Source organism: Furfurilactobacillus rossiae, assembly GCF_013394005.1.
In the GTDB taxonomy this organism is placed as follows: Bacteria; Bacillota; Bacilli; order Lactobacillales; family Lactobacillaceae; genus Furfurilactobacillus; species Furfurilactobacillus rossiae.
The window spans coordinates 1555746-1786431 of the sequence record NZ_CP040586.1; the positions used below are offsets into that span (position 1 = coordinate 1555746).

The 230686-nt window shown below is 42.4% G+C and carries 231 protein-coding genes, 1 tRNA gene, 2 pseudogenes and 1 riboswitch (2 of these 235 only partly in view); of the genes and pseudogenes, 39 read left to right on the top strand and 195 right to left on the bottom strand.

Annotated elements, in window-relative coordinates; genetic code table 11:
* On the top strand, positions 1 to 70 hold the 3' portion of the coding sequence (locus tag LROSL1_RS07405; RefSeq protein WP_178914212.1) for a hypothetical protein. It extends 587 nt beyond the left edge of the window; the window shows 70 of its 657 coding nt (coding positions 588-657); its start codon lies off the left edge, out of view; the stop codon is at positions 68 to 70.
* Positions 71 to 286: 216 nt separating this feature from the next.
* Here the strand turns inward: LROSL1_RS07405 and LROSL1_RS07410 are convergent, their stop codons facing one another.
* Both LROSL1_RS07410 and LROSL1_RS07415 read right to left on the bottom strand, forming a co-directional pair.
* Complete coding sequence (locus tag LROSL1_RS07410; protein WP_178914213.1) at positions 287 to 1447, bottom strand: hydroxymethylglutaryl-CoA synthase; 1161 nt, start codon at positions 1445 to 1447, stop codon at positions 287 to 289.
* A gap of 126 nt (positions 1448 to 1573) precedes the next feature.
* A tRNA-Ser gene (locus LROSL1_RS07415) sits at positions 1574 to 1662 on the bottom strand.
* Between the two features lie 182 nt (positions 1663 to 1844).
* Between LROSL1_RS07415 and rpmF the strand changes: the two genes are divergently transcribed.
* Both rpmF and LROSL1_RS07425 read left to right on the top strand, forming a co-directional pair.
* Positions 1845 to 2021 (top strand): 50S ribosomal protein L32, encoded by a 177-nt coding sequence (gene rpmF / locus LROSL1_RS07420; protein ID WP_017262005.1) that lies wholly within the window; start codon positions 1845 to 1847, stop codon positions 2019 to 2021.
* A complete protein-coding gene (locus tag LROSL1_RS07425; protein ID WP_017262006.1) occupies positions 2022 to 2129 on the top strand; it encodes a putative metal homeostasis protein in 108 nt (35 codons plus the stop codon). It begins immediately after the preceding gene.
* A 145-nt stretch (positions 2130 to 2274) separates the two neighbouring features.
* Here the strand turns inward: LROSL1_RS07425 and LROSL1_RS07430 are convergent, their stop codons facing one another.
* The 5 genes from LROSL1_RS07430 to rnz form a co-directional block, all read right to left on the bottom strand.
* Entirely contained in the window at positions 2275 to 2793 is a 519-nt protein-coding gene (locus LROSL1_RS07430) for an adenine phosphoribosyltransferase (RefSeq protein WP_017262007.1), read from the bottom strand.
* Positions 2794 to 2813: 20 nt separating this feature from the next.
* Positions 2814 to 5138, bottom strand: coding sequence for a single-stranded-DNA-specific exonuclease RecJ (recJ, locus tag LROSL1_RS07435; RefSeq protein WP_178914214.1), 2325 nt, complete (start codon positions 5136 to 5138; stop codon positions 2814 to 2816).
* 124 nt (positions 5139 to 5262) lie between these two features.
* Positions 5263 to 5637, bottom strand: coding sequence for a lipopolysaccharide assembly protein LapA domain-containing protein (locus tag LROSL1_RS07440; protein ID WP_178914215.1), 375 nt, complete (start codon positions 5635 to 5637; stop codon positions 5263 to 5265).
* Positions 5634 to 6530 carry an SDR family NAD(P)-dependent oxidoreductase gene (locus LROSL1_RS07445; protein WP_178914216.1) on the bottom strand — a complete coding sequence of 299 codons (897 nt, stop codon included), beginning with the start codon at positions 6528 to 6530 and terminating at the stop codon, positions 5634 to 5636. Before LROSL1_RS07445 ends, LROSL1_RS07440 begins: the two co-directional genes overlap by 4 nt.
* Positions 6531 to 6567: 37 nt before the next feature.
* Positions 6568 to 7497, bottom strand: coding sequence for a ribonuclease Z (rnz, locus tag LROSL1_RS07450; protein WP_017262011.1), 930 nt, complete (start codon positions 7495 to 7497; stop codon positions 6568 to 6570).
* A 230-nt stretch (positions 7498 to 7727) separates the two neighbouring features.
* On the opposite strand from rnz, the gene LROSL1_RS07455 reads away from it, so the two are divergent.
* Positions 7728 to 8030, top strand: coding sequence for a hypothetical protein (locus LROSL1_RS07455; RefSeq protein WP_178914217.1), 303 nt, complete (start codon positions 7728 to 7730; stop codon positions 8028 to 8030).
* 31 nt (positions 8031 to 8061) lie between these two features.
* Here LROSL1_RS07455 and LROSL1_RS07460 read toward each other — a convergent pair whose 3' ends face one another.
* The 6 genes from LROSL1_RS07460 to LROSL1_RS07485 form a co-directional block, all read right to left on the bottom strand.
* The gene (locus LROSL1_RS07460) at positions 8062 to 9987 is read right to left on the bottom strand and encodes an acyltransferase family protein (protein WP_178914218.1); all 1926 of its coding nucleotides are present in this window, start codon (positions 9985 to 9987) and stop codon (positions 8062 to 8064) included.
* A 53-nt stretch (positions 9988 to 10040) separates the two neighbouring features.
* Positions 10041 to 11360 carry a GTPase ObgE gene (gene obgE, locus LROSL1_RS07465; RefSeq protein ID WP_017262014.1) on the bottom strand — a complete coding sequence of 440 codons (1320 nt, stop codon included), beginning with the start codon at positions 11358 to 11360 and terminating at the stop codon, positions 10041 to 10043.
* A gap of 261 nt (positions 11361 to 11621) precedes the next feature.
* Positions 11622 to 13463, bottom strand: coding sequence for an excinuclease ABC subunit UvrC (gene uvrC / locus LROSL1_RS07470; RefSeq protein WP_161003085.1), 1842 nt, complete (start codon positions 13461 to 13463; stop codon positions 11622 to 11624).
* 292 nt (positions 13464 to 13755) lie between these two features.
* Positions 13756 to 14901 (bottom strand): ArgE/DapE family deacylase, encoded by a 1146-nt coding sequence (locus LROSL1_RS07475; RefSeq protein WP_178914219.1) that lies wholly within the window; start codon positions 14899 to 14901, stop codon positions 13756 to 13758.
* A gap of 67 nt (positions 14902 to 14968) precedes the next feature.
* Positions 14969 to 15724 carry an amino acid ABC transporter ATP-binding protein gene (locus LROSL1_RS07480; protein WP_017262017.1) on the bottom strand — a complete coding sequence of 252 codons (756 nt, stop codon included), beginning with the start codon at positions 15722 to 15724 and terminating at the stop codon, positions 14969 to 14971.
* Entirely contained in the window at positions 15717 to 17207 is a 1491-nt protein-coding gene (locus tag LROSL1_RS07485) for an ABC transporter substrate-binding protein/permease (protein ID WP_178914220.1), read from the bottom strand. The genes LROSL1_RS07480 and LROSL1_RS07485 overlap by 8 nt, the downstream gene beginning before the upstream one ends.
* A 212-nt stretch (positions 17208 to 17419) precedes the next feature.
* On the opposite strand from LROSL1_RS07485, the gene LROSL1_RS07490 reads away from it, so the two are divergent.
* Positions 17420 to 17578 carry an SPJ_0845 family protein gene (locus LROSL1_RS07490; protein WP_178914221.1) on the top strand — a complete coding sequence of 53 codons (159 nt, stop codon included), beginning with the start codon at positions 17420 to 17422 and terminating at the stop codon, positions 17576 to 17578.
* Between the two features lie 50 nt (positions 17579 to 17628).
* Here LROSL1_RS07490 and LROSL1_RS07495 read toward each other — a convergent pair whose 3' ends face one another.
* From LROSL1_RS07495 to rpsO, 8 genes are all read right to left on the bottom strand, one after another.
* Positions 17629 to 17931, bottom strand: a complete 303-nt coding sequence (locus LROSL1_RS07495) for a nucleoside triphosphate pyrophosphohydrolase family protein (RefSeq protein ID WP_017262020.1) — start codon at positions 17929 to 17931, stop codon at positions 17629 to 17631.
* Positions 17932 to 17966: 35 nt separating this feature from the next.
* Positions 17967 to 18557, bottom strand: coding sequence for a ribosome biogenesis GTP-binding protein YihA/YsxC (gene yihA, locus LROSL1_RS07500; RefSeq protein WP_178914222.1), 591 nt, complete (start codon positions 18555 to 18557; stop codon positions 17967 to 17969).
* Positions 18558 to 18747: 190 nt separating this feature from the next.
* Positions 18748 to 20004 carry an ATP-dependent Clp protease ATP-binding subunit ClpX gene (clpX, locus tag LROSL1_RS07505; protein ID WP_017262022.1) on the bottom strand — a complete coding sequence of 419 codons (1257 nt, stop codon included), beginning with the start codon at positions 20002 to 20004 and terminating at the stop codon, positions 18748 to 18750.
* A gap of 184 nt (positions 20005 to 20188) precedes the next feature.
* Complete coding sequence (gene tig / locus LROSL1_RS07510; protein ID WP_178914223.1) at positions 20189 to 21532, bottom strand: trigger factor; 1344 nt, start codon at positions 21530 to 21532, stop codon at positions 20189 to 20191.
* 219 nt (positions 21533 to 21751) lie between these two features.
* Positions 21752 to 22939: an elongation factor Tu gene (tuf, locus tag LROSL1_RS07515; RefSeq protein ID WP_017262024.1), complete on the bottom strand. Its 1188-nt coding sequence runs from the start codon at positions 22937 to 22939 to the stop codon at positions 21752 to 21754.
* Positions 22940 to 23158: 219 nt separating this feature from the next.
* Entirely contained in the window at positions 23159 to 24094 is a 936-nt protein-coding gene (locus tag LROSL1_RS07520) for an outer membrane protein assembly factor BamD (protein WP_178914224.1), read from the bottom strand.
* A gap of 3 nt (positions 24095 to 24097) precedes the next feature.
* Positions 24098 to 25825, bottom strand: a complete 1728-nt coding sequence (locus LROSL1_RS07525) for a ribonuclease J (protein ID WP_178914225.1) — start codon at positions 25823 to 25825, stop codon at positions 24098 to 24100.
* Positions 25826 to 26212: 387 nt separating this feature from the next.
* Positions 26213 to 26482: a 30S ribosomal protein S15 gene (rpsO, locus tag LROSL1_RS07530; RefSeq protein WP_017262027.1), complete on the bottom strand. Its 270-nt coding sequence runs from the start codon at positions 26480 to 26482 to the stop codon at positions 26213 to 26215.
* Positions 26483 to 26752: 270 nt separating this feature from the next.
* Here rpsO and rpsT point away from each other — a divergent pair, with 270 nt between their 5' ends.
* Positions 26753 to 27007, top strand: a complete 255-nt coding sequence (gene rpsT, locus LROSL1_RS07535; RefSeq protein WP_017262028.1) for a 30S ribosomal protein S20 — start codon at positions 26753 to 26755, stop codon at positions 27005 to 27007.
* A gap of 266 nt (positions 27008 to 27273) precedes the next feature.
* On the opposite strand, the gene holA is transcribed toward rpsT, so the two are convergent.
* The 17 genes from holA to pdhA form a co-directional block, all read right to left on the bottom strand.
* A complete protein-coding gene (holA, locus tag LROSL1_RS07540) occupies positions 27274 to 28299 on the bottom strand; it encodes a DNA polymerase III subunit delta (protein ID WP_178914942.1) in 1026 nt (341 codons plus the stop codon).
* Positions 28300 to 28413: 114 nt separating this feature from the next.
* The gene (locus tag LROSL1_RS07545; RefSeq protein ID WP_178914226.1) at positions 28414 to 30723 is read right to left on the bottom strand and encodes a DNA internalization-related competence protein ComEC/Rec2; all 2310 of its coding nucleotides are present in this window, start codon (positions 30721 to 30723) and stop codon (positions 28414 to 28416) included.
* A complete protein-coding gene (locus LROSL1_RS07550) occupies positions 30720 to 31229 on the bottom strand; it encodes a ComE operon protein 2 (RefSeq protein ID WP_178914227.1) in 510 nt (169 codons plus the stop codon). The genes LROSL1_RS07545 and LROSL1_RS07550 overlap by 4 nt, the downstream gene beginning before the upstream one ends.
* Before the next feature lie 57 nt (positions 31230 to 31286).
* A complete protein-coding gene (locus LROSL1_RS07555) occupies positions 31287 to 32072 on the bottom strand; it encodes a helix-hairpin-helix domain-containing protein (RefSeq protein ID WP_178914228.1) in 786 nt (261 codons plus the stop codon).
* A gap of 127 nt (positions 32073 to 32199) precedes the next feature.
* Positions 32200 to 33240: a SepM family pheromone-processing serine protease gene (locus LROSL1_RS07560; protein WP_178914229.1), complete on the bottom strand. Its 1041-nt coding sequence runs from the start codon at positions 33238 to 33240 to the stop codon at positions 32200 to 32202.
* A gap of 20 nt (positions 33241 to 33260) precedes the next feature.
* Positions 33261 to 33764, bottom strand: coding sequence for a pantetheine-phosphate adenylyltransferase (coaD, locus tag LROSL1_RS07565; protein ID WP_178914230.1), 504 nt, complete (start codon positions 33762 to 33764; stop codon positions 33261 to 33263).
* Positions 33757 to 34338 carry a 16S rRNA (guanine(966)-N(2))-methyltransferase RsmD gene (rsmD, locus tag LROSL1_RS07570; RefSeq protein WP_178914231.1) on the bottom strand — a complete coding sequence of 194 codons (582 nt, stop codon included), beginning with the start codon at positions 34336 to 34338 and terminating at the stop codon, positions 33757 to 33759. Before rsmD ends, coaD begins: the two co-directional genes overlap by 8 nt.
* A complete protein-coding gene (locus LROSL1_RS07575; RefSeq protein ID WP_178914232.1) occupies positions 34338 to 35279 on the bottom strand; it encodes a YlbG family protein in 942 nt (313 codons plus the stop codon). Before LROSL1_RS07575 ends, rsmD begins: the two co-directional genes overlap by 1 nt.
* Before the next feature lie 68 nt (positions 35280 to 35347).
* Positions 35348 to 36523: an FtsW/RodA/SpoVE family cell cycle protein gene (locus tag LROSL1_RS07580; RefSeq protein WP_178914233.1), complete on the bottom strand. Its 1176-nt coding sequence runs from the start codon at positions 36521 to 36523 to the stop codon at positions 35348 to 35350.
* A gap of 304 nt (positions 36524 to 36827) precedes the next feature.
* Positions 36828 to 38675, bottom strand: a complete 1848-nt coding sequence (typA, locus tag LROSL1_RS07585; RefSeq protein WP_017262038.1) for a translational GTPase TypA — start codon at positions 38673 to 38675, stop codon at positions 36828 to 36830.
* A 110-nt stretch (positions 38676 to 38785) separates the two neighbouring features.
* Positions 38786 to 39565, bottom strand: coding sequence for an inositol monophosphatase family protein (locus tag LROSL1_RS07590; protein WP_178914234.1), 780 nt, complete (start codon positions 39563 to 39565; stop codon positions 38786 to 38788).
* 50 nt (positions 39566 to 39615) lie between these two features.
* Positions 39616 to 39894 carry a UPF0223 family protein gene (locus LROSL1_RS07595; protein ID WP_178914235.1) on the bottom strand — a complete coding sequence of 93 codons (279 nt, stop codon included), beginning with the start codon at positions 39892 to 39894 and terminating at the stop codon, positions 39616 to 39618.
* Positions 39875 to 40825 (bottom strand): Rossmann-fold NAD(P)-binding domain-containing protein, encoded by a 951-nt coding sequence (locus tag LROSL1_RS07600; RefSeq protein ID WP_178914236.1) that lies wholly within the window; start codon positions 40823 to 40825, stop codon positions 39875 to 39877. Before LROSL1_RS07600 ends, LROSL1_RS07595 begins: the two co-directional genes overlap by 20 nt.
* Positions 40826 to 41086: 261 nt before the next feature.
* Entirely contained in the window at positions 41087 to 42517 is a 1431-nt protein-coding gene (lpdA, locus tag LROSL1_RS07605) for a dihydrolipoyl dehydrogenase (RefSeq protein WP_017262042.1), read from the bottom strand.
* Positions 42518 to 42524: 7 nt separating this feature from the next.
* A complete protein-coding gene (locus tag LROSL1_RS07610; RefSeq protein WP_178914237.1) occupies positions 42525 to 43862 on the bottom strand; it encodes a 2-oxo acid dehydrogenase subunit E2 in 1338 nt (445 codons plus the stop codon).
* Between the two features lie 64 nt (positions 43863 to 43926).
* Positions 43927 to 44904: an alpha-ketoacid dehydrogenase subunit beta gene (locus tag LROSL1_RS07615; RefSeq protein ID WP_017262044.1), complete on the bottom strand. Its 978-nt coding sequence runs from the start codon at positions 44902 to 44904 to the stop codon at positions 43927 to 43929.
* Between the two features lie 2 nt (positions 44905 to 44906).
* A complete protein-coding gene (pdhA, locus tag LROSL1_RS07620; RefSeq protein WP_178914238.1) occupies positions 44907 to 46025 on the bottom strand; it encodes a pyruvate dehydrogenase (acetyl-transferring) E1 component subunit alpha in 1119 nt (372 codons plus the stop codon).
* Between the two features lie 558 nt (positions 46026 to 46583).
* Between pdhA and LROSL1_RS07625 the strand changes: the two genes are divergently transcribed.
* Both LROSL1_RS07625 and LROSL1_RS07630 read left to right on the top strand, forming a co-directional pair.
* Positions 46584 to 47195: a peptide deformylase gene (locus LROSL1_RS07625; RefSeq protein ID WP_178914239.1), complete on the top strand. Its 612-nt coding sequence runs from the start codon at positions 46584 to 46586 to the stop codon at positions 47193 to 47195.
* Between the two features lie 20 nt (positions 47196 to 47215).
* Entirely contained in the window at positions 47216 to 47665 is a 450-nt protein-coding gene (locus tag LROSL1_RS07630) for a MarR family winged helix-turn-helix transcriptional regulator (RefSeq protein ID WP_178914240.1), read from the top strand.
* A gap of 99 nt (positions 47666 to 47764) precedes the next feature.
* Here the strand turns inward: LROSL1_RS07630 and LROSL1_RS07635 are convergent, their stop codons facing one another.
* Entirely contained in the window at positions 47765 to 48292 is a 528-nt protein-coding gene (locus LROSL1_RS07635; protein WP_178914241.1) for a hypothetical protein, read from the bottom strand.
* 326 nt (positions 48293 to 48618) lie between these two features.
* Between LROSL1_RS07635 and LROSL1_RS07640 the strand changes: the two genes are divergently transcribed.
* The 4 genes from LROSL1_RS07640 to LROSL1_RS07655 all read left to right on the top strand — a co-directional run bounded on the left by LROSL1_RS07640 (position 48619) and on the right by LROSL1_RS07655 (position 52808).
* Positions 48619 to 48831: a DNA-directed RNA polymerase subunit epsilon gene (locus LROSL1_RS07640; RefSeq protein WP_017262050.1), complete on the top strand. Its 213-nt coding sequence runs from the start codon at positions 48619 to 48621 to the stop codon at positions 48829 to 48831.
* Positions 48832 to 48834: 3 nt separating this feature from the next.
* Positions 48835 to 50607, top strand: coding sequence for a ribonuclease J1 (gene rnjA, locus LROSL1_RS07645; RefSeq protein WP_178914242.1), 1773 nt, complete (start codon positions 48835 to 48837; stop codon positions 50605 to 50607).
* Between the two features lie 177 nt (positions 50608 to 50784).
* On the top strand, positions 50785 to 51753 hold the full coding sequence (locus tag LROSL1_RS07650) for a diacylglycerol/lipid kinase family protein (protein ID WP_178914243.1): 969 nt from the start codon (positions 50785 to 50787) through the stop codon (positions 51751 to 51753).
* 68 nt (positions 51754 to 51821) lie between these two features.
* Complete coding sequence (locus tag LROSL1_RS07655; RefSeq protein ID WP_178914244.1) at positions 51822 to 52808, top strand: ADP-ribosylglycohydrolase family protein; 987 nt, start codon at positions 51822 to 51824, stop codon at positions 52806 to 52808.
* Positions 52809 to 52880: 72 nt separating this feature from the next.
* Here the strand turns inward: LROSL1_RS07655 and LROSL1_RS07660 are convergent, their stop codons facing one another.
* From LROSL1_RS07660 to LROSL1_RS07670, 3 genes are all read right to left on the bottom strand, one after another.
* Positions 52881 to 53063, bottom strand: coding sequence for a hypothetical protein (locus tag LROSL1_RS07660; protein ID WP_017262054.1), 183 nt, complete (start codon positions 53061 to 53063; stop codon positions 52881 to 52883).
* Positions 53064 to 53451: 388 nt separating this feature from the next.
* Positions 53452 to 54960 (bottom strand): NlpC/P60 family protein, encoded by a 1509-nt coding sequence (locus tag LROSL1_RS07665; RefSeq protein WP_178914245.1) that lies wholly within the window; start codon positions 54958 to 54960, stop codon positions 53452 to 53454.
* Between the two features lie 576 nt (positions 54961 to 55536).
* Positions 55537 to 56280: a glucose 1-dehydrogenase gene (locus LROSL1_RS07670; RefSeq protein WP_178914246.1), complete on the bottom strand. Its 744-nt coding sequence runs from the start codon at positions 56278 to 56280 to the stop codon at positions 55537 to 55539.
* Between the two features lie 169 nt (positions 56281 to 56449).
* Here LROSL1_RS07670 and LROSL1_RS07675 point away from each other — a divergent pair, with 169 nt between their 5' ends.
* The 3 genes from LROSL1_RS07675 (at position 56450) to LROSL1_RS07685 (ending at position 57731) form a co-directional block, all read left to right on the top strand.
* Entirely contained in the window at positions 56450 to 56908 is a 459-nt protein-coding gene (locus LROSL1_RS07675; RefSeq protein WP_178914247.1) for a LytTR family DNA-binding domain-containing protein, read from the top strand.
* A 23-nt stretch (positions 56909 to 56931) separates the two neighbouring features.
* On the top strand, positions 56932 to 57327 hold the full coding sequence (locus LROSL1_RS07680) for a DUF3021 family protein (RefSeq protein ID WP_178914248.1): 396 nt from the start codon (positions 56932 to 56934) through the stop codon (positions 57325 to 57327).
* A gap of 140 nt (positions 57328 to 57467) precedes the next feature.
* The gene (locus LROSL1_RS07685) at positions 57468 to 57731 is read left to right on the top strand and encodes a hypothetical protein (RefSeq protein ID WP_178914249.1); all 264 of its coding nucleotides are present in this window, start codon (positions 57468 to 57470) and stop codon (positions 57729 to 57731) included.
* 100 nt (positions 57732 to 57831) lie between these two features.
* On the opposite strand, the gene LROSL1_RS07690 is transcribed toward LROSL1_RS07685, so the two are convergent.
* The 3 genes from LROSL1_RS07690 to LROSL1_RS07700 all read right to left on the bottom strand — a co-directional run bounded on the left by LROSL1_RS07690 (position 57832) and on the right by LROSL1_RS07700 (position 60590).
* Positions 57832 to 58716, bottom strand: coding sequence for a triphosphoribosyl-dephospho-CoA synthase (locus tag LROSL1_RS07690; protein ID WP_178914250.1), 885 nt, complete (start codon positions 58714 to 58716; stop codon positions 57832 to 57834).
* Positions 58713 to 59273, bottom strand: a complete 561-nt coding sequence (gene citX, locus LROSL1_RS07695; RefSeq protein WP_178914251.1) for a citrate lyase holo-[acyl-carrier protein] synthase — start codon at positions 59271 to 59273, stop codon at positions 58713 to 58715. The genes LROSL1_RS07690 and citX overlap by 4 nt, the downstream gene beginning before the upstream one ends.
* A 168-nt stretch (positions 59274 to 59441) precedes the next feature.
* Positions 59442 to 60590 carry an NAD(P)-dependent malic enzyme gene (locus LROSL1_RS07700; protein WP_017262062.1) on the bottom strand — a complete coding sequence of 383 codons (1149 nt, stop codon included), beginning with the start codon at positions 60588 to 60590 and terminating at the stop codon, positions 59442 to 59444.
* A gap of 182 nt (positions 60591 to 60772) precedes the next feature.
* Here LROSL1_RS07700 and LROSL1_RS07705 point away from each other — a divergent pair, with 182 nt between their 5' ends.
* Positions 60773 to 61093, top strand: a complete 321-nt coding sequence (locus LROSL1_RS07705) for an OsmC family protein (RefSeq protein WP_225440508.1) — start codon at positions 60773 to 60775, stop codon at positions 61091 to 61093.
* Between the two features lie 264 nt (positions 61094 to 61357).
* Here LROSL1_RS07705 and LROSL1_RS07710 read toward each other — a convergent pair whose 3' ends face one another.
* From LROSL1_RS07710 to LROSL1_RS07720, 3 genes are all read right to left on the bottom strand, one after another.
* The gene (locus LROSL1_RS07710; protein WP_017262064.1) at positions 61358 to 61579 is read right to left on the bottom strand and encodes a hypothetical protein; all 222 of its coding nucleotides are present in this window, start codon (positions 61577 to 61579) and stop codon (positions 61358 to 61360) included.
* 127 nt (positions 61580 to 61706) lie between these two features.
* Positions 61707 to 62498: an alpha/beta fold hydrolase gene (locus tag LROSL1_RS07715; RefSeq protein WP_178914252.1), complete on the bottom strand. Its 792-nt coding sequence runs from the start codon at positions 62496 to 62498 to the stop codon at positions 61707 to 61709.
* 153 nt (positions 62499 to 62651) lie between these two features.
* Positions 62652 to 62987 (bottom strand): thioredoxin family protein, encoded by a 336-nt coding sequence (locus LROSL1_RS07720; protein ID WP_017262066.1) that lies wholly within the window; start codon positions 62985 to 62987, stop codon positions 62652 to 62654.
* Positions 62988 to 63208: 221 nt separating this feature from the next.
* Here LROSL1_RS07720 and LROSL1_RS07725 point away from each other — a divergent pair, with 221 nt between their 5' ends.
* The gene (locus LROSL1_RS07725; RefSeq protein WP_178914253.1) at positions 63209 to 64837 is read left to right on the top strand and encodes an ATP-binding protein; all 1629 of its coding nucleotides are present in this window, start codon (positions 63209 to 63211) and stop codon (positions 64835 to 64837) included.
* A 1-nt stretch (position 64838) separates the two neighbouring features.
* Positions 64839 to 65525: a response regulator gene (locus tag LROSL1_RS07730; RefSeq protein ID WP_178914254.1), complete on the top strand. Its 687-nt coding sequence runs from the start codon at positions 64839 to 64841 to the stop codon at positions 65523 to 65525.
* 99 nt (positions 65526 to 65624) lie between these two features.
* Here LROSL1_RS07730 and LROSL1_RS07735 read toward each other — a convergent pair whose 3' ends face one another.
* The 5 genes from LROSL1_RS07735 to hdcC all read right to left on the bottom strand — a co-directional run bounded on the left by LROSL1_RS07735 (position 65625) and on the right by hdcC (position 70715).
* Entirely contained in the window at positions 65625 to 66623 is a 999-nt protein-coding gene (locus tag LROSL1_RS07735; RefSeq protein WP_178914943.1) for an NAD(P)-dependent oxidoreductase, read from the bottom strand.
* 34 nt (positions 66624 to 66657) lie between these two features.
* Positions 66658 to 67737 carry an AEC family transporter gene (locus tag LROSL1_RS07740; protein WP_017262070.1) on the bottom strand — a complete coding sequence of 360 codons (1080 nt, stop codon included), beginning with the start codon at positions 67735 to 67737 and terminating at the stop codon, positions 66658 to 66660.
* A 275-nt stretch (positions 67738 to 68012) separates the two neighbouring features.
* The gene (locus LROSL1_RS07745; protein WP_178914255.1) at positions 68013 to 68519 is read right to left on the bottom strand and encodes an ECF transporter S component; all 507 of its coding nucleotides are present in this window, start codon (positions 68517 to 68519) and stop codon (positions 68013 to 68015) included.
* A gap of 12 nt (positions 68520 to 68531) precedes the next feature.
* Positions 68532 to 69104: a TIGR01440 family protein gene (locus LROSL1_RS07750; RefSeq protein ID WP_178914256.1), complete on the bottom strand. Its 573-nt coding sequence runs from the start codon at positions 69102 to 69104 to the stop codon at positions 68532 to 68534.
* A gap of 150 nt (positions 69105 to 69254) precedes the next feature.
* A complete protein-coding gene (hdcC, locus tag LROSL1_RS07755) occupies positions 69255 to 70715 on the bottom strand; it encodes a histidine-histamine antiporter (RefSeq protein ID WP_017262073.1) in 1461 nt (486 codons plus the stop codon).
* Positions 70716 to 71555: 840 nt separating this feature from the next.
* Between hdcC and LROSL1_RS07760 the strand changes: the two genes are divergently transcribed.
* Both LROSL1_RS07760 and speC (LROSL1_RS07765) read left to right on the top strand, forming a co-directional pair.
* Positions 71556 to 73049, top strand: a complete 1494-nt coding sequence (locus LROSL1_RS07760; protein ID WP_178914257.1) for a BglG family transcription antiterminator — start codon at positions 71556 to 71558, stop codon at positions 73047 to 73049.
* Between the two features lie 97 nt (positions 73050 to 73146).
* Positions 73147 to 75324: an ornithine decarboxylase gene (speC, locus tag LROSL1_RS07765; RefSeq protein WP_178914258.1), complete on the top strand. Its 2178-nt coding sequence runs from the start codon at positions 73147 to 73149 to the stop codon at positions 75322 to 75324.
* Positions 75325 to 75472: 148 nt separating this feature from the next.
* Here the strand turns inward: speC (LROSL1_RS07765) and hisS are convergent, their stop codons facing one another.
* The 10 genes from hisS to LROSL1_RS07815 all read right to left on the bottom strand — a co-directional run bounded on the left by hisS (position 75473) and on the right by LROSL1_RS07815 (position 86951).
* The gene (hisS, locus tag LROSL1_RS07770) at positions 75473 to 76759 is read right to left on the bottom strand and encodes a histidine--tRNA ligase (protein WP_178914259.1); all 1287 of its coding nucleotides are present in this window, start codon (positions 76757 to 76759) and stop codon (positions 75473 to 75475) included.
* A 370-nt stretch (positions 76760 to 77129) separates the two neighbouring features.
* Positions 77130 to 77636, bottom strand: a complete 507-nt coding sequence (locus tag LROSL1_RS07775) for an ECF transporter S component (RefSeq protein ID WP_178914260.1) — start codon at positions 77634 to 77636, stop codon at positions 77130 to 77132.
* A 7-nt stretch (positions 77637 to 77643) separates the two neighbouring features.
* Positions 77644 to 78216: a TIGR01440 family protein gene (locus tag LROSL1_RS07780; RefSeq protein WP_178914261.1), complete on the bottom strand. Its 573-nt coding sequence runs from the start codon at positions 78214 to 78216 to the stop codon at positions 77644 to 77646.
* A 39-nt stretch (positions 78217 to 78255) separates the two neighbouring features.
* The gene (locus LROSL1_RS07785) at positions 78256 to 78747 is read right to left on the bottom strand and encodes a pyridoxamine 5'-phosphate oxidase family protein (protein WP_178914262.1); all 492 of its coding nucleotides are present in this window, start codon (positions 78745 to 78747) and stop codon (positions 78256 to 78258) included.
* A 10-nt stretch (positions 78748 to 78757) separates the two neighbouring features.
* The gene (locus LROSL1_RS07790) at positions 78758 to 79927 is read right to left on the bottom strand and encodes an MFS transporter (protein WP_178914263.1); all 1170 of its coding nucleotides are present in this window, start codon (positions 79925 to 79927) and stop codon (positions 78758 to 78760) included.
* 263 nt (positions 79928 to 80190) lie between these two features.
* On the bottom strand, positions 80191 to 80988 hold the full coding sequence (locus LROSL1_RS07795) for a PfkB family carbohydrate kinase (RefSeq protein ID WP_178914264.1): 798 nt from the start codon (positions 80986 to 80988) through the stop codon (positions 80191 to 80193).
* 97 nt (positions 80989 to 81085) lie between these two features.
* Positions 81086 to 82399, bottom strand: coding sequence for a putrescine-ornithine antiporter (potE, locus tag LROSL1_RS07800; protein WP_178914265.1), 1314 nt, complete (start codon positions 82397 to 82399; stop codon positions 81086 to 81088).
* A 75-nt stretch (positions 82400 to 82474) separates the two neighbouring features.
* Entirely contained in the window at positions 82475 to 84652 is a 2178-nt protein-coding gene (speC, locus tag LROSL1_RS07805; protein ID WP_178914266.1) for an ornithine decarboxylase, read from the bottom strand.
* A gap of 300 nt (positions 84653 to 84952) precedes the next feature.
* Entirely contained in the window at positions 84953 to 85954 is a 1002-nt protein-coding gene (locus LROSL1_RS07810; protein ID WP_178914267.1) for a LacI family DNA-binding transcriptional regulator, read from the bottom strand.
* A gap of 145 nt (positions 85955 to 86099) precedes the next feature.
* Positions 86100 to 86951 (bottom strand): bifunctional hydroxymethylpyrimidine kinase/phosphomethylpyrimidine kinase, encoded by an 852-nt coding sequence (locus LROSL1_RS07815; RefSeq protein ID WP_178914268.1) that lies wholly within the window; start codon positions 86949 to 86951, stop codon positions 86100 to 86102.
* A gap of 201 nt (positions 86952 to 87152) precedes the next feature.
* Here LROSL1_RS07815 and LROSL1_RS07820 point away from each other — a divergent pair, with 201 nt between their 5' ends.
* Complete coding sequence (locus LROSL1_RS07820) at positions 87153 to 88193, top strand: DUF3114 domain-containing protein (RefSeq protein ID WP_178914269.1); 1041 nt, start codon at positions 87153 to 87155, stop codon at positions 88191 to 88193.
* 247 nt (positions 88194 to 88440) lie between these two features.
* Here the strand turns inward: LROSL1_RS07820 and LROSL1_RS07825 are convergent, their stop codons facing one another.
* The gene (locus tag LROSL1_RS07825) at positions 88441 to 89646 is read right to left on the bottom strand and encodes an IS110 family RNA-guided transposase (RefSeq protein ID WP_225440509.1); all 1206 of its coding nucleotides are present in this window, start codon (positions 89644 to 89646) and stop codon (positions 88441 to 88443) included.
* A gap of 398 nt (positions 89647 to 90044) precedes the next feature.
* Between LROSL1_RS07825 and LROSL1_RS07830 the strand changes: the two genes are divergently transcribed.
* From LROSL1_RS07830 to LROSL1_RS07840, 3 genes are all read left to right on the top strand, one after another.
* Complete coding sequence (locus tag LROSL1_RS07830; RefSeq protein WP_161001134.1) at positions 90045 to 90248, top strand: DUF1659 domain-containing protein; 204 nt, start codon at positions 90045 to 90047, stop codon at positions 90246 to 90248.
* A 25-nt stretch (positions 90249 to 90273) separates the two neighbouring features.
* Entirely contained in the window at positions 90274 to 90579 is a 306-nt protein-coding gene (locus LROSL1_RS07835; RefSeq protein WP_178914270.1) for a DUF2922 domain-containing protein, read from the top strand.
* Between the two features lie 429 nt (positions 90580 to 91008).
* The gene (locus LROSL1_RS07840; RefSeq protein ID WP_017262090.1) at positions 91009 to 91194 is read left to right on the top strand and encodes a hypothetical protein; all 186 of its coding nucleotides are present in this window, start codon (positions 91009 to 91011) and stop codon (positions 91192 to 91194) included.
* An 88-nt stretch (positions 91195 to 91282) separates the two neighbouring features.
* On the opposite strand, the gene LROSL1_RS07845 is transcribed toward LROSL1_RS07840, so the two are convergent.
* Positions 91283 to 91861 (bottom strand): hypothetical protein, encoded by a 579-nt coding sequence (locus LROSL1_RS07845; RefSeq protein ID WP_178914271.1) that lies wholly within the window; start codon positions 91859 to 91861, stop codon positions 91283 to 91285.
* Between the two features lie 303 nt (positions 91862 to 92164).
* The gene (locus LROSL1_RS07850; RefSeq protein WP_178914272.1) at positions 92165 to 92767 is read right to left on the bottom strand and encodes a nitroreductase family protein; all 603 of its coding nucleotides are present in this window, start codon (positions 92765 to 92767) and stop codon (positions 92165 to 92167) included.
* A 178-nt stretch (positions 92768 to 92945) separates the two neighbouring features.
* Between LROSL1_RS07850 and LROSL1_RS07855 the strand changes: the two genes are divergently transcribed.
* On the top strand, positions 92946 to 93692 hold the full coding sequence (locus tag LROSL1_RS07855) for an NADP-dependent (R)-specific alcohol dehydrogenase (RefSeq protein ID WP_017262093.1): 747 nt from the start codon (positions 92946 to 92948) through the stop codon (positions 93690 to 93692).
* 82 nt (positions 93693 to 93774) lie between these two features.
* Here the strand turns inward: LROSL1_RS07855 and LROSL1_RS07860 are convergent, their stop codons facing one another.
* The 4 genes from LROSL1_RS07860 to LROSL1_RS07875 form a co-directional block, all read right to left on the bottom strand.
* Positions 93775 to 94191, bottom strand: a complete 417-nt coding sequence (locus LROSL1_RS07860; RefSeq protein WP_017262094.1) for a pyridoxamine 5'-phosphate oxidase family protein — start codon at positions 94189 to 94191, stop codon at positions 93775 to 93777.
* Between the two features lie 88 nt (positions 94192 to 94279).
* Positions 94280 to 94786 carry a hypothetical protein gene (locus LROSL1_RS07865; RefSeq protein ID WP_178914273.1) on the bottom strand — a complete coding sequence of 169 codons (507 nt, stop codon included), beginning with the start codon at positions 94784 to 94786 and terminating at the stop codon, positions 94280 to 94282.
* 107 nt (positions 94787 to 94893) lie between these two features.
* Positions 94894 to 95397: a pyridoxamine 5'-phosphate oxidase family protein gene (locus LROSL1_RS07870; RefSeq protein ID WP_178914274.1), complete on the bottom strand. Its 504-nt coding sequence runs from the start codon at positions 95395 to 95397 to the stop codon at positions 94894 to 94896.
* 281 nt (positions 95398 to 95678) lie between these two features.
* Positions 95679 to 95843 carry a hypothetical protein gene (locus LROSL1_RS07875; protein ID WP_017262098.1) on the bottom strand — a complete coding sequence of 55 codons (165 nt, stop codon included), beginning with the start codon at positions 95841 to 95843 and terminating at the stop codon, positions 95679 to 95681.
* Positions 95844 to 96330: 487 nt separating this feature from the next.
* On the opposite strand from LROSL1_RS07875, the gene LROSL1_RS07880 reads away from it, so the two are divergent.
* On the top strand, positions 96331 to 96747 hold the full coding sequence (locus LROSL1_RS07880; protein ID WP_178914275.1) for a pyridoxamine 5'-phosphate oxidase family protein: 417 nt from the start codon (positions 96331 to 96333) through the stop codon (positions 96745 to 96747).
* Between the two features lie 70 nt (positions 96748 to 96817).
* On the opposite strand, the gene LROSL1_RS07885 is transcribed toward LROSL1_RS07880, so the two are convergent.
* The 17 genes from LROSL1_RS07885 to LROSL1_RS07965 all read right to left on the bottom strand — a co-directional run bounded on the left by LROSL1_RS07885 (position 96818) and on the right by LROSL1_RS07965 (position 114600).
* Complete coding sequence (locus LROSL1_RS07885) at positions 96818 to 97600, bottom strand: MurR/RpiR family transcriptional regulator (protein ID WP_017262100.1); 783 nt, start codon at positions 97598 to 97600, stop codon at positions 96818 to 96820.
* A gap of 1 nt (position 97601) precedes the next feature.
* Positions 97602 to 98708 carry an agmatine deiminase gene (aguA, locus tag LROSL1_RS07890; protein ID WP_178914276.1) on the bottom strand — a complete coding sequence of 369 codons (1107 nt, stop codon included), beginning with the start codon at positions 98706 to 98708 and terminating at the stop codon, positions 97602 to 97604.
* Positions 98709 to 98923: 215 nt separating this feature from the next.
* Entirely contained in the window at positions 98924 to 99892 is a 969-nt protein-coding gene (gene arcC, locus LROSL1_RS07895; RefSeq protein ID WP_178914277.1) for a carbamate kinase, read from the bottom strand.
* A gap of 9 nt (positions 99893 to 99901) precedes the next feature.
* Positions 99902 to 100996, bottom strand: coding sequence for an agmatine deiminase (aguA, locus tag LROSL1_RS07900; protein WP_178914278.1), 1095 nt, complete (start codon positions 100994 to 100996; stop codon positions 99902 to 99904).
* A 7-nt stretch (positions 100997 to 101003) separates the two neighbouring features.
* The gene (locus LROSL1_RS07905; RefSeq protein ID WP_178914279.1) at positions 101004 to 102428 is read right to left on the bottom strand and encodes an APC family permease; all 1425 of its coding nucleotides are present in this window, start codon (positions 102426 to 102428) and stop codon (positions 101004 to 101006) included.
* A 45-nt stretch (positions 102429 to 102473) separates the two neighbouring features.
* Positions 102474 to 103511 carry a putrescine carbamoyltransferase gene (gene ptcA / locus LROSL1_RS07910; RefSeq protein WP_178914280.1) on the bottom strand — a complete coding sequence of 346 codons (1038 nt, stop codon included), beginning with the start codon at positions 103509 to 103511 and terminating at the stop codon, positions 102474 to 102476.
* A 238-nt stretch (positions 103512 to 103749) separates the two neighbouring features.
* The gene (locus tag LROSL1_RS07915; protein ID WP_178914281.1) at positions 103750 to 104481 is read right to left on the bottom strand and encodes an L-ribulose-5-phosphate 4-epimerase; all 732 of its coding nucleotides are present in this window, start codon (positions 104479 to 104481) and stop codon (positions 103750 to 103752) included.
* Positions 104481 to 105380 carry an L-ribulose-5-phosphate 3-epimerase gene (locus LROSL1_RS07920; RefSeq protein ID WP_178914282.1) on the bottom strand — a complete coding sequence of 300 codons (900 nt, stop codon included), beginning with the start codon at positions 105378 to 105380 and terminating at the stop codon, positions 104481 to 104483. Before LROSL1_RS07920 ends, LROSL1_RS07915 begins: the two co-directional genes overlap by 1 nt.
* Positions 105370 to 106908, bottom strand: a complete 1539-nt coding sequence (locus LROSL1_RS07925) for an FGGY-family carbohydrate kinase (RefSeq protein ID WP_178914283.1) — start codon at positions 106906 to 106908, stop codon at positions 105370 to 105372. The genes LROSL1_RS07920 and LROSL1_RS07925 overlap by 11 nt, the downstream gene beginning before the upstream one ends.
* A 16-nt stretch (positions 106909 to 106924) precedes the next feature.
* On the bottom strand, positions 106925 to 107935 hold the full coding sequence (locus LROSL1_RS07930) for a hypothetical protein (protein ID WP_178914284.1): 1011 nt from the start codon (positions 107933 to 107935) through the stop codon (positions 106925 to 106927).
* 148 nt (positions 107936 to 108083) lie between these two features.
* Complete coding sequence (locus LROSL1_RS07935; protein ID WP_017262971.1) at positions 108084 to 109040, bottom strand: NAD(P)-dependent oxidoreductase; 957 nt, start codon at positions 109038 to 109040, stop codon at positions 108084 to 108086.
* A gap of 34 nt (positions 109041 to 109074) precedes the next feature.
* The gene (locus tag LROSL1_RS07940) at positions 109075 to 110040 is read right to left on the bottom strand and encodes an amidohydrolase family protein (RefSeq protein ID WP_017262970.1); all 966 of its coding nucleotides are present in this window, start codon (positions 110038 to 110040) and stop codon (positions 109075 to 109077) included.
* A gap of 31 nt (positions 110041 to 110071) precedes the next feature.
* Positions 110072 to 111526 (bottom strand): PTS galactitol transporter subunit IIC, encoded by a 1455-nt coding sequence (locus LROSL1_RS07945; RefSeq protein WP_178914285.1) that lies wholly within the window; start codon positions 111524 to 111526, stop codon positions 110072 to 110074.
* A 20-nt stretch (positions 111527 to 111546) separates the two neighbouring features.
* Positions 111547 to 112290 (bottom strand): sugar phosphate isomerase/epimerase family protein, encoded by a 744-nt coding sequence (locus tag LROSL1_RS07950; protein WP_178914286.1) that lies wholly within the window; start codon positions 112288 to 112290, stop codon positions 111547 to 111549.
* Between the two features lie 97 nt (positions 112291 to 112387).
* Positions 112388 to 112855, bottom strand: coding sequence for a NanQ anomerase/TabA/YiaL family protein (locus LROSL1_RS07955; RefSeq protein ID WP_178914287.1), 468 nt, complete (start codon positions 112853 to 112855; stop codon positions 112388 to 112390).
* 33 nt (positions 112856 to 112888) lie between these two features.
* On the bottom strand, positions 112889 to 114139 hold the full coding sequence (locus tag LROSL1_RS07960) for an MFS transporter (RefSeq protein WP_178914288.1): 1251 nt from the start codon (positions 114137 to 114139) through the stop codon (positions 112889 to 112891).
* Positions 114140 to 114150: 11 nt separating this feature from the next.
* A complete protein-coding gene (locus LROSL1_RS07965; RefSeq protein ID WP_178914289.1) occupies positions 114151 to 114600 on the bottom strand; it encodes a NanQ anomerase/TabA/YiaL family protein in 450 nt (149 codons plus the stop codon).
* Positions 114601 to 115179: 579 nt separating this feature from the next.
* On the opposite strand from LROSL1_RS07965, the gene LROSL1_RS07970 reads away from it, so the two are divergent.
* Positions 115180 to 116187, top strand: a complete 1008-nt coding sequence (locus LROSL1_RS07970) for a LacI family DNA-binding transcriptional regulator (protein ID WP_017262964.1) — start codon at positions 115180 to 115182, stop codon at positions 116185 to 116187.
* 261 nt (positions 116188 to 116448) lie between these two features.
* Here the strand turns inward: LROSL1_RS07970 and LROSL1_RS07975 are convergent, their stop codons facing one another.
* The 47 genes and pseudogenes from LROSL1_RS07975 to LROSL1_RS08205 form a co-directional block, all read right to left on the bottom strand.
* The gene (locus tag LROSL1_RS07975; RefSeq protein WP_017262963.1) at positions 116449 to 117126 is read right to left on the bottom strand and encodes a hypothetical protein; all 678 of its coding nucleotides are present in this window, start codon (positions 117124 to 117126) and stop codon (positions 116449 to 116451) included.
* 152 nt (positions 117127 to 117278) lie between these two features.
* Positions 117279 to 118967 (bottom strand): arginine--tRNA ligase, encoded by a 1689-nt coding sequence (gene argS, locus LROSL1_RS07980; protein WP_017262962.1) that lies wholly within the window; start codon positions 118965 to 118967, stop codon positions 117279 to 117281.
* A 274-nt stretch (positions 118968 to 119241) separates the two neighbouring features.
* Positions 119242 to 120720 (bottom strand): amino acid permease, encoded by a 1479-nt coding sequence (locus LROSL1_RS07985; protein ID WP_178914290.1) that lies wholly within the window; start codon positions 120718 to 120720, stop codon positions 119242 to 119244.
* A 107-nt stretch (positions 120721 to 120827) separates the two neighbouring features.
* Positions 120828 to 121280 carry an arginine repressor gene (locus LROSL1_RS07990; protein ID WP_017262960.1) on the bottom strand — a complete coding sequence of 151 codons (453 nt, stop codon included), beginning with the start codon at positions 121278 to 121280 and terminating at the stop codon, positions 120828 to 120830.
* A gap of 19 nt (positions 121281 to 121299) precedes the next feature.
* Complete coding sequence (locus tag LROSL1_RS07995) at positions 121300 to 121977, bottom strand: Crp/Fnr family transcriptional regulator (protein ID WP_017262959.1); 678 nt, start codon at positions 121975 to 121977, stop codon at positions 121300 to 121302.
* Between the two features lie 150 nt (positions 121978 to 122127).
* Positions 122128 to 123066, bottom strand: a complete 939-nt coding sequence (arcC, locus tag LROSL1_RS08000; RefSeq protein WP_178914291.1) for a carbamate kinase — start codon at positions 123064 to 123066, stop codon at positions 122128 to 122130.
* 20 nt (positions 123067 to 123086) lie between these two features.
* A complete protein-coding gene (locus tag LROSL1_RS08005) occupies positions 123087 to 124217 on the bottom strand; it encodes an aminotransferase (protein ID WP_017262957.1) in 1131 nt (376 codons plus the stop codon).
* A 12-nt stretch (positions 124218 to 124229) separates the two neighbouring features.
* Positions 124230 to 125654 carry an arginine-ornithine antiporter gene (arcD, locus tag LROSL1_RS08010; RefSeq protein ID WP_017262956.1) on the bottom strand — a complete coding sequence of 475 codons (1425 nt, stop codon included), beginning with the start codon at positions 125652 to 125654 and terminating at the stop codon, positions 124230 to 124232.
* A 71-nt stretch (positions 125655 to 125725) separates the two neighbouring features.
* Entirely contained in the window at positions 125726 to 126763 is a 1038-nt protein-coding gene (gene argF / locus LROSL1_RS08015) for an ornithine carbamoyltransferase (protein ID WP_017262955.1), read from the bottom strand.
* Between the two features lie 31 nt (positions 126764 to 126794).
* The gene (arcA, locus tag LROSL1_RS08020) at positions 126795 to 128027 is read right to left on the bottom strand and encodes an arginine deiminase (protein WP_178914292.1); all 1233 of its coding nucleotides are present in this window, start codon (positions 128025 to 128027) and stop codon (positions 126795 to 126797) included.
* A 558-nt stretch (positions 128028 to 128585) separates the two neighbouring features.
* Positions 128586 to 129284, bottom strand: coding sequence for a B3/B4 domain-containing protein (locus LROSL1_RS08025; RefSeq protein WP_225440510.1), 699 nt, complete (start codon positions 129282 to 129284; stop codon positions 128586 to 128588).
* A 124-nt stretch (positions 129285 to 129408) separates the two neighbouring features.
* On the bottom strand, positions 129409 to 130944 hold the full coding sequence (locus LROSL1_RS08030) for a YfcC family protein (protein WP_178914294.1): 1536 nt from the start codon (positions 130942 to 130944) through the stop codon (positions 129409 to 129411).
* A 360-nt stretch (positions 130945 to 131304) separates the two neighbouring features.
* Complete coding sequence (locus tag LROSL1_RS08035; RefSeq protein ID WP_404825798.1) at positions 131305 to 131748, bottom strand: cupin domain-containing protein; 444 nt, start codon at positions 131746 to 131748, stop codon at positions 131305 to 131307.
* Positions 131738 to 132880, bottom strand: a pseudogene (gene eutH, locus LROSL1_RS08040) (ethanolamine utilization protein EutH). The gene LROSL1_RS08035 and the pseudogene eutH overlap by 11 nt, the downstream one beginning before the upstream one ends.
* Positions 132881 to 132965: 85 nt before the next feature.
* The gene (locus LROSL1_RS08045; protein WP_017262948.1) at positions 132966 to 133253 is read right to left on the bottom strand and encodes a BMC domain-containing protein; all 288 of its coding nucleotides are present in this window, start codon (positions 133251 to 133253) and stop codon (positions 132966 to 132968) included.
* Between the two features lie 57 nt (positions 133254 to 133310).
* Positions 133311 to 133964, bottom strand: a complete 654-nt coding sequence (gene eutL, locus LROSL1_RS08050; protein ID WP_178914296.1) for an ethanolamine utilization microcompartment protein EutL — start codon at positions 133962 to 133964, stop codon at positions 133311 to 133313.
* A 36-nt stretch (positions 133965 to 134000) separates the two neighbouring features.
* Entirely contained in the window at positions 134001 to 134897 is an 897-nt protein-coding gene (gene eutC, locus LROSL1_RS08055) for an ethanolamine ammonia-lyase subunit EutC (protein ID WP_178914297.1), read from the bottom strand.
* 17 nt (positions 134898 to 134914) lie between these two features.
* On the bottom strand, positions 134915 to 136279 hold the full coding sequence (locus tag LROSL1_RS08060; RefSeq protein WP_017262945.1) for an ethanolamine ammonia-lyase subunit EutB: 1365 nt from the start codon (positions 136277 to 136279) through the stop codon (positions 134915 to 134917).
* A gap of 48 nt (positions 136280 to 136327) precedes the next feature.
* Positions 136328 to 137764 (bottom strand): ethanolamine ammonia-lyase reactivating factor EutA, encoded by a 1437-nt coding sequence (gene eutA / locus LROSL1_RS08065; protein WP_178914298.1) that lies wholly within the window; start codon positions 137762 to 137764, stop codon positions 136328 to 136330.
* A 110-nt stretch (positions 137765 to 137874) separates the two neighbouring features.
* The gene (locus LROSL1_RS08070; RefSeq protein WP_178914299.1) at positions 137875 to 139317 is read right to left on the bottom strand and encodes a sensor histidine kinase; all 1443 of its coding nucleotides are present in this window, start codon (positions 139315 to 139317) and stop codon (positions 137875 to 137877) included.
* The gene (locus tag LROSL1_RS08075) at positions 139317 to 139886 is read right to left on the bottom strand and encodes an ANTAR domain-containing response regulator (RefSeq protein ID WP_178914300.1); all 570 of its coding nucleotides are present in this window, start codon (positions 139884 to 139886) and stop codon (positions 139317 to 139319) included. The genes LROSL1_RS08070 and LROSL1_RS08075 overlap by 1 nt, the downstream gene beginning before the upstream one ends.
* An 83-nt stretch (positions 139887 to 139969) precedes the next feature.
* A complete protein-coding gene (locus tag LROSL1_RS08080; RefSeq protein ID WP_178914301.1) occupies positions 139970 to 141109 on the bottom strand; it encodes a 1-propanol dehydrogenase PduQ in 1140 nt (379 codons plus the stop codon).
* Between the two features lie 281 nt (positions 141110 to 141390).
* A riboswitch (adenosylcobalamin (AdoCbl) riboswitch) is annotated at positions 141391 to 141540 on the bottom strand.
* Between the two features lie 368 nt (positions 141541 to 141908).
* Complete coding sequence (locus LROSL1_RS08085; protein ID WP_017262937.1) at positions 141909 to 142133, bottom strand: hypothetical protein; 225 nt, start codon at positions 142131 to 142133, stop codon at positions 141909 to 141911.
* The gene (locus tag LROSL1_RS08090; RefSeq protein ID WP_178914302.1) at positions 142117 to 142722 is read right to left on the bottom strand and encodes a DUF3990 domain-containing protein; all 606 of its coding nucleotides are present in this window, start codon (positions 142720 to 142722) and stop codon (positions 142117 to 142119) included. Before LROSL1_RS08090 ends, LROSL1_RS08085 begins: the two co-directional genes overlap by 17 nt.
* A 239-nt stretch (positions 142723 to 142961) precedes the next feature.
* On the bottom strand, positions 142962 to 143744 hold the full coding sequence (locus tag LROSL1_RS08095) for an inositol monophosphatase family protein (RefSeq protein WP_178914303.1): 783 nt from the start codon (positions 143742 to 143744) through the stop codon (positions 142962 to 142964).
* Between the two features lie 13 nt (positions 143745 to 143757).
* Positions 143758 to 144192, bottom strand: coding sequence for a EutP/PduV family microcompartment system protein (locus LROSL1_RS08100; RefSeq protein ID WP_017262934.1), 435 nt, complete (start codon positions 144190 to 144192; stop codon positions 143758 to 143760).
* A gap of 25 nt (positions 144193 to 144217) precedes the next feature.
* A complete protein-coding gene (locus LROSL1_RS08105) occupies positions 144218 to 144760 on the bottom strand; it encodes an ATP:cob(I)alamin adenosyltransferase (RefSeq protein ID WP_017262933.1) in 543 nt (180 codons plus the stop codon).
* 126 nt (positions 144761 to 144886) lie between these two features.
* Positions 144887 to 145252: a BMC domain-containing protein gene (locus tag LROSL1_RS08110; protein WP_178914304.1), complete on the bottom strand. Its 366-nt coding sequence runs from the start codon at positions 145250 to 145252 to the stop codon at positions 144887 to 144889.
* A 75-nt stretch (positions 145253 to 145327) separates the two neighbouring features.
* A pseudogene (locus LROSL1_RS08115) lies at positions 145328 to 146458 on the bottom strand (acetate/propionate family kinase); the annotation flags it as partial.
* A gap of 43 nt (positions 146459 to 146501) precedes the next feature.
* A complete protein-coding gene (locus tag LROSL1_RS08120; protein ID WP_178914305.1) occupies positions 146502 to 147206 on the bottom strand; it encodes an MIP/aquaporin family protein in 705 nt (234 codons plus the stop codon).
* Positions 147207 to 147222: 16 nt separating this feature from the next.
* Positions 147223 to 148341: a 1-propanol dehydrogenase PduQ gene (locus LROSL1_RS08125; protein ID WP_178914306.1), complete on the bottom strand. Its 1119-nt coding sequence runs from the start codon at positions 148339 to 148341 to the stop codon at positions 147223 to 147225.
* A gap of 17 nt (positions 148342 to 148358) precedes the next feature.
* Positions 148359 to 149828 (bottom strand): aldehyde dehydrogenase family protein, encoded by a 1470-nt coding sequence (locus LROSL1_RS08130; protein WP_178914307.1) that lies wholly within the window; start codon positions 149826 to 149828, stop codon positions 148359 to 148361.
* Between the two features lie 3 nt (positions 149829 to 149831).
* The gene (locus tag LROSL1_RS08135) at positions 149832 to 150305 is read right to left on the bottom strand and encodes a GlcG/HbpS family heme-binding protein (protein ID WP_017262927.1); all 474 of its coding nucleotides are present in this window, start codon (positions 150303 to 150305) and stop codon (positions 149832 to 149834) included.
* Positions 150306 to 150881: 576 nt separating this feature from the next.
* On the bottom strand, positions 150882 to 151460 hold the full coding sequence (locus LROSL1_RS08140) for a cob(I)yrinic acid a,c-diamide adenosyltransferase (RefSeq protein ID WP_178914308.1): 579 nt from the start codon (positions 151458 to 151460) through the stop codon (positions 150882 to 150884).
* Between the two features lie 11 nt (positions 151461 to 151471).
* Positions 151472 to 151744 carry a EutN/CcmL family microcompartment protein gene (locus LROSL1_RS08145; RefSeq protein WP_017262924.1) on the bottom strand — a complete coding sequence of 91 codons (273 nt, stop codon included), beginning with the start codon at positions 151742 to 151744 and terminating at the stop codon, positions 151472 to 151474.
* Positions 151726 to 152235 carry a PduM family microcompartment protein gene (pduM, locus tag LROSL1_RS08150; RefSeq protein ID WP_017262923.1) on the bottom strand — a complete coding sequence of 170 codons (510 nt, stop codon included), beginning with the start codon at positions 152233 to 152235 and terminating at the stop codon, positions 151726 to 151728. The genes LROSL1_RS08145 and pduM overlap by 19 nt, the downstream gene beginning before the upstream one ends.
* A complete protein-coding gene (eutJ, locus tag LROSL1_RS08155) occupies positions 152228 to 153073 on the bottom strand; it encodes an ethanolamine utilization protein EutJ (RefSeq protein ID WP_017262922.1) in 846 nt (281 codons plus the stop codon). Before eutJ ends, pduM begins: the two co-directional genes overlap by 8 nt.
* Before the next feature lie 19 nt (positions 153074 to 153092).
* Positions 153093 to 153719: a phosphate propanoyltransferase gene (gene pduL, locus LROSL1_RS08160; RefSeq protein ID WP_178914309.1), complete on the bottom strand. Its 627-nt coding sequence runs from the start codon at positions 153717 to 153719 to the stop codon at positions 153093 to 153095.
* 25 nt (positions 153720 to 153744) lie between these two features.
* Entirely contained in the window at positions 153745 to 154026 is a 282-nt protein-coding gene (locus LROSL1_RS08165; RefSeq protein WP_272946606.1) for a BMC domain-containing protein, read from the bottom strand.
* 51 nt (positions 154027 to 154077) lie between these two features.
* Complete coding sequence (locus tag LROSL1_RS08170; protein WP_017262919.1) at positions 154078 to 154551, bottom strand: BMC domain-containing protein; 474 nt, start codon at positions 154549 to 154551, stop codon at positions 154078 to 154080.
* The gene (locus tag LROSL1_RS08175) at positions 154548 to 154898 is read right to left on the bottom strand and encodes a glycerol dehydratase reactivase beta/small subunit family protein (protein WP_017262918.1); all 351 of its coding nucleotides are present in this window, start codon (positions 154896 to 154898) and stop codon (positions 154548 to 154550) included. The genes LROSL1_RS08170 and LROSL1_RS08175 overlap by 4 nt, the downstream gene beginning before the upstream one ends.
* Positions 154898 to 156739 (bottom strand): diol dehydratase reactivase subunit alpha, encoded by a 1842-nt coding sequence (locus LROSL1_RS08180; protein WP_017262917.1) that lies wholly within the window; start codon positions 156737 to 156739, stop codon positions 154898 to 154900. Before LROSL1_RS08180 ends, LROSL1_RS08175 begins: the two co-directional genes overlap by 1 nt.
* 12 nt (positions 156740 to 156751) lie before the next feature.
* Positions 156752 to 157288, bottom strand: coding sequence for a diol dehydratase small subunit (locus tag LROSL1_RS08185; protein WP_017262916.1), 537 nt, complete (start codon positions 157286 to 157288; stop codon positions 156752 to 156754).
* A 14-nt stretch (positions 157289 to 157302) separates the two neighbouring features.
* Positions 157303 to 158022, bottom strand: coding sequence for a propanediol/glycerol family dehydratase medium subunit (locus tag LROSL1_RS08190; RefSeq protein WP_017262915.1), 720 nt, complete (start codon positions 158020 to 158022; stop codon positions 157303 to 157305).
* 30 nt (positions 158023 to 158052) lie between these two features.
* Positions 158053 to 159717 (bottom strand): propanediol/glycerol family dehydratase large subunit, encoded by a 1665-nt coding sequence (locus LROSL1_RS08195; protein WP_178914310.1) that lies wholly within the window; start codon positions 159715 to 159717, stop codon positions 158053 to 158055.
* Positions 159718 to 159735: 18 nt separating this feature from the next.
* A complete protein-coding gene (pduB, locus tag LROSL1_RS08200; RefSeq protein WP_225440512.1) occupies positions 159736 to 160518 on the bottom strand; it encodes a propanediol utilization microcompartment protein PduB in 783 nt (260 codons plus the stop codon).
* Positions 160519 to 160533: 15 nt separating this feature from the next.
* Positions 160534 to 160815, bottom strand: coding sequence for a BMC domain-containing protein (locus LROSL1_RS08205; protein WP_017262912.1), 282 nt, complete (start codon positions 160813 to 160815; stop codon positions 160534 to 160536).
* A 301-nt stretch (positions 160816 to 161116) separates the two neighbouring features.
* Here LROSL1_RS08205 and LROSL1_RS08210 point away from each other — a divergent pair, with 301 nt between their 5' ends.
* The gene (locus tag LROSL1_RS08210) at positions 161117 to 161737 is read left to right on the top strand and encodes a hypothetical protein (protein WP_178914311.1); all 621 of its coding nucleotides are present in this window, start codon (positions 161117 to 161119) and stop codon (positions 161735 to 161737) included.
* Positions 161738 to 161783: 46 nt separating this feature from the next.
* Here the strand turns inward: LROSL1_RS08210 and LROSL1_RS08215 are convergent, their stop codons facing one another.
* The 34 genes from LROSL1_RS08215 to LROSL1_RS08380 form a co-directional block, all read right to left on the bottom strand.
* A complete protein-coding gene (locus tag LROSL1_RS08215) occupies positions 161784 to 162677 on the bottom strand; it encodes an IS3 family transposase (protein ID WP_178913460.1) in 894 nt (297 codons plus the stop codon).
* Positions 162674 to 163345, bottom strand: coding sequence for a helix-turn-helix domain-containing protein (locus tag LROSL1_RS08220; RefSeq protein ID WP_178913461.1), 672 nt, complete (start codon positions 163343 to 163345; stop codon positions 162674 to 162676). Before LROSL1_RS08220 ends, LROSL1_RS08215 begins: the two co-directional genes overlap by 4 nt.
* A 157-nt stretch (positions 163346 to 163502) precedes the next feature.
* Positions 163503 to 163853 (bottom strand): BMC domain-containing protein, encoded by a 351-nt coding sequence (locus tag LROSL1_RS08225; protein ID WP_178914312.1) that lies wholly within the window; start codon positions 163851 to 163853, stop codon positions 163503 to 163505.
* A gap of 3 nt (positions 163854 to 163856) precedes the next feature.
* Positions 163857 to 164396 (bottom strand): NADPH-dependent FMN reductase, encoded by a 540-nt coding sequence (locus tag LROSL1_RS08230; RefSeq protein WP_178914313.1) that lies wholly within the window; start codon positions 164394 to 164396, stop codon positions 163857 to 163859.
* An 85-nt stretch (positions 164397 to 164481) separates the two neighbouring features.
* Complete coding sequence (locus LROSL1_RS08235) at positions 164482 to 165213, bottom strand: uroporphyrinogen-III synthase (protein ID WP_178914314.1); 732 nt, start codon at positions 165211 to 165213, stop codon at positions 164482 to 164484.
* An 8-nt stretch (positions 165214 to 165221) separates the two neighbouring features.
* Complete coding sequence (locus LROSL1_RS08240; protein WP_178914315.1) at positions 165222 to 165806, bottom strand: histidine phosphatase family protein; 585 nt, start codon at positions 165804 to 165806, stop codon at positions 165222 to 165224.
* Entirely contained in the window at positions 165803 to 166576 is a 774-nt protein-coding gene (locus tag LROSL1_RS08245) for an adenosylcobinamide-GDP ribazoletransferase (RefSeq protein ID WP_178914316.1), read from the bottom strand. Before LROSL1_RS08245 ends, LROSL1_RS08240 begins: the two co-directional genes overlap by 4 nt.
* Before the next feature lie 12 nt (positions 166577 to 166588).
* On the bottom strand, positions 166589 to 167182 hold the full coding sequence (locus LROSL1_RS08250) for a bifunctional adenosylcobinamide kinase/adenosylcobinamide-phosphate guanylyltransferase (protein ID WP_178914317.1): 594 nt from the start codon (positions 167180 to 167182) through the stop codon (positions 166589 to 166591).
* Positions 167183 to 167191: 9 nt separating this feature from the next.
* Complete coding sequence (locus LROSL1_RS08255) at positions 167192 to 167953, bottom strand: hypothetical protein (RefSeq protein ID WP_225440513.1); 762 nt, start codon at positions 167951 to 167953, stop codon at positions 167192 to 167194.
* Positions 167954 to 167967: 14 nt separating this feature from the next.
* The gene (gene hemL, locus LROSL1_RS08260) at positions 167968 to 169260 is read right to left on the bottom strand and encodes a glutamate-1-semialdehyde 2,1-aminomutase (RefSeq protein WP_178914318.1); all 1293 of its coding nucleotides are present in this window, start codon (positions 169258 to 169260) and stop codon (positions 167968 to 167970) included.
* Positions 169261 to 169672: 412 nt separating this feature from the next.
* Entirely contained in the window at positions 169673 to 170638 is a 966-nt protein-coding gene (hemB, locus tag LROSL1_RS08265; RefSeq protein WP_017262902.1) for a porphobilinogen synthase, read from the bottom strand.
* Between the two features lies 1 nt (position 170639).
* Positions 170640 to 171569 carry a hydroxymethylbilane synthase gene (gene hemC, locus LROSL1_RS08270; RefSeq protein WP_178914319.1) on the bottom strand — a complete coding sequence of 310 codons (930 nt, stop codon included), beginning with the start codon at positions 171567 to 171569 and terminating at the stop codon, positions 170640 to 170642.
* Complete coding sequence (gene hemA, locus LROSL1_RS08275; protein WP_178914320.1) at positions 171559 to 172854, bottom strand: glutamyl-tRNA reductase; 1296 nt, start codon at positions 172852 to 172854, stop codon at positions 171559 to 171561. The genes hemC and hemA overlap by 11 nt, the downstream gene beginning before the upstream one ends.
* Position 172855: 1 nt before the next feature.
* Positions 172856 to 173302 (bottom strand): precorrin-2 dehydrogenase/sirohydrochlorin ferrochelatase family protein, encoded by a 447-nt coding sequence (locus LROSL1_RS08280; protein ID WP_225440576.1) that lies wholly within the window; start codon positions 173300 to 173302, stop codon positions 172856 to 172858.
* A gap of 472 nt (positions 173303 to 173774) precedes the next feature.
* Positions 173775 to 175274, bottom strand: coding sequence for a cobyric acid synthase (locus LROSL1_RS08285; protein WP_178914322.1), 1500 nt, complete (start codon positions 175272 to 175274; stop codon positions 173775 to 173777).
* 33 nt (positions 175275 to 175307) lie between these two features.
* Positions 175308 to 176132, bottom strand: coding sequence for an energy-coupling factor ABC transporter ATP-binding protein (locus tag LROSL1_RS08290; protein WP_178914323.1), 825 nt, complete (start codon positions 176130 to 176132; stop codon positions 175308 to 175310).
* Positions 176129 to 176821, bottom strand: a complete 693-nt coding sequence (locus tag LROSL1_RS08295; RefSeq protein WP_178914324.1) for a CbiQ family ECF transporter T component — start codon at positions 176819 to 176821, stop codon at positions 176129 to 176131. The genes LROSL1_RS08290 and LROSL1_RS08295 overlap by 4 nt, the downstream gene beginning before the upstream one ends.
* Before the next feature lie 11 nt (positions 176822 to 176832).
* A complete protein-coding gene (locus LROSL1_RS08300) occupies positions 176833 to 177177 on the bottom strand; it encodes an energy-coupling factor ABC transporter substrate-binding protein (RefSeq protein WP_178914325.1) in 345 nt (114 codons plus the stop codon).
* Positions 177174 to 177878, bottom strand: a complete 705-nt coding sequence (locus tag LROSL1_RS08305) for an energy-coupling factor ABC transporter permease (protein ID WP_225440577.1) — start codon at positions 177876 to 177878, stop codon at positions 177174 to 177176. Before LROSL1_RS08305 ends, LROSL1_RS08300 begins: the two co-directional genes overlap by 4 nt.
* A 56-nt stretch (positions 177879 to 177934) precedes the next feature.
* Positions 177935 to 178654: a precorrin-2 C(20)-methyltransferase gene (cobI, locus tag LROSL1_RS08310; RefSeq protein WP_178914327.1), complete on the bottom strand. Its 720-nt coding sequence runs from the start codon at positions 178652 to 178654 to the stop codon at positions 177935 to 177937.
* Positions 178647 to 179426 carry a sirohydrochlorin cobaltochelatase gene (locus tag LROSL1_RS08315; RefSeq protein ID WP_178914328.1) on the bottom strand — a complete coding sequence of 260 codons (780 nt, stop codon included), beginning with the start codon at positions 179424 to 179426 and terminating at the stop codon, positions 178647 to 178649. Before LROSL1_RS08315 ends, cobI begins: the two co-directional genes overlap by 8 nt.
* A complete protein-coding gene (gene cobA / locus LROSL1_RS08320) occupies positions 179419 to 180825 on the bottom strand; it encodes a uroporphyrinogen-III C-methyltransferase (protein ID WP_178914329.1) in 1407 nt (468 codons plus the stop codon). Before cobA ends, LROSL1_RS08315 begins: the two co-directional genes overlap by 8 nt.
* The gene (gene cobK, locus LROSL1_RS08325) at positions 180826 to 181578 is read right to left on the bottom strand and encodes a precorrin-6A reductase (RefSeq protein ID WP_178914330.1); all 753 of its coding nucleotides are present in this window, start codon (positions 181576 to 181578) and stop codon (positions 180826 to 180828) included.
* Positions 181575 to 182300 (bottom strand): precorrin-3B C(17)-methyltransferase, encoded by a 726-nt coding sequence (gene cobJ / locus LROSL1_RS08330; protein ID WP_017262888.1) that lies wholly within the window; start codon positions 182298 to 182300, stop codon positions 181575 to 181577. Before cobJ ends, cobK begins: the two co-directional genes overlap by 4 nt.
* A gap of 9 nt (positions 182301 to 182309) precedes the next feature.
* Positions 182310 to 183377 carry a cobalt-precorrin 5A hydrolase gene (locus LROSL1_RS08335; protein ID WP_178914331.1) on the bottom strand — a complete coding sequence of 356 codons (1068 nt, stop codon included), beginning with the start codon at positions 183375 to 183377 and terminating at the stop codon, positions 182310 to 182312.
* A complete protein-coding gene (locus tag LROSL1_RS08340) occupies positions 183364 to 184140 on the bottom strand; it encodes a cobalt-precorrin-4 methyltransferase (protein ID WP_178914332.1) in 777 nt (258 codons plus the stop codon). Before LROSL1_RS08340 ends, LROSL1_RS08335 begins: the two co-directional genes overlap by 14 nt.
* 2 nt (positions 184141 to 184142) lie before the next feature.
* Complete coding sequence (locus tag LROSL1_RS08345) at positions 184143 to 184709, bottom strand: decarboxylating cobalt-precorrin-6B (C(15))-methyltransferase (protein ID WP_017262885.1); 567 nt, start codon at positions 184707 to 184709, stop codon at positions 184143 to 184145.
* Positions 184699 to 185301, bottom strand: coding sequence for a cobalt-precorrin-7 (C(5))-methyltransferase (locus tag LROSL1_RS08350; RefSeq protein WP_178914333.1), 603 nt, complete (start codon positions 185299 to 185301; stop codon positions 184699 to 184701). The genes LROSL1_RS08345 and LROSL1_RS08350 overlap by 11 nt, the downstream gene beginning before the upstream one ends.
* Positions 185298 to 186425 carry a cobalt-precorrin-5B (C(1))-methyltransferase CbiD gene (gene cbiD, locus LROSL1_RS08355; protein WP_017262883.1) on the bottom strand — a complete coding sequence of 376 codons (1128 nt, stop codon included), beginning with the start codon at positions 186423 to 186425 and terminating at the stop codon, positions 185298 to 185300. Before cbiD ends, LROSL1_RS08350 begins: the two co-directional genes overlap by 4 nt.
* 29 nt (positions 186426 to 186454) lie before the next feature.
* Positions 186455 to 187096: a cobalt-precorrin-8 methylmutase gene (locus tag LROSL1_RS08360; protein ID WP_178914334.1), complete on the bottom strand. Its 642-nt coding sequence runs from the start codon at positions 187094 to 187096 to the stop codon at positions 186455 to 186457.
* 11 nt (positions 187097 to 187107) lie between these two features.
* Positions 187108 to 188067 carry an adenosylcobinamide-phosphate synthase CbiB gene (gene cbiB / locus LROSL1_RS08365; RefSeq protein ID WP_178914335.1) on the bottom strand — a complete coding sequence of 320 codons (960 nt, stop codon included), beginning with the start codon at positions 188065 to 188067 and terminating at the stop codon, positions 187108 to 187110.
* Positions 188057 to 189430 carry a cobyrinate a,c-diamide synthase gene (locus LROSL1_RS08370; protein ID WP_178914336.1) on the bottom strand — a complete coding sequence of 458 codons (1374 nt, stop codon included), beginning with the start codon at positions 189428 to 189430 and terminating at the stop codon, positions 188057 to 188059. The genes cbiB and LROSL1_RS08370 overlap by 11 nt, the downstream gene beginning before the upstream one ends.
* Positions 189427 to 190521 (bottom strand): threonine-phosphate decarboxylase CobD, encoded by a 1095-nt coding sequence (gene cobD, locus LROSL1_RS08375; RefSeq protein WP_178914337.1) that lies wholly within the window; start codon positions 190519 to 190521, stop codon positions 189427 to 189429. The genes LROSL1_RS08370 and cobD overlap by 4 nt, the downstream gene beginning before the upstream one ends.
* The gene (locus LROSL1_RS08380) at positions 190511 to 191035 is read right to left on the bottom strand and encodes an ECF transporter S component (RefSeq protein WP_225440514.1); all 525 of its coding nucleotides are present in this window, start codon (positions 191033 to 191035) and stop codon (positions 190511 to 190513) included. Before LROSL1_RS08380 ends, cobD begins: the two co-directional genes overlap by 11 nt.
* A 332-nt stretch (positions 191036 to 191367) precedes the next feature.
* On the opposite strand from LROSL1_RS08380, the gene LROSL1_RS08385 reads away from it, so the two are divergent.
* Together LROSL1_RS08385 and LROSL1_RS08390 are read left to right on the top strand one after the other, a co-directional pair.
* Positions 191368 to 191937 (top strand): cob(I)yrinic acid a,c-diamide adenosyltransferase, encoded by a 570-nt coding sequence (locus LROSL1_RS08385; RefSeq protein ID WP_017262877.1) that lies wholly within the window; start codon positions 191368 to 191370, stop codon positions 191935 to 191937.
* A gap of 5 nt (positions 191938 to 191942) precedes the next feature.
* Positions 191943 to 192548 carry a histidine phosphatase family protein gene (locus tag LROSL1_RS08390; protein WP_178914338.1) on the top strand — a complete coding sequence of 202 codons (606 nt, stop codon included), beginning with the start codon at positions 191943 to 191945 and terminating at the stop codon, positions 192546 to 192548.
* Between the two features lie 39 nt (positions 192549 to 192587).
* On the opposite strand, the gene LROSL1_RS08395 is transcribed toward LROSL1_RS08390, so the two are convergent.
* The 6 genes from LROSL1_RS08395 to rbsD all read right to left on the bottom strand — a co-directional run bounded on the left by LROSL1_RS08395 (position 192588) and on the right by rbsD (position 197186).
* Positions 192588 to 193034: a flavodoxin gene (locus LROSL1_RS08395; protein WP_017262875.1), complete on the bottom strand. Its 447-nt coding sequence runs from the start codon at positions 193032 to 193034 to the stop codon at positions 192588 to 192590.
* 250 nt (positions 193035 to 193284) lie between these two features.
* Entirely contained in the window at positions 193285 to 193740 is a 456-nt protein-coding gene (locus tag LROSL1_RS08400) for a helix-turn-helix domain-containing protein (protein WP_178914339.1), read from the bottom strand.
* A 177-nt stretch (positions 193741 to 193917) separates the two neighbouring features.
* Positions 193918 to 194169 (bottom strand): GNAT family N-acetyltransferase, encoded by a 252-nt coding sequence (locus LROSL1_RS13285; protein WP_404825800.1) that lies wholly within the window; start codon positions 194167 to 194169, stop codon positions 193918 to 193920.
* Positions 194170 to 194377: 208 nt separating this feature from the next.
* Positions 194378 to 195298: a ribokinase gene (gene rbsK / locus LROSL1_RS08405; RefSeq protein ID WP_026017234.1), complete on the bottom strand. Its 921-nt coding sequence runs from the start codon at positions 195296 to 195298 to the stop codon at positions 194378 to 194380.
* A gap of 96 nt (positions 195299 to 195394) precedes the next feature.
* Entirely contained in the window at positions 195395 to 196744 is a 1350-nt protein-coding gene (fucP, locus tag LROSL1_RS08410) for an L-fucose:H+ symporter permease (RefSeq protein ID WP_178914947.1), read from the bottom strand.
* Positions 196745 to 196790: 46 nt separating this feature from the next.
* Positions 196791 to 197186: a D-ribose pyranase gene (gene rbsD, locus LROSL1_RS08415; RefSeq protein WP_178914340.1), complete on the bottom strand. Its 396-nt coding sequence runs from the start codon at positions 197184 to 197186 to the stop codon at positions 196791 to 196793.
* A gap of 521 nt (positions 197187 to 197707) precedes the next feature.
* Between rbsD and LROSL1_RS08420 the strand changes: the two genes are divergently transcribed.
* Positions 197708 to 197932, top strand: a complete 225-nt coding sequence (locus LROSL1_RS08420) for an antitoxin of toxin-antitoxin stability system (protein WP_178914341.1) — start codon at positions 197708 to 197710, stop codon at positions 197930 to 197932.
* 628 nt (positions 197933 to 198560) lie between these two features.
* On the opposite strand, the gene LROSL1_RS08430 is transcribed toward LROSL1_RS08420, so the two are convergent.
* Positions 198561 to 200405 carry an FAD-binding protein gene (locus LROSL1_RS08430; RefSeq protein WP_178914342.1) on the bottom strand — a complete coding sequence of 615 codons (1845 nt, stop codon included), beginning with the start codon at positions 200403 to 200405 and terminating at the stop codon, positions 198561 to 198563.
* A gap of 197 nt (positions 200406 to 200602) precedes the next feature.
* On the opposite strand from LROSL1_RS08430, the gene LROSL1_RS08435 reads away from it, so the two are divergent.
* Positions 200603 to 201517 (top strand): LysR family transcriptional regulator, encoded by a 915-nt coding sequence (locus LROSL1_RS08435; protein WP_178914343.1) that lies wholly within the window; start codon positions 200603 to 200605, stop codon positions 201515 to 201517.
* Positions 201518 to 201527: 10 nt separating this feature from the next.
* Complete coding sequence (locus LROSL1_RS08440; RefSeq protein ID WP_225440515.1) at positions 201528 to 201728, top strand: helix-turn-helix transcriptional regulator; 201 nt, start codon at positions 201528 to 201530, stop codon at positions 201726 to 201728.
* An 80-nt stretch (positions 201729 to 201808) separates the two neighbouring features.
* Here LROSL1_RS08440 and rbsR read toward each other — a convergent pair whose 3' ends face one another.
* A complete protein-coding gene (rbsR, locus tag LROSL1_RS08445) occupies positions 201809 to 202816 on the bottom strand; it encodes a ribose utilization transcriptional repressor RbsR (RefSeq protein ID WP_178914344.1) in 1008 nt (335 codons plus the stop codon).
* Positions 202817 to 203073: 257 nt separating this feature from the next.
* On the opposite strand from rbsR, the gene LROSL1_RS08450 reads away from it, so the two are divergent.
* Positions 203074 to 203514 carry an ArsC/Spx/MgsR family protein gene (locus tag LROSL1_RS08450; protein ID WP_178914345.1) on the top strand — a complete coding sequence of 147 codons (441 nt, stop codon included), beginning with the start codon at positions 203074 to 203076 and terminating at the stop codon, positions 203512 to 203514.
* A 182-nt stretch (positions 203515 to 203696) separates the two neighbouring features.
* On the opposite strand, the gene LROSL1_RS08455 is transcribed toward LROSL1_RS08450, so the two are convergent.
* Positions 203697 to 204500, bottom strand: coding sequence for an alpha/beta fold hydrolase (locus LROSL1_RS08455; RefSeq protein WP_178914346.1), 804 nt, complete (start codon positions 204498 to 204500; stop codon positions 203697 to 203699).
* Positions 204501 to 204541: 41 nt separating this feature from the next.
* Positions 204542 to 205282, bottom strand: a complete 741-nt coding sequence (locus tag LROSL1_RS08460; RefSeq protein WP_178914347.1) for a type I pantothenate kinase — start codon at positions 205280 to 205282, stop codon at positions 204542 to 204544.
* 74 nt (positions 205283 to 205356) lie between these two features.
* On the opposite strand from LROSL1_RS08460, the gene LROSL1_RS08465 reads away from it, so the two are divergent.
* Positions 205357 to 206271: a LysR family transcriptional regulator gene (locus LROSL1_RS08465; protein WP_178914348.1), complete on the top strand. Its 915-nt coding sequence runs from the start codon at positions 205357 to 205359 to the stop codon at positions 206269 to 206271.
* 72 nt (positions 206272 to 206343) lie between these two features.
* On the opposite strand, the gene LROSL1_RS08470 is transcribed toward LROSL1_RS08465, so the two are convergent.
* The 3 genes from LROSL1_RS08470 to LROSL1_RS08480 form a co-directional block, all read right to left on the bottom strand.
* On the bottom strand, positions 206344 to 207939 hold the full coding sequence (locus LROSL1_RS08470) for an acyl CoA:acetate/3-ketoacid CoA transferase (protein ID WP_178914349.1): 1596 nt from the start codon (positions 207937 to 207939) through the stop codon (positions 206344 to 206346).
* A gap of 112 nt (positions 207940 to 208051) precedes the next feature.
* A complete protein-coding gene (gene fabV, locus LROSL1_RS08475) occupies positions 208052 to 209260 on the bottom strand; it encodes an enoyl-ACP reductase FabV (RefSeq protein WP_404825830.1) in 1209 nt (402 codons plus the stop codon).
* A 585-nt stretch (positions 209261 to 209845) separates the two neighbouring features.
* Positions 209846 to 210598, bottom strand: a complete 753-nt coding sequence (locus LROSL1_RS08480) for an MIP/aquaporin family protein (RefSeq protein WP_178914948.1) — start codon at positions 210596 to 210598, stop codon at positions 209846 to 209848.
* 417 nt (positions 210599 to 211015) lie between these two features.
* Here LROSL1_RS08480 and LROSL1_RS08485 point away from each other — a divergent pair, with 417 nt between their 5' ends.
* Positions 211016 to 211813 carry an enoyl-CoA hydratase-related protein gene (locus LROSL1_RS08485; protein ID WP_178914351.1) on the top strand — a complete coding sequence of 266 codons (798 nt, stop codon included), beginning with the start codon at positions 211016 to 211018 and terminating at the stop codon, positions 211811 to 211813.
* 231 nt (positions 211814 to 212044) lie between these two features.
* On the opposite strand, the gene LROSL1_RS08490 is transcribed toward LROSL1_RS08485, so the two are convergent.
* The 10 genes from LROSL1_RS08490 to deoC form a co-directional block, all read right to left on the bottom strand.
* A complete protein-coding gene (locus LROSL1_RS08490; protein ID WP_178914352.1) occupies positions 212045 to 212488 on the bottom strand; it encodes a MaoC family dehydratase in 444 nt (147 codons plus the stop codon).
* A 508-nt stretch (positions 212489 to 212996) separates the two neighbouring features.
* On the bottom strand, positions 212997 to 213578 hold the full coding sequence (locus LROSL1_RS08495; protein ID WP_178914353.1) for a hypothetical protein: 582 nt from the start codon (positions 213576 to 213578) through the stop codon (positions 212997 to 212999).
* 2 nt (positions 213579 to 213580) lie between these two features.
* A complete protein-coding gene (locus tag LROSL1_RS08500) occupies positions 213581 to 214234 on the bottom strand; it encodes a hypothetical protein (protein WP_178914354.1) in 654 nt (217 codons plus the stop codon).
* A gap of 71 nt (positions 214235 to 214305) precedes the next feature.
* On the bottom strand, positions 214306 to 215151 hold the full coding sequence (locus LROSL1_RS08505) for a competence protein ComK (RefSeq protein WP_178914355.1): 846 nt from the start codon (positions 215149 to 215151) through the stop codon (positions 214306 to 214308).
* Positions 215152 to 215376: 225 nt separating this feature from the next.
* Entirely contained in the window at positions 215377 to 216717 is a 1341-nt protein-coding gene (locus LROSL1_RS08510) for a cytosine permease (RefSeq protein WP_178914356.1), read from the bottom strand.
* A 361-nt stretch (positions 216718 to 217078) separates the two neighbouring features.
* Positions 217079 to 218377: a pyrimidine-nucleoside phosphorylase gene (locus tag LROSL1_RS08515; RefSeq protein WP_178914357.1), complete on the bottom strand. Its 1299-nt coding sequence runs from the start codon at positions 218375 to 218377 to the stop codon at positions 217079 to 217081.
* A gap of 19 nt (positions 218378 to 218396) precedes the next feature.
* Positions 218397 to 219359, bottom strand: coding sequence for a sugar-binding transcriptional regulator (locus tag LROSL1_RS08520; protein ID WP_042655456.1), 963 nt, complete (start codon positions 219357 to 219359; stop codon positions 218397 to 218399).
* A 182-nt stretch (positions 219360 to 219541) separates the two neighbouring features.
* Positions 219542 to 220252 (bottom strand): purine-nucleoside phosphorylase, encoded by a 711-nt coding sequence (gene deoD / locus LROSL1_RS08525; RefSeq protein ID WP_017262855.1) that lies wholly within the window; start codon positions 220250 to 220252, stop codon positions 219542 to 219544.
* A 25-nt stretch (positions 220253 to 220277) separates the two neighbouring features.
* The gene (locus LROSL1_RS08530; protein WP_017262854.1) at positions 220278 to 221489 is read right to left on the bottom strand and encodes a phosphopentomutase; all 1212 of its coding nucleotides are present in this window, start codon (positions 221487 to 221489) and stop codon (positions 220278 to 220280) included.
* A gap of 114 nt (positions 221490 to 221603) precedes the next feature.
* Positions 221604 to 222290, bottom strand: coding sequence for a deoxyribose-phosphate aldolase (gene deoC, locus LROSL1_RS08535; protein ID WP_178914358.1), 687 nt, complete (start codon positions 222288 to 222290; stop codon positions 221604 to 221606).
* Between the two features lie 394 nt (positions 222291 to 222684).
* Here deoC and LROSL1_RS08540 point away from each other — a divergent pair, with 394 nt between their 5' ends.
* The gene (locus tag LROSL1_RS08540) at positions 222685 to 223239 is read left to right on the top strand and encodes a sigma-70 family RNA polymerase sigma factor (protein WP_178914359.1); all 555 of its coding nucleotides are present in this window, start codon (positions 222685 to 222687) and stop codon (positions 223237 to 223239) included.
* Between the two features lie 127 nt (positions 223240 to 223366).
* On the opposite strand, the gene LROSL1_RS08545 is transcribed toward LROSL1_RS08540, so the two are convergent.
* Positions 223367 to 224098: a transaldolase gene (locus LROSL1_RS08545; RefSeq protein ID WP_017262851.1), complete on the bottom strand. Its 732-nt coding sequence runs from the start codon at positions 224096 to 224098 to the stop codon at positions 223367 to 223369.
* A 413-nt stretch (positions 224099 to 224511) separates the two neighbouring features.
* On the opposite strand from LROSL1_RS08545, the gene LROSL1_RS08550 reads away from it, so the two are divergent.
* Positions 224512 to 225654 carry an ArgE/DapE family deacylase gene (locus tag LROSL1_RS08550; protein WP_178914360.1) on the top strand — a complete coding sequence of 381 codons (1143 nt, stop codon included), beginning with the start codon at positions 224512 to 224514 and terminating at the stop codon, positions 225652 to 225654.
* 42 nt (positions 225655 to 225696) lie between these two features.
* A complete protein-coding gene (locus LROSL1_RS08555) occupies positions 225697 to 226533 on the top strand; it encodes a Cof-type HAD-IIB family hydrolase (RefSeq protein WP_017262849.1) in 837 nt (278 codons plus the stop codon).
* A 345-nt stretch (positions 226534 to 226878) separates the two neighbouring features.
* Here the strand turns inward: LROSL1_RS08555 and budA are convergent, their stop codons facing one another.
* The 3 genes from budA to codA form a co-directional block, all read right to left on the bottom strand.
* Complete coding sequence (gene budA / locus LROSL1_RS08560; protein WP_178914361.1) at positions 226879 to 227595, bottom strand: acetolactate decarboxylase; 717 nt, start codon at positions 227593 to 227595, stop codon at positions 226879 to 226881.
* A gap of 33 nt (positions 227596 to 227628) precedes the next feature.
* Positions 227629 to 229308: an acetolactate synthase AlsS gene (gene alsS / locus LROSL1_RS08565; protein WP_178914362.1), complete on the bottom strand. Its 1680-nt coding sequence runs from the start codon at positions 229306 to 229308 to the stop codon at positions 227629 to 227631.
* A gap of 274 nt (positions 229309 to 229582) precedes the next feature.
* Positions 229583 to 230686, bottom strand: partial view of a cytosine deaminase gene (gene codA / locus LROSL1_RS08570; RefSeq protein ID WP_017262846.1) — the 3' portion only. 132 nt of this gene lie beyond the right edge of the window; the window shows 1104 of its 1236 coding nt (coding positions 133-1236); the start codon falls outside the window, past its right edge; it ends in the stop codon at positions 229583 to 229585.

Below are 230686 nucleotides of genomic sequence, written 5' to 3' on the forward strand. Positions count from 1 at the left end.
CCCAGATCAATCTGGAAAGGTCTTATTCAGTGCAACAAATGGGAAAGCCACTACTAATTTTGCACAATAATCATCCTATGAACTAGCTATTGCCATTCTTCCTAAAGAATCAGATATCATGACTGCCTGTGGGCGGTCTTTTTTCGTTTGCAAACAAAAAAGCCCTCGAATTAACGAGAGCTTTAGACTTTATCGGTCACAAAATCGTATAGTCGTATCCATTGCGATTGACGCAGTGGCACTAATCTGAGTTACGACTGTAGTTATTGACGGAATTTCTCGTCAACTAATGTGCTTGGTACTGACGCTGTTCATTATCAATGCCGGCAAGCACAAAACGCGCGGGATCGGCCGCAATGTTCGTTTTTTTGGTACTGCCGTTAGTTGGTAATTGATCATTAAATAATTGTTCATATTCGGCCACAGATACCCGTTGACGCGCATTGAGTAATGATTCAATTTTGGCCCGATTAAACCCGTTCCGATAGTTCGGCTGTACCGTTGCTGTGTAAAATTCACCTTCTGCACCAGAGCCATAGCTAAACAGGCCCAGCTGAGCATTAGCTGACAATGTACCGTTTGCTAATAATGACAACAAGCTCAAATATAATGAGCCCGTGTAGAGGTTGCCAACATGCCGGTTCCACAATCTGGCAGATTCAAAGTTCTCGGTCAACCGAGATGCTACTGTTTCATCCGTGGGCAATATGGTTCGCAGTGCTTTTAACCCCATTTTAGAAAATGGTAAGTGAAACAGCATTGCGTCAAAATCTGTTACATCGGCATCATATGTCTTTTTGAATCGAGTCCAAACATTTGTAAAAAAGTCGACGTAAATGTTGGCGGAAAAGTGACCATCCACACGCGCTTCCGTTGCATAAACTGGCCGCCAAAAGTCCATCACGTCTTGCGTTAAATACGTACTTTGGTCGCTGATTGCTAATATTTGTGGGTCCGCGCTTACAACCATGGCGACAGCGCCCGCGCCTTGGGTGATTTCTCCGGGTGTATGTAAGCCATAACGGGCGATATCACTTGCCAAAACTAGTGCTTTACGTTGCGGATGTGCAGCAACGTAGTCTTTTGCTAATTGCAAAGCCGCCGTTGCGGAGTAACAAGCCTGTTTGACCTCAATGGCTCGTGTATGTTCCGTTAGTCCGAGCAAACGTTGGACATAAACGGCACCAGACTTAGAGTTATCAATTCCAGATTCAGTTGCAAATAAAATCAGATCAATCGCCTGCTTGTCCGATTCGTCGATAATTTGATTTGCTGCGTTGGCTGCCATAGTAACCACGTCTTGCGTTGGCGGAACGACAGCCATTTCTGATTGACCAATGCCGATATGATACTTATCAGGGTCATCCCCGCGTGCATGAGCTAAATCCGTCATATCCAACACCAAATGAGGTGTATAGAACCCCATTTTATCGATACCAATGTTCATCCTAGCAAGCTCCCTTTTAACAGATCAATTTTAGTTGTTTCCAAAAACGCCCAGGCATTAATTTAATTTAGAAAAAACACCACTCATCAAACGTCAATGGGTGGTGTTTTCCTGCCAAGGGTATAAAGGAGAGTACAGGATTTGAACCTGCGCGCCCGCTATAAACGGGTTCGACGGATTTCGAGTCCGTTGCATTACCACTCTGCCAACTCTCCAAGAGGTACTCAAATAGTATAGCATAAAAACGCCCCTACACAACGGTAGAGCTCATTTTTATCAATTGAAATAAGCACTTTTTAACTCAGTCTAAACAAAGTAGTTGACGAAGTTAATGTTTAGTTTATACTGTAAAAAGTAACAATTACCATTTACAATATAAACGAAAGAAGGCTTGATTATGGCCACTCCAGCACGTAAAACATCCAAAACTCGGCGTAACCAACGCCGTGCGGCGCATAAGATCACAGCACCAGCGATCCACTTTGACGCACAAACTGGTGAATACGTGATGAGTCATCACGTTTCTCCCAATGGCTTTTACAATGGCAAACAAATTATAAAAGAGGCAAACTAAATGAAAATAGATCAAAGCACAGCGACGCGAAACCTAAGAAGTCCCAACATCAAGACTCGTAAGAAGGCCCTACAAATCCTTCATAGTCTGAAGAAGAATCATAAGTAATTGATAACGCCGTAAATGAGCAGCAATGTTCATTTACGGCGTTTTTTATACGATGAATTTGCAATATTAAAACAATTGATTACGCTGTCCTGACAATCTCAGAGACTAAAAAGGCGTGACGCGAAACTACGCCACACCAAACGATTTAATAGTCCATTAAGACTAATGTATCGTAATCTTTTAGTTTGTCTAACCCATGCAAATCCTTCAATTGAAGTAAGAATGCACAACCAACAACAACGCCACCAAGCTGTTCAACAAGCTTGATGGTTGCTTCAATCGTACCACCAGTTGCCAGAATATCATCCGTAACTAATACCCGTTGGCCTGGCTTAATCGCATCTTCATGCATGTATAACGAAGCAGTGCCATATTCCAAAGCATAGTCCGCTTTGATTGTTTTACGTGGCAACTTGCCCTTCTTGCGTGCTGGCGCAAAGCCAATGCCTAATTCATAAGCCACTGGACAGCCAACGATAAAACCACGAGATTCTGGACCAACGACCATATCAACCTGCTTGTCACGCGCATAATTGACGATGGTATCGGTCGCTTGGTGATATGCAGCGCCGTCACCCATCAACGGTGAGATGTCACGAAACATGATGCCCTTTTCGGGATAATCTGGCACCGTTGCAATGTATTTTGTTAAGTCTAAAGCCAATTTTTACAGCTCCTTTAAGCTTAGCTCATGGCGCCCATCAACCAAGCTTTCAGTTGAGGTGCCTTGGAATAAAGTAATTTTTCTTCAGTATCGATACGTGTCAAACGTTGTCGGTAAGCCGCTGCATCAGTAAGATTTACGTGCGGTGGTTCACTCACCCCATTCATAACGCCAGAGTCTATTTTAACAAATCCCACCTCAAAAAACAGCTGTATCATAAAAATCAATTTGGCGTCATCAATTTGGAGATACTTTGCCAACGTTGGCAACTGATGAGCAATATCAACATTCTGATGACTAGCAACGAACTTAAACAGTTTGCCATACTCTGCACGACTTGGCATACCATCTAAATAGGCTGAATCGTGTTCATAAAAGTAGGCTGTTAATTCATCCGTTTTGATTTGACTCAGCACTTGCTTTAAATCATCCAGATCATCCGGACAATCGACAATAATCAAATGATCACAGCTTGACGGCAGTTCATCACGACCAACACACAAAGACTGCGCCCCTTCTGGCAAATAACTTTGTAATTGATCAACCAACTTCTTGTGGAAAAATAAATAGGTGTCAGGTTGTTCAAACAATGACTTGGCCAGATGATTCGTTCGACTATCTACAATCGTAATACCAGTCACCGAAAAGTCTTTTACCATTACCTGATAAGTTGTCTTCCCCTGCCATGTATTGGCCGACAATGTACCAACAACACTCACATTTTCAGGGTTAGCAGTGACCTGTTCACTCTGATGACCGCGCCCAAAAGCGATAGCCGCGACTTGATGCCCCGCTTCATCTGACATCTGAAATTTGAGATGGTTCTTAGCCGCACCCATAGTGCGCACATTGTCTACTAAAGTTGGTTTAAACGCGAATACCGGCTGTGGATTATCCGTTCCAAACGGACCGAGTTCTTGAACTGCACCGTAATCAGCCGCATTAACGTCTGCGAGTGGGATCAGCCCAGCAACAGGCAACTCAGGTTTAGCTGTCAAATCAACCGATTGATCGACACAGGCTTGTTCCAGCGCAGTGGCTAAAGTATCAAGCTGGTCTATCGGACAGGTCAAGCCGCACGCCATCGCATGACCACCAAACGCTATCATTTGGTCACGAACAGGATTGATAGCGTTAAACAAATCATAACCTGCAATCGAGCGACCGGAGCCCTTTAACGTCCCTTTTTCTGAATCTTCGCTCATGACTAGGGTTGGTTTGTGCGTGGCCTCAACGATTTTGCTAGCCACAATTCCCAGTACGCCTTCATGCCACCCCTTGCCATGAATAATGAGCGTTTTGCGGGCCTGATTGTCCGGTGTCTGCGCCTGTGCCAAGGCATCACCGCTGATATCCTTAACCAGCTGTTGTCGCTTCTCATTTTGGGCATTAATTTCCGAAGCCAACTCTTCAGCACGCGCATCATCAAACGTAGTTAGCAACTCGACCGCTGGATTGGCATCCCCAAGTCTGCCCAACGCGTTTAAACGCGGCGCAATGCCAAAACCAACGTGCTCTTCATTGATGGTCTGTCCGTCAATACCCGCAGCCTTCATCAATGCAATCAGTCCTGGCCGCTGCGTATTAGCAATTACCTGCAGTCCAAATTTAACGAGCGCATGATTTTCGTCATTTAGTGGCACTAAGTCCGCAATTTCGCCAATAGCAACCAAGTCTAACTCATCGCTTAACTCATCGGCAGTCGCATCTAAGAGCACTTGGGCCACTTTAAAGGCCACCCCAACACCAGATAATCCGCCAAATGGATAATGTCCTTGTGGATGGCGAGGGTGAATAATGGCAGCAGCATTGGGTAATTGCTCTGGTAGCTCATGATGATCAGTAACGACGACATCAACTCCACGTTTGGCAGCGGCTTCGATTGCCTCATTACCAGCTACCCCATTATCCACTGTGACAAACAGCTGCGTACCAGCATCAATTAGTCGATTAAAAGCTGCTACGTTGGGCCCGTATCCATCCGTGAAACGGTTAGGAATGTATGTGTTCACGTTAGCTCCAAGCTGATCTAAAGCCTCATACATTAACGATGTACTGGTCAAACCGTCAGCGTCGTAATCGCCATATACCGTAATCTGATCACCGGCCTCAACAGCTGACTGAATCCGGGCAACGCCTTTTTCGATATCAAACATTTGGTGTGGATCATGCAGTACATCAATAGTTGGTTTCAGCCACTCGTTGACCTTATCAACAGTGTCTAACCTTCGTGCTAATAACAATCGTGCCATAAAGGGTGAAACATCAAGGTCGTGAGCAAATGTCACGACCTTTTCGCCTGCAACCTGTGGCGCCTGTTGCCAATCGTACTTGGACTCTAGCACAGTCTTTCCTCCTCACCTACGTCTAAATAAATCCACAACTGGAAAGGCGTTTGTTCCCTACATTCAGAAAACAAACACCTCTCCTTAATCACAATAACGATGTTTTCATCTCGCATTACAGAAACTAATTCGCATTGTTTTGTTGACTAAGTTTCTGCTGTAACTGCTCAATGGTCTTGTCTCGATCATCTAAAAGGCCATTAAGCTGTTTATTTTTACTCGTTAATTCTTCATTTCGCTTCTTTAATTGATCATTTTCCGCAGTTGCTTCGCTGTCAGCGCGTTTGCCATTTCGTTTGTCACTGGCATGTGTTCCGGCCGTCACTAACAGTGCAATAATGGCACCAAGCAAAAGTGACACAATGAGAATCAAGATCATCGGCCACTTAACCGTCGCTACACCAAAATGAATGGGTACACTATTTCCGTTCATGACAGCAAAAATTGCGACAAGTAGCACTAGAATCAATCCTGCAATTAAACGCCATTGATTTTTCATTCTGGTGCCTCCGTCGGATCAGTGTCAGTTGAAGGTTCGTCATTTTCAGCACTCAGTTGCATGCGCTTAGGTGCGTGCGGTTTAAATAGCTGTTCGATAACAAAATCACCAACCGTTGGGAACAAATGATAGGCCACTGAGGCTGCGACAAAATAACGTGGTACAGTAATTTCGCGCACATGATAACCAATGGTATCAACCAGTCGTTCAGCTACCAGTTGAGGCGTCACAGTGAAGTTGGCAACTTTTGACAAGTAGTCGCCGTCTTGATCTGCGATATTGAAGAAGTTGGTCGCAACAGGACCTGGATTGACGGTTGTCACCTGAATGCCAAACGGCCGTAACTCTTGCCGTAACACATCACTGTAACCGACAACGGCCGTTTTTGTCGCTGTGTAAACTGCAGCCTTCGGCGTCGGAATCTTTGCAGCCACGGAAGCAATGTTAATGATTGCCCCATAATGTTTATCGATCATGTCGCTGGCTAGCTGACGCGTAATGTAGATCAAGCCAAGCACGTTGACCCGAAACATCCGGTCTGTTACCTCAGGATCGGTATCAACTGCTGGTTCCATGTCGCCAAAACCGGCAGCATTAATGACAACATCTACTGCACCCACTTCATGGCGGACCTGACTCAAAGTTTTGTCGATAGCCGCTGGATTAGCGACATCCAGCGCAAACGCAAAGGCTGGCCGGCCAGAATACAACATGCACTGTTGAGCAACCTGATTTAACTTCAACTCATTACGGGCAACCAAAACCACGATTGCCCCGCGACGAGCAACTTCAAAGGCGGCCGCTTGCCCAATTCCGGAAGATGCGCCAGTAATTAAAACAATCCGATTCTTCAAATCACGCAGTTCTTTTAATCGACTTGATAAGTTCATCATTAGCACTCACCTCAACTGCCGTAACTATTTGTACGGTTTATTTTTTAAAAGGGATATCAATGACGTCAAAGTCCCGAACAACCTTTGAATTGGCAAACGTTGCGCGAGCCTGACGCTCTAATTCTTTAGCACCACGTCCATTATAACGCGCCGAAATGTGATTCATCAGTAATCGGCCTACGTGGGCGTCATGGGCTACCTGAGCAGCCTGTTCGCTAGTTGAATGATAATAGTTACGCGCCAGTTTACTTTCGTTTGCCGCAAACGTACTTTCATGAACCAGTACATCCGCATCCTGCGCTAATTCTGTCGCTCGCCGTGTCTTACGTGTATCACCCAAAATTGTCACAATTCGGCCCTTTTGAGAGGGGCCGATGAAGTCCTTACCATTAAGTGTTCGCCCATCTGGCAAAGAAACGGTTTTACCAGCCTTCAACTGACCATATACCGGTCCGGATGGCACTTTGGCCGCGGCTAGTTTGTCCACGAGCAATTCACCTTGGTGATCTTTTTCAACAATTCGGTAGCCAAAACTCACAATTTTGTGATCTAACCGTTTGCATGAAACTGTGAAGGTTGCGTCATCAAAAATAACACCATCCCCACTGAGCTCCACAAACTTCAAAGGATACGTCAACGCAGACTCGGACAACCGCAAACTTGTCTGAACATATTCCTTAATCCCTCTAGGTCCGTAAATCGTCAATGGCTCATTGCCACCCTGAAACGAACGTGAACTCAGCAAACCCGGCAACCCAAATAAGTGGTCACCATGTAGATGCGTAATAAAAATCTTTTCAATTTTGCGTGGCTTCAACGTTGTATTTAAAATTTGATGTTGGGTGCCTTCACCACAATCAAATAACCAAACTGCATTACGCTCATCCAACAAACGGAGTGCAAGACTCGACACATTGCGCGCTTTAGCCGGTGAACCGGCACCAGTACCTAAAAATTCAATCTCCATAACTATTCTTCTACCTAATCCCTATATAAAAGTATTTACTATATTATTAATGAGTTCACACATCTTTATGAGTTCCTAAATAAGAACGATGACACAGTAGTCAACATTCAGTTCGCATTCAATTCTACTGAATTTGAAGCCAAAAAACAATCGTCACCAACCGCCACTATGGTAAGCTGAACTGTAATAAAATGACTGTTAATAAATAGTCAGAAAGGACCACCAAACCGATGCGCTTAGTCGATTTTAAATTTTCCACCGCCGATTACGACATGCAGCGACCCTTATTTGTTGCTGTTGATGGCAATCCACAACCAGTAGTAAGCTTAACCAAATCTCCGACAGATCATCGCTTAATACTGGACTTAGACTTAACCCATGCTGGTCGACCACTAACGCTAGATGCATTCGTGACTAGAACGCAAAAGCTCCCGGGCAGTTGGCGAATTGCGGCTCAAGCCGCAATTGCGTCACCGACAACCCGTGAGCTATTTGGTTATCGTCTGATTGACGAAAAAATTATGTTTATGTGACACTAGTTTGGTTCAACGATTATGTTGAGCCCTATTTTTTTGGTGAAATACTTTTTTGAACGACCGTATTTGTCACCAATCGTGTATAGGCAATACTACCTTGTGGGTTGGGATGGACATGGTCCGGGCCAAACCAACTTGGTTGATCATGACTAGCACCATACCAATCAACAAGATAAACCTGCTTAGACCGTTTGGCATTTATCGCAATTAAATCGTTAACCTGATTTTGCCATGTTTTCGTCGGTACCATTGTATTGACCCAAAAGACTTTCCGTTTTGGGCCTACCGCTTTCAACACATCGTCAATTTGTGTTTGTGTTAATGGCGAATTTGTTCCCAGATTGATTAAAACCGTCGACGCCAGTAAATGGCGTTTTTTTAGTGATTGAATCACTGACGGCGCTTCCCAAACCTGACGGCCAACCTTAGCGTCTACATAGGCGTGCCCAAACACTTGTTGCAAGCTGTCCGCATTATCCACCAGCACCGAGTCACCCACCGCCGTTAGCGATATGTGCTGTGCCGACAGCATTGTCGCTGGCTGAAGGTCAAAGGCCTTGGCGAGCTTCTTTTGCTGAGCAGACAATTGCTTATTGGCCTTTTGGTTCGTTTGGGCTGTAGCTTTCTCAGAAGCATCAAATGCACCCTTTTGAGCGGCCACTTCACGATTCTTTTTAGCCGTCTGTTTCCCGGCCGCTTTGATGTGTTTAGTTACAGCATCGACGGGGGGCTTCTTGCGAGGTGTTGCTTGAGCATACCCAACCATAGTTATCAGTGATGCGAGAACAAGCACCGCGCTCGTAATCACTTCGCGCGGATACTGCCGCCAAGTCTTTGGTGCTTTGACCATCGCCCACCAAGATGTAAAACGTCCATGAGCAATTGGTTGTTCAATAAATCGATAGGATAACTCGGCTAACAGTAGGATCAATACCAATTCCGCCAACGCATTAAGCACAGTATGTTGAGCAATGTTGACGACCCGTTGCTCATAAAAAATCATGACCGGAAACTGATACAGGTAAATGCCGTAACTGCGTTTGCCAACCCAGTTGAATACAGGATTGGTCAACCATTTATTCCAACTGGCCCCAGGATGAACAATAACGGCTATCATCGCAGTCGCAAAAATGGAAAACAAGAACATCCCACCACGATACGTGAAAGATGATGTTCCTGTCATCACCCAGTACAGAATAAACATGACTAACAGGCTAATACCACCGACCCAATTTAACAATCGCTGACCAGCAGCGTGTAGATTTGCATTTAGATGATTAGCTGGCCAAACTGCCGCCAACGCTGCCCCCATCAAGATTGAAAAGGCCCGCGTGTCCGTGCCATAGTATACCCGGTTGACCTGATTAGCGTCTTTAAAAAGGACTGCCATTAAAAGTGCCGATATGACAGCCCCAACCATCAGTGCACCGGCCACCCGTGACCGGCGTTTGAACAGTTTCACAAGTCCCCAAATAATAAAGGGCCAGAAAAGATAAAACTGACCTTCAATAGACAACGTCCACAAATGGGTGAAAGGCGACTCACCGTTGAAACGATCGAAGTATGACTGACCATGATTGATTTCGAACCAGTTATAAACGTACAGCAAGTTGGTGACAATGGTTCCCCGCAAACCAACCAATAGATTACGGGCAAACAACGTGATGTACGTGCTGGTTAAGGCCAACATCGCTACCAAGGCCGGATACAATCGTTGAATCCGCCGTTTGTAAAAATGGTTAACCGCTAGCGAAGTTCCTTTATTAATTAAGTTCAAAAAACTATCAGTTACCAGGTAACCTGTTAACCCAAAGAAAATGGGCACACCCAGAAAACCACCTGGAAGTGCCGCTGGTAACAAGTGATAAGCGATCACACCTAATACTGCAAGTGTCCGCAAACCATCTATACCTGTTATGTAACGCCGATGACTCGACGTTTTTGCTGTTTGCATCTGTTAAACCCCTACCCGTTTTCACGAACAAATGACCGTATTACTAGATTCAGCTACTCAACAAAATCGAAAGTGAAGTCCAAAATTTGGACCGTATCGCCATCCTGTGCACCCGCTTCTCGCAACGCGTCATCCACGCCCATTGTCCGCAGTTGACGGGCAAAACGGACCATACTTTGTTCATGTTGTGTATTCGTCATCTTAAATAAGCGTTCAATCTTGTCACCGGTCAATAACCAGATGCCGTCATCCGTGTGCTGAACTTCAAACGCAGGCTTTTCGTCATCTTGATATTGATACATAACACCAAGATCTTCATCCGCTTGCGGAACAAATGCCGGTGTTTGGTCAAGTAGCGTCGCCGTGGCTTGAATTAATGGTTTTAACCCTTCGTGAGAAACGGAAGAAATCGCCATTACAGTTGGCTTCGTTGACAATGAGTCATCTTCGGCCAAAGCAGTTTTAAAGGCTTCAAAACGTTCTGCCGCCCCTGGAAGATCCATCTTAGTAGCGACCACAATCTGAGGCCGATCTAACAGGCTGGCATCATAATTGCCCAATTCCTTGTTAATCGCATGAAAGGCATCAATCGGGGCCATCGCATTTTCTTCATCAAGGAAATCATCGCCAGCCATTGCCACTAAATGTAATAAGACACGCGTCCGTTCCACATGTCGGAGAAATTGAAAACCGAGGCCAACACCATCGCTCGCACCTTCAATCAGACCCGGTAAATCAGCCATAACAAAGTCCCGACCATCATCCAAACGGACCATCCCAATATTAGGATCGATCGTTGTGAAATGATAAGCGGCAATTTTAGGCTTTGCATTTGTAATAACAGACATCAATGTCGATTTCCCGACAGATGGAAAACCAACTAAGCCAACATCGGCCAATAATTGCAATTCCAAACCAATACGTAGTTCCTGACCTGGTTCACCATTTTCAGCGATTTCTGGGGCAGGATTTTTGGGTGTAGCAAACTTCATGTTGCCACGACCGCCACGGCCACCCTTGGCAATGACAAGTTCTTGACCTGGTTCAGTTAAATCACCCAGCACTTCGTCTGTGTCGAGGTTTCGCACGATGGTTCCACCTGGCACCTTAACGTACAAATCAGCTGCTGATCGACCTGTCATTCCCTTGGTCATCCCGTTGCCACCGTGTTTAGCCTTATAGTGTCGGTTATACCGAAAGTCCATTAATGTCCGTAAGCCTTCGTCAACGACCATGATGACACTACCACCATGTCCGCCATCGCCACCGAAAGGACCACCGTTAGCGACAAATTTTTCACGTCTAAATGAAACGATCCCGTTACCACCGTTTCCTGCTTTTACTTCAATTGTTGCTTTATCGACAAATGCCATTTGTGTTTCTCCATAATTTCTTGGTTTCTATATCAATGTGGCGACCAGTTATGCATCCCACAATCGTCTATCTTCGAACAATTCGCTCATCCCATTGTACAGTGCAATACACGCTCGGTCAAAAAACAATTCTGCATTTAGTCACTATCTTGTTAACATAATTCTTCGAATGCAAACGTCATGCTAACTTCGCCAAACATAAACGAAAAGGACGTTGCTCCCATCTGTCTGAAAGCAACGTCCTTAACCTACTCAAATGAGTTAAATTGTTTGCTGACGGTCTAGATAACTTAACGACTGTTGGGCTTCACCGGTAACCATTGCCGCCACAGCCACGTGGACAGTTTGTGCAACCGTTTCTGACAAGCCTAATTCGTGCAGATCACTAACTGGAGCAGCAGCAATCTTCTTCAGAGAACCGTACTTTTTCAATAGTTTTGCGCGCGTTTTTGGTCCCACACCCTGAATTTGATCCAAACGTGAGCTTAATGAATTCTTATTGTGCAGTTGACGGTGGAACGTGATGGCAAACCGGTGCACTTCATCTTGAATTCGCTGTAACAAATAGAAGCCTTGTGACTTAGGATCCAGATTTAGATGCTCGTCATCCTCGCCAAACATTAGGTCTGCTGTCCGGTGATGGTCATTTTTAACCATCCCAGCGACTGGAATGTCCAAGCCAAGCTCATTTTCTAGAACATCCTTAGCCGCGTTCATTTGAATTGCACCACCATCCATCAGAATTAAATCTGGCATATCTGCATGTTCTTTAAGCAGACGTGTGTAACGCCGACGAATGACTTCCATCGTGCTGGCTGTTTCATCAGCGTGATCCACCGTGCGTAACTTATACTTGCGATATAACTTTTTATTCGGTCGACCATTTTCGAAAACAACCATTGCTGAAACTAAATCAGCACCCTGTTCATGAGAATGGTCAAAAGCTTCAATTTTAGAAACGGGTGGTAACCCCAGAGCATCCGCAATTTCTTGCATGGCACCCGTGGTCTTGTGTTCGTCTAACTCTAACAAACGGAATTTTTCTTCCAACACCAGTCGGGCGTTCTTGCCCGCCATTTCCATCAGATCGCGACGAACGCCACGTTGAGGCACGTTAACTGGAACATTCAGTACATCTTCGATAGATTCCCGGGTGTCCTCGTCAATACTGCTGGGCACCAAAATTTCTCTTGGCAACACAGCATTCTTTCGATTGTAAAACTGCATGATAAACGTTTGCATTTCCTCTGGTGCCGTTGAAACAACTGGGAACAATCGTTTTTCCCGTTTCATCAAACGTGCTTGCCGCACAAAGAAAACCTGAATGGATAACCATCCCTTGTCCAGATAGAAATTAAAGATGTCCCGTGGAGTCTGATCGTTGCTGATAATCTTTTGCTTTTCAACTGTTACGTCGATGTAGTGCAACTGATCACGTAGGTCAGCGGCCCGCTCAAATTCCAAACTGGCTGCCGCTTCTTTCATTTGTGTTTGCAAATGTTTGATAACTCGTGCGGTATTACCGTTTAAAAACGATTTAATGCGTTTGATCTGCTCATCGTACGCGCTCTCGGGAACTTCTTTAAAGCAGGCCCCCAAACACTGCCCCATGTGATAGTACAAGCATGGTCGACCTTGATAACCAGAACAACGACGCAATGGATAGACTTTTTGTAAGAAATGTAGTGTTTCTTCGGCCGCGTAAACATTGGGATACGGTCCAAAATAATAGCCACCGTCGTGCTTAACATCGTTTGCGATGATAATTCGCGGATCACGTTCATGCGTAATTTTAATATACGGGTAACCTGTGCCCCGCTTCAACTTAATATTGTAGTATGGCTGATGTTTTTGAATTAGTGTGATTTCAAGCAAAAAAGCTTCCTTGTCAGTCGACGTCACAATCGTCTCAAAGTCCACAATGTGAGCTACTAACTGGGCAGTTTTGCCTTCGTGACTGCTCTTAAAGTAGGAACGTACACGGTTTTTCAAATTCTTGGCCTTGCCGACATAAATAATCTTTCCGTTAATGTCCTTCATCAGGTAACAACCGGGCATTGGCGGTAGCAACGTTAATTTATGCTCAATGTGTTCTGATGCCACAAAACTGCCTCCGTTCTCGTAAAATCGTAGTTAAATTATAACGCATGAACGCGTGTTCGCAAAATAAAAGAGCGTCCGTTTGAAATACGTCTGGTTAGACGTCCCAGCTATTCTGTTCAAAGAAACCGGGACATAACACTGACTTTTGCTCATTTAACGCGAATAAGGCATTCATGGGAAAAACAAACCCCCATAAACGCCTTATTCACGTTACCTGAGAAAGCCAAAGCGTGTTATGTCCCGCTCTCTTACCTTGTTAATAATAGTTTTGAACTTATTTTTGTCTGGCAACCTATTCTTCTGTTTGTGCCCAAAACGCTTCCGCTAAGGCTCGATAGAAATGGCACCCAGTCAAATAGTCATCAATGGCCACGTTTTCGTTCACTTGATGGTCGGTTGTTCCTGCTGCAGGGCCGACGATAACGATTGGCAACTGCCCTGCCTTCGTATATTCCGAGGCATCTGTCGCACCCGTCCCCGCAGTTAACTCACCACCCCGATGAATAGTGTTTTTCAAAACGGCCTGTGTGATTTCTGCTAATTTAGTGCCAGCCTGTGAGGGTAATGGTAGCTCAGGATAACTATAACTAATACTTAATTTAGCGCCCGCCTTGTTTAACGACTCAATAATGTCTTCTAACTGGGCCATGACCTCATCGTTTGGATAGGCTGGAATTGTTCGGATGTTACCGGTTAGCCAAGCATTTGCTGGCACTGAGTTAATCTGTTCGCCGCCGCCAATCTGGCTAATCACATGCGTTAGCCCGCCTAATACATCGTCTCGTTTATTGTTTGCTGCCATCACTGACTCAGCTTGTTCAGCAAACTTCAGTAGTGGCGTAATTGCATTGACGCCTTGATCAGGACGTGATGAATGGGAGCCCTTGCCCAGAGAGGTAACCTTATAGTCAATAACACCCTTGTGCGTCACCTTGATATCAAACGCACTGGGCTCACCAATAACCAGTCCGTCCAAGTCATTAGCATACCCTTGTTGGGTCAACTGAGCAGCACCATACTCACCTGTTTCCTCACCAACTGAAGCTAACAAACGAAGACGACCAGGCAGCGGTTGTTTTGATTTTAATAGATCTAGCATTGCGAACACCTGTGCAGCTAAACCAGATTTCATATCGCTGGCGCCACGGCCATAAACATTGCCCTGATCAATTGTGCCGGCAAATGGTGGAAAAGTCCAATCTGCTTCATTGCCAGCCGCAACCACATCCTCATGGCCTGAGAAGCCTAGTAGTGGCCCATGATCACCAATTGTAATAACTAAATTGTCACGGCCTGGCGCAAACGTGACGCGTTCAATGTGAGCCGGCAAGTCCTTAAATAGGCCAGCCAAATAGTCAGCAACTTCTGATTCACGATCATTAACCGACGGAATCGCAATCAAATCCGTTAAAATCTTTAATGCAGCAGCGTCTTCCATGTTTGCCTCCAAGATTATCTCTCATGATTAAGAAAAACTGAATCATCGACAGTTTGAAACCTGACGTTTATGCCTCAAGAATTTTGGCAAGAAAGTCCTTTGCCCGGTCAGTTTCAGGATGTTCAAAGAATGTTTTAGGTTCAGCGGACTCTTGAATATAGCCGTCCGCCATGAACCAAACTTTATCGGCCACATTACGGGCAAAACCCATTTCATGCGTGACAACTACCATTGTCATCCCTTCACTGGCAAGATCCTGCATCACTTTTAATACCTCACCAACCATTTCAGGATCAAGTGCAGATGTTGGCTCATCGAACAACATTACCTTAGGATTCATGGCTAGTGCCCGCGCAATGGCGACCCGTTGTTGCTGTCCACCAGATAAACTGGCTGGAAAAGCATCGGCCTTATTTTCCAAACCAACCTGTTTCAACAGCTTTTCTGCCGTCGCGGTCGCCGTTGCATCGTCTTCGCCCTTAACTTTAACTGGCGCCAGCTTAATGTTTTCGATAACTGTTTTATGCGGAAACAGGTTAAAGCTCTGAAACACCATCCCCATGTTTTCACGTGTCTTGTCTAGCTGTTTATCGTCTAATTTAGTTAAGTCCTGACCTTCAAACAAAACCTCACCAGAGGTCGGTTGGTCTAACATGTTTAAACAACGTAAAAAGGTACTTTTACCAGCCCCAGATGGGCCAATCAAGCAAATCACCTGACCATTACTAACCTGCTCGTTAATATCTTTCAAGACCTCGTTTTTGCCGAATACCTTTTTCAGATGTTTCACTTCTAGCACTGGCGTCGCCGTTTCGTTATTCATGTGTCATTCTCCCTTCAAAGAACTTCATCAGCCGTGATAGGCCAAACGTCATAATAAAGTACAAAATCATGGTAATCAGTAATGGCATAACCCCACGATAAGTATCTGCCTGAACAATTCGTGACTGATAGATTAAATCCTTAACCCCAATAATGGAAACAATTGAACTTTCCTTGATCAAGGAAACAAACTCATTCCCTAATGCTGGCCAAATGTTCTTCATCGCTTGTGGCAGGATGATAAACCGCATCGTCATCGACCTTGATAATCCGAGTGAGCGAGACGCTTCCGTTTGACCAACGGCAATAGAGCTGATCCCAGAACGGATAACTTCAGCAACGTACGCCCCAGAATTCAATGAAACTGCGATAATCCCAGAAAGTAGTGCCGGAATGTTAACCACGAGGCCTAAGCCAAAGTAGATAAACAGAATCTGAACCATCAGTGGCGTGCCCCGCACAAACTCAATGTAACTTACTGAAATACCATTAGCAATCTTGTTCTTGCTTAACCGCATTAAGGCTAACAAAGTACCTAGCAAGAAACCAATGACAACAGATACTGCTGAAATCATCAGCGTGTAACCAACCCCGGCAATAAAGAAATCTTTGTAAGCCCACATTGAGTTGGCTGCCTTAGCCGATTTAGACTTTCCAGTTGCCAAGTATTTACCAGCATTTGGCAAATATTGTTTATGAATCAAATTTTTCGCTTTGATTTCGGCGATTGATTTATTTGCGGAATTAACCAAAGACTGAGCACCCTTGGGAAAAGCAATGGCTGATCCTTGTTCGCCTTCGTCTTTAAAGTGAGCGTTAATGGCGACCAAGCCATCAGTATTCTTGGCATACGCCTCAGCAGTTGGCTGATCCAAAGCAATTGCATCAATTTTATTCGTTTGCAGTGCAAGAATTAAATCGGTGTCCTTGTCCATTCCCTTCAGCGTTGACTTGGTGGCTTGGTTCTTGACCAAGTTGTACTGAATGGAGCCGGTTTGCGCACCGATTGCTTTTCCTGCTAACGATTTATAACTCTTGATCGTCTTTAAATCGCTTTTCTTGATAACTAGGTCTTCGCCGGCCTTGTAGTAAACGTTACTAAAGTCGACACTCTTAGCCCGTTTAGGTGTCTTGCTCATTCCTGCGATGACCATATCAACTTTACCAGTCTGGAGTGCGACCAATAATGAATCAAAATCCATCCGGCGAATAACTAATTTCACGCCCATATCATGGGCAACCTTTTTGGAAATTTCCATGTCCATCCCGACAACTTTTGACTTGCCGTTGATATTTTTTGTAAATTCGTAAGGTGGAAAATCAGGACTTGTCCCAACGACCAGCTCCCCCTTCGCCTTCACTTTACTCAAGTACTGGTCAGTTGCTGGTGTATTGCTGTCCGCCTTGGTGTTCATATTACCGGTTACACCCAAGGTCACGACAATCGTCACGACCAGAAGTAACCACTTTGCAAATTTTTTCATCTATTTCGCCCCTCGTATCAAGTTTTACAATGTAAATGAGTATACGATTAGATGAAATAATATGCAACTATTTTTTAAAAATAATTAGTTTTATGCATTATTTCTGAGTATATGCAGGTAATCGTGAATAAAATTTGCACATTTTCGTTTTTAAGCAAAATCTGCTACAATTAGCCCAACTTAGTTTTTAGATTTGGAGAGGAGCAATTCACATGGGTTTAACTTTCAAACGGCAAACAGACTTAGATAAACTGTTTGACCAATTTGTTGTCGATCCTGATGATATTAAGGACCCGAACAAAACGCCACTAAAGCGCGAGCATTTAAAAGACGAAGCAAAAAAAGATGATAAAAAGAAAGCCGACAAGTAAGCCTTGTCGCAAAAAAACAACCAGCGCAAAATCGCTGGTTGTTTTTTATCCTATTCCCACTTTGCATGTTGTGGATCTGGATAACGATCATTTAATTCTTCAATGTTCTTTTTGGCAACTTCTTCAAAATCAATGTTGGCCCACTCAGCTATTTGAGATAGATACCAAAGTGTGTCGCCAAGCTCATGTGTTAATTTTTCTTTATCAAGTGGACGACCTTGAAAAGTATAACGTTGCACTAGGTCAACCACCTGACCGGCCTCATTAGCCACCCCGAGGGTGATATTTGTTAGCACTTGTTCGTTTCCGAATAATGTCCGCTTAGCTTCTTTTTGATACTCATTAAATTCCATTCTGTTCACTCTTCCCGTTCTAACTTTTACCTGACTTAAGCTAACCCAGCCTGCTGTTCAATCCAGTTCCAAACCGCGTCTTTACCTTGTTTGGTCTCCGCCGAAAACTGAATATAAGCATCGTCTGGCGTCATATTAAGCCCCTTGCGAATGCGACTTTCAGCTTGATTCCATTTACCGCGGGCAATTTTATCCGACTTGGTCGCCACGACGAGCATCGGAATATTATAATAGCTCAACCATTCATGCATACTGATATCATCATCTGAGGGATCATGACGCGCATCCACTAGTAAAATCACACCGCGCAATCGATCCCGGGTACTCAGATACGTTTCGATCATTTGACCGAATTTTTCTCGAGCAGTTTTAGAAACTTTGGCAAATCCGTATCCCGGCACATCCACAAAGTAAACGGTAGATTCAACATTATAAAAATTGAGAGTTTGTGTTTTCCCTGGTTGACTTGAAGTTCGGGCATACGCCTTACGGTTAATTAAAGTATTAATCAACGATGACTTGCCCACGTTTGAACGACCGGCGAGCGCAACCTCTGGTAAAGATCCTTTGGGGTATTGTTTTAGTGCCACCGCGCTGATTGTTAGCTCGACATCATGCACTTCCATGTAAGAACGCTCCTTTATCGTGACCTGACCCTTTAATTGGTCACACGCTTTATAATTCAATGTGTCTATCATAGCATAGCAAACCCTGAATTTTGTGACGTTTTAATGACGTTAACCGGTGGTTTAAACAAAAAATGACGTCAGCCCGCAAGCTAACGCCATTCCTCTTCAACGCATTATTTTCGTAAGACTATGAGGCCTTTTCACTCTTTAAAACAAGATCTGGTTGTGCATGCTTAGTGACCGTTTCTTTAGTAATGGCCACTTTTTCGACATCGTCTCGACTTGGTAAGTCAAACATGATGTCTCGCATAACTTCTTCCATAATTGACCGTAAACCACGAGCACCTGTATCACGTGCAATGGCCAACTTTGCCATTTCTCGCAGCGCTGGATGCGTAAATTCGAGCTTTACGCCATCCAAACCAATGAGCTTCGTGTACTGTTTGACCAGTGCATTCTTCGGTTCCGTTAAAATGCGAACCAAATCATCTTCATCTAGCTTTTCCAGTGCTGTAAGAATTGGTAAACGACCAATAAATTCTGGAATCAAACCAAATTCCAACAGGTCTTCAGGAATCACATGTTGCATGATGTCCTTATCAGTCATGTTGGCTACTTCATCCTTATTGGCAGAATCGGTACCGAAACCAATCGTCTTTTCACCCAAACGGTTCTTCACGATGTTTTCGATGCCGTCAAACGCACCACCGACAATAAACAAAATATTCGTGGTGTCAATTTGAATAAACTCCTGTTGTGGATGCTTGCGGCCACCCTGTGGTGGAACATTGGCAATCGTACCTTCCAAAATCTTCAGCAAGGCTTGTTGAACACCTTCACCCGACACATCACGAGTAATAGAGACGTTTTCACTCTTTTTAGCAATCTTGTCGATTTCATCGATGTAAACAATCCCATGCTGGGCCCGTTCAACATCGTAATCTGCATTTTGCAGCAACTTCAACAAAATATTCTCAACGTCTTCACCAACGTAACCGGCTTCAGTTAAAGTCGTCGCATCGGCAATCGCAAATGGAACATTCAGAATTTTGGCCAAACTTTGCGCCAGGTAAGTTTTACCTGAACCAGTTGGTCCGATAATACTGATATTACTCTTTTGTAATTCCGTACCATCGTCTTCCGTACTCAAATCATTAATCCGTTTGTAGTGGTTGTAAACAGCAACTGATAAAGTACGCTTGGCTTCGCTCTGACCAATTACATACTGGTCCAACGTTTTAACAATTTCTGCTGGTGTTGGCACATCCAACACTTGGCTAGCAGCATCTTCAGCAAATTCTTCATCAATAATTTCTTTACACAGATCAATACATTCGTTACAAATGTATACGCCAGGTCCGGCAACAATCTTCTTTACTTGATCTTGTGACTTTCCACAAAATGAGCAAGTTACTGGACCATTAGGATCGGTATTATCAAACATTAGCACCCTCGCTCTCTTTTAATCCTAGGCCGTCCATAAATTACATGGCACCTAAACTAGGAACATAATAGCAGATAATTAGAAAAACAGCTAATGACTTGCACTATTCTGTCGTTGACACAAAAGTGAGTAACCATTACTGGTCACTCACTTTCTGTAGGACAGTTATTAATGTAAGACGATATTACTTATCTTCTTTTTCGTCGTCAGACTTCTTAGCAGCTGCCTTTTTGGTTTCCTGCTTAGCATTGTCAGCAATTAAGTCAACAGCCTTCTTAATGGCAATATCGTGCTTCAACATGTCAGGTGTCAAAGCAGAACGAACTGCTGATTCTTCCATGTTGTATTGGCCAGCAAGGTTCTTAACTTCACCGTCAACATCTTTGTCAGTTGCTTCGATCTTTTCAGCATCAACAACAGCTTCTAAAACAAGGTTAGTCTTAACACGACGTTCTGCATCAGGAGCAAATTGCTTGTGCAAGTCGTCTTCAGTAGTACCTGTAATCTTGTAGTAAGTTTCAGGGTTGATCCCTTGTTGAGCCATTTGAGCCAAGTACTGGTCCATTTGACGGTGAATATCTTCATCCATCATGGCGTCAGGAATCTTGCCGCCGATAACTTCAGCGTTGCCAACAGCCGCATTGATAGCAGCATCTTCAACAGCATCGTGAGCGGCCGTCTTCTTTTCTTCCTTCAAACGGTCTTTAGTCTTAGCCTTTAATTCTTCAAGACTGTCAACGTCTTCGTCAACATCCTTGGCGAATTCATCATCTAAATCAGGCAATTCCTTAGTCTTAACTTCGTGAATCTTAACATCGAAGATAGCTTCTTTACCTTGCAAGTCTTTTGCTTGGTAATCCTTAGGGAACGTAACCTTAACTTGAACATCTTCATCAGCCTTGTGACCGATTAACTGATCTTCAAAACCAGGGATAAATGAGTTCGAACCTAATTCAAGGCTGTAGTTGTCGGCTTTACCACCATCGAAGTGGTTACCATCAACTGAACCGTCAAAGTCGATAACAACAGTATCGCCCTTTTCAGCGGCCTTGCCTTCTTTAAGCACCAATTCAGCTTGCTGTTGACGCATTTTTTCAAGTTCTTCATTAACTTGTTTAGCGGTAACAGTGGTGGATTGCTTAGGCACAGTAACACCCTTGTATTCACCCAACTTGATTTCTGGGGCAACAGTAACGTCAGCCTTCAAAACCCAGTCCTTACCTTTTTCCATACTCTTTACATCAACTTGTGGTTGATCAACTGGTGTAATGCCAGCTTCTTCAACAGCTTTTGAGTAAGCGTCTGGCAAAACGATGTTCAACGCATCATTGTAAAGTGATTCTTCACCGTACATCTGGTTAAAGATAGCGCGAGGAACTTTGCCCTTACGGAATCCAGGTACGTTTAATTGTTTCCGAGTTTTAGTGAAGGCTTGATCCAAACCCTTTTGGATCGTCTCGTTAGCGATTGAGAAAGTCAACTCGCCTTGGTTGCCTTCTTTTTTAGCAAATTCTGCTTTAGCGACCATTAAAAAATTCCTCCAGTTGAAGTTTGTCACCAAACTTCTGATAAATTGCATACGCCTAATAGTTTAACGTAACCACCCGCGAAAGTAAATAAATGTGCTAAAAAACACGTGTATCGAGAGGGATTAACTAGGATTATGTATAAAAAAAGTGCCTAGCCTAAGCTAAGCACTCGTGAATGTCATTAACTGACACTGATGAACATTTAGACAAAGTCTAAATTAGTCATCGATTTCAGAAACAACACCGGCCCCAACAGTGTGTCCACCTTCACGAACAGTGAACTTAGTACCCTTTTCAATGGCAGCTGGTTCGATAAGTTCAACAGTGAACGTAACGTTATCACCAGGCATAACCATTTCAACGCCATCAGGCAATTCGATAACACCAGTGATATCAGTGGTGTGGAAGTAGAATTGTGGACGGTAGTTTGAGAAGAATGGTGTATGACGACCACCTTCGTCTTTTGTCAGGATATAAACTTCACCCTTGAACTTCTTGTGCGTCTGGATTGAACCAGGAGCAGCAAGCACTTGACCACGGACAACTTGTTCACGGTCAATACCACGTAGCAAAGCACCAACGTTATCGCCGGCTTCACCTAAGTCAAGAGTCTTACGGAACATTTCAAGACCAGTAACAGTAGTCTTCAAAGTTTCGTCACGTAAACCAACGATTTCAACTTCGTCACCGACCTTGATAGTACCACGATCGATACGACCTGAAGCAACAGTACCACGACCAGTGATCGTAAATACGTCTTCAACAGGCATCAAGAAAGGCTTGTCCATGTCACGGTCTGGAGTTGGGATGTATTCATCAACAACGTCCATTAAGTGTAAGATAACCTTTTCTTGTTCTGGGTCGCCTTCCAAAGCCTTCAAAGCTGAACCACGGATAACAGGAATGTCGTCACCAGGGAAATCGTATTCGGAAAGTAATTCCCGAACTTCCATTTCAACAAGGTCAACTAATTCGTCATCGTCAACTAAGTCAGTCTTGTTTAAGAAGACAACGATATAGTTAACACCAACCTGACGAGCTAACAGAATGTGTTCACGCGTCTGTGGCATAGGACCATCAGTTGCGGCAACAACCAAGATAGCACCGTCCATTTGAGCGGCACCAGTGATCATGTTCTTAACGTAGTCCGCGTGTCCAGGAGCATCAATATGTGCATAGTGACGCTTTTCTGTTTCGTATTCAACGTGGGCAGTGTTGATCGTAATACCACGTTCACGTTCTTCAGGGGCAGCATCGATAGAAGCGTAATCTTGTTCCTTAGCTAATCCCTTTTCTGCTAATACCTTAGTAATAGCAGCAGTTAAAGTAGTCTTCCCATGGTCAACGTGGCCAATAGTACCAATGTTAACGTGGGGCTTAGTTCTTTCATAATGTTCTTTAGCCAAAATGAAAACCTCCAGTGTGTGATAGAAGAATGTCAGGTATGCCCTGACAAGTCTTTATAAAATAGTATACTACATCCTCGGTTGAGAACAAAATGAAAACACTGAGTTTTCATTGTCTCAGCCCAAGAATCCTTAAACATTATATATACTGCCATGACTTTTGTAAACACAAAAGCCACAAATTTTTAACAACGGCAGGCAGTTTCAGTCTATAAGTTCTTAGCCCTGATTATCATTAGCCAACAATTCAGCCGTTAATTTTTCCAGCCGCGACTGCCACGTTGCAATCTCGTCGGAACCATTAGATGGCTTTCCTTGATAAACTGCCATTAAATTATCCACCCACCCGTCTGCGTCCGTGACTACCCGACTAACAAACGGATACGTCAACGTCAATTGCAACCGCACTTCTTGACTTAACAGATTGTAAGCCACGGGGTCTTTAGTTGCTAACTTTTCTGTCAATGACTGCTGTACCTGTTTGTACATTTGATCATCTTGTAACGAATTGAGTTGATTGGGAACCACGGTATAACGTTTTTTATCCAACCATTGAAACGTTACCGCGGTTTCATCGTGCAAACGTTGAAAGACTTCCAAAATGCTAACAACAAATAATGGATGTAAATAAGGATCGACCAGCAAGTACTGCGCTCCCTGTTTGAATTCTGCTAGCGGCAACTTTAGTGCCGCTTGGAAACGTCCCTGTTGCTCAGCCGCTGAATAGTCGCTCATGTGATAAAACTGCTTAGCAATCGTTGTTAAGGTCACTTTTGTGTCCAAACGAGCCTCATTTTCGGCTCCCTCAATCATGTCAAGACCCGTTTGTTTGAGTTGCTTATCACGGACACCCGCAACAATTTCATGAGCGAGAATAAATTCATGTACGCGCAACAATAGCGTCAGTAAGAACCGAAAATCGGTTGCTGTGGTTAAATAACTATTTAAATAGTCATCCGCATAAGCGCGCGCTCTCGAATATTCCTCATGTAGGTAAAGTGACTCAACCAATAAATGATTGATTTGTGGATCTTGAACTTCATTATAAATATTTTCTAACAAAGAAGCCGCCTGCGCGTAATCTTTGTCCTGATAAGCTTGATTAGCCTTATCAAACATTTCACGCTGGCGACCATTCAATGTGTCTTTCGACATAAATTACTCCTGTTCAGTTGCTTTTTTTACTGTGTTTTTCTTTGTCCGGGCATGATGGGCGTGTTGGTTCACTTCCATGATCACCGGTAAGATAACTGGATGACGCTTGGTCTGATCAAATAGATAACGCCCAAGATGTTCGCGCACATCCTGTTTCAAATGACCCCAGTCAAATTCTTTGTTATCCAAGTTATCTTGAACCGTTTTCGTGACCAATTCACTAGCCTCACGCATTAAATCACGACTAGCTTTCACGTAGACAAATCCTCGAGATGTCAGTTTAGGTTCGGCGACGATTTGCTTCTTCTTACGATCAATCGTAACCACTGCAATAAAAATACCATCTTCAGATAAAATCTTGCGATCCCGAAGTACAATATTACCGATATCACCGACGCCAATTCCGTCAATCATCGTGTTGCCAACTTCAATGCTCTCTGCTAAGTGCATTGGTGCCTCACCGTTATAGATGAGTGAATCGCCACGTTGTGTTAAGAAAATATGATCAGACGAAATCCCCGTTTCTTCTGCCAATTTAGCATGCCGATTTAGAACCCGATACTCACCCTGAATTGGAATGAAATAATCCGGATGCATAAAGTTAATCATTAACTGTAAATCTGCTGGTGAACCATGCCCGGATGACTGCAAGCTGTCGGAAATTGCTTGCACATGTGCGCCTGCACGGAAGATTAGATCACGCGTCTTAGCAACCGTTGTCTCCATTGCATGCGATGGTGTGGTTGTAATGAAAACCAAATCACCTTCACCAATTTTGACATAACGATCTTCACCCGTTGCCATTCTCTGAAGGGCCTTAATGGGTTCACCCATCCGGCCAGTTTCCAAGATAACGGTCTGTTCAGGTGATAAGGACTTCATGTTTTTAGGGTTAACCAATAGGTCATCAGATGGCAATTCCAACTTATCCAAGCGCATTGCTGTCCGCACAATTTTCTCCAAATCGTGCCCCATTAATACAACCTTGCGGTCCGTCGCAGCAGCGGCATCAAAAATTTGTTGCATTCGTAAAATGTTAGACGCAACACTGGCGACCACGATTCGACCTGCATGTGCAGCAAACTGGTCCTTAACGAAGTTGGCAATTTGATTTTCGGTTGCTGATTCGCCATATTGTTCTGCTCCAGCTGAATCGCTTAACAAGGCAACGACGCCGTTCTTGCCAATTTCACCCAAACGAGCTAAATCTGTTTGATAAAAAGGTGCAGCGGTCTGGTCAAACTTAAAGTCACCGGTATAAACAACTTGTCCGAGTGGTGTCTTAACATCAATTCCCAGTGATTCTGGAATACTGTGCGTCGTTTTAAAGAACGAGACTGTTTCCTCTCCAAAATCAATTTCTGTATCAGCATCAACAACGTGAAAGTCGTTAAACTGCTTAGATTTTGGATCATTTTCCACATTCAACTTTGCTAATTCAATCGTTAGTTCTGAACCGAAAACAGGCACATTAAATTCACTAACGAAGTATGGCAATGCGCCAATTGCGTCTGCATGCCCATGTGTCAAAAACACACCGACGATTTGATCCGCATGTTCCCGTAAATAATTCCAATCAGGAATGACGATATCAATTCCCAATAGCTCGTTTTCTGGATACTTCAAACCACAATCTAAAATAAAAATATCGTCATTAACTTCCAACGCGTACATATTTTTCCCGTTTTCGCGCACACCACCAAACGGAATAATTCGAATCTGATTACTCAATTCATTCACCTCATATTAAAAAAATTTTTTTGACTTAATTGTTTCTCTAACGGTCATCTTTAAGAATTCATTTTTACCGGCTTGTCTATAGTTTAATCAAAATAGTGATTCATCGTCATTTTGATCTCAGTACGCAAGCAGCCTCACATCGCTATTAAGTTTGATGTGTTTAAAGGAGCGGCAACTCCACAAAAAAACCTATTAAAATAACCTATTTTCTTCGGGACAATCAGTTATATGTAGCTTATCATATTCCATCTTAAAAGCCAATCAATTGCCCAGCTGGCGGCTTCTCAAACCAGTTGATGATCTGCCATTATCGTGAATAAATAAAAAAGAGCCACCCACAATGGGTAGCCCTCTTCACACACTTCGGTCGAACAACGATTACCGACGAAGACCCAATTTTTGGATTAACGTCCGGTAACGTTCAATATCCGTGTTACGCAGGTAACGCAGTAAGTTACGACGGTGACCAATCTTCTTTAACAAACCACGTTGTGAGTGGTAGTCGTGAGTGTGCACTTGTAAATGCGCATTCAATTGGTTGATGTCAGCTGTCAAAACTGCGATTTGAACTTCTGCAGAACCCGTGTCACCATCGTGACGTGCGTATTCTGAGATGATCTGATTCTTTTCTGCTTGTGTAATAGCCATGGATAAAATCCACCTTTCAAATATTGTCACCGCATACCGAGTCTACGCCAAGTGGTGGCGATAAACTAAGTAAGGGTCATGCTTTAGCACGGTTAATAGTTTATCTAATCACACCGCTAATTGCAAGCAAAAGTACGCTACTCGTGCCGCGGTCAAGTGAATTTCCTTGACGCTTCTGCATTTATTTATTGCATTGGTCGTAAGCCTCTTGTATAATGATGACTGTTGAAATTTGTTTGACGTGGGTCAAACGCTCCGGAGGTGAAATTAATGCCAGTTACAAAATCAGCCATTGCACGTGTTAAGACTAACGAAATTGCCAAAGCACGTCGCACTGCTCAATTGAGCGAAGAACGGACTGCAGTTAAAAAGTTTGAAAAAGCTGTAACTGCTGGTGCAGACAACGTTGAAGAATTATACCGTTCCGCGAGCGCCGCAATTGACCACGCCTACTCAAAAGGTTTGATCAAGAAGAACAAGGCTTCACGTGACAAGTCACGTTTAGCTGCTCGCTTAGCAAAGTAAATTCTTAGCCATCATCATTCGTGATGATGGTTTTTCTTTTACATATTTTTACTCAATTCCCCTTAGCAACACAAAATGAAATTGTGACATAAGTTTATCTGGGACGAATGATGTGAGCAACATCGTGCTCCCAAGTCCTGATAATTCCGCTTAACGAAAAACTGACCCATTCCCCAGATCGGGAATGAGTCAGTTTTTCGTTAATGCTTGTTCTCAAATCGGACTTACGTCGTAGCTTCATTTTATTCATATCAAGCTGAGGAGGACTATGCAGCTTGATTGGTAAACTGCAACATAAATAAATTAAAAAGCAATTCTGGATCATCCTGTGTTTGCTTCAGCTGCGTTTCAATATTGATTAACCCTAAAAAAGCGCGACTCAAATCACGTTGAGAAAAGTGACGATCACTTTGCAAGGCCAATTTCACCCGGTATGGATGCACTTTTAGTTGACCTGCCAGAGAACCTTGACTCAATCCGCGACTAGCCAACACCTTCACCTGTAACAACAAACGAAATTGACTAACTAAGACGGCGTTAATTCGCAGTGGTTCTTCTCCAGTTGCTAACAGATCATGATACAAGCTCACCGCTCGTTTAACATTTCGGCCTAAAACCGCATTCACCAAATCAAACACGTTGTCATCCAAAGATTGTGCCACTAAACCGGTAACAGCTACCGTTGTCATTACATGATCTTGAACTGCGAATAACTCCATTTTAGTTAATGCGGCCATCATCAGTGACAAATCAGCACCAGTGCGCTGAATTAAAGTATCCAGTGCACCAGGACCGAATTTATAGCCATCATGGTCAACCTGCTGCTCCACAAATTGACGTGCATCCCGCTCACTCAATGGCGATGCGTCCACATTGACAGCAACTTTTTTCAAGGTTTTAACTAACTTCTTCCGATTATCAAGTTTATCGTATGGTGCGAAGAAAACTAGAATTGTAGTTGGCTCTGGGTGTTCAATAAATTTAAGCAAGGCATCTAAATCATGGTCGACCTTTGACTTACTCTTTTCGCCTGTTAAAAAATAAGGTTCGTCGATGACAACCAGTCGATGCTCGCCAAAAAAGGGCATCGCCATAGCATCATCGAGCGCCACGGCCACCGGTGTTTGTACCATGTCATAGCTACCAACATTCATTTGAGCCTGGTCTTCTGGAATGATCGCCTTAAATTGCGCTCGAATTTGATTAAGCAGGTACCGTTCAGTCCCCGTCACTAAATATAGTGGCTGAATGTTTGAACCAGCCAATTGTCGTGTTAACTCCGCAATTTTCATCGTTGCCATTTCATTCCTTCCATCAAGCTGCTATTTACTCATCACATGACGCCTTTTAATACGTTTGAGCTCGTTTCACCATTATACCCTATTAAGTTTCATCCAGCCCACAAACTATCGGGGCGAACCAGCAATCGGTGTGCGTGTCGGCAGTATCGTCTGCCAATGAGCGTTGCCAAGCCAGTCATAAACATAACTAATCATGCCAGTGTCCGCTGTATTAACGGCTGCAACATGGTTCTGGATCAGTGTCGTTAGCGTGCTTTGTTTGGGATGTCCATACCGGTTTTCACGACCGGCTGAAATAATCCCAATTTTAGGTGCCACTTGTTTAATAAACGTTGGGTCGCTAGAAGTGTCACTGCCATGATGACCTAGTTTTAACACGTCAGCGGTCAACCTCGGGTAATGTTGCAAAATTTCTCGTTCACCGGCCCGGTCCAAATCACCCATAAATAAAAATCGAACCCCATTCCTAATTGTGCCTAGTGACACTGAATCCTCGTTTCCACCTGGTCCTGGATGAAACGGATGGTAAATGGTAAACGGAAAATTTGCAGGTTGTTGACCAGCAGTCAGCTCGATGACTCTGGTTTGCTTCAGATAAGGGGCAATTTTCGTCTGAAAACCGCGCGACTGGCGCATACCAGCAGGGATCGTCAATGTGTGAACTATCATCAATTGCAACAGTCGACCTACATCTCCGATATGATCAGCATCTTGATGACTGCAGTTTACATCGTCAATTTCACTGATACCACGGCTATGAAGGTAATTGACTGTCACCGCTTCAACATTGGTCATCCCCGGGAGAGTGCGCGCCCACGACGGCTTTGAAAATCCCACTTTGCCACCCGTATCAATTAACGAAACATGCTGATTAAATGGCGTTCTTAAAAGAATGCTATCACCCTGACCAACATCAATAAACGAAACCTCACCATCCATTGGCCAATGAATCGTCACGAACGCCATTCCGTAAACTATCGCTAATGCAATGAGCCACCTGCATCGAACTCGTGTCCGTCGCTCATCAATAGCCAACAGTGTCATCAGCAAACACACCCAGGTGAACAATGTTGAGAGATGTCCAAACGTGACCATTCCTGGTAATTGGCCAAACCAGTTTGTCAAACTACTAAACACTGTCAAAACTGTGTTACTGATACCTGCCACCCAACTTAATACGCCGCCTAAGCAAGCGCCAATAATAACAAGTGGAAAAATGAACCAACCAAACAATGGAATCACCAATAGATTCACAGGCGTGCTAAGAACATGAATTTGAAAAACAGTATGTAAAATTAATGGTAAGCTGACTAGATTCATTAACCATGTTTGCCACCATGTCTTTTCGACTGCAACATAGATTAACGCAAACGCCAGCAAATAGCTTAGTTGACCGCCCAGCGTTAACAAGACCGCCGGTTGAAGCGTAACACCACCAATTAACGATAACGACCACATGTCCAAGCCACTTATTTGAGTCGACTGCTTGCGATTAAGGAGCGGCTGAAGTAAACCAGCCTCGCCAATAAGAATAGCGCGAATTAACGTGCCCGAACCACCAGCAATAATTGCGTAAAGTGGCAAGCCAATGGCCAACATTAGTTGTGAGTGCTCACGAGGCACGCCTAATCGTGCAAGAATAAATTGGCAAAGCGTGACTAGATACACAACATGCATACCGGAGATGCTAAATAGATGCAAAAGTCCCAATTGTTTCAGGCCACTATTCTGGGTGTAAAAATCATTAGCTGTCGCCCCAATAATCAAGTTGCTTGCGTACTCATTCAAAGTGGTAGGCAATGTTGCAAAATACAGCAATAATTGCTTGCGCCAGTGATGCATTAAATCAATTGGCCACTGCCATACTTTTTGACTCGGTGCCACAATGAACCACTGAGCCATTTTCATACTGCCATGAATCCCCATGGCACGTAACTGTGAACGGCGATCAAATTGCATTTGGTTCCGTGGCCCTTCCAGTAAGTCATTTGTGCCCTTTACCTGCCATTGTGTCGGTTGATCAATGGCTTGCAATTGGGTTGCTTGTTGCCTGCTCGTTAAATGACCAAACGCCCGGATTTGCTGTCCTGTTTTTGTCACACCGATAATACTTGCCGTATCGCCGGTGACCTGAATTTGATCCGGTTCAACCCGTAGACTAAGCTGGCGCGTTGCGATTGTTGACCACGTTTTCGTTTGATACTGCATGTTTTGATAGCTAAACCACACACTTGCTAACACTGCAGCGCTCATGAGCCAAACCATATGTGCTCCGACGCTCCCTAAGTGAAGGCACCGGACCAGTAAATAAATAATGCCAAGTCCAGCCCACCAAAAATGACCGACAATCACCGCATTAATAAGACCGACAAGTAATCCCAAGAAAATCCATGGTGGCCGGTTAGAAATGGTCATTGCTGAGAACGTGAATCGTTATCTTGAGCCGTCAAGTAATTAGTAATGTGGAATTGTGTCAATGCATCTTCGGGAATGTTGATCTGTTTCACTTCGATATTCTTAAGGGATACCAGATGCATTGCGTATGGATCATTATGATAATTGCGCAAATAATTAATTTTCGTAATGCCGGCTTGTAACAACATTTTAGTACATTGCAAACACGGAAAATCGGTTACATAAATTTCAGCTCCATCGGTAGCAATTCCAAACTTCGCACATTGCAAAACGGCATTCATTTCTGCATGGATTGTTCTTAAACAATGGCCATCCACTAAATAATCACCAACATCAATACAGTGATCATCACCGGAGACAGAGCCGTTATAACCACCAGCAATAACGCGCTTGTCGCGGACTAAAACAGCACCAACAGACAACCGCTGACAAGTACTGCGACTAGCCAACAACACCGCTTGCATCATAAAATATTGATCCCAGGGAACCCGCTTTTGATCTGCCATTATGTTACCTCCACCATTCATTAAATGTATTTCATTAAGCGTATGCCAGTCTGTGTCTCACGACAAGCTTAAATGTGGTTTCAACTTTTGAACGGTTTTCTCACCAAATCCAGAAATTTGTTTTAAATCGTCTAATGACTTGAAGCCATTGTGTTCTGTTCTAAAGTCGATAATTTTCTGAGCCTTTTTGTCACCGACTCCTGAAATTTTCGTTAGCTGTTCTTTTGTCGCACTGTTCAATCCGATCGGTACATCGGCACCGTCACCCTCGATTGACGCCGTCCCAGCGGTGCCAGTTGCACCATTATCGCCGGCTGTGGTTGTATTTGCACCACCAGCTACACCACTTGTATTAGTCGATGGCAACGCCTCGCCATGAGTTGGAACATAAACCACCATTTGGTCATGCAATGTCTGAGCCTGATTAATTTGTTTACTATCAGCATCAGCCCTCAAACCACCCGCCCGTTCAATGGCGTTAATAACCCGCATATTGGTTTTAAAATGGTATACCCCCGGTTGATTAACAGCTCCTTTTACCTCAACCATTGATTCAGTTTGCCCAGCAAGCTTTCCTGGATTAACGGTGGTCGCACTAGTTGTTTCTAGCTTAGTTGATCGCGACGCTACCTTGGTTGTCGCATCGGCTAAACTACCAGAACTATCAGATTGAAATGCTGACTGTGATGTACCATTCATTGAATTGTTTGTGTCGCGGTGTTGATCATTCGGTTTTAATAACTGAGCGCCAATGACACCCACTGCAATCATGACAGCTAGACCGCCCAACAGCCAACCTCGATATTGTCGCCAAGCATCTTGTAATGCCTCTCGCCATTCCATGAATTATCCTCCTGTTTACTATCTGATATGGTCCATACCCATAACATACGCAAACAAGCGTTATTTGTTCGTCAAACGTAAAAAAAGTCATCAGTTTTTTCAACCGATGACTTTATATCCAAATCATTTACTTGTGTGTTTGTAAATATTTGACGGCCTGATCAAATGAGCTCACAGGAACAACTTTCATACCTGGTGCGTATTTTTTTGCCGTTTCTTTTGCCCATTGATAGTTCGTCTTGTGGCCTTCCTCATACTTCAAGACTTCCTTGCTTGGTTTTAGATATGGCGCAAAGAATATCTTGGCACCTGCCTTGTGAGCAGCCACAACTTTCTTATCAATTCCACCAATTTCACCAACGGAACCATCCGCATTAATGGTGCCAGTTCCGGCAATCTTTTGACCATGGCGTAAGTTTTGATTAGTCAATTGCTGGTAAATCTGCAAGCTAAACATCAGACCACCTGATGGACCACCAATTTGCCCAGCATTAACTTCAACCGGAATTTTGGTGCTGACCTTAACATCGTCCGTCAGTGTAATGCCGATCCCAGAACGTCCATCTGGTAGACGAATTAAACCAGCCTTCGTTGTCCGCTCTTTACCATTGTGTGTATATGTAATGGCAACTTTATCCGATAGTTTACGTTTGGCCAACGCCTTTTGATAACCAACAGAAGAATCATAATGCACACCATCAATCTTTGTAACGGTATCGCCGACCTGAATTTTGTGATAAAAGTGAGACGTTTTTAAGACATCCAAAACGTAGATCCCCAGGTATTGCCGCGTATACTGTTCATCGGCAGCTTTGTACGCCGTCGCAATGGCCTGATTAATGGCACTTTGCATGTAGAATCCCTGAACCTTGTTATAAGTCGACTGATTTTCGCCGCCAGTTACTTCTTGCTCATTATAAATTGTCGCGTGTGGATCAACGTGTGCCCACAACCAAGAAATCGGTGTCGCTTGTTGCTGGTAAACAGAGGTAATCATAAAATCACCCTTGCGCTTGTCTGGCCGCGTTGGCATCGTGACGAAATCGCGTAAGTTATCTGCCGTTCCGGGCGTTTCGATATACTGATTGAGCGGCAAAAACCGCATCACCAGAAGCCCAACGATGACGATTGCACCACCAAGCCACCAGCCCCAACGTCTCTTCTTCATTCAATTACCCCATCCAATTATTAATTCTTCTCTTGTCGTTCTTGTTGCCGCTTCTCCTGCAAATGGGTCCACACAACAGTTGGCACAAATGCCGAGACATCTCCGTCAAAATGAACGATCTCTTTCAGAATACTGGAAGAAATTTGCGCATTTTCAGGTTTTGCCAACAAAAAGACAGACTCAACATCCTCTGCTAAGGTGCGATTCATATTGGCAATATCCCGTTCATAATTAAAATCCTGATCATTACGTAACCCACGAATTAAAAAGGTCGCGTGGTGCTCATGCATAAACGTAACTGTTAATCCGCTGATTGTTTCAACACTAACATTTGGCAATCCTGCCGTGACAGCTTGAATCATACTAATTTTTTCTTCAACACTAAACAGTGGTCGCTTGCCCGTATTCGTGCCAACGGCAACAATAAGTTGATCAAACATGTGACTGGCACGCTTAATGATATCCAAATGACCGTTCGTCAGTGGATCAAAACTACCCGGAAAAACCGCAATTCGTTTACTCATCTTCGCCGGTCTCCTTTTTTAAGACTTGATATCGATACACCATCACGTCCGTAATGCCATAGTCCCGATGATGAGTTTGCGTAAATGCGCCAAAATTCTCTGGCAATTGAGCTTCCTGATTTGTTTCAGCAATTACCTGCGCCCCATCATTGAGTAATCCGTTTGCTGCCATGAAGTTGAGATTATCGATAATTTTCTGTTTTGCGTATGGTGGATCTAACAAAATTAGGTCAAATCGCTGTTCTTCAACAACCAAGCGTTTGAGCACATTGTTAGCCTCACCCTTGATAACCGTAAACTGATCTGCTGATTTTGTGACCGCAATATTTGCCTTAATGGTCTTAATTGCCTGGTACTGATGATCAACCAATACGGCCTCTGTCATACCGCGTGATACAGCTTCAATAGCCAATCCGCCCGATCCGGCAAATAAATCCAATACGCGACCACCGTCAAAATAAGGTCCAATCATACTAAACATGGCTTCTTTGACCTTGTCCGTAGTGGGGCGCGTTAACGACCCTGGAACTGCTGATAACGGTCGTCCACCAAACTCGCCTGCAACCACTCGCATTAATGTGCCTCCGTTGATTTTGTTGCCGCTGAGCCTGATTGATCAGCAGTCGTCTGGTCAGTGTCAGGGATGGCATCAGCCGCACCGTCATTTTCCGTATGGGTCACGAAATTAGCGTTAACCCCTTCGCCAACAAACGGATCAATTTCAGGCCGTTCACTGACCATTACACGCCGAACAAACGATAACTTGTTGATTGCTTGCTGATTTCGGCTAATGTCATCCTGATCCATGTAAATGACAACGTAGTGTAGCTTCTTTGAAATGTATTCAATATCACCGAATCGCCTAAGTTGCCGAACCTGACGCAAATTGCGCACAAACACATGCAACGCCTGACGAGCTTGGGGCACCAATTTTTCAGGGTCGTGATTAACAAAGGCATCAGCCAGATTAGCGCGAACGACGACCTCCTCAGATTTAGCAGGAACGTTTTGCCCGTCAGTCCTTTTTTCAGACACCGTTGTTGAATTTTTCTCATGTTGAATTTCACTCTTTGAATGATTCATCGATGAGTGCGTCGTTGTTCTGTTTCTATGGGACCGAGAAACCGTCCTTTTTTGTTCTGATTCGCGTTTTACACCATGTGAATTCGTCTTAACGAAATGTGATGCAGTAACCGTCTTTTCGGCAGTATGTACATTATCCTGTCTCGAAGGTTGGTTGGGTTTACGTTGTGAACGACGACGGCGATGCTGACCTGCCGATCGATTTTGACGGCCGTCATCACTTGCTGTTTTAACAGTTTTATCCTGTTTGGCACTAGGCCTTTGTCGCGCCTGTTTCTCTTCTTCATTAGCACGGTCATTAGGTTTATTGTTTCTTTGTTGATTTGATTTGGACCGACGACGTGGATGGTGATTATTGCGACGCGGTGCTTGTTTGTTTTTACCAGTTGAACCCTTTGAGCCGTTATTTTGATCTGCTTTTTCCTCGCTCATAATACAACCTCCTTACTTTTTATTTCGATATTTTTGTCATATAAATTAGTTTATACATAAAATTCAGCTCATTTAACAGTTGCCCTTTCAGCACGTTCAGCCAGTTGTGCGCGCTTTTCACGGGCAGAAATATTTAAGAGAATGCCCATTGACATAGACAGCACTAACATAGATGAACCACCATAACTAATAAACGGCAAAGTCACCCCAGTGATAGGCAATGCACCAACGACACCGCCGACATTAAACAATGACTGCACGGTGATGAGCGCTGCAATGCCATAACAAACTAACGATTCATACATTGTGGATGCCCGTTTGCCGATCTGGATGGCCCGCCCAGCAATTGTTCCTAACAAGGCCAGAATCCCTAGCACTGCAATAACACCCAACTCTTCACTCGTTACTGCCAAAATAAAATCAGTGTTAGGTTCTGGCAGATAGCCCATTTTCTGAATACTATTGCCCAAACCGCGACCAAACAAGCCGCCATTACTAATCGCATAGTATGAATTAACAAGCTGTCGACCAACAGTTTTAATCGTCCCAAATGGATCGATAAAGGCCACAAACCGCTGCAATTGATAATGCTTAGTCCACATTGGCGAGTTTAAGTTTGTGTGTGACAAAAAGCCTAGCATTGCCAAATAGCCAATGAACAAAACACCAACAATTTCGGTAGGCACATTGTGTTTGTTACCACTACTCAACATCATGATCAAAATAATAAACCAATCAATCGCTGCACCACCAGTGTCTGGCTGCATCAGGACTAAACCAATCATGATGGCAAACAAAATTAACGGTGCACGCATCGTATGCCAATAACGTTCTTCTAAACTAACCTGATGTGAATCCATATAGTGGGCCAAGAAAAGCACAATATAAAGTTTTAAAAACTCTTCAGGTTGAATGTTTACTGGGCCCAAATTAATCCAGCCCTTGGCCCCGTTGATCCTCGCACCGATAACCAACACGATCAGCACCAGACCGAACATGACATATGTCGCAATTTCGACGTAGGATCGCCGTCTTAACACTGATAGCCGAAGCCAATAAAAAAATGCGGCTAAGAAAAGTCCAATAATTACGTACGCGGTCTGTTTAATCAAATATCCGTTTGGGGTACTACCGTTACTGAGAGCCACATTCGCACTAGCTGAGTACACCATCACGATACCAACCAGGCTGAGAACGATGTACGGAATTAAAATATAATAATCAAGAATCTTAAACTTTTTCACATCGTTTTCCTCACAAAAAAATTCTTTTCATATTATAGCATACGCTCACGACTGCTTTACCGACAAGCCAATCATCTACGGTTTTTATTTAACATTTAACTGTGTGATGAGCATTTAGTAAGATGCTAATTGGAAACACCTCCATTGAAACCAGGATTCACCCGCGCAAAACCTCATTTTTTATATAGGATTACTAATCACAATTAGCGTTTCACAAGTCATCCCATAATGCTAAATTTTGTCAGTAGCTGTACCGTGAGATAAAAAAAGCCCTGTCACATGGACAGGGCTTTAAAAAACGAATTTAGTTGTCGCGGGCAGCAGCCTTACGACGCTTAGAAGCTTTTTCACGTGCATTTGTTTCCAAAATTTGTTTCCGCAAACGAACGTGTTCAGGTGTGATTTCACAATATTCGTCTTCGTTCAAGAATTCGAGTGATTCTTCAAGCGTCAAGTGTGTTGGCGTCTTGATTGTAGCAGTCATATCCTTGTTTGAAGAACGAACGTTAGTCATGTTCTTACCCTTGGTAACGTTGACAGAAATGTCGTTTTCACGGCTGTTCTGGCCAACAATCATACCTTCGTACACAGTGGTACCAGGATCGATGAACAATTGACCACGACCTTCAACACCCATCATGGCATACGTAGTTGCAGTACCTTGGTTAATTGAAACCAAAGTCCCGTTCCGACGGCCTGGGTTCCAGTTCTTAATAACTGGCATGTACTTGTCGAAGGTGTGGTTCATAATCCCGTAACCACGCGTCATGGATAAGAAATCAGTTGAGTAACCGATTAAACCACGTGAAGGCGCCAAGAACTCTAAGCGAGTTTGACCGTTACCAGTGTTTTCCATATTCTTCATTTCACCCTTGCGTTGAGACAAGGAGTCGATGATGGATCCGGCATATTCTTCTGGTGTGTCAATCTGAACGGCTTCAAATGGTTCTTCCATCGTACCATCGATTTCACGATAGATAACTTCTGGACGTGAAGCTTGTAATTCATAACCTTCACGACGAAGAGTTTCAATCAAAATTGATAAGTGTAGTTCACCACGACCAGAAACCATCCATGCATCTGGTTCGTCGGTGTCTTCAACACGCAATGAAACATCAGTATGCAATTCCTGCTTCAAACGTGATTCCAGCTGACGAGTTGTCACAAACTTACCTTCTTGACCAGCAAGTGGTGAGTCGTTCGTCCGGAATAACATTTGCAGAGTTGGTTCGTCAATCCGCAAAACAGGTAATGCTTCTTGGTGATCCTGTGGTGTCACAGTTTCACCAACGTTGATTTCTTCCATCCCGGAAACGGCGATCAAGTCACCAGCCTTGGCTTCGTTAACTTCAACCCGTTGCAAACCAAGGAAACCATATAAAGTCGTTACACGGAAGTTCTGTGTTGAACCGTCCAGCTTCATAACAGTAACGTTATCGCCGACTTTGATCTTCCCACGGAAAATCCGGCCAATTCCGATACGACCGACGAAATCGTTGTAGTCCAATAAAGCAACTTGGAACTGCAAAGGTTCGTCTTCGTTATCGATTGGTGCTGGGATCGTCTTTAAAATGGTATCAAAGATTGGTTTCATCGTGTGTTCTTGCGTAGACAGGTCTGAATCGTATGAAGAAGTCCCGTTCATAGCAGAAGCATAAACAACTGGGAATTCCAATTGGTCTTCATCCGCACCAAGTTCGATAAACAAATCAAGCACTTCGTCAACGACTTCTTCAGGGCGAGCACCTGGACGGTCCACCTTGTTGATGACAACGATTGGTGTCAAGTGTTGTTCCAATGCCTTTTTAAGCACAAAACGTGTCTGTGGCATAGTTCCTTCATAGGCATCCACAACCAATAACACACCATCAACCATCTTCATAACACGTTCAACTTCACCACCGAAGTCCGCGTGTCCTGGTGTATCCAAGATGTTGATCTGCTTGTCACCGTACTTAACGGCTGTGTTCTTTGACAGGATCGTGATCCCACGTTCCTGTTCGATTGCGTTCGTATCCATTGCACGATCCGCGATTTCCGTATGGGAATCCAACGTATCGGATTGCTTCAATAATTCGTTAACTAAAGTTGTTTTACCATGGTCAACGTGGGCAATGATAGCAATGTTACGAATATCGTCTCTAGTTTTCAAAGTGTAACTTCCCTTCGTTTCAAATAACTTAAAATTAATCGGTAGCGCGCGCCCTTATACAAGGCGTAAAAAAACTGTGACTCCTCGTTAACTCGTGTCACAGTCCGACATTACGCGGTTTGCATGGCAACAATATCTTTTTGTGCCTGCTTCGTAGCTACTAATACAACGCCATATGATAGCACAGTCGGCGTTTGACCGTCAACTGTGGACACTACTAAACCAAGTTCTTCTGCCAAAATTTTTCCTGTCGCAAAATCCCAAGGTCTTAAATATGAGATATAGCACACTTGCTGACCGCGTAAGACTTTAGTGAAAGCAATGCCTGCACTGCCAACGATTCGCATGCCTAAACTTGCCGCCGCAATCGCCTGCATATGATCCACATCGTGAGTAACTAGTGGACCGGACAACGCTGCCAAGCCCTCACTTAACGGTAAATTGGCAGGTGCTGTCATTTTAGCATCATTGAGCCAAACGCCTAGGCCTTTAGCGCCATGAAATAACCGGTTCCCCATGACGTCACACAACCAGGCAGCCTGACCCACACCGTCGACGTAAAGCGACAGCATTATGGCAAAATCATCCCGTTGTTTAACAAAGTTCATCGTGCCGTCCAGCGGATCAATGATCCACAGCCGCCCTTTGTCATCTTGAACGTCATCGCCAAGTCCCTCTTCGCCGAGAATGCGCGCAGTTGGATCTGACTCGCGAATATGGGCCACAAAACGTTGTTCGTTTTCTTTATCGACTTGTGTAACCAAATCACGCCGGCCAGACTTTTGTTCAACGTCTAGCGGTTCATGAAAGTGCTCTAAAATATTAGCCTTCGCCTCATCAATCCAGGCCGTAACTTGTGCATTCCACTTTTGATACGTTGCTTCTTGCATCTAATTGTTCCCTTCTACATTTTTACACTAATCATTTTTCAAAATGACGTTTACTCAATTCGTAGCCGTTTGCGAGGACTACTCTGAGCCTGTTTAATTGTCGTGTAAATACTGACGCCAGCCTGTTTTTCAAATTGCCGGTCTAACTGACGACGTTGACCTTTTGACGGCATCATTTGTGTAAATAGATCGTACGCTGCCAGTAATTTTTCCCGATCGGCACCGGTCTCATTGGCTTCCAAAACTAATTCGTATAAACGCGTGGCAACAACAATCTCTTGACGAGACCATTGGTCGTCCAACGGTAAATCAATGTTCGTCTTCATCATCGTCCTCTTCTAAGCTTCCTTTTTCAATCGCCAATGTATTATCACGAACCTGACTCCCAATTTCGTCTAATTGACGTTGCTCCAAATCAGAATAACTTACATCAACAAGTTTTGAAACCCCCGCTGCATTGACACGAACTGGCGTGCTGAGTGGTGTCACTCGTTCTTCAATAATCGTCAGCAAGTTTGTTAAAGAACCGATAAACGGACGATCGAAAAAGATTCCCTTTAAAATTTTAATTACTGATTGAGCGCGCAACGCATCGTTCGTCGAAATAGCAGTTGCATTCAGCTGTTGTTCAATCTCCCCTAATTCGGCGGCATCGAAGTCAATATCCTCATTGGCCATCAACGACAGCACCGGTGCCGGTCCGACCGTTGACCGACTCCAAGCAATCAAGTGATCGTTGGCAATTCCCACTACGTAGGCATGAAGACTATCAAGCGGCACGTTAAATGTTCGCGCTAAAGTATTGTTTAAAATCGTTGTGTGGGCTAATGTCCCAACGCCAATGCAGTTACTGACGCCAACACCGGAAAACTTCTGGGCAAAGTATGTCAACAAATCGTCATACTGACTGGCGACAATCATCTTCCCCTTAAAGCCTTGTGCCATTGCCTCACGAATAAAGTTTCGTAAACGGGGCATCACAACGCTTAATGCATCATCGCGTTCCGTTCCAGCTTCCATCTGCGCAATATCACCGAAAATAATTGCATCCGCTGTCACTAGATCAGTTTGTGTGGCAATTTTAACGTTCAAATTCGTGCAGCCTTCAGCAGCGACCTGTGTATCCGCATAAAGCTGATCAGCAGCAACATCCCCTGAATCCATAACAGCCATGCCAATTGGTAAATCCAACGCGATTAAACTGGATAACAATAATTGATTAAATCTCCCGGTCCCATATAGCACTACATTTGGCTTCATTAACAGACCATCCCTCTTGAGTCAAACGTATTAAGTACAGCAATAAATATGCGTTTGACTCAATTAATTGAAATATTAGTTTATGTTTACCATAATTTTACCCAAGCGGCTCCGAATATCAAGTAAATCAGTGCATGAGGCTGTAATTGCACTACACAATCCACAAAATTGGTGAGCACAATCAGTTATCTGCATTATTTTCCACAAAAAAAGAGACTGTTACCAGCCTCTTTTTCAGTAATGATGTGTGCATTACGCTTGTTAAATATGAGTTGGAAAACCGATTGCAATATCTGCAGCCTCTTGAATCGGTTCGCTCAAAGTTGGGTGTGGGTGAATGGTCAAAGCAACATCTTCGGCATTCATGTGTGAGTTAACGGCCAAGCTTAATTCGGCAATTAAATCACTGGCGTCTGGACCGACAACCTGCGCACCAACAAGGGTATTGTCTTCCTTAGTTGTGACCAAACGAACGAATCCGTCTGCTTGATCCATTGAAACCGCACGTGCATTCCCAGCAAATGGGAACTTGGCGGTGCTAACTTCCAAACCGGCATCCTTGGCTTCAGCTTGGGTGTAACCAACTGTGGCCAATTCAGGGTCTGCAAAACAAACAGCAGGAACACTTACATAATCGTTTGCAGTGTGGTGGCCTGCGATTGCACCAGCGGCAACCTTACCATTAAAGAAGGCTTTGTGTGCCAATGCCGGACCATTGTTCACAATATCACCAATTGCGTAGATATGCGGAGAAGCTGTCCGACCTTGATCGTCAACGTCAATGAAACCACGTTTGTCAGTCTTAACATCCGTGAATTCAAGACCAAGGTTGTCAGTGTTAGGCTTGCGACCAACAGTGACCATGCAGTAATCAGCCTTGATTGTCTGAGCCTTGCCATCAACTTCGTAAGTGACAGTCACAGAATTGTCATCCTGTTCAGACTTCTTAGCCATCGCGCTCGTAATAACGTCAACTTTATGAGCCTTCAAGTTCTTAAGAACCAGTGAAACCATGTCTTTTTCGAAGTTAGGCAGAATGGATGGCGTTCCTTCAAGGATCGTTACGTGAGCACCGAGGTTAGCGTAGGCACCAGCTAATTCGGTTCCGACATAACCACCACCAATAACAACCAGTTCCTTAGGAATTTCTGGTAAGTTCAGCCCACCAGTTGAATCGATAACCCGACCTTCAAATTTGAAGTTAGGAATCTCAACCGGCCGTGAACCTGAGGCAATGATCAAGTCTTTGAAAGCCAGTGTCCGGCCTGTGTCACGACTCATGAACTGCTTTGGTCCAGGAGCGATAACACGTAATTGGGTATCACTGTCTAATGTGGCTTCACCACGAATCACTTCAACCTTGTGCTTCTTCAGCAACATGGCAACCCCACTGGTCATCCGGTCAACAACCTTTTTTTGCTTCCATTCTTGCGTTTTAGCAAAATCGATTGTTGCTGGACCAGCCGTTGTAATGCCATAAGTTGAGGCATCGTTTGCTTCTTGTAAACGGTGGCCAGCTTGAATTAGCGCCTTTGAAGGTACACAACCGACGTTTAAACAAACACCGCCGAGCGTTTCTGATTGTTCAACCACCGTCACTTGTTGACCAAGTTCGGCTGCCCGAATAGCGGCAACGTAACCGCCGGGGCCTGCACCAATAATCACCGTGTCTTTTTGTTCTACATCAGCCATTGTTAAATCATCCCTCCATTAACAGCATGTCTGGGTCGTGCAACAATTGCTTCAACTCGTTCAATGCGCGTTGGGCAGTTGCACCATCAATCAAACGGTGGTCATAACTCAGTGACAGCTTCAACATGTTACCAACAACGATTTCACCATCGTCGCTGACATATGGTTCTTTAGCAATCTTACCAACACCAAGGATCGCAACTTCTGGGTAGTTAATAACTGGCGTAAACCAGCCACCACCGATAGAACCAACGTTACTAATGGTGATGGAACCACCGGACATCTCAGCGGCTGACAGCTTGTTGTCTTGAGCCTTCTGGGTGTTATCAGCGATTTCTTTAGCAATTTCAAACATGCCCTTGGAATCAGCATTCTTAACATTTGGTACATACAGACCATGTGGTGTGTCCGTAGCAATACCAATGTTGTAATAGTGCTTGTAAACAATTTCTTGAGTACTGTCATCAATTGACGCATTCAAGGTTGGGAAGTCCTTTAAGACGGCAACCAACGCCTTGGCAACATATGGCAAGAAGGTCAAATGAATGTCACGGTCAGCGGCAATTGCCTTGTACTTCTTCCGGTTAGCCATCAATGCAGTCACATCGACATCATCAAATGATGTTACATGTGGTGCAGTGTGCTTGGATGTAACCATTGCTTTAGCAATAGCCTTCCGTGTCATTGACATTGGTTCACGTGTTTCAAGATCAGATGTTGCGGAAACGTATGGCTTGATTGGAGCTGCGGCAGTGTCAGCAGGAGCACTCGCTGCGACAGCCGGTGCAGCAGTGGTTGCAGCTGGTGCTGCGCCATTCTTAGCGGCATCAACGTCACTCTTTAATACCTGACCATGCTTGCCGGTTGGAGCAACAATTGAAATATCAACATTGTTGTCACGAGCGTACTGACGAACCGAAGGCATTGCCAACACAAGTTTACTTGGGTTACTCAATACAGGGTTCGGGTTGGCACCGGTAGCCGGAGCGGCTGGTGCTGCAGGCGCTGGTGTGGCAGCAGGTTCTGGCGCTGGCGCAGCACTTTCAGGTGCACCAGAAGCCTCAGCTGGTGCTGCAGGCGCAGCGTCATCATCAGGTGTGTCAGGTGAACCATCATCGATCTCAACCAGTGGATCGCCAATCTTAGCAGTTTCACCTGCTTGCATAAAAATCTTTTTAACAGTACCAGCAACTGGTGATGGTAATTCTGAAACGGACTTATCGTTTTGAATTTCTACCAGGGTGTCATCTTCAGCGACCTTGTCGCCTTCCTTAACATCCCAAGCAGCAATTTCACCTTCGGCCATTCCTTCACCAAGTTCTGGCAATTTGAATTTGTAGGACATGGAATATCTTCCTTTCATCGAATTTACGGGTAACCCCGTCTGATCTGATTTTCAAACGTCAGTATCAGTATGTGAGGATTTCACGAACCTTTGCTTCAATTTCAGCGGCATCCGGAATCCAGTCGTCTTCAGCCAAAGCAAATGGATAAATGCTGTCTGGAGCGGCTACCCGTCCAATTGGGGCGTCCAATGAAAGAATGTCGTTTTCAGCGATGTCAGATACAACCGTCGCACCAACACCAGCCATCCGTTGTGCTTCTTGAACCATCACAACATGATGCGTCTTGTCGATTGACTTGAAGATTGTGTCTGTGTCAATTGGCGATAGGGAAACCAAATCGATAACTTCAACAGAAATGTTTTCCTTAGCCAGTTTGTCAGCTACCTTCAGTGCTTCATTAACCTCAGCACTGTAAGCAACAACGGTGATGTCAGTTCCTTCGCGAACCACTTTGGCAGTGTCCAACGGAACCGTGTACTTGTCATCTGGCACTTCAGCCTTCATGGAACGGTACAACTTCAAGTTTTCCATGAACAATACGGGGTCGTTGTTTTCAACAGCTGAAATAATCAAGCCTTTTGCATCGTAAGGATTGGAAGGTGTTACCACACGTAATCCAGGAACGTCAGTGAAGAAGCTTTCCAAGTTATCTGAGTGCATTTCAGCGGTGTGTGTCCCACCACCAAATGGTGTCCGAATCGTGATTGGCATATTCTTTTCACCACCGAAACGGAACCGCGTCCGCGACATTTGACCAGCAATTGAGTCAACGGCTTCGAATGTGAAACCCATAAATTGGATTTCAGGAAGTGGCCGCCAGCCAGTTGCTGCTAGCCCCATTGCCAAACCAAGAATACCTGATTCAGCCAATGGTGTATCAAATACCCGGTCTTCGCCGTACTTGTCTTGTAATCCTTGAGTGGTACGGAAAACACCACCGTTTTTACCGACATCTTCACCGAAGATTAACGTCTTGTCATCGTCGCTTAAGACCTGATCAAGTCCGTCAGTAATCGCTTGAATATAAGTTTTCGTAGCCATGATTACTTCGACTCCTTTGCTTCAAATTCGGCAATTTGTGCCTTGATGTTCGGAGTTGGTACTTCGAACGTGTTCTTTAACATTTCAACATTTGTTTGTTTAGGTTCTGCATCGGCAGCTTTCAAGTCAGCCTTGAACTGTGTCTTGCATTCGTCAACATAGTCGCTTTCCCGTTGATCGGACCAAAGCCCTTTATCTTCCAGTACCTTCCGCAAACGGATTAATGGGTCGTTATCATGCCAAGGTTTTTCTTCTTCTTTAGTACGGTAACGTGAAGGATCGTCACCGGCTGAGCTGTGGGCACCATAACGGTAAGTCAAGGTTTCAATCAATACTGGGCCATTGCCTGCCGCAGCGTATTCACGAGCAGCTTTAGCAACGGAGTAAACAGCCAAAATATCCATCCCGTCAACCTGAACAGAAGGCATCCCAGCAGCAACAGCCTTTTGAGCCAACGTTGTGGCAGCCGTTTGCTTCTTCCGTGGAACAGAAATTGCAAAGCCGTTATTTTGAATGATAGCAACTAATGGTGCTTGGAAGGCCCCAGCAAAGTTCAAGCCTTCATAAGTATCACCTTGCGAAGTCCCACCATCACCGGTGTAAACAAAGGCAACGTTGTTTTCACCGTTCTTCTTAATTCCTAAAGCAGCACCGGCAGCTTCTACGAATTGAGCACCGATAATAATTTGTGGCATCCATGCACGATACTTTGGATCATATTGATTACCCTTAACGTGACCACGTGACCATAAGAAGCCTTTTTCAACTGAACCACCGTGTTGAATCAGTTGTGGTAGGTCACGGTAAGCTGGGAACAAGAAATCCTGAGGTTCAAAAGCTGAGACACTGCCCATTTCACTGGCTTCTTCACCAGCCGTTGGAGCGTAGAACCCCAACCGACCTTGACGTGAAAAGCTCATGGTCTGCTCATGTAAAGCACGTTCCCAAACCATTTTCTTCATGAAATCAACCAATTGTTCATCACTAAAGGAGTCAAACACCTCTTGATTAACAACTTTGGCAGAACCGTCTAGAACTTGAACCATTTTGTATTCACTACCGAGATTTTCCTTAATCGCAGCAAAGTCTACAATTGGCTTAGATGAATCGTTGTTTGCCATAATGCACACATTCCTTTCTTTTTCTGATGACAGCTTCCATCCGCTCACTGTCTAAGACTTGCAACAAGCAAATGTATGCGCTTTCATCTTTCACCGACAATTGTAACGCTAGATAGAAATCGTTTGCAAGGGGTTTCATAATTGTTAAAAATCTCACAATTGTCCTTGACACAACCCATTTACTTGTGAAGTTTCTGAACATTTTTAGTGCTTTTTGTATAGCAACCAACCAATCGACCATAAAACGCTGTTACATAAACTTTTTCCCTGCTTATTAAATAGGCAATCCCGTTTTCATACTTCTTTCACGTTTCACATGCCAATATTTTTATACTTTGAAAACAATTTTAATAACTCTAAAATAAGTTTTCTTTGCGTTGGTTTTCACGAATCGTTGTTAGCTTACTTAACGGACATATCGGCCTTCAAAGGGCGAAGTATCAATACTTTGCGCTCATTTATTGACTTTCTATTTCTATTCATCTTTATGCTTAGCCGTTCCGAAATTTCTAGCGTATGGTACACTATTTGTTAGTAGTATATGAGGAGGAACAGCACGTGATATTAATGGACAACATTATTCGGGATGGTAACCCTACCTTACGTAAGTACGCTGACAAGGTAACCTTTCCGCTTAGTCAGGAATACCAACAACTTGCAAAGGACATGATGAAATATCTGGAAGTTAGTCAAAATCCGGACCTTGCTGAAAAGTACGGTCTCCGGGCAGGAGTCGGTTTAGCCGCCCCACAAGTGGACGTTTCCATTCAAATGGCAGCCGTCCTTGTACCCTCGCCTGTAGAACCAGATGATCCAGATAATCATGATGATGTCTTAAAAGCTGCCCAGGAAGCTCAAGACAACCCAGTCTTTAAGGATGTAATTATCAATCCCGTCATCGTTAGCCAATCTGTCCAGCTTGGCGCGCTGTCCGAAGGTGAAGGCTGCTTATCAGTGGATGAAGATAAACCCGGTTACGTGCCACGCGCTGACCGCATTACTTTACGCTATCAGGATGTCGACGGTAACGACCACAAAGTTCGGTTGAAGAATTATCCCGCCATTGTTTGTCAGCATGAAATTGATCATCTGCACGGTGTGTTGTTTTACGACCATATTAATAAGGAGCAACCCTTTGCGGCCGAAGAAAACACTCTGCTGATTGGCTAAGTACCTGGAGGTAAGTAATCATGGCATTTTCAGCATTAAACGATGATCTTATTGCCCAGCTAAACACCGCCTCAAGAAAATTAACAGCGTTGCTTGACGATCAATTACGACCGCTTAATCTCTCGGCAAGCAATTATTATCTCCTTTTAAAGATCGATGCCAAAACCGGTTTAACGCAGGATCAGTTGTATCGGCGGATTTACCTCAGTCCTAGCAATGTTACGCGACGATTAGATCAATTGATCAACTTAGGCTTTGTACGCAAGGTCAAGACGGCTACGGATCGACGAGCATGGCGTGTCTTGCTCACCAATGACGGGGCTCATTTGATTGACAAGATAAACGAGCAATTACAGCATGTTAATGACCTGACCTTTTCAGGTCTCAGCAGCACGGACTTAACCGCTTTGTCGACCATGTTGGATACAATCGACGACAACTTGAGTGAAAACTCGGTACATCATAATTAATGTGAACTAAAAAAATCCGTCTTGAATTAGCAATTATACTAATTCAAAACGGATTTTTGTTTCACTAGAAGTGTAAAGTTAACGTTTAAATGATGATTCTTAATGATTATCCTCGGCATTGGACGCTGGCATTTTTTCTGAAGGATTAAGTCGTTTAAGATCCTGTACATATTCAATGGTAGATTCATTCATTAAATAGGCTACATCAATGTGCAACTGCCCCTCAAATAACCACAAATCAGTCACAACAAACGTGGGGTGACTCGTCGATAACCGTTTGACATGATTTTTAACTGCATACTCGCCCAGCGCATTGTTTAATGGGCGCCTTAAAGTTGGCAGTTGATCCGCTTGCAAATTATCAGCGGTGATACTGAATTCAAAAGCCATCACGCCGCGACCCCACACGTCAGCCACAGTGTCAGACGCCGTAAAATGATTTTGGTTTTGACTCAAGGTGTGTTCGTCAGCCAACTGATTCAACGCACTCTTCATGGCGCTTTCTGTCGTCGCCTGAGCATCGTTACGAACAATGCTTGTCGCCCGGCGAATAATCAAGCGATGAATATAATGATAAATTAAATATGCGAAGATAATTCCTATAATAATGATTAGTGCCAGTTTCATTCAGAACCCCTCCGTTTCTACACTTAATTTTACCATATCTTCTCGTCAGTAACCGCTAGCTGACGGCAAAACAATCGGTGTTTTCTGGAAATGATCCCTTATGCTAGCAAGTAACTCTGTAAATGGGGTCTGAATACACTGGCAGTGCGTCGTGTGAGTGTACATCGACCGCCGGCTATGGTAATATTGAACTCAAATGTTGTGTTCGCGCAACCGCTGTTCGGGAGAAAACACCTTAATTTTTCGTTTGTTAACCGCCTCGCTTAGGTGTGACGGTTCTGTTTTTCATACAATAAAAATTCATTATATATAGGAGATTTTTACACATGATTTTCAAAGTTTATTATCAAGAATCAAAAGTTCGTAACCCTAAACGGGAAGACACTCACTCATTATACATTGAGGCTGATAATGAAGCCGAAGCAATGAGCACCGTTGAAGCTAACACTGAGTACAATGTTGAATATTTGGAACCACTTGAAGGCAACGCTTTGGAATACGAGCAAAAAGGCGCCAACTACAAGTTAACGGAGTTTTAGCTTATGGCAAAACTCAATATTAAAAATAACGAAACCGCAGTTTACGCAGTTGGTGGATTAGGCGAAATTGGGAAAAACACTTATGGTGTCCAGTTTCAGGATGAAATCATTATGATTGATGCCGGCATTAAGTTCCCCGAAGACGAATTGCTGGGAATTGATTACGTGATTCCGGACTACTCTTACCTTAAACAAAACGAATCCAAAATTAAGGCGCTTGTCATCACCCACGGACACGAAGACCACATCGGTGGTATTCCATTTTTACTCCAACAAATTCATGTACCAATCTATGCAGGTCCACTTCCAATGGCACTCATTAAAAACAAATTGGAAGAACACGGCTTGCTGGAAACAACTGAACTGCACGAAATCGATGAGGACACTGTGCTGAAGTTCAGAAAGACGAGTGTTTCGTTCTTCAGAACCACCCACAGTATTCCCGATACTCTTGGTGTCGCAGTTAAGACTCCTTCTGGTACGATTGTTCAAACTGGTGACTTTAAGTTTGACCTCACGCCAATCAACACGCCTGCACCGAACTTGCAAAAAATGGCGAAGCTTGGCGAAGAAGGTGTCTTGTGTCTTCTTTCTGACTCAACGAATGCCGAACGGCCAGAATTTACTAAGTCTGAACGCTGGGTCAGCCACTCAATCCACAAGTTGTTTGACAAAATTGATGGTCGAATCATTTTCGCCACTTTCGCATCAAACATTTCACGTATTGAACAAGCTGCCGAAGCGGCCATTGAACATCATCGGAAAATCGCCGTATTTGGTCGATCAATGGAAGCAGCCCTAGTTAATGGTCGTGAACTCGGCTACCTTAATATCCCTGATGACGTCTTGGTTGATGCTTCCGAGCTTCGCAATATTCCAGCGAATGAAACACTGATTTTATGTACTGGCTCTCAAGGTGAACCAATGGCCGCCCTATCACGGATTGCTAACGGTACCCACCGACAGATTTCGATTCAACCAAACGATACAGTCATCTTTTCTAGTAACCCAATTCCTGGTAACACAACTAGTGTTAACCGGGTCATTAACGAACTAGAAGAAGCTGGTGCTGAAGTTATTCATGGTGCTGTTAACAACATCCATACTTCAGGACATGGTGGTCAGGTTGATCAGGAGTTAATGCTTCGATTAATCAAGCCAAAGTACTTCATGCCAATCCATGGTGAGTACAGAATGCAGAAGATCCATACACAACTTGCACAATTATGTGATGTTCCAGAAGATCACACGTTTATTCTGCAAAACGGGGATGTATTGGCCCTCACCGCTGATTCTGCCCGTGTCGCTGGTCATTTCAACGCTGGCGATGTGTATGTAGATGGCAATGGTGTCGGTGACATTGGCAACGTCGTCTTACATGACCGTCAGATGTTGTCCGAAGAAGGATTAGTTGTCGTTGTTGCGACAATTGATCTTAAAAACAAGGAAATTCAGGCCGGCCCTGACCTTCTCAGTCGTGGTTTTGTCTACATGCGTGAATCTGGTGACATGATTAATGAAGGTCGTCGTCGGGTGTTCCGTACCATTCGTCGCGCAATGCGTGATGACAATGCAACAGAAGCCTCGATTCGAACAGCCATCATCGACGACTTGCAAAGTTTCTTGTATGAGAAGACTGAACGTCATCCGATGATTCTGCCAGAATTGATTATGACTAGCACAAATGCACCTCACAAAAAGCCTGCCACACATCGTAATTCACCAGCACGGCGCGAAGTTAATGCCAAAGCTGAAACACAAGCCACAAACGAATAATAATCAACACGATGCAAAAAATCGTTGATTGCTGCCGGTTCTTCATCAGAGGAACCGGTTTTCTTATGCACAATGTTCTTTAAGAAACCTTAAACAACTACTAATGGTTCCACCTCATCCGTCGCTCATTTCGTATACTGAATAAAGAGAAAGTGTTTCATATTGAGAGGAACTGTTATGACCCGTCACCTTTACGTCATTTTAAACCGTCACGCTGGCCGCGGTTACGCAAACAATGTTTGGCAAACGATTCAACCACAGCTGGATCAACTGGGAATTGAATATCAAATGAATGAAACAAAATATGCTGAGCATGCGATTCTTCTTGCTGAACAGTACGCGAAACATCATGCAAATGTCCCTATGGGTTCACATATTGTTTTGGTCGTTGGCGGTGATGGTACTCTCAATCAAGCACTAAATGGGCTAAAAAAGGTCGATGTAGCCGTTCCCTTGCCGCTAGCGTACATCCCTGCCGGTTCTGGCAATGATTTTGCACGAGGCGCACAGGTATCCCGCAACGCTTCAAACGCGCTCAAACAGATTCTAACAGCCACTGAGCCGGAAATGTTGGACATCGGTCATTATGATGAAACAACCCAACATGAACAACGTTACTTCGTTAATAATGTTGGTATTGGTTTCGATGCCGCAATTGTTAGTGCTGCGAATCACAGTACTAAAAAGGGCTTGCTCAACCGTTTACACTTAGGCAACCTGGCCTATATTGGACAACTCATCAAGGTGCTAGGACAGCAAAGTGCCTTTCCTGTTACGGTTCATGTTGGTAACCGTCGTGATATTTTTGACAATGGTTTCTTGGTAACAACAAGCAACCACCCTTACTTCGGTGGTGGTGTTCCCATTTTGCCTATCGCAAACGTTCATGATCGAAAACTATCGCTCATTATCGCGGAAAAAATGATTCTACCAAAATTCATTTTTTTGTTTATCATGATGGCTTTTGGGCGTCATCTGAATTTTAAAAATGTTCATCATTATCAGGCCGAGCATTTGCATCTGACAATATCGTCTTTAGAATACGGTCAGGTTGACGGTGAAGAAATGGGGAATCGTTTCTTTGATATTTATCTCTCTGTTGAACAATATCCATTTTGGTTTGCCCCTATCCGACATGCAAAGTAGTGTAGCTAAATTTTCTTCTCATTTATTTCATCATGAAAAGTCTTACTAATCTCAGAGGAGTCTTGCACATGAACCATACATCAGCAGCATTAACCGCAGGCATTTACGGTATCGCTATCGGTGACGCCCTTGGTCAGTCAACACAATTTAAAAGTTACGAAAAGTTGCAACAAAATCCAGTACATGAAATGCTTATGGGTGCCTATCAAACATTGCCCGGTACCTGGTCGGACGATACTAGCATGACGCTTGCTACCCTAGCTGCAATTGCAGCTAACGCAACTGACACCGCTATTCCATTAGAGCCAGTCATGAATAACTTCATAGCTTGGTTAAACGATGCAGATTTCACCCCTGCTCATGAAACTTTTGATGTCGGTAACGGAACTCGCCAAGCACTACGTCATTACAGTGAAACACATGACCCTAGAGACGCGGGTAGCGCCGATGTCAAAAACAACGGTAATGGTGCGCTTATGCGTATGTTACCAGTCGCACTATGGGCTATTCATCAATTGGACAAGGGTCAAACATTAGTAAACCGGCCGGAGCTAGTTGATCAAATTATCGGAGTTGCTGAACTAACACATCGCCATGCTCGTTCAACTGTCGCCTGCTTACTTTACTCTGCGCTCTTAACACGGCTTATAGAATCAACTGGTTGGACCAATCGGTTTCTCACTCAAGCGGTCCAAGATGTGCAGCAAATCGTCCAGAACCGTACGGAGTTAGCCGGCGAGCTGCCCCAGTACAATCGTCTTCTTGATCCTGCTTTCTATAAGCTGGCTGCCGCTCAGCTTAACACCAGCGGCTATGTCGTTGATACTACAGAAAGCGTCTGGTGGTTACTCAACCGCTTTACGGATTATCATGATCTTGTTCTGAACGCCATCAATCTTGGTGGTGACACAGACACCATCGCAAGCATCGCTGGTGGCCTTGCAGCAATTAGGGGTGGCCTGACGTCACTGCCACGAGACTGGCAGGATGAATTGCTGGGTCGTAACGTAATTGCTAATACAATCCATGATGCACTTCGATCCGGCAAGTACTGAAAACTTAATTAAAGCAACAAAAAGGATGACCGCCAAAAAATCTGGCGATCACCCTTTTTGTTTGATTACATATTAATCTTCAGCAGCGTCCATGGCCTCGAGAATTGCATCCAGTTGGTCACACTTACCCCTGAGGGAATCGATCTGATCATGCGATGCCATCCGATGTGTTGACGCGCTCGATTCATCTTGGAGTTCCGCTAATTCATGTGTAGCTTCGCGGTATTCTTCAAGAATCTCTAACTTGTTACTCATCTTTAACACTCCATTTCATACTATAGGTCGACGACCCAGATTATGACGGTAGCAATTAAAGCTCCTTCAAATTCATAAGTGACTATAACACCTTTCAGCCAAACTGTGAATACTTTTGACCAAGGATTTTTTGTGTCATTTTTGAAGTATTTCAACGTTCATTTTAAATTATTTTTTTCTTTTATAGTGTATATGGCAATATTCGATTTTGACGGGGTTTGTATCTGTATGGAAACGGGTCTAAATTTTCATTTGTAAAACGTTCAACTTGCTTTAGAATTATTTTGTTTCCAAAATGTCATATTTCGATAATCGGTTAAGTGTCATACAAATTAGCCGGAAACACTTACAACAGTCTATTTCGTCATCGTTGAACTATCCAAACATCTTACTGACGCAAACTCCCTGAGAAACTCGGCATAAAGGTTTGACCATCCATCGTGTACGTTTGAACGTTCTTTCCTGGTTCAGGTGCTGCGATGTACTGACTATCACCAATTGCAATGGCATTGTGATATGTCGCACCCTGCGGTCCCCAAAACAAAACGTCACCTGGTTGGGCTGCATTAACAGGTTGAGCGTTAAAATATGCTTCTTGCGCTACAGTATTATGTGGCAACGAAACACCGGCTGATGCGTAGGCCTGTTGAACAAGTCCTGAACAATCAGCACCTTGAGTCGACGCACCGCCCCAAACGTATGGCACTTGTTGATTCTGATAATCAACAGCAGTCTGGACAACTTTTGTCCGTGTTGACTGATCAGCCGTGTAATTTGGCTGAGATGGTGTTGGTGCCGCACTAACCGTTGCGGTGGCGGCTTGTGACGTAGTTGACTGGGTTGGCTCATTCGTTTGGGTAGACGTCGATGCTTGGGCAGATGCTGACGAAGCAGGCACCGCTTGTGAAGAAATAGAATTTGTCTGCTTAATTGTCGCATTCGATGTTACGACGTTTGAAACATCACTATTAGATTGACTCTTCAACTGCATAGTCGAACTGGAGACAGACGTTGCAACACTGCTGGTCGCTACTTTTGAGGAGCTCAACGTCGCGGTCTGTGTTGAAGTAGCAGTTGAACTAACGTGAGATGTTCCCGTTTTGTCTGCTGCCAAGGTTGAGATGCCATTGTTAGTCGTGACAGCCTTAGTCTGCTGGCTTGTAGGTGCTATAGATGTCGTGGCTTTACTTTTACTTGCAGACACCGCTGAAACTGCAACAGTAGCAGATGTCGCAGCAGAAGTAACAACGGTTGAATTCAAACCGTCTGCACTATCATTAGCAATTTTATCCGTGGAAGTTGCCTTAACATCACTTTGCACGACGGTATCATCTTTTGTCTGATCACCTTTACTATCAACTGCAGAAACAAGGTTGACTGTCTTAAGAGCCTCTTCAGTTTCAATCGGTGCAGCCGAAGCAGTCGTTGCCGATGCTTCACTACTTGAATTTTGCGGCTCCTCTAAGGACAGCTTCTGACCAACATGAATAATAGAACTAGTGAGTTGGTTATTGGCCATCAATTCACCAACAGTGGTATCCTTTGCGGCCGCAATCGACCATAAACTGTCCCCGGTTTTGACTGCATATGTATGCTGTGGCGACGTTTGAACGTTGACGGTGCGCAAAACTGGTTGCATAGTTTGAACCTTAACGTTATCCAGTGCACCATTATGTCCCGTATAAATGACAGAGGTTTGACGATCAGCACCGTCCTTAACCTTATTTAGGGTTTCTATCGATTGTAGTGACACATGTGTGTGTCGCGTATAACCTGACGGTGCGTCGTTTTTCTGCGCTTTAATTTGTGATGCAAATACTGATGATCCACCAGCTGCTAAAATGGCACTAACGGCCCCAATGGCAGCCAGAACACGATTACTTTGCTCTGTTCCCATTCTCAGCACTTCCCATGTTTTCTGAATTATGCTTAAAACATTAAGAAAAGTTTAAGCATGTCATATGTGTAGTATAACAGCCCTTTAACCAAACGGAAACCTCAATTTTAAATGAATTGAAAATAAAAATGTGGCAGTCAATAATGGGCATTATGCAGAACTATTATAGTTAGTGCACCACCTTTGAAAATGCATATTGTTACATACATATAAAAGTAAGATCTGACAATTGTGCCCTCTGCCACTACGCTTAAAATGTCTATTTCTTCTTGCGCAGCGGCACTTAAATATTTAGCAACCATGTCAATTATCTAAAGTGGTCTACCTAACTCAAAAACAGCAATTGCATCATACAACATCCGTTTTATAGGCACAATTAACACATTTACACAATCTGTGGTCAAGACCACGGAAAGAAGTTATTATCAACAGCTTCATTATCAACATTGGCATTAACAAAATTCGTTAATCTCAATGTTCAATGCATTGGTATTATTCACGTTTAAATTACAGTTACACCAAAAAAACGCCCCCCTAATTTTTTAGAGAGCGCTTAATTGGTCTACTTTAATAAACTCAGGCGTTTTGCCCACCGTCAATTGTAAATTCAGCACCAGTAGCATACTTCGATTCATCAGAGCCTAGGAAAACACAGATATTAGCAATGTCTGACGGCTGGCCCATTTCTCCAATTGGAATTGTTTTAACAACAGAATCACGAACCTCATCCGGAATAATTGCTGTGTCAACCCAACCTGGATGAACAGAATTGATTCGAACTTTCAGTCCTTCATGGGCTGCAGATAGAGCAGCCGCCTTGGTCAACAACCGCGTGCCACCCTTACTTGAAGAGTAAGCAGCGGCCATTGGTAACCCACGAAGACCGGCGATTGAGGAAATGTTGATGATTGAACCTGCACCACCATTCTTCTTCATCGCCTGAATACCGTATTTAACACCTAGGAAATTCCCGGTAAGGTTTACGTCGATCACTTGCTGCCAGTCAGCTAATGATAAGTCTTCAACAGGGCCATTCTTACCGCCAATACCGGCATTATTAACGACAATGTCAACTTTTCCGAAGTTATCTTCAGCCGCTGAGATAACTTTTTTCCAATCATCCTCTTTGACCACATTTTGCTGAACAAACAAGCCTGCGTCACCTAATTTACTGGCAACCTTTTGTCCGCCATCAACATTATGATCTGCGGTAACAACAACTTTGGCCCCTTCTTTAACAAAGGCCTCCGCAATGGCTTGACCAATTCCTGCGGCGGCACCTGTAACAATGGCGACCTTACCTGATAAACGCTCTGACATAATCTTTCCTCCTAGTAATTGATAACATCATTCTATGCCCAGGTAAGGCAAAATGCACATTTTTGAACTTCAATACCACTTTCGCCACATTTCCAACCATTCACGCGCAAATCATTGTTTTTAAGCCGCTCGTTTAATAAGCTTAGTTCATCAAATAGAGGTGATTCATATGAAAGTCACATATAAACAAATTGATCAATCCGACACTTCCGTTGTCGTTTATGCCCGAGCACAAACGGACAGTGTCACTAACTTGATTGGCTACATTACCGAGTATAACGAAGGTGACAATCAAATCGTGATTCACGAAAACGGTCGGATGAGCATTATTCAGATTCCAGAGATCATCACAGTTGAAGTTCAGAATAAGGACCTGACGATCACGACAACGAGCAATATTTTCCATGTTCGTGGCGCCCTATCAAAAATGATGGAAAAACTCACACAACATTCTTTTGCCTTAGTCTCGCAGTCTGCGACCATCAACTTAAGGTACTTGGACTCATTGGTAGCTTCTTTTTCTGGAACAATGACGGCACATTTAAAAAACGGTCAGCAAGTCGCTGTTTCTCGGCGGTTTGTCCCCTTATTACGCCAACGCATTAAAACATTGCAAACACAAAAGTAAATAACAGTTTTGGGGGTTATATCATGGCACAAAAAATGACGAGTTTATTCAAAAGCTTTCTCACGTCTTTTTCAATTGGCAATTTTTTTATCGTCTTAAACCTATTGATTTCACGAATACCGCACATTCATCAATTGATTATTGAGGTTTGGCTATTTTGTCTAAGCCTCACGTTTATCAATCTACTACAGTGGTTGTCGATCAAACCAGTGATTAAATATGCGTTGATTATTGTGTTTACATCAATTATCTATCTGATCTTTGCCGGCATCTTTCACTGGATGCCATTGACGACGGTTAGCATTTCACTCACATTTGTTGGCTTTGCCACTTGGTATATTGTGTCGTGGCTCGGATACTGGCTGTATTCGCGCTGGTTAGCTAATAGCGTGAATCACGACTTAAAAGCGCAACAGTGATTTTCTACCATAAAAAAGTTATTATCCGGCGTCAGATTTATAACGAATGGAGAATAACAGATGATTGCTTTTGAATGCCAACAGCATTAAATTAATAATATAATTAGTTTTATCAAAAAAACACGTCTGGAGGTCTGATCATGTCAGATAAAAATAATGCTGAAAAAGCTATTGATTCGACGCCAACAGGAGCGGGTACCACTTTAGGAGCGCAGCAAGGCGTACACGCAGAACATAATACAACCGTTCAGCTTATCGCATTATGGATTGTTATTATCACATTGATTGGTGTATTGATTGCTGCTGTGTTCGGTGCTTTTGCAGTTATGAACATAATGTTGGGCCTAGCAGTGCTTAGCGGCATTGTTTACGGTTTAACCGAATGGCGATTAGGCAAAGGATAAGCCTATTTATCAGCGTTTTGTTATTGACAACTATAAAAGGACACAGATCAAGCGATTACAATAATCGTCATTTGATCTGTGTCCTTTTTAATTTTCAAACTTAACGAAGTTGTCCCTCTAACAGGGCAAAGTAAATCGTTAAAATGAGCAGATCTGCCGAGCCACCGAGACTCAAATTACGTGACAAAAATATTTCGTTCAGCTGTTTTAAGAAAACTTGACCAGCTGATGTTCGACTGCCACCTAATTCGAAATAATGATTACTTTGAACGTGCATCCAATCAGTGATTTTTGCGTCACCAGCCCGTTTGATTAAATTTGAATCATCCGTGTTGCCGGCAATGCGCATTAATGTATCAAGCAAACGTTCCATCGTTGTTCCCTGACGTTGCCGTAAAAATGGCAATGCTAGTTCAACCACAGTTGGGAAACCCGCCTCCGCTTCACCACGAATACCAGCCTTACCATACTTTAGAAATTGACGTTCACCGGCTGTTAGCGACGCTGGTGAAGTCGCCTTGATCTTTTTGAAGTCATTTTCAGTTAATCCTTGAAGCATTTGTTTGGTAATGGCAATAACTTCATTTGTCGCATATTTGTCATTAACAGTTAGTTGTTGTGCTGTCGCCGCAACTAATACGCCCAATGAAAAAATCGCACCTTTATGTGTGTTCACACCATTCGTCGTTTCAAACATCATCTGCTCGGCATGCTGTCCCAAACGTCGTAACTGACCGAACAGTTCAGGCAATTCACCTTCCGTTTGTTCAAAACGCTGACCGGCAAGCGCACATCTGTGCAAGTATTCCCGTAAACTGGTTGCACTATCAATGAAAGTAAACACCGTCATATCAGGATGCGGACCAGCGGAAACGGGATCAACCAAGCCAGGCTTTGGATTCACAGCTACTTCATAAAGGAGCGCCCGTTCACCTACTTGTGAAAGTGTTGACGCCAACTGTTGGGCGCTCAAATCAAGTGTCATAGCAACTGTCCTCCAAAGTAAGTCGTATACATGTCGGCAATGTGGGCCTGCAATTCTGTCACGCTATGGCGACGCGAACGAGCACAATCCTTAGCCGGCCGACCGCAAACTAAACAGGTTCGCGCCGGCAAACCAAAGTTAGTTCGTGATAACGCCCTTGCACCGCCATCACTACCCATCAATACATCGGCATCAAATAAGCGGCCAAGTGTAAACTCATCTTCAAACGAAACTGCCAATTTTTTGACCTGATCAGCTTTCATATCAACGACATAAACCGCTTCCGAGCCTGTTGGACGATTCCAATGTTCATCATCAATGATGACATATTGGTGTTGAGTCATCATGCTTCTCAACTGTGCGTCACCGGCTTTGAATAACTTTTCTAAAGCACTATTATTTTTAATTGGTCCGGGAATATTCATTTTTAAAGCCACCACTGTTCTCCCCGGATATTTAGCGATTAAACTTTGCTGAAGCGCCACACGCTCGTCTTTGTTTGCCAATACGTCATCGATTGTTTGGGGTTCACCAGTTGAAAATATATCTTCTGCCACGACTTTCTCTCCGTTCCTCTTTAAATTACGGTTAACAGTTTACGCCTACCCATCATTTTTGTCTCGTTCGCCGATTAATACTTGTCAATAACAAAAGACTGCCATCAGCGTTTTTTGCACCAATAGCGGTCTTTAAATTTAATGCATCTTTTAACTTTAAAAAGCGAATTATTTCGCAAAATCAACAACTGCCTTAGCAACTGTCTGAACAACCCCATCATCGAATACGCCTGGTACAATATGATCTGCTGTCGGATGTTCAACTAAGCTAGCGAGCGCCTTAGCCGTTGTTGCTTCTAAAACAAACGTGACGTGTTTAAGACCACTGGCCAGTAACCCCTTATATAATCCTGGAAAGACCAAAATGTTATTAACCTGGTTTGGATATTGACTAGAACCTGTCGCAATAACCGCTGCACCAGCCTCCTTAGCAACTGCTGGATCAATTTCAGGCACTGGATTGGCCAGGCCAAAAATAATCGGCTGATCGGCCATATTGCGCACATCATCACCGGTGAGCACGTTTGCATCAGATAATCCGACAAACACGTCTTGGCCCTTAATGCCCTCTTGCAATGTTGCACCAGTTGTTTGTGTGCCCAATTCTCGCGCCAAGCCACGCTGGAATTTGTTATAACGGTCATCATCAGGCGTAACGACACCATGAATGTCAGCTAGTGTAATGTGTTTCACACCAGCGGCAAACAACAAGCGAGCAACCGCAATCCCCGATGCACCGGCTCCGTTAATCAAAATGTGCAAATCGTTAAATGGTTTATTCACAACCTTGGCTGCGTTCAAAAGGCCGGCCATCACTACAATAGCAGTTCCTTCTTGATCATCATGATAAACCGGAATGTTGAGTTCTTTGCTTAACCGATCTTCAATCTCAAAACATCTCGGCGCTGCAATATCCTCTAAATGAATACCTGCAAAACTGCCAGCAATATTTTTAATCGTGCTGACGAATTCGTCAGTGGATACCTGAGCAACTGATAATGGCAAAGCGTTAACACCCGCTAAGTCTTTATATAGTAATGATTTACCTTCAATAACCGGTAGTGCACCGGCCGGACCAATATTGCCAAGACCCAAAACAGCCGAACCGTCAGAAACCACGGCTACCAACTTGCCGCTTAACGTATAGTGATCTCGCAAACTTGGATCTTTAGCCAACATCTTTGAAATTGTAGCAACCCCTGGTGTGTACGCTTTGCCCAAATCCGATCGATTTTTAACAGCCATTTCAGATTCAATGCCAAGAACCCCATTATGTAAAGCATGTAACTTTAATACGTCATCTAATTGATCCGCCATGTGTGCGCTCCTTCATTTATTCTATTTCTAATATACACCGCTTTTAAAAAATATCAAAATTGATGGATTTTTTTGAAACATTTTAACAGTCTTAAAAACAGCAATAAGGCTAATTGATTGTTGTTTTATTGGTCAGTCTGTAGAATGAAGCTGTTAATATAATTCGCTTGGAGGGTTACAAAATGGAAAAAGACGCACGACCACGGACAACATATCATACGACAATTGTTAACGAAGACGGTGTTTCTGGTCACACGTTTGCTCAAGGTAAGAACCGTGTCGATCTACAGATTCGGAATACAAACGATGACACCAATGGAACTAATCCTGAACAACTACTCGGAATGGCCTTAGCCACCTGTTTGAACGCCACTTTTGAAGCCATTGAAAAACGTGATGGTTACGAGCATCAAACAAAGGTACGAGTAGACGTTGATCAAGCTCATGATACGCACGGTCTTCAATTCTTTGTTGATGTGTATGTCTACATTCCAGAATCATAAGTGGACCGTAAAACCGCACAGGCGTGGTTTGATCTCGCCGAAAGTCGCTGCCCTGTGTCAAAATTGGTACGTGGCAGCGATAACGTCACCTTCACGCTTGTCGATGCGTGGGATGATGGTGCAAGTACAGTTTTATAAAAATTGCCAGCAACACCAGTATCACGCCATATAAAAAACCAATCCTCAAGCCCGAGGATTGGCTTTTTTGGTCTACCACCTAAATTCTAAATACACAATATTTAACAATCTCGCTCTTCATTGAAACTAATAATTTGAACCAACCCAACCACAGTGCAAATGAATATAACACCGCTTGCCAGCCGCAAAATCTGCAGGAGATAATTCGAATTCAAAACCACAATTGTTCATATGACGAATACGCATTGGCATCGTGGGATGACCAGTATATTCCGTTTTCCACTCGTAATCTTGCCCATCTGCCGCTTCTGCAAGTACCTGCTCAGCATAATTTAACGTTTTCTCCATTGCTACCCTGCCCTCCCTTATGAACATGACGAACAATTTATTGTTTGCTCATAGTATCACATAGTTCCAATTTATCCAAATAACTTGCTCAACTTAAAGGAGATCATACGGCCCATTTGCCGGAGAATCACACATGCGGTAAGTTTTTCAAAAAGCTCAACAATGCCGCATTGGTTGCCGCACTTTGTTCTGCCATTAAGATATGACCAGCATTTGGAATAACAACTGACTGACCATGTGCAGCCATCTTAGCAGTTACACTGGCAAATTCAGGGTTAAAGTACGGCGATTTGCCCCCTGCCATCACTAGAAATGGCACGTTTATCTGACGAATCACATCGCGCCAATCTGCAAAAGCATGATCAAACAAAAATGGTTCATTGAGTGCTGCATCGTATGGAGACGTGGCAGCCACAGCCGTTACAAGTTGATACGTATCATCGTCAATATGCTTGAATGTGGACGGTCCCAATGGCATTCGGAAGAAGTCCGGAAACTCTGCCCAGGTCACATCTTTAAAACCAAATTTCCATTCCGCGTCATTGATCATTTTGGGACTTTGATCTAAATCAATCACCGCAGTGACGTTTGCATCCCCAAATAATGACAAATAAGCAAAAATAGTCGCTGCGCCCATCGAGTTCCCCAGCAGGATAGGCTTTACAAGGTGCAATTTATCGATCATTTCCGCAAGATCCATACCGTGGCGACTAATTCTTAATCCTTTGGCAGTATGTTGCGAAGCGCCTTGATTGCGGGCGTCCACATTGATGACGCGATAGCCGGCTGAAATTAGTGCCGAAACCTGCGCGTGCCAAATTTCTTTTGCACCACCAAGGCCAGTCAGAATAACAACTGGCTGTCCTTTGCCCTCATCCGTATAATCCAATCTGACGTGATCACTTGTGGTTATTATCATGTCTGCCTCCCCAGTGCCTTTATTGTCATTAGCATATCACATCCCCCTAAATCCCCGTGTTTAAAATAATCAATCATTCCTCGACAATTAAAAAAAGGCCAACCCCGACAAGCGACATTGACCTTAATCGTTACTGTTCAATTCTGGACACGCTTATGCCGGCTGTCCTTCTAACTTATCAATAAAGCTTTCAACTTCTTGACGGGTTTTCCGATCAGCGTTAGCGAAGCGACCGATTTCCTTACCATTTTCAAACGCAACAAAGCTTGGAATGCCCATTACGCCCAGCTCTTGAGCGAAGTCGATATTTGCATCGCGATCCACGTGAACCCATTGATATTGATCGTACTTGGATTCAATTTGCGGCATCACTGGTTTAATAAAAGCACAGTCAGGGCACCAAGTGGCACTAAAGAATAACATCACTTTGCCGTCTTTTTTAATAATATCGTCTAATTGTGCATTACTTAAATCTGTCATTGGTGTCATTAAAAAGCCTCCTAGATTCTGACATGGTCATTAGTAATCAAGTCGAGATCTTCTTTAAAAGTTACTTACTATTTTATAGTGTTTCTCAAAAAAGTCAACAATTGTTTGTTTGGAATAAACGTTCAATACCGTCAATTATTTTACATTCGGATGACTTAACGGGCTAGCACACCTGTATAATTATAGTATCAAGCTATTTTAAATGGAGTCAATCAATCATCATGCAAAAAAAATCTGATCATCGCAAATGGTCGCTACGCACAACGATTATTCTAGTGGTTTTATTAACGGTCGCAACTTCCTTATCCATTGCTGCACTTCTCGTACTACACAACGTTGTCCAAACGCAACAACGAAACATTAAGCAAAATATCCGTAGTACGGCCACAATTGTTGCCACAAGTACGGTTGTTAAAGATAATTTAACAACTAAACAGCCATCAGCACATGGCGACATTCAAAGATACACCAAGCGAATTCAACGCGCCACTCATGTCGATTTCATTGTTGTTATGAACCGTCGCCTAATCCGTTACTCACATCCGGACACCCGGGTCATTGGTCACCGGTTTAGTTCCCCAAAAGATGCCGCCAAGTCTCTAACCGGTCACACACATTTTTCTCGTGAAACAGGTGTGCTAGGAAATGGTTACCGAATTTTTACCCCCATCTACAATGCTAAGCATCAACAAATTGGCATCGTCTGTGTCGGCTTAACGGAAAAATCGATCAATAGTGAAACACGGGCCGCCGAGTTTCCCATTGTCATCGGGTCACTGCTTGGTCTGATTATCGGTATCATCGCCGCCTGGTTGCTAGGAACCCATATTCGTCGCCGGCTACTGGGAATGGAACCCCAAGAAATCGCTACTCGGGTGACTGAATTATCTGTCATCAATGACAGTATGTCCGAGGGACTTATCGCAATTGATCAACAACGGCGGCTGATCACAGCAAACGATATCGCTAATGAACTATTTCCGACCCTGACAATTGGTGATCCACTTGATGATGACCTGTTTGACGCTTTATTTGGGCAGACGTTTAAGGGTTCAAAAGGCACGATTAATGAATCCGTATTAATCCAGTCTAAAGAATTAATTGTGTCGACCAGTCCACTGATTTCTGCTGGCAAACGCCTAGGTAGTATGGCATTATTACGTGATCGTTCTGAATATCAACTACTAGCCGACCAATTAGCTGGGACAACACAATATATTCAGGCACTGCGAGCACAAACGCATGAATTTCTAAACAAACTTCAGGCTGTTTCCGGTCTAATCGAATTGCATCAATACGACGAAGTTCAACGATTCATTACCAATACGTCAGCAGATTACCAAGCTCAATTCGGTAACCTAAACAATCATATTCAATCGCCAGCTGTAGCTGGATTTCTCATGGGGAAATTAAACCAGGCTCATGAACAGCAAGTTGCCTTTACCATCACGCCTGATAGTCTTCTTCCCAAGCAAGTCGCTTCAGAAGCCTTAAGTGTGGATCTAATTAAAGTCCTGGGAAACCTCATCGATAACGCAATTGACGCTGTTAATAACAATGACAATGTTAAATCAGAAATCACGTTGTCAATTAATTATGACGATGAGAGTAATATCTTGGTCATTGAGGTAACAGATAATGGCTGCGGAATTTCAAAAGAAGTTAAAGCTCACATGTTTGAGCAACACTATTCAACTAAGGGACGAGATCGTGGTTACGGTTTAGTACTCGTTAAACAGGTCGTTGACGCCCGCAATGGCTACCTATCAGTGACTAATAATCGCCCGCAAGGCACTACTTTTTACGTTGAATTACCACTATCTAATCAAAAATCGGAGGGCGATGACTAATATGATGAACGTTTTAATTGTTGAAGACGATCCCATGGTCAGTGCGATTAATCAGCAATATCTTAAAAAGATTATTCCATCGACCCAGCTAAGTCTCACTAAGATTGACAATGGAATGGACGCATTGTCAATTCTAAAACAACGGCCTATGGATCTCATGTTGCTGGACGTTTATATGCCGAAACTGTCCGGAAGTGAGGTTTTGACAGAGTTAATGCGCCTTGAAATACATCCCCAAGTAATCATGCTAACGGCCGCAAATGATACAGAACATGTTAAGGCAGCTATCGACTATGGTGTCCTCGACTACTTAATTAAGCCCTTTACATTCGACCGCTTTAAACAAGCAGTGGCCAAATTCTTACAAATATATCAATCACTTAAAAATGCGGGTTCATTGGCACAAAAAGACTTAGATCAATTATTTACGCCGACCACCTCACAGTCCTCACAGTTTCCGCAAGCGTTGCCTAAGGGATTGTCTCGATTGTCACTGGAACGCGTGACAACCGCGATTCAACCTTTACAGGCACCCTTTTCCGTTCAAGACGCCGCACAAGCAGCAAAACTTTCAAGAATTTCCACCAAAAAATATTTAGACTATTTAATCGAGACGCATCAGCTATCGTCCAGTATTAAATATTTAGCAGTAGGACGACCATTAACAGTTTACGAATTTATCAATTGAACAACTTCTCCAAGAATATTTCTTACCACCTTTTGTCACAATTAGCGATGAAAAAACGGCCCACCAATTTGGTGTGACCGCTTTTTGCATGTGCAATCTTTAATCTAACTTCACGTCATTATCAGTATGACCGTTAGCTAATACTTGTTCAAAGTTCTGATAGCTAACAGCAATCATATCCGTCAATGCCGGTTTGGTATATGAACCCATATGTGGTGTCATTAAAACACGAGGATAAAGTTCACGGAGACTTTCAACAATTTCGTTTGGTAACTTACCACTAAATTGATGACCAAAAATTAATTTTTCATCTGGTAAAACGTCAGTGGCAAAACTACCAAGTGTGTTGGCTTGTAATGCTTGCAAAACGGCACCATGATCCACCAACTCACCACGCGCAGTATTAACCAAAACCGCGTCATTTTTCATCTTTTTCAAAAAATCTTCATCAACCATATTTTCATTTTGGCCTGGGAAATATGGTACATGAATCGAGACAATATCTGATTCAGCCAAAAGTTCATCGAGATCAACAAAGGTAACAAACTGACGTGCAAAATCCGAAGGGTAAGGATCATAGCCCAGTACTCTTGTACCCATACCCTTATATAAACTCGCTTCCGTTGCGCCAATTTTCCCAGTACCAATAATTCCTACCGTACTGCTGTGGACTTCACGGGAAAGTAGTGCTGGGGCCACCGTAAAGTCACCATCTTCAGCACGGCTGGTTGCCAATGTCGTGTGACGCAAGGACATCATCCCCAGTGTCATCGCTAATTCTGCTACTGCATACGGTGAGTATGCTGGGACTCGTGCAACTTTCATGTTATAGCTAGCTGCGGCCTTCAAGTCAATGTGATTAAAGCCAACCGTCCGAGTGAAGACATATTTAATACCCCATTCATTAAACTTAGCCAAATTCGTGGCATCGGCCACACAGTTGGCACGCAATAATACGGCATCTGAACCCTTAGCAGTTTCGACATTCTCATGTGTTAACAAGTCGCCTATTAAGTTTAGTTCATACTGATTTTTATTTAAATCGTTGAAATACGACACTTCGTTTGAACGAACACCATATGCTGTAATTTTGAACATCATTATCCACCTCAACCTTAATCAAAGAACGTCATTATTTAAAAATTCCAACCTGATTCAGTACCTCTAGCAAGGCAATCCAGATAGGTGTCGCAACAACGGCACAAATCGTTGAAATCAATGATGCATTTGACGCTAATACAGCATCCCGATCAAAACTAATCGCGTATGCCGAGGCTACGGAAGCCGTCGGCGTTGCCATCATGATAATAACGGTTGCCAAGGCAACGTAACTAACTGGCAAAATGTGAGTAATCGTTAGGATAAATAGCAGCACTAAGTTCAATAAAGGAACCAAGATAACCTTGTTAAAACTGTAATACCATGAGGCTTTATCAGAAGCTGCATCTTTCATGGAAATCGAACCTAATGTTGCACCAATCGAAAGCCAAGCCAATGGTGATGCCAAATTCCCCAAGTACTGCAGTGGTTTGAACAACCAAAGTGCAGTTTGGTCAATCCGATAGAAAGCCACGTTGATGGTTGGTGCATTTGGCGCAATTACGCCATTTACAGCTTGCTTAACAGCAACCATTGGCATGAAGTCTTGAATCATCCATAAAATCAAGCCAGCAAATGTTGCAATAACGATAGGATTTAAAAACATTTTTTTGATATTGCTTGCTTCCATCTTCAATCCGGACATTTTGATGTAGGCATATGAATATAAGAAAATTCGGTAACCGATGTTAAAAATGGAACTATACATAATCCCCTTTGCACCAAACACGGCACCAACAATTGGAATACCAAAGAATGTTGTTGAACCAAAAGTCGTTAAAATAGCTAATGTTTCTTGCTTATCCTTAGGAAACTTCGTATACGAAAACGGCGTTACGAAAATTAGGATGATATAGATTAAAATGCCCCAAATCAGAACATTTAAACCCTGTGTAAAAGTTTCATGACTGATTGGCTGCATAAATGAATTGAACGCTAAAGCTGGTAGTGCAACCGACAAAACCACTTTTGACAAAATTTTTCCAAACGTTTCACCAAAGGTGCCCCGTTTACGTAAATAAAAACCTAACAAAATGATAAAAACGGTCGATGTTATCGAACTAATAATCGAGACGTTTGTGAACGTAGCCTCAAGGGCCTTCGCAATGCTCATGATAATTCCTCCAAATAATTGAAATAACTTAATTTAGCAATGAATTTAGTGTATTTGTTATTTGTGAAATAATGAACATTTTATAATTAATGAAACCTTTTGTAACTTATGTAAGCGCCTAAACCAATACTTCCGTCAACGATATGTGCTTAGTCTCAACAATGTTGAAATGTCTGTTAGACAACGTTTGAAGCTGCATACACAATCATTTAACTTATTGTTATACAACAAAACCCCGGCAAGCCGGGGTTTTGTGGATTGTTTTATTTTAAAGCTCATTTTTTGATCAGTTGAACAATTTTTGGCCCAACAACGTACGCAATGACAACGCCCACGAGACCTTGGATTAGGTTTGTAGCTATGCCGATTAGGCCAATCGAAACACTGTATAAAAGACTATCAGCTAAAAAATAGCCAATTGTCATAATAATTACAGCGAGTACCAAACTAATTATCCTTGATGCATTCTTACTTACTTTCGACAACATTAAACCTGCGACCAGACCCTCTAAGCCATGAACGATAAAGGAAAAAAACATATATTGCCCGTATCCTGACAACAAATCCAGTAGAAAACCACTAATTGCACCGACACTCGCGCCTTCACGTGGTCCCAATAACATGGCTGCAATAAGGATACCGGCATCACATAGATTGATGTTTCCGTGGGTCATCGGTACGGGGATAATGAATAATCGACTAATAACAACGGTTACGGCAATGAGCATAGCACTCAAAGTCAGCCGTCGCAGCGTCTCGTGCTGTGTTGAAGAATTGTTCATAATGTCACACCTTTAACGAATGTCCTTCAAATTATCTTCAGTAAACATATATCGAGCCCGTTCTCCGCCGATCAGTTTAGGCCGTGATGACAGGCCTACAACACGCGCTTCACCCACATCACGGTGTGTCAAACGAACCGGAATCTGCACAAATTTAACGTGCATGCCAATTTCCGTGCCACCAATATCAATGCCGCCGTCCGCAACGATATGTTCCACTTCTACTGGATCATCAAACTGCTGGTAAGCGGCCACTTGTGTGCCACCGCCGGCATGAATAGCAGGTTTAACTGACACAATTTCAAAATCATGGCGTTCAGCTACCGAACGTTCGAGAACTAGTGCACGGTTAATATGTTCACACCCTTGAACGGCTAGGTTCAGATGACGAGGTTTAAGAAATGATTGAACAGTTTCAACAACCGTTTTACCAACGTCTAAACTCGAATCTGTCCCTTTCCACTTACCTAAAATTTCACTAGTACTACAGCCAACGACAAAAATGCTATTTTCTGGCAGCGTAACCTTGTGAAAGTATTCAGTTAAAAGTTCATTGAGGTCATTTTTAATAGTTTCTCTAGTCATCTATTAACTCCTCTTTTCATCTATACACTAAGATCCCCAAAATCAAAATTGATAATGGAGACCCACACTTCTAATTTGTTGTATTAGTAGGAACTTTGCATATGCAAGCTTATAAAATGTACAGTGCAATTAAGAACATAATATTTTTGTCTAACCTGCAATCAAAGCGTATACACCATAGATTGCAACAAGGACAATGATAATTGCAAATACTAGTTCTTTCTTAGTAAAGGTAACCTTATTGTGTTGTTTACGAGCAACAATATAAATCGGAATACCTAACGCATACACAATAAATGCAATAGCAATATATCTTGGACCGGCTGCAATTGCCATCACCAATGTGTATGCAAAGGCCAAACCGGCAATAATTAAGGCCTTCTTCGGACTGTGTTTAGAGCCCTCAGCGAATTCACCTTTTTTTCGACTTATCTTCATGAGATACATTTCCGAAATTAAATATGGCGGAACTGTCATTGTCCCCACAACCGTCAACAACATTTGGTAAGCATTCAAGTCAAAGTGCGCAATGACAATAATTACCTGGATTACCAATGTTGCCACAATAACGGAGAAACTTGGGACATTATTTTTCGAAACTTTTGCAAAGGCTTTCGGGAAAGATCCGTCTTCGGCAGCAGCGTGCTGTGGTAACTCTGCCAACATTTGAATCCATGAAATCCAGCTTGCGAAAACCGCAAACAATAGTGCAACTGTAATGACATCCCGACCAATAGTACTGTGCCATAAATTAGTCAAAATATATGCAGTTGAAGGTGATGTCAATTTAGCCAAGTGACCATATGAATAGACACCCAAGGACAACATCCCTACAAGGGTATACATAACCATACACATGATAAAACCGGTAATTGTTGCCTTAGGCACTTGTTTAACATCCCGTGCCTTACCGGACATAACAACAGCACCTTCGACGCCACCAAATAGCCATAATGTAACCATCATCGTTGACATTAGTTGATGCCAGATGCTTCCCATTGGCTTATCGCCCCTAGAAGCAATTGCTTGTGTTGCATTAGCATTCGTCGTAAACGTATGCAAATTGAAATGTGCAGCAACAGTTACAACAAAAACAACAACAACGGCTAACATAATTGCAGTAGCATACTTTTGAACCGTGCTTGACACTTCAACACCACGTAAAACCAATGCAGTTAATCCCCAGGTAAGAATTGTTGCCCCAATAACTGAAGGCCAGTTGTTACCACCAGTGAAAAGTCCTGGGAAGAAATAATCTAGTGTGCTCATTGTTAAAACAGCATATGCCGCATTAGCAGCACATTCACAAACAAAGTAACCCCATGCAGTAAAGAAACCAGTGAACGCTCCAAAACCTTGTTCACCATACTTATACAAGCCTGCGGTCAAATCAGGTTTAACATCACTCAAAATAACAAAGGTCTCGGCAATGAACCAGATACCAATTCCAGTCGTTATCCATGCCAGAAGCTGCCCATTAACACCGGCAACTTGTGACATGTTTTTAGGTAAATCGAAAACCCCAGATCCGACCATTGCACTAACTGTAAGTGCAACTAGGCCAACAAAACCCAGCTTACCCGCTTGGGCTTTTTTATTGCTCTCGTCCATAGTCTAAATTCTCCTTAAAGCCGATTGGCCAATTAAGTAAAAAAATCAGATTGTGGACAGCAATTAAAAACGTTTTCTCATTTGGCAAACTACCATGCACTTTTTTAAAAGTCAACAGACCATCTATTCAATAAAACGATGATTGACTACTAAGTGATGTCCATAAATCGCCCTTCTTAATATAGTTTTAACGAAGTTTCTGAATTCCCTTTTTTTAAATTCAAATTTTTTAATTACGCAGAATTAGAGGCTGTAATCATATTTTTTGCGTTGAAAGTTCATTAAGCATACTTTCTCCTTAAAATACTTTATCAATCCGATAAGGAATTAATTATATCTTGTCCCAAAAACAGAATCTTTAGAAAACGTTTTCATGATTTTGCACAAAATATGCAAAATCAAAAACAAAATTGAGTGCAACTTACAGTCCTCCTCAATAGCGATACCACGCCGTTAACGCATTTTATCGATAAATAACCATACACTTACGTAGAAATAAATGCGGTAAGTAAAGGTAAAAAAGCACGCATATACGCATGATACATTAATCACGTGAACAGCATTAAAGCGTTTTCTCAAAAATTGTTTTACGTGTTGTTTATAAGCTAGCTTTGGTTAATTCGATTTAAATAAGTCACGTAAATGGCTTCATTTACGTTCTTTGTTCAACTCACGACATGTCGTTAAAAATCGAGTATGCGATTACTTTTGCAGGTGGTATGTCACTTAATTTTTATCTTTTAAAGATTTCTTCAGTAGTTCCCTGGCATCAGTCTTCAAAACCGTCTGATGACTAAATGGCAAATCCGCCGATTGTAAACTCTGGAGTAAGTGAACAATATGACAAATTACGATCAAAATCTCTTGAATTTAATGCTTGCGGAAACTTCCTATCGCTCAGCGGATTATTACGCAAACGCATTGGGTGTTTCCAAAAAAACAATCTACAACCATAGCAAGGGTGTAGAAACATATTTAAATAATCATGGCTTGTCTCTGGAAAGAATGCCAAGAAAAGGCTATTTAATCACTGGATCAAGTGAAAAGAAGCAGCACCTCCGCCTAATCTTAGGCAAAAAAGTTGCTACTCAACTTGATACAAAATTTACACCTCAATATCGACGATTGTATCTTTTCGCACAGCTATTGTTTTCTGATCGTAATAGCTATCGGGTGTATGCTGAGTCCTTTTTCGTCTCTGTACAATCGATAAAAAAAGACTTTGATGAAATCAACGCTTTTTTACGAGACAAAAAGATTAGCCTGCCCGATCAAACAAGCCTAGTTCACTCCTTTGAGGTTGAAATTAAGATTGAGCAAGCATTTAAAGAATATTTAGATATGTACCTTGCTCATTCTGATTTAAAGCAATCTCAACTATTTGCCATCTTTGGTACCGCAATTTTTGAAATTTCCACAAATTTTGTAGACGACAATTCGGCCCAAGATGCGCACGTACAAGATGAGTACCTTCCAGACTCCTTGCGCGAATTGTTATTGATTTTTTTAAACCGAGTTAAGCATGGTCTCCATCTGACGGGAACTAAAAATCAAATTATTATATTCGAATTTCAAAAGGATACCGACCTATCTCGTGTCGTTTCAAATTTAGCAGAAACATGCAAATTACATGCGGGCGTAACTTTTACTAACGAGAATCTTCGTTTCTTGAACCTTTTACTGTTGGGTCACGGAATTAGCAGTAATCCAAAAGACTTTTCATCCAAATACGATTTCACCATAGCGGCCAAACAATTAATTGAACGTGTCGGGCAAGAACTTGAAACGGATTTCAATACTGATAATGAACTGTTAAAAGTCACTATTTATCATTTAATTCCTATGGTTGCTCGTTTGAATTTAGGATTGCATATTGCAGATCCACTTAAGTCTGAAATTTTTGTGCACCACCGTGTTATTGCCCAGACCGTTAAGAGTAGTGCTGGCGAGTTGGAAACTCACTACCACATTAACTTGTATGACGATGAAGTCTCTCTCTTGTCTTTGCATTTTCTCGTTGCTGCTGAACGACATAGACGTTCAAACCATGTTCTTGTCGTTTGTCACGCAGGGGCAGAAATTTCTCAATTCGTTTTACTTTCCTTGCAAAACAACCTGCCCTCAAACAACGAAATGACACTCATTGCGCCCAGCGAATTATCCAAAACAGACCTGACAAAATTTGATTTGGTAGTCTCAACCACAACTATTGTTGATCGTACGATTCCTGTGATGTACGTTTCAGTTCTTCCGCGCGAGGAAGAGATTTCAACAATTTACTGGAAACTTGTTGATGTATATCGTAAAAGATTCAAAACAATGCGCAATTTGTAATTTTTCAAAATTAGTACATGCCAGTTTCAATCGAATATTTAACTTTAAATCAAAAAAAGCTTTCCAATACTTCATCTATCGAAAGGAAGCAGGAAAAATGTCAAAATTGATCGTCGCGATGGCTCCCGAAATTGAGGACTATGTACAATCTGATCGGGAGGTCGTTGATGTCGCATCCGTTACAGACTGGACCAACGTTGGTGCAGTTGTATTGACGGATGATGAGCTAGAAATCGCCGACACGGTCAAAAAAACGACTTTTGGAATACCCGTTTTTTTAGCCACACACGATACTAATGCACTTGATAATAATCAGCATCTCAATGCTGTTGATCACCTAATTGATCTAAACAATGATTTTAACAAACAAATTTATTCTCGAGAAGTTGAGCACGCTGCTAGTGAATATGAAGAGAATTTAATGCCACCATTCTTTGCAGAATTAAACAAAGTTGTTAACCGTGGATCGTGGCAGTTTGAATGTGCTGGTCATCAAGGAGGCGCATTCTATCTTAAGTCCCCCGTTGGCCGTAAATTCTACGACTTTTATGGTGAACGATTCTTCCGAGCAGATGTTTCAATCTCGGAAGATGGACTTGGTGATGTTCTAACTCATGATGGCGCTGCCTTAAAAGCAGAAAAGCACGCAGCAAAAGTATTCAATGCGGATAAGGCATACTTTGTACTAAATGGATCAACAACGTCAAATAACATTGCTATCACTGCAGCTGTTACAAAGGGTGATTTAGTACTCTTTGATCGCAATAACCATAAATCTGCTTACAATAATGCCCTCGTAATGAACGGCGGTATTCCAATTTATCTGGAAACAAGTCATAATTCGTATGGATTAATCGGTGGCATCAAGGATTCTGGGTACGACGAAAAGACACTTCGCGATGAAATTCGTAAGGTAGCACCCGAAAAGGCTGATCAAAAACGACCATTCCGGTTAGCAATCATTGAACACGACACATACGACGGTACTATGGCAAACGCACAACAAATTGTCGATAAAATAGGTCATCTTTGTGACTATATTCTTTTCGATTCTGCTTGGGCAGGCTATGAACAGTTTATTCCAATGATGAAAGAGACTTCTCCCCTCTTAGTTAACCTTGGTCCTGAAGATCCCGGTTTGCTCGTTGTTCAATCAATCCACAAACAGCAGGCTGGTATTTCTCAAGCGTCACAAATTCTTAAAAAAGACAGCCATATCAAGGGCCAGCGTCGCTATATAAGTCACAAACAGTTCAACAACTCTTTCATGAAGTATTCCTCAACATCCCCATTCTATGGTATTTTTGCTTCAATCGATGTTTCAGCAAGAATGCAAGAAGGCGAAACTGGTAAAAAGATGTGGAACGACACCATGTTAACCGTTGTTCGAGCACGTAAACGCTTATTACGCGAAGCAACAATGATTCGTCCGTTCGTTCCACCTATGGTCCATGGAAAACCTTGGGAAGACGCAGATGATCAGGAAATCGTCAATGACAAAGCCTACTGGGCTTTTGATCCCGACGAAAACTGGCACGGTTTTGATGGTTATAGCAAAGGTCAATATTTCATTGATCCAAATAAGCTCATGCTCGTCACTGCTGGTCTTGATATTCCAAATGACAAATATGAAGACTTTGGTGTGCCAGGCTCAATCGTGACTCACTACTTACACGAACACGGCATTATCAATGAAAAGAATGATTTAAATTCGGTGCTGTTCTTAATTACACCCGCCGAAGATGATGCAAAGATGAACAACTTAGTTGACCAAATCCTTAAGCTGGAAAAATACATCAACGAAGATGCCCCACTTAAGGAAGTATTGCCTCATCTGTACCAGCAGTATGAAGATCGATACAAAAATTACACAATCCGTCAACTTTGCCAAGAAATTCATGATTTCTACAAATCACACAATGCAAAGAAATATCAAAAGGACATCTTCACCAAGGAGCATCTGCCAGAAAGAGCGATGACGTTGGAAGAAGCTGATACAGAATATCGCCGTAACAATGTTAAGCTCGTCAAATTAGATGACATTCTAGGGAAAATAGCCGTGGAAGGAATCATTCCTTATCCACCTGGTATTTTTGCCATCGCCCCTGGCGAACGTTGGACTCAAACGATTTTGAACTACTTTAAAGTGCTTGAAGAATCTACGAATAAGTTCCCCGGATTTAGTACTGAGGTTCAAGGAATGTATTATAAGGAAGAAAACGGTCAGGAAGTTGCCTACGGATATGTTTACGATCCCGACGCATCTAAAGATTAGTTCATCTATTTTCTCAGTATTTTCACGGAAGACATCTTATTGATGTCTTCTTTTTTGTTTTATATAAAAACGACACTGCTGAATTTTTATCACCCTCAGCAATGCCATCTTTTGTATTGTTTATCTAAGATCAACGCTAATCATTTATCTATTTTAAATATGTCATTGGATTCATTAGTAAGTCGTCAATATCAACTACTTGTTTCACGTCTGAATCGGCCTTTACCAATTCTATTTTTCTATCCGTGACTTCACGTTGTCCAACAACAGCATAATAACGGGCATTCTTCCGAATTGCTTCTTTGATTTGTGAACCAACCTTAATGCCTTGATAATCTTTATCAGCCGCTAAACCTTTCTGCCTCATACCGTTCAGTAACTTAAACGCAAGATTGTCGCCATCCTCATCCGCCGATGCAAAGAAAATGTCAGCTTGTGGTTGGGGAGCAAAGTTAGGATTCTCAGCTTTCAGCAACAGTAGCAAACGTTCTACTCCCATTCCGAAACCAATTCCACCCTCTTTAGGACCACCCAATTGCGAAATCAGCCCATCATAACGACCACCACCACAAACTGTGACAAAACCACCACCAAATACCTTGGCATCTGACATAATTTCAAAGATAGTCTGTGTGTAATAGTCCAAACCTCGCACCATATCCGAGTCAATCTCATAATCAATGTTTAGTTCATCCAGAAGACTCTTGACATGCTCAAAATAATTTCTTGAATAGTCACTCAAAGAATCTAAAATTGACGGCGCATTTGCAACAATCTTTTGATCAGCCTCATCCTTGCTGTCCAAGACCCTCAACGGATTTTTGTACAGACGCGTCTTTGAGTCATCACTTAGTTGATCATAAAATGGCTTCAAGTAATTAATCAACGACGCACGATAATTATCACGAGTTTCCTGATCGCCCAGAGAATTGATTACCAGTTTTAAGTCACTTACCCCAAGTGTCTTAAAGAACTGCAGTGCCATGGCAATAACCTCAACATCAATTTGCGGTGATTCGCTATTTAAAGCTTCACACCCAATCTGGTTAAACTGCCGTTGACGCCCTGATTGCGGTCGTTCATATCTAAACATTGGTCCCATGTAATACACTTTGTATGGTTTAGGATATTCGGGACCGAACAACTTATTCTGCACATATGCACGAACTGTACCAGCAGTACCTTCTGGTCGTAAGGCAATTCTTCGTCCACCCTTGTCCTCAAAATCATACATTTGTTTCTCAACAATATCTGAAGTATCACCAACGTTTCGAGCAAAAACATTGTAGTCTTCAAACATCGGGGTTCGAATACCCCGATATCCGTACTTCGGAAAGAGATCTCTGACAACACCTTCAAGTTTCTGCCAAGTTTCAATATCACCTGGTAAAATGTCTGCAGTGCCCTTTGGTCTTTGATAATCATATTCAGTCATATAAACGTCCCCTTTTCTGTATAAAAAGAAATACGCCCTCCAAAGTTACATAATGTAACTTTGGAGGGCGTCAAAACGCTGTTCCACCTCAAATTCATAACAGTCTCACAACTGTTACCTCAGTGAGTCTCAGATCGCGAGCTCCAAGACTCAAGATTGTTAACGCAATCACGCGAAACTTGCTACTCGAATGCTAATTGTCTTCGCAAATTTGGTTCGTAGATGTGTTTCACCTCAAACGCCAACTTTCATCACCGTTGGATCTCTAATACTTACAATGAAGCTTTTGCTCTACTCATAACCTCTGACATCATCGTATAACTATTTTTTGTAAAGTCAATACTTACGCCTTCTCATTTTTAAGGAATCATTATCGCCGTAACAAGCCACCAATTTTATCATTCAGAAAAAAGGTAACAATCGCCCCAACCATGCCTTGAATTAAATTGGCAGGAATTCCAATTAGTCCCATTGAAATTCCATACAATAAACTGTCCGATCCAAAATACCCACTAACCATAATCAGCGTTCCAATACATAGAACTAATGCTTGACCTGCTTTTCCTAAAAACTTAGCGGCCAACAGGCCAACGACGAGTCCTTCTATTCCATGAATTGCCAAAGAAAAAAACATATATTGGGCATAACCGGACAGCAAATCTAATATAAAACCCGTTAGTGCACCTACTGTGGCCCCTTCTCGAGGTCCAAGACTCAACGCTGTTAAAAATATTCCAGCATCACATAGATTTACGTTTCCGCGCGTTAGCGGGATGGGAATGAGAAAGATTCTACTAATAACCACAGTGACTGCCACCAACATCATGGTCAATGTCAGACGCCGTAGCTTTTGGTGCGACATAAACGAATCGTTCATTATCCAATCACCGAATATCCTTCAAATTATCTTCAGTAAACGTATACCGAGCTCGTTCTCCACCGATTAGTTTAGGCCGTGATGACAGGCCTACAACCCGTGCTTCACCCACATCACGGTGATCCAAACGAACCGGAATCTGCACAAACTTCACGTGCATGCCAATTTCCGTGCCACCAATATCAATGCCGCCATCCGCAACAATATGTTCCACTTCTACTGGATCATCAAACTGTTGGTAAGCGGCCACTTGTGTACCACCGCCGGCATGAATGGCCGGTTTGACTGAAACTATTTCGAACCCATGACGTTCAGCTACCGCACGTTCGAGAACTAGTGCCCGGTTGATGTGTTCACATCCTTGAACGGCTAGGTTCAGATGACGGGGTTTAAGAAATGATTGAACCGTTTCAACAACCGTTTTACCAACGTCTAAACTCGAATCTGTCCCTTTCCACTTGCCTAGAATTTCACTGGTACTACAACCAACGACAAAAATGCTATTTTCTGGCAATGTAACTTTTTCAAAATATTCAGTCAAAAGCTCATTGAGGTCATTTTTAATAGTTTCTCTAGTCATCTTTTAACTCCTTGTTTGGCATGACATATTGAGTATTATCTACGGCTTAAGTTCAATATGTCCCTTTGCTGTGTAGTTTTCAACAACAATTCTAAAGACACTGACAAAATCCAAAGTTTGTCTATCAATTTGTGACCATTCATGACCAGTTTCATGAACTAGTAACGTTTGTAAGGCAATCATTTTTTCGTCACGTGTCATTAATTGAACAGCCTGTCCATACCCGATAATGCTTCTATACCAGAATGAATTATCACTAGCTTCGGCACTTTTGCTTGGCATCAGGGCGCCGCCGTCATCTATTTCAAAACCAAGCTTGGCGTTGGTCTTCAATAAATCAAACTTTTTCCCATGCGGTGCACCGTGAAAGAACACGCTAAGTTTGCCATCTTTATTTAGTTTGTAACCGTAATTTGTAGGCACCACATATGGAAAATCACCATCGTTTAGCGCCAAATGTAATACGTGCCCATCTTTTAAAATTGAAGCGATTAGCTCTTGATCCACGATTTGCCGATCTTGTAACCGCATAACATCCTCCTTATTTCCTTTTAAAATTCAAAAGCAAAATTTCTGAAACCAGTAATAACAATATTGCCAGCAAAAACAGTTTTTGGTAGCCACCATTCACTATGACCACTCCGCCTAAACCGGGGCCAACTGCTTTCCCAATCGATGAAAATACATTCACTAGTCCCTGATTGCGGCCTTTTACTACCACTGACGAATTTTGGTCTACAACAACTGGCGCTGCTGGCACAAAAAGCGCTTCACCAATCGTTAAAAATACGGCCGCAACTAATAGCCATAGTTTATTGGTACTAGCAATTAAACAACCAAACGAAAGCACCAAGAAGAAAATACCAAATCTGGACTGCACAATTGATGTTTTAAAAAAGTGTGCGAATCGAAGTAAAAACACTTGAATAAGTGTGATTCCGATGCCATTAATCACCCAAACGTGACTATAAAACCCGGCAGAATAACCCAAACTTGTAAAATAGACAGAAAAATTGGTCATCCACTGCACATACACGATCCAAAATAAAAATAAGGTGATAAAAATACGGATGATTAAATCTCTTTTGAGGACCGTTCCGACTTGACTGTTAGGCTCCTGAACACTTACCCGACTGACATTTTCTACGACATTGTGTTGACCTGTCCCTAGTCCAATTAGCGTCACAAATAATGCAATCACCGTTACAGTTGCCATCAACGTTTTAATTTCATTATTCCGATACAGTAATCCTAATGATCCAGATCCGGCTACTATCCCCAAATTGACGGCCAAATAAAGCAGATTAAAGTTCTTTCTAGAATCATTTTCCGAATTAGTAATTTGTAAATCACTAACCAAAGCGTATTGAACCGTCAAACACCAACCTGTAATAAAACCAAATGGCACCAAAAACAATATAAAGGCAACTAATCCATCGCCAAACATCCCAATAAAGGACACAGTCAGTAATAAATAAAAACCACTCATCAAAATCTTTTGGTGCGACATCCGATCAAATAAGTATCCTGAAATCACACTTCCAGCTGCATTGGCCAAGGAGTAGCACATTAGTACGACACCTATTAATGGCAAGGATAAGTCAAAGGCGTCATGCATGTATAAGGTGCTGACCGGCCAGATCATGCTATAAATAGCGTTCACTAAGAATGCCATTATCATAATACGATTGAGCCGTAACTTGGTCGCCAATTTATTCACTCCTCAACTATCTTCAAAATCGATTGCTACACGTCCATATTACCAAAATCAATTGCGAAACTTTTAGCACGAATTACACAAGCGGTTGTGACATAAGTTCATTTGGAACGAATAACGTGAGCAATACCGCGCGTCAAAGTCCTGAGAATTCCGCTTAACCCAAACTGACCCATTCCCCAAGTTCGAGAATAGGTCAGTTCTACGTTAATGTTCGTTCTCAAATCGGACTCAATGCCACAGCTGCTTCAACAAAGCTATCGCCAAAAATTAATCGATTCAATCGAATCGCCAACTTGTAGAACATTTCGGGTCGCGTCAGTGATAAATTCCTTAGCTGTCCGAATTGCATTCTCCGTTTTCTGTCCGTTTGCTAGTTCTGCCGTAATGCATGCAGACAAAGCATCATCCTTACCAGATGGTTGTGGAAAAGGTGCGTGTTTATCTGTTAGCCAAAAATCATCGCCATCTTCAAGCAATACATAATCACGAATGTTATCCCGACCTTGATGTTCGTTACTTCCCTTAATAAGAACATTCTGAACACCTATACCGCGAAGTTCATTCGCTGCGTGAATCACATCATCATCTGATGTAATTTCAAAGTCAACTATCTTTTCGGCTTCTTCAATTGTTGGCGTAATAACATTGGCTAAGGGAATCAAATCAGTCACATACTTTGAGAAAGCTGTGTCGTCCAAAATAGGTGAACCAGTTTCATCAAACAATATTGGATCTAAAACAACCGGACCGACACTTTGATTCCGACATGCTTGTTCAACTGCCGTAATTAAGTCCAAATTAGGCAAATACCCAACTTTGCAGCTAGAGATATGCAGACCATTTAAAATCGAACCAAATTGACGATCAACTGAAGTTGCCGACAACACAATGCCATCTTTCGATGACATTTCACCATCGCTAAAAATCGAGGTCAGAACTGTGACGCCATAAACACGTTTCACTGAAAAGGTGTTTAAGTCCGCTTGTAAATAACGATTGCCCATTGAATATAGCCCGTTTACAGTTAAAGCCAACGGTATGCTTTCATCCATTTACTCACCCTCATTCAGCCTCAACTTAGTTTTTTGCCGAAGAACCAAAGCGCGAATTGCTTTCTTCGCGTTACTTTATTCAATCGAGGATGCGTCATTAATTCGTCTTGGACAAATCAAATTTGTGTGACACAAATCCGTACAGGGTCCAACCCGCAAACGTCACAAGTGCACCATATGCAAGTTCTTCAAAGCCGACTGCGTACAGTGCATAGAGACTGTAGAGCGATGCAATCGTAGCAATGATATTTGTCGTGCGTCGTGCAGATGCCGATACCTTGGCATCGAGTTGCATTGTTTTAAGCGCACCCATTGATAGCAAGTATGGAATAACATTTGTCACCACCGCCAAATTTACTAGAATTGTGAACTGTTTTGACAGGGATGGGCTGATCGTCATAAGAGCCAATAAAGACTGCAAAACAGTAATAATAATCATACCAATAATAGGTGTACCATTGGCAATTGTTTTCCCAAATATTTTCGGGAAATACCCTTCATGTGCGGAACTACGAAAGACTTCAGCGATAGTAAATTGCCAACCCAATAATGATCCAAAACATGAAATAATCATCAATCCCATAACGATATTTCCGACCATCGGTGTAAACATCTGACTGAAGGCCACCCCAAACGGTGCATTTGATGCGGCTAACTTAGCGTTAGGCACAATCCCCTGCATAACGTTTGTCGAAACGATATACATTACGGCTGCCCCGATGGTTCCACCTAAAACAGCAATGGGAACATTTTTCTTAGGATTTTCAACAGAATCCATATTTGCCGAAGCTGATTCCAGGCCTAAAAATGCCCACAATGTAATCGAAATTGAATTACTAATCCCCTTAAAGAATCCCATATTGTGTGGATTCCAAGATGCTGCATAAAGATGGCCACTAAAGAAAAACCAGCCTGCTAGTGAAATAACGACAACCGGAATGATAACGCCCCAAACAGTGAAGGTACTGATTTGTCCAGTAATTCTTGCACCACCGAAGTTCATAACCGTAGCCAACCAAAGCGTAAAAATTGTGGCCAAAGCAACGCCAACTGGTGACATGTGTAAATGGAATAAGACATCAAAGTAACCAACCGCAGAAATTGCAATCGCTGCATTAGCAATCACAAGTGAAACACCGTACGTATAGTTAGCCATGAACGATCCTGCTTTACCGTAAGAATACTGAGCATAACCGCCCATACCACCAGAGTTTCTGGTATACATCCCTGCTCTCGAGAAAGCATAGGCTAAACACATTGCACCACCAGCTGTGACAATCCAAGATAATATCGACATCGTACCAACCTGCGCTAAATTGGTTGGCAGCATGATAATTCCTGAACCCATCATGTTAATGGCCGTAATAATCGTGAGCTGAACCACACTCATCTTTTTCTTTTCCTGGGCCATGATTTTACCTCTATCCGTTTTTCTAAAATTTATAAAAAAACGTGGTAGACATGACGTCCACCACGTTGAATGGAACTACTCACCCTTGTTTTCTGACTTAGGATCGTAGACATACCCGTATGCAGTAGTCTGTCCATTTTCATTTTCGAAATAGACACCTTGAATTTCAGGCGCAAACCCTGGGAAACGGTTAATCCCTTCCTCCAAGATTAAGAAGTAGGTTTGAGCAACCTTGCTCCATTTTTCACCTGGAACAACACAGAAAATACCAGGTGGGTATGGAAGTGCACCTTCTAAGGCGACTTCACCTTCAATATCTTTTAACGGTACAAGCTTGGCGTTATTGTGCAGCAACTCAACGTTTGCTTCATATGGCGTCATTGCCTGTTCAGGGAAGTAATCGACCAAGAACATCTCTTTTTGATATTCTTTAGCATTGTTTCCCTTATAGAAGTCATGTAACTCTTGGCACAGTTGACGAATCGTGTAACCTGCATAACGATCCTTATGTTGTGCATACAAGTTTGGAAGTACGTCTTCCAGTGGTGCATCAGCCTTAACAAGTGATTCAAACTTAACGATTTGTGATACTAAGTTATTCATCTTGGCTGGTGTCTCTGCTGGCGTCATCAAGAACAAAATAGAATTCAAATCGTTCTTTTCAGGAATAATCCCGTGTTCACGCAAGTAGTTAGCTAAGATTGTTGCCGGAATACCAAAGTCTTCATATTCACCCGTTTGGACATTAATACCAGGCGTCGTTAACATAAATTTGTTTGGATCAACAAAGTATTGATCATCCTCATAGCCATCGAAAGCATGCCATTTTGCACCCTTTTCAAATCGCCAATAATCAATGTTGCTGACAATTTCTTCAGTGTCGGCATCTTCCCAGTTTTTACCATTTACGACTGGTGGCACAAACGGACGAATCATTGTGGCATTCTTCATCAAGTTTTTACGTGCATTTACTGAAGTGATTAAAGCATCACGCCATAACTTTTTACCAGCTTCACCTTCTTGCATCTTGGCGTTAACATCCAAAGTTGCAAACAGTGGGTAGAATGGGGATGTTGAAGCATATTGCATATAAGCGTTGTTGAATCGTTTGTGATCGATGTACCGCTTTTGCCCCTTAATGTGAGCGTCTTTTTTATGAATTTGTGATGCTTGAGAAAAACCAGCTTGTTGCTTATGCGTTGATTGAGTAACCAAAATACCCGGATCTTCAGGTCCCAGATCAAGTAACAATGGTGAAGAATCACGCATCATTGGAATAAATTGCTCGTAACCGACCCACGCAGAGTCAAAAAGAATGTAGTCACACAAGTGGCCAATGCGTTCAACAACTTGTTTGGCATTATAAATAGTGCCGTCATAAGTACCTAACTGAATAACGGCTAAACGGAATGGCCGTTTTTGCTTAGCCTTTTCTGGATCCACCTTAGCGGCTTGTTTACGAATATAATCTTCATCAAAATCGCGTGAATAAATACCACCGATAAAGCCGTATGGGTCACGTGAAGTTTCGAGGTAAACTGGACGGCCGCCGTCTTTAACCAATGCCGCGTTGTAGACAGACTTATGATTATTTCGATCAAATAAAACTAAATCATCTGGAGCAACAGCTGCTGTGATGGCAATATTATTTGAGGTCGTCGTTCCGTTCATAACGAAGTACGTCTTGTCAGCATTAAATACTTGTGCCGCATGTTTTTCGGCGTCCATCGCTGGACCTTCATGAATTAACAAGTCACCTAGATCAACATCGGCATTACAGATATCTGAACGAAAGACATTTTCGCCAAAGAAATCATAGAACTGACGACCTGCTGGATGCTTACGGAAATACTGACCACCCTGGTGTCCAGGACAGTCAAATTGAATGTTCCCACGTTCAACGTAAGCCTTTAATTCTTTGAAGAATGGTGGTAAAACGCCATCTTCATATTTTGAGGCAGCTGCCTCAATTTCACGGTTATACAACTGATGGTCATATTGATTTTTGAGATCCAAAATGTGATAGATTTTTTCCATCGTGGAACCGTCAATCTTGGAACTGTCATCAGAAATGACAAAAACGGGAATCCCAAATTTTGTTGCATTTGCCGCTTCAACAACAGATGTATCTTCATCCATGACCACTACAGCCGCGACGTCAACAAAGTCAGTTTCTGTTGCAGACACAATTTCTCGGTCTGTTTCAAAAAAGTTCATGGCCTTTTCCGTTGACGCAATTTTGAGCTTATCCATGTCGTACCTCCTAAAAATATTGTTGGTAAAGAACAAGTAAAACTTGCCACGGCTATATTTTTACTACCCGTTTTTTGCATTTACAATGCGAATTTGTAAACGTTTTCTTTTACGTTTTTTTTACATTGCTCATTTTTTGTCTAGTTTAGCACCCCTATTACGCCTACTAATTCGCATCTTTTTTGCGATTCTCTTAGCATTTTATAATTTTACGTTTTTTTTACCTGGCCAAATGGACGCAAAAAAAGGCAATCAATTATCACAATTGATTGCCTTGCTTCTTATTTTTTATGGATTCAATTAGATATGTTTAATACTTCCGCGCTTTTTCAGGACAACTGAAAAGAGTCGTTCATCTGAATTCGGTGTAAATTCATTGTCACTTTTTTTGGCGAATAATATTTCAACGAGTTTTTCGCCCATCTCTTGAATTGGCTGATGAACCGTTGACAATTCTGGTTGGACATAGCGCGTAATTTCAATATCATCGAAGCCAAGAATAGAAATATCCTCCGGCACACGTTTTCCATGGGCAAGGAGACCACGGTTCAATCCGACAGCGAGCTCATCAGAGAAAGCAAAAACTGCGGTTGCACCACTATCAATAACCTGTTTAGCCGAGTTAAAACCACTTACTTTAGAATCATCAGGCTGCTCAAAGAACAATGTTGGGTCTAAATCCAAATGATATTCTTTCAAACCATTTGAAAATCCTGTAATTCGATGCAGTTTACTTTCACTATTCCCCGCCTTCATTAGCAAGGCAATTTTTCTGTGACCATTATCAAGTAAATATTCGGCCGATTTACTGCCGGCTTCAAGTTCATTAATGGCCACAGAAGACTCGTTGTCCTGTTGCGGATCCATGATGATGCTAGGCAGACCAGTATTGGCCAGTAGCGTTTGCACAAAAGCAAGATCCATATTATCTCCTGCAACGATAATTGCATCTACTGGTCGTTCGCTTAATTCATGAATATGATATCCGATGCCCTCAGAATTTTCTGAAAATTCCACTGACAATTCTGCAAACTGTGATACCAAGCCATCCTGAACACCATGGATCAATTCACGGTAATACGGATTATCCAGGCTTGGCACGATCATTCCAACCGTCACTTTTGATTCAAATGGCTTATCATTCCCCGTATTGTGATAGCCCATCTTTTTTTGGAGACCGAGCACTTTTTGCCGTGTCGTGGCACTAAAGCGCTCACCCTTACCATTAAGAATCTGTGAAACAGTTGTTGGCGAAATGCCTGCCTCATTTGCAATATCAGTTATCGTCGTTTTCTTAGACATAATTTACCCTACTCTTCATAAATAACTCTTTTATTCGTCACTTTACATAGCATAAGCCAAGTGGCAATAAAAGCATAGTGAAATGTAAGCCCTTTAATAAAACCTGCTCAGCTTTTGTACTCGGCATCATTTTTTGATGATAAATTTATTCAAAAGTCATCAATAACGAAATTGCATCTTTAAGCTGAAGGCCTAACTTCCATTGAACGGCTGGAAGAGCTGCTGTTTCTTGGATTGCTGCGTAATCAACCGCCATCGCCTCTGAAACCAGCTGGTCCACATCAAGCTTTGGGAATCTAAGTTTCAATACATTAAACGTGGCACTAAACAAATCACCGGTACCGAAAAAGTGACCTTTGATCATGTTTTTACCGACCCACTCGATTTCATTGCCACTAACCCAAGCACAGCCAATCGCGCTGCCTTTTTTGACTCCTGTTACAATAACCTGACAGTTGGGAGCAAAACTTTGGCAACGTTTCAGTGCCTGCCGCAATTTGTCATCCGACGGGGTCATTTCTAAATCGTTTTCTGACAACAGCCCTAGTTCGGTAACGTTAGGCAAAGCAATTTGCGCACCACTCATTAACCGTCTCATTTCCTCAACGTAACTTTTCGTCAGAGATGGATAGAGTCTGCCCTGATCAGCCATGGCTGGATCAACAATAAGGTTTGGATTGCGATGCTGCCTAATTTCCATATTCACTAGTTGAGCCAGCTCATTTGTTCCTAAGTATCCAATAAGTGTCGAAGTAAACGGCTTGATATCAATGGTATCCCAATGATGCCAAACTTGTTCCATCCAGTCAGCCATTATTTCTCTATGAGGTTGACCAAACCCCTCTGTTTGCGTTGATAACATTTGAACAGGCAAAGAGGCTGTCAAAATATCCATCGATTGGCTTACCGTTAATGCAGATGTCATGGACATCTGTCCAAGAGCAGTAAAATCTTGAATAATGAGTGTACTTAAAACATTGCTCGCTTGCTTTTCCATTGAATAATTAATGACCCTTTCTTCTGAAATAAAAATCGAATTCGGCTATTCGAGAACTTTCTCTCAATTTACCACTGTTCATGTAGATTAGCGTTCGCAAATCCCATTTAAACTAATCAAATGGATAATTTTCATTCAAATATTCCTTTTTACCCATCGCAATGTGTTACCCTTACGCTAAGAAGAACGAGGAGGCGCATTATGGCGCAACATCAAAGACTTATTTCGCTAATTGAACCACCTGTCAGTTTGTCTGACAGTAACATGTCAGCCTATGTCGAAGGAACTTACGATTTGCTGGTACGGTTGGCAGATCATCAGCAGTGGGACGAAGCTGCCTTAACAGCTTTAACTAAAAAAATCGCGTCAACAGTTAACGACGCCAATTTAAAGACCCAGTTTAGTAACTGGCAAGCATCCAGTGCCACCGTAGGCAGTTCAGCATTTACCACTTTATTTGCCGCCAGTTCGATGGCACCGATGGACAAAATGCGTCAATTGCTGTCAATCCTTGGTGCTCATCTCAACAGTAACACTGGCGATTTAGTCGCGGATCATGAATTCGCCCGTGAAGCCGGTCCCAGCGACCCCTTCTGGCGCGAACTTGCTCGTACCGTTCAGGCAGCTTTCCCAAACGGACTGGCTCAAGATGACGCAACGGTCCGCATGGTTCACCAGTTACGGTACCTAATCGACGCCCATAACGTCGCGTTTGTGCGACGTTCATTTGAGCTCAACGGAGAAAACGATCTTGAAGCGCTCATTGCGTTTGACAAAGACGCCATCGCTCACGGCAATATTGCCAGTAAAGCGGATTCTTCCCGCATGCACAACAAGCAGCCAGAGGCTTTAGCACGCGGCGTGTTGCCGGCACTTCCAACCGCTAATTTCAAACGGTTAGTCGATTTTCATAGTGAATTTGTAATTGCCCCCGTTCCCGAACCGACGTTTATCATTGTGCCACTGGGACAAATTGCTAATGTAAATGATGTGCCGGCATACGTTCGCGGTCTGACCTTAGAAGAACGCAACGCCCTAGTTAATGGGGCATCTTTCAATTATGCTGACACAAACGATTATGGTCAACCTGAAAGTCGGCACGCTTTGTTTGACGTAAACTATGGCGAAAATGACCCGATGGTTCGTCGACTGGCAATGAAACCATACACCAGTCCACGGGCAGAGCCACGTGCCATTGCCCTGCTTCAACAACAATACGACGCAGCCGTTCAACAGCGTTAATTAAATATGGAGCATCTTAAACTTTGTCACCTTGGTACTTTTTTACCTAGGATTGGCAAAGTTTTTTCTACCTCTAGTCAAGTATTAATATAGGTCTAGCAGTATTTATGTCTTTGAATTGATTTGAACTTAGGGATTCAAAACGGTTTCTTTGCGATTTGAACAGTTTGGAATACGATTTTTGAGTACACTAAATAGACCTTAGCCATTTTATTTTTTGAGTAAGGCTAGTACACTATAGACGTAATCAGAATGATTGGCGCTTGACGCCGTATATATACATCTGATTCGTAATCACGAGATGGTAAATCGTTCGTAACAGGCGACCCATCGCAGCGATGGCAATCCTCTTAGTCCCTGACTGAGGAGATTGTTTTTTTCTGCGTTGATAAAAGTCGTTAATATGATTCGGATGGTAGTGAGCGACCGTCGCGATATTACTGATTGTGCGAAATAGTAGCTTACGGGCAAATGTGTCACCACGCTTACTGATATGGTCAGCGGCCACGAATTCGCCGGATTCATAATGGCGTAAGTCAATGCCAATAAAGGCATTGAGCTTATTAGAGCTACTGAAACGCCGAATATCGCCCAGTTCACCGATTAATAACACAGTGGTTGTCTCCGCAAATCCAGGGATACTCATTAAAATATCAAACTCTGGAAGGGACTTAGCTAACGCTGTCATGGCTTTAATCAGCTGTTGTTTATGACGGGTTAGTTCGCTGACTCGTTTAGCGTGGTAGCGCGTCTGCGACACCGACGGTGCCTCAACGCGATCCGCTGGATACGATGCTTGTGCTAGATGGAGTAATTTCTTTGCGACCATGATCGCGCGATTTAGAGAAATATTCTTGGGAGTCGTTTCCATGATTATTTTTCCTAATCCGTCTGGACTGAGTTCTTCAAGCAGATCGGGGTGTGGATAACGCTGCACGATGTTCCAGTATTGTTCGCCATCCGGTCTACTAAGCAAAGATTCTATTTCCGGGAAAGTTAATTGTAAACTACGATGTAATCGATTCTTCTCACGAACGACATCTTCATTGAGTTGTTCATAGAAGTGACTATCGTCCATCAAGTCGTGGTAAACCGGCTTCTGGTAATATTCCAATCGACGCTTTATAACGAGCTGTGTTTGAGCTAAATGCAAAGCATCGTTATTGTCTGTCTTATTTGGCCGTAGGCTATCTAACTGCTTTTTGGCAGCCAATGGATTCAAACGCGTATAAGCATAATGATTATCTTCTAGAAATCGCTGTACCCGACGAGAGTATACACCTGTGGCTTCAAACACGATTTGCGGTTTTGCGTACTCTTTCATCTCTTTGAGTAAGTTTTGAAAGCCAAACCAGTTATTATCAATCTTGAATTGTTTAACGGTGACACCATCATTCACTATGGCTACTGCCGAAGTAGCCTTACTAACATCAAGACCAAATGCGACTGTCATTTGATTCACCATCTTTCTGAAGTTGTTCCACGTTAATATGATCAATTTAATTTTCAAAACACGACCTGAAGGCCAACAGACTAAGAACAAATTTGGATCATACCGGTGAAGTTGCCATTTTTTATTACGACGTCAAAGCGCCAAAAACTACCACGGCTTGTCAACTTCACCACCACTTTAACAGAAACTAAAAGTGGCGAGAAACGATTCCGTCGAATCATTTCTCGCCACTAAGGTTAGTCTGTTTTTATGCCAAAATGCACTTGCGCTAAGCTTTTGTAGACTTCCTACGCCATAAAAATTACCTTCCCTTTACAAAGTGCGCTCGTCATTTCGTTACTAATGATGTAGTCGTGGCCACGATATACAAATACCTCAACATTTAAGGAGCAAAACACATGTCACAAAAATGGCTTAAAACGAGCGTTCAATATCTTATTTCAGGTGAAGGTCACAGTACGCCGATCAAACGGAACTATAATACCGTTGCTCAAAACGTCACTGATGATCAACTGAACAAGTTTGGCGCAGCAATTGCAAGTCTGTCCAACGACAGTGTTAACGATATCTTTGTTACCACAAAGCAAGAAGCAAACGCCTAACTCACAATCAAAGGAGAATTAGTTTATGAAAGAATTGAGTCTCAAGTTTAAAAACGGTAACGGCAAGGCCAGCCACCTAAAATTACGATACGTTAGTGAAGACTTAACTGAATCCGCAGTCCGTGCCGCAATGAAGACCATCGCAGAATCAAACGTGGTGGTTGATAAAGATAACCACCTGACATACGTAACCCCCGTTTCAGCTCAGTATATCGACACTGTAAATACGGTGATCTTTGACGATGAACCGGCCAAGAAACCTCACGCCTTAACACCACCTGTATCTTCTGCTCCGGAAACTGCTGCTGACACCGCACAACCACAAGTTTAACCCTCAAGTTTTAGCAAAAATGGCACGCCCTTCCATTGCTGGAGGCGTGCCTCTTTCTATGTATGCGTAACGTTAAACTCTAAAACTGTTTCTGGAGGAGATTACATGAAACGTTTAACCACTTTAACCGTTGGTCTACTATGCTGGTGGATCGCTGCGACCATCTTTAACATACCGCTGTCGCTATCTAAAATTTGTAATTACCTTATCGAATCAATACTCACGATGAACTTTTAATGTTGCGTAGTTTTTACCCCAAGCACGTAGGAAAAAGAGTACTCCAGCAACTAATGATGGCGTTTTCATACACTTTTATAAAAAGTTTGACCTTTTCTGACTTTTATCGAGCATTTCTATTGACCCATCTTAAAAAAGATGGTATTTATAAGTAGTCAATTTTTTTAGATTTCTCGCATGGAGGGACAGCAGATGGAAACTGAAGCACATCGCAACATCATTACATCAAAACTACGTCGCTTATTTAAAACAAAGGCACAGACAAAAGAAGATCGAACTGTTATCGTACCAAGTAGCGTTCGGTCAGAAAATCATCGTTTTGATCAGTCACTGTTCAACAGTCTGTTGAGCCTGCAATTTGCCCGAATTGACGACTAGTTCAGTAATTTAAAATTTAATCGATCCACAAGAACGGCGATCACTGAAATTCAGTGATCGCCGTTCTTCATTTCAAATATAAAATCGCTTAATTTGCGATACCAACCCATGGTTTGGCAACATTGGCTGACAACAGTGTAATCAACCATTGATTCCACTGCTGCAACTCAATAACCTGACGCAAAACTCGACTACGGGCATCAACTGTCTCAATCAAAACACGATCAGCAACTTTGGCAGCAACCTGTTGGACAAAGACAAATGCCACATGTGTTGCACCTAATGCCGTCAGTACCGCCAATCGATCCGAACAAAATGGTGTCACGGTCTTCACTTCACTATCGGACGCAGCACTGTTCGTTAAAACGATCCGTTTTACCGGCCGTTTGAAATTAGTCAGTGCCCAACTCAAAGTGTGCAAGTATTTAACTGTCGCCATCCCTGAAGTTAGGTACACAGCGTCGATACCGGCCGTGGCCTCAGCCATGAATAGACCATCGTCAGCCGCACCAACCAGAATTTCAAAACGTGCGCGTACCTGCTTCGATAAGCTGTGGGGATGCATCGTGGTCAAACGCAAGCGATCCGCAGGTTGAGCTGCAGCCATTGCCGAAATCAACGTTTGTGTACTCTGCTGATCCGCATTGATAAATAGAATGTTTGCCATGGTACACCCTCCTTTGAAACAGTTAATGCCCATTGATAATTGCTATATGGACATTATAACCGTTTTTTCATAAAAAGGATATACCAAATCTTAAAAATAAACTTTTTAAGTTGTACGCGTTTTATTTATCATCAGTTACAAATGTTTTTATACAGGCATTTAGTTAAGCCAGTAAAACAATTTACCGGTTATCAATATGATATATACCAATATTGTGAAAAGATACTTTACAAATTGATGAATCCCATATACAAATAGGCTTTTCGCATCATTTGGAATGTCGCTTTGTTGAAACCATTTCTACTAATCGATTGTCTTAAAACGATCTTCATCGTCCATATAATCTTTATCGTCAGGTGTACTTTCGATCGACCCAAATGGCATTTCACTGCGTAAGCGCCAGCTACTTGGTAAATCAAAAGCTTTGGCGATACTTTCGTCAATAAGCGGATTGTAGTGCTGCACCGATGCACCTAAATTGTTCTCGGCCAATGCAGTCCAAGCGGCAAATTGACTATTACCAATATGTTGTTCAGACCAGTCGTAGAAATTATCAGCATACAGTGGGAAACCATCTTCCAATTCCTTAACTTTATCCATATCGGTAAACCACAGAATCGTCCCAAATCCAGCCTTAAACTGCTGTTCAACCTTTTGCTTGCTGCCTTCAAATGCTTCCGCAGGCGCAACCTTTTTCAGTTCGTCTAACACAATGTCCCAAACCTTCTCGTGAGCGTCGCCAAAAGCGAAAACCACACGCGTTGTTTGACTATTAAAAGCGGACGGTGACTCCTTGATTACATCCTTAAGCATCGCAGTGATATCTTCTTGCGACTGATCCACCTTTTTACCCAAGTTGTAAATTGATCGACGTTGCTTCATCAAGCTTAAAAGTTCTGTTTCCATGTCATCGTCCTCCAAAGTTTTGTCATTGTTTTCTATAACGGGGTTTACTATATCGCACTTACGAAAAGTAAGCAACAATATTTTCAATTATTTTCACCTTGTATATTGCTTCACATTATTTACCAAACATGCGAAAATAACGGTGTAGTAGCAACCTAAACCAATGGAGGTTATGAAAATGGCAAATCGTTTAACGGATAAAGTTGCAATTATCACAGGTGGAACCAAGGGTATTGGACTGGCAACCGCTGCCGCTTTTTTGCGAGAAGGCGCGAAAGTCGTTATCACCTCGCGTAATGAGGATGACGGTAAAACGGCACTTGATGGTCTAAACGGCGGTGACAACGCCCTTTATATGCAACAAGATGCTTCTAATGAAGCTCGCTTTAAAGAAGTTATTGACGATACCGTTGCTAAGTTTGGTAAGCTTGATATCATTGTCAACAATGCCGGTATCGCCATTGCGAAAGATGTTGAGCACACCACAGCTGATGAATGGCATCAATTGCTGGGAATTAACTTGGACGGTGTTTTCTACGGTACGAAGTACGGCATGATTGCAATGAAGGACCACGGCGGCTCTATTATCAACATGTCCTCCATCGAAGGCTTCATCGGTGACCCACTATTAGCTGCTTACAATGCATCTAAAGGTGGCGTTCGCTTATTCAGCAAGTCTGCAGCGTTGTATGCCGCAAAACAAGGCTACGGCGTACGCGTCAACACTGTGCATCCTGGGTACATCAAGACACCGTTAGTGGAAGCCCAACCAGGAATGGAAGAAGCTCAAACAAAATTAACACCAGTTGGTCACATCGGTGAACCTGATGATATTGCAAACATCTGTGTTTACCTCGCCTCCGACGAATCTAAGTTCGCTACCGGATCAGAATTTGTCGTCGACGGTGGCTACACTGCTCAATAAAATAGACTTTACGTTCACTCTTACGCGTATTATAAAAAGCCCAATTCCGACAAATTGGGCTTTTAGCATTTCATTGATTAAATTAATCTGAAACTGGTTCGTTTGCGATTTCTGTACCAGCGTCAGGACCTGCATTAAGGCTCACAATTCGGTCAACGGAAATGACAACCGCTGCAATTAAATCAGGCAATTGATTGTCCACTGCATACTGATGAGCCGCCTCAAATACGGGACCATCTTTATAGATTGTTGCATACCCTTCAACACGCAACCCAATCTTACCTGGATAAGGATGAACGGCAACGGCTATCTTATGGTTTGCCTGCAAATTGTGCCAAGCCTGGCGTCCAGTTTCCTCGTTATAGATTAAATGTTCATCGTCCATGACTCTTAACGTACCCTTTGGACCAATTTGTGGATTTCCATCCTCGTCAACGGTCGCAATAAACGGAAACGCTTGTGAAATCAAATCTTTCATTTCGGATGTCAACTTTGCCATACTGAAACCTCCTCAAACTTAATTGAATCCAGTATATAAGACATCACATCGTCGCGCTATTTTTCTGTTCTTTAGTAGCGATCCTTTATTATTTCCCCTGTTCGCGCATAATAATCATTGCTAATCCAATACCGGTCAACAGGCCGAAGGATTCATTTACCGTGACCGAAAACGCATCTGCGTTATCAATTTGCTGCCGCATACTAACTACCGGTGTTTGATCAGCCGAACGAGTTATCTGAAAGCTGGCATTGCCAAGCCCGGCCTTCAACTGATAGCGTTCATTCTTCACGTTGATGAGATAACCGTTTTGAAAATTATGGGTCACCACCAATGCCACCGGCTGATGGTTGATCTCCAAACGGTATTTACCACTCAATAAATGTGTCTTCGACTCGACCGTTAACGTCATTCCTTCCACGGTGAGTTCGTCATGAATTGGCATTGCCACAGCCCAGCCAAAGAATTGGTTCCACAAATTCGTCCAACCGTGATTTTTAACACGGCCCAATTCGTGACCATCTTCATTGGTAAGTAAAAAACGTTTACCACGACCTGCATTAGCAATCAGGTGTGTGGTTAATCCACTTGTCATTTATATTATCCCCAAAATTTTTAAATTCGTGTCCCAGTCTGTGAGACTCAAATAGTTTGAACTAACAAGGCCGACGTGTACATTTTGATTTTGGTGCGTTCAAGCCGCTATTGAGCCTGTGGTGCCTCATGTTGTTTAGCCTTGTACTCTTGCACATCAATTCGATAAACGTTTACGTATTCAACACCATGAGGATCAATGTTTTTCCATGCATGACCTGTTTCGTGAATCAGTACTTGTTGTAATGCGTGTAATTTACCCTCTGTACCTGTCACTTGATGCGCCACGCCAGTGCCGATAATACTGTGATAAAGCCAAGAGTTATGGCTGGCCTCTGTCGATTCAGTCGGCATCAAGGAACCTCCGTCGTCAATCTCAAAGCCTACCCGATTATCTCGTTTGATCAAGTCAACTTTACGACCTTCCGGCGCACCATGAATGTACAGCGTTAATTTACCATTGTCCGCTATTTCAAAACCATAATTGGTCGGCACCACATAGGGAAAGTCTTCCGTGTTGATTGCTGTGTGAATAATGTGTGATCCATTCAAAATTGCAGTTATCTTGCTAAGATCAGTTACTGCTCTTTTTGCTCGCCTTATCTCTGTCATCTGCGTTAGCTCCTATTCACTCATTTTTGGAAACCCAGTTGCTTGGAAACCTAAGCATAGCATATATTTCCATCAGAATTTTAATGATTTGTAAACCAATGCAAAACATCACTAAACTGATTTTAATATGAGCATTGAAGGCATCTTTTCGGCAGTCACTGCCCCTAAAAATAGTCTCGTTTTTAATAAGGACATTCACATAAAAAAGCATTACGTCCACAAATGTGTGATAGACGTAATGCTTTTTGTTAAAAATAGCAATCCAATAAGAACCAATGAAATTACTGTAGTGGCAGGTCCTGCTTCTGAAGAACCTTAGAATATAATTGATTGAATGACTGACTGTCTTTGTTGGCTCGAGTAGCGCTAGTTGATGCAAAACCTGTAACGACAGAACCTGCGACAACTAGTACAACAACGAGCGCACTAAAAAATAGTTTTTTCATTTTTTCTCTCTCCCTTATGCAAATCTTATTGTAGTGCATGCGACTTTCAGAAAACAAGGGATTTTAAAGCAAAATCATGAAAGCAATCTTTTTAATTCCTATAAAATCAGCGCTTGTAGGGGATATTGTTTTCATTTTCACATTAAGAATAAACTACTATCGGCAAAAAGGAGAGCAATAAAGAGGAAAATGAGGTCCAGCTACTCAATAATTGCATTTTAAGGATCTTAAGCACAGTTCATTTGTGAATTATGTTCTTCCAAAAATAAATACAAAAAATATTTATTCTTTTAATGGTCATGTTTATCTTTACACCCAAACTAAAATGGGCAGGATAAATCTTGCATTCACATTTTGCAGTGAATGCAAGATTAACAGCATATTAAGCAGACGTTAGTCACCACAAGTGATTTTCCCAATCAGTTTTTTTCGTAATTACTTATTGTTATGATACCCTTTATTTAAAGAGAACACTTGGAGGATAGACATGCTAAAAACCATTAAAGTCGCAGAAAAGATGCTTGAATCGGCCACTGTATTTCAAGTTTCCACAATAGACTCACTCGGTTTTCCAAACATTACAGCTCTTACTCCCTTGAAGATGGACAGATCATTAGACACAATCTTTTTCTATACAAAGCACAATTCTGCCACAGTTAAAAATTTGAACAACACAACCAATGCAGCTATTTATTGTTTTAACGAGGATACTCATACATCCCTAATGCTAAAAGGGCGTTTTCTTATTGTTAACCCACAGGAGTTAGACTCTTCCTGGACGGATTATCTTAACGGATTTCAAAAATCATTAAACTACATCGATCCCGCAATATTACGTTTCACATCACTGGCGGTAAAGGTTCGTGAATCCGGCAAAGTCTCATATTCCGACCTGCAAGACTAATTTCTGAAAGGTTCGCGACATAGCTAATCATTGAGCGACAACTATTATTGAACTTTTTTCCAGCAATCTTCTACTCATCCAACCACTGATAGAGTATCAATTCCATAATCACAATTGCGGTCACACGGGAACTGATTTCGACGCCCTCTTTGGATCTGATTTGGTCAAAAAAAGTATACAAATTAATATCGCTCAGGTTTTGAATGGTGTTGTTGTCAGCTCCTGTAATCGACAACACCATTGGCCGATTTAGGGGCTCTTTAAAAACCTGTTGAATAAGATTAACGAACTCAACCTCCTCACCCGTATAGTCGATAATAAGGATTAAGTCTTCCGCAGTAATGTGGTCCATTGCTGCGCGTCTATATAATTGATCTTCAGGAAAACTAACGTTAAATCCAGCTAATTGGTAAAGATTTGTAATGTACCTTGCTGCACTCTTACTTAGACCACGCGCAAAAATAAAAATCGTTCTCGTGTGTGATAACTTTGCCGTGATTTGATGAAGCACTTCAGGTCGAAGCACATGAACCGTTTCTTCAATATTCTTAAGATAATCTTCTCGATAGCTAGACTGATTAACAACAAATTGATTATTGGCCTGATCTCGCGCCTCACTGGCATTGTCACGTGTCGTGAACTTTAAAACCGTGATGAATTCACTGTATCCAGAAAAACCGATTTTTCTAACAAATCTTAAAAATGTTGCCGTTGAAACAAAGCATGTTGCTGAAACCTCGCGGATTGACATCCCCTGAACGTCAATCATGTTTTTAACAATGTAATCAAACAGCTTTCTTTCATTATCCGTTAAACTTTGCAAGTGAGTACTGACAATTTCGAAGAAGTTCATGTTACTCACCTCCAAGATAGGAGGTATCAGGGCGCGTATGAACAACGGTGTGTAGGCCACCGCCGCCTAAGATCATTTCGTGTGCATTGAACGGTAAAACACGCCGCTTAGGAAACAATCCTTGCAATTTATCTACCGCAACGGCGTCATTGCTATCTCCAAACTGAGGGACTATCACAGCATCATTAATCAATACATAATTAACATAACTTGTCGTTAATCGTTGCCCTGGAGTTCGCGGCAACAATCCGTTTATGGGATCAATTGACTCGCTTTCTACTTTTCCGACAGTTTGCACTTTTGGCATACTCAAATGATGGATTTTTAAGGCACGATCATACGCGTCTTTCGCCTTTAATAAAGCTCTTTCAATCTGTCGAACGGTTTGGTACATCGGATCCTGTTCATCCTCAGTCCACGTAATCACCACTTCGCCCGGTGCAATGAAATTGACGATATTATCGACGGCCCCATTTGTTTCATCTAAAAAGAAACCATGCTTTAACCAAATAATTTTCTTTACGCCAAGGTATCTTTTTAACATCATTTCTACTTCTGACTTTGACTGACCTGGGTTACGGCCTTCAGAAAGTAAAACATCCTCAGTAGTAATTAGGGTGCCTTGCCCATCGGTGATAATAGAACATCCCTCGACGATTAAATTATGTTCTACATAATATGGAATATTGTTCAGCTCAGCTAATTTCCCGCTAATAAGCTGGTCTTGATCCCATGGAAAATACAAACCATCCAATAATCCACCCCATGCATTGAAGCCAAAATCAATTGCTTGAAGTTCCCCTTCTACTTCAACATAAATCGGGCCTGTATCTTTAATAAACGCGTCATTACTGCTCATCTCTAAAACACGTATATGATCATCTAATAGGTGTCTAGCATTTAAATATTGTTTACTGGACACCAACATTGTTGTTTGCTCATATTTACCGATGAGGTTGGCTAGCTTTGTAAACGCACGTTGGGCTGGTTTGGCCCCATCTCGCCAATTGTCGGGTCTTTCAGGCCAAATCAAATAAGCATCTTGTTGTCTTTCAAATTCAGCAACAAACCTGACACCACTAGTTGGTGGCAAAGTAGTTAATTTCATGAATTTCCTCCTGAATATATTTGTAATGGCACTTTACAAATATACAGTAATTACGTCATCAATATGATGCCGCGACGCCATTAGTTTACTAGCAGACTAATAGCATCGAACGTTCATATGTCTAATCTAAAATCAAAATGCACCGATTTCCTATTCCTTAGAAAATCAGTGCATTTTTTGAAACAAAACCTAAATAAGTTCATGCAAAAATAAAATCACTTGTTCAGAACTGTATCGCGTGTCTTCATAACCGTTGTACCTGCGCCAGAGGTAAGAAACTCACCGACATTGTCAAGCGACGTGATTACTGTTTTACCGTGATCACTATGATTGACAAAATCCATTGCAGCTTGAATTTTAGGCAGCATCGAACCAGGAGCAAATTGTTTTTCTTCGATATAATCACTCAATTCCTCGACCGTTACATCAGTTAACTTTTGCTGATTTGCCTGATTGAAGTTCACATAAACGTTATCAACTGCGGTCAGAATAATCAGTAAATCCGCATGAATGAGTTCGGCTAATTTTTCTGAAGCGAAGTCCTTATCAATGACGGCCTCACGACCAATATATCGTGAACCATCTTTAACAACCGGGATACCGCCGCCACCAACAGAAATCGGAATAATGTTAGCATCGACCATCTGATTAATAACATCGGCTTCAACCACGCCGATTGGCTTCGGTGATGGCACTACTCGACGATAACCACGGCCAGCATCTTCAACAAACGTAAACTGTGGATGATCCAGTCGTTGCTGGGCGACTTCATCGGCCTCATAAAATGGCCCAATTGGCTTTGTAGGGTTAGTAAAGGCCTGATCATCTGCATCAACCTCAACTTGTGTCACGACCGTGGCTACAGACTTATCTAAATCCTTTTCCGCCAGTGCCTCATCCATCGCATTTTGAAGCCAATACCCGATACTCCCTTGCGTCATTGAAACCGCGGAATCGATTGGCATTGCCGGATTCTTTTCTGTTGACCCAGCGGCCTGCTGAAGTAACAAGTTGCCAACTTGAGGACCATTACCGTGAGAAATCACCAACTGATCACCCTGTTCAACGAACTGAACTAATGAAGCAGCAGTTTTGCGCAATGCGCTTTGCTGAGCCTTAGCACTGGCATCGTTGGTCAAAATTGCGTTACCACCAAGAGCAACAACTATTTTTCTACCTGCCATATTCTTCACCTACGCTTTCGGTACCTGTTGGGTAATACAGTGAATATTGCCACCGCCCAATAAAATTTCTCGAGCTGGTACCCCGACTACTTTGCGATCTGGATACAATTGTTCTAATACTTTTTGCGCATTATCATCCGCTGGGTCTCCAAACGTTGGGTAGACAATACCACCGTTTGCCGTGTAGAAGTTAACGTAACTTGCAGCTAAACGATCTCCGGCCTGACGAGGTAAGGTTCCATCAACTGCATCGACGCCCTCACTTTCTTCTTTGGTAATCAAAACAGGCTTTGGCACATTTAACTTAACCACTTTAATCTGGCGACCTTTAGCATCGGTAGCATGTTCCAAAATATCTAGATTTTCTTTCGAAATTTGATATTGAGGGTCGTTTTTATCGTCTGTCCAGGCCAGGGCGACAACCCCTGGCCTTACAAAGTTGGCAATGTTATCCACGTGTCCATTAGTCTCATCATTATAAATTCCGTTTTTGAGCCAAATAATCTTTTTGAGATTCAGGTGTGTCTTCAACACTTCTTCGATTTGTTCTTTTGAAAGTTGCGCGTTGCGACCCTTCGACAGAAGACATTCTTCTGTTGTAATTAAAGTGCCTTCTCCATCCACATGAATAGAACCACCTTCGAGAATAAAATCGTCTAATCGGTAGCGATCCACGTGTTCCATCTCGGCCATTTTTTGGGCGACACGGTCATCCTTATCCCATGGAAAATATAAGCCATCAACTAACCCACCCCATGAATTGAATGTCCAATCCACAGCACGTAGACCGCCCTTATCGTTTTTTACAAACGTTGCACCACAGTCCCGTACCCAAGAGTCATCATTTGAAATTTCCACGACTTCAACATTGTCAGGTAACATTGTTCGCGCATTCTCATACTGGTCATCATTGACACCAACTGTGACATGTTCGAATTGGGAAATAGCCTCTGCTACTTTAATAAAAGTATGTTGAGCTGGTTTACCACCGTTGCGCCAGTTATCAGGTCTTTGTGGCCATAGGATGTAAACGCCTTGATGTTCTTCAAATTCTCCGGGCATTCTGTACCCATCTTGCTGAGGTGTGCTCGTTAAAGTTTTCATTATTTAGTTAGTCCTTTCCGCTGACATTCGCCGAATGAGTTGAATTTTGAGAAACCTTTTCATCTTTCGTGCTTGAATCGTCTTGTCGTTCCGCAACTCGAACAACGATTTCACCGACAATAACTGCCAAAATGGTACCAATTAGAATCGGAACTTTGTTTGCCAACTCTGATGCTGACCCATTTAACGGTAAAATTGATAACAAAATTGTCGCAACAAGTAATACTTCAGGAACCCATGTCATAAAATTGATCATGAATTTCCCGCCGGGTACTTTAAATGGTCGTTCGCGTTGCGCATCATCACGTCGTAACTTCCAAAATGCTGGAAACATCATCGTGTACGACAACAGCAGTGCCACTACATTTAATGCAAAGAATGCCCAAAAGATATTTTGATTTGGAATAAATGGCGACGCTACTACCAAAACTGAAGCAATAATCCCATTTAAATACCCAGTACCCACAGGCATTCCCTTGGCATCTTCTTTACCAAAGATAGCCGGTAATGCATGATCCTTAGCCGCATAGTTAGCAACGTAATTAACACCTAGCGCCCAGGAAACCATTTCTGATGCGAGAATGTATAAAAACATAATGCCAATGATAACGACAAACCAGTTCATATGACCAATCATCAGCACGAAACTATCAATCAAACCAGAAGAAGCTGACAACTTATCGGTAGGAATAGCAGCGCCCATACCGAACGCAGCCAATAAATAGAAGAAAGCAATTAATATACCGCCATAAATAATGGCCTGCGGAATTTGCTTCTTAGGATTATCCATATCGTCAGCCATAGTTGCGACCACTTCAAAGCCCAGAAAATTGAAGATAATTACCGAAAGGTTACTTAAACTTGAAAGGTTTAGTTTCGGTAGCAAATTGGTTCCACTAAAGTTATTTGCTAAACCTTTAGTTGCTGCAAAGTAAATCCCCATAATTCCCAGTGATAATATCGTAAATATTTTAGCGAACGCCGCTAAATTCATAATCCATTTACTTTCACTAACTGGTTTATTACCTAATGTAACAACCGTCCAGACGAAGGCAAGTTCGATGATAATAGTCCAGAACGTATTGAAATGAACTCCGAATATTTGTCCAGCAACTTCCGCGAATAGCACGCCAAGGCTGGCCATCCATAATGGATAATTTAACCAATAAAGCCATGCCAAACGACCACCCCAGCGACGCCCAAAGGCTTGTTTAACCCAGTCATATAAGCCACCATCGCCAACGTACGTCGTCCCTAATTCCGATGAGATGAGTCCGTACGGAATGAAGAAGAGAATTAGTAGAAAAATCCACCAAAAGAACTGTGATGGTCCAATGGCTGCAGCCGGTGCTGCTGATTCAACAACGAGTACCACAACGACCGCCATTAGCACCGCATCAAATAACCGAAACTTTTTCTTTTGCTTGTTCATCGCAATTTCCTTTCACGACACTGCCAAAAGTGTTTGGAAATAGATTTAGTCACTGACAAGGTTGGTGTCCACTTGCTGGGCCAATAAATCGTCAATTTCGCTTTGATACTTTTTAGCTTCAGCATCTGAAGGATGTTTGATGCGTGGATTTAATAAGTAAGTAAAGATTGCACGCATGGCTGTCTTTCGATTACCAGCCTCTTCCCATGCTAATGAATAGTCAGAATCAATAACTTCATCTGTGACTTCCTCACCACGTGATGCAGGCAGGCAGTGTAAAAATTTGACATGATCTGAGGCCTTAGCAACAAGGTCGGCGTTTACTTGGTACTTTGGATAAAAGATCTTCATCCGTTCGTCCTTTGGCAACTCTGACTCATACAAGCCGTACCAAACATCTGTATAGATAAAGTCGGCATCCTTCAATGCTTCATCAGCATCTTCAGTAACAAGAACTGAACCACCAGATACTTCAGCATTCTTTTTACCAATCGCTAACGTTTCAGGCTTAATCTGGAATCCTTTTGGTCCAAATTGAACAAAGTCCATGCCCATCTTGGTTGCCATAAACATCGTTGAAACACAAACCTGTGTTGCATCCCCGACAAAGACAATCTTGCAGTCACTTAATTTCTTGCCTTCTGGCAGATGCTCACTCATTGTGATGATGTCACCAAGTTCTTGCGTTGGATGGTTATAGTCACTCATAAAGTTAACAACTGGTACTTGAGCAAACTTACCAACTTCAGCAACCGTCTTGTGACGTTCAACCCGTGCACCAATGATATCTACAATGTTCCCTAGAACATGCGAAGTATCTTCAATAGTCTCATGACCACCCAGTTGAATTTGACCAGGGGCTAAGTATTGGGCGTGCCCACCCAATTCTGTCATTGCGGCTTCAGCTGAGGTCCGTGTACGGGTTGATGACTGTTCAAAAATCATGCCTAGTGTTTTATCTTTTAATACTTGCGGATAATAACCTGCATTGATTGACTGCTTTAATTTAATGCCCAAATCAATCATGTATTGAATTTCTTCTTTGGTATAAGTATTGGTGTCGATAAAATCACGTTTTTGCATAATGTTATGCTCCCTTTTGATATTTATTTTTCTTGCTTACGAGGACAGCATAACGGTCAACACCATTAAAATGAAGCGCTTTCATAATAATCAAAACGCATCAGAAAAAGGGTGTAACGTGTTTCATTTGACGAAACATGTTACACCCTTCAATTTTTCTATTAGACCGCTTTTAGTCAGATAAACGCAGGATAGACGTTAAAAGACATCAAACAGTTAAAATGACTTTTGTTACATCTTAATTTTCTCGCACAGCATGGTCTTTTGAATGTACGTTGTTTTGACCGTAGTAGGCATTATTGCCATGTTTACGATAATAATGTTTGTCCAGCAGATATTGCGGCAGTTCACTATTTGATCGAGTCAGCTGCAGTGTGTGATAATCTTCTCCCGCAACGACTTCTAAAACTTTAGCATTATAAACGGCTTTATCTGGTGTCGGTCCCCAAGCAAATGGTCCATGTTGACTTACTAGAGCCGCGGGGATCGCTTCATAGTCTAAATGACGTTCCTTGAAAGTTCTGACAATAGCTTGACCAGTATTACCTTCATAGTCTGCTTCAATTTCTTCTTTAGTTAAGGCGTCAGCGGCTGGAACATCGCCGAAAAAAGTGTCAGCGGCCGTCGTATTGAAAGCAGGTACATCCATTTTAGCTGCTGCAAAGGATACTGCCCATGGTGAATGCGTATGAACAATTCCACCAATCTTTGGAAAGGCATTATACAATACCGTGTGCGTTGGAGTATCACTTGAAGGATTCATCTTGCCTTCGACAACTTCACCTTTCAGATTGACAACTACCATATCTTCAGGTTTTAAGTTTTCATAGTCCACACCTGATGGCTTAATAACGAACAGACCTTTATCGCGATCTATTCCAGAGACATTACCCCAAGTAAATGTAACTAATCCCAATTTAGGTAGTTGCATATTTGCTTCATAAACCTGCTGTTTTAATTTTTCGAGCATCAGTTTGCCTCCTCAGTTTTTTTAATATCAATAACTTCTTGGTGAATATTCAACTTGGTAAACAAATTATCGAAAAAAGCTTTTGCTTTCTTTATCTCGGCAATTGGGTTTTCAGCCGTTTCCGTCCACATTTCGACCGTGTAGCTTCCTGAATAATTTAATCGCTTTAGTGTTTTGAGACAGCCTTCAAAGTCAACGTCGCCTTCCCCAAAGGGCACATTCTTGAATTGTCCTTTAAATGTCGGAGTGACTCTTTTGGTGTCTTTCAGATGGACAGCAACAACATCATCCATATTATTTTCCAAGTCTTCTGCAACGTTATTTTCAGGCCATGCAGAAATATTTCCGAGGTCTGGATATCCTTGAAGCCAAGGGCTTGGAATTTGCTTTTTGATATGTGCAATTTTACTAAGCGAGTTTAAAAACGGATCATCCATTGTTTCAATCGATAACATTACAAGTTTCTTAGCCGCCATTTCTACACATTTCGTTAAGTCTTCAATGAACCATTCACGACTTTGAACCGTTTTTTGCTCATAATAAACATCGTATCCTGCCATCTGAATATTACGAATTCCAAGATCGACAGCCAAGTCAATCGCTTTTGACATCATTGATAACGATTTTTCTCTGACCGCTGGATCTGCTGACCCGAGTGGAAAACGTCGATGGCCAGATAGCATCATCGTATTAATTCGACTATTTGTGCGCCACATTGCCTGACGAAATTGTTGCCGTTGTTGACGTGACCAATCAAGACGTGACAGCCGTTCATCGCTTTCATCAATCGAAAACTCTAAAAAATTAAAGCCCAACTGGTGCACAAGATTGAATTTTTCTTCCCAACTTAAATTTTGTGGTAGTGCCTTTTCATATATTCCAAGTGCATTAGTCGTCAATTGTATTCATCTTCCTTTGCATAAGGTCCAACTGTTCCCACTGATTATCCATTGCCCGTCCAAATGTCTGATAGGTCTCGTACTTAGTGGCATACAAATCAACTTGCCGTGGGTCCGGTTCAATGCGTTTGATAACATGTGTCATTTGGTTAACCGCTTCACCAAAATCGTTAAAAATATTGGCCCCGACGCCAATTGCCATTGCGCCACCAAGACCACCTAATTCACTCACATCCGTTAATTCAATTGGCAAGTTTAGAACATTCGCAAACATTTGTACCCAACTGGGCGAGTTAACAGCTCCACCTGACATTCGAATAGCTTTAGGTCGATGTCCCAAAACTGCCAATAACTGTTCAAAATGTTGTCGGTGTGCAAAGCAAATACCTTCATATACAGATTTTATTAGCTCTGATTTTGTCGTGCCACTACGTAAACCAATGAAACTTCCCTCAGCATCTGGACTAAGATTGCTACCATACAAAAATGGGTAAAACAAAACCTTAGTGAATGTTGCATCAGTGGATTCCAGAAAACTCTCCAACGTATCATAAATCGATTTTCCACTGGCTTGTGCATCACGTATTTCCGCAGTCATTAACATCTTTATTATGATGTTCAAGTTCCCAGCAGAGGTCGGGCTAGAAGCTTCGATCAAGTATTGATTAGTCGGTAACAATGAGTTCATAAGTCCTGAACTCTCGGGAGCCAAAGTTCGACTTGGAAAAATATTCATATTCCATGTACCGGCAATAATACTAAATAGACTATCGTCTAAAACTCCGGTTGCGATTGCACAAGCATCGATGTCAAACATCCCTGCATACACCGATAATCCTTCTGGCAATCCACTTTGTCTTGCGACATCTTTAGAAATTTGTCCACAACAATCGGTTGCGTTTACCAAACTGGGTAATGCTTCATATATTTCAGAAATCCCAAAGAAATGAGTTAATCTGCTGTCATACTCGCCAGTTTTTAAATTGATTAAGTTATTACCCGATGCGTCACCACGCTCTTGAACGACCTTGCCAGTTAACAAATACCTGATAAAATCTTTGTTCGACAACACCGCTCCTATTTGATCGTAATCGGCTCTTCGATTGTCTTTAAGCCACTTTAAAATGACAGATGCTTGACTTGGCATTACATGTTGGTGACTAATTTCAAAAATCTGATTAACATTACTTTCATATTTTTCTGCTAAGGATTCTGCTCGACTATCTGCCGATAAGATCCCATTCATAAATGGTCGATTGTCTTTATTTAATACATAAAGTCCTTTTCCGTGGCCGACAGTTGTTATGCCCACAATCTCACTAATTGGAACTTTCATTCTGTTAATTAAGGTCTTGATTGCGTGCATTAGGTTTTTAAACAATTCGTCCAACTGAATTTCATGAAAGCCTGGGCTGGGTTCAATATCTTTGGTCGGAAACGAGAAAACATCAACTTGCGCCCCATGTTCATCAATAAGCACAACCTTTGTGTTAGTACCACCATTATCGATGGTTAAAAAATAATGCATGTAAATTCACCATCCGTTATTCAGCATTTCTGACTGCATAAACCGCAACCTCATTTGCCTCCCGGTTTGCCGAAAGCAGATATTGTTGTCCATTTTTCTCATACACAGTTACATTACTTGGACCCACCTGCTTGTCAATCACCGTAGCACTGAGCTGGTCATCACTAATTAACTCTAGGTTTTGTGCTCCATCACGCCAACCAAATATGAAATAGTTCTTTGATCCGAGCTGACCACCCCAGATTGCGTGTCCAAAAGGCGTATCAGGCTCACTTCGTTCAATTGTCTGAAAACTAGCATTTGACATTCTTAAATATGGACCATGAAATCCCTCAATTGTTAAATACTCATTTTCCCCATCATTATTTATATCGGTGCTGTAAATGTCTGATGTTTCAATGCTAGAAAGCTGAGTTAGTTTCCATTTAGTGCTGTCAGTTGATGGTGGAACCAATTTAAAAATACCCTCGACACCTGTAACCAGAGAATATCCGTCCATCCGCTTATAACCGTGATTTTTCGTAATTCGGACAGAAAGAGGTGTTTTATCAACAATTCGGTCATTTACATCATCATAAGTACCAACCCAGATTTTTCCCGGATCACTCCAATCATCGGTATTCCGTTTTGAATTAGCTATACTGCACCCGACATACCAGAATCCCTCGTTGTCTTTTTTTGGAATAATATCAAAACGGTGGACATAAGGAAAACTGCCAATGACTTTCTGATCCCAATCAGTTCCATTAAATGTTTCTTTAACAATTCGACATGTTGCGGAATTGAATCCTGGATAAAAACGCTGTGTTGCTAAAAAGTTTAGTGTTCCAGGAATATTTACCATTGTCATAGTTCCGCCTACATCAGGCCATACAGTGGTTCTAGAAAAATGGTTATCTAGATCATATGCGTAACAAGGCCGATTCTCCTCAGAAGCAACGATAACAAAGTCTCGATTTTCAGCAGTCATTCGCATAATTGCATAACAATGATCTAGTTCATCACTGAATATTTTTTCAAATTCCATCTACTTGTACCTTCAATCATTTTCTCAGTTGTTTTCAGGTTAATCGCTTAACTTACGGACGTCAAGACATCTTCGTCTAAATTTTATTTTATACTGCCCATCAAATAGAAATCTCCTAATGGAGAAACACACATTAGGAGATTCAAAATCACTTGTTAACTTGATTAATAGCCGTACCATCACGAAGGAATGAAATCAAGTTTTGTGAAGCTTCTTTGGCAATTGCCGTACGTGCCTCTAATGTACCTGTACCTGCATGAGGACTTAAAATCACATTATCCAACGCACGCAAAGATTCAGGAATATTCGGTTCTGTTTCAAAAACATCTAAGCCAGCTCCAGCAATCTGACCGTCCTGTAATGCTTTAATTAAGTCATTCTGTTTTACTAGAATACCACGAGCCGCGTTAACCAAGTACGCAGTATTCTTCATCTTGTCAAATACATTTTCATTAAAGATACCAACAGTGGATGGTAATGCAGGAGCATGCAACGTAATAACATCTGATGTAGAGACAAGAGTATCAAAATCGACAAACTTTACAGCTAGTTTTTCTTCTAAATCTTTATCGAGGCGACGAGCATCATTGTAAATCACGTTCATTCCAAGAACTTGACAGAATTTGGCAACTTCAGATCCAATGCGACCCATGCCATACACTCCAAGTGTTTTTCCTTGCAAACTCATGCCCATATACTTTTGCTCAGAAACATCCATCCAATTTCCACTCCGAACAACTTTATCATAGAAATACAAACGGCGGACTGTTGCAAGTATTAAGGCGAAAGTCATTTCTGCAGTGGGTACACGGACACCCATTGGACAGTTAGAAACGACAATTCCTTTAGATTTTGCATATTCGATATCAATGTGGTCAAAGCCAACTCCGTTAGCCGTAATAATTTTTAGGTTACTGCCGGCATCAATTAATTCGCGATCCCCTTTTGTTCCCATCAAAAGCAAACCGTCAAAATTTTTAACGTTAGCTAAAATCCATTCTCGCGTTTCTTTTTCAGGTTCATAGGTCACGTCAAAAACTTCACGTAATTCTGTTAAACCTTGTTCTGGAATTATACCTGTAACTAAAATTTTTGCTTTAATCATTTTATTAAACCCCTTCGTTACGATTTTTAGTAAATTACTTCATAACTGGATCGTCCGCATCTAACATCGCTTTTACATTTTGCGACTTGAAATAGATACGATTGGCGTTGTTGTACATAACGTTTTCAAGCTCATCGGGCGTAAAAATATCGGTATGCTCCAGCCATGTGGCCAAGTTATGATATGAATTAAAAGTTGAGGACCATGGAGAATCCGTCCCCCAAATAATTCGTTTGGATCCTAAAATCTTCTTAGCTAGACTGACGTCTTTCTGGCATCGTGGAAATGGAAAATCAGTTTCGCCTTCAATATCTTGAATGGCTGAAATATCAGTATAGATATTGTCTAAGGGCTTCCATTGATTTAATGCATTAGCTAGTCGATCTAAATGATCTGCATTTGGAAATGAAAGATGACAAACAACAAAATCAAGTTTGGGATATCGCCGCGCCAAATTAAAGATTGCCTCCGGTTCATAACTAAACTGAGAATAGTCACCATAATCTGTTGTTACAACAAATCCTGGGTAATCGGCTAGATAGTGAAAAATTCTTCCAATATTTGGATCTGAATCCAATCGAAATGGCTTATGGTATCCGTGTAAACCGCCACCCTGACTAATTTCAAATTTAATTGCTCTAAACCCTAAATCTTCGACATGACGCCGAACAATTTTCATTGCGGAATCTGTAAAAGGGTCCACAGAAAAGGCAGCCACGAAACGATTGGGATATTTTTTAACCGTTTGATATGAATAATAATTTTGATAACCATTCAAACTGCCTTGCAATAGAACAGCTTTTTCAATCTTGTTATCATCCATGACCTTTAAGGCTGATTCCGCCAAAAAATCGTCATCACCCCACCCATCAGGAATGAGCTTTATCAAAGTTCCGTCATCCCAAATTGTTTGACCATTACCTAATGGCGTCATCCGACCTTTGCCATTAAAGCCCGCTACTGATCGAACAAGGTGTAAATGTCCTTCAATTTTTTTCATGATTTTTCCTCCATTTCCAAATGATTTAAACTTAATAATTTATTTTTTGATTGCTGCCCGAATAACCAGCATTCTTATCTGACATACGCTTCAAATATTGCCAAATAGTAGGACGATAGCGCCGCAATGCGTAGAGTAGAATCAAATATACGAGAACGGCCAGGCCAATCCACAATGGATTTTGTGAAATAAAGGCGGCAAAAATTAAGGCATTAAGGGGGCGCGCCATTAAATTAAAGCTGGTGATCAAAACGATTCCTGCCGGAATAGCGACACCATAATGTGAAACTGCACCAGTATAAACACTACCCAGCCAGCTCGCCGCATATAATCCAAGACTAAACCAAACAATTCCATTGGCAATTACCTTTAGTATATTTCCCTTCGTGATTGCAACAATAGACTCCACCATAAACGGTAAAGAAATCAAATCAACAATTGGTAATGATTTATTCCCAGGGAGGATGAATGCAATGATGACCATGATGGGAATTAAGATCACTCCGGAAATAATTGTTGCAGGTTCGCCATAACCAACACCATCATCGACTCCTAGGAACCATCGTTTCTTATCCTGAATTAAATCTTCAAAGGTGCTTTCTGCATCCCCGTCATTTTCTCGATGTTTGTCAATTTCTTCTGCTAATGGTGTAAATGCCTTGGCAAAAACTCCTGTCACCAATGGAAAAATGGTCATAACGGCTGCAAGTTGAATAGCGAATGATAAAATCTGACCCCAAGCAAGCAGGGTTCCTAAGGCCCTGATGTTTCCTAAGACGCCTATAATTATGCCTAGTAAGGCACCTAATGTTGTTGGTTCGCCAAACACGCCCAACTTTCGTTTAAAATAATCCGGTGTCATTTTAACCTTGTTAAATCCAAGTAAGTTCCACAAAGGATCTAGTATTATTGCCGGTACGGTTTGTTCGATGTTGTGAAGCGAAGAAACAGATGCATTCTTGACCCCGTAATAATCTGACCATCGATCTGCTTGTATTTCCGCTAATGCTAATGCATAGAGTAACATGAAAAATGAAAGTCCTAGCGAGAGCCAAAAATTGTGTGTTACATAAAAGCAAAGTGTGCCCCAAATCATAAATCCAAAATTATTCCACAAATTTGAAGCCATAAAAATTTTAGTAATACCTAGTGCGAACAAAATTAACTCTGCAATTAAACCAAATACGAAAAAACTAAGCCCAACACTAGATCCAAATGATGCAAGCGAGCCTGCCTGCCAGCCAATATCAACGACAGGCAACTTAATCCCAGTATTGTTGACCATTTGCTTAATGATCTTTGTAACTACGGGCGTAAACATTGTGATAATCCAACCAAAGCCAGTTAATCCAACCCCTGCATAAAAAGCACTCATCATCGCAGTTTTGGGTTTAACTCGCAGGAACAAAGCAACAACAAAAATCATTATCGGAACAAGAACGCTTGCACCAAATGTTTGAAAAACCTTATTTACAGTTTCCAACATGTTAATTTTCCCCTTCCACCTTACTTAGACGATAAGAACGACTTTACTTGTTCTAAATCTTCGGCAATAACTTCAGGCGTGCTGGCATACTCAAACCCCAAATATCTCGCCATTGGTAAAAGCTTAATTAGCGAACGCCAATCTAGGTCGCCTTTTTCCAAACTATCAGTCACCTGTCGGCGCTGGTCAATCAACATTTCATTCTTTAAATGAACGTAATCAGTAACATTTGCTAAAGCCACAGCCGCCTCATTCGCAGTGGCCGACAACCAGCTCCAATTTGCAATATCGAAGCAATAGCTAATATGAGGAATAGCCGCCCCCTCTATAAGTCTAAAAAAACGTTGTGTCGCAACCAGATCACTTTCAGCCAGTGTTTGATTGTTTTCAATTTTTAAACTAAATGTTCCATCAAGTAACCGAACTAAACCAGCCGAGTTTAAATAACCACATTTGCCTAAATTCAACTTAATGTTTGAGGCGCCCATTTGATGCATTTGTTTAACATAGTGTGGCAATTTCGAATTCAACTGGCCATTCTTGTACAAAACGTCATTCACACTATAAAAAACACCAATATTTTTTCTCTCGCTAACCTTTTTAATTCTTTCCAGCTCTTCTGGGCGACCATTTAAAAATTCGCTACGAACTTCAATAACGTCAAAGCCCATTTTCTTTGACTCTTCAATAATGTCAGCTTGTGAAATACCCTTTTTCAACTGGTCTTTAAATGCAATTGTGTTAATAACATAACTACACATCATTACTGCTCCCTTCATAGCTAAAACGGCTACCACACAGATAGAAAGTTTAAAATAGCTTTCGAGTTAAGCGGTTAACAAAAAGAATAAAAAAATCCAATTAGTCTAATGCGATTTTCACACACAGTTTGTGATTATGATTAACTTTACCATCGACAATACCATGAGCTGCGTGTAAATCTGACGGATCAAAAATGGCGTAATGACGATCAGTTAACAATGCTTTACTGTGAAAGGCTGGGTGCTTAAAGTACTGAATTTCAACATCGGGATCGTAATCGCTTGCTGCTTCTGCGGTTCCTGCATCCGCCCATCTAACCCATTCTGCACCTTGAATCATATAATGAATGTCAATGTGTTTACGATGTGTTTCATAGTTCATCGTGGCATACTCACGTGTGTCATATTCTTGAAAACGCAATTCTACGCCATCGGCAATTTCTTTGTTACCGATTGGTTCAGCAAGTAATTCTTCCGTTGAATGTGCATCTAACCAATCTAAAGCTGTTTGAATGCGTTTTTGAATTTTTTCATCCCGACGATGTGCCTTACTAAGTCCAAATTCCATAATTATTTTTTCTCCTTTTATCTTATCTATTTTTTACTCATTCTTTTGAGCGTCTGATTCTCTAACGAACAACAATGCTACAACAGCAATTATTGGGAATACCGAAATAATTAAATACGAAGCCACATAACTACCACTGGATGCCAAAATCTGTCCAAGCAGAATTGGTGCAAGAAATGATCCCACCTGATTGAAGACGTTGATAAAACCAGAAACCGTACCTCGCTGATCTGCTGGTGCAACTTCAACTGAAAGGTTGTTCGTAATAGTACTAAACATAAACGCACCGACACCCATTGCGCCTGTCCAGAAATACAATAATGCAGTATTCCCATGTGGCGTTAACGCAAAGCCAATAATTGTTGGTGTGAAAATCGCCATAAATATCGCCGCCCATACGTGTCGAGACCACTTGGAGTGATCCGAGATCCATCCCGCCACAACCATTGAGATAACGGAGGTGATTCCAAAAATTGCCATTGCAGAACCGGCAGTAACCAAACTAAACTTCAAGTTTTTAACCATAAATAAGTTTGCCCAGTTGGTCACTCCCCATTTGGCGCCTGTCGCAAACAGTCCCGTAATTGCTAACATCCAAACACTGCGATTGTTAATTGCTTTGCGTAACCGCTGCATCGATGATTCAGTTTCAACTTTGCCATCACTTTCCTTCACACCAAACTGTTGTGGAAAAGGTGGTGTTCCTTTAAGCGCGAACCATGCAAAAATCAATGCCGCAAGTGGAAACAGTGCTGTGACCCCTAGGGCTGCCCGCCAGCCATAATGAACCATTACTGATGGTGCATACAGGTTGATAACCGTCAGACCAAAAGACGTACAGGTGTTAAATATTCCAGTAGCAGTCGCACGTTTTTTACCGTCAAACCATTCTGTGATGATTCCTAAACAGGCGGATAAGTCAGGTCCACTCACCAGCCCAAGCACAAACCTTAGAACCAGACCGTCCCAATAGCCCTGCATGAAAACCATTGCACCCATAACAACTAAATTGCCTAGAACAGCTACTAATAAAAGTTTTTTGTATCCAAACTTATCGGCTAGCATTCCTCCTGGCAACACAGTAATCGCATAACCAATATAAAATGCAGTTAAATAATTGCTACCCTGTTGCACTGTGAAATGAAGTGAATCAATTGCCGAGGGCATAATCGTTGCCCACGATAAACGCGTTATAAAACTGATTAAAAATGCAAACCATATTCCCGCAAGAACCACGAACTGTTTGCCAGTCCATCGACCATGCGAGGCTAAATTGTTTTCCATCTTTGTTGCCCCTATCTACCTAATTTCAAGACTAATTTTCGTACGTGAGTTGATTTTCCAATTGCACCATTTGTTCTATGCGGTTCGTGCATGCCGATCAAAACAAAATCACCCTGATGGAGCATAATTCGGTTGAAATGATCTGGTTGTTCTACATACTGAATATCTCGATCGTCGTTATAATCTGTCATCGCTACAAAATTTGTATTAGGTGAAACATCTATTTCTTCTTCACCTGCACAGATGTAGTGCAGGTCCAATCGTTTTTGATGAATTTCAAAATTGAAATTTTCAATTGATTCCGTTTCATATTCCAAGCACTGAACATAAAACCTTTCGCCATCCTGGTGGCTTCTTCCTAGTGGAATAGTATCCAAATCAGTCTTTTTTAAAAAATTTACTGCCTCAAGCACTCGCGCATAATCACTCGATTCAAATCCGTCTATATTTACAAAAAGCATCTTAATATCACCCCCTTTCTACAGAAATAAGTTAATCGTTTAACTAAAAACATGAGATTTCATAGATAGGCTTCGTCTTTTTTAAAAGTCGACTTTATTATGATTTCTATGGTTAATCGCTTAACTAAAACAGTAAAAATAAATAGATTCGATAAGATCCCATCCTATGGGCTACCAATTCTATAAGAAAAATCGTTTTAGTTTGTCCTTGGTTAATCGCTTAACTTTCAAAGCAACATCATTGTAAACGATTACATTTTCGAATGCAACTATTTGCTGCTAAATTCACAAAGTTTATCACTCTTTCAAATCATTTAAAGAATCCTGAATGTATACTTACCGAACTTATTCACACTTATTTGCAAATTACTCACCTATTTTTTTACATTAAGCCTCACAAACTTTTGTAGTAAGTAAAAATAGCTTTTCAAACAATTTCATTTTTGATAGGCTAATCAGGTCGATCATTTTGCACTTCAACCCAACTATATAAGTTAAGCCTTATTAAGCCGGCTACATGATATAATCAGTGTTGAGAAGGATATATTCTTTGCACTACGACCACAATGGAGGGTCATTTTGAATAAATTCACGATAAAAGATATTGCCAAGTTAGCTAATGTCTCCACAGCAACTGTTTCTTATTTTTTAAACGGTAACTACGCGAAGATGTCTATCAATACAAGAAGAAAACTGGCAGATATCATTTCAAAAACAAATTATTTGCCAAGTACAACAGCTCGTAATTTAGCCAAAAACGAAAATAAAACAATTGGCGTTTCTGTAGCAGATATTACAAACCCCTTCACTTCGCCTGTGATTTCGGGAATTTCCGAGAGGTGCGAACAGTATGGGTACAAAATGGTCTTTACCAACTCCAATAATGACGAACGGCGAGAAATTGAAAATATTAATCGCTTGCGCCAAGAAGAAGTAGCTGGCTTGATCATTGATCCAGTTAATCCAGATGGCGACATTTATAACCAGCTATCAAACCTTTACACGGTCATTGTGGATCGTCAATCCAAACGTAATTTGATTGACACGATTGTGACTGATAATACGAAATCAGTGTCCGAAATGACCGCAAAAATGGTTCAGAAAGACTATGATGATCTTTACTTTATATCATGGCCTTTAGATGAAGTAAGTACCAGAATCCACCGTTACACTGGGTTTCAACAAGCAACTCATTATGCAGGTGATGATCACTTATTGATAGTTCCCTATAACTATGACTTAACAACAGATACTAGTTTTAAAGATGAAGTATCACAAATACTTGGTCAAACTAATAAAAAGATCGGTTTTTTCACCATGAATTCGCGTGTTTTGCAGGAACTATTAAAGGTCACTCAATCTTTGGCCTATAACTATGCAAGCGACTTTGGTGTAGCCACTTATGAAGAATTTGAATGGATGCAATTGATGCGTCCAGGGATTAGCTGCATTAGGCAAGATTCGTTTGCCATCGGTTACTCAGCAATGGAAATGCTGAAAAATAAAATTGAATCTAAGTTAACAAGCGAACCAAAAGCAAAAATTAAGGTTATTCCAACTAAAGAAATCATTCGTGAAAGTTTCTGAAACACAATTAAGGCTACCAATTACGTCATAGATCGCACTGTAATTGGTAGCCTTAATTGTGTTTTTATTGTTTTTTATCAAGAATACGTTTTCTCATATCCACACGCATGATGCAAGGAAAAATTAACAATGCACTGAACATGCTTTGTGTAACAATTGAAATATACATTGACACGTCAAATATATTCAAAACTCCTGCCGACTAAAAAGCCCCACCAAAGTGAAACTTTTATTTTAGTACTTATTCAAATATTCAATAGCCTATTTGCTACCCTTGAAAATCGGTATCTTTGTTTCGACAACTTTTGAAACATCCATTGGTTCAATGCCATTCCGTAAAATAGTGTGCCACTGATCCCCAGGCGTACGCACTACATCATCTAAATAAAGTTCCATGTGCCAGCTTTCCGAGGCAACTGAACGATAACCGGCGTCTTGAATGAATTTTTGCAATTTGATGTTTGCTGGTCCAATGCGGGTCAGTACCCCATTATTGCCAATTTGGGCTTCAAGTCCTTCAGAGAAATGAAGCATTCGGATATCCCATAAATATTGTTGATCAACGTTAGTAATGTCAAATTCAGCCGTTTGTAAAATTTCCTTGGTGATAAATGCTGGTTGACGAATCATCAGTTGATAACGCCACTCTGCATCACGACCAGGTGTGACTCTTTCCCACATTGCCTGTAATGGATATCGTTTAAAGGGTGTATACCCTTCTATCTCCAAATTATTATCAGGTGCGTTTGCCAAATAATCAGCTACTTTGTACAGAGCGTCTGCCTTCGCTGTGAAATCACGGTTATTCGGATCAGCTTTACCAACACCTGATAAAACAATATATGAACGGGTCGGTAAATCAATAATTGAACCTTTGTCGATATCATGGGTATATTCTTCCGGATCATCTGCTTGCCAATTAATTTCTTTATTTATCATTATTATCACTCCCAACAACAGCGTAGCATATTACCAGCTTCAATGAAAACGCTTTCTTGACTTCGAGAAATATTTGTTAAACTTATACAAAGCCCCATAATTGTTAGCAATCTTGTCTAACAGTTATGGGGTAATCTATTTTTTAAATTCTGCTACATTTCACTTGGCGCCTGAACACCCAGCAAACGTAACGCTTCGGTTAACACTACACTAACACTTTTCACTAAGGCTAACCGATTGTCTAATTCAGCATCCTTAACTAGGATCTTAGTATTGCCATAATACTTATTAAAGGCCTGTGCCAAATGCAGCGTGTACTTAGCAACTACTGATGGTTCATGCTTATCATTAGCTTCCTTGACGATATTTGGAAATTCATCGAGTAATTTAATGGTATTCCACGCCTTTTCATCAGTCAAAGCATAATTTTCTTGTTGAAGTTCAACGCCAGCCTTAGCTAATAGACTTTGAGCCCGCGCATTTGTGTACTGAACGTAAGGACCTGTATCACCTTCAAACTTCAAGACATCTTCCAGATTAAAGTCAATGTTCAAAATACGTTCGTTTTTCAAATCATTAAAGACAACGGCACCAACACCAACCTGACGAGCGACCTCATCCTTATTTTTCAAATCCGGATTTTTGCTCTCAATCTGCTTCTTTGCTAAAGCGATTGAATCATTTAAAACTTCCTCAAGTAAAATAATGCGCCCGGAACGCGTCGACAATTTCTTACCGTTCACTGTGATAAGACCAAATGGAATGTGCTCCATATGCTCGGCCGACTTAAATCCCATCTTTAACAACACTGCTTTAACCTGTTTGAAATAATACGTTTGTTCACTACCAACAACATAGAGATTTTGAGCAAAGTTAAATTCACGTTCACGATAAATTGCGGTCGCCAGATCACGAGTAATATAAAGAGTCGCGCCATCACTTTTTAAAATCAAAGCTGGATTAAGCTTGTATTCATCCAAGTTAACAATTTCGGCACCACGAGATTCCACCAATAAGTTTTTTTCTTTTAAAATGTCGATGACTTCCTGCATTTTATCGTTATAAAAGGCTTCACCATTATAAAGATCGAATTTCACACCGAGTAAATCATAGACTTTTTGGAATTCTTTGAGGGAAACTTCACTAAACCATTTCCATAAGCGATTAGCTTCTTCGTCTCCATCTTCTAATTTTTTAAACCATTCACGGGCCTCATCGTCTAACTCGGGATGTTCAACATCCTCTTGATGAAACTTAACGTAATAAGCAACCAAATTCGTTATAGGATCCTTTCGAACGTCATCCTCATTACCCCATTTTTTATATGCAGTAATGAGCTTTCCAAATTGCGTGCCCCAGTCTCCGAGATGATTATCCTTAATTGGATGATAGCCACGTTTACTCAGCAAATTGGCTATTGAGTTACCAATCACAGTCGAGCGTAAGTGCCCCATTGACATCGGCTTCGCAATGTTCGGCGATGACATATCAATTGGCACATTTCCACCGTGTCCTTCATCAAAGTCTCCGTAATGAGAACCTTGCTGCAAGATTGTACCCAGTACTTCATTGGCATATTGACCCTTGTTCAAGAAAAAGTTAATGTACGGACCAGCTTGAACGACCTTTTCAAAATTACTCTGATCAATTTTGGATAAAACATCTGCAGCAATATCATTAGGCGCGCGATGCATCGATTTTGCCAATGTAAAGGTTGGAAAAGCTAAATCACCCATCATTGACGTTTTCGGCGTCTCAATTAATTTCTTTATTTGTTCTGTACTCAGCACATCCGTTAGCGGTGTCGACAGTGCCTCCGCAATTTGTTGTTTATAATCCATATTCTTCTTCCTTTCAAAAAAACTCGTCTTTCTCCATGTCTAATAGCCATGAAAAGAGACGAGTTTGCCCGCGGAACCACTCTAATTGATAAAATCCACTCATTTAAATATTTAAATGTCGTTCTAAAGAACACGCCTTCAGGTAGTATCAACACTGGGCTCTCATCATCCCCAATTTGCTGTCGTCAATATCGACCCTACTACTTTCTTATCATCAAACATTACACCTGCATGGTAACAAACAGTAACTCCGAAAAGCAACTCGTTATTCAATTCATGCCTTATTTTGTTTTAATTCATCGTCACGAATAGTCGACTTTAGATCTACCTTAGACAATGGAATTAATGTAGTTCTATAACGCAATTTATAATACAGGAACAAAACCAAAAATAGCGGAATACTCATATACGTTACACCAATTGATATCCAATCAAAATCTGCAAGGGATTTCAGGTTTTGTCCGATAATAACCAAAATACAAAGTACAAGTGCTAGCAGTGGTCCGACAGGAAACAACTGAGCATGATACCGCAACTCCGATAATTTATGTCCCTGTTTGATAAAAGCGCGCCGAAAGCGATAGTGTGAAATAGCTATTCCTATCCACGCAATAAAACCTGTCAGACCACTGGCTGAAACCAAGAAAAGGTACAGTTTTGGACCAAAAAAACTCGTCAAAAACGTTAATGCCGAAATTAAAGTTGTTAGCAATAGCGAAAAAATTGGAATACCTCGCTTGTTAGCTAACCCAAACGACTTAGCCGCATATCCTTGAAGTGACATTGAATACAACATTCTGGTAGACGCATACATACCTGAATTAGCGCTTGAAATGACAGAAGTCAGAATCACAGCATTCATAATGCTTGCAGCTCCTGCCAATCCGGCACGTTGAAATACAACAGTAAATGGACTAATAGCAATATCCTTTGCGGATGAGCCAAGTAACGTCGGACTGGTATAAGGAATTATCAGTGAAATAACTAGGATTGAAAAAATGTAGAAAATTAAAATTCTCCAAAACACCTGATGAATTGCTTTCGGAATGCTTTTTTCTGGAGTGGCTGACTCTCCTGCCGTAATACCAATTAATTCAGTACCCTGAAATGAGAAACCTGCAACTACAAACACGCCTAAAATTCCGGGAATGCCATTCACAAATGGTCCACTTCGATAATTCCAATATCTTAAACCAGTTCCCTGTCTGCCCATAATGCCAATAATACTCATCAGCCCAATCACTAGAAAGATTAGTACAGTTACGACTTTAATAATGGCCAACCAATACTCAGTTTCCCCAAATGATGAAACGGATATCGCATTAATAGTGAAAATAAGAATTAACGCAATAATACTGAATATCCATCCGGGTACATTCGGTAACCAGAAATGCATGATAAGTGAAACTGTACTGATATCAACGGCAACTGTGATTGCCCAATTAAACCAGTAATTCCATCCCATGGCAAAGCCAAGCGCTGGATCGACAAAACGTGTTGCATAAGCAGCAAAAGATCCTGAAACAGGTAAATAAGTCGCCATTTCACCTAGACTTGTCATTAAAAAGTACACCATAATTCCGATCGCAGTGTAAGCAACTAATGCACCGCCTGGCCCAGCAGTTGAGATAGCCGAGCCGCTTGCGACAAATAATCCAGTGCCAATGCTGCCACCCAATGCAATCATCGATAAGTGGCGGGTCTTTAACGAACGTTTCATCCTATTTTTGTTATCCTCAACAGGATCTTCCATACTCACCCTTCCTCACTCATCGATGTCATATTGTGCGATTTCCACTAATTGATTCAACTTGCAATGCATAATTTATCTTTTCACCAGTTTCTCAGATTTGTTGTCATTTATCCCATTAAGGCACGAATGCGATTAGCAAACCGAGTCGCATCTTGATTTCCTTTAGTCAATACCCACATATTGTCGTAGCCAGCTAGAGTACTGACCACTTCAGGAAAATCTGAACGATCAATTAAATCAGAAATAGAATCAGTCCAATACGGTACGGTCCTAATAACAACGATAAAATCGTTCACAATCACATCCGTCACTTCATCACGAACCTCTACTAGTAATTCATCACTAGGGTCCTTTTCTATCGATTGTTGTGCAAAATATCGCACTTTTGTTTCCGAATCCATAATTTTTCCAACTCGTAACGACTGCAAATCTCGTGACAATGTTGCCATTGCTACGTTTATTTCACGCTCGGCCAGCACACCGCGTAATTCAGTAATGCTACTTATTTTTTGTGATCGAATAATCTTTAAAATCTCTGTTTGACGATCTTCACGTTTCATGTCTCAACATCCTCAATTTTTAGTTCAAAAAAGTGATTTTTTTGTGCACGTACGCAATTTTGTGGTCTGCTATCAACTCACTGACAACTGCACTGGCCGTCTCACGAGTTGTTGCACTCACTTGGGCCAACTCAATTAAAGTCACGGGATAATCTACATGTATTTGCCCGTTCTCATCTTTTTGTCCAAGTCGATACCCGAAAATTTCTAACGCATGACGCACGCGATCACTGGCTGATGAGGTAACCATGTTCTGTAACTGGTCTTCATTTTGACTAATGATTTGACCCATTTCCTGAATGACAAGTTCCATCATCGCGTTATTCTGTCTGAGAATAATTTCAATTGTCGACATCGAGAACACTGCGATTGTTATTTTTGTCATTGCCCGGGCGGTGTATGAATATTCCCGGTCGTGGAATAAACCACGGTATGGAAAACCGTGATTCTTGTTAACATATTCGTAATAGTTAAATTCGCCGTTTTCATCAAATCGTTCAGTTCTGATAATTCCATCAATCAAAAAATAAAATTTGTCACGCTTATCGCCTTGATCATATAGGGCTTGGCCCTTCGAATATTTTTTAAACACAACATCCTGAGAAAAAATTTGCATTTCATTCTCTGTAAATTTAGAAAATTCTGGTTTTGTCTGCAGCAAGGCCATGTATTTTGGATAGTCAGAGTGTGGAACCATAGGCACCTCCCAAAATTCATAAATTGAAATAACGACTTAAGACATCAGTTCATCGTTAATTTTTACTAATTGTTTTAAACATTATTTGAATTACTGTTCATAAAAAGTACACGGCATGAATAATTCTATCACTCAGTCGATGTCACTTTTTTATTTAGTAATAATCGTTCCGCTACCATCATTTAAATAATTGGCAACGTTCTGCAATGATGTCACCACTGCGGTTCCGCCACTTTTTTCAACAAACTCAATAGCGGCCTGCACCTTTGGTAACATTGAACCCTTTGCAAATTGATTTTCGTCCATGTATCGTTTCAATTCAGCAACAGTTACATGTTCTAATTTTTTCTGATCCGGCTTATTGAAATTGACATAAATATTATCAACCGCTGTCAGAATAATAAGTTGATCTGCATGAACGAGTTCTGCCAACTTTTCCGAAGCAAAGTCTTTATCAATCACAGCTTCACGGCCTACCAACTGATTGCCTTCTTTAACGACAGGCACGCCACCGCCACCTACAGATATCGGCACAATATCATTCGCTACCATGGTATTGATTGTTCTATACTCCTGAACGCCGACAGGTCTTGGTGACGGAACCACTCGACGATACCCACGACCTGCATCTTCAACAAAAGTGAAATCTGAATTAGCGGCTTTGGCCTTTTTCATACCAGCTTCATCATAAAATGGTCCGACTGGTTTTGAGGGATTGATAAAAGCCTGATCATTTGCATCAACTAATACTTGGGTAACAACAGTTGCGACATCTCTATCGATGCCTTTTTCACGCAGGACACGCCCCAAAGCATTTTGAAGCCAGTAACCAATCGATCCCTGTGTCATTGCAACATCTGTATCTAGTGGCATTGCTGGATTCTTATCGGTCGATCCACCCGCCATTTGTAATAACAAGTTACCAACTTGCGGACCATTACCATGCGAAACAATTAACTGATTCCCTTGGATTATGAACTCTGCCAAATATTGAGCAGTTTCAAGCAATGCTTTCTGTTGCGCCGTTGCAGACGCATCGTCCGTCAGAATGGCATTGCCTCCCAGTGCAACAACAATTTTTTTACTCATTTTATTTACCTCTTTTTAAATCAATTTGCGTATTTACTATTGTGAAGAAACAACGACAACCGTTTTAATCCTTCCTGTAACGTTGCAGTATCAGTACAGTAACCAAGCCGTGCATGACTAGGCGTATCAAAACGGTTACCAGGTACCAACAACACACCTTCATCTTTAAGCAGATCAATGCAAAACTGCTCTGTCTGTTCAGGTTGGATATCTAACTTCACAAAGGATGTTGATACCGCGCGTGGAAAAATCATGCTAACTTTAGGTTCTTGAGCCACCCACTCTTTCAAGATGGACAAGTTATGCAACACAATTTTGGAATTTCGAGCCAAAACACGTGCACGATTTTTCAGTACATAAGTTCCCAATAAATCATTGAAAACCCCAGCACAAATCATGGTGTAATCTCTATATTTGCGAAATATATCAGCGACCTCTTTGTTTGACGCGGTCCATCCCAAGCGGATTCCCGGGACAGAATATGTCTTGGATAACGAGTTGGTCGCAATGCCTTTGTCATACAAATCGGCAATTGAAACAAAACTGTCTGGATCGTCAAGCGGCAGGTAAACTTCATCGACCAAAACATAAGCACCAACCTCTTTGGCCAGTTCAACAATCTGTTGAAGTAAATTACGATCCAAAATGGTTCCTGTCGGATTATTGGCGTTATTCAAACAAATCATTTTTGTGTTTGGTTTAATTAACTGCTTCAACTCGTCAATGTCTGGATTCCAATTATTGTCTTCACGAATGTGCCAGTAATCTACTGTTGCCCCCAAAGACTTCGGAATATCGTACAGTTGTTGATAACTTGGATATTCCGCAATGACATGATCTCCGGACTCAATCAGGGAATACAAAGCTAGATGATTAGCGCCAGTAGCGCCATTTGTCTGTAAAATATTTTCGGCAGGTACATGTTGATATAATTTTGCTGCCTCTTTTTTAAATTCAGGTGATCCTTCAATCCATCCGTAATTCATTTTTTCTTTGTTTAACGATGCATAAAATGTCTGGCCATTCACACCGTCCAGACTCAGCAATTCAGCCATAGTCATGGATGAAATCGTGCTCTGTGAAATATCGTAAGTAGCAGATTTTTCCCACTTATTTAGCCATTCTTCAACACCGAAACCTGCAATCTTCATATCTGCCTCCACTTAAACGGCAATCAATCCTTTACTCAGCAATATAATTCCGACAATGGCCGCAATTGTGATTACTATTGAAGCAACCCATTCCATCTTCGATAGATAGTGGCCTGCCCCATTGTCCTTATTTGCTTTGGCGTAGAAGAAAATTCCTGGCACATAAACGATTAAGCATAGTAGTAAGTACTGCCAACCAGCCATCAAGATACCGAAAACCTGGAACGCAGTAGCAAATACACCAATCCACATCTGACCCATCGAACCTTTTTCACTGCGATGTTGCCACGAATACTTAACTTGATACATTCCGACGAAGATGTAGCAGATAACAATTGCTGCCGTACAAAGTGACAGCGCAAAAGTATAGGCATTTTTAGCAAACAACAGTGACAATAAGAACAACTGAATTAGTACACCTGTCATAATCAACGAGAACGTGGGTGCATTATGTTTGTTCTCACGTCCAAAGATTGGTGGCAACAATTTACTCTTCTTCATGAGCAACATGGTCTCTGCCGGTAGCATCGTCCAAGAAAGCCATGAACCTAAAATGGAAATAATAAGTCCAACACTAATGAACGCACCACCCCAAGTTCCCAACATATCTTTGAAGATATAAACCATAGCCGGTTGCTGAATTGTTGCTAATTTTTCTTGGCTCATATAGCCATATGGCAGCATTGATCCAAGAACATAAATAATTAATAGTGAAATCAAACCAATAATCGTTGCCTTACTGGCATCGGACTTTTTACGCGCTCGTGACGACATCATCGTGGCGCCTTCGACACCGACAAATACCCACATCAGAACTAAAATAGTACTTTTGACTTGGGTCCAAATACTGTCAGTACGACCGGCGTGGCTGGCCACATTCGTCCAGAAATCTGTGGTAAAAATGTGTCCTTTAAACAAAACTATTCCAACAACGATAAACGCAAATAATGGGATAATCTTGCAAATCGTCACGATCGCATTAATAGCAGCAGCACTCTCAACTCCGCGATTGACAACCCACGTTAAAATCCAGGAAACGATACTAGCAACGATGATTGACGGTATGTTTTGTCCGCCCTTAAACGCTGGGAAAAAGTAGCCTAACGAACTCATTAGCACAGTGGCAAAAGCCACGTTTCCTAGCCAAGCGGATAGCCAATAACCCCAGCCGCTGACAAAGCCAGCAAAATGACCAAAGCCATCCTCGGCGTACGTAAATATTCCTTCCAAATCAGGGCGTTTGTTACCCAAGTTACTAAGTGATAGTGCAAGCATTAAAATACCAAAGCCAACGATTACCCATGCAATTAGAGCTGGACCAGCAGCTGCACCGCTTGACAAGTTTGATGTCAGAGCAAAGATTCCTGCCCCAATGGAAGAACTTACAACCAGCGCAACTAAGGCTGGCAGGCCAATCCCCTTTTTTTCAGGTTCCATCTTTTCGACCTCCGTTTAAAATAAAAACGAGCGTATAGAACTCAATCTATACACTCGTCATGCAGCATCAGTTACATCTTTGGAATGAACAAGTCACCAAGTGTAGCTGCCATCATTGCTTTAATGGAGTGCATACGATTTTCCGCTTCTTCGAATTGACGCGCGTACTTAGAACGGAATACTTCGTCAGTAACTTCCATTTCAGTAATGCCATATTTCTTCGCAACATCTTGTCCATATGACGTCTTGGTGTCGTGGAAGGCTGGCAGACAGTGCATAAAGATCAATTGATCATCAGGTGTTCCTGTCTTTTTCATCATGTCCATGTTGACTTGATAAGGTGTTAGCAACTTAACCCGTTCTTCCCAGTTAGTTTCGCCCATTGAAACCCAGACATCAGTGTAAATAACGTTCGATCCCTTAACACCTTCGTCGATATCGTCAGTAATCAGTAGTTTTGAGCCACTTTCATTGGCAAACTTTTGGGCAATGTCAACGACATCTTGAGTTGGATGTAACTCTTTAGGAGCCAGAATATGAATGTTAACGCCAAGCATTGCACCTGCAACTAATAGACTGTTAGCCATGTTATTTCTGCCATCTCCGACAAATGTCAGCGTCAGGCCTTTCAGATGGCCAAAGTTTTCCTTAACCGTCATAAAGTCAGCAATCATCTGAGTTGGGTGCCATTCATCCGTTAAGCCATTCCAAACTGGCACACCTGCATATTTAGCTAGTTCCTCAACATCTTTGTGAGCAAAGCCACGGAATTCAATCCCGTCAAACATACTGCCGAGCACCTTAGCGGTATCCTCAATTGATTCCTTCTTGCCCAACTGAATATCACCGGCGCCCATAAATTCTGGGTGAGCGCCTAAATCAATTGCAGCAGTGGTAAATGCGGACCGTGTCCGTGTCGAAGTTTTTTCAAAAAGCAAAGCAATATTCTTGCCTTCCAAATAGTGATGTGGAATATTCCGCTTCTTTAAGTGCTTCAAGTGGAGCGCAAAGTCAACCAGGTACTGAACCTCTGCTGGGGTAAAGTCCTTATCAGCTAAATAACTACGTCCTTGTAATTCGGACACATCAAATTGATCTTTTTCTGTCATTTTTAAAACCTTCCCTATCTCTATTTATGATCTACAGATCTTCACGAACTAATGGCATACTCATGCAACGTGGCCCTCCACGGCCTCTTGATAGTTCACTTGAGAGAATGTCAATAACTTTCAAACCGTGCTTACGCAACAATTCATTTGAAACGTAGTTACGGTTATACGTCACAACAACACCTGGTGCGATTGCCAGTGTGTTTGAACCATCGTTCCATTGTTCACGGCCCGCAATGATTGGATCACCATTACCAGTTGGAATTAAATCAAGTTCAGATAGCTTGAGCTCTTTTTTCAGTACGGCCTGTAAATCCTGATTGTGTTCAATGGTGAAACCATCTTCGTTATCTGATGGATGCAACGTCCAAGTGTCAATTTTTCCGCCATCACCCAAGATTCCTGGATGAACGGTAAACTGATCTTTGTTAATCATGGTGAACACGGTATCCAAGTGCATCATTGCATGGTTATGCGGAATGTGAATGGCAATAATCGTGTCGAAACCACTGTCTTCTGTAAATAAGTTGCGAGCAATGTCTTGGATAGCGTCGGCTGACGTCCGCTGAGAAACACCGATGGCCATAACGTGATTGTTCAGGATCAGTTCATCCCCACCTTCAATCCGCGTGTCGTGATTACGGTCACGCCATACATGAACACCTTGGTTAGCAAAACGTGGATGATATTTAATAATCGTTTCCATGAACAGAGACTCACGTCTGCGTGCGGTAAAGGTCATATGGTTGATACTTAATCCGTCACCGATTGAAGCCGCTGGATCACGAGTAAAGTACAAGTTTGGCATTGGGTCCATATAAAATGGATACGTTGAATCCTCGGCTGCACTTACAAGATCGGTTGGTTTAAAATCAATCTCATTTTTTCTGATTCCAGCCATAATTTTGTCAACCATTTGTTGCGTGCTCATACTGAACAAATATTCATAAAGTGCATCATGAGTTGAACCGGCAGCATATCCAGATTCAGCCAACATTTGTTCAAGAAACGGCTTCTTTACATCTCCAGCATCAATTGCTTCTGCTGACAGTTTTTCGAGGTATAAAACCTCAGCACCATTTTCTTCAAGAACATGAGCAAAGTTGTCGTGTTCCTTTTGAGCAATTGGTAAGTACGGAATGTCATCAAACAACAAACGTTCCATCATATCTGGCGTAAAATTCTCAATTTCCTCGCCAGGCCGCTTTAGCAAAACAGTCTTCAACTTGCCAATCTCAGAACGAACATGAATTGGTGATGTCATCTTTGTAGCCTCCTGTTTGTTTTTTATTACACATGAAGTGTATTGCTGAAAGCGGTTTCAAAGTTTTGCCTATTTATCATCAAAAATGCGAAGTAGTTCGCATTGTATATAAAATATGCAATGCGTGAAAGCGTATACATTTTGGACTGCGATTTATAAAGAAAAACTGAAAACTTATGAAAATAATCAAAATATTACAAAACTGTTACACCATTCTGAAAATTTATTAGTTTCCCCTTACTAGATTTGGGCCACCTCACATGCAGCCCCACCATTTCAAAGTCAAACGATAATAATTAATTACACTGGGTTTGCAAACAAGATTAATTATTTGATTGTCTAATTAGTTCGTCCCCACTGACTGCATATTCTTTCAAGTCAAATCATATTTTTATTGCAATCATCCATCCTTGACCGTTAATTAATTTCCTGTCAGCTTTAAAAACGCTGCTCACTTCGCATTTACGCCGGAAAAGCAAAAAGGCAAAGCAGGGTACTCTAAGTACCTCATGCCTTACCTTTTGTTGAGTTTGTTAATTGTTTTTCAAATCACAATTCCTAATTAAACTGTGTGCTCGATTTTGCTGTGGACACAAAAGTTATAGTACAGGTTGTGTTCAAGTAGTGTTTAAGACGTCTTTCAAGACAAGCAATTGCATTTCTATATTGCACCTGCCAGTCCGGCTTTAAACACTCCATGTACATTACAACATTTTTTGTGGTCTCAGTTACTTCTGTTCGAGAACTATCACGCCATGCCCATTGACGGCTAGTTACGTCAGTATCGTCACGATAAATCACCTCACCAGGCAATGCTATTTCGTCATCATTTTCCCCAATTGCGGAGAAATGTTCAGTCCCGTTTGCTACCGTTAACTCAAGTTGACCATTAACTTTATCTAAGTCTAAGCAGCCAACTGGAAACCCATATTCTAAGGAGACTGAATTATATATGTCCACCAAAGGGTTAATCGAACGAACTGGGTTGCCATTTTTTGCCCTCTTTAATAGATTTTCAATTGCGCTACGTGCACCTTTATCCGTTTTGAATTTTCTAAAAGCATCACGCCATGCTCGAACAATCCCGTTGTTGCTAATTGGTTCATCTGGAATCAATGTAGGTGCAATCTCGTTTGCATGTTGTAACACGCTGTCTGGAACCTGCGTTCTATCCTGGTTGTTAATGTTATGCACCGTGATAATTGCAATCTTAACCTCCGGGAACAGTTTCCAAAATGCCGGGCTAACAGAAAACATGTGCATACTTCTCGCCTCGATTTATGCATAACTTCTCTTGAATGTACTCATCTGTCTTCATAACTAGAGAATCGCTTAGCTTGTCAATTGCCATATGTTAATCATCCGAATTAGCAGCATAGTGTCAAGACAACAATACTTCCGCCACTAATAAGCCCCCACCGAAGACCAGTACAAACACTACGACAGGCCAAACAAAGCGAATCCAATGCGAATATTTCATGTCTAACATCTGCAACGTCGCCATAACCAAACCGGTCGGCGCTAGAAATAACATTGCGTACTGTCCAAATTGATAGGCCGTTACAACCGTGTAGCGTGGAATATTTACCGTATCAGCAAGTGGTGCCAAAATTGGCATGGCCAACACAGCCAATCCAGATGAAGATGGCACGATAAAACCAAGAACAAAGAAAACAAACATCATGACAACGATAAATAACGGACCACTCATATGAGAAACGACTTGTGTAGAAGCATGCAGGATGGTATCGGAAATGTATCCATTATTGAGTACTAAGTTAATACCTCGGGCCAAACCAATAATTAAAGAAACTCCTACCAGACTTGAAGAACCACTAACGAATGCATCAACAACACCTTTTTCACCCAGTCCATGTTTTCCAAAACACGTAATAAACATAATGATCACTGCAATTATCAGAAATGACGAAGCCATGTCGGGAAATGCCCACCCCTCTGCCATCACTCCCCAAATCATAATTGGAAAGGCCAATGCAAACAGTATCAAAATCAGTTTCTTCTTTGCATCAAAAGTTAAGTCTGTTGCATTTTCTGAGGAAACGGACCACATTTTATTAAATGAATCATGATCGTCATATGAATATGAAAACTTAGGATTCTGCTGCACCTTTCGAGCATAGCGGTACAAATACCAAAGAACAAAACATCCCGCAATGATTAACCCAACAACGCGACCAACTAGACCTTGAGTAAAATTCGTGCCCGCCGCGTTTGAAGCAATAACGACTGAAAACGGATTAATTGTTGAAAATGTGGTGCCCACAGAACTCGCCAAAAATATTGCTCCAACACAAACAATCGAGTCATACCCCATGGCAATAAAAACTGGAACCAAGATTGGATAAAATGCAACAGCCTCTTCTTCAATTCCACAAAGTGTACCGCCAAGAAGTAGCAAAACTGCCACCAAAAATACGAGAGCAAATTCATGACCTTTTGTTTTTTTTGTTAAAGCCATTAAACCCGCTTCAAAGGAACCACTTGCTTTAACAATTCCGATCAAACCACCCAAAACTAGAATGAAAATCATAATGTCAACGGCTTCAATAGTGCCATTAACCATACTGGTAAAAATACTGAGAACACTTGCCGGATGTTGTTTTAACCGTTTATATGTATTCGGAATCGAAACTGGTTTACTAATTGCACCTGACTTGAACTGTGCGATATCAATTTTCACATGTAATTTGTTCAACGTCTCCTGCGTCGCAGGCAAAGAACTTTTAATGCCGGTCGGTGACGTAACTTGTAAATGATTGCTACTATACTGCATTTTCGCGTAACTGCCAGCCGGTACAAACCACGTAAGCATAACTGCGACAATCGTAAGGAAAAATAAAATCGTGAATGCACCTGGCATTTTAATGTGAAACCTTTTCTTGATCGTACTGGTCATTATGAACTCCCCCAACAACTAAATTTTTGTCAATAAACGTAGCTAACACAAATTTGAATAACGTTTCTTTTTAGACGTAGAAAGCGCTTTCAAAAGTAGTTACGAAATATTGAATAAATTCAGTATGCCAAAGGAAATAACGAATTCAATACATTAGAGATAACTGATAGAAACATCTCACGGAAGTGTCAGTAAATTTTGCATTATGTTTGCGACAAATCTGCCATTTAGGCATTTGGAAAAAATATCCTCGCAGTGACGCCACTTTTTTAAAATCCACAAAAGACCACTCACTATATGGACTTGAGTGAGTGGCCCTTTGTGAATTGTTTGTACGATGTGAAATTTCATCGAATAACACTATTTTTGACTTTCCCAATCTGCAGGATACGTAATATAAATAAACCTAGCCGATTGTGGTGCAGAAAATTTAATTTTACTCTCCTTAGGAATCAAAATCAGCTGTCCAGGAGTAGCCGTGACTTTGCCTCGGCTTCCAATAACACTCAATGAACCTTCAATAACATAATCAACTTCATCATAATGTAACGTCCAGTCAAAGGTACTTTCCTTCATGGTCATCAGACCTGCGCCAAGACGACTACTTTCATCCAGATCAAAAAAGTCCTTTGTGTAAACACGGTCTCGAGGATTCCCTGTATCCATTCGGTCGTCTTCACTCACTTCCCATGATGGAATGTCGACCATAATTAATCCGTCTGGGCTTGTGGTTTTCTGTTCGCCTATTTGTTGTGCAAGCACTTGGCGGACAACTTTTTCTATTTCCATTCGATCAATGTTCATCAACGTTCACCTTCTGTTCATTGTCCAACTCATTTTGAGATTTATGATCATTATTCCCAAGTACTCGATTAGCCATAAACATGGCAACTGCGATAGCGGTCACACCTGCAACTAACTTACTGACAATCATTGGGAAAATCATGCCTCTCGCAACACCAGCAGTAAATCCTAAATGATCACCAAATACAAATGCCGCTGACACTGAGAATGCAACATTAATAATTTTTCCTCGATCATCCATGTCCTTCATCATCTCAAACATCGGAATATTATTAGCGAGCGTTGCAACAAGACCCGCTGCTGCAGTTTCATTCATTCCTAGTGCCTTGCCGAGACGAACCAATGGCTTATTAAATACCTTCGTAATGACATAAACTAAAGTAAAGGCACCAGACAATGTTAATGCGATACTACCGACCGTTTGAATCCCAGCACGAACTGAACCAATTCCAGGGATTAATGTGACGCCAACCATTGATTGAACGGCCCCAAGTGCCAGCCCAAAAGTCCCAATAATAACAATAATTTGGCCAAACACTGAAAATCCTTTAATCATTGCCTCTGGTTTGAACCACATGCCTAGTGCGATCAGTACTGCAAATAGAATAATTGGAACAAGGTTCTTCAAAATAATAATCAATGGCATTCCCATAATTAAACCACCAACAAAACAGCCGATAGGAATAGTAACCATTCCCGACAAGATTCCTGTCGCCAAAAAGCGGTGATCCTTTTAATCAATTATTCCCAAAGCAACAGGAATTGAAAATACAATCGTCGGTCCCATCATTGAACCCAGAATAACACCAGCAAACAGACCGGCCTGAGTATTTAATGCCATTTGTTGTGCCAGCTGAAAGCCACCCATATCAATAGCAATTAAACTCGTCGCAAACATTGAAGGGTCTGCCCCCAACATGCGATAAAAAGGGACTACCACTGGTGACAATAACTTAGCCAAAATTGGCGCTAGAATAATGATTCCAACCATTGACATCGCCAATGATCCCATTGCCATAATTCCTTCTTCAAATTTGGCACCGAGTCCAAAACGATTGCCCAGCATCTTATCAATTGCACCCAAGGCCATAAAAATGACCATGATATACATAATTATTTCATTGATACCCATACCACTTGCCCCTTCCAATGGCAGCACTAAGAATGTCTGCATCAATTAGACTAGATGAGAAACATTCATTGTTTTCTACTGACTACTATTTTCCAGGCAAAGTTGGTAATAACGCATCAACTTCACTGTGTGGCCGTGGGATTACGTGAACAGAGACTAATTCCCCGACTTGTTCACAAGCAGCTGCCCCAGCTTCCGTCGCCGCTTTTACTGCGCCAACATCGCCGCGAACCATCACAGTAACCAATCCGGCACCAATTTCTCTTTGACCAATTAGTTTAACGTTTGCCGCTTTTACCATAGCATCTGCAGCATCAATTGCACCTACAAGGCCCTTTGTTTCAATCATTCCTAATGCGTCTGAGTCAGCCATAATCATAATCTCCTTTTGAATTACTGATTAAAGTATTTAAACGTTCAGAATTACTTTTTAATTAGCGCAGGGATTCGCCGCAATGTCTTTTACCGCGCTAGCAAATGCCGTGCAGGCAGCTTCACAAGCAGACTGACTGCCTGTTAACAGTCCACCACCAAAGTTAGTTTCCGACGGTGGTCCATACAACACTCCCATCTTGACATCAGCAGACTTCATTGCCGCATCCAGTGCGTAAATAGATTCAAGTGGTGGTGCAATTAAATATGCAATCGCCCCGCCTTCTCTCGCACCAGCAACTTTTGAAAGATATGTTCCCGTTCTAGAAATCGTATGGGCAAAGTAGACGATACTATCTTCATCATTTACGCTGACGAAATGTGCTTCGTTTTCAATAACGTTCACACAGATGTCAAGACCACTACGAACTTCATCTGGATTTGGTCCACCAAGTATACCAATAACTTCACCAGCTAATTTAGTTGATGCATTACCGGCACCAGCGTACATGCTTTTACCGTAGACAACTTCAACATCAGCGGCTTTTGTAGCAGCATCCAACGCCACATAGGTGACATCATCACAATCGGCAGTAATTAATCCCAAACTTTTTATGTGTGCTGGTAACTTTAACGACTTTGCTAAGTGCTCATCAACGTTAGGAATTAACCGTGTACTCAGTACATTGGACTTCAATAAATCATCTTTCATTTTTAATTTTTGCCTCCTCTCTAAATAACACAAAACTTATTTTTCCGCGTTTTCGGCAGCCTTTAATTCAATACCTGATTTTTTCAAGCGCAACATTTTATCCAATATTTCAGCAATGTAAGCCCCCGCTTCAACGGCCGGCAACCCACCATCGTGAATGTTAGATACAACGGTTCGCTTTGATTCTGCCATCCCAATCGTTGGCTTGTAGGCAATATAAGCACTCATAGATTTCGCTGTAACAAGTCCAGGGCGTTCACCAACTAGCATACAGACAACATCCGCATCCGTAATTTCACCCATGTGATCTTCTGCACCAACACGGGCATATTTAACAAAGATGACATCCTTTGTTTCAAAACTTAGGCCGTAAACTTTGAGCCCCTGCTGAATCGCCGGGATAATATCTGGAATATTTGCTTCAATAGCTGCCGAGCTTAAGCCATCCCCAACAATCATCTGAATTTTCGGATGAGACGTCACATTGTCCTTTATTTTTTTGATCATCTCGTCATCAAACTTACGTCCGCGATCAGGCCTAGTTAAGTATTCATCTTTTGATTCGCATGTTGTTTGCGTTTCAAGAAAACCCATTTTCTTAGGCAACTCAGGATCAACATCACTAAATACAGCATCCTGGGCGGCAGCGTGATCTGCTCTAAATCGTAAGATAGAAGCTGTTTTATATCTTGTTCCTGTACGCCACATCCCTAACCTAGCAGGTGTGAATGATTTAATTTTTAAATAGCCTTCTTTATCGTGTGGGTTTGGCACTAAAAATTGTTTCTTAAGGTCAATTTCACTAATATCAGGCAATACTTCATCTGAAACGTCGTTAGTATCTGTTGACTTACTAGAGGCAGCCTTGCTTTGTTCATCAGTTATTTCTGTTAAAATATTTTGAATCATGCTCTTCAATTCTGATTCATTCATATTTAATCACCTTCTTCTTAATCTAAGAAAATCGATGCATCACCTGCGCGTTCAGTCAGATGACCATTTTTACTAATTCCCATTTCTTCCATCCAGTCTTCGAATTCTTTAATCGGATGGTAACCAAAAATATCACGAATTGTTGCTGTTTCCTGGAACCCAGTGGATTGATAATTCAACATTACGTCGTCGGCATGGGGAACGCCCATGATGTAATTACAACCAGCTGCGCCAAGCAATACAGCCAGATTTTCGGCGTCGTTTTGATCAGCCTTCATATGGTTGGTGTAACAAACGTCACATCCCATTGAAATCCCCTGCAGTTTACCCATGAAGTGATCTTCCAAACCAGCTCTAATGACTTGCTTTGAATTGTACAGATATTCTGGTCCGATAAAGCCAACCACCGTATTCACGATAAAGGGATCATATTTTTTAGCAAATCCATAACAGCGTGCTTCCATAGTTAATTCATCTGCACCAAAGTTGGCCTCTGACGATAGTTCGGAACCCTCACCAGTTTCGAAGTACATCACATTCGGGCCAGCAGCCTGTCCTTGATGTAGACCCAGATCATAGGCTTCACTGATCATATTGGCGTTAATCCCAAAAGCCGTATTGCCCTTTTCCGATCCAGCAATCGACTGAAAGATCAAACCAGCTGGTGCACCACGGCGAATAGCTTCCATTTGTGTCGTCACATGTGCCAATACAGAACACTGTGTCGGCACGTGCCACTGAGCACGAAATTCTTCAAACTTATTCAAAATTTTTGTCACACTATCAACTGAATCGTCATTCGGATTTAATCCAATAACAGCATCCCCAATTCCCATACTTAAACCTTCCATAACACCAGCCATAATGCCATCGATATTATCAGTTGGGTGATTGGTTTGCAGACGAGAAGAAAAGGTTCCTGGACGACCAATTGTCGTGTTTGCAGTTTTTTCAACATGGATTTTCTTTGCAGCAACGACTAGGTCCATGTTCGTCATTAATTTTGTGACCGCCGCAGCCATCTCGGAGGTTAGGCCACGTCGAATCCGTTTGATGTCGATATCAGTGGTATGGTCATCTAATAACCATTCCCGCAAATCTGAAACAGTCCAGTTTTTAATTTCTTCAAAGATTCGTTGGTTAACACCATCAATAATGATTCGTGTAACCTCATCGTCCTCATATGGAACAGCTGGGTTGTTATAAATATCATTTAGAGTTAACTGGGCCAATACAATTTTTGCGGCTACCCTTTCAGTAGCATCTTTTGCAGCTACGCCAGCTAATTCGTCCCCAGACTTTAATTCGTTGGCTTTCGCCATGACTTCTTTAACTGAACTAAAGCTGTACAATTGACCCGATAGTTTTGTTTTCAAAATCATTCCGTTCCCTCCTCGTAATTTCAAAGTCTCTGTTCATTTGTCACTGTGCTAGCCAAACACTAACGTTTTAACAATAACCGGAAGTACTTCGCCATTAGCGATTGGAGCTCCTAAATCAATATAGTCACCGTTTTCAACTTTTACACTGTCAATACATACAAACGGATATTTAGATGGCAAAAGTGCAAACAGGCTTTGTCCTAATGCTTTCGCCATATCTTCATGAACCATCACAATTAATGGTTCATGTTTCACAATTAAAATTTGTGCGCCTTTAACAATTCCAGCAGCGTAACGTTGAATATCAGCGAATGATGGACTTCGCCTACCCACTAACGCTAATGCCACATTGCTAAGCTCATTTTGAACTTTGTACCAGTTGATTTTTTCACTAATACTTGTTGCTAGAGCATCCGCTGCTAAACTTTCGTCACTTTTGGCAATTTTCAATATCGGCAAATTTCGAATCGGCAAAATGTCCGCTGTATATGCAATCGTGCTCCCAGTTACGTCAGTTGTATGTGAACCGGCGCCGACCACAGTGGCTCTAATTGTTTCTACCGACGGATAAACTGTCTTTTCTTTGAAAATGGCAGAATGACGAACTGCTTGACCTAGTAACAATCCAATGTCGCCAAAACGAAATTCATCCTCTGTCAATTCCTCGTTGAGACAATCTGCAACACCACCTGAAAATGTAACCCCATCAATTTTGTTTTCAGGATGAAGTGCATGATTTGTGATAAACAAATCAAAATAAGGACTGCGGTCACCTAAACCAATGCTGTTTTCAAGAGTTTGAGTTAAAACATCAATAACTGGCTGGAGTTGTGCTGCTGTGACAGACATACCAACGCTGATATCAATTTTTAGTGACTTGATCAGTTGCTCTACCTTTGGCGAAATATACGTAATCCGATGATTCTCTTTAGAAATACGGATTAATCGGCCACCAACATCAAAACATGCCGTATCAATTACTTCACCATCATCATTGAATAAACCAAGATTACTTGTGCCACCACCGACATCAATATTTACCACTGACTTTCGCTGCCTTTTTGCAACGGCGTTAGTACCTGCACCCTTACCAGCGATGATACTTTCAAGATCTGGACCGGCAGTTGCTACCACGAAGTCACCAGCATAGCCACTCAATGCTTCTGTAACAGAACTAGAATTTTCTTTTCTAGCCGTTTCTCCGGTAATAATAACAGCACCCATTTGAATAGCTTGCTTATCAATATTGGCCTTTTTATATTGCTCAGTTACAAACTTCTTTATGGCCTCGGCATCTATTTCCGTCGGTGATGACAACGGTGTAAAAATAATGTCACTTTGAAAAATAACTTCTTTTTTTGAAATGTTAATTCTTGGTACAGAAAATGCCGACGCAAAGTTTTTTACCGTTAATCTCGACAAAATAAGCTGTGTCGTGGATGTTCCCAGATCAATTCCGACACTTAAAATCTGGTCATCCTCCATGTCGTTCACCTCTTTTCAAAAAAATGGGACTCAAAATCAAATCAGCTTCAACACTAAAACAATTGGTGTTAAGTTGACTTGATCTTGAGCCCCATTGCTCTGCCACAACTTCATTGTTGCGGCGTATGATCGAACGAAAATGTGACATCCGTTCCCACGGATGATGTTTCAATATTTAGTTTTCCTGACAGCTTGTCTGATACGTAGCTTCGAATAATCATCAACCCTAAACTTCCGGACCGTGTCCGATGAGGGTCAAATCCAATCCCATTGTCTTTAACTTGAAGCGTTATCACGTTATTGTTAACTGTTCCCTGAATCAGAACATGATTTTGAGGCGTACTAGCGATGAACGCATGCGCAAAAGCATTTTGAAGTAACTCATTCACAATGATAGAAATCGTCACTACCTGATCACTGTTGACAGTAATTGTTTCGTCAACTTGTAAATCAATGGTGATTTGCTGGGTATTATCATCAAGTTGAATAAAGTGTGAGACCAACAATTGTAAAGCGGCTTTTAAGTTCGTTTCATCCTCAATTTGTTTAGACATCAATTCGTAAGTAGAAGCAATAGCCGTTATTCGACTAATGCTCTCAGTTAAAGCCTGTTTCGCCGTTTCATCATCAAGTCGACGCTGTTGAATTCTCAATAGAGAAATCACGGACTGAAGATTGTTTTTTACTCGATGGTTTATCTCGCGAATGGCCACAGATTTTGAAATAATCTCAGCTTCTTTTGCTTTAACATCGGTTTTATCTTCAAGCAGAACAACCAATTGTCGAGATTCACGATTCCAAAATTTGCGAGATGAAAAAAAGTAATTCAAGTAATTAAATGTTGATTTAAGTGGCTGATCCCGCTCGTCGACCTGAGATAGCACTTTCAGATTCTCTTGAAATCGGGTACCATCTAAAGACAAATTTTCGAAGTCCAGGCCAATAATTTTGCCAATGTAACCAACCTTCTGATATAAATTAATGGCTGTTTGATTGGCAAGAACCAGAGCGCCCGAATGATCAAAAACCAATATTGCATCAGCCAGTTGATCCGTAATAGTCGTGCTTTCTTGGCGGTTAAACATTTTCACCGTAGCAGAAATGTCATTAAATCGTGCTTGACCGTCTTTTGGGCTCTGAAAATCATTTAAAACATTTTCTGATTCATCAGATTCGATAATTGTCGCACCAATCGTTCGATCTCCTCTAATAATTGGGTAGATTCGTTGATGAATTAACCGCTTCTCTTGAGTTTCGGCCAACAAATCCACTGATTTCAATTGTGTTTCCAATGTATGCATAACACCCGGTTCGTTTGTGCGTAACGCTTGCTGCCCGACAACTTGCCGATGATACAAAGACTGTTTTGTTAATGGTGGTTTGTGGAAAACGACAACAGCCTGATCAGAAAATTCATTACGTACGTCAATGAATACATCAAAATCTTGATAACGTTCCGTTTGGTTAATCTTTTCTGCCGTTTCAACAAGTAGCTTTACGTCCAATGAATCAAGTGTGGTATAACGTTGACATAATTTTTCAATTTCATTCATCAGGCATCCATCACAATTAGTTCAGCAATATCTTTCATGGAACGACGCTTGCTCATACTTAGATTTCTGAGCATTTTGTAGGCCGCATCCTCAGATAAATTATTTTCAGACATCAAGATGCCCTTCGCACGGTCAATCAGTTTGCGCTCCTTCAATTTAATAGTCAGGTCGTCTACTTCATCGGACAATTCCTGAGTTCGTTTGTCATGAACAAGACCCACTCGAATCGTGGTCAATAATGACCGTTCAGATAACGGCTTCACCAAATAACCCACTGCACCTATTTGGCTTGCTGTTTCAGTATCTTCGTCATCACTGTAAGCAGATAGATACACAATAGAATGGCTCAAATGATCAGCTAAAATTTTTTTACCTGCTTTGAGACCATCCAACAATGGCATTCGAATGTCCATAATGACTAAATCAGGCTTTTCTTTCTGGCAGATATCGATTGCTTCAAAACCATCGCTACCTTCACCGACAACCTGATAGCCAGCATTTTCTACAATATCGCGAATATCCATTCTCGTGATGGGTTCATCGTCCACGATTGCGATTCGTTCGTTCATGATTTTTACCCCTCGTTGCTCATTTGTTCCGATACAATTACTTATATAGATAAATTATAAAGTGACCGTCTTAGTGACGTCAATCACATAAAACTACGATTCAAAATATCGGTTACATCAGCAACAGTAGGTTTCCTCGGATTTGCAACTGTCGTTCCGTCTTTAAGCGCTGCAGCTGAGATTTCGGCTTTAGTTGATTCAAATAAATCTTTGCTAATCCCATACTCTGAAAAGCTAGCAGGCATTTTCAATACCTTTCTTAAACAAATAATATTGTCAATTAGGCCCTGCACAGCAAGCTTCGGATTGGCCGCATTAATGTTGATAAGGCGAGCCAAATTTGCATACTTAGTAGCTGCCCGATTTGGTTCTTTCCAGAATCCATCATTCATTTCCGCATTATAAGCAATAATATTAGGCATCAAAATTGTATTTAAACGTCCATGGGGAATGTGGTAACGTGCGCCGGCAGCATGAGCAATACCATGATTTAACCCAAGGTTGACCATGTTAAACGCCATTCCTGCAATACAAGAAGCATCATGCATCTTCTGGCGAGCTTCCATGTCATCACCGTTTTCACTAACACGCGGTAAATATTCAAAAACCATTTGGAATCCCTTTTCCGCCAACGCGTCAGAAAAATCATTCGCATTGATTGAAACATAGGCTTCCAAGCAGTGCGTCAAAACATCCATCCCGGTATCTACTGTGATATTTTGGGGTGCCGACAAAACCAAGTTGGCATCCAATACCGCGACCTTTGGTAAAATATCATCAGTAACTAGTGGGTACTTAACACCTTTTTCTGCATTAGTAATAACCGCAAAATTGGTGACTTCTGAACCAGTACCACTCGTTGTAGGAATGGCAATCAAATCCAGCTGTGGACTATCTTCGGCCATCTTCTGAGCAAAATATTTCATTGCCTTTGCGGCATCAATCGCTGAACCACCGCCAACAGCGACCAAGAGTGTTGCCTTAAATGACTGAAGTGCTTTAATGCCCTCCACCACTTTTGTAATTGGTGGGTCCGGCTGAATGTCAGAAAAAATGCTCAATTCATTTTTGACATTCAAATGCTTGGTTATCTGATCAAGTGCACCGGATTTCACCATAAATGGATCAGTAACAAGAAAAATGCGCTGACTATCAATCTTCTCCAGTCCAGCTAATGCATTATCACCGGTCCAAATTTGTGTTCCAAATTGAATTGTTTCCAATGATGTTACCTCCTTCATTATTCTTCCAAATTAATGCAAATAAAAAATGAAAAAAGAGGCTTTTGAGCACACTTAAAAAGTATGTTCTAAAGCCTCTTTGCTTAACTGTACGCCATTGTACAAGATATTCAGTTTTATTTACCCTTTAATGATAGCGCTTACAGAAGCTGTGGTCAATATCATTGTTAATAAATACACAAAAATGCCGCAGTCCCCTGCGGCATCCCATAAACACCATTGTTTATGTTAAAAAGCACATCATTGTGCCTGTTCGTCGAATTTATGGATACCCTACCTACTCCACGAGATAATGTACCCGCCCAAGCATCCTACTAAAAAGACCTGGCTTATAGTGCTAAACACTAATCACAGTGGCGGGACCGTGCCGGATTCTCACCGGACTTCCATTTAGTAAGCGCTTCTATTCAATTCACAAGCCGAGTATAACAAATTATTTTTTGATTTACCATTATGCAAACTGAACTGATAATCAAATAAACTCTCTTTTAACATTGAAAAACAGACTATGTGGGCCTACTTCTATAAAAATGATTCTAATAGCATCTTTACTTTTGACTTTATTAGTAGCTGAATACGTAATATAAGCCTAACTATTTGCGGTGCTGAAAGCCTAATTTCACTGCCCTTGAAAATCAAAATCGATCATTCTGTGCCTTTTTTCAACAGGTACCCGTCTGACAACATTACATTAGTCACTTCATTGAAAAAATTTCGATCTACCTCTTCAACAATAATTTACCACGCTATTAGACTCTCGTAACCACAACCAAATCATAAATTACATTTGCCTAAAAGGAATGAGCCCTTCTTGCATCAAAATCTTCTCAGCAAAATAAATAGGTCCAGTATGTTGAATATATGGTAAATCAGTATCGATGCGTTCTCGAAATGGATCAACAAGTTTTTGTGCATCTGCTCTAGACAAATGTCCTTCTTCGCTTATGAAATCAATCATTTCGTTAAAGAAATCTCGATTAACCTCTTCTTTAATTGTTAAACTCATTTTCATTTTCCTCCTTCGTTAACTGTTTAATAGTTACTGTTTTTATTTGATTACAAATATGTTGCGAAATGAGTGCCAGTTGATCGTACCGACGTTCAAATTTTGAATTAGAAATTAAGTCTTTAAAACCCTCAATACTCATTGTTCTTTGATATTTCTTTAATGCATCGGTAATCTTACCATCTGCAACAGGTCCGTATTCAACTTCAATCGTTCGCTTCATGTTGGACATAGTCCTATTCTTTAAAATCTCCTGCGCCCATTCTTCATTACAGAGCGCAAACTCTTTTGAAATGGTCTCATCTAATAGACCCTCATCAAATCTAACGGTGACTAAAGCAGGCAAAGTACCTTTTCCTGTTATTCCCAATCTAAATTGTCGAGAAGCCGATAATCTTGCCCAACGAACTGCCTGACCCCTATTAGAAGTCAAATAGAAGGCAAGTCCAAAATCTTCTTTAGATTTCTTATTCCAATTAGACACGACACCATTTTTCTGAATACTCAGTGCATTGTCCCAAGTTGTACCGTGATACCAAATTACATGCTTTTTATAATACATATTCGAATGTGGGTCAATTGATAGCAATCATTCGCACCCGCAATATTCTGATGATAGAAATTGCGCCCTTTGATATATTTAACGGGCTCATCTATCAGGCCCATTATATCATCTACATACGCAATTCACCCCCGATAAAAACGTTTAACCAGTCAATACTTTTGGTTTAAGCACAAACAAATTTTTGAAGCTTATTAATCTTCCCAAATACAAAAAAAGCCGTTCAAATAAATGAACAGCTCCAAATAACTAAAACACGTTAAGCACTATGCATATGCAAGTTTTCTAAATGTCTTCATCGCATTTGGCGTCATTACCACATAATCCGCCGGCCGCAACAGCGACAACCGATACCCCGACACACTGCCAGTTTCAAATCCCAATGCTTCAGCCAAAATTGACCCAGCCGCGAAATCCCACGGATTCAATGTTGAAACATAACCAACATGTCGTCCATTCAACAATTGAACGAATTCAAGACCCGCACTACCAAGAATACGAACTCCTGACGCATGATAACCAATTGTCCCAAGATTAAAACGATTGGTGAATAACTGACGCCAGGACGCGCCGATTAATCCATCGGCTAACGGACAGTCAGCCACTGCGTCAAGCTTAACGTCATTACGATAAACACCTAGCAACGGGCCACCCCAGTATAAATCCTTATTCATCACATCCAAAATTCCACCAAAGACCGGTTCGCCATCATAATAAACGCCAATCATGGAAGCAAAACAATCATGTTTACGAACAAAATTTAGCGTTCCATCGATGGGATCAACAAAGAAAACGAGTCCATGTAAATTTTGCGGTCGTTCAGCCTTGTTTTCCTCACCCATTATCTGTGCGTCAGGATATGTTTGTCGGATATGACCATCCAATAATTTTTCAATACTGACATCTTCATTAGTGACCAAGTCATTACGAGATGATTTAGTGTCCACCTTTGAAATATGATTAACTCCGGGACGCAGTTTATCGCCGGCCTCAATCAACCAGCTCGTTACGTTACCAGCAATTTCTAACACTTCTGTCTTACTCATCATAAGCGTCGACTTCCTATTTCATTTCTAATACGTGTTCAACATTAAGCGTGCCAATGTCCTTAACTGCAGAACTTAAAATCACGGTTTTAGCACCAGCACTTCGTAGATACTTGGCACTCGCTTCAATTTGTGTCACGCTGTCCGCTAAATCCACCTTAGTCACAATACCAACAACTGGTTTATTAAACATTGTGGCAAACCCTGGAGCAAAGATCTGTCGTCGATCTAAAACACTTTGCAACATTAGAATCAGATCAACATCCGCAGCCGTCACAGACAAGGCACTGTAAAAACGATGATGTTCAACAAATTCTCCTGGTGTATCAATCGCATCTTTAAAAAATTCCACTGACTGTGTTTTATCGTACTTGATCAGTGCGCCAGTCAAACGTTGGTGTAGTGTCGTTTTACCACATCCGACCGCACCAACCAACAGTGGCCTTTTCATACTTTCACCCCATTAGTGAATTTTTTTAAAATGGCCAATTCGGATCATCGGCATCAAATAATTCTTCCTGAACACCCATCTCAACATAAACATAGCGTGCAATCACAAAGAAGTAATTTGATAACGTGTCCAAAAACTGTGCCATTTCCATGTGCTTGTCATTTAAGGCAATTCTCACCAACCTAAAAGACTTTAATGCCATGGTCCTTGCGACTTGTAACTCGCTGGCCTGAATGCTGCCACCCGGCACAACAAATTGATGAATCTCAGGCAACGTGACTGAATACTGCGTTGTTAACCCCTTTAACCAGTCATTTGCACCATCTGGAAATACACGGCGAACATTTGGATCGTCATCGTCAACGGAAAGATCTGTGCCAATACAGAATAGCAATCGTTGAATTGTCTTAAATTCAGCATCGAATGGACGCAATCCATTATTGACCGCACGCACACGGCATAGACCCAGCCAAGCGTTTAATTCATCTAAAGCTCCATAGGCTTCAACTTGTTCTGGATTATAATCTTTGAACACGCGATCTTGATTTTCTTCGTTGTTTCCACTCATTTTAGCAACCCCGTTTTATTGTAATTATAAAAGTTTCAGATTATCCGTTCACGTCATAAAATAACATGACGGTTGTCCACAAACAAGGTTTGAATCGTGAATCAGTTCACGTAATGAGGAAAACCCTTACGATTGTGTAATCGGTGTGATCGTAAAATCAAGAATTTTTGACAACGTGTCCTCTGCTGCTTCGATGGCCGCTCTCACGTCATCCACTTGTCCTGCCAACAAAACAGAACCACTGAAGCGATCAATGAACACGACATTAACATTGCCTGCTTTACCTGAAACATCCGAAGCAATGGCTGCCGCCTCACCTGGTGTGATTGTTAACAAACCTAACGCTGTTGAAGTATCCTCAATTCCAAGTTTGTCAAAAATCTCCTTATCGGGATGTAAAATAATATGTGCTAGTGTAACTTGTTTACCAGGAACTGACTCCTGAATAACCCGTTCTAGATTTTCTGCATGGTCAAATGTGTTCTCGCTCATGGCTTAACTCTCCAAATGTAATAGTCGTGCAACATCTCTAGCAATGACAACTTCCTCATCCGTTCGAACCACTCATACCTTAACGTTACTATCGGATGTTTGAATAAACTGAGCATTTTCGTCATTTTTTTGCTCATCCAACTGAATGCCTAAATATCCTAAATGTGCGACTACCATCTTTCGAATAGTAGAAGAATGTTCACCAACACCAGCCGTGAAGGTAATGGCATCAACACCGTTCATATCAGCAACATAAGAACCAATATACATTACAATCTGATGAACAAACATATCTAGTGCTAACTGTGCTCGTTTATTACCCTCAGCAGCGTCGTCCTCAATTTCACGTAAATCATTAGAAATTCCGGAAATCCCCAACACGCCAGACTTTTCATTTAACATATCTTTGATCTGTTCGGAATCCATATGTTCATGTTCTTCCAGAAATGGAATGATTTGAGGATCAATATCCCCAGAGCGAGTCCCCATCATCAGCCCTGCCAATGGCGTGAAACCCATTGAGTTGTTAACCGTCTTACCATCAACAATGGCTGAAATACTTGCCCCATTGCCAATGTGACAGCTAATTAACCGATGCAAACCTGGTACTAATTTTGCCGTTTCTTCCGCAATATATTGATGACTTGGTCCATGGAATCCAAATCGTTTGATTCCATACTTTTCATAATATTCATACGGAATCGGATATAAGGCGCTTGTTAACGGAATTGTGGCATTGAATGACGTATCAAACACCGCAACCTGTTTAGTATGTGGTAGTTTTTGCGCAAACGCCTTTATGCCCAGTAGATTAACTGGATTATGTAAAGGCGACAGCGAACTCAATTCATCAATTCGCTGTTCGACCTCACCATCCACAATCACAGATTTAAGATAATACGATCCACCATTTGAAACACGGTGACCCACACCCTCGATTTCATCTAAACTACTAATGATTTTGTTCTCTAGTAGCTGGTTCATCACGAGTTCAACAGCTGCTTGATGATCAACAATCGGTCGTTGTGCTGTTTTCTTCTGTTGCGTCTGTGTTCCTTCCGGCGTGTATCTGAGTGTTAGTTTTGCGTCAGGATCCCCAATTCGTTCGATTTGACCATCCGCCATCACTGTTTCACTTGGCATTTGATAAAGCTTAAACTTCAAGGACGAACTCCCTGAATTAATCGCTAACACTTTATGAGTCATATTTTTAGTTTCCTCCCTAAATCTGTCATTACAGAACTATTAATTACAAGATCTTAAACAAACCTGTTGCAATAACTGCACCAACAATTGGTCCAACCATTGGCACCCAAGCGTAGTTCCAGTTCGTGGTGCCTTTGTTTGGTACAGGGAAAAGCGTGTAAGCCAAACGTGGACCCCAGTCACGCGCTGGGTTAATGGCATAACCTGTGGTCTCGCCAAGGCTCATCCCAATTGAAACAATTAGGAAGCCAACAATAAATGGTTTCATACCAGTCGTGAAATTGCCTAAGTTCAGCAAAATATACATAAATGCAAACGTTGCAATAGCTTCACTCAGAAAGTTAAAGACCGGGTTGTTAATTGCCGGAATTGTCGCAAAGTTGCCTACCGTGTTACCCTCTTCGGGCTTTGTAACCTTAAAGTGTGGGTAGTACTGAATGATAACAACAGCGGCGCCAAGGAAAGCACCGATAAACTGACCAAGTAGATATGGCACAACTTGCGACCATGGGAACAATCCAAAGATTGCACTTCCTAGGGTAACTGCTGGATTCAAGTGACCAAGTGAGCCAAGGTGGCCCGCCACATAAACACCCATAGTGACGCCCATACCCCAACCTAAGTTGATTAACAGCCAAGTACTGTTATTTTTACCGTAGGTTTTATTAAGGTTGACACCGCAGCAGACACCTGCCCCGAGTACAATCAGGATAAACGTGCCTAATAATTCACCAAGAAAGCCGTCCATTTTCTCCACCCCATCATTATTCGATTACTTTTTGATAAATCTCGGCCAATTGCTCATCAGTTGGAACAATTGGGTTACCAGGAAATGTTCCATCTTTTCTAGCAGCCTTAACGATTGTTTCGCAGGCAGCCTTAGCATCTTCTGGCTTGATTCCAAAAGCAGCTAATGTGCGAGGGCACTTCATCTGACGCATCATGGCTTGTAATTTGCGAATTAATTCGCGAACAGCCATTCTGTCTGAACTATCAGCACCGGCCAAACGTGCTTTACGAGCAGCTTCTGCGTACTTAGCTTCACACTTTTTATCCTGTGCATTAAACGCAACAACGTGTGGCAATACCATGGCACAGGCCAAGCCATGCGGAACATGGAACTGGGCACCAAGTTGGTGCGCAATTGAATGTGTAATCCCAAGTCCAGCAGTATTGAAGGCCAGACCGGCAGCAGTAGCGGCTTCATGCACGATGTGGCGTAATTCAAGGTTAGTTGGATTACGGTATGCATCAACAAGATTGTTACCAATGACGTCAACCGCTTTTTCGGCTAGTGCTTCTGTAAACAAGTTAGCATCATTAGCAACCAGTGATTCCAACGAATGAGTCATAACATCCATGCCAGAGTATGCAGTAACTGAAGCTGGTGCACTGACAACAAGTTGTGGATACAAAATTGCAATATCAGGAATCAAATGATCATCCATAATGGGGAACTTTGCATGATTTTCTTCATCTGAAACAACAGCTGTATTGGTTACTTCTGACCCAGTCCCGCTAGTGGTTGGAATCGCAACGAAACAGCTCAACTGTTTACCACTAATCTTTTCGCCAAAATTACGAATTGCTTTAGCAGTATCAATGGCTGAACCACCACCAAGCGTTACGATAACGGATGGATCAAATTCCTGATAAACTTTGACTCCAGCAGTAATACTGGTCAATGGTGGATTTGGTTTAACATCGGCAAATACTTTGACCTCTGCACTACTTGGTAAGTGTGATTCGATCATTTTTAACGTGTCACTACCGTTCAGAAATGGATCACAAACGAACATAACCTTTTGTGATTCAAATGCCTGAAGGACATCCAAACTATCTGAACCGGCAATGATTTTTGTGGGAATCGTAAATTTTTCCATGTTTGACGCCCTTTCAACTAATCATTCCAACTGCGCAAAGAGAATGCCTGAGGCGAATTCAATCGACGACGACGGGTAAATGATTTTGCAGTTGTTGTACCTTCACCAGTTGGTGTGGCAATCGTTAAAGCGGATGCCCCAGTGAAGCCAACACCAGTACCGGCATAGGTCGGACCGTTAACAACGAAAATTGATGTGTTCATTCGATGAGCAGCTTTATTGATATGAATGAGGTCACGTGAATGAATTGATGCTGTGTGATGGAATCCCTGTTCAACTTCAACCGCAGTCTTCAAGACACTGTCAAAGTCTGGGCAGTTAACAATTGGCAAGATAGGCATCAGATTTTCAGTCATAACTAACGGATGATCTTTAGCTGCTTCAAGAATGATTTCCTTAGGACGACCTTCATAACGGATGCCTGCTTGAGCCAGAATGTAATTTGCATCCTTACCAACAAACTTTCTGTCGGGAGCACCATTATCTTGAATCGTCATGTCAGCTAATTTTTGAATGTCTTCAGGCTTAGTAACTAAGAAGGCCCCTTCATCCTGCATGTCTTTGATCAGTTCATCTTTAACAGACGACTCAACCACAACTTCTTTTTCAGCTGTACATAAAATATCGTTATCGAATGAAGCTGAATCAATGATATTATGTGCTGCCAACTTAATATCAGCAGTAGCATCAACCATTGCAGGTGGATTACCAGCACCGGCACCAATGGCCTTCTTACCACTCGTCATGGCTTGATGAACCACGGCCGGACCACCAGTAACGGCCAAACAAGCGATGTCAGGATGTGCCATCATCTTTTGTACGGCTTCAATACTTGGGTTTTCAATCCCAACAACCAAGTTTTGCCAACCAGTTGCATCGTAAACAAACTGGTTTAACTTTTCGATTGTCCAACGAGTAATGTTCTTAGCACCAGGATGGGCACCAAAGAATAACGTATTTCCACCCGCTAACATCATGATTGCGTTGGCAATCACCGTTTCAGATGGATTTGTGCTTGGACCAACAGCACCAATAACACCGTAAGGCGCATATTCGTACATAATTAGTCCGCCATCACCAGTTTCGGCTTCTGGTTGAAGAATTTCAGGACCGGGTGTGTTGTACAAAGCATTGTTCAACTTAGCGATTTTTGCTTCGACCGTACCCATGCCAGTTTCTTCACGAATGGCCTTGGCCATCTGTTCGATGTATGGTTTAAAACCCTTCTTGATTGCATCGATGACTTGAGTTCTCGTTTCAATACTTGCGTCAACAAACTGATCTTCTGCTGCCTTGGCAGCGGCAATCGCAGAATCAACATCTGGGAAAATTCCCAGCTTACCCTGACCACTTGTTAAGGGTGCTGATGTGGCCGTAGTTGATGCAGCCGCATTGCTTGAGGCAGTTGCAGGGGTTTTATCGCCAGAACTCTGCTGATTCAGTTCATCTTGAATAATTTTGCGAATTTGATCTTCTAGTTCTGCCATAAACTAATTAATCCCTTCTAGAAATTGTTTAACGCCAGCTTCACAAATTGCCTGATCCTCTTCGACAGCACCACCACTGCAACCAAGTGCACCGATAATTTGATCATTGACAATCAGTGGAATTCCACCAGCGAATGAAACGAGTTTGCCATCCAACATAGTTTCCATTTCATATAATGGTGCCCCAGGTTGAATTTGATCACTAACTTCTTTTGTCGGCTGTTTCATGGCCAATGCGGACCACGCCTTTTTAGGAGCCAGTGTGATGCTGACCAAATTAGCATTAGTCATGTGATACTGCATCAATGGGTTTCCAGCTGCATCCATGAAGCACATGGATACGCCAACACCAAGTTCATTAGCCTTGTTTTCACAGGCATCAAATACTTTTTGGAAATTGGCCCGTGTAAATGCGCCGGAACCATCTTTGTTCTTAAATGCTGCCTGAACGCTGGACAAAATGTTTTCAACTGCCATTTAGATGACCTCCTTTTAAATATTTTATTTTTAACTTACAAGATTGAAATTCTTTAATAAGCTAATTCAGTAGTTCGTTCGTTACGCCGACCAGCAACGCCGTTCCATGGGACCGGTCTTAGCTCGCTTTGCGATCTTCGACCTCGACTTTGAACCCGTAGCCCAGGTTTCAAAGCTCGTCCTGCATGACTAAGTGACCGAAAACCGTTCACTAAGTCATGCTTTCACTGAACTCTGTTTCTGGTCGACTTCACTAACCTACAAAGTAACTAAAATAGCTACTGAAAATAATGTTGCAGTCTCAATCAATAAATTATTGAAAATGCAATATGAGCTGGAGGGCGTCAAATATGAATGTAAGTCGTGAAAGTGTTGTTGGTTCGGCGATTTGTGCCAGAGTTACAACACGGACGGTCGCAAAGACTCCGATTTTCAGGAGGCTTGGCGGCGAGGTGAAAGACTCCGGATTTCAGGAGGCTTAAACCGGTCCCACGGCGGCGTTCATATTTGACAACCGTAAGCGTCATTTGGCTACTATTACCAGCAACAAACAATGTCTCTAGTTTCAATATTCAGTTAGTGTTTTGATACTGCTTGTTGGTAGCGACGAACGACTTCATCACAAATCTTCGTTTGACGATCCGCTTCATCTTCGTCGCGTGCCAGAATGTACAAAAAGTCTGACAAGCGGTTAGCATATTGGAGCACTTGTGGTCGGAAGGTGATGTCCTCACTGATTTTTGTCAGTAAACGCTCTGCACGCCGACATACCGTTCTAGCTAAATGTAAATGTGCACCCGCTAAACTTGATCCCGGTAAAATAAATTCATGTAATTCAGGTAATTTGGCAATGTACTTATCGATGACATCTTCCATTTTCTTGACGTCAGGTTCTTCAATTCGATCGCTCTTGCCATAAAACTTATCTGGATCCGATGAAGCAATTTCACCGTCTAGAATAAACATCCGGTTTTGAACCCACCGCAATAACTCACGGTTTTCCTCACGCAGACAGTACTTTTCTGCAACGCTGATTTGCGCATTGCACTCATCAAACGTGCCATATGTTTCAACCCGCGTATTGTATTTTTTAACACGTTCACCCGTGAAAAGAGATGTTGTCCCTTTATCACCGGTTTTTGTATAAATGGCCACCTCGTGTCACCTCACTTGTCGAATCGATCAATAATGCCCACAATTGCTGAATCAACGACATCCTTGTTACGGACCCCTTCACGCTGTGTTTTTCGAGCACCTGCACCGCGGACTAACAGAACTAACTCGCCAACACCGGCACCAACTGTATCTGCAGCAACCTCTTCCGTCCGAATAGGTTTACGATCACTGTCAATTGGTTGAACGATCATTAGCTTGCGACCAATTAACGAATCATCTTTCTGTGTGGCAACAACACTTCCAACTACTTTTGCCATATACATAATTGATCCGTCCTTTCTAATATCTCAATTTGTTGATCGCGAAGATATTCCTGTGCACTCGCAGTCATTTGCTGATCATTTCGTTTAATAAACACACTTTGTTTAGTCAAATTAACAACATCCCGTCGTGAAATCATGTGTGATTTACTGACATGTAATTGACGTTCATCCGCCAGAGAAAAATTAAGTGACCAGTCAACCAACAATGACCAAGGGATGAAATTCACATTGGTGAACGCGATTTGTAACCGTACTTCATCACCATCAGCTTGTGCAAGTTGAATGAATTTAACCAACGGGGCTGTCTGCGATAAAGATAGTAGCAGTGCCAAATCAGTTGGATAAATATCAGTGATAATGATTTTTCGGGCTCCTAAAGCGGTCTTTTCCGTCAGTTGATCTGTATCGTGAACAGAAACGCGGGTTGTTGTTTGTTCGCGTCGTTCAATTTTTTGTTGAACTAAACGAACAATTTCACTAATGTCACCCATCACTGGCCGCCCCCTTGTCACTCATTGCAATGCCAATGGGAGTTACAAAGTCGGGATTAGGCATCCCCATCACTGGCACACCAAGTTGTTTTGAAAATGTGCTAGCGAATGCGTCAAAGTTTGTCGCACCGCCAACAACCACGACTGGCTGGACTAAGTGATGATTAGTCACCCGATCGGTAATGTGTGCCATGTTCTCCACGACCGGTTTAACAACCATAAAGACATTGTTCTGTTGAGTCGGGTCTCTTTTTAATTGTTCGGCTGCATCATGATCCAACTGACGATTACCTGCTAAGACTAGGGTCATGTGATAACCACCAGTTGGCTCGTCACCCACGCGTAACAGGTGTCCATCTTGAAATAAACTAATGCCAGTCGTACCACCGCCAACATCCACAATAGTGCCATCGGTAATGCCTAACATCGTTGCCGCGGCCGTGGGTTCATCAACAACATCACTGCAATGCATCCCACTGTCCTCAATAACGTTTGCAACCGCCTTGCTATTAGCTGCGCTTACACCTGGAGGGATAGCACCAGCAGCGGATTTTAACGTTACGTTCAACTGTGATTGTGCACGTTCACGCATGTGAGTCACAATATCTACTGCCTCACGATAATTGACCACAATACCATCCCGAACAGCATGATCACGAATTGATTCACCATAAATGGGGACATTATTTTCATTTAATACAACGAACACAATCGTTGAGGTTCCAAGGTCAACACCGACCCTTAAATGTTGATCTGGTGTGACCTCAGTGTTGACATGAGGTTCCTGATCAACTAATTGGCTAAACTTTTTCAGTAACGCCGTTTGTTTTTCAAACATATCAGGATCCCCTTTTTACTTACTTTTTGGGTAAGATCCTCGCAACAGTGTCCTTAGTCAAACCTGCTGCATTGGCTTCATCGGTATCAATATGCATTTCCAGCACAAAGTCTTTGCGTGGACGTGCCATGACGTCATTGAAGACCAAACGACGGGATCCTGTTGTGATTTCAACAGACACTTCATCACCGTACTTAACACCATAACGTTTGCCATCTTCAAGACTCATGTGAATGTGACGTTTGGCAGCAATAGCACCGTATACAGGAATCCGCGCATCCTTTGTTTGTAAGATAACCTTTGGTGCACCGTCCAAATCACCGGATAGACGGACTGGTAAATCGACACCAATCTGGAAACCATCTGTTAATGACAGTTCAACTTGTGATTCTTTCCGGCACGGTCCTAAAACTCGCACATTGTCAATTTGACCATGAGGCCCGATGACTGTGACCTTCTGATTCGTTGCAAAGTCAGCTGGTTGTTTCAGGTTACGAAACTTGGTCATTTTTTGACCAGGGAACAACTGTGCAAAGTCTTCTTCAGAAAGATGAACATGGTGATTGGAAACACCAATCGGAATTCCTGGTTGGGTTTCTTCTTGAACAATTTGTTTAACTAATTCACGTAATTCACTATCAGTCATAAACTTACCCCGTTGTTAAAATTTATTACTTGTTGCTTGAAGGTAAAATGCTTTCAACATCTGTATGTGGACGAGGAATTACATAAGAAGCGTAAACTTCACCAACATTTTCTGCTGAAGCAGTACCTGCATCAACGGCTGCTTTAACGGCACCAACATCACCACGAACCATAACAGTAACTAATCCAGAACCAATTTTTTCGTAACCAGTAAGGTCAACGTTGGCTGCTTTAACCATTGAATCTGCTGCTTCAATAGCGGCAACTAAACCCTTTGTTTCGATCATTCCTAAAGCGTTGTTCATAATAATTTCCTCCTAATTTTTAAAGGCCTTTTAAATGCGCTTACATTTTTAAAATTACTTCTTGCGGCCAGCACTTCTTGGTCCCCGACGACTTGAAGACGTTGGTTTCTTAGCAGCCCCTGACTGACTAGTAGCTTGACTCGTTGCTGCAGAAGTAGCTGATGTAGCAGTAGCCGGCGTGGCTGACTTAGCACTGGCTGGCTTAGCCGCAACTGAGTCTGGTTCTGTTTCCGGCGCAATTTGATCAACATTCACCGAACGTTCAACAAGTGGCGTTAACCCTTCTGCAGGACGTGCAATCACTTGTTTTGCAACAAAGTGATCAACTTCATTTGCCATGCTTTCACCAGCGGCAACCGCTGCGTTAACAGCACCAACATCTCCGGTGACAAAGACCGTCATCTGGCCGGCACCCCGAGCCCGTTCTACCTTTTCAATGTGAACGTTAGCAGTCTTAACCATGACATCAGCCACTTTAATGACTGTTGAATAACCGCCAACTTCGACCATTCCTAAAGCATCACTCATAGGATTTTCCCTCCCTTCTCGAATTTTTTAAACGGTACCTGTTTTACTAACCTTGCAGCATTGGCGCCAAGTCTTCGCAGATCTTCTTGATCCGTTAATGGCACCTCAGCCAGTGGTTTATCTTCATCCAAACTGTTGAAGTGTAAATAAGCCATCCGATTATCAAAACTGATACCCACGCGCAATTGGGATGCTAATGCAGCCTCATGTGCCAATCCGATTATGGTTGGTGAAGAGACTTCCGTCGTAAAAGTATACGGAATTTCCTCTTCTTCAATCCCATAAAGCAATGGCAAAATCGCCTCATTTTTTTCACCGGCAATTAAAATTGTAGGTTCAGCAGCCATTACGACATCCCCTTCTTCAGCTCGTTTGCATAAGACAAGATCAATCCAGTTGCGACCGCATTACGTGGTCCTTCAATCGCCCGAACATTTCCTCGTCCAGCAACCAAGTTGTAGTGGGATAAAGCATCCGTAACCAACTGAGGAATTTCAAAGTCTAACGCTGAGCCACCAACAATGACAACAAACGGAATGTCACGAATGTTCCCAGTTGGGCTAACTTTAGCCAGTGCGCGTAACGCGTTCGTTACGAAGACTCGTTTCTTAGCTGATTGTCGAATCGCTTTAATTCGTTCAATGGAAAGGTCCCCTGGAACCGGTAAATACCCATCCGGCTTGACAACAACCGTTCGAGCAAACAAAGTTCCCGGCAACGCTTTCTTAAAGAATTGAACACTGCCATCCTCATGGCGGATGTAGAACAAACTTTCAACCTTCGCTAACGGATAACGTTTGATATCCTCAGCCAAGTACGGATCATCTAACCCTAACTCTGAATTAATAATCATCGTTGTCATATCACCAGCACCAGCTAAGTGAATCGCAACAATATGACCATTTTTGTCAATGATTGAGGCATCTGATGAGCCAGCACCTAAGTCAAGAATGGCCAGTGGTGCCTGAGTCCCTGGTGTAGTCAACGCACCACGGATAGCAGCCTCTGCTTCTGCACCACCAACTTCAACATCCACACCCAACTCGTCTTTGATAGCATCCGCAATCGCCTGCATCTGCAAGTGATCTGTTCGAACCATCGAGGCAATTCCGACCGCTTGTTCCATGGAGAATTCGCCTGCCAGACCACCTTTAACGTTATTGGGTACTGATGTGTTCACGGCAAGCAAATCTTGAATAAAGATATCCTGCATCTGCTTATCTGTTAGATCCGCCATCGTCTGACGAACTCGTTCCAGCATGCCGCCGATATTAGTTCCTGATTCACCGGTTACGTTATCAATGTTCTTGAAGTCGGACACCGTCTTCATAATCTTTTCAGCACCATCAGAAATGCCAACTTCTTCTTCATGACCATCACCGGTGATTTTAATCGATCCAGCCGGAATGACACGCGCTTTAACATCACCCGTTGGCGTTTTGATAACCACCGCTGAACGGTTACCAATCAAGGCCCTGGCTACCGGTACAACATTTTTGGTTTGTTCCGGTGTCAGATTAAAGACAGTCGCAATTCCGTATGGGTTAGACAACTGTTTGATGACACTGCCCTTATCGGCTACCTCTACGGCAGCTAACATGCGTTGCGGCACCTTGTCCAACAATGAAACTTCGTCAACAATTGGAATTTTAAAATTCAAACGATTATCAACAAGCACACCATCGTCACCTTGTAAGATGGCACCAGTAACTTTAAACCCAGCGTCATGATACAAATTCAGTAATTTTGCGGCATCACCAAAATCAACTTCTTTTGGAATTAAGACAATATACGTTTGCGCCTTGTCAGTCTCGTTGGCTAAATCGGTTAGCAAGATAGTTTGACCGATTCCCAACCCAAGACCACCAGGCGTTCGTGGATTATGTCCAATCATCGTTGATTCTGTGATGATAGTTTCCGTAATGGTTTCCATCGCAACGTCACCAATAACGGGTGTGGCTTCGTTAATTCTAATTAAATCAATATCGCTAATTTCAAGGCCACTTTTATGCAGCACGCCGTTAATAGCGGTACGAATCCCAATCAGATTTCGTTTGGTGCCTTTAATCCCGGTTGTTGCCGTGATATCGGAGTTGATAAAATCAACGGTGCCATCACTAGCAACGTTAGCTAACGCAACTTCGGTGGAAGAGTTACCTATATCAACGCCAATAACCTTTTGCACCATAAATTGCCTCCACTAATTGTCGCCCTTCAACTTCTTACGAATCTTGTAATTCTTAGCAGCCTCACGAACCCAATCGGCAGTGATTTTGGCGTTGTACTTATTTTCAAGTTCGTCGGCCATGTCTAATAACTCCTGTTCAGTTGAACGGTATGGACGTAATGAACCGTACATTTCCAACAGACGTTTGTCAGGAATGGCAGTTAATTCAGCGGCCCGATCGAAATTACTCTTAATAGCCGCACGACCTGCACTTTTGGCGATTTCGCCTTGTGCCTTTAAGGTTGCCGGTGTGATTCGTAGATCGTCAGGCGTGATTTTATCATTAATAACATTATCCAATGTAATGTCACTGACACTCTTACCTGTTGGTGATTTAATCATGTCTGGATGCTTACGGAAAAGTGGATAATCGTCACGACCCAATTCCTTACCAGTTGAAGTGGATGCGGTACTTTGAGTGCTAGTCTGATTTTCAGCTGGTTTACTCTTTGTATCGGAATCCTTCATGTCTGCCATTACTTTGGCAACAAGATCTTCCATTTCACTCATGATGAAATTCCTTTCTAATCAAAATTTACCTGAATTTCGTCAGGACCCTTACCTTGCACTACGTACTTTGTTTCTTTAATGTGCATTAAAGCGGACTTAGCTTGGTATTGAACTCGCGCCATCTGGTCATTGACCGTTGGCACAGGAGTCGGTGATTCACCCTTCGCGTACTTAGCCGCGTTAATACCAATTGCACGGTAAGTGTCAAGCGTAATAACAGGTGCTTGAGGGAATAATTCCAAATTCGTTAATGGATCTTCATCACGTTGATGGATAACAGTTGTTCCCTTTGACTGAATGGCAATCGCAATTCCAGAACCACATAATTTGTCACCTTCTGCAGCAGCAAATGAAACATCGGCAGTCCGATAAACTTTGATAACACGTGCACGGAGACCTTCTTCTTCAATTCCGGCGGTAACCTGACGCAAAATATCTTTGTGTGAAACGCCGGTAATATTTTCGGTCATATGTTCAGCAAAACCTGGTAAAACAGCAACAACAACTTCGTCCACTGCGGTACCCTGTTTAGCAGGACCTTCGTGTTTGAACCAATCGAGTTGCAAAGGTGCATCCTTTGCTTCTGGTTGATTTTTATTCGTCACAGTAGCAGTTGCAGTGTTCGAACTTGCCCCGCTATTGTTGGAAAAATCAACTTTCTTATTTGCAGCACTTGTTTCAGAAATTACTTCTTTAACAATTTTTCTTAGCAGATCAACATCTATGTCAGCCATTTTGACTTCCTCCTTTCTGTTAGCCGATTATTAAACGTTCGAAGGATCGATTGCCATTGGGATATTCTTAATCTTGTCCCAAGTTTCACCGGAAACCCGGTAACCAGTGCCTGGTCCTTCATAATCGTTCTTATCGTTAACAGCAGAGATAACATTCCAGTCTTTGTCAAAGATGGCTGATGTTTGTAAGAAGTCACCTGCAATACGTTGTTGTAACAGACTCAACACGGCTTGGGCAACGTCCCGGAAACCACCGTTATAAAGTCCTTTAACAATATCGATCCCAGTAATGCCACGGTTCATCATATCTTGGGCAGCTTTCATGTCTTCAACCATGTTACGTTCAGGCATGTCGGCTGAAGTGTTGGCATAGGTTGCGGCTTCAACTTCTTCATCCGTAATCTTTGGCAGTCCGAGTGCTTCAAAGACAGTTTGTAATGCGCGGGCAGCTTTATTACGAACTTTAATGACGTCCTCTTCCTTTACAGGAACGATCCCACCATTAACTTTCAGATCCCGTTGCATAACGTAGTAGTCATCGTAGTCCATGGCATCCGTGTTAGAACCGGCAAACATGTTGTCTGAGTTAGGTACTGACGAATAACCTGATGAGATGTAATCTGTGCCGGCTAAGAATTGACCCAGCAAACGTTCAGTCCGACGCATGTCAGAGTGTGAAAATGCTTGGTCATTAGCTGAAGCACATTCGAGGTCAAGCATCATGCAGATCAAATTTTCACCCAATACTGAACGAATACCTGATGGTACTGACCCTGGGATACCGATACAACTAACACCACCGTTTTGTAGACCCTGAACACCACTTGCTTTAGTGATATAGATACAACGTGCTTCCAAATAAAGCATTGATTTTCCTTCGGCATAGCCCATCATAACTTCTGAGCCAGAACCCGAAGTGAACCGCATCTTTAAACCACGTGACGCATAACATGATGCCAAGAAACCCTTTGACCATGGTGTATCATCACCATCAGTAAAGACTTGCTCAGTCCCATAAACGGAAATGGTTTCAGCGTATGCAGTAAACCCACGCATTCCCAAGCTTAATTCCAAAGCTTCTTCAACAGAACATTGTGTCAGTACACCGGGACGTCCCGTCTGAGCACCAATCATAATTGAAATCGCGTTTAGCGGTGCATAACGCGCAACAGCTGTCGTAGTTTCTTGTTCTGGGAATCCACGTAAAGCTGCATCAGCTGCATCAGCTGCAATTTGTACAGGATCATCACGCAAGTTGGTTACGTGACACTGCGTTGCGGGTGTCCGACGTGGGCGCATCTTCTGTGTAGCCATCATCATTTCAACAAAGTTCATTTTACTGATGACATCCACTGCTTTTGCTGGAGTCATCCCAGTTGTCAGAGGAATGATTTTTTCACGAGGAACATTAGGATCACAAAGCATATTTGCCAACTTGTTAGAATCCATACTCGTAACATGTTCAGCATTGCTCTTGTCAATCCCGTGGTCAGCAATATACATATCGATCAGATCAAAGTCTTCACGTTTTTTGCTGTCCAGTTCGGTTACAACACCATTTTCAATTTTAATGCTTGGCTTTGGATCGTTAGGTCCTTCAAGGGCAACGAATCCTTCTTCAGGCCATTCCTTAACAAATCCGTCCAAGTGAATTGGACGCTTTTCCAAAGCTTCAAACCTTTTTTGACGCTTCATTGGTGTATCTCCTCTCACCTAAATGTATGAAGGAAAGTCATTCTTTGGTTTCCCAGCAAGTGTTCCCAGCAGATCCAAGCCCACTTCACGGGCTGCAACAACTGCTTGACGGACTGCTCCAGAATCACCAGAGATATGCAGAATCCCTTCGTTTGAAAAACTTGTTCCATACGCAGGTGACGCGAATGAAAGCACATCGACATTAGCTGCCTTCAAAGCAGTATCACCCATCACGACACCAATTCCGGCTGGAGCACCGGCAATCAAGCCGTACGCCTTACCAATTGGTGCATTAAATGCGAAGTGAGCTGCTTCACTAGCCCGAGCGGTGTATTGCAATTCCAAGTGCCCTGCTGGGCTGTTGTAAACATCTCCGAAGTGAGTTGGAACAGCAGCCAAAGCCACTTCAATCGCACGACGAACATCAGAAACATCGTCACCACCGACAATAATCAAAGACCCGTGTCCAGCACCGCCCTTTGTATCACGAGGCATTTGAATGCTTACTACTTGCGTATTGGTTGCCTTAACGGCTTCATCCATAGACATGATCTGTGGACCACCACCGGTACGTGCCGAAAGAATTCCGAGTGAACGGAATTGCTTTTGTAAATGAAGGTTTTCGGACAAACCACTATCAACGTTTGCAATTACCATCCCAATCGTGTCACCGACTGGGGCAGTACCTACAAATTCAGTCAATCCTGATTGTGTTGGTTTCGTGTCAACAGTTGTGCCAGCATTGGCTTTGTTGAGCAACTTTCCCATCACTTGATTGACTAATTCATCAGTATCAGCCATAACTTATTCACCCACCTATTTATTTGATTGTGGTAACAAAGTTTCAACATCTTGATGAGGCCGTGGAATAACATAATTCGAAACAACTTCACCGATGTCTTCCGCTGCTGCAACGCCTGCGTCAACAGCTGCTTTAACAGCACCAACATCACCGCGAACCATCACCGTGATCAATCCCTTACCGATTTTTTCCTGTCCAACGAGTTTAACGTTGGCAGCTTTTACCATGGCGTCAGCCGCTTCAATCGACGCGATCAAACCACGCGTTTCGATTAAACCAAGTGCTTCTCTATCCATAAATGTTTCCTCCTTCACGCGAGTCACGCGTGTAATATGGTTACTTGGTACACATTTACAGTAACGAAGATTTGTTATACTTTAATGCCATGTCTAAAAAATCACACATGGTGAAGTATTAAATTCCTTGATATAATCAGTGTGGCAACAAGAACAGCACAGTAACGGCAATGAAATCCCTTACACAAAAATCGGTTATCATTGTTCAACTATTTACAAGGCTGTAACTGCCCTTGCATCATGTTTAGTGGTTTTGCAGGGTCACTTATTTGACAAGAGATAAAAAGTAGGGCGGATATATATGAATAACTTTCTTGCACAAGTATTAACTGCTGATCGAACGCATCAGCTTAATAAGTTGCTGGCCAATTTTTCACAGGCAACCGGCAGCATCGCCACCGTAACGGATTTACAAGGGAATACTTTAACAAATCTGTATGGTTTTTCGCTTTTTTCTACCTTTAAGGGTGATGAAGCAACCTGTAATGAGGTGCCACAAAATAAAGCCGTTCATATTGACGAACACTTCTCAGTCAGTCGTCTCTCGATCATGTATGACAAACAAGCTATCGGTTTTGTTTGTTGTGGCTATCCGGCTGCCCAACAAAACGCCCGGCCCAACTTTGGCCCCGCCGGCAACGCAGAAGGTGAACGTTCTCAGGCCTCAGTTACATTATTACGGTTGATTGTGCAACGTGAGATTGATCGATATATGATCAACGCAGACGTTGTGCAGAGCTCCGAAGTTAAACCTAAAGTCCCTGTTATTAACGTCGTCAAACCTCAAAAACAAGAAGCGTTAGCTGATTCATTAAACAGAATTAACAACATTAAAACGAAAAACAAAGAAATAAATGACGCATTAATTTACATCGAACAGCATTTATCGAGACAAAAAAGGATCTTTCACTGTTTGCACTAGGCCCTGTCAAGTTGACAGATGAAATAATATAAACTTTTGTTTGTCTCTAAACGGCTTCATTCCAGTATTCATCTGGAGTGAGGCCGTTTCTTTGTGCCGAACGATTATGATGATTGAAGTATTCGATGCCGTCTTCAACCAACTCCACGAGCTCTTGGTAGGTCTTTGCCAGCGGATGACGATCCATCCAGCGAAGTTTGAACTCATTCCACCAGCGTTCCATTGGGGCGTTATCATATGGTGTTCCTGGACGAGACATGCTTCTCGGGACATGATGACGACTTAAAAAGTTATTAAATGCTCCGGCTGTGTACGCTGGGCCACGATCCGTATGCACCAGTGGATGAACATCGCCAGATGCCTCAAACGCACGGTGAAAAACTTGAATCTCCGCTGCCGCAGTCTCAGTAACGCTAAGATTGTAAGACAACAATCGGCGTCCATAGAGGTCCATGACGCCACTTAAGCGCATCTTGTACTGGCCGTTTACGCCGTACGTTAACTCTGTTGAATCAGACAGCCAGACCTCATTGGGCACCTCCACGTCAAAGTCCTGGTTGAGCACGTTGTCTAAGATATACTGCTCACTTTCTTTACGTCGATGATGTTTCTTAACCCGAATTTGACATTTCAGTCCGAGTTCACGCATCACACGACGAACCATTTTTATCGTAACTGGGAAGTCAATCAATTTATCATGTTGGAGATTGATCAAGAGATTTCCAGCTCCGATACCTTGGTGATGAAAATCGAACCAATACTGTGTTCGTTCCTTAAGTGCTCGGTCTCGCTGCTCCCAAGCAGTCTCTGAACGATTCAAACCTTTATGATAGGCCTGACGGCTGATCCCAATAAGGCCTAATAACTTTGTGATGGCTCCGTGCTGTCCTTGACTGACTTCCTTGATTGCGTGGTAGGCCAGTCGGTGTTGTTGATTCACCCCTTGCGCTGAAGTTCCTGTAATTTTTTTGCGAATGCTTTATATAACTCCTGATCTTTGAGCCGCGATTCTAACTGGCGAATGCGGAGGTTGGCCTTATCTAAATCAGTTAGTTCGTGCTCTGGTTTGCGGTGACCACGGTTATCCACTAGTGCCTCATAACCACCATTTTTGGCCTTCAAGACCCATGAGCGAGCTTGTTGATATGAAACTTGAAAATGATTAGCTGTCTCAGTGTAACTATGTTCACCCTTAACAACGTATTCGACAATTTCAATGCGTTCTTCGAAAGTTGTTTTTCGACTCATGATGGGGACCTGCTTTCTAGACGGCGAAGCCGTTAATTTGTCTCCATTATACTTTGAAATCCATTCTTCAAGTTGTCGTGTTCCACGTAAACCAAATTTTATGCTAAGCGTTTCAAGTGTACCTTCGCCTGCCAAGTATGCTTGAACGACCCTTAGTTTAAACGTTTGAGAATAGTGGGCATTGTTTCGCACTGCTTGTAATCCTGCAGGTCCATATCGTTGGAAAAGTCCAATCCAACGTTTCAGTGTCTTGGGGGTAATTCGCTTCATCTTGGCGAAGGTGCTTAAAGAAATTTCTTGTTGCTGATACTCCATAATGATTGCCAGTTTTTGTCGTGTTGTATGTCTTGATCTAGGCATAGAAAAATCCCTCCATGATTGATAGATGAATTATGATATTTCATCTGTCAATCATGAAGGGATTATCGCAGTTGAAAGATCCTTTTTGATTTAAAATAGTATTTTTTTGACAGTTAAAGTGTGAACTATTTGGCATTATACAATAACAATATATTGTCTAGTTTTGCGTAATCTTGCCCACGGAAAAATGTAGTAATTCTGTCATTTTATCTTCGACTTGTTCAAACGCAGCCTGTAATGCAGAAATTTGACCATGGAAGATAACTGTTCCACTAAAACGATCCAAAAAGCCAATTTCCACGCCACCAGATTTAATCGCCATATCCCCTGCAATGATGGCCGCTTCAGCAGGTGTAACGGTCAGGATACCAATGCTATCGTGTGTATTATCAATACCTAATTTGACGTAAACATCATCTGTTGGGCTAGCAATAATATGAGTCAAAGTGATCTGTTTGCCGGGTACATATTCCTGAATGATTCGTTTCACTGCTTTATGTTCTCTCATTTTTCACACTTCAATCATTTGAATTAGTTTATGCATTGCTTCATCAATCAAGCTCAATGTTTGATGATCCATTAAATTGCCTTGATCATCGAACTTAGTATTGGCATGTCCAAGCAATATTTCCGGTGGATTTACCAAACGTGGGCTGAGCATTGCTGATTGTAAAATTTCACGAACATTTTGTTGAGCGCGAACCGTCCCCAACGTTCCCGTTGAAGCTCCCATTAACAGAGTTGGTTTATCACTCAATGGATAAGGCGCAAACGAGCACCAATCGAGTGCGTTTTTAATACCAGCAGTCGTCGCATTATTATACTCAGGCGTAGCAATAACAACTGCGTCAGCACTCGCAACCGCTTTCAAAAAATCGGTTACCGCAACACTCTGATTATTATCACCATTAGCCAAGATCAAAGGTAGCGCCATAATGTCCGGCTCCGACCACTCAATGGTCGTGCTATAACGAGACGCAATATAACGGGTCAGCAACTTATTATATGAATCAGTTGCTGTACCGCCGTTAATACAAACGACACTCTTCATCCTAGATTCACCTCTACAATTAGAATAACAATGATAATGAGTAACATGTTGTTAACTACTTTCAATTATTTGACGACTTTGTTAACTATTTTTGTGTTTGCTGAGTATCCTGAATAATTTGGTTTACCGCACGTGCCAGAACCGCATTTCTAGTCGCCGGCATCCAAACATTTGCTGTATCTTTACGGATAACAGATGCCGTTTTTTGACCTAATGTATAATATCTTGCATTTTTAAATGATTGTGGTGCAGTGGCGATTAGCGTTTTTAATCGACTATAGGCTGACGGACTTGTCACTAATACTGATTCAAAATGATCTGTTGCAATAATCGCTTCTGCTCTTTTCTGATCCTCAGCCGACCATCGGTTAACATAAACAATCAATGTACTTTCATTTGCACTTAACCGACGTTTGAAATTCGTTAGATTGCCTATTAACCACACTACTGATTCACTTGGATGATAAGTTCTACACAATGCGGTCAAACCTTGCTGATTTTCCTCATTAGCATACCGAATGTTAACTCGGCTATTTTCTGATAGATGCTGACGCAGATTAACGGCCATTTTGCTGCTCAAGACACAAATATCCACTGGATTAATCAGCTTTTGCAACCTCTCTTTATAGACGTTGAGCGCATACCAACTGCTAATAACGATTACTTTTGCGTCACGAATCTTGTTAAGATCATCAGAAGATAAATGACGTGCCTCCAAATGCCGTAATGGCAGATACTCTGGTTTAGTGACTGCCTCCAACTCACTGACAAATCCTGATTCAATTTTTGATTTTGGATACAAAATTAATGTCGCCATAATTACTCCTACAAATTGCGTTGAACGTTTACTACCTTGCCCTGTTTCAAATCATATTCTGTATAAGATCCAGCCTTGAAATCTGGTGTCCAATAATCATCTGCAGGAATCAGAATTTGATTGATTAATCTAGCGACTCCCTGGTGAGAGACAACCATAATCGAATCAGTACTTTGTGCCTGCTTCAGTAAAGATGTTATTGCACTGGTCACTCGCAATCTAAAGACTGCAAACGACTCTGCATCCGGTGGTGTCACATTAAGCGGATCATCCAACCATCGTTGCCAGAACTCTGGATCCCTCGCTTGAATTTCATCAGCATTAAGGCCTTCCCATTGCCCGCACCCTTTTTCGTTAAAGCGTTGATCTACAGACAATGCCAGTCGGCTAAGTTCGGAAATCACGGTTGCTGTTTGACGGGAACGTTTGAGACCACTAGACACAATTTTGGTCAGCGGTACACTCATTATTTTTTGGGCCAATTGTTCAGCCTGTTTTTTGCCCACTGCATCCAAAGCAACATCCAACGATCCATAAAACTTGTGCTCAGCATTCAGCAACGTTTCACCATGTCTTGCCAGCAATAATTTCATAGGTGGCTCACCAACCCGGTATAATTTAAAATCATTTCACTTAAGAGAAAAACCAATTGTGCCACACATGTAAATGCACCAATCGTGTCACCCGTTAGGCCGCCAAATAAATGAACAAAGCGCTGACGGTACGGCCAAGCCGACACTAGAACAATAACTGCACTGATAAGCCCACTGATACCGGCCAGAAACACACTTAGGATTAAATAAATGATTTCACCGAACACAATCTGCCAAGTTTTGACCCCTTGCCACATTTCAGCCAGACCACCCTGTTCTCCTGCGTAATGCATGTGCCAGGTTAAAATTGTCAGACCAGCCTTTGCAGTAGTGGTGAGTAGAACAATCAGGCCGGCTAGTTGCCAGTGATTTAACGTCTTGCCTAGGACTGCAATACTATTTAGCATTACGGCATAATATGTAATTAATGCCAAAACACCCATTGTGCCTAGACGACTGTCTTTCATAATGACCCGCATTTTATCTGGGGTTCTTGATGAAAACACTGCATCGGCCGTGTCCGCAAACGCATCTAGATGAAAGCCACCGGTAAGCAATGCATCAGCTAAAATTGCTAAAATCCAAGCGAATGATGAGGGCAAAATAAATGTCAATCCAAAGTAAATAGCACCTTCAAGTAAACCTAGCAATAGACCAAAAACCGTCAAATATTGCACACTATGATTAAATTTTGCCATTGGATTAGGAATCGCAATGGGCACTGTAATGCGTGTAAAAAATTGGGTAAACAGAATTATCGCACCGAACATCGTTGACCTCTCTTATTTAACTGAAACCGGAATGCCACTGACAACAAAAATAACATGAGTGGCGGATGCGGCAATGAGCTGATTAATTTCACCGTATAAATCACGCAGAATGCGCCCTTCTTTAGTTGCCGGCACTAGTCCTAACCCAACTTCATTAGTCACAATAAAAACTTGTCCGGCTGCCTGCTCTATGGCTGTCAAAATTCGTTTCCATTCTGTCGTAATTTGTTTATCTAGATCGTCAACATCGTTCGTAGACAGGGCATTGATTACTTTGTCCCAGTTTTCTTCGTGTAACTCGGCTGCCCGCTCCCCAACCTTTTTAAAGAATAAATTGGTTGTGAGCATCGTTGCATCATCCAACAGGTATCCATCAAGATGTGAGTCGCCAAACAACTGGTCGACATGTTCATACTGCTCACGAGTTATCCACTGGCTTGAACGCCGTTCCTGATGATGCTTAATCCGACGAGCCATTTCAACATCATCTTGAAACATCACGCCGGTTGCAATATAGCAAATATGCTGATTCGGATTGAGTTGTTGCTCTGCATAAACGGACTTACCACTTTTCGAACCACCGGTGACCATTGTTAACTGTGCCATCTCTACTGCCTACTTCCTTAGAATTGCGATCTTTTTTATCGACTTAAATGCATGATCACTACTAATTAATTGATCAAAAACACTCTGCTGATCAACTGTCACACCGATTAGTGCTACTGTTGACGGTCCCGCCGTTCGATGCATTTCATCCGATTCAAAATCAACAAGCGGTGCTGTCGAAACACATTGGTTTGTACGTGCCATTTCTGACAATTCGTACAGAATTCCTTTTGAGCCCACGGGTAATATATCCTGTACCATTGGCAACTTACGTAACAGCCTAATGACGTCATAGTCAAATACTTCATCATTGTGCGTTTTTAGCGTTTCTCCCGAAAACGGTCTGCCTAATTGATAAACAATCAAGTCTGTTGGACTTGTTAAACCAATTAAAGATGATGACGGCGCCATGCCAATAACCGTGACCCCAATCGAAGTCGTTACGGTAACCATATTTTCTTCAGTGCTACCGTTAATAGGTAAATTGGGATAACCCGCTTTAATCAGCTCTGCCTTAATCCCAGCAATCATATTATGACCGGTTGGCTGCATTTCGTTTCCTACCGTATCAATAACTGCCAGTGGTGACGCACCGATACAAAGGGTTTCAAGCAATGGTACTCGTAAAGAATAAGCAGCCATAGTTGCCGTTGCTAGGCTCACCATGTCTGCTTTTTTCTCGCCAATGGCGGCACTGCTATCACACGCAATAACCAGCGTTTGGGTCTCACTTATTGGTAACAACGTAAGATCGCGAAATTGTCGCATCATTGTCATCTCCATTACTACGCTTTGAGCGTCTTTGTCAGAGCGTCATCAAATGCAGCAATGGTTATGTCGATATCTTCATCAGTATGTTTGACAGACAAGAAGTTTGTCTCATATTGAGATGGTGCCGTGTAAATACCATTTTGAAGTAACTGTTTAAAGAACTTCGCAAAAAACTTCACGTCGCTCTTTTGAACATCATCAAAATTATTGACTGGGCCTTCATTAAAGAAGTAGCTCCACATTGTCCCAACATGATGAACGACCAATGGCACCTTGTGTGCATCAGCACTCCTCTTGAACCCTTCTAACATATGTGTCACTTTGGCGTCCATTGCCGTGTACATTTCTTCATTAAGTTGCGACAGTGTTGCAATTCCTGCTGTCATTGCCAGCGGATTACCTGACAATGTACCGGCATGATAAACTTTACCAGCTGGTGTGATATCAGACATGATGTCCTTACGGCCGCCAAACACACCAACTGGTAGCCCACCACCGACAACCTTACCTAGCGTCGTCAGGTCTGGTGTAATTCCTGTCAACCCTTGTACACCATGTAGACCAGCTCGGAATCCTGTCATAACCTCATCAAAAATCAACAATGAACCATGTGCTTTAGTGATGTCGCGCAAGGCTGTTAGAAACTCTTTGGTACCTGGAATAACACCCATGTTACCAGCTACTGGTTCAACAATGACACAGGCGATTTCATCACCCTGGTCAGCAAACAATTTTTTAATTGCGGCCGTGTCATTATAAGCAACAGTTAATGTGTCGTAGGCCAATGGATCTGGTACACCAGGCGATGTGTTAATGCCAAACGTGGCCATGCCAGAACCTGCATCAACTAACAGTGAGTCACTGTGCCCATGATAGTTCCCAATAAACTTCACAATCTTATCGCGCCCAGTCCAGCCACGTGCTAAACGAATGGCACTCATTGTCGCTTCAGTCCCAGACGAAACCATCCGCATCATTTCCATGGATGGAACCAGCTTTTGGACCATTTCAGCCAACGTCGTTTCCAGCGGGGTTGGTGCGCCATAACTAGTGCCTTTTTCAACTGCTTTTTGTAAAGCCGACACAACGTTATCTTCTGCATGGCCTAAAATAAGTGGTCCCCAGGATAGAACATAGTCGATGTATTTATTGCCATCAATATCATAAATATGGTCACCTTTTGCGTGATCGATAAATAATGGATCTCCACCAACGTTTTTAAATGCACGAACCGGACTGTTTACACCACCGGGCATGATTTTTGAGGCTTCAACAAACGCGGCCTTTGATTTTGTATAATCTTTCATACTGTCACTCCTACCATTCAATTTATTTAACTAAAAACATCTGACAGTGCCGTTGTAACTGTGATCAACATTCAATCTAATCATTAACCGTTACGCCGACCAGCAACGCCGTTCCATGGGGACCGTTTCAGCCCGCTTAAAACCGCGGTCTTCAAACTCGACTTTGAACCTAAAGTACAGGTTTCAAAGCTCGTCCCACAGTACTAAATGGCTAAGCCCCTGCCATTAAGTACTGTCGACACGGAACTCTGTTGCCGGTCGACTCCACTTACCTATAAAGTGATTGGAAACGGTCGGTACTTGTCAGTAGAGCATTAATAGTTTTTGCTAGCGTAATATTAGTTAGCCTGTGCTTTGCATGTAACTACTATGTGAGCTGAAGGGCGGCATTCAATTTTGACAACCGCAAGCACTATAGTTTTGCAGCAACATCCTTAGCAAAGTAAGTAATGATTAAGTCGGCACCGGCACGTTTCATGCCAACCAAAATTTCATTCACGATTTTATCTTCATCGATCCAGCCATTTGCTGCTGCGGCCTTAACCATGGCGTATTCACCGGAAACATTGTAAGCAACCAGTGGCAAGATGGTGTGATCACGAACCTCACGCATAACATCCAAAAATGCCATTGACGGCTTTACCATGACGAAATCTGCGCCTTCTTTTTCGTCACTTTCAACTTCACGTAAGGCATCTAAGCGGTTAGCTGGGTCCATTTGATAAGTCTTACGATCACCAAAGGCAGGCGCACTATCAGCGGCCTCACGGAATGGACCGTAAAATGATGAAGCGTATTTAACAGCGTATGACATGATTGGCGTATTCTTGTAGCCGGCGTTATCTAAGCCTTCACGAATTGCCGCAACATAACCATCCATGGCGTTTGATGGTGCAATAATGTCAGCCCCAGCCTCAACCTGACTGACCGCCGTTTTAGTGATGTACTCAAGTGACTCGTCATTCAACACAACGCCATCTTTAACAATGCCACAGTGACCTGTGGACGTGTATTCACACAAACAAGTATCCGCAATAACAATTAAATCCGGATAACTCTTCTTAATGAGTCGGGTTGCCTCTTGGACAATGCCATCATGTTCCCAAGCACCGGTACCAACTTCATCCTTATGGTCTGGCAAACCAAATAAAATGATGGCTTTAATGCCCAAGTCCACAATAGATTTGATTTCTGTCATGATTGTATCCAAGCCAAAGTGATAAACGCCTGGCATTGATGAAATTTCAGTTTTGCCTTTTAATCCAGCTTCAATAAATACTGGCATGATGAGGTCATCTTTTTGAATATGGGATTCACGAACCAAATCCCGCATTGCTGCGCTACTTCTTAAACGACGGTGCCGATCAAATTTTTGCATATTAATTTTCTTCTCCCTGTCCAAATGTATTTTCTAATGCGCCTTCACTAATCAGCTTCTTAGCTGATGTGTAACCTAAACGATCCGTTAAGTCCCCGTCACGTTTATCTTCAAATACATGAACGCCATCAACGGATGTGATCATGCCCTTGAAGTGAAATTGATCCCCTGACTGAGTAGCAAAACCACCAATTGGATTAGTGCAATCCCCACCGACTGTGCGCAGAAAATCACGCTCAATCGTGACGCAATCGTTCGTTTCCTGATCATTAATAGCTGCAATGATTTCTTGAGTGTCAGTATCCTCACGACGACACTCAATCGCCATTGCACCCTGACCAACAGCAGGTAACATCACGTCGGCCAAACTCAACCGATACAAATCACCCAAATCCAACTTGAGTCGATTTAAACCAGCCTCAGCAATCACAATCGCGTCAATATCGTCATCGTGAACTCGATTAACTCGCGTTTCGACGTTTCCACGCAAGGTTACGGGTTTTAAATCCGGACGTAGATGGAGTAACTGCCCCATTCGCCGACTACTACCAGTGCCGACTCGGGCCCCCTGCGGCAAATCATCTAATGACTTCATGGGTGTGCTTGTAATCAAACAATCATATGGCGACTCACGCGGAGGGATGCAACCAATCATTAATTGTTCAGGCAAACGTGGCATAACGTCTTTCAAACTGTGCACAGCAAAATCTATATCACCGTTTAACAGTTCATATTCCAGCTCTTTGACAAACACGCCCTTGCCACCAATTTTTTCCAAACTGCTGGTTCGATCAACGTCGCCTTGCGTCGTGACTTCCTTAATACTGAAGTTAATTTCTGGCCAACGGTCCGATAACGCATCCTTCACCATATTTGATTGAATCATGGCTAAACGACTTTTTCGACTACCAATAATGACATTACTTTTCATGAGTCATCTGCTCCCGTTGTTGATATGCCCGGTCGAAACCAAAGATACGACAGAAGAAATCGAGGTGTTCTGCGGCGTCCGGTTCACTGGATGAATCTTTTATTTGAACAATTGGTCCTTTAATCATTTGATTCACAATGCTTTTCATGTGCTTGCTGATAACCTTACGTTCATGTGAATCTAATTGCGGTAATTTGCGCATCAAACTATCATAGGTATTGCTCTCAATTTCTAATGAGGACTCACGTAGTTCACGAATAATCGGAACTACTGGCAACGAACGTTGCCAGTCATCAAACTCTGCAACCGCTGCTGGAACTTCTGCAGCCATTTGATCAATCATGTGGTGCTTAGCCAACTGATTATCATCCAGAATATCGGACAAATCATCGATATTGTCGTAACAACTCAATTTGGCGACAGCCTCTGTATCAACATTCTGAGGCACGCCAAGATCAATTACGATACCATCGCTAACTACATCCGAAGTGGTTAACATTTTTCCGCTAATAATCGGCATCGTTGCGCCAACAGCGGTTACAATCGCATCTGCACGATTAACTTCGTCGGTCATTTGTGACCAATCTGAGGCTCGCACGACGCCACCAATTTCATCAGCCAATGCATCCGCAGTCTCTTTGGTTCGATTCATTAAAATAATCTGTCCGAATCCCATTGTACTGGCGTTACGGGCTACTTGAGCGCCAATCATGCCAGTTCCAATAATCAGTAATCGCTGACCACTCAACTGTCCAAAATGCTGTTTGATCTGATGCAATCCTGCCTGGCTAGTCGATTTAGATAACTCGCTTACACGATATTTAGTATGCATACGCTTGGCAAAAGTCGTGGCCTCTTTAAATAGTTCGTTAAAGATTAACCCAGTCGTCTGTGCCTTTTGAGCAATCGCAAAAGCCTGTTTCATTTGGCCTAAAATTTGTGGCTCGCCAACAATCATGGAATCTAGACCAGTCGTAACCCGCATCAAATGCGTGACTGTATCAGTTTCGCTACCTGTATCCACTAATTCATCAATACGGGCCATATCAACATGGAACCAGTTGGCCAAAAAGCGACGCAAATAATAACGACCAGTATGTAATTGATCCACAACTGCATAAAGTTCGGTTCGATTGCATGTTGATAAAATAACATTTTCCAAAATGCTTTTTTCTTGATTCAACATAACATCCGCATCAGCCAACTCATCCTTGTTAAATACAAATTGACTTCGCTCTTCAATCGGCAAATCGTGGTAATTCAAGCTAGCGTGCATTAAATACATTTCATTCTGCCTCCTTTCCAATCCAATCCTGCAATTGCTTTTTTAAACGTTTAGCCTTCGAAGGTGATTGTCCAAACGTAGAAATACCAATCAAGACCTTTTTGGTTCTTACTTGTGCAACGTTGAAGAAATCAGAAGTGCGATGATTGCTAACATCATTCACCCACTGAGTTTGACCAGCTGATTGCCAAATCTGGTGGTTCAAATTTTCATCATCGGTCGCAGCAAAGATGATGGTCTCGCCCCTCAAATCGGCTGCTTCATAATTTCGTTGATACCAGGTGATTTTAGTTGTATCAATCTGATCAACCAACTTTGGCGCAATCACGGTCACAATAGCGCCGGCTGTTAACAGCCCATTTATTTTACGAGCAGCAATTTTGCCACCGCCAACGACTAAAACGTGACGATCAGTCAAGTTCAGCAAAATCGGATATCCCGCACCCATCACGTCACATCTCCTTCGGTTCATTAGTTTTCACAAATATTTGAGGTTGCCGTTCCGCCGAACTGAAACGCCGTCCATGGGGTCGCTTCAGCCTGCTTAAAATCGCAGTCTTTCACTCGATTATGATCCGCAGCCCCCGTCTCATAACTCGTCCCACATTACTAAATGGGCAAAACCTCCCCACTAAGTAATGTTGACATAGGCTCTGCTTCTGTTCAGCTTCACTACTTTAGTAACGTAATCCGACATTGTTGAAAGCTGGATACTATGCCAGCTGGAGGACGTCGACATTGAAGCCGAGCAGTGAAAGTGGTGTTGATCAGGCGGGATTGAGCCTGATTTACAGCACGGACGGTCGTCAAGACGTGGTTTCCGGCTTGGCGGCGAGGTAAAAGACTGTGGTTTTCAGGCTTGAACCGGTCCCACGGCGAGCGCCTCAATGTCGACAACCGTAAGCGACAGTCACCCAACTTTAATCAGTGATATTAAGAATCTCGTCGATAGCGGTCATATCAATGTTCTTTTCAAAGAGATCGGCCAGTTTTTCGTACTGATCATCCTTGTATTTGGCAAATGACAAGTTGCTCTTGATTAATGGCTTCATACCATTTGCAATTCGTAGTTCGTCCAGCACATGACGTGTCCAAACTGTGTTGTCAAAAATACCATGCAAATACGTGCCCCAAACGTTGCCATCACGACTGATTGCACCATCTGGGTGGGATAACTCGCCATCACTACTCTTGGTAATGGTTAGTAATGGTCGTGCGTCCCTGCCGCGTTTCGTTTGACCCATGTGGATTTCATAACCATGAAGATCATATTGGCCTGCCCTGGCAGACGATTGTACAGTTGTCTTAACATCGTGAAAAGTAGTCACGGTATCCAGCAACCCTAGACCATCCTGTTCTTCAATCTCCGATTCAATATGTTCTGGATCCAGAAGCTTCCTACCAAGGATTTGGTAGCCCCCACATATGCCAACAATTTCTGTTCCTTGGTTATGTGCTCGTTGAATGGCTTCTGGAAAGTCATCTTCTCGTAAGAGCTTTAAGTCTTCATTCGTATTCTTACTACCTGGGATGATCAGTAAGTCCGGTACACCCAGTTCAGTTACCCGGTTGACGTAGCGGACGGAGACATCTGGTTGTAATGACAAACTGTGAAAATCAGTAAAGTTAGAAATCTTACCAAGACTCAATACAGCAATGTCAATGTCCTTACTGGCATCAAACACCTTTGATTTGTTAACTAAATCGACACTGTCTTCTTCGTCTAGATCGGCATCGCTCATTGGCAAAACACCAATAACCGGTACGCCGGTCAACGTTTCAATCATTTTATTACCGGATTCCAACAGCGTTTTGTCACCGCGGAACTTGTTAATAATGATGCCTTTGATTCGTTGTTGATCTTCTTTAGGCAATAACTTAATGGTGCCGTAAATCGAAGCAAACACGCCGCCTTTATCAATATCGGCCACCAAAATAACCGGTGCATCGGCAATTCTGGCCATTCCCATGTTGACAATGTCATTTTCGTTCAAATTTATTTCGGCTGGACTTCCAGCGCCTTCCATCACAACAACATCGTTTTCGTCGGCCAATTCGTCGTAGACCTGACTCAACCGATTTTTGAGTTGTGGTTTGAAGGCTTGGTAAGTTACCGCATCCATGTCGCCATAAACCTTGCCCATGATAATGACTTGGGAATCCTTATCAGTAGAAGGTTTAAGCAAAATGGGATTCATTCGAACATCAGGCTCACGTTTGGCAGCTTCAGCTTGAAAAACCTGTGCCCGGCCCATTTCATATCCACGTTTGGTAATGAACGAATTAAGCGCCATATTCTGAGATTTAAACGGGACGACCTTTAACCCACGCTTCTCTAAAACCCGGCACAGTGCCGCCGCTACCCAGCTTTTACCAGCATCGGAGGCCGTGCCCTGAAACATAATCGCTTTCGCAGTCATTGTTACTGTTCCTTCCGTATTTACTTCATAAAACTATTGTATGGCGGACAACGTGTGAATTAATTGCTCATCTTCGAACATGGCATCAGCGTGCTCGTACAGTGGCAAACCGAGCCGCTGGTGAAGTTTCATCAGCCATGGCTGTTCCAGTGAGCATTCAGACAATAATTTATCATCCGCGAAGGCAGTCTTTTTGTCGCCCTGCTTCACGATATTGCCATGCTGCAGTAGGTAAAAATAGTCACCAATTTCATACATGAAATCCATGTCATGACTAGAAATTAATATTTTTTGTCCGTTGGCTGCTAATCCCTTGATTAAGGTAATCATTCGCTGTTTGCCATCGGGGTCCAATCCTGCTGTTGGTTCGTCGAGTAACAACCATTCTGACCTCAGTACCAAAATGCCTGCAATTGCCACCCGCTTCTTTTGACCACCAGATAGATACTGAATGGGCCGATCCTTTAAATGCTCAATATCCAGTTGCTTTAGCACTTTACGAACCCGTGCGACAACCTCATCTTGCGGTAATTTTAAATTATGTAAGGCAAAGGCGATATCGTCTTTGACAATGGAGTAGAACAACTGTTGTTCTGAATCCTGAAATACGATACCCACTTTTTGCCTTAAGTGGGTCAAGCTCTTTTTGTCATACTTAAGCGGTTGTCCGTCTAAAAGAATTCGTCCACTTGTGGGCTTTAAGATACCCACTAAGTTTAAAAACATTGTCGATTTTCCTGATCCATTTTGACCGATCAATCCAATCACGTTCTGTCCAGGTTTACCCAATGTCAATGAAACATCCTTTAAAACCTGATGATCATCATACGCAAAATCAACGTCTTGTAATTCAATCATATTTTGTTCTCCTGTACAGCAAATTCGCCTTGAAAAATTTTGGCATCCAGTGCATAGGTCATTTTTTGATAATTGATAATGACTTGTTCGAACAACATTTTGCCTAAAATGGCCGCCGAATGAACCGATAAACCGAGACTGGCGTAACCAAACCGTAATTCTTGTGCGCGATAAATTTGCTCAAATGAATCGACAAAGATAAAGATAAACCGGTACATGAGCAGCGTTTCTTCAATTAGCAGAGATGGAAAATGAAGATGTTTGAATAACAAGATGATTTGTTGAAATGGCGTTGTTAAAGCAAACCAATACGTGCACACAATCGCTGTAATAATCCGGAATGACAACTCTAATGTCATTGGCATCATCGATTTGGCAAGCCCAAAATAGTTACCAAATAAATGAATTGCACCATACACGTTCTTTGGAGACGGTGACATCGTAAACGCAATCCCAATAATGCTGAGTGCAATAAATGGAATCACCGCATAGAACCATTTCAAATATTGATGAAAGGTTACATGAACAACATGCAATGTATAAATAACCGCGATGGGTAAAAAAACAATTTTTAATAACAGAATCGGCTGAAACGCAATAATCATGCCGACTAACCATAGCAGGCCTTTAACACTAGGTGACCAAGTGGCAATTTCGTTGTTATAAGCGTACTTATCGATTGTGAGCATTTAGTTTTGCCTCACTTTTCCTTTGTTTCCTGCGATGCATCATCGTTATCTTTTTTCTCACGAGCTACCCGTTTGCCATGAGCATTACCAATCACATATGCAATAATGCCTGTACCAAGACTCCCCTGAACGGTAAACAAGAGACTCTCAATTTCAGATGACGGTGGTGTCCACAGTGGGTGTGCCCATGGTTTATAACTCGGATCAAACTTTTTAATTTGTTCTGTTCCTTGATCATCACTGCCTGAAAACGAGCCGCCCTTTGCGACAATAAACGGCGTGATAGTGAGAACAATAACTAGAATCAATAAAATAATATTTTGTCTAGTTCGTGATTTATTAGTCTTATTGCTCATGATAGGGCACTCTCTTTCCATAGATCGTTATTCAAAATCAAGTTATAAATAATCACTGTCAACAGTCCTTCAGCAATTGCTAAAGGAATTTGAGTAATGGCAAAAATACTTAAGAATTTGAGCACTGCACCGGCAACTCCACCATTAGGGTCTGGGTAAACGATTCCTAATTGAAATGAGGTTGTGACGTAAGTCGACCAGTCGGCAAACATGGCACATAAAAACAAGGAAACAGAACGGTTGACATTTAGTTTCCGGCATAATTTCCAAACTAGGAAACCAACGATTGGTCCCACAATGGTCATGGAGAACTCGTTGGCGCCAAGCGTTGTTAAGCCACCGTGCGCTAATAACAAAGCCTGGAATAAGAGCACAATCACACCGAGCACGGCGAGAACACCAGGGCCAAACATAACCGTTCCTAAACCGACACCAGTTGGATGTGAACAAGAACCCGTTACTGAAGGCAACTTAAGTGAGGAAAGCACGAACACAAAGGCCCCACACAGTGCCAACATGACCTTGGCGTTTTGTTGACTTGAAGTCACGATTTTACGCATCCGGTACAATCCATAAATGAAGAATGGTGCACTAACCGCAAACCAGAAAATACACCACTTTGGCGGTAGCATACCTTCCATAATGTGCATGGCATGTGCATCAATCGGACTACCAAACGTAAAGTACAAGGTAAATAGCATTGCAACGGCAGCAATCTTGTAACGATCGCCCTTCGTTAAATGCTTCAAATAATTCATCATGATAACTGCACCCTCTTTTTTATTAATAATGTTGCAAAATATGGCAGTGTCTCTGTTCCTGACATCGTATCTAATCGCTGCTGTTGCTGCTTCCCCATTGAAATATCGCTGACAACGATGGCATGATCTAATAAATTCTGTTGCTCCAAATAGGCATAGATCTCACTGAATTTAACCTTGATTTTCATAATGATCAGGTTGTCATTTGCATCAATTTCATGAGCAATTTTTGTGATGTCATCGGTTGCGGACAGAATACATAACGATTCATCGTCAATCATTAACGGATAACCGAGTGTGGCGGCTAGCTGTGAATAAGATGCAATTCCGGCTAATAGTCGAATTGGAGCCTTACCACGAATCAATTCAACAATGTAACTAACCGTGCTGTAGATTGCTGGATCTCCGAGTGTTAACATCCCAACATTCTTGCCATTGGCGATATCTACAAGCATTTCTTGCGCAATATCACCGAGTGCTTGTGCACGTTTGACCTTATCATTAGTCATCGGAAAGTGGCGTTCTTTCATGTCAATGCCCATCGGCAAATATGGCTGCGCAATTGTTTCTGCCAGACTTGCTTGGCCTTTGTGGGCGGTTGGCGTATACAAGACATCCAATCGTTTTAACGACTTGACAACTTTGACAGTTAATAGATCGCTATCACCGGGACCAACGCCAATTCCCCAAAACATCCCCTGTGTTGTTTTATTCATGTTGCGCCTCCACTGCTTGTTTTGCGTGTTCAGTGAACAACGTTAAAATTGCCGATACATTGGCCAAACTGCTGAACTCAGGTTCCACTTTGAAACCGGCTGCAGTTAACCTCGATGTCCATGATTTTGGCGATTCCGATGTCATGTCGTGGTGAACATGATTACCGGATACCATCATGAACGGTCGAACAACGACACTTTTAACATCTCGCTGCTTAAGTTCGGCAATCATTGTGTCGATGCCTGGATAACTTTCAACCGCGCCCATATAGACATTTGTTTCCATCAACATATGATCTAGGCACGCATATGTCGTAAACGCATGATCACCAGTGCCATGTCCCATGAAGACAACCGCTTTGGTGTCATCATCCGTGCCAACCATCTTTAACCAGCCAACGACCGTTTGAAAATCATCAAAGCTCGTTAACAGCGGCTTACCAACACTGACGTGCTCAAACTTGCTATTAAACGGTACCAGTTGATCACATAAACGGTGGTATTCAATCCCCGGGATAATATGCAGAGACTGCACGACCAAATCTTTAAAGCCACCATCTAAAATGTGTTGTAAAGCGGCTGGTACGTCATCCAACGTTACCCCCTCGTTTGCCTTGACACGCCGTCGAACAATTACTGAAGTGTAGGCGTGAAACAGGGTCGCTTCAGGAAAGGCTGATGCAAACGCGGTATCAGCAGAGTCATCTGTTTCATGACGCGACTCAGGGTATGTAGTGCCGAAACTAACCAATAAAACTGCTGTTTTAGTCATTTTTAATCACTTCCTTTACACGAGATACCATTTGAGCGAGGCTGCCGACGTTCGTGACAGATTGAAATCCGTTATCACTCAAAAAGGTCGCTAACTTGTCGCCTAATGTAAAAGCAGGCACTGTCTTAATCTGTTTTAATTGATCGGATTCAAGCCCATGTACCAGTGCAAGACACGCTCTTTTACTAGTTACTACAACGGCGTCAAATGTATCTGGAGCTGAAATTGATTGGCGCTTAAATACATCCGTGTACGTAATTAGCTTGCGATCAACGTTTGAATCATCAAATGACAGCGTTGACAGGTCATTTTGTTCCCCAACAACCCAGTCCGTTGCGTTCAAGTTTGCTAGATCAATCACATGATCGATCAGTACACCACGTTGTTGTAACCGTTCCTTGATCAGATTATTAGTAGCCAATAATTGCCAACCGCTCAGTGCTCGTTGATCCAATCCCACCTGCATCATCTGTTGTTGCAAATACTCAAAGGCGCGTAAATTCGTAATAACCAGACGACCAGATTGATTAAAATCTGGAAGCTCAACGTCGCGTGACTGCTGATCGCCTAAGTTGAAGAAGTCGATGCTGGCACCCGCATCCGCTAACAAATCATGCGTTTGTGTATGTTTTGAAAATGGCATTAAAATGTGTTTTCGTTCTAGAGCGCGATGACTGCTTAACTGTTGTGAGAGGTTGACCACCCCACCAATTACAATTAATGCGGGGGAACCGAGGTGTTGACGTTTAACAATTGCTTCAATATCCAATAACGTTCCAATCCCAGTGTTTTGACGCCATTGAGTCGCCCATTGAATAATGGCTACTGGTGTGGTCGCTGCTTTTCCACGTTTAAGCAGTTCGGTCACAATGGTATGTAGTTCCCCTACACCCATTAGAAAAACTAAAGTGCCTTCCATCTGAGCAATACTGTCCCAATTTAAAGGCTGCGAACGTGTCTGATGCGCAGTCAAAATATGGAAGCTTGAAGCATAATCTCGATGCGTAATTGGGATTCCCGCAGCGGCCAATCCAGTAATTGCGCTCGTTAAGCCTGGAACAATTTCAAATTCCACGCGATGTTCACGCAAGTACTGGCCTTCTTCACCACCACGTCCAAAGACGAATGGATCCCCTGCTTTCAAACGAACGACCTTTTTGCCAGCCCCTGCTTGAACACGCATTAAATCATTAATTTCGTCTTGGCTGATGTGCTTTTGATAGGGTTTCTTACCCACATAAAGAAAATCAGCATTGGATGGTGCATAAGACAACAAATCAGGATTAACCAGATGGTCATAAATGACGACATCAGCATGTTCAAGACGGCGCTTTCCCAGTAACGTCAGTAACTCGATATTTCCGGGACCGGCACCTAATAACGTTACAAAACCACTCATTTAATTCACCTTCCCGATAAAGTCAGTTAATCCCGTCAGTGTCTTAGCAACGTTTGGATAGTGCAGTTGTGGCCGGTCAATGACTAAACAGGGCATATCAAGATCCTGCGCCGCAAATATCTTTTCATTAATCCCGCCACGCTCCCCGCTATCCTTCGTGACAACAAAAGCCGCTTGAGCCTTACTAAATAGTTCAACATTAAGCTTGCGGGAGAATGGACCCTCGATTGCGTCAATTTGATTGGGCTTATAGCCGCCCTCTGATAATTTTGTTAACACTGTGGCCGTCGGTAGAACACGCACATGAACACGGTCCAAACCGAGAACACTTCCATATTCAACTGCCGTTTTACTCCCAGTTGACAGATACACCTTACCCTCGTGCTGTAACAAATAGTCTGTCACTTCCGATTGCGTCTGAAAGTGAATCACATTTGGTTCATTTAATACTTCGTTTTGCCGTTCAAAGCGAACATAAGTCGTACCCACAGTTTGGCAGGCGGTCATCGCTGTTTTGGACACAATTTGTGCAAACGGATGTGAAGCGTCAATCACCAATTTGATGTGGCGCATCTGCAAAAAATCGATTAATGTCGTTTCAGTAAACTTCGTCTGGAGGACATGTTCAGCATGTGCTGTGGCAAGCGTATGACCATAATCTGTCGTAACTGAGAGCACAAATGCCTGATGGTCACTAGTTAACGCATCTGCAATCTCCAAGCTTTCCGAAGTTCCACCAATCAATAAAATCATAGTGTGTAACCTCTTGGCGTCACCATCCGACCATCGTCAACGAACGTATTCTTGTTGCCCACAATAACGATGGTAGTCATGTTAATGTCTTCTTCGTCCAAGTCCTTAATCGTGGTAATCTTTTCGATTTCTTTCGGACGAGCAACATCCTTGCCATAACCAACAATCGTGTCTGGAGACTTGTACTTTAAAATGATGTCCAGGGCTTCTCGAAGGTTATTTGGCCGACCCTTACTACGTGGATTGTAGAGACAGATAACAAAATCTGCTTTGGCTGCTGCGTCTACCCGTTTTGTAATGACTTCCCAAGGGGTCATTAGGTTACTCAGACTAATGTGACAAAAATCGTTCATTAATGGTGCACCCAATTGTGCCGCTGCTGCGATACTTGCAGTGACACCTGGAACAACATGAACTTCTAGTTGCTGCTTTTTGTGCGCCAACATTTCCATAACCAGTCCCGCCATGCCATAGATGCCAGCATCCCCACTGGAAATCAACGCCACATCCTGATTGTCGCTAGCTAACTCGATGGCCTTTTCACAACGCTCCATTTCACCGCGCATACCAGTCGAAACAATCTGTTTACCATCCAGCATGTCTTTAACCAACCGCATATAAGTGGCGTAGCCGACAATGATGGGACATTTCTCGATGACATCAATCGCTTCCTGCGTCATCTTGCTCTTGTCCCCTGGTCCTAAACCGACGATATATAACATATGTAACCCTCAACTTTCCTTTATTGTTAAACGACTAAGCGCAAAAGTTATTTCATCGGCACTAAACCGATCACCGATAACACGGTTGCCACTCGCTAATTCAGAAGACGATTCAGCTACATTTCCGACACCAACCGTTTTTTTAACAAACGCTGATTGTGGATAGTGAATTGCCGTTTTTAATAATTCGCGGGCAGAGTAAAACTGAGGCTGTTTGCCCACAAGTTTTCCCAAATAATGAACCGCTGTTTCATGTGCTTTAACATCAATCGATGCCACCCGATCAACGGACTGCCATGCCAACTGACGCTCTTCACAAAACTGACTAAATGCCGCTTGCATCATGCCAACGGTGACATCCTTACGACAACCAACACCGAGCACGTTTATTTTTGGAATCAACTGAATGCAATCGGCTTGTTTATCAAAATGTGTTCGATCAGAAATGACCACTAACGGCACTTTCTCATCACGGTCAGCCACCTGCTTTAGTCGGCTAAATCCCTTTAAAGACACCGACGGAATCACTAAATTCGGTTCGATATACAGTTCAACCGGTTCATGAGAAGCTAGGCGACCATTAATTCGTTTGGTCGTTGTTTTAAACTCGGCATACCAGCCGTGATAAATTCGAGCTAACACATCCAGTGCCTGAACACCTTCTGTATCAGTTGCGGTTGTGATAACAGGATCACTGCCCAACTGTTCCGCTATTTTGGCTGTCCATTGATTGGCCCCGCCCATATGACCGGATAATAAACTGATGACATGGTGTGCCTGCTCGTCAACGACCAGCACCGCTGGGTCAGTCAATTTGTCTTGGAGCACCTTGCTTACACTACGGACAACAATGCCAGTCGCCATAACACAGACGAGACAGTCAAAGTGATCAAATACATCTGTAAATGTGGTCCCAAATTGTCCTCGACCAAAACACTTCTCGTTAGTCTCATCAGGCAGTAAATATTTTTCTGGTACAAAGACGGTGACATCACCAGCAGCAAGTTTCCCAATTCGACGTGCTAGTTTTGTACCAGTCTCCGTCAGTGCAAAAACTGCAAACCTAGTGCTTGTCATCAGTGGTCTGCTTCTTTCGATACATGTGACTGAAGTTAGCATCGTAAAGGTGTGAATAGTTGTATTGATCCCCTAAAAATTCACCAACCATAATGAGTGCCGTACGACGAATGCCTGCTTGATGAACCTTTTCGGCGATATCGGCCAACGTTCCTGTTACATGCTTTTCGTCTGGCCAAGTTGCCTTATAAATTACGGTAGCTGGCGTTGTTTCAGGATAGCCACCTTCTCGCAATTCTTTGACAACCTTCTGAATACCCTGAACGGACAAGAAGATAACCATTGACGTTTGATGTTGGGCCAGTGATTTTAATGACTCTTTGTCAGGTACTGGTGTCCGACCAGCCATCCGCGTGATAATGACGCTTTGGGCAACTTCTGGAACGGTATATTCCACACCCAAAGAAGAGGCAGCACCAAGGAATGAACTGACGCCAGGAATGCATTCATACTCAATGTTCAGCTTTTTTAATTCTTCAATCTGTTCACGAATCGAACCATAAATTGAAAAATCACCGGTTTGCAAACGAACCACGGATTTGTTGTCATTTACAGCTGCTGCCATTGCATCGATAATGTCCTGCAACGTCATCGACGCACTGTCGAATTTTTCAGCAGAATCTTTACAGTAATCTAGGAGATCCAAATTAACTAACGAACCGGCATAAATAACCACATCAGCCGCTGCTAAACGTCTGTATCCCTTTAACGTAATAAGGTCTTTATCACCAGGTCCTGCACCTACAAAACTTACAATTGCCATAATTAATTAACTTCCTTTCGTGTTGCGCTCAAAATAAATGTTGGATTGTTCATTTTAAAGAAATGGCCCTTCCCTAGACCATGCCAATTACCAACCGTAATGTTCGTAAAATCAATATTGCCCATATCTAAGGATTCACAGGTTTTAACAGCTTCTAATGCGTTTTCAAGCAAAATGAAGTTCATGACGACCTGACCACCTGGTTTTAAATGATCCTGCGCAAACTGAATGATTGTTGAAAGTTCAGAACCACTGCCACCAATAAAAATGGCATCATATTGCTGGTCGGGAATATCGGACGGGGCCTCACCCGTGATCAAATCAATATTGTGTAACCCAAAGTGATCAATATTTTGCTGCATGATATCAATAGCTGCCGGTGTATGCTCAATTGACGTGACATGAGTTAACGGCTGCGTTTTAGCAACCTGAATGCTGATACTGCCGGTACCCGCACCCACGTCCAAGAATTGTTGCCCATCTTTAAGCCCTAATCGGTCAATGCTAATGGCTCGCACTTCTTGTTTAGTCATTGGCACTTTAGTTCGAATAAATTCGCTATCCTTCACGTTTAATCACCACCACATTTAATTGATAGTCCTGATCTGGAACCGATGACTCTGTATATCGTCCTATCTTTTCGTCCGGATAACTCAGTCGTTCACCAACGAAAATAGTACGATGCTCTCCTCGCTGTTTACATTCCTGAGCAATCTCAAACGGTCCAATCCGTTTGTCCGTAACCATGCCCACCGTGTCATGCTCAAGGATAAAATCAAAGTCTGGTACTCGACCATGACTACTGGTCAAGTAGACATCATTCATCGATAGCTTCAACTGATGAAAAAAATATTGAATCGAACTGATTCCCGGAATAATCGTCACGTCATCAGGTCCGAACCTTTTTACAACCCAGTTACCAATGCCATATAGTAATGGATCACCAGAAGCCAGCAACACAACACGACTTTGTTCATGTTCACGGATAAACTCTTCCAATTGCGCCAGTGGTGGTAACTTAACCGCTTTACTTTCAGGCACGTTCATTGTCTGCAACTGACGATCGGCGCCGATAACATAATCAGCGCGTTTTAACTCCTTGGTTGCTCCGGCCAAGATCAAACGGTCATCACCGGGCCCGATTCCCAGCACAACAATCATCGCCACACCTTCTCAATCTCATCTAGGGGTTCTGTTGAGGCTAAGTAACCGGTCATCTTAGAGAAAATCACGGCATCAACAACTGTTTTTTGCTCACCGCGATTAAGTAATTTTTCACAACGGCCTTTAATTTTATCGACCAACACTTGATAAACCTGCTGATACCCCGCTTTATTGACGAGTTCAATCATCGAAATGGTTGTTAAACAGTCGTACACCTGTTTGAGTAAATCGGTTGGTGCACCAAGTAGTGCCAGATTGGCAACCATGATTTCAGCACGGGCGTCTGCATCCTTGCTGTGTGTGGAGAAGATTCCCCCAGCAACTTTGATCATCTTGCCAAGATCGCCAACAATCAAAACGTGTTTAAACCCTAATCGTTGCGTTTCCTTTAATACATACCCAACAAAGTTACTCATTTGCACTTGTTGTTTATTGCTGATCTTTAGGGTTTGCGTCAAAAAGTCTTCCCCATAGTCACCTGGTGTGAGAATGATGCGCTCATCCCCACGCTGCCGATGAATGTTCATTTCAATCGAAATAGAATGCTTCCAGCTTTCCTCTGACATCGGGGTCACTATGCCACTGGTTCCCAAAATTGAGATGCCACCGACAATCCCTAATTTGGGGTTGTAGGTCAACTTGGCCACCCGTTCCCCTTCTGGCGCGAAAATGACAATATCTGCGCCATGGTCCTCACCTAATGTTTCCCGAACACTCTTTTTGATCATCTTGCGCGGCGTTGGATTAATTGCTGGCATTCCAGGATCATTAGCCAAGCCTTTTTCAGTAACTCGTCCAATCCCCTTGCCGCCATCTAAAGTAATCTGATTATCATCACGTAATGTAACCTTGGCGTAGATCAGCATGCCATCTGTTGCATCTTGGTCATCACCACCATCCTTTGTAATTGCAACGGTGGCCGTTTTTTTATCAAATTCACAGCTTTCAACTTCAAATGTTGCTTTTTGACCGTTAGCAGCCAGCACTGTAATGACTGTTTGTGCTTCCTGTTGCAAGATGCTTTTTGTCGCTGCCACGGCCGCGGCTGTAGCAGTTGTTCCAGTGGTGAATCCTTTTCGTAATCGTTTACCGTTGTAATAAACGTAGTCGTCTTCACTCATTTTTTTGCCTCACCTGTTCTTTATTCCAGTTACAGCTGATATAAAATTGCGTTGGTCAATGCCGCTGCCAAGTTACTGCCACCTTTACGGCCTTCTGCGACAATGGCTGGCAATGCGCTTTCCTCCAACGCCGCTTTACTTTCGGCCGCCTCAACAAAACCAACTGGCACCCCAATGACGGCTTCTGGATCAAGTCTTCTTTCACGAACCATTTCCAAAATTTTGTAAAGTGCCGTGGGCGCATTACCGATAACAAATAACTTTTCGGTTTGCACCTTGGCGGCCATCTCAATTGCGGCCATAGATCGCGTAATCTTTTGATCGGCCGCTAGTTTAAATGTTTCATCGTCAGCAATATAGCAATGATAATGAACGCCCAACTGATCTAATTTACGTTTGTTGATGCCTGCCAGCGCCATTGTTGTATCGGTAAAAATGGTGCCCTGATGTGTCAAGACGTGCTGAATTTTAGCGATAACATCATGTGTAAATTTCAAAGTATGTAAATAATCAAAATCAGCGGTGGTATGAATTGCGCGTTTGATAATGGCCTCTTCCACCTCATTGTTGAAATGGTAATTTGGATCAATCTTGTCAATTTCGTCCTGAATCATGACAAAACTTTTATCCGTTATTTTGTTTGGAATTGTGATGTACTTTTCCTGTTTCATTAGTCTTCTCCTCACCAAATCATTTGAATTAATAATCGACTACCAGCCATTAGGCCCAGTGCAAGCACGGACGATAGATATAGCAGGTATATTGTCCGGTTAATGTCCACCACCTCAACTGGCCGAGAATTGCGACTACCGATGTAAGGCTTTTGAACAACCTGACCGAAATATAAATGGGGGCCACCTAAGCGAATATTTAACGCGCCGGCCACAACGGCCTCTGAAAACCCGCTGTTAGGACTCAAGTGATTTTCACGATCCCGCTCGCCGATGCCCATTGCTTCTCTTAAATGAAAACGTAAGAGACCTGTTGCAATAATCAGTAACAGCCAAGTTAATCGCGCTGGCAGCCAGTTAAAAATATCGTCCAGCTTGGCAGAAAACCAACCAATGTCGGCATACTTTTCATTTTTATAACCGACCATTGAATCTAAGGTGTTCACTGCCTTATAAGTCAGCCCCAAAACCGGTCCGCCGATAAACAGAAATAGTAACGGTGCAACGACACCATCACTCGTGTTTTCAGCAATCGTTTCAACAGTTGCCTTAATCACACCTGCTTCATCCAGCTGATCTGTGTCACGACCGACAATCATGGCAACCTGTCCACGTGCTTTCACTAATTGTTGTTGTCGTAAACTCTTCGCAATTTTGCGACCTTCATGTGCCAGTCCCTTAACGGACAAACATGTGTAAGTTAAGTACGTACCAATAATGAATTGTAGCCATGGCACAAACGATGTGGCCCACATGATCAACCCACTGACCAGTGCGGTTGAACCAACAACGATCACCCAAAGTAACACGCCTAACCAACGCCTTTTCAGATGGCCAAACTTTGGTCGATTAAGCCTACCTTCCAAAAACGCGATAAGATGGCCCATGATCTTGACTGGATGTGGCCAGGTTGGTGGGTCGCCAATCAACAAATCTAATACATATGCAATGAGAATCATCTCAATCAGCATGAATAGCTGCCTCCCATTGCGTTACTAACCGGTTAAATAGGGTTTTGTTTTGATAAAAGTGAATATGCAGATAACTAGCAAATGTATTGCGCACCTGAAAACCACCTGTCCATTCCGAAACGACTTGTTGGTCTCTAACTTTTGTCATTTTTAAAACCGGCTTTAGTTGATCTCCATCATTAACCGTGAATACTGAATGATGGAATTCGTGACCAACGACAGTCTCATTTACCGCGGCCAACTGATTGGTCTTTAACGACTTAGCGTAGCAATAGCCAAACCGTTTTAGTCGCGACGTCATCTCGCTGTCGCCATCTAAAACGCCGACCATTTCATAGTTTTCCTCACCAACTTTTAAGTGCTGCCCCAAATACATGAGGCCACCACACTCCGCATAGATGGGCTTGCCCGCCAAAGAAAATTGTCGAACGTCTTTTAACATTGATTGATTTTTGGATAGTTGCTCAGCAAACTCCTCTGGGTAACCCCCGCCAAAATAAAGAACATCTACATCCGGTAAATGAGCATCCTTAATTGGGCTAAATGGCACCAACCTAATGCCGCTTTGTTTGAGCAACGAGAGATTGTCCGCATAGTAAAAATTAAAGGCATCGTCTTTGGCAATCCCAACGGTTAACGAACTGGTCTTTGGTGCGACGGGTGATTCAATAACTCGCTGATCATCTCTAGCCAAGTGTTCAATGAGCGATATGTCCACATGTGCTTTCATCTCCTCAGCAACTTCACTAATCTTTTGATCGACTTGCATAACCTCATCGTCAGGCACTAGTCCTAACTGACGCGACGGTAACGAAACGGCGGCATTATGCGGTAAATAACCTAAAACCGGAATTTTTACATATCGGTCGATGGCTGCCTTCACTAGCTCATAATGACTTGCCCCCATCACGTTATTCACAATGACGCCGCAAATGTTTACCTTGGGATCAAAATCTAGATATCCTTTAACTAAGGCTGCAGCAGACGTTGAAATGCCATGCGCATCGATAACCAAAATAACAGGCAAGCTCATCTTTTTAGCAATGCTTGAGGTTGAAAAGGCGTCTTTATCCGATCCTAAACCGTCATATAAGCCCATTACTCCCTCAACAATCCCAAAATCAACATCCTGAGTGTTTTCTGTAAATAAATAATTCAACGTGGGATCATCCGGTGTTAGAAAGCTATCAATATTTCGTGATGGTCGACCGGTAATACGCGTATGAAATTTTGTATCTACATAATCTGGTCCAATTTTATAGGCTTGAACTTGATGAGCTTCACTCAAGGCTTTCAACAATCCAAGGGTGATTGTTGTTTTGCCTGAACCGCTAGTTGTACCTGCAATTAAGAGCTTTTTCATATTTTGACTCCTTCTCCTAGAACGCTTTGTAATGCTTCTAGCAAGACCTCATTATCGTCATGCCCTTTAACGGCAACTCGATAGTAATGCTCGTCAAGTCCTGGATAGTTTGCGCAACTTCGGATTACTAGATGTTTGTGTAACAAATGTGCCCTCAACTGTTCATCTTTAGACCAGAAGAACAAAAAGTTGGCAGCACTCGGAAAAACGTTTATTTCCGGAAATTTTGCTAAACCATTGAATAAATATTTACGTTCCTTTATCAACCACTTTTTTGTTTCAATCTGAAATTCAGTCTGCGCGTACATTTGTTCACCTAATGTCTGTGCATAAGTGTTAACTGACCACGTCAACGCTACTTGCTTTAGTCGATTTAAAAGATATTCATTTTTGGTGATTCCGAATCCTAAACGTAACCCTGGCATTGCATAAAACTTAGTCGCGGAGCGAATCACAAACACGAATTGCTCGTTCCTTAAGGAACTAATTACACTTAAACGTTCATCAAAGGTAAATGACATAAATGCTTCATCGACAATCAACCAAATATGATTTTTAGTGCAAAAATCAATCAATGGCTTCAATTCGTCCGGCGACAACCGTTGCCCTGTGGGATTATTAGGATTTCCCAAACAAATTGCCTGGCACTGATTCAAGTGACGACTCACCCAATCAATCAACATAGGAATAGACAGCCTAAAACCGTTATTTTGTTCTGTTATGTATGAATAAACCGTTGCCCCAATGCTTTGAAACGCTTTTGCATACTCATTGAATGCTGGCTCAATCACCACGACATGATGCACTGCCGTTGCTAAAGCCACATCTCTCAAGATTTCCATTGCCCCGTTGCCAACGACAACGTTATGACTGCGAACAACAAAGTGATCCGCAATCGCAGCCCTCAATTTTGGATAGTCCGGATTGGGATAGACTGTTGTCTTAGGCGTTGTCTCAGCTAGCAACTGCTTAAATGCTGTTGGCATCCCTAAAGGATTAATGTTGGCGCTAAAATCAATCAAACTTTCCGGCTTAATTTTTAATTGACGGGCAATTTTATCTATATTGCCACCGTGTTCATCAATGCTCATTATGCTGTCGCTCCTGTAAGAAGAATGCTTGCTTTTGACGATTAGGAATCGCCATGTACACCACTTCGGTAAGTGCTAAATTAGCAATTGTCGCTACAGTCAAAGGAATAAAAAGTGCAAATACTGTTTTCCCAATTAATGGGTATAGCCAGGGAAATTCCTCTGGAACGTCAATGACGTACGCGACAAGATCGGCAATCAATATGACAATCAACTGATTACTGCCCCAGCGGCGGCGAATCGCACCAAATACAAACATGCAAAACGCCATGTTCAATCCAATGACAAGGTGCACTGGAATGGTGAGTGGAAAACCGGATAATGCTGCTGACACCATGTGTCCAAAAAAGCCTAAAAAGGCGCCAAACCATGGTCCAAGCAAAATTGCACCGAGAAATGCTGGAGCGGAATCCAGGGCAATTGATCCCATAATTTTTAAATTTGCACCAACTACGCAAAGTGCCAGCAACAACGCAGCTAACATCGACTTTCTCAACATTGTCGATCTGTCCATAGTGTTTCCTGTCTCCCCTTCGTTTTTAAGTAAGCGCTTTCTACATTTTTATAAAAAAAGGTCATACAATTTCGTGATTTCATTCACTAATAAGTGTGACCTTCAATAACGTGAATAACTAAATCTACCCAACAGCAAAAGTATAGAAAATAGCGTCATGCCTGACAACGATAAGAATTAGTGGTGATTGTGGATATTTTGTTATCAAACTTGAGACTGTGATTTTATTGCAGACTTTATTTCGAAATCACTATTTACTGTTCAATCGTTGTACATTGTGCTTAGATACTTGTTTTTGTCTTTCAAATTCGAAGAAAGTGAAGTGAGTAACAATGAAAATCTACACAAAAACGGGTGACCATGGTCAGACACGTATTATTGGGAAACAAATCGTTAATAAAGATGATGCTCGAGTAAATGCATACGGCACTGTTGACGAGCTAAACTCTTGGGTGGGCTATATTATTTCAACCCTGTCATCAAAAACAACCGTCCTGACTGAAGAGTTGACTGAAATTCAACAACTTCTTTTTGATGCAGGTACTGATTTAGCAACACCTAAAGATGACGAACGCCACCATTTTATTTTTGAACATGAAGGTAAAGCAACTGCCTTTCTTGAGCAGAAAATCGACTCTTATACTGAAAAAGTTCCAGCAGTAAAAAAATTTATTTTGCCCGGAGGTTCTCAAACTGCAGCACAGCTTCATGTCGCTCGCACAGTTACACGACGTGCTGAACGTTTAATTGTGTCACTCCAGTCACAAAATCCGATTAATCAGGATGTGTTAGTCTTCATTAATCGCCTGTCAGATTATTTCTTTGCTGCCGCACGATATGCTAATATGCTGGATGGTCAAACAGATGTTTTATACCGGAACAGCAAACCTGTCTTTAAATAAAAGCTATGACGACACTTTACTTAATTAGACATGGAGAAACTGACGCTAATAAACAATTGATTTTACAAGGCAACGTTGAAACTAACTTAACTGAATTAAACGATTACGGCAGAAAATTAACGACGTCGGCCGCAGCCAGGTTTTCAACATTAAGTTTTGCTCAGTGTCTCGTTAGCCCTTTGAAACGTGCTCAGGAGACTGCCCATCTTTTGTTTGACCATAGCGATTGCCCCATTAAAGTCGATAATCGTTTAGCCGAAATTAATTATGGTATTTGGAATGGTCAGTCAATTCCTGAGTTAATGAAGAAATACCCACAATATTGGCGGAGGACGACCAGTGACGTTTGCGGCCACTATGAACAAGTTTCAAATGGAGAATCCATCGATAATGTAGATCAACGTGTGTCAGCGTTTCTCAACTCACTGCACGATATTTATGGTAATCAGTACATTGCAATCGTGACGCACGGTTATATTATTCAAACCATTTTGAGAGTGCTCCAATACCCACACATTCAAACCATTAAAAATCTTCAAACGATAGAGGTTCAACTTAATTCACAGTTTTTACTCAGCTCAAAAAACACAGTTACCACATTAGAAATTTGATGTGGTAACTGTGTTTTATCTTGGAATGCAACATCTCATTTATCGGCCAGCCATAGCCACAAGCTCTTTTGCAAATACTTGCAGATTTTCGACATCTTCTTCGTACGGCTCTAAATCAATCTTGATACTCTTGGTTCCTTGAGTGGCACCTGATTTAACAAATGCCTTTTCAAACTCATCAACAGCTTTATTGAAATCATCACCATAGAAAACATCGCCTGAGCCTGCCACTCCGAACACTTTGCCCTTCAGATCAGCCTCTTGAAGCTCGTCAAAGAAATCCATCCCTTCCTCTGGCAACGCACCCTCATCATATGTATAAGCACAGACAACGCAAATATCAACATCTTTAAAAGCTGCCACGTCCGTTTGAGAAATTTCTGTTTCAACAACATCGACTTTGAGCCTGCGCAAAGCATCCACAACGATATTTGCAACCTCTTCATTGTTGCCAGTAATTGTCGCATACACCACTAAGGCTTTCATTTTGAATCCTCCAACTACTTATTTTTGTTCATCGTACTACATGGCTCTCCTTTAGTTTCAACTCTTATATTGATGAGACGTTAAAGTCACAGTTATTCATAATAAAATCATAGCCACAATATTAAAAAACTATTTTTTTAGAAACGATTGGTCGTATCAAAAAAGAAGTGAGTTCCAAAAAATTGAATAAAATTCAATCCATGGAGTTCACTCCTCTTCAAAGCCAATCATTAATCTTTATATTTCTAAATTAACTTATTTTGCGGGCACCAATTTCCATCTGCGCATCTAATGCAACTAATATTCCCGATAAGGTCCCAACGTCTGGAATTTGCTGAATGTTCTCGATCTTTGCAATTTGACTTTGACTGAGATTAACTTTCTGTCCCAGTTCTGCCTGGGTCCATCCTTTTGCCAAACGTTCGTGGAGAATTTTAAACGCTGCACAGACATTGATTGGCAAATCCAAGGCTTCTGCCACATTTTCACCATTTGCCGCTGCAACAATCATTTTAACGTCATCGTCAATCGTGTCTTTATGATCTAGATGCTTGGCAATCAGCGCTGCCTCCCTAATATCCATATGCTCATAGTAGAGATCATCGAGTTTTTTTGAAACACGAGTGTACTCTGCAGAACTAGGTAGTGATTTTTCAAATTCTTGCCGAAGTTCTTTTATTTCGTCTCGAACTTGGTTTTCGTTCATTTTCGTTTACCAACCCTTCTCTAAATACTTAGTAACATTTCTTTGACAAACCTCAGGCTGGAAAATCATCATTTGTTCAAACCAAATAGCACCAAGATGCAAATAAAACATTTGTACACCGTTTGTCTTGGTTCTCAAACTAACATAACCACCATTGTCAGGAATTTTAATTGCTTCTCACATCACAAGTGCTAGCAATATTGCGCCATAACGTTGTCTCCGATATAACTTTGCGACTTCAATCAAGGAAACCTTTGTAAATCCTTGTAAATGTGAAAATGAAATTAGCCCGACTAACTGTTTATCTACATATATTCCCATCACCTGATGGCTTTTCAACTTAAATTTCCAATCAAACCCAGACTCAAATCCAATCCCATTCAGGTTTCCCAATCTCTTGCTATCACGTATGAGCTTATATTCTTTCATTGACTATTATACCATATATTCTATTATAGAATATTATTCCGATTTGATATCTGTTCATATTTAGCGTTACTCATTACATACGCAAAAGAATTCACTTTTGATCGTACATATAAAAATCTTTGCCACCGACATATAAAAAAACATCACTCACAAAAGCAACAGCTTTCATGAATGATGTCATTTACCGAACTCAAAATCAGTAACTTATTTATTTATATTCTGCCTTAATCTCATCCAATGTTGGAATCGAAGGCTGTGCACCAAGACGTTGAACAGTGATCGATGAAGCATGGTTAGCAAACGTAATGGCTTCACGCATGTTACTGAAGTCTGGCTTCAATTGTGAACTTAAAGCGCCAAGGAATGTGTCCCCGGCAGCTGTTGTGTCAACGGCCTTCACTTTGAATGCGTCAACGAAGCCACTACCGTTTTGGTTCGCGTAAAAGGCACCACGAGCACCAACGGTAATGATCAGTTCCTTACAACCCATTTGGGCAAACTTAGCCGCATTCAACAGCATTGAAGCGGCATCAGTCACTTCGATGCCGGTGATGGTCGCGGATTCTGTTTCGTTTGGTGCAATCAAATCAGTGACCTTTAATAGATCAGCTGGGATCGTTGGGATCGCTGGTGCTGGGTTTAAGATGGTCGTTACGCCAACGGATTGCGCGTACTCGAATGCATACGTCGTCGTTTCAATTGGTGTCTCAAATTGAGAAATCAAAAAATCAGCATCTTTAATCACATCTTTGGCAGCATCAACATCGGCCTTGCTTAAGGACTGGTTAGAACCAGCGTAAACAAGAATCGAGTTTTGACCACTTTCTTGCAATAAAATAAAGGCTTGACCAGAACCGCGTTGTTCATCCGTCGTGACATGTTCAACACTAATGTTGTCTGACTTCAAAGCATCGCGCAATACTTCAGCGGCATCGTCAGCACCAACTTTACCGATGAATGATGTTTGTGCGCCAGCACGAGCAGCAGCAACGGCCTGGTTAGCACCCTTACCACCAGGTGCTGAACTTTTATCCGTCATTTCCATAGTTTCGCCGCCAAGTGGCAGACGTGGAATCCGTAAGATGGAATCCATGTTTAGACTTCCTAATACAACGACTTTGTTCGCCATAATTGTCCCCTTTAATATTCAATAATAAACCGTATAAATTGTTCCATGACTAATTTACCATAAAACACCTGAACAAGAGTAGTGTCTACGATGCTTTTAGTGTTCCGCAACCGTTTCTGGATGTGCAACTTCGTAACGATGTTCAAAGAAGAAGTACGTTGTTACGATGACGAAACAGATCACTGGCACGATGAATGAAAATTGCATTGTCGTCAAATCAGAAACGGCACCTTGCAACAACGGCATAACTGCACCACCGATGATGGCCATAACCAGAATGGCACCAGACGTTTCGGTGTACTTCTTTTCGGTAACTGTGTCCAATGTGTGAGCATAAATCGTTGGCCATTCCGGACCAAAGAAGAAGCTGGCTAAAATGGCAGTGTAAACGGCCGTCATGTTTGGAATCAAGAATGTTGCCAATAATGACAACGTTCCCAGGAATGAATAAATGGTCAAAACTTTCGTAATTGAGAAACGGTTCATCAACCAGTTGGCAACCACCTTACCAAAGAACCACATTGCGTAACTGAAAATCATGAACGTTGAGGCAGCTGAATCACTAATTGAATGGTTTAGATTTAAGGCCAAACGAATGGTGAATGACCAAACGGTTGTCTGCATACCAACGTAGAAGAATTGGGCCATAACCCCGCGTTGATAACGTTTGTTATGAGAAAGATACTTTAATGTTTCACGTAATGTTACCTTTTCAGCCTTTGTATCAGCAGCTGTTGCTTCTTCAGCGCCTTCTGCAGTGGCCTTAGCGGCTGGCATTTTTGTAAAGGCAATAATCACAAAGATAATCAGCAGCACACCGAGAATGTACTTGTAAGGTTGCAACGTTAACTGCAACATTTTTTCGCCATAAGCCTGACGAGCAGCCGGCGCCATGTGAGACATCTTTTCAGATAAGTTCCCACCGTTACCAAAGATCAGGTATTTTCCTAGCACGATACCCAGCATATCACCAAGCGGCACTAAAGTTTGTGAAAAGTTTAACCGAGCGTTAGCCGTCTTTTTCGGTCCCAGCATGGACGAGTATGTGTCACATGCTGTTTCCAGAAAACTCAACCCAATGGCAATCGCAAAAATAGCAACTAGGAACATGCTGTATGTTGCCATTCGTGATGCCGGGAAGAATAAGCTACATCCGACAATGTAAGCAAACAACCCAATCATAATGGCAAACTTGTATGAACTCTTTTTAATAACCAGCGATGCCGGAATGGCAATTAAGAAATAACCACCGTAAAACGCACTTTGAACAAAGGCTGTTGCCAAGTCGTTCAGTTGGAAAACGGTTTTAAATTGTGTGATCAAGATGTCATTTAAACTAGCTGCGGCACCCCACAATGGGAAAATCATTGATACTAATAAGAAGGTAAACATTGGTGTACGGGATAAATACCCGTCTGATAATTGCTTAACCGAAGTTTGTTGCATGTTCGTCTCTTCCATTTCTATGCTCCTATAAAATGATGGCTGACAGTTAGAATGTCACGCCACTCTCCAAAATGATGTTTGAGTACGCCGTCATTTCGCCAGTGCGAACAAAGGCGTGTGTCTTACTGAGGTCTTTTTTCAATTCGCTGTGCGGTACAAACGTAATTGGTGTGTCAGGTAACAATTGCTTAATGGCTGTCAATTGTTCAGGGTTAACCGTCTTGATCTCTTCTGCCAAATAAATGTGTTGTACTTCTAATTCAGATAAAACATTCTTTAGAACGTCGATAAAACTTGGCAACTGCTTCGTTACTGCTAGGTCAATTTTTTCAGTACCTGCTGGAACAGGCATGCCCGCATCCCCGATTGATAACCAATCCATGTGACCCATATTGGAAATCACACGCGATAGATCTGAGTTAATTACTGTTGTCTTCTTCATTTTGTTGCTCCCTTCGGTTTGAATAACGTTTGTATTGGTAAAACGTTTTACTTAAATAATTTTAAGTGAGCCTTGAAAGCTCACCGTTTTTTAGTAAAACGTTTTATTGAAAATCAATGTGAAAAATATATCATAGTTTGGAAAGGCTTTCAAGGGTTTTCTTGAATTAATTTTACTAGTCTGTGTTCACTTCCTGCATCACAATTGTTACCGCTCAAACGTTAACTTGATTGTGTAGCACGTTGCGTCGACTCAAAACGACGTTTCAGTGGGACCGGTCTCAGCCTGCTACGCAGTCTTCAACCTCGCCTTCGAGCCTTAAAGCCCAAAGTCTCGAAGCTCGTCCTGCATGACTAAGTGACCAAAAACCGCTCACTAAGTCATGCTGCCACGAAACTTTGTTTTGCGTCAACTCCACTTTTCTACAAACCAACGCAAATATTATTATTTGGAACTAGATTATGCTAAATTTATGGTGGTAATGGTTGATACCTCAAGCATACACGAGAAAGGTCAAATTAATGAGAACAGTTAAGATTCAAACCATCGACTCACACAACTTTTTGCCCTTGCCATTCGATATTCATCCGAAAAATGATACCTTTGACGTTCTACAAGGACGTGACGGTGCCGTTATTTACTTACCGGAAGGACACAATCCCTTCACTGATAAAGAATACGTGACCGCACATAGCGGTAGTGAACTTGATGAAGGATTCAATATCAGTCCAGACGAATTTGTCTGATTTTTCATTCCACTACTTCGTTTTCAACTGAGTACTAGTAACTTTGATTTAGGTCAAAAAAGGACACTAAGTTCCGTTTTAAAATGAACATTTAAGTACAAAAATTGACCCACTAGAAATCGATCATATTTCTAGTGAGTCAATTTTAATATACGTTTTATTTTGTTCTACCAAAAACCAATTACTTTAGTCCAAAGTAAACCACCGCCAAGCCAAATGACGTTGAACATAACCCCAAAAATGGCACTCAGTTTCCACCAATCTTTAGATGTTACATAGCCAGTGGTTGAAAGCATTGCCGCTGGACCAGCGAAAGGGAAGAGACATTTTGCAACAATTTAGGAATTGATCCAAAAAATATTTTGACACATACGTCATCGTAATACTGCGGTCAAAGCAAAAGTGCCCTTTACAATGATCTGTCAAAAAAACTCATGGCATGATTTCACGCCATGAGTTTTTTTGCATTAGTAAAGATTAAAAGCAAAATGGTTAATTAGAACCCTATTCCAAAAATTAGACAGTAATGCTTGTTTTATTTAAACCTAATTATTAGGCTGCATCACTCCATATCGGTCATACTTATTCGTTTAAAATGAGTTTAGATCACGTTTACTGCGGAAAAAAATTACTTAACCTTACTCAACGCATCCTTAACCGCCGTCTTAACCGCCCGGCTGGATGACGAAGCACCGGAAACGGCATCAACGTCAGCCGTGTTTTGCGCGACGATTTCACGAGGAATCTCCTCCACCGCTTTACGACCAACGTCTTCGCTTTCACTTTCCTGCAACACTTCGACATTTTTAATGTGTTGATCCGCATAAGTTACCCGAACCACGATTTGACCACCAATACCGTTGTTAGCACTACCTAGATATTGGTTATTGCCAACCGTGTAGTTGGTAGCATTATCCACCAAATCGTTGCCACCAAGGTCAATCTCAGAATCTTCATGAATGGAAGCAGACGTGTCCGCATCTGTAGCTGTTTGGTCAGAATCGCTAACCTTATCCTGCTTTGGGGTAGCGGCGTTTTCACCGGCGATCTTACCGAAAATTAAACATTCAGCCAGATTACCACCACCGTTATACTGGTTGGCATTAATGCCCCCAAACTCACCAGCAGAATATAGATGGGGAATTGGTTCGCCGGCAGCGTTTAGCACTTCAGCCTTCGCATTTCGTTTGGCACCACCCTGGGTATTAAGCATCGCAGTGGCTAATTCCACAGCATAGTATGGCCCATCATCTAATGACCGCATACTATCGCCTTCCCGGCCCAGTTGGTCATCTTGACCAGCCTCAGCAAAGTGATTAAAGGAAGCCACCGTTTGTGACAATACTTTAGGATCAGCCTGAATCTTCTCAGCAAGTTCTTCAATCGAGTTCGCTTTAACAACCAGCTTAAAGAAGTCAGGATATGGTAACTTACCTTGCCCTTTAATCGTGTCGTACTGGGCTTGGTCAAAAATTAGATGAGGATGCGCGTAAACCGTTGGGTTATGCCATTGACCATGTTCGTAAGCATGACCATGACGTCCATTTTCATCCTCACGTACATAACGGCTACCATCATCCGCAGCAATAAAAATACTGCCATGCGATAGTTCGGGCCAGGCGCCAAGAATAAATTTGCCCCGTTCTTCAGTCGGATTTTCAAACGTAAAGCCAGTGTCAAAACCGTATCCTTCATAACTGTGCATATGCCAGAAACTAGCGCCAACTTCTTGTGCCATCCGAATTCCATCACCCTTGTTGTACAAGGTCCCAATCACCTTCAACTTAGGTACACCGATAAAGTTTTGAATATCGTCATTATTATTTTCAAATCCACCCATCGTCATGACCACACCATTACGGGCCGCAATGTTAACCTCATGACCATTGCGCTTAACTGTAACACCCGTAATCATCTTTGATTCGGGATCTTGAATCAAACGCATTGCCGGGCTCTCCAACCAAACGTCAATCTGGTCAGTCCGATCCGTCACATGCTTGCGCAAATTCTTCCACAGCGTGGCATCAAAGAAACCGTCATGTACGGTTGTCAAATCGATCGCGTCGGCCCCATCGAATTCTGGATATTCTGGCGAAAGGCCATGTGCAAAGTCCTGCCAACCTGGATCACGATGCGTTTTGTTGTAACTAACCGGTTCATCGACATCGAGATAATCATGCATATACGCTGGAATTTGATTAATTCCGTCAACATACGTATCCAACATTTCATCTTCTATTTTAATACCGTTAAACATCCGCTTGAAATAACGCTTGGTCTTAGCACGATCATGCCCAGTTAGAACAACTTGACCAGCGTAACGTGTATTACCACCTTCGTGCCCTAATGGCGCTGCGTCTACTAATAAGACCTTTGCCCCATTGTCGGCAGCAAACCGACTTGCAGTTGCGCCAGCTGCGCCAAAACCAATGACAACGACATCATATGTTCGTGCCCAATTTATTTTTGCCATCATATTTCCTCCATATTTGATAACGTACTCGAATCAGTGAATTTGCTTGTTGAATAATGAGCAATCCATTCTAAATTCATTCAACTGACTGCTTTATATCGCACACCATCATTGTTGCTGGTTTTGTCCCAATTGTGAAATATCTTTTTAAGTGAGATGATATGCCTAAAATGGCATAAAGATTGGAGGCTCTTTTAATGACGACAATGAATCAAAATCAACAATTACTGCGCATTCTCAGTTCGCTACAAACGACTGGTAGCATTTCTGATACCGCAAACGAAATGTATCTTACGCAACCAAACGTTAGCAAACAACTCAAACGGTTCGAAACTGAGCTGGGTGTCCGTTTGGTCGATCGAAGTACCCATCCCCTGTCATTAACAGCTGCCGGTAATTACTATCTCAATCAAATGAGTGTGTTAATGAGCCAGGTTGATCGTGTCGTTACCACCACACAGGCGTTTAAAACGGCGAAACATGCAACGCTTCGTTTAGGAGTTACCCAGTCACTCGGTTCAATATTGTTGCCAAACTTATTGCCAGCATTTCACCGTCGTCATCCTGAAGTCACCCTTGAATTGCATGAACTGGCCCCAGCACAAGGTGAACAGGCATTGACCAGTAATCAATTGGATATTTACTTTGGTGTTGCACCGACGCCACAACCCGAAATCACACACATTCCACTATATTCGGAGGGCTGCACACTGATAATGCCTAAAAATGCGTTGGCAAACGTTAACAGTCAAGATGTGAACAACAATTTAGAGGCCATCCTATTCAATTTTGCGCGCCAAGAAATGATTGTCGAACGCGGTGATTCTGGTTTCCAACGAATTATTTCAGGCTATCTGGCCGCTCATAACATTCATCCATGGCGCACGTTTGTCACGGCAAACTTGATTACCGCAGAACGCTTGGCTGCCAAAGGCATGGGGGCTGCCATTGTACCAAACTCACTTGTTGAAACTGGTAAATTATCAGCCGATGTAACAGCCATTCATTTGCCCAGCGATGAATTGAGTCTAAGCGTTGTCGCACAAATTAATAAGCAGGCGGCCGCAAATGCTGTGATTACTGACTTTCTGCAAATGGATTTTAACCTTTGATCACAATACTATGACAGGCAACGCCGCCGTTGCTTTATATGAGTTTCGCCATGAACTCGGTTACACACAAGCTGTGCTGGCAAAAAAGGCCGGTCTGGCGAAATCGACGATTGTTCGCATTGAGACCGGCATTATGAATCCACGACTGGAAACCTTGCAACAAATCGCTGACAGTGTTGGCGCGCATGTTGAATTAAAATTTGTACGGTAAATAAAATAAACATGAATTCAAAAAGGATTGAAATGGTTGCACACTGCTGTCGACCATTTCAATCCCTTTTATTATCTCGTTTATATTTTACGCACAGAATCACGTTTGATTAACGAAACGTCAACCACTTTCAACTGTGGCGCATGTTCTGGTTCTCGCAAACGGTTCATAATCATCTGACTAGCCCATGTCCCCATGTCATAGACGGGCTGATGAATCGTTGTTAAGCGCGGCACCATATAGTCATCCAGATCAATGTCATCGTAGCCCACAACTGATAAGTCCGCTGGCACGTGCTTTCCCAACGCATTAATGCCTCTCAACAGTCCCAATGCCATTTCATCGTTAACGCAGAACACTGCTGTTGCACCAGAATCAATCACTTTTTGGGCAATGGCCCAACCACCGGCCTTTGACAATTCCGTTGAGAAGACAAGCTCGTCATCAAAGACAATGCCGTGACGAACCAATGCACTGCGGTAACCGGCTAGTCGCAAACGCACATTTTGTGACGGTCGGTCTGGTAAAACCACAGCGATTTTTTGATGACCTGCCTCGATAAGATGGGAAGTGGCCAACTCACCGCCACGTTCATCATCGACAATGATCCGGTCCCCTTCGTTAATGGGATCGTTTTGGTCAAACAATAAGTACGGCACGTTATTGCGTTTGAGTAAACCATTGATTTCGTCATTACCGACAGCTGAACTGGCGATGATCATCGCGTCCACACCACGTTCAACCAGCGTGCGCAAATAATAATGCTCCAACGCCTCGTCACGTTCTGCACTTAGAATCATTGGCACGCATTCATGTTCGTACATCGCATCCTGAATGCCACGCAAGAACATGGCAAAGAATGGATTTACTAAGTTGGGCACGATAATTCCAACAGTCTTCATTGAATGGCTGATTAGATTACGGGCATTAAAGTTAGGAACGTATCCTAACTGATCCCTAATTTTCATCACTTTTTCTTGTGTTGCGGCAGGAAATCTTTCGCCCTTCCCGTTGAGAATTTGGGAAACCGTCGTAATCGACAGTCCAGCAGTCTTTGCGACGTCTTTAATCGTTACCCGCTTTGCCATTTTTACTTTTCAACCCCCATAAGTTCGGTTAAATCATAATTTTTTATATTACGAATATCATAGCATATTCACTCTCCATAAAGTGCGCTGATCCGCGTGAGACTGCATTTTGTTCACCACTACATTGACAATGAATCGACTCGTTTTCACGTTTGTTCGGCGAATTTACAACTTAACATAAATATTGTTATTCAAAAAAATAACTATTTATACTCATCCTAGAAACATTAATTGCACTATAAATGGAGATGAATAACATGATTAAAATTTATACGATTCCGTCAAACTTACCCTCTCGTCAGGCAGTCCGTTGGTTAACCCAACATGATGTTGCTTTCACTGAGCAACGTGTTCATGTAGATCAACCAGAATTGACGATTGACGAATTGAAACAATTTTTAATGGCCTCCGAAAATGGCGTTGATGATTTGCTTTCCTTCCAGTCACTCGCTTATGCTGCGTTTATCAAAAATCATGATCCTGAAGCAATGTCTTTACAAGCATTGTTAACAGCCATGATTGCGAATATCCGTCTTTTACATTTTCCAATTATCTATGACGACCACCTTCACATCTTGCAAACGGGGTTCTCGCAGGACGATATCCGCGTGTTTCTACCGCGGAGTGTTCGCATTCAAGAGTTGAGTACCATGTTGTTACGTGAATCCCAAGCAGAAACAAGCAGTAATTTTGAATAAAGAATACCCTCTGATGATAAACTAACGGTCGGAAAATCCGAGTGATTAGCAATTCAGAGGGTGTTTTTAGGTTTTGTCTCAAAAACGATTCAAACCATGATAAAATAATGATAATCATTCAATAAAGCGTTTTCAATAAAACGTTATGCATGCACATTGTACATTGTACATTCGTGAAACGTTTATGATGCTGAGAATGGTACAACTGTCTTTAAAAAGGCCAGCATGCGTTCATTAAATCGCTCTTGTTGTTCGGCCATCACAATGTGACCAGCTTCCGGCACGATAAACGATGTGCCATTTGGTGTCATGTCTGCTGCTGCCACCGCATGTTTGGGCGACCAAAATGGACTGTGAGCACCGGCAACAAACAACACGGGAATGTTCAACTGTCGCAAAACATCGCGCCAATCTTGAAACGCACGATCCCACAACAATGGTTGGTTCAGTTGTTCATCAAAGCGATGACCAACTTGGGCTTTCTTGACTGCCTGATAAGTCTCATCATTAATCCGTTTGTAAGTGGTGTGCACTTGTAACATTTTGGCAGTTGCTTCTGGAAAATTTTCCCAGTTAAGATCAAGCATGCCATATGGCCAACCATGATCACTAATCATTCTGGGTGATTGATCGACACAAATCATGCGGCGCAATCGGTGATCACCATAAAGGGAACAATACGCCCAGGCCACGGCAGCACCCATTGAATTGCCCATCAGATCAACATGGTCAAGATGCAGATAATCCAGTAATTCTGCCAAATCTTTGCCCTGTCGACTCATCCGTAATCCCTTGGCGGTGGATTCTGATTGACCATGATTACGACGGTCCAAATTAATTACCCGAAAGTGCGCTTGAACCAGTGCCGCGACCTGTGACCGCCAGATCTCTTTATTGCCTGCAAAACCCGTCATAATGACAATTGGTTGACCAGTACCAACATCATCATATTCGAGTCTAACGCCATCGCTGGTTATAAATTGCATGCTCGTTCCTCCTCTGTTGACTTCAATAACTCGATTAGCCACTAGTTGACCGCAAATAACGGCGATTCGGTGTTGAATTGAAGTGAGTGGCGAACCGTTAATTGGACGACTTCATGTTGCTCACCGAGGCTAACCACAATATCCGCCTGCCCTTGCAGCGGTTCAACATTATCTAAATAATTACGTAAATTAACGTTAATCCAAGTATCATGCGCTAATTTTTCAAACGCTGCCCCCTCAAGATGATAAATGGCTGGTAAATTTAGCCGAAGACAACGTGCCAAATACCATTGATAATTAATTGACTGAGGCACTTCTAAAAAAATACTCTGATCAAGCAAAGCACGAAAAATCGGTTGCAGAACCATCAAGCCTTCAAGAATAATAATATTGGGATGATCGATCAGTAGGTGCCGGTGAACATTAATATCGTCAATACTGTGATCATATACCGGAATGGCAATCTCCAGATCATTCGTGGCGAGCGCCGTACAAAAGGCCTGCATTTGCTGGCTGTCATAGGTCTCCGGAAAACCTTTTCGATCAAACAGGTTAGCTTGCCGCAATCGTTGATTAGGCATCAAAAAATTATCGGTGGACACCAAATATGTTCCACAACTCGGCCATTGCGACTGACAAAATTCCTGTAGCCGTTTGGCAAACGTGGTCTTACCGGACGCAACATTGCCTGTTACACCAATAACAACTGGCCGTTGCTCAGTTAACCGTTTGTCGATTGTCATTTTAAGTTGATGTAGCAGTTGCTCTCCTTGACCTGTCATCTCATTTTCCTCCAAATTAAGCTTGAACGACATTCCTCGTTTGTTGTGTTAAATCGTCAAGAAAGGATTTTTTTATGGATATTCATCAAATTCAGTACCTGATTACCATTGTTGACAACGGTTTTAACCTCACCAAAAGTGCGCACATTTTAAACGTGTCTCAACCGGCACTCAGTAAATTTATCGGTGAACTGGAAGATACTGAGCAGATCCAGGTTTTTATCCGCAATAAGGGCCGCATCACAGGGTTGACGCCAGTTGGTGAGGATTTAATCAAACATGGTCGCCAGGTCGCCCGTGAATATGATGACATGATGGTTAGCTTGCGTGATCATGCAACGGTCAAACGTGGTACAGTTCGCATCGGTATCGCACCGGTTATTATTTCGACGGTGTTCAATCGGGCCATTCCTAAATTCATTCAAGACAATCCGGATATTGACCTTAAAATCGTGGAAAAAGGTGCCTACGAACTACAGAAGATGTTGCTCTTGCAGGAAATCGATCTTGCCGTACTCGTTTCCCCAGCGACCTTTCCTTCTATAAAGGAGCACATCATTTACCGTAATAACGTCGCTGTCTGGTTTAATCGAAACCATCGATTTCATAAAATGGATGGTGCCATTCCACTGAAAGAGATTGGCAAGGAACGCATCGTCACCCTGGACGACAGCTTTATGGTGACCTTCCAGACTAAAAACCGCTTCGCACAACAAAATATTCAACCAAACATTTTCTTCCAAACGACTTCGTGGGACCTTGTTTTAAACATGTGTCAGGAAATGAATGTGGTGGGCATTATCGCCGCACCCATCGGTAATAACTACGCTGGCACTAATATTGAACACCGTGATTTTGATCCGGTTTTCCCGTGGAATATCAGTTTGTGTACCCTAGGCGATATCTATCACAATACGTTGGTCCAATATACACAAAAGTGGATCTGTGATTACTTCAAGTCGATCAATTCGACCGATCAAACACTCTAATACAGCAACGACCCGCTTCCTCATTTTAGGAAGCGGGTCGTTTTGTATCACGTGCCGGTTAGCAACGGATTACTAAGCCATCACGCCCACCTTTTCACCAGGTTGGTTATTAATGCCACCCATTAACGGTTCTGCAAAAATCCGCGCATCCATCAACCGCAAGTTGTCGCTAATTTTTGGCGTAAAGCCCATGTGATCAAGAACATCTTTTTGTAGATCCACGCCAGGCGCAATTTCAATCAATTCGATGCCACCATCAACCAGTTGGAAGACCGCCCGTTCCGTAACGTAATAAACATTTTGTTTATTCTCATGAGCCACCGGACCAGAGAACGTAATCTGTTCAACATCCGCTACCAGTTTGTCGCGTTTACCTTCCTGGATAATGTTTAATTTGCCATTCTTAACTTCTTCTTTTAGGCCACTGGCCGTAAAGGTGCCTGTATAAACAACTGTTGGCGTGTTTTGCGTAATGTTGACAAAGCCACCAGTGCCGGCAATCTTGGGACCAAACTTCGACACATTGATATTGCCCTTGTGGTCTAATTCTGCTAAGCCAAGGAATGTAATGTCAATTCCACCGCCATCGTAGAAATCGAACATGTAAGGCTGATCGATCGTTGCCTCCGGTCCAATGGCACAGCCAAAGTCGCCGCCACCCATCGGCACACCACCAAATGTACCTGGTTCAACCGTCGTCGTGATGTTTTCAGCGGCACCCTCTTCTTTCAAAATAAGTGAAACGGTCTCTGGGTACTTGCCGATGCCGTAGTTAACAATCTCGTCGCTATCATTCTTGAACATCGCTGCTCGACGCGCGATAACCTTCTTAGCATCAAGTGGCACATTAATCGCCCCAGCTGGTTTAATGACGTTTTGATCAACATAGTCCGGATTGAACTGTGTCGTATTGCTCTGCATGGTCATCTTTTCATCAGCCGTTTCAACCACGTAATCAACAAGCAGACCCGGAATCCGGATATCTTTTGGCTTCATGGATCCCGCCTTAAGCACCCGTTTGACCTGAACAAACACTTTCCCACCATTATTATGGGCGGCCATGGCAATCGAAGTTGATTCCAATGTCAGAGGTTCGTCATCAAACGTAATGTTGCCATCCTCGTCGGCAAACGTTCCCCGCAAAATTGCGACGTTTGGCTTTGGCACTTCATACGCTAAGTAATCTTGACCATGCACCTGAATCTTTGAAACGAGATCATGAGCCTTGGCAGCATCGTTTAATTTGCCACCTTCGACATCGGGATCGACAAATGTGCCCAGCCCGACGCGACTGATTTGAATTGGCTTATGAGCGGCCGAATCACGGAAAATCTGTGAAAGCACACCTTGCGGAAAGTTATAGGCTTCAAAATCATTTTCTGCCACTAGTGGCTCCAGCTTCGGGGCAAGTCCCCAATGACCGCCAACGATCCGTCGTAGCAATCCTTTTGCTGCTAAATTATTCGTTCCTTTAGCATCGCCATCACCGATCCCTGAAGCATGCCAGATTTCCAATTGACGTGGGTGCCCTTCATCGTCAAACCGTTTGCGAATCGCACGCAGCATCTCTTCAGCAACATCGGCTCCCAAGAACCCTTCCAAGGCGATTGTCGCGTCATCGGGGATGAGCTTTGCGGCCTCGTCGCTGTTAATAAATTGAACTGTCATCTTAAACATCTCCATTTAATTATTCATTCATCGCAACTACTTGCTTGGGAGCGCAGACACTAAAGCCAGTTAAGTCAGTTGCTTTGTTCTGGGCGAATCTGACTAATCGATCCTATGGACGTAATTTTGTTAACGCATCAAAGTCAACTTCGTCTTCATCAGCACCGGGAACCTCAAATCCGTTTAGTTGCATAAATTCGCGACGGAATTCTGCGTAGCCAGTTAAATCTGTGTTGAAGTTTTCAGGGGTGATCTTGGCCATTAATGTGGCAACCTTTTCCTGAATATCTGGTCGTAATTCCCATGCATCTGGACGCAAACGACCATTTTCATCCACTTCACGTTTGGTGCCATAAACCATGTCACGGAACAAACGATCCTTATGCATAATTGGTGTTTCATGCGTACCAGTCTGCTCTTCAACCTTGTATAGAGCCAAGCAATACAGTGGGAAGATCGGAATAACAACAGACGCTTTAGTCGTTACAGCCCGTGAAACGGAAATCAGCGCTTCCCCGTTGATGTCGTCTAGATTCTTTTGAATCTTGTGTGATGAGGCTTCCGCTGCGTCCTTTGCGGCACCCAATGTTCCTTCATGGTAGAAGGCATACGTACTCTTTGGTCCAATATAAGAGTACAAGATGGTCTTAAAGCCCTCAGCTAACACGCCGGCCTTCTTCAACTGATCAACCCAAATTTCCCAGTCTTCACCACCCATAACATGCTTAGTGGCTTCAATTTCGTCCTCCGTTGCCGGATCAACCGTCTGTTCAAACAGCTCATCCTTTTCCAAATTGATGTTTTCACCGGTAACCGATTGACCAACCGTTTTGATAACTGAACGCCATGTTTCATCTGGGTTATCTGGGTTTGTCCGTTTTGGTGCAGCTACTGAATAAACTAACAGGTCCAACGGGCCACCGAATTCCTGTTTAATGTAATCAATGACTTGATCCTTCATTGCTTGCGTAAAGCAGTCACCATTAAAGTTCTTCGCTTTCAAGCCAGCCTTCTCGGCTTCTTCCCTAAAGTAAATATTGTTATACCACCCAGCGGTACCAAGCATTGTCTCATCCTTAGGTGGTCGTTCAAACGCCACGCTGATGGTGTCAGCCCCTTGCCCAAACGCTGCGGTAATCCGGCTTGCTAGTCCATAACTGGATGAACCGCCAATGATCAAGGCCTTTTTGGCACCAGTGTAACTGCCCTTACCTTGAACATAAGAAATTTGATTGAGAATCTCTTGACGACATCCGTATGGGTTGACTGAACGTGCAACATTGCCCTTTAATTTCTCGCTGATTTTAACCATTTTACCCATTTCTGACATTTTTAATTCCACCTTTGTTTTGTTGATTCAATGCATTGGTAAACAAATTGTCACGCTGGTTTATGACTCAGAAAGTTTGAAAGTGCTCGCTGATTGCATTAAATAGCATCTGCATAACAATCATTTACTTGAACCTCTAACATTCAATGACAATGAGAAGAGTTGCTCACTTATTGAACGTTTGAGATTAACTTCACATCATTACGGTGCTTAAGATAATTGATAACTTGCAAGTTAAGACGTTTCAGATAATTATCTTCGAGTACAATGTAAGCCCTTTCACAATAAGATACCAATACACGTTTTTCATTTTTGCAATAACGAAAAGTTATACTACCGATATAGTCGCATTCAACTCTTGTTTTTTGCGTTTTTTTCACAAACTTTTGTTTTAGCTTAAGTTTTTCGTTGAGCGCAACACATGATACGGTTTGACTTTCTCAGGTACTACGAAGACGACGTTCATGGGAAAATGTACCCATAAACGTCGTCTTTATATTAGATGAGCAAAAGCCAGTGTTATGTCGCGCGTTTTCAAAACACACCGTCGTTGTAGCCCTTCTGTCTTCGCATAAACTATAATCCGAAAAAGATCTTATAAACGAAAATTCCAATGAACGCCCCTACAATCGAGCCTAATACTGGTACCCAACTGTACTCCCAGTGTGAGTCTCCCTTATTAGGAATTGGCATCAACGCATGCACGATGCGCGGTCCTAAATCACGGGCAGGATTCAAGGCCGGACCGGTTGGACCCCCAAGTGAAATCACCATGGTGGCGATCAGTAACCCGACCCCAATATTGGCAATGTCCACATTTTGATGGAAGAACATGCCACGATATAATCCCATGGCACCGAAGACTAATGCAAACGTCCCCACTGTTTCAGCCAAAAAACCATTTAATTTGCTGCCCGCCGCATCTGCCGTGGAAAAGGTGCCTAAAATTAGGCCCTGATCCTTGGTTCGTTTGTAATACGGCCAGTAGATCAACACAATAAGTAATTGACCAAACATGGCACCAGCAAACTGAGCAATCAAATAACCGGTGACATGTGTCCAAGGAAAGATGCCGGCAAAGGCTTCTGCCAGTGTAATCGCCGGATTTAAGTGATTCCCAGAAATGGAACCAAACATCATCGCCGGTATCATAACCCCAAAGCCATACCCAAGGGCAATAAACAACCAGCCCCCATTCGCCTGCCCTGGATCACCATTACCCGTGGTATCTTTAAGAAAAGAATTGGCCACGGCCCCGTTACCAAACATCACCAAAATCATCGTTCCAAAAAACTCTGCAGCCAATCGTGCGTCCCATGTGCCACTCATCATCACTGCCTCCTCGTCGTCTGTTGAATCACGCCGTGCGGGGTTCGTTCATTCATTGTCAAATTAAGCACGAAGCGATTCGATTTTTTAACAATTTGAACTATAACGGACGCTTTTTTCGATGTAAACGCTTACAGTTTCTCATTGTGTACATAACCATAAGTTATAATCGGCAAAAATGTGGACCTCACGGTTAAAAGCAGCACTGTTTTCCGATTTTTTCACAAATTTGGCCGCAAAACTTTTTAGAACCAATTTCTGATCATATCTTTAAACGCTGGTTTAATCACATTTCAGTTTTTACCATCACGACCTATTTTTTGTGAGGTAACTTGCAAATTCACAAAATCTTTGTATGATGTGAATTGAAAGTGCTCGCTGGTAACTTGTTTCTCAAACGAAAGGATGTTACTAACGATGATTAAAGCTAAAACGTACGAAAATGTATTGCTTGATGTAGATAACGAGATTGCCACCCTGACGATTAACCGTCCTAAATCCATGAATGCGTTAAACACAGCAACCCTGACAGAAATTGGCCAAGCTTTAGATGAAGTCCGTGACAATGCAGATTTAATCAAGGTGCTGATCATTACCGGGGCTGGTGAAAAGGCCTTTGTAGCTGGCGCTGATATTTCCGAAATGCGTGATATGAATTCGCTACAAGCAGCGACCCTATCCAAGTTGGCGCATGAGTCATTTGGTAAGATTGAAAATCTGTCTCAATTAACCATTGCTGCTGTCAATGGTTACTGTCTCGGTGGTGGCTTGGAGTTAGCCAGTTCTTGTGATATTCGAGTCGGTTCCAGCAAGGCTAAGTTTGGTCAACCTGAAGTGACACTCGGTATTGTCCCAGGGTTTGGTGGTACACAACGCTTAACTCGTTTAGTTGGCCGTGGTAAAGCCAAGGAAATGATCGCAACCGGTACCATGGTTGATGCTCAGGAAGCCTATCGGGTTGGCATCATCGAAGAAATTGCTGAACCTGATGAATTAATGGACAAGGTTCACGCACTGGCAAACACAGTCATCAAGAGTGGTCTGATTGCTGTTGGCATGGCAAAATACGTCATTGACCGGGCTGCTGATTTACCATTAGATACGGCCATCGATTTTGAAACTCAGATGTGGGCCCAAACATTCGCCACCGAAGATCAAACGGAAGGAATGACCGCCTTCCTTGAAAAGCGCAAACCTGCTTTTCCACAAAAATAATGCTTGGTAACAGATAACTCATTCACACGTGTTAATCTGAAAAAACATTGTTGGTTACCAAAAGCGGCGCCTCGTAAAATTTACGAGACGCCGTTTTTATCGTTCAATATTTAATTACCAATCTTGCACTCATCTAAGGAGGTGTAACATAATTTTGTTTGGCGTGAACGCTTCGAGTAATATCACGTTCCAAAGTCCTGAGAATTCCGCTTAACCCAAAACGGACTTATGTCACAGCTCCTCGCGCTTAGCCGGCATAATCGTGGCTTCACCCTCTGTCACAATCTCGCCATCTTGATTCGTCACGATGGTAGAAATTGTGGCGATCTTAAAGTGCGGTTTTTCAACAATCTTTGTGACTTCAGCCTTAACAACCAACACGTCATCAAAATGAACTGGCCGATCGAACCGTAATGACTGGCCAAGATAGATTGCGCCAGGTCCAGGCATCTTTGTGCCTAAACAAGCAGAAATCATCCCAGCTGAAATCATGCCATGCGCAATTCGTCCATGAAATTGGGTCTTAGCGGCAAATTCATCATCCATATGCATCGGATTGTAATCACCAGTAACTTCCGCAAATTTTTCAACGTCTTGCTTTGTGACACGTTTTGAAAACTCCCCTGTCATCCCAACTTTTAGTTCATCATCATAGATAATCTTATATTCTGACATGTTAGCCATCCTCCGATAATGTTTTATGCTCGCTGAATCACAAAACAATAATGTGATTATGTTGTGCAATTTCATTATCGGATGAAAGCGCTTACGTTACCAATACCAATAATTTATCGTACCTATACCCTGACGTAATGCATCAACATAGGTGACGATTTAATTTCGTTCAGATTCTAGTTTGGGAAACAATAGACAAGCAAACAATTGTTGAGTAACAAAAAAGTCATTTACGATTGAAACGTAAATGACTTTTCCGTTTGACACGCACCCTACTGGTTGTGTTAACTGGATGCCATCAAAATAAAACAAAAGTTGTGAAAGTAGTGTGCGTTCGGCGGGTTATGACGTATTTATAGACTGAACCGGTTATGAAGGGGATGTGTTTTCGCAATCCCGTGCCTAATGTGAAAAGCTTGAATCGTTCCAAAGCAAGAGTCAATTTTGGCAATGGAAAATGTTAGTGAACCACTAAGTACCACAATGGCAAAACCTTTATTAACAACAATTAACCATCATTTTTCTCAACCAGCATCATAATTGAAGCGCTAATCTGCTGAATCATCTCAGTTGTCAGTACAGGATTAAGCACCCGCAATGTCTGCATACCAACTTCCATCAACCACTGGCTATCTGCACTCATCCCCAACAAGGCATGAAACGCTAACTCTAAGTTAGTCGCGGTGCCGTTCAATTGTTTGGAAGATAAATCGTCAGGTTCAGCCGCATAGTAATTGGCGCGAACTTGTTCGTGTAGCAGCTCATAATCTTTTAGTAGTTCGGTTTGATTAACCATGAGTGCTTTTAAACGGTTGTGTAATGCCTGACTGCCATTAGAAAAATGTACCAAATTGGTTTCATTTTCCAGCTGCTCCAAAACATTATAATCTTCAGTCAACGCGAACGTCTGCAATTGACAAACAAATACATTGTTCAAATAAGCCATTAAATCAAACTGTTGACCATTGACCAAGCCTGTTAGATGTTGGTCCGATAACCCCTTAATGCCTGCTAACGGGTCATCCACACTCACGCCACGCTGGTGAAACAGTTTCTTGTCTGTCTGACTTAAAGGGGTCACATATTGCATGTTCACTGCTCCTTTCCAGCTATGTCGTTGCTTTGAGAGCCATCTGTATCATTTTGAGGCCCTTGCTGGCCATGATTCTCATTCATGTCAACTTTGCGTTCTTTTGGACCATGCTTTGGTGCTAACTTAGCCTGAATTTCAGTTGCGACCGTTTCGACATTTACATCTGGATTAATATTTGCCAGGATTTCCATGATGTTAAAGAATTCCCACTTTAAATCAACCTGGAACATAATGTAATCATAGCCAAACAGATCTTGAGACCGCCATTCACTACGTGGCTTATTAAGTAGCTCTTGAGGGAACCCTTGCTCCGCCTGTTTTGCTAACTTAACCCGTTCTTGTTCAAACGGACCGAACTGATCAGCATGTGCTTTCGTGTTAGCTGATAAACGATCCCCAGTTAACTTATGCCATGTTTGTAGCTGCGACCACCACTCCTGGTTAATGGTGTCCACTAAACGGTTAAAATCTAACTGAACGGCGACATAGTCTGACAGTAAATCGTTCAAGTCAACATCACTGCCCTCAAAATTTCCTGTCATATTAGGAACTTGTTTTAAACTGTCGAATACACTCAGTGGATCATGTACAGGAATCTGGTAGTCATGAAAGACCTGTTGTTCTTGCTTCGTGATCGGTGTCGTAAAACTCATTGCGAAAGCCTCTCTTTGTGTTGTTTTGTTGTCTTTATCATAACGCTACGGAATCCGCTTTCATAGAAAAACTAGTTTATCTCGTTGTCCTTATCTGACACAAAGTGACGTGTTTTCGGTACAATTAAATGCCCATGTCCCCTTAAAAACTGGCGTGCTTCTTTTGCAATCGTTTCACGGTCTAAATTGAGCACGGCATCGTAGCCATCCACTAGGAAATCCTCTAACCCCGCTACCATTAAAACTTCAACCGTGTGCGCATAAAATTCTGTTTCGTCATGTAAAACTTGTTCAGGTCGCATTCCTAATACTTGTGCCAACTTATTGGTGAAATTCGGCCGACACCGATCAAAACCACTATTTTCAACCATCAATTCCAATTGCTCCTTCTGCAATTGAATAATCGTCGCCGCATCTCTTAATCGTTGCAGCATAAAATAATGTGACAACGGTAAAATGAGCTTCATGTTATTTTTAAAAATCAGCAAGGTTTCATGAGTCAAGCGACGAACCTGAACTAATTTGTAAAATCCTAACCATCCAGTCTCTCGCATCGTTGATCCCGCGGTTGGTACAAAACCATATTTACCGTTTACGTAAGGTGTGTAATGTTGCTGCCCCAAAAAGTGATGGGCAATCGCCATTTGTTGGCGAGTCCGACTGTTTTTAGCCATCAATTCTCGCATCAGCGTGCCACACGGTCGGCGCACCAATAATGGTCCCAGACGATAATCCAGAATCAACGTTAGTCGTTTTTGCTTCACGGTCACAGGTAAAACCAGCAAGGTCGTTGTTAAACTGATTTCGAAGTCCGCAATAGTTTCTTGTGTGGTCCCTAAATGATTAATAAATGTTGATACTCGTAAATCGATTGTTTGATCGCGCAAACTGGCGGTTGAAAATTGTTGCTGGCTCATTCTTGATCCCCTTAAAAATAATGTATCGGTAGAATAACGATTAATTTTCATTAATGCAATTCATTAGACGGCAATAAACTCACAAAAGTACCGGTCCAGCAAAAAATTAAACGCAACATATTAATGACGTTATCATCATTAATATGTTGCGTTTAACGTTTGTAAACGGATTATATATTATCAACGACCATTGAAAAGCGAAGTCGCCGCACCCGCGATATTTATTTAATTATTTTCGGGTACCGTATTCCTTAATTTTACCGTTACCCGGCTCAGTACCAAATGTAGACTAGCTGTAATGAGCATTGCAAACACTGTTGCACCAACTGTGTTTGTTACCCAGCCGACTTGTCGTAACAAGAAATAGCTCAATATTCCTAAGCCCCAGTTTACATAGGCTAACCAGTTCACCCTTGGTGCGTTAGCAAACATATTATCAGTATAGTGTGCGCCGTGGATAAGATAATAATCGACTAAAATAATGGCAATCTCCGGTCCCAAGATCATGCCCACATAATCCAAAAACATCGTGAACACACCCAAAAAACTGTTAGACCACAAAGGAATCAATGTCATCAGCGTCGCCAACACCGTTACTAGCCATAAAGCTGGTGTAAGTCGAAGTCGTTTAAAAATGTTAGTCAATGCCGTTCCGGCAGCCATTAGATTAACTGCGTTTGCAGTAGTACTCGTCAATACAATCACAATCATTGCCAAAATACCTAAGCCAAGCCGTGAAGCCACTGTACTCGGGTCCGATGCATTGGGATCAAAGCTATGAAGTGTTACCGCTGCACCAATGGTAGCAATGATGCCGACGAGAGCAAACCAGAACAGTCCCACTGTGCCGCCAATAAACGGCGCTACTGTGGCAGCCGTCTTATTCTTAGCAAACTTGGTGAAATCAGCACCAGCAGTCACCCAAGCGAGGTTAAACGCCGCTAACGTATCAATCGCGTTACCGGTTGGCAAATGGAACTTAACTGGCACTTGCCACTGAGTCAACTGATTCAACGATACGGTTTGAAAAACCGCCCATGTTTCCCACAATACCAGTAAAATTACCAACACAATCCCAACACGCTCAATAATCCGCACGGACCGTTGGCCGAGCGAAATGCTAATCAGATGCAAGATTGACATCATCAAAATACCAAAGATAATGCCTTTTAACCCGCCACGTTGACCAAAAACTGGCCAGCCCAGTAAATCATGAAGCAAATAACTAATAGAACCGGCTGCAATAAATGTGTTTACCGCAGCCCAGCCCATAAACTGAACCACGTTGACTAATGACGGCCCAACGCTACCCCAACGACCAAACGAAACATTCGTCAAAGCCATTGTAGAGCGTCGCGTTTGAAACCCCATATACCCGACTAGAGCCAGTAGCAGGTAAGCGACTGGACCGGTGATCATTAATACTTTCATCGCCCCACCCAGTCCTAGTGCAGCCAATACGCCACCAACATACCAGGTGCCGTTGTTGGCATTGGCCCCAATCCATGTCGCCGTCTGATCCCAAAAACTCATACTGTGTGATGCTTCTGATGCTGTTTGCTTCATGTCTCTTCCTCCGTTTGCTGTTAAGAAAAAGCGCTACCAACACATTAGTGTCAGTAACGCTTATAATTAACAATATTTGCGGAAAATGACTGAGGGGCCACGATGCCCTTAACTTGTTGTTCGAAAAAAAGATTCGTCAAAAACATCATGGTCTTGCCTCCAAAAAAGGTCCGCTCACTGTCGGACAGTTATTTTCTAAAGTAGTTTAGCAATAATCGCATGCAAATTCAAGCGCGTGACCCAAAACTCACCATGCCTTCTTCAATACAAGGACGGCACCGCTGGCCCAAGACACTCACCTGTATCAAACTTAAGTTCAAATGTCACTTGAGTACACGGTAACTTGCTCTAACCCCAAACTTTAATCGATAACCTCGTGGATGAGTGTCAATGGCTGCGCCTCATCACCAATTGAAATATTTGCTTCAATCAATTGCTGAACATCGCTAACATCCTCTCGGTTACTGTGAATTGTCAAAATCGTGTCACCTTGATGAACTTCGTCACCAACCTTTTTGGACAACGTCAAACCGACAGCATAATCCAATTGATCATCTTTCTTCTGACGGCCACCACCAAGCATCATCGCAGCAATGCCCATTTCATCTGCCTTCATTTTGGTGATAACGCCATCACGAGCCGCCAATATCGGCATTTGATAGGTTGCCTGAGGCATCATTGTTGGGTTTTCAATCACGCGACCGTCACCACCCTGAGCGATGATCATTTCTTTGAACTTAGTCAAAGCGGAGCCATCATCAATATGCTGCTGTAGCATTTTTCTGGCAGCATCTAGATCGGTTGCTTTATTTGCCATGACAACCATTTGACTGCCAATTGTTAATACCAAATCAAGCAAATCAGCTGGGCTATTGCCCTTTAATAATGCAATTGACTCTTCAATTTCCAAGGCGTTACCAATGGCATTTCCTAATGGCTGATTCATGTCGGAAATAACCGCCATTGCATTCATACCAACACTTTTACCAATACCGACTAGTTCCTTGGCTAACGCAACTGAGTCTGCCTCTGTTTTCATAAAGGCGCCACTCCCCGTTTTAACATCCAAAACTAAGGCACCTGTTCCACTAGCAATTTTTTTACTCATAATTGAGCCAGCAATCAGCGGAATGGAATCAACCGTATCGGTTACATCCCGTAATGCGTAAATCTTCTTGTCTGCTGGGGCAATGTTTCCAGTTGCACCGACAATGGCACAGCCAACATCGCGCAACTGCTGCTTAAATGACGCTTCACTAATTTCAACCTTTAAACCTGGAATGGCCTCCAACTTATCCAGCGTGCCACCTGTATGACCAAGGCCGCGCCCAGAAATCATTGGAACCGGAATACCAACCGAGGCTACCAAAGGCGCTAATGGAATACTGGTCTTGTCACCAACACCACCGGTCGAATGTTTGTCCACCTTGACGCCAGGGATTTCACTCAAATCCAACTGATCGCCCGAATGCAACATCGTCATTGTCATGGTGGCCGTTTCTTGCTTTGTCATTCCTTTTAGATAAATCGCCATTAATAGCGCACTAACCTGATAGTCCGGAATGTCACCTTTTGTATATCCGTTAATAAAAAATTCAATTTGTTCGGTGGTTAGTTCCCCACCATTACGTTTCGTATCAATTACGTCGACCATTCTCATGGTTACTGACCTCCATCACTTAGTGAACTGGGTCATAATTTAATAGCTGAGTTGCGCTTCCTTGATCAATAATCAACGTGTTCGCATAACCTGCTGTAACAGCGCCGTGTACAGCAGGTACCTTGGCGGGATTAGCGGCAACTAACACGCTGTGTGGAATATTGGCAAGTGCATCCAGTGGAATACCAATCGTTCGCTGATCAATATTTGTATCAACCAACTGACCTTGGGCATTAATAAAGCGGGAAAATACATCGCCAACCGCATGGTCTTGTAAATAAGCTTGTTCGGCTTGAGTGAAGTATCCCAGCTTAAACAGCAACGCTGAATCACGAACTGTACCAACGGTAAAAACAGCAATATCAGCCTTTTTGCCCAGTTCAATAATATGTTTAATGTGTGTATCCTGTTCAACTAATTCCTTTGTTTGTTGGTGATCGAAAATCACTGGCAGTGGCAAGTACTGCGGTAAAGTATGAAAAGCGTTGGCAAATGTATTAACGCTTTCAAACGCAAAGTTATTACTCTGCGTATTCGCCACACTACCTTTCATCTGGACAACGGTTATGCCGCTAACATCCTTAGGATCCAAATGATTTGCAACTTGATGAATGGTTTTCCCCCACCCAAGTCCGATAATGTCATCTGTCGTTACAATTGATTCAATATATTCTGCAGCCGCTTTCCCAACACGTGACAATAAATCAGGAGTACCCGCCCCTTGTGTTGGCACAACTAGCAAATGTGTCAGCTGATACTTTTCTTGGAGCTGCGCCGTCAACGTAGCTACTGGTGTCATCGGCGCCGCAATTTCAATTTTAACCAAGCCAGTCTTTCTTGCGTACTGCAATAAGCGTGAAACCGTTGCACGTGAAATGTTCATTTCGGTTGCAATTTCGCCTTGACTCCAATTATTTTGGTAGTACAAGGTCGCTGCTTTGAGGCTATCTGCCGTTTTTTGATCATCTGTTTCCACGAACATTTCCTCTTTTCGTCCCACGGTTTCGGAATCTCTGTCACGATTGCAATTAACGTCACGTTGCCCCTAGAAACGGGTGCAATACCGGCAATAAACGAAGGGCGAATGATTTGGCAAATCGCCGAACCATTCGCCCTTTATTGATTAACCAATGTCTTCCTAAACATCTCAAACCCAATGTTGTATTACTTACCAGCAATCGCTGTTGCTAACGAAATGTTAATCATGTCGTTGAACGTTTTTTCGCGTTCCTCCGCCGTGGTTTTTTCTTCGCCAAAGATTAAGTCACTGACCGTCAACACTGACAGTGCACGGAAGTGAAGTTTGGCACCCAATAAGTATAACCCTGCTGATTCCATTTCGGTGCCAATAACACCATAATCAGCCAACTTCTTCATGTCTAGTTCATCATTATAGAAACGGTCCGCGGCAAAAATGTCACCTACTTTGGGCGTAATGCCCATCTTCTGAGCTTCATGAAAAGCCGTGTCCAACAGTTCAAAGTTAGCTAGTGGTGCATAATGAATGCCTGGTCCAAATGTATTCGCGGTTACGGCAGAGTCCGTTGTTGAACCCGATGCTAACAGCACGTCCCGTAAGTGAACATCCGGCGCCATACCGCCACACGAGCCGACCCGAATGATTGTTTTCACACCAAAGAATTTAACTAATTCATTAATGTAAATGGACATGGATGGAATCCCCATCCCTGACCCTTGAACGGAAACACGGTGGCCTTTATATTCACCAGTGTAACCAAAAGCATTCCGAACCGAATTTACCTGTTTTACGTTGGTCAAAAAGTTTTCAGCGATATACTTTGCCCGCAGTGGATCTCCTGGCAGCAAAACTGTATCAGCGTAGTCGCCCATGTTGGCGCCAATATGTGTACTCATTATGCATCCTCCTCATTCGAAAGGTTTACTTTACCGTTTCGCCATTGCTGACTTCACTCAAGAAACTCGTGCCTTCACTATTCCCTTGCACACCAAAGTTTTCCAATACTGTCGCGCCCATATCAGCAAAAGTCGGGCGAATGCCCAATGACTGATTAGCGTGCTTCATAGATGGTGAGTACGCCAGCAAAGGAACGAATTCACGTGTATGATCCGTACCGCGGTAGCCAGGATCGTTACCGTGATCAGCTGTGATCATGAGCAAATCGTCATCCTTTAAGTTTGCCAATACCTTGGTCAACCGTTGGTCAAAGTCCATTAAAGCCTGACCAAATCCTTTTGGATTACGGCGGTGACCATACATTGCGTCAAAATCGACTAGGTTCGTAAAGCAGAAACCATGGAAGTCACTAGCCATAACTTCATCCACATGATCCATTCCGTCCATGTTACTTTCATTGTGGTAGCCTTTGGTAATGCCATGGCCGGAGAAAATGTCATTAATTTTACCCACACCAATCACATCAAGTCCAGCCGCCTTTAAGCGATCCATGTCCGTTTCGCCAATTGGTTCTAGACTGAAGTCATGACGGTTAGCCGTTCGAGTAAAGTGATCCTTGTCAGGGCCAACGTAAGGACGCGCAATAATCCGGCCAATTGTCCATTCTGGTCCGTTAACTAGTGAACGCGCATATTCACAAATTTTGTACAGTTCTTTAACAGAAATAACATCTTCATGGGCCGCAATTTGAAGCACTGAATCTCCAGACGTGTAAACAATCAATTCGCCGGTCTTCATCTGTTGTTCACCATAATCATGAATAACGTCAGTTCCCGAATAAGGCTTGTTAACAATTACATGGCGGCCAGAGAAATCTTCCAGCTTTTTAATGATTTCTTCTGGGAATCCATTTGGAAAAGTCGATAAAGGTTTTCTAACAGGCAGCCCCATCATTTCCCAATGACCGTCCATACTGTCTTTACCAGCAGAAACTTCACGCATCTTACCGAATGCACCAATGGCCTGATCAGCAACTGGTACACCCTGAATCGGCTTGCCGGGACGAATGTTGCTGAGGCCTAACTTACCTAAATTAGGCAGTGCCAAATCTCCCGCATAAAATTCGCCGACATGCCCAAGTGTATCAGCACCCACATCATCGAAGTCTGCGGCGTCTGGAGCCTCCCCAATACCGACTGAATCCATTACAATTGCAAAAATTCGTTTGTATGCCATGATTTTTGAAAGTCCTTTCCTGTCTCGCTTACGCTCATATTAATGCGCAGTTATCTAAAATCACTTAACCTTTTCGTTCGGCAAGCGCTTACATTTTATCGAAAATGCGTCTTGTTAAACTGTGGCCGTTTGTGCTTTTGCTTCCTCGAGGATTGCAACTGATGCAGAGACACCTAAACGATTGGCACCTGCGTCGATCATGGCTAACGCGTCTTTCAAGCTGTGCATGCCACCAGCTGCCTTAATCTTAAAGTCAGGACCAACTGCCTCACGCATTAAACGAACGTCTTCGGCCTTAGCGCCAGAGGTGGAAAATCCAGTCGACGTTTTAACAAAATCAGCGCCACCCTTAACGGTCAACTCGGAAGCCCGTCGTTTTTCTTCATCCGTTAATAAAGCGTTTTCAATAATTACCTTAAGTAATTTACCCTTGTCATGAGTTGCCTCTGCAACCGCCTTAATATCTGTCAAAACGGCTTCATCGTTATTAGATTTTAATTCGCCAATATTAATCACCATGTCAATTTCGTCGGCACCGTTATCAATAGCCTCGTTGGTTTCAAAAACTTTCGTTGCGGTCGTTGAAGCTCCCAGTGGGAAACCAATTACAGTACAAGTGGCAATGTCGGTTCCCTCAAGCCCCTTATGAACACGGGCAACCCAGTAAGGATTGATACATACAGAAGCAGTGTTGTATTCGCGAGCCTCCGCAATAGTTTTATCAATCATTGCCGAAGTTGCTTCTGGTTTAAGCATTGTGTGATCCATGTATTTTGCGAGTTGTGCAACAGTTAATGTCATTTTATGAAACCCCTTTCATTTGTCTGACATCAGTATATCAGCAGTCGTGAACATTTGTCCACAACATTTTAGAAAATAATTTCACGGAGACAATTAAGCGCTTTATATCCGTTTAGTAAATTTACAATCTTTCATGTCTTTAATGCCTATCATTATGGCAACCACAGATTGATTGAACGGATTTAGAGACCAGTTTTAAATACATTGGTCTAGTCCAAACGATGAAGCGATTTCACGTGCTCTATTTGCACTCCCTCAGTCCGAATTTACAGCATGGTTTATTGTTCAACAGCACGTTATTCTCCTTTACGTCAACGGCCTTCGACGCAAAAAAATAATCGTTTTGACTGTGTCTGTGTACAGGGCAACAATCAAAACCAAACGAGGAAATTACATGCCCATTCATAATGAAGATGAACAATTAACACAGCAAGCCTTCACCTTTATCACACACGAAAGTAACAGCCGTGTTCTGTATGGTGTTCTGAAACGCCTTAACGTACACCCTGGAGATTCAAATTTTGACGATGCTGTTTCTGAAGGTCGCCTCATCTACGTGGCGGTATTTAAAGACTATGTGAATGCCTTCGGAGATCAGGACGCCGACGCCTTACGTCGCTATGCTTATCAACGGCTCTACTGGCGCCTGTTAGACTGGTTACGTGCTAACACTCGTCGATTAAGCCATCAAAGTGAACTTAGTGATACTGTAGTCAACCAGCTCCAAAACACGGAGGCAACAGCGATCAACACGGAAAACCATGATTTTATTAATCGACTGATCACAACTTGCACACCATCAGAAAAAAGGTTACTAAGCCATTTGCTTGATGAAGAAATGACCATTAGTCAAGCTGCGAAGTCACTTCATGTTTCCAGACCGACTCTTTACAAACACCGTGAACGTTTGGCGGCCAAGCTTCAGGCTCACTTTCCTGAATTCTTTTAACGCTACACCTTAATGGACACAAAACGGTCATCACTACCTTTCCCAGAGATAGTGATGACCGTTTCGTCGTGTTATTTTCTCAAATCGTGCGTTGTAGTCCAAGTTAATGGCAGTTATAAGTCGGTGGCTACTTAGTCAAAATCTTAAAGCCAAGTGCCTGGCTGTCGGCTTTGAAACGTTTGACTGTGTCTAATGAATACTCAGCCAGTGGTTTGCCCAATAACGTCAGCTTTTTCAATGAATCCGGCGTGCAAGTAATGATATCTGTATGCGTTTGAGCCGCCTGCATAATGTTGTAAACTTCTCGCTGACTGGCCCACAACAGCTTCAAGTTAGGCTTAAAGTGAACAATATCAGCATATTTAGACATTAATGGGCGTGGATCCACACCGGTATCAGCAATCCGGCCTGCAAAGACCGAAACAATCCCGCCTGTTGTTTCATCAAGAGCATCGCGTACGTTACGAACTTGTTCTTCCGTAAAAATAGCGGTTGCGTTAACCTTAATGCCATCATGAGACAATTTGTGAATCAACGGAATACTCGATTCACCTAAAGAATTCATGACAGGAATTTTCACATACACATGCGTTCCGAAATGACTGATAATATGTGCTTCTTCTTCCATATCGCCAAAATCATCACTGAATACCTCAAATGAAATCGGTAAATCAGGAATGCTTGCAACAGCTTGATGTGCAAATTCAATATAGTCCGTAACCCCGGCAGCCTTCATCAAAGAAGGATTGGTTGTAAACCCAGTCACTAAACCTGATTTGTAGGCATCGACCATTTGGTCAATATCTGCACCGTCAGCATAAAGTTCTACACCTAATTGATTAATTCTTGTTTCGTCCATTGGTATCACCTTTTCAATCTAAGTATATAGGCCTTTAGTACATGTTTATATCAATTGGTCTATGCTTCACACCATACCTGTTCACAATTAGCTCGACAACCAATATATTATGAGAAAACAATTAAATTCCGTTTTTTCTCTCATCAATTGTCAGAATTGGTTATTGAGTAATTGCTTATACATCAAGATATTTGAAAGATTGGTCTAGGATGGCACAGACGTTTGCACAATTCTCATGAAACAAATAATAACGGTTTTCGGTCATTTTCGTTTTTCGCATCAAGTTGCAATTTCAGGATAGTCAAACAAGACGGATGGACGTAAATTAGCTTTTTTAAACAAACCGCCACTTTTAGTCGAAATAAGTGCTATAAAGGATGTAATCGGTTTAGAAAAAGGTGGTTTGAGAATCTATGGAAGAAAAACAAGTATTAACGTTGTTAACGGATTTTATCAAAATTGATTCACGCAATGGCCATGAAGAAGCCATATCAGACAGGATTATCGCTGAACTCGGGCAGCACGGCATTACAGCCAAAAAGATTCCTTATCAAGATGGCAGAACAAATCTTTTTGCTGAACTGGATTCGGGTAAACCCGGCAAAACGTTGATGTTGACGGGTCATCAGGATACGGTAGCGGCTGACGAACATGATGATTGGCGCTTCCCACCGTTAGCAGCCCATGTTGAGAATGATCAACTTTTTGGTCGCGGGGCAGCAGATATGAAGAGCGGTCTTGCTGCCATGGTGACCACTCTGATCGACCTACATGACGCGGGGTTACCCAAAGCCGGTAAACTACAATTTCTGGCTACAGTGGGCGAAGAGTACGGTGCCCCTGGTTCACGGATGTTAACACAGGCAGGCTATGTCGACCACGTTGACGCCATGATTGTTGGAGAACCTACTAGTGATCAAATTATTTTTGCTCATAACGGTTCCATTGATTATTCTGTCGATTCAATTGGTAAATCCGTTCATTCTTCCATGCCTGAGAAAGGCATCAATGCCATTACCAACCTAGTCAAGTTTATAAATGAAGAAAACCATGCATTTGATGACGCACCAACCAGTGACGTTCTGGGTCCGGTTGTCCATTCTGTCACTGTCATCAACGGTGGTGATCAAGTTAATTCAATTCCTGGTCAAGCACACCTAGAGGGCAATATTCGACCAATTCCGGAATTTGACAATACAAAAATCATTGACCGACTGCAACAAATTATCGACAAACTCAATCAGGAACCCGGCGTGCAGTTAAAACTGACTGTCGATTTCAGTTTCTTCCCTGTTATCTCAGATCGTGAATCTTCCCTAGTTAAGATTGCCAGTGATGCCTTAGCGAAAGCGACAAAACGGCCAGCAGAATTATCCGTGATTCACGGCGCCACCGACGCCTCTGAATACACTAAGGCGGATAACAAATTCCCCATTATTGTCCTCGGACCTGGTCGGTGGGACATTGCACATCGAGTTAACGAATATGTCGACTTGAGTGATTATTTGCATTTGATTGATGTATACAAGCAAACTGCCACTGAATATCTAAGCTAACATTGCATATTACAATATCTTATTGAATAGGAGTTTCTCACTATGACCATCAAGCTCATTGCCGTTGACATGGACGGCACCTTTCTAAATGACGAAAATGACTACAATCGCGCTCGATTTGCACAACAATTCCGCCAATTGAGTGCAAAGGGCATTCATTTTGCCGCAGCCAGCGGTTCACAGTTTCAACGACTTGTTGATCAATTTCTACCCTTCAAAGATCAAATGGATTTCATCTCAGATAATGGTGCAATTGTGCACGCTCGCGATGCATTATTATTTGCTAGCGAGATTCCCCATCAGTTAGTCAATCAAACCTTGGCTGTACTGAAACAGCATTACCCTCAGCCAATGGCACTGACAACATTATCTGGCGTTAACCGTGCTTACGTGGATAGTGAAACACCAGAGCCGATTTTCCAATTGATTAAACGATACTATAATTCACTAATCCGTTTGGACCACCTGTTTGATGTCGATCCCGCAACTCTTGATGACCAACTGGTTAAAATCGCTGTCAGCTTCGATCAAACGATTAACACTGAGGCAGTGATTCCAGAAATGATTAATCAACTTCAACCTGGTTTATCTGCGATGAATTCTGGTTTTAATACTGAAGATATCGGTGTTTCTGGAGTATCAAAAGAAACTGGCCTACAGCATTTACAAGAACGTTACGGTATTCAAAATGATGAGATCATGACGTTTGGTGACAATGAGAATGATCTCGATATGTTAACGATGACGCCGCACGGATATGCCATGGCTAACGCTCATGCTGATGTGCTGGCAAAGGCGCCTCATAGGACGGACTCTAACAATGATGAAGGGGTTCTTAATGTCATCGATCGATTACTCTCCGGTTCATTGGACGTTTAGCTTCATTTCAGTAAGGAACTTGATAATGCCATAATGCCGTTAAATGCCGTTACGTTGTTGCTAAACGCCGTTCCCTGAGGACCGGTCTCAACCCGCTTAAAACGCGGTTTTCAACCTTGATTATGAGCCGAAAACCACGTCTCATAAGTCATCCCGCAACACTAAATGGGTAAAATCGCCCCATTAAGTGTTGCCGACACGGAACTCTGTTTCGCCACAACTTCACTCCATCGACCTTTTAGCTTCAAGATTGCCAAAACTACTATTAGAACAAATAAAACGACGTTGAATTTCCGTTTTTGTGGGAAATTCAACGTCGTTTTTCATTAACAAAGTCTAAGAGCGCTATTTTTCTGCTTCATTGATAGCATCATTTAAACCGGATAATTCAATGTCAGCTTTCATAAAGTCAGCATTATCTGTCGGCAAATGTAACATCAAGTTTGGTAGTACTTGCGCGGTCACCTCGCCTGTCATGACGGTAAAATCAAGCAGGTGACCGGCAAATTGATGGTCGTCACTGATAAAATGCAAGTGAAATCCACCGACAGTCGCACCTGCGTACAATGCCGGGGCAAAGTAACCGACAACAGTTCCTTGAACATTCTCCCGCGTAAATTCCGGCTGAGCGGCAGTCGCCGTCGTCAGTGGTGGATACGGTTTCGTTTGTTTAGGTGCCACCCGTACGTGTACTCGGTTAAAGATACCAGTCATCACAATGCCCGCAAAGGCATTTTTCAAGCCTGCAGTCGTTTGTAACCATGTCGTAAATGCTGGCATTGTCATGGCTGCCAATGGTGTCTTAGGCAATTGATTATCAAACGTATGGACTGAAGCGAATGGCATCGTCGCATCACCATTGACCGTGTTGACTGAACCATCAGCTCCAGCTTGAAAGGCCTGTCCATCAACAATGATCACTTCACCATCCAGACCGGCTAGTGTACCAATGCCTGTATCACCATGGTGCAGCAGTTCTTTCGTTGTGATCGTGCCGTCGAACAGCCCGGGAACTAACAGTGCCAAGGTTCCGTGCTGATATAACGTTTCTGTATCTTTCATTAACCTAAACTCCCTCTGTGCTATCGATGTTTTCTAGAATTGATCTGGCAACAGTGTCTTGCCAAGCTCTTGATTGTGTGAGTAATCAACGGGCACATCAACAATTACCGGTCCCTTTGTCGCAAAGGCTTTGTCCAGCACTTTGTTCAAATCTGCCGGGTTGTTAACCCGTAATCCCGTTGCACCAAAAGCCTCAGCGTATTTAACATAGTCAACGTGACCAAAATCAACAGCCGCATCTACACCATATTTCATTTCTTCCTGGAACTTCACCATATCATAGTGACCGTCATTCCAGATAATGTGCACAATATTGAGTCCTAACCGAACTGCAGTTTCTAACTCCTGACCGGAAAATAAGAAACCGGCGTCGCCTGAAACAGAAACAGCTTGATGATTTGGCCGTACCAGTGCCGCAGCGATTGCCCATGGTAATGCAACACCTAGTGTTTGCATCCCATTGCTGAATAGCAAATGACGTGGTTCATAGCTGCGAAAATGACGCGCCATCCAAATGTAATGGCTCCCCACATCAACACTTACAGTCATATCATCGGTAACGTGATCCTGCAGAGCGGCCACTAGCGCTAATGGCTCCACAGTTGTGTCTCCTTCACCTGCTTCAAAATTTTGATCTCGCGTCGTTAACTCTTCATGAAATTCAGCTAAAGTCTGTTTGGCAGCAGTGCTGGGCTGATATCCTTTAATCGCTGGTTGTAAGATGGCCAGTGTTTGGGCAATGTCGCCTACTAGCTGTGTTTCTGGTTGAAAGTGTTGATCCAACTGGGCTGCTGTCGCGTCGATCGTTACGATGCGGGCTTGCTTCTCAGCGTTCCAATTACGCGGTTCGTATTCAACCGCATCATAACCAATGGCAATCACTAAATCTGCCTGTTTTAGCAAACGATCCCCTGGCTGATTCCGAAATAATCCGACACGACCAAAGTAGTGGTCGGCTTCCAAATCGCGAGAAATAATTCCGGCGCCTTGGAACGTTTCAACCACAGGAATGTTTGCAACTGTCACGAGGTGGCGAATCGCACTGGTGACTTCTGGTGAAGAAGCTCGCATGCCGGCAAGAATAACGGGCAATTTCGCACTACGAATCTCCTGAGCCAATAAACTAATATCTGCGGGACTTGCTGGTCCCAAAACGGGCGCTTGCAATGGTTCCAACGCTGGGCTGGTAACTTCGGCGTCATCCACATCCTGTGGCAAAGAAACAAAGCTCGCGCCCTGTTTGCCAGCAGTCGCGGATTCAAACGCATTTGCCAACACTTCTGAAATGTTTTCTGGATCTTGAATTTCCGCAGAGAATTTCGTGATTGGCTTAAATAATGCCGCATTTGCCATGCTTTGGTGGGTCAACCGTAGTAAGTCCTTACGTGGAACTTGTCCCCCAATGGCAACTACGGAATCACCTTCGGCTGTCGCAGTGACCAAACCAGTTGCTAAGTTACTTGCACCTGATCCTGAAGTAACTGCAACTACCCCTGGTTCGCCTGTAAGTCGGCCAATCCCCGCCGCAATAAAGGCCGCGTTTTGTTCATGTCGTGCGACAACCAGCTTAGGCGATTGCGGATCAGTAGGATGAGCCAAACGCTCAAATAAACGATCAATCTTAGCACCAGGAATACCAAAAACATACTTCACATTATGGTTAATCAAGCTCTCAACAACGGCATCAGCGCCGTAACGAGTTTCTTCAGTCATGAATAATCTCCTTAATTAATTCGTGACGTAGCGACCGTTTTCGGCCAGCAAATACGTTCACTTGTGAAAAAATCATAGTCCCAGCGTACCACACTTTTCACAAATGATTAAATATTTTGTGACAAAAAGGCAGTTTCATTATCGAAGCTGCCTTTTGTCTGACACTATTGTATTTAGGATGAGTTTCCAAATGATAAACGTCAGCCTATTTCACAAGCAAAAATTTTGTTTGTGAATTCAGTGACCGTATCTGACACATTTAAAATTCACAAACTTAAAAATTAAGTTTAGTCACTTTAGGCGTCGTCTGTGCAATGACACGACCGCCACGGATTGAATACAGCACTTCTGAATGTTCATTAAGTACATTGTAGAAATCACTGTTGTTATAAACAATACAGTTACCAGGCTTGCCGACTTCAATACCATAATGGTCAGTAATATGCAGTGCCTTAGCAGCATGGCTGGTAACAAATTGATATGACCCATTAATCTCGTCATATCCCATTAAGTGCCCAACATGGAGGCCCATCGAAACGGGATCTAACATATTACCATTTCCCATTGGATACCATGGATCACGAACATCGTCTTCGCCGAATGCGACATTAATCCCATCTTCGTTAAGTTCTTTGACCCGCGTCATCCCCCGACGTTTAGGATAAGTATCAAACCGTCCGCCTAGATTGGTGTTTACTAACGGGTTCGCAATCATATTAATGTCTGCCATCCGTAACAAACGGAATAATTTATAGGCATACGCGTTGTTGTAAGACCCTAGCGCAGTCGTGTGGCTAGCCGTCACCCGGTCAGACAGGCCTGTTTCGTATGCAATCGTTGCCAAAGTCTCCAAATGACGAGATGCAGGATCATCGATTTCATCACAGTGGACGTCAATCAGACGGTCATACTTTTGAGCTAAGTCGCCAATAAAATGTAACGATTCGATACCATATTCACGAGTGAACTCGAAGTGAGGAATGCCGCCAATGACGTCTGCCCCCAACTTAACGGCCTCTTCCATTAACTGCTTGCCATGAGGAAACGACAAAATACCTTCTTGTGGAAAGGCAACCAGTTGCAGTTCTACCTCATCAGCCATCTCTTTTTTAACTTCCAAGAGTGCTTTTAAGGCGGTGAAGGACGGATCGGTTACATCGACGTGTGAACGCACAACCTGAATCCCATTGGCAATCTGCTTGCGCAAGGTTTCCTTCGCCCGCTCTTTAACGTCTTCAATCGTTAACGTTTTCTTTCGCTCCGACCAAATGCGAATACCATCAAATAATGTACCAGATTGATTCCATTCAGGATCTCCAGCCGTTTGGGTCGCATCCAAATGAACATGTGGGTCAATCAATGGTGGTAATAATAATTT

Bases quoted from the DNA above. Each gene is read 5' to 3' on its own strand.
- LROSL1_RS07410 (WP_178914213.1), bottom strand. From the start codon at position 1,447: ATGAACATTGGTATCGATAAAATGGGGTTCTATACACCTCATTTGGTG.
- rpmF (WP_017262005.1), top strand. From the start codon at position 1,845: ATGGCCACTCCAGCACGTAAAACATCCAAAACTCGGCGTAACCAACGC.
- LROSL1_RS07425 (WP_017262006.1), top strand. From the start codon at position 2,022: ATGAAAATAGATCAAAGCACAGCGACGCGAAACCTAAGAAGTCCCAAC.
- LROSL1_RS07440 (WP_178914215.1), bottom strand. From the start codon at position 5,637: ATGAAAAATCAATGGCGTTTAATTGCAGGATTGATTCTAGTGCTACTT.
- LROSL1_RS07445 (WP_178914216.1), bottom strand. From the start codon at position 6,530: ATGATGAACTTATCAAGTCGATTAAAAGAACTGCGTGATTTGAAGAAT.
- rnz (WP_017262011.1), bottom strand. From the start codon at position 7,497: ATGGAGATTGAATTTTTAGGTACTGGTGCCGGTTCACCGGCTAAAGCG.
- LROSL1_RS07455 (WP_178914217.1), top strand. From the start codon at position 7,728: ATGCGCTTAGTCGATTTTAAATTTTCCACCGCCGATTACGACATGCAG.
- LROSL1_RS07460 (WP_178914218.1), bottom strand. From the start codon at position 9,987: ATGCAAACAGCAAAAACGTCGAGTCATCGGCGTTACATAACAGGTATA.
- obgE (WP_017262014.1), bottom strand. From the start codon at position 11,360: ATGGCATTTGTCGATAAAGCAACAATTGAAGTAAAAGCAGGAAACGGT.
- LROSL1_RS07475 (WP_178914219.1), bottom strand. From the start codon at position 14,901: ATGGAAGACGCTGCTGCATTAAAGATTTTAACGGATTTGATTGCGATT.
- LROSL1_RS07480 (WP_017262017.1), bottom strand. From the start codon at position 15,724: ATGAATAACGAAACGGCGACGCCAGTGCTAGAAGTGAAACATCTGAAA.
- LROSL1_RS07485 (WP_178914220.1), bottom strand. From the start codon at position 17,207: ATGAAAAAATTTGCAAAGTGGTTACTTCTGGTCGTGACGATTGTCGTG.
- LROSL1_RS07490 (WP_178914221.1), top strand. From the start codon at position 17,420: ATGGGTTTAACTTTCAAACGGCAAACAGACTTAGATAAACTGTTTGAC.
- LROSL1_RS07495 (WP_017262020.1), bottom strand. From the start codon at position 17,931: ATGGAATTTAATGAGTATCAAAAAGAAGCTAAGCGGACATTATTCGGA.
- yihA (WP_178914222.1), bottom strand. From the start codon at position 18,557: ATGGAAGTGCATGATGTCGAGCTAACAATCAGCGCGGTGGCACTAAAA.
- clpX (WP_017262022.1), bottom strand. From the start codon at position 20,004: ATGTTTGATAATACCGATCCTAATGGTCCAGTAACTTGCTCATTTTGT.
- tig (WP_178914223.1), bottom strand. From the start codon at position 21,532: ATGGTCGCTAAAGCAGAATTTGCTAAAAAAGAAGGCAACCAAGGCGAG.
- LROSL1_RS07520 (WP_178914224.1), bottom strand. From the start codon at position 24,094: ATGTCGAAAGACACATTGAATGGTCGCCAGCGTGAAATGTTTGATAAG.
- rpsO (WP_017262027.1), bottom strand. From the start codon at position 26,482: ATGGCTATTACACAAGCAGAAAAGAATCAGATCATCTCAGAATACGCA.
- rpsT (WP_017262028.1), top strand. From the start codon at position 26,753: ATGCCAGTTACAAAATCAGCCATTGCACGTGTTAAGACTAACGAAATT.
- holA (WP_178914942.1), bottom strand. From the start codon at position 28,299: ATGAAAATTGCGGAGTTAACACGACAATTGGCTGGTTCAAACATTCAG.
- LROSL1_RS07545 (WP_178914226.1), bottom strand. From the start codon at position 30,723: ATGACCATTTCTAACCGGCCACCATGGATTTTCTTGGGATTACTTGTC.
- LROSL1_RS07550 (WP_178914227.1), bottom strand. From the start codon at position 31,229: ATGGCAGATCAAAAGCGGGTTCCCTGGGATCAATATTTTATGATGCAA.
- LROSL1_RS07555 (WP_178914228.1), bottom strand. From the start codon at position 32,072: ATGGAATGGCGAGAGGCATTACAAGATGCTTGGCGACAATATCGAGGT.
- LROSL1_RS07560 (WP_178914229.1), bottom strand. From the start codon at position 33,240: ATGAAGAAGAGACGTTGGGGCTGGTGGCTTGGTGGTGCAATCGTCATC.
- coaD (WP_178914230.1), bottom strand. From the start codon at position 33,764: ATGAGTAAACGAATTGCGGTTTTTCCGGGTAGTTTTGATCCACTGACG.
- rsmD (WP_178914231.1), bottom strand. From the start codon at position 34,338: ATGCGAGTGGTTGCAGGCGAGTTTGGTGGACGACCGTTATCAGCAGTT.
- LROSL1_RS07575 (WP_178914232.1), bottom strand. From the start codon at position 35,279: ATGAGCGAGGAAAAAGCAGATCAAAATAACGGCTCAAAGGGTTCAACT.
- LROSL1_RS07590 (WP_178914234.1), bottom strand. From the start codon at position 39,565: ATGCAAGAAGCAACGTATCAAAAGTGGAATGCACAAGTTACGGCCTGG.
- LROSL1_RS07595 (WP_178914235.1), bottom strand. From the start codon at position 39,894: ATGATGAAGACGAACATTGATTTACCGTTGGACGACCAATGGTCTCGT.
- LROSL1_RS07600 (WP_178914236.1), bottom strand. From the start codon at position 40,825: ATGAAGCCAAATGTAGTGCTATATGGGACCGGGAGATTTAATCAATTA.
- lpdA (WP_017262042.1), bottom strand. From the start codon at position 42,517: ATGGCTGATGTAGAACAAAAAGACACGGTGATTATTGGTGCAGGCCCC.
- LROSL1_RS07610 (WP_178914237.1), bottom strand. From the start codon at position 43,862: ATGTCCTACAAATTCAAATTGCCAGAACTTGGTGAAGGAATGGCCGAA.
- LROSL1_RS07615 (WP_017262044.1), bottom strand. From the start codon at position 44,904: ATGGCTACGAAAACTTATATTCAAGCGATTACTGACGGACTTGATCAG.
- pdhA (WP_178914238.1), bottom strand. From the start codon at position 46,025: ATGGCAAACAACGATTCATCTAAGCCAATTGTAGACTTTGCTGCGATT.
- LROSL1_RS07630 (WP_178914240.1), top strand. From the start codon at position 47,216: ATGGCATTTTCAGCATTAAACGATGATCTTATTGCCCAGCTAAACACC.
- LROSL1_RS07635 (WP_178914241.1), bottom strand. From the start codon at position 48,292: ATGAAACTGGCACTAATCATTATTATAGGAATTATCTTCGCATATTTA.
- LROSL1_RS07640 (WP_017262050.1), top strand. From the start codon at position 48,619: ATGATTTTCAAAGTTTATTATCAAGAATCAAAAGTTCGTAACCCTAAA.
- rnjA (WP_178914242.1), top strand. From the start codon at position 48,835: ATGGCAAAACTCAATATTAAAAATAACGAAACCGCAGTTTACGCAGTT.
- LROSL1_RS07650 (WP_178914243.1), top strand. From the start codon at position 50,785: ATGACCCGTCACCTTTACGTCATTTTAAACCGTCACGCTGGCCGCGGT.
- LROSL1_RS07655 (WP_178914244.1), top strand. From the start codon at position 51,822: ATGAACCATACATCAGCAGCATTAACCGCAGGCATTTACGGTATCGCT.
- LROSL1_RS07660 (WP_017262054.1), bottom strand. From the start codon at position 53,063: ATGAGTAACAAGTTAGAGATTCTTGAAGAATACCGCGAAGCTACACAT.
- LROSL1_RS07665 (WP_178914245.1), bottom strand. From the start codon at position 54,960: ATGGGAACAGAGCAAAGTAATCGTGTTCTGGCTGCCATTGGGGCCGTT.
- LROSL1_RS07670 (WP_178914246.1), bottom strand. From the start codon at position 56,280: ATGTCAGAGCGTTTATCAGGTAAGGTCGCCATTGTTACAGGTGCCGCC.
- LROSL1_RS07675 (WP_178914247.1), top strand. From the start codon at position 56,450: ATGAAAGTCACATATAAACAAATTGATCAATCCGACACTTCCGTTGTC.
- LROSL1_RS07680 (WP_178914248.1), top strand. From the start codon at position 56,932: ATGGCACAAAAAATGACGAGTTTATTCAAAAGCTTTCTCACGTCTTTT.
- LROSL1_RS07685 (WP_178914249.1), top strand. From the start codon at position 57,468: ATGTCAGATAAAAATAATGCTGAAAAAGCTATTGATTCGACGCCAACA.
- LROSL1_RS07690 (WP_178914250.1), bottom strand. From the start codon at position 58,716: ATGACACTTGATTTGAGCGCCCAACAGTTGGCGTCAACACTTTCACAA.
- LROSL1_RS07700 (WP_017262062.1), bottom strand. From the start codon at position 60,590: ATGGCGGATCAATTAGATGACGTATTAAAGTTACATGCTTTACATAAT.
- LROSL1_RS07705 (WP_225440508.1), top strand. From the start codon at position 60,773: ATGGAAAAAGACGCACGACCACGGACAACATATCATACGACAATTGTT.
- LROSL1_RS07710 (WP_017262064.1), bottom strand. From the start codon at position 61,579: ATGGAGAAAACGTTAAATTATGCTGAGCAGGTACTTGCAGAAGCGGCA.
- LROSL1_RS07715 (WP_178914252.1), bottom strand. From the start codon at position 62,498: ATGATAATAACCACAAGTGATCACGTCAGATTGGATTATACGGATGAG.
- LROSL1_RS07720 (WP_017262066.1), bottom strand. From the start codon at position 62,987: ATGACACCAATGACAGATTTAAGTAATGCACAATTAGACGATATTATT.
- LROSL1_RS07725 (WP_178914253.1), top strand. From the start codon at position 63,209: ATGCAAAAAAAATCTGATCATCGCAAATGGTCGCTACGCACAACGATT.
- LROSL1_RS07730 (WP_178914254.1), top strand. From the start codon at position 64,839: ATGATGAACGTTTTAATTGTTGAAGACGATCCCATGGTCAGTGCGATT.
- LROSL1_RS07735 (WP_178914943.1), bottom strand. From the start codon at position 66,623: ATGTTCAAAATTACAGCATATGGTGTTCGTTCAAACGAAGTGTCGTAT.
- LROSL1_RS07740 (WP_017262070.1), bottom strand. From the start codon at position 67,737: ATGAGCATTGCGAAGGCCCTTGAGGCTACGTTCACAAACGTCTCGATT.
- LROSL1_RS07745 (WP_178914255.1), bottom strand. From the start codon at position 68,519: ATGAACAATTCTTCAACACAGCACGAGACGCTGCGACGGCTGACTTTG.
- LROSL1_RS07750 (WP_178914256.1), bottom strand. From the start codon at position 69,104: ATGACTAGAGAAACTATTAAAAATGACCTCAATGAACTTTTAACTGAA.
- hdcC (WP_017262073.1), bottom strand. From the start codon at position 70,715: ATGGACGAGAGCAATAAAAAAGCCCAAGCGGGTAAGCTGGGTTTTGTT.
- LROSL1_RS07760 (WP_178914257.1), top strand. From the start codon at position 71,556: ATGACAAATTACGATCAAAATCTCTTGAATTTAATGCTTGCGGAAACT.
- speC (WP_178914258.1), top strand. From the start codon at position 73,147: ATGTCAAAATTGATCGTCGCGATGGCTCCCGAAATTGAGGACTATGTA.
- hisS (WP_178914259.1), bottom strand. From the start codon at position 76,759: ATGACTGAATATGATTATCAAAGACCAAAGGGCACTGCAGACATTTTA.
- LROSL1_RS07775 (WP_178914260.1), bottom strand. From the start codon at position 77,636: ATGAACGATTCGTTTATGTCGCACCAAAAGCTACGGCGTCTGACATTG.
- LROSL1_RS07780 (WP_178914261.1), bottom strand. From the start codon at position 78,216: ATGACTAGAGAAACTATTAAAAATGACCTCAATGAGCTTTTGACTGAA.
- LROSL1_RS07785 (WP_178914262.1), bottom strand. From the start codon at position 78,747: ATGCGGTTACAAGATCGGCAAATCGTGGATCAAGAGCTAATCGCTTCA.
- LROSL1_RS07795 (WP_178914264.1), bottom strand. From the start codon at position 80,988: ATGGATGAAAGCATACCGTTGGCTTTAACTGTAAACGGGCTATATTCA.
- potE (WP_178914265.1), bottom strand. From the start codon at position 82,399: ATGGCCCAGGAAAAGAAAAAGATGAGTGTGGTTCAGCTCACGATTATT.
- speC (WP_178914266.1), bottom strand. From the start codon at position 84,652: ATGGATAAGCTCAAAATTGCGTCAACGGAAAAGGCCATGAACTTTTTT.
- LROSL1_RS07810 (WP_178914267.1), bottom strand. From the start codon at position 85,954: ATGTCTAAGAAAACGACGATAACTGATATTGCAAATGAGGCAGGCATT.
- LROSL1_RS07815 (WP_178914268.1), bottom strand. From the start codon at position 86,951: ATGGAAAAGCAAGCGAGCAATGTTTTAAGTACACTCATTATTCAAGAT.
- LROSL1_RS07820 (WP_178914269.1), top strand. From the start codon at position 87,153: ATGGCGCAACATCAAAGACTTATTTCGCTAATTGAACCACCTGTCAGT.
- LROSL1_RS07825 (WP_225440509.1), bottom strand. From the start codon at position 89,646: ATGACAGTCGCATTTGGTCTTGATGTTAGTAAGGCTACTTCGGCAGTA.
- LROSL1_RS07830 (WP_161001134.1), top strand. From the start codon at position 90,045: ATGTCACAAAAATGGCTTAAAACGAGCGTTCAATATCTTATTTCAGGT.
- LROSL1_RS07835 (WP_178914270.1), top strand. From the start codon at position 90,274: ATGAAAGAATTGAGTCTCAAGTTTAAAAACGGTAACGGCAAGGCCAGC.
- LROSL1_RS07840 (WP_017262090.1), top strand. From the start codon at position 91,009: ATGGAAACTGAAGCACATCGCAACATCATTACATCAAAACTACGTCGC.
- LROSL1_RS07845 (WP_178914271.1), bottom strand. From the start codon at position 91,861: ATGGCAAACATTCTATTTATCAATGCGGATCAGCAGAGTACACAAACG.
- LROSL1_RS07850 (WP_178914272.1), bottom strand. From the start codon at position 92,767: ATGGAAACAGAACTTTTAAGCTTGATGAAGCAACGTCGATCAATTTAC.
- LROSL1_RS07855 (WP_017262093.1), top strand. From the start codon at position 92,946: ATGGCAAATCGTTTAACGGATAAAGTTGCAATTATCACAGGTGGAACC.
- LROSL1_RS07860 (WP_017262094.1), bottom strand. From the start codon at position 94,191: ATGGCAAAGTTGACATCCGAAATGAAAGATTTGATTTCACAAGCGTTT.
- LROSL1_RS07865 (WP_178914273.1), bottom strand. From the start codon at position 94,786: ATGACAAGTGGATTAACCACACACCTGATTGCTAATGCAGGTCGTGGT.
- LROSL1_RS07870 (WP_178914274.1), bottom strand. From the start codon at position 95,397: ATGACAGAGATAAGGCGAGCAAAAAGAGCAGTAACTGATCTTAGCAAG.
- LROSL1_RS07875 (WP_017262098.1), bottom strand. From the start codon at position 95,843: ATGAAAAAACTATTTTTTAGTGCGCTCGTTGTTGTACTAGTTGTCGCA.
- LROSL1_RS07880 (WP_178914275.1), top strand. From the start codon at position 96,331: ATGCTAAAAACCATTAAAGTCGCAGAAAAGATGCTTGAATCGGCCACT.
- LROSL1_RS07885 (WP_017262100.1), bottom strand. From the start codon at position 97,600: ATGAACTTCTTCGAAATTGTCAGTACTCACTTGCAAAGTTTAACGGAT.
- aguA (WP_178914276.1), bottom strand. From the start codon at position 98,708: ATGAAATTAACTACTTTGCCACCAACTAGTGGTGTCAGGTTTGTTGCT.
- arcC (WP_178914277.1), bottom strand. From the start codon at position 99,892: ATGGCAGGTAGAAAAATAGTTGTTGCTCTTGGTGGTAACGCAATTTTG.
- aguA (WP_178914278.1), bottom strand. From the start codon at position 100,996: ATGAAAACTTTAACGAGCACACCTCAGCAAGATGGGTACAGAATGCCC.
- LROSL1_RS07905 (WP_178914279.1), bottom strand. From the start codon at position 102,428: ATGAACAAGCAAAAGAAAAAGTTTCGGTTATTTGATGCGGTGCTAATG.
- ptcA (WP_178914280.1), bottom strand. From the start codon at position 103,511: ATGCAAAAACGTGATTTTATCGACACCAATACTTATACCAAAGAAGAA.
- LROSL1_RS07915 (WP_178914281.1), bottom strand. From the start codon at position 104,481: ATGCTCGAAAAATTAAAACAGCAGGTTTATGAAGCAAATATGCAACTA.
- LROSL1_RS07925 (WP_178914283.1), bottom strand. From the start codon at position 106,908: ATGCATTATTTTTTAACCATCGATAATGGTGGTACTAACACAAAGGTT.
- LROSL1_RS07930 (WP_178914284.1), bottom strand. From the start codon at position 107,935: ATGGAATTTGAAAAAATATTCAGTGATGAACTAGATCATTGTTATGCA.
- LROSL1_RS07935 (WP_017262971.1), bottom strand. From the start codon at position 109,040: ATGATTAAAGCAAAAATTTTAGTTACAGGTATAATTCCAGAACAAGGT.
- LROSL1_RS07940 (WP_017262970.1), bottom strand. From the start codon at position 110,040: ATGAAAAAAATTGAAGGACATTTACACCTTGTTCGATCAGTAGCGGGC.
- LROSL1_RS07945 (WP_178914285.1), bottom strand. From the start codon at position 111,526: ATGTTGGAAACTGTAAATAAGGTTTTTCAAACATTTGGTGCAAGCGTT.
- LROSL1_RS07950 (WP_178914286.1), bottom strand. From the start codon at position 112,290: ATGATGTGTAGTTATGTTATTAACACAATTGCATTTAAAGACCAGTTG.
- LROSL1_RS07955 (WP_178914287.1), bottom strand. From the start codon at position 112,855: ATGGAATTTGGACTTAGTAAGGCACATCGTCGGGATGAAAAAATTCAA.
- LROSL1_RS07960 (WP_178914288.1), bottom strand. From the start codon at position 114,139: ATGGAAAACAATTTAGCCTCGCATGGTCGATGGACTGGCAAACAGTTC.
- LROSL1_RS07965 (WP_178914289.1), bottom strand. From the start codon at position 114,600: ATGCTTTTTGTAAATATAGACGGATTTGAATCGAGTGATTATGCGCGA.
- LROSL1_RS07975 (WP_017262963.1), bottom strand. From the start codon at position 117,126: ATGATAAATAAAGAAATTAATTGGCAAGCAGATGATCCGGAAGAATAT.
- argS (WP_017262962.1), bottom strand. From the start codon at position 118,967: ATGGATTATAAACAACAAATTGCGGAGGCACTGTCGACACCGCTAACG.
- LROSL1_RS07985 (WP_178914290.1), bottom strand. From the start codon at position 120,720: ATGGAAGATCCTGTTGAGGATAACAAAAATAGGATGAAACGTTCGTTA.
- LROSL1_RS07990 (WP_017262960.1), bottom strand. From the start codon at position 121,280: ATGAAACGTGAAGATCGTCAAACAGAGATTTTAAAGATTATTCGATCA.
- LROSL1_RS07995 (WP_017262959.1), bottom strand. From the start codon at position 121,977: ATGGTTCCACACTCTGACTATCCAAAATACATGGCCTTGCTGCAGACA.
- arcC (WP_178914291.1), bottom strand. From the start codon at position 123,066: ATGAGTAAAAAAATTGTTGTTGCACTGGGAGGCAATGCCATTCTGACG.
- LROSL1_RS08005 (WP_017262957.1), bottom strand. From the start codon at position 124,217: ATGAAGATTGCAGGTTTCGGTGTTGAAGAATGGCTAAATAAGTGGGAA.
- arcD (WP_017262956.1), bottom strand. From the start codon at position 125,654: ATGGAACCTGAAAAAAAGGGGATTGGCCTGCCAGCCTTAGTTGCGCTG.
- argF (WP_017262955.1), bottom strand. From the start codon at position 126,763: ATGACAGAAAAAGATCAATTTGATGTGTCCGAATTACAAGGACGTAGT.
- arcA (WP_178914292.1), bottom strand. From the start codon at position 128,027: ATGACATCACCAATTCATGTTCGTTCTGAGATTGGCAAGTTGAAGACT.
- LROSL1_RS08025 (WP_225440510.1), bottom strand. From the start codon at position 129,284: ATGTTTTCTGTTAGCCCGGCATTTTGGAAACTGTTCCCGGAGGTTAAG.
- LROSL1_RS08030 (WP_178914294.1), bottom strand. From the start codon at position 130,944: ATGACCAGTACGATCAAGAAAAGGTTTCACATTAAAATGCCAGGTGCA.
- LROSL1_RS08035 (WP_404825798.1), bottom strand. From the start codon at position 131,748: ATGAACATTGATCGAATGGAAATAGAAAAAGTTGTCCGCCAAGTGCTT.
- LROSL1_RS08045 (WP_017262948.1), bottom strand. From the start codon at position 133,253: ATGGCTGACTCAGACGCATTAGGAATGATTGAAACAAAGGGCCTTGTA.
- eutL (WP_178914296.1), bottom strand. From the start codon at position 133,964: ATGAAAGATGATTTATTGAAGTCCAATGTACTGAGTACACGGTTAATT.
- eutC (WP_178914297.1), bottom strand. From the start codon at position 134,897: ATGAATGAATCAGAATTGAAGAGCATGATTCAAAATATTTTAACAGAA.
- LROSL1_RS08060 (WP_017262945.1), bottom strand. From the start codon at position 136,279: ATGATTTTGAAAACAAAACTATCGGGTCAATTGTACAGCTTTAGTTCA.
- eutA (WP_178914298.1), bottom strand. From the start codon at position 137,764: ATGGAGGATGACCAGATTTTAAGTGTCGGAATTGATCTGGGAACATCC.
- LROSL1_RS08070 (WP_178914299.1), bottom strand. From the start codon at position 139,317: ATGAATGAAATTGAAAAATTATGTCAACGTTATACCACACTTGATTCA.
- LROSL1_RS08075 (WP_178914300.1), bottom strand. From the start codon at position 139,886: ATGAACGAACGAATCGCAATCGTGGACGATGAACCCATCACGAGAATG.
- LROSL1_RS08085 (WP_017262937.1), bottom strand. From the start codon at position 142,133: ATGAGTTTAACAATTAAAGAAGAGGTTAATCGAGATTTCTTTAACGAA.
- LROSL1_RS08095 (WP_178914303.1), bottom strand. From the start codon at position 143,744: ATGATGAGTAAGACAGAAGTGTTAGAAATTGCTGGTAACGTAACGAGC.
- LROSL1_RS08100 (WP_017262934.1), bottom strand. From the start codon at position 144,192: ATGAAAAGGCCACTGTTGGTTGGTGCGGTCGGATGTGGTAAAACGACA.
- LROSL1_RS08105 (WP_017262933.1), bottom strand. From the start codon at position 144,760: ATGAGTGGAAACAACGAAGAAAATCAAGATCGCGTGTTCAAAGATTAT.
- LROSL1_RS08110 (WP_178914304.1), bottom strand. From the start codon at position 145,252: ATGAGCGAGAACACATTTGACCATGCAGAAAATCTAGAACGGGTTATT.
- LROSL1_RS08120 (WP_178914305.1), bottom strand. From the start codon at position 147,206: ATGGACGGCTTTCTTGGTGAATTATTAGGCACGTTTATCCTGATTGTA.
- LROSL1_RS08125 (WP_178914306.1), bottom strand. From the start codon at position 148,341: ATGGAAAAATTTACGATTCCCACAAAAATCATTGCCGGTTCAGATAGT.
- LROSL1_RS08130 (WP_178914307.1), bottom strand. From the start codon at position 149,828: ATGGCAGAACTAGAAGATCAAATTCGCAAAATTATTCAAGATGAACTG.
- LROSL1_RS08135 (WP_017262927.1), bottom strand. From the start codon at position 150,305: ATGGCAGTTGAAAACATTTTGTCCAGCGTTCAGGCAGCATTTAAGAAC.
- LROSL1_RS08145 (WP_017262924.1), bottom strand. From the start codon at position 151,744: ATGTATATGGCAAAAGTAGTTGGAAGTGTTGTTGCCACACAGAAAGAT.
- pduM (WP_017262923.1), bottom strand. From the start codon at position 152,235: ATGGGTGACATTAGTGAAATTGTTCGTTTAGTTCAACAAAAAATTGAA.
- eutJ (WP_017262922.1), bottom strand. From the start codon at position 153,073: ATGTTTGAAAAACAAACGGCGTTACTGAAAAAGTTTAGCCAATTAGTT.
- pduL (WP_178914309.1), bottom strand. From the start codon at position 153,719: ATGACTGATAGTGAATTACGTGAATTAGTTAAACAAATTGTTCAAGAA.
- LROSL1_RS08170 (WP_017262919.1), bottom strand. From the start codon at position 154,551: ATGAGTGATGCTTTAGGAATGGTCGAAGTTGGCGGTTATTCAACAGTC.
- LROSL1_RS08175 (WP_017262918.1), bottom strand. From the start codon at position 154,898: ATGGCTGCTGAACCTACAATTTTAATTGCCGGTGAAAAAAATGAGGCG.
- LROSL1_RS08180 (WP_017262917.1), bottom strand. From the start codon at position 156,739: ATGGTGCAAAAGGTTATTGGCGTTGATATAGGTAACTCTTCCACCGAA.
- LROSL1_RS08185 (WP_017262916.1), bottom strand. From the start codon at position 157,288: ATGAGTGAAATGGAAGATCTTGTTGCCAAAGTAATGGCAGACATGAAG.
- LROSL1_RS08190 (WP_017262915.1), bottom strand. From the start codon at position 158,022: ATGGCTGACATAGATGTTGATCTGCTAAGAAAAATTGTTAAAGAAGTA.
- LROSL1_RS08195 (WP_178914310.1), bottom strand. From the start codon at position 159,717: ATGAAGCGTCAAAAAAGGTTTGAAGCTTTGGAAAAGCGTCCAATTCAC.
- pduB (WP_225440512.1), bottom strand. From the start codon at position 160,518: ATGGCTGATACTGATGAATTAGTCAATCAAGTGATGGGAAAGTTGCTC.
- LROSL1_RS08205 (WP_017262912.1), bottom strand. From the start codon at position 160,815: ATGGATAGAGAAGCACTTGGTTTAATCGAAACGCGTGGTTTGATCGCG.
- LROSL1_RS08210 (WP_178914311.1), top strand. From the start codon at position 161,117: ATGAATAACTTTCTTGCACAAGTATTAACTGCTGATCGAACGCATCAG.
- LROSL1_RS08220 (WP_178913461.1), bottom strand. From the start codon at position 163,345: ATGCCTAGATCAAGACATACAACACGACAAAAACTGGCAATCATTATG.
- LROSL1_RS08225 (WP_178914312.1), bottom strand. From the start codon at position 163,853: ATGAGAGAACATAAAGCAGTGAAACGAATCATTCAGGAATATGTACCC.
- LROSL1_RS08230 (WP_178914313.1), bottom strand. From the start codon at position 164,396: ATGAAGAGTGTCGTTTGTATTAACGGCGGTACAGCAACTGATTCATAT.
- LROSL1_RS08235 (WP_178914314.1), bottom strand. From the start codon at position 165,213: ATGGCGACATTAATTTTGTATCCAAAATCAAAAATTGAATCAGGATTT.
- LROSL1_RS08240 (WP_178914315.1), bottom strand. From the start codon at position 165,806: ATGAAATTATTGCTGGCAAGACATGGTGAAACGTTGCTGAATGCTGAG.
- LROSL1_RS08245 (WP_178914316.1), bottom strand. From the start codon at position 166,576: ATGTTCGGTGCGATAATTCTGTTTACCCAATTTTTTACACGCATTACA.
- LROSL1_RS08250 (WP_178914317.1), bottom strand. From the start codon at position 167,182: ATGGCACAGTTAACAATGGTCACCGGTGGTTCGAAAAGTGGTAAGTCC.
- LROSL1_RS08255 (WP_225440513.1), bottom strand. From the start codon at position 167,953: ATGATGCGACAATTTCGCGATCTTACGTTGTTACCAATAAGTGAGACC.
- hemL (WP_178914318.1), bottom strand. From the start codon at position 169,260: ATGAAAGATTATACAAAATCAAAGGCCGCGTTTGTTGAAGCCTCAAAA.
- hemB (WP_017262902.1), bottom strand. From the start codon at position 170,638: ATGCAAAAATTTGATCGGCACCGTCGTTTAAGAAGTAGCGCAGCAATG.
- hemC (WP_178914319.1), bottom strand. From the start codon at position 171,569: ATGAAAAGTAATGTCATTATTGGTAGTCGAAAAAGTCGTTTAGCCATG.
- hemA (WP_178914320.1), bottom strand. From the start codon at position 172,854: ATGTATTTAATGCACGCTAGCTTGAATTACCACGATTTGCCGATTGAA.
- LROSL1_RS08280 (WP_225440576.1), bottom strand. From the start codon at position 173,302: ATGGGTGCGGGATATCCGATTTTGCTGAACTTGACTGATCGTCACGTT.
- LROSL1_RS08285 (WP_178914322.1), bottom strand. From the start codon at position 175,274: ATGACTGCGAAAGCGATTATGTTTCAGGGCACGGCCTCCGATGCTGGT.
- LROSL1_RS08290 (WP_178914323.1), bottom strand. From the start codon at position 176,132: ATGATTGAATTACAAGACGTTGATTTTGCGTATGATGATCATCAGGTT.
- LROSL1_RS08295 (WP_178914324.1), bottom strand. From the start codon at position 176,821: ATGCTCACAATCGATAAGTACGCTTATAACAACGAAATTGCCACTTGG.
- LROSL1_RS08300 (WP_178914325.1), bottom strand. From the start codon at position 177,177: ATGAGCAATAAGACTAATAAATCACGAACTAGACAAAATATTATTTTA.
- LROSL1_RS08305 (WP_225440577.1), bottom strand. From the start codon at position 177,878: ATGCTATTTACCTTGTACTTTACGTTTGGTAGTCCGATTGATGCACAT.
- cobI (WP_178914327.1), bottom strand. From the start codon at position 178,654: ATGAATAAAACAACACAGGGGATGTTTTGGGGAATTGGCGTTGGTCCC.
- LROSL1_RS08315 (WP_178914328.1), bottom strand. From the start codon at position 179,426: ATGACTAAAACAGCAGTTTTATTGGTTAGTTTCGGCACTACATACCCT.
- cobA (WP_178914329.1), bottom strand. From the start codon at position 180,825: ATGAGTGGTTTTGTAACGTTATTAGGTGCCGGTCCCGGAAATATCGAG.
- cobK (WP_178914330.1), bottom strand. From the start codon at position 181,578: ATGATTTTATTGATTGGTGGAACTTCGGAAAGCTTGGAGATTGCAGAT.
- cobJ (WP_017262888.1), bottom strand. From the start codon at position 182,300: ATGTTATATATCGTCGGTTTAGGACCAGGGGACAAGAGCAAGATGACG.
- LROSL1_RS08335 (WP_178914331.1), bottom strand. From the start codon at position 183,377: ATGACAAGCACTAGGTTTGCAGTTTTTGCACTGACGGAGACTGGTACA.
- LROSL1_RS08340 (WP_178914332.1), bottom strand. From the start codon at position 184,140: ATGGCAATTGTAAGTTTTGTAGGTGCAGGACCTGGTGATAAAGACCTT.
- LROSL1_RS08350 (WP_178914333.1), bottom strand. From the start codon at position 185,301: ATGATTGTTGTGCTGGGAATCGGGCCCGGTGATGACCGTTTGATCTTG.
- cbiD (WP_017262883.1), bottom strand. From the start codon at position 186,425: ATGAGTGAAGACGACTACGTTTATTACAACGGTAAACGATTACGAAAA.
- LROSL1_RS08360 (WP_178914334.1), bottom strand. From the start codon at position 187,096: ATGAAACAGGAAAAGTACATCACAATTCCAAACAAAATAACGGATAAA.
- cbiB (WP_178914335.1), bottom strand. From the start codon at position 188,067: ATGCTGATTGAGATGATTCTCATTGCATATGTATTAGATTTGTTGATT.
- LROSL1_RS08370 (WP_178914336.1), bottom strand. From the start codon at position 189,430: ATGAAAAAGCTCTTAATTGCAGGTACAACTAGCGGTTCAGGCAAAACA.
- cobD (WP_178914337.1), bottom strand. From the start codon at position 190,521: ATGAGCATTGATGAACACGGTGGCAATATAGATAAAATTGCCCGTCAA.
- LROSL1_RS08380 (WP_225440514.1), bottom strand. From the start codon at position 191,035: ATGGACAGATCGACAATGTTGAGAAAGTCGATGTTAGCTGCGTTGTTG.
- LROSL1_RS08385 (WP_017262877.1), top strand. From the start codon at position 191,368: ATGAAAATCTACACAAAAACGGGTGACCATGGTCAGACACGTATTATT.
- LROSL1_RS08390 (WP_178914338.1), top strand. From the start codon at position 191,943: ATGACGACACTTTACTTAATTAGACATGGAGAAACTGACGCTAATAAA.
- LROSL1_RS08395 (WP_017262875.1), bottom strand. From the start codon at position 193,034: ATGAAAGCCTTAGTGGTGTATGCGACAATTACTGGCAACAATGAAGAG.
- LROSL1_RS08400 (WP_178914339.1), bottom strand. From the start codon at position 193,740: ATGAACGAAAACCAAGTTCGAGACGAAATAAAAGAACTTCGGCAAGAA.
- LROSL1_RS13285 (WP_404825800.1), bottom strand. From the start codon at position 194,169: ATGAAAGAATATAAGCTCATACGTGATAGCAAGAGATTGGGAAACCTG.
- rbsK (WP_026017234.1), bottom strand. From the start codon at position 195,298: ATGGCGAACAAAGTCGTTGTATTAGGAAGTCTAAACATGGATTCCATC.
- fucP (WP_178914947.1), bottom strand. From the start codon at position 196,744: ATGCAACAAACTTCGGTTAAGCAATTATCAGACGGGTATTTATCCCGT.
- rbsD (WP_178914340.1), bottom strand. From the start codon at position 197,186: ATGAAGAAGACAACAGTAATTAACTCAGATCTATCGCGTGTGATTTCC.
- LROSL1_RS08420 (WP_178914341.1), top strand. From the start codon at position 197,708: ATGAGAACAGTTAAGATTCAAACCATCGACTCACACAACTTTTTGCCC.
- LROSL1_RS08430 (WP_178914342.1), bottom strand. From the start codon at position 200,405: ATGGCAAAAATAAATTGGGCACGAACATATGATGTCGTTGTCATTGGT.
- LROSL1_RS08435 (WP_178914343.1), top strand. From the start codon at position 200,603: ATGACGACAATGAATCAAAATCAACAATTACTGCGCATTCTCAGTTCG.
- LROSL1_RS08440 (WP_225440515.1), top strand. From the start codon at position 201,528: ATGACAGGCAACGCCGCCGTTGCTTTATATGAGTTTCGCCATGAACTC.
- rbsR (WP_178914344.1), bottom strand. From the start codon at position 202,816: ATGGCAAAGCGGGTAACGATTAAAGACGTCGCAAAGACTGCTGGACTG.
- LROSL1_RS08450 (WP_178914345.1), top strand. From the start codon at position 203,074: ATGATTAAAATTTATACGATTCCGTCAAACTTACCCTCTCGTCAGGCA.
- LROSL1_RS08455 (WP_178914346.1), bottom strand. From the start codon at position 204,500: ATGCAATTTATAACCAGCGATGGCGTTAGACTCGAATATGATGATGTT.
- LROSL1_RS08460 (WP_178914347.1), bottom strand. From the start codon at position 205,282: ATGACAGGTCAAGGAGAGCAACTGCTACATCAACTTAAAATGACAATC.
- LROSL1_RS08465 (WP_178914348.1), top strand. From the start codon at position 205,357: ATGGATATTCATCAAATTCAGTACCTGATTACCATTGTTGACAACGGT.
- LROSL1_RS08470 (WP_178914349.1), bottom strand. From the start codon at position 207,939: ATGACAGTTCAATTTATTAACAGCGACGAGGCCGCAAAGCTCATCCCC.
- fabV (WP_404825830.1), bottom strand. From the start codon at position 209,260: ATGGGTAAAATGGTTAAAATCAGCGAGAAATTAAAGGGCAATGTTGCA.
- LROSL1_RS08480 (WP_178914948.1), bottom strand. From the start codon at position 210,598: ATGAGTGGCACATGGGACGCACGATTGGCTGCAGAGTTTTTTGGAACG.
- LROSL1_RS08485 (WP_178914351.1), top strand. From the start codon at position 211,016: ATGATTAAAGCTAAAACGTACGAAAATGTATTGCTTGATGTAGATAAC.
- LROSL1_RS08490 (WP_178914352.1), bottom strand. From the start codon at position 212,488: ATGTCAGAATATAAGATTATCTATGATGATGAACTAAAAGTTGGGATG.
- LROSL1_RS08495 (WP_178914353.1), bottom strand. From the start codon at position 213,578: ATGCAATATGTGACCCCTTTAAGTCAGACAGACAAGAAACTGTTTCAC.
- LROSL1_RS08500 (WP_178914354.1), bottom strand. From the start codon at position 214,234: ATGAGTTTTACGACACCGATCACGAAGCAAGAACAACAGGTCTTTCAT.
- LROSL1_RS08505 (WP_178914355.1), bottom strand. From the start codon at position 215,151: ATGAGCCAGCAACAATTTTCAACCGCCAGTTTGCGCGATCAAACAATC.
- LROSL1_RS08510 (WP_178914356.1), bottom strand. From the start codon at position 216,717: ATGAAGCAAACAGCATCAGAAGCATCACACAGTATGAGTTTTTGGGAT.
- LROSL1_RS08515 (WP_178914357.1), bottom strand. From the start codon at position 218,377: ATGAGAATGGTCGACGTAATTGATACGAAACGTAATGGTGGGGAACTA.
- LROSL1_RS08520 (WP_042655456.1), bottom strand. From the start codon at position 219,359: ATGTTCGTGGAAACAGATGATCAAAAAACGGCAGATAGCCTCAAAGCA.
- deoD (WP_017262855.1), bottom strand. From the start codon at position 220,252: ATGAGTACACATATTGGCGCCAACATGGGCGACTACGCTGATACAGTT.
- LROSL1_RS08530 (WP_017262854.1), bottom strand. From the start codon at position 221,489: ATGGCATACAAACGAATTTTTGCAATTGTAATGGATTCAGTCGGTATT.
- deoC (WP_178914358.1), bottom strand. From the start codon at position 222,290: ATGACATTAACTGTTGCACAACTCGCAAAATACATGGATCACACAATG.
- LROSL1_RS08540 (WP_178914359.1), top strand. From the start codon at position 222,685: ATGCCCATTCATAATGAAGATGAACAATTAACACAGCAAGCCTTCACC.
- LROSL1_RS08545 (WP_017262851.1), bottom strand. From the start codon at position 224,098: ATGGACGAAACAAGAATTAATCAATTAGGTGTAGAACTTTATGCTGAC.
- LROSL1_RS08550 (WP_178914360.1), top strand. From the start codon at position 224,512: ATGGAAGAAAAACAAGTATTAACGTTGTTAACGGATTTTATCAAAATT.
- LROSL1_RS08555 (WP_017262849.1), top strand. From the start codon at position 225,697: ATGACCATCAAGCTCATTGCCGTTGACATGGACGGCACCTTTCTAAAT.
- budA (WP_178914361.1), bottom strand. From the start codon at position 227,595: ATGAAAGATACAGAAACGTTATATCAGCACGGAACCTTGGCACTGTTA.
- alsS (WP_178914362.1), bottom strand. From the start codon at position 229,308: ATGACTGAAGAAACTCGTTACGGCGCTGATGCCGTTGTTGAGAGCTTG.